Origin of the sequence: Haloplanus sp. GCM10025708 (assembly GCF_042663985.1) — an archaeon.
Lineage (GTDB): Archaea > Halobacteriota > Halobacteria > Halobacteriales > Haloferacaceae > Salinirarus > Salinirarus marinus.
In genome coordinates this window covers 107,501-332,447 of record NZ_JBHSZA010000011.1, presented here as the reverse complement: position 1 = coordinate 332,447, position 224,947 = coordinate 107,501, and the positions used below count along the sequence as shown (strand labels likewise).

Genomic DNA, 224,947 nt, shown 5'->3' with positions numbered 1-224,947 from the left:
ATTCCGGGCCAGCAGACCGACACGTGGTTCCGTGCCGAGGAGACCGGGACCCACACCGCCCACTGCTACGAACTCTGTGGCTCCGGCCACTCGTATATGGACGCGGAAGTGCGCATCATGGAACAGCAGGCGTACGAGGAGTGGTACAGCAACACGACGCCGAGCAACGCGACGGCGACACCGTCGGGTGACGGCGCGAGCGACCACGGTCGACTGCGCCTCCCGACGGGGGTGAACGCATGAGCGACGACGAGGCGACGCGGCCGGACGGGGGCGCGTCCGACGGTCACGCACAGGCCGACGGCGGGAGCGCCGAAGCGGCCGGCAACCCCGTGACTCCGGAGGTTCCGGCCGTCGATCACGACACCGGGGGTTCTTCGAGACGGACGGTCTCCCCGACTCGGCGTCGATCAAGCGCTGGCTGGTGACGACCAACCACAAAGACGTCGGCATCCTCTATCTCGCGACGTCGCTGTTTTTCCTCGTCTTCGGCGGCGTCCTCGCGTTGTTGATGCGGATCCAGCTGTGGGTTCCGCGCGCGGCCGGCGAGGGGATTCTCGGTCCCGTCGCGTACAATCAGGCCGTCTCGGCCCACGGCCTGCTGATGGTCTTCTGGTTCCTCTCGCCGTTCGCGTTCGGCTTCGCCAACTACATCGTCCCGCTCCAGATCGGGGCGAAAGACCTCGCGTTCCCGCGGCTGAACGCGCTGAGTTACTGGCTCTACCTCTTTTCAGGCCTGCTGTACGGCGTCTCCTTCTTCCAGGGGTCGGCCTTCTCCGGCGGGTGGACGATGTACGCGCCGTTGAGCGTTCCGTCGTTCTTACCGAGCATCGGCGCGACGACGTCGGTGCTGGCGCTGGTGCTGTTCGTCGCCTCGGTGACCATCGGCTCGGTCAACTTCCTCACCACGATGCATCGCATGCGCGCGAAGGGCTCTCCATCCGCGACCTCCCGCTGTTCACGTGGACCATCCTGCTGACGGTGTGGATGATGCTGTTCGCGTTCGCGGCGCTACTGGCGGCGCTGATGATCCTCTCGTCGGATCGGCTGCTCGGGACGACCTACTTCGCCCAGACGAACGACGCGGGGTCGATGCTGTGGACCCACCTGTTCTGGTTCTTCGGCCATCCCGAGGTGTACATCGTCTTCTTCCCGGCGCTCGGCGTGATGGCGGAGACGTTCCAGACGTTCACCGGGCGGCGCATCGTCGGTCGGAAGTGGTTCATCGGCGCGATGATACTGGTCGCGCTCCAGAGTTTCGGCGTCTGGATGCACCACATGTTCCTCACGAGCATCAACCTCCAGGCGAAGACGCTGTTCATGGCGACGACCATCGGCATCTCGCTCCCGTTCGACCTGATGGTGTTCGCCCTGATCTACACGCTGGTGAAAGGCGACATCCGATTCAAGACGCCCTTCCTGTTCTCCTTCGGCGCGCTCGTGCTGTTCATCGTCGGCGGCATCACCGGCGTCTTCCTCGGAGCCGTCGTCCTCGACTACGAGTTCCGCGGGACCTACTGGGTGGTGGCGCACTTCCACTACGTGATGGTCGGCGGCGTCACCGCCCTCGTCGGGGGCTGTACTACTGGTTCCCGAAGATCACCGGGAGGATGTACGACGAGTTCCTCGGGAAGGTCCACTTCGCGATGTACTTCGTCGGGTTCAATCTGCTCTACTTCCCGATGTTCGTCGTGTGGGAGACGCCGCGACGAGTGTTCGCCTACCAGAGTAGCTTCGCGCCGTGGCACCAGATAGCGACCATCGGCGGCTTCCTCCTCGGATCGTCGTTTCTCGTCATGTTCTACAATCTCTACCGGAGTGTGTGGGACGGCGAGATCGCGTCCGACAACCCGTGGGAGTACGCGAGCACCGCCGAGTGGACGATACCCTCGCCGCCGCCGCTGGAGAACTTCCCCGGCATCCCGGACTACACCGACGGCCACCTCTCGTTCCGCGACGACTCCGCGGACGCCGCCGCCGACGGTGGCGTCGTCGACACCGCTTCCGGCGGCGGGGAACTCGCCCACGAGACGGGGCACGAGGACCACCACGTGAGCCACGCGAGCATCTGGCCGTTCGTCGTTGGCGTCGGGTCGTTCCTCACGCTCCTCGGCGCGTCAGGGTTCCGGAACGGCTCGCTCGTCGACGGGGGGATGGGCGGCGTCTACCTCGGACTCTTGCTGACCGGGGCCGTCGTCACCCTCGGTAGTCTCGTCGCGATGACCGTCGAGCCGTTCCACGGCCCCGACGTCACCCACAGCGAGAAGTGGCCGTTCGACGGCGTCGAGAACACCAAGCTCGGGATGTGGATATTCCTCGCCTCCGACGTCGTGCTGTTCGGGGCGTTCATCGGATCGTACGCCTTCGTCCGGGTGGCCTACGGGTGGCAGGACTGGCACCACCTCATCCCGGCGGCGCACGTCCCGCTCCCGGGGTTGATAAACACCTACCTGCTGTTGACGAGCAGTTTCAGCGTCGTCGTCGCGATGGTGGCCGCCCAGAAGGAGAAGAAGGGCTGGCTGCTCGGAAGCCTCGTCACGACGTTCGTCCTCGGCGTCGCCTTCCTCGTCAACAAGGCCCTGGAGTGGCAACATCTGTTCCACGTCCACAGCGAGGCGTTCCCCCAGGGGTGGGACCTCTCGACGAACATCGCGTCGTCGACGTTCTACCTGACGACGGGCCTCCACGGCGCACACGTCGCCGTCGGTCTGCTGATCACGCTGTACATGATCGTGCGGGCCGCCCGCGGGGCCTACCTCGGGAACGACGAGCCGATCGAGTACTTCGGGCTGTACTGGCACTTCGTGGACATCGTCTGGCTGTTCCTCTTCCCGCTGTTCTACATCCTGTGAGGTGAACCAATGACATCAACAAAACTCTACACGGCGATATACGTGGTCCTGTTCGTCCTGGCCACGGCACAGGTCGCAGTCGAGCGCGCGGGCTACCTCTCGGAGGCGTACTGGGCGGCGTTCGCCGTCATCATGGTGCTGTCGGCGATCAAGGCGCTGTTCGTCGTCGGCTACTACCAGCACCTCAAATACGAACCGCGGTCGGTGTCGTTCGTGATGCTCGGCGGCTTGCTCGCCGTCCTGGCGCTCACGTTCGCGGCCGCCTACTCGATCAGCTGATCCGGTCCCGGCACGGCCGGGTCAGCCGACGAGGAGTTTGGCGACGACGGCGACGAGCAACAGCATACCGAAAAACCACAGTCCGACGCCCACCGACTGGGCGAACTTCAGGCCCCGCGCCTGGGCGATGTGGTAGACGCCCCAGACGACGTAGACGACGAGCATCCCCGCGAGGAAGCCGAGGAACGCGCCGAAGCCGGTGGTCGACCCCGAGATGACGGCACCGATTCCGCTCGTCACCAACACGACGGCGAGGAAGGCGGCGACGGCGACGACGGGCCGGACGTCGGGCCCGGCCGTCGGTTCCGAAACCAGGTTCGTCCGCGACGCGATTCGCCCTCGCCAGTCGTTGCTCCGGGCGACGTATCCGACCACGAACAGGAGCAGTACCCCCATGACGAGGGAACTCACCAGGTACGTTTGGGCCATGGGTCGATCCCTCTTCTATCCGGACGTACATAATGTTTGTTCAGGGCATTGACGGTAGCGCGCGAGGAGGCTGTCGGCAGCGGCGGCCGGGTCGTCCGGACCGGGACGGTTCAACGGGCGTGAAACGGCGACGTCGATCGGCGCGGAACGCCGCCGGTCGCGGCCGCGGCGCGTGCTACTTGAATCGGAACGTTTCGAGGTTCTTCGGCGCGAACGTCCGCATGTTGTAGTTGTGATAGAGCGCCGAGGAGAGGTCCTGCACCGAGCGTTCGTCGCCGTGGACACAGAGCACCTTCTCCGGGCGAGGGTTCATCGTCTTCACGAAGTTCTCGAGGCCCTGCCGGTCGGCGTGGCCGGAGAAGCCGTCGACCGTCTCGACGTCCATCCGGAGTGTGAGCGACTCCGATCGGCCGGCACCGTTCCGATCGCTGACGGGGATCTCGTCCCAGCCGTTCTGGATGCGACGGCCCATGGTCCCCTGGGCCTGGTAGCCGACGAAGACGAGCGTCGAGTCCGGGTCCGGACCGATGTGGCGGAGCCACGACATGATCGGTCCGCCGGTCACCATCCCCGACGTCGAGAGGACGATGGCCGGGCCGCCGTCTTTGACCTCCTGTCGTTCGTCCTCGCCGGCGTCGATGTGGTTGAACTCGTCGGCGAGGAAGGGGTTCTCGTCCTCGTGGAAGATGCGGTCGCGCAGGTCGTCGCGGAGATACTCGGGGTAGGTGGTGTGGATGGCCGTCGCCTCCCAGATCATCCCGTCCAGGTGGACCGGCATCCGCGGGATCTTCCCCGACCGCATCGCCTCTTCGAGGACGAGCATGATCTCCTGAGACCGACCGACGGCGAACGCCGGGATGACGACCTTGCCGCCCCGTTCGTGGGTCCGGTTGATGACGTCGAGCAGTTTTCGCTCCGAATCCTCCTGGTCGGTCTGATAGTCGTTGCGCCCGCCGTAGGTCGATTCGAGGACGAGCGTCTCGACGCGGGGGAAGTCGTTGACCGCGCCGTTGAACAGGCGGGTGTCCTCGTAGTGGATGTCGCCGGAGAACGCCACGTTGTAGAGGCCGTCGCCGATGTGGAAGTGAGAGACGGCACTCCCGAGGATGTGTCCCGCGTTGTGGAACGTGAGTTTCACGTCGGGCGCGATGTCGGTCACGTCGCCGTATTCGAGGGGGATGGTGTGTTTGATGGCTTCGCGGACCATCTCGCTCTCGTACGGCGGGGTCCGGCCCTCCTTGGCGGCGACGTCGAGGTAGTCCAGGGTCAACAGCCCCATCAGGTCTCGGGTGGGTTCGGTGGTGTAGATCGGACCGTCGTAGCCGTATTTGAACAGGAGCGGGATCAGCGCCGAGTGGTCGAGGTGGGCGTGGGTGAGGACGACGGCGTCGATGGAGTTGAGCGGCGTCGCCTCGGGGACCTGCAGATACGGCACCTCGCCTTCCGCGCCGGGTTTGTCGCCGCAGTCGACGAGGATGCGCGTCTCGGACGTCGAGAGGATAAAACTCGCGCGCCCGACCTCGCGGCAACAGCCCAGCGTGGTGATGCGCACCCACTCGTCGTTGGCCATCTCCTCGCGGTGGATCTGCCGGCCGACGCGTTCGAGGATGTCGCGTCGCTCCTCGCGTTCCTGCTTCAGGAAGTTCCGCACGTTCGACACCGTCGACGACTCGATGGGCGGCGTCCGAACGACTTCGGGCGTCCAGCCGATCTCCTGAGTGATTTCCCGGAGGGTCGACCCGTGACGGCCGATGACCATCCCGGGCTTTTCGGCTTCGATGACGACTTCGCCGGTGTCGACGTGGAAGTCGAGGTCGGTCACGCCCGCGTCCTCGGGAATGACGTCGAGCACCCGCTTTTCGGCGGTCTTTGCGTCCATCAACACGTCCGGGTCGGGACGGACGGTGATGCGCTTGCGGAGTTTGCTCGCCAGCCGGCGGATCAGGTCGCCGTTCTGGGCGAACTTCCGGGGTCGCGCGTGTAGACGACCAGTTCGGGGCCCTCGTATTTCACGTCGGACACCGAGATGTCGTCGGGAAGTTCGTCCTCGATCGTTGCTCGTAAGTCCTCGAGTTGCTTATCTACTGAACTCATATGTGGCAGCGGTGAACCCGTCTCACGGAGTCCCGGCTCCCGACTACGGGACGGACGGCCGTGGCTGACGCGCGCAAAGTCGGCCGATAGCCGACGTCAGTCGTGTCGTGGGACACCATAGTGAACGGATTCCGAATGGGAAGTTATCGACTGCGGGAAGAGTAGCGAAAACCCGCTTACGAGGACCTAACCGTGGCCGGGTATAAAAGCCTTCGCAAAACCTGAAGCCGTTCGCCACCGAGGCGAGGGTATGGAGATCACACCGGCAGTCGTCGTCGCCGAGTACGAGTGGACCCGCGAACGCGCCCCGGCGATCGTCTCGGTCGTCAACGAGACGCGCAACCGACTCGGGGAGCTGTTCGAGACGGACGTCGACGAGGTGACCCAGGCCCAGTACCGCGAGGAGGTCGACGCCGTCTTCGCCGACGGCACCCGCGGCGTCAACGTCGCCGCCTACGTCCGCCTCCTCCGGGATCTGGACGTGGAAGACGACTATCCGGGGTTCGTCGTCGACGAGGTGCTCGGCCGGGAACTCGCGGCCACCGTCGCCGGCGGACAACCGCTACATCTCCTCGCGCAGGCCACCTTCCACTTCGCGGACGTGACGACCCACACCGAAGGCCCCGCCGGCGGCGACGACCTCGACGCCGCCCTCGCGGCGGGGTTCCAGACGCGCCTCCCCGGGTGGGGATGGAACGAGGTCGAGAGTCCGTTCTCCGTCGACGTCGACGAGCGGTGAGCGGGAAAGAGGCACGTTTTAAGCCGCGTTGCCGTTACCATCCGGTAATGAGCGACGAGCAGGAACTCGGCATCACCGAGTCGAAAGCGCACAACACCGGCGAGTGGTACGCCGAAATCGTCCAGAAGGCGGGGCTGGCCAACTACGCGCCGGAGGGGATGAGTGGATTCATCGTCACGCGCCCGCGCGGGTACGCCATCTGGGAGTTCCTCCAGGGGGAACTCGACAGCCGATTCAAGGCCACGGGCGTCCAGAACGTCTACTTCCCGATGTTCATCCCCGAGTCCTACCTCGAACGCGAGAAGGAGATCGTCGAGGGGTTCGACCCGGAGGTGGCGTGGGTCACCCACGGCGGCTACGAGGAACTGGAGGAGCGCCTCGCCGTCCGACCGACCAGCGAGAGCATCATCGCCCCCTACATGAGTCGCTGGACGCGGAGCCACCGCGACCTGCCCCTGCGCGTGAACCAGTGGTGTAGCGTCGTCCGGTGGGAGGCCACCGAGACCAAGCCCTTCTTCCGCACGAAGGAGTTCCTCTGGCAGGAGGGCCACACGGCCCACCGCACCCGCGACGAGGCGTGGGCCGAGACGATGACCCGCCTCGACCAGTACGAGAACCTCTACGAGGACGTCCTGGCCATCCCCGTCCTCCGCGGGAAGAAACCGCCACACGACAAGTTCCCCGGCGCGGACACGACGACGACGGTGGAGGCGCTGATGCCCGACGGCAAGTCGGTCCAGGGCGCGACCAGCCACTACCTCGGCACCTCCTTCGCCGAGGCGTTCGACATCGCCTACACCGACGAGGACGAGAACGAACGCGTCGCCCACACGACGTCGTGGGGCCTGTCGTGGCGCGCGCTGGGCGCGCTCATCATGACCCACAGCGACGACCAGGGACTCGTGCTCCCGCACACGGTGGCCCCCGAACAGGTCGTCGTCGTCCCCATCTGGCAGGAGGAGACCAAGGAGGACGTCCTGGAGTACGCCGAGGGCGTCGCCGAAGACCTGCGAGGCGACGGCGTCCGCGTCGAACTCGACGACCGGGACGAGCGCAATCCCGGCTTCAAGTTCAACGAGTGGGAGCTCAAAGGCGTCCCGCTCCGAATCGAGATCGGTCCCAACGAGGTCGAGGACGAGACGCTCACGCTCGTTCACCGACCGGACGGGGAGAGCACCGAAGAGTCGCGGGAGGGCGTCGTCTCCACGGTCCGCGACCACTTCGACGAGATCTACGCGAAACTCTACGCCGACGCCGAGGAGACCCTCGCGGAGGACGTCCGAGAGGCCGACGGGCGCGACGAGATCCTCGGCACCATCGGCCGGCACGGCGGTTACGTCAAGGCCCCCTGGTGTGGCGACGAGGACTGCGAGACGGAGATCAAAGAACAGATCGCGGCCGAGATCGTGATGGTTCCCTTCGAGGACGGCGAGGGCGCGGTCGAACCGATCCACCACGGCGAGGCGTGTGCCGTCTGCGGCGACGACGCCGTCGACACCGCCTTCTTCGCGAAGTCGTACTGAGCGCCCGACTCCGTTCGGCGACGGCCGGCGCGCTAACGTTCATCGTCGTTCGATGAGGATGTAATGATAATAGGGTCTCTAAATGTGGTTAATGAACACTTATTCTTTCAGGAATACGCTCATATGGAGAGGTTCGAAACGGGATGCCATGACCAAGCCACAGAGAGACGCCAACGCCGATTCAGTCGGTCTGGCCGACCCGGCCGACAGCCGATCGAACTGTGGCGTCGGCGTCGTGGTCGACCTGGACGACGGAGCGACCCACGAGACGGTGGCCGACGGCCTCGACCTGTTGATCAACCTCGAACACCGGGGGACCACGGGAGCCGAGGAAGCGACCGGCGACGGTGCCGGTATCCTGATCCAGCGCCCGGACGACTTCTTCTCCGACGTCGTCGACGCCGCCCTGCCCGAGCGGTACGCCGCCGGCACGGTGTTCATGCCCCGGGACGCCGCTGCCCGGCAGGGGCTGATGACGATTTTCGAGCGGACGCTCGCCGAACGCGGCCTCGACGTCTTCCACTGGCGGGCAGTGCCGACCGACAACGGCGACCTGGGACAGACCGCCCTCGACTCCGAACCCGACGTTCGGCAGGTGTTCGTCGCCCCGGACGAGGAGATGAGCGCCGACGAGTTCGACCGAGCGCTCTACGTCGGCCGACGCGCCGTCGAGAACGAGGTCGAGTCCTCGGCTCCGTCGGTGCCGACCGCTTCTACGTCTGCTCGCTGGACCGCAAGACCGTCGTCTACAAGGGACTGCTGAAAGCCGAGCAGCTCCCCGACTACTACCCCGATCTCACCGACCACCGGGTGAAGTCGTCGCTCGCGCTCGTCCACGCGCGCTTCTCGACGAACACGCTCGGCGCGTGGCATCTCGCACATCCCTACCGGAACATCATCCACAACGGCGAGTTCAACACCATCCGGGGCAACATCAACTGGATGCGGGCCCGGGAAACCGACCTCGCCCATCCCGACTTCGGTTCGGATAGCGAGGAGCGGCGTTCCTCGGACCACGCGAGCGGGCAAACCCCGCGAGCAGACCTCGACACGCTCAAACCCATCATCAACGACCCGAACCAGTCCGACACCGCCTCCGTCGACAACGCCCTCGAACTCCTCGTGCAGGGCGGCCGATCGCTTCCACACGCCCTCCGGATGCTCATCCCCGAAGCCTACCGCGGCGACGAGACGATGAGCGAGGAGCGCCGCGACTTCTACGACTTCCACGCGAGCCTCGTCGAGCCGTGGGACGGCCCCGCCCTCGTCGTCGGCACCGACGGCGAACAGGTCGCGGCGGTGCTCGACCGTAACGGCCTGCGTCCCTGCCGGTACGACGTCACGAAGGACAACCGCCTCGTGATGGCGAGCGAGGTCGGCGCGCTCGACGTCGACCCCTCGAACATCGAGGAACGCCACCGCCTCCAGCCGGGACAGCTCCTCGTCGCCGACTCCGAGGAGGGCCGCATCGTCCCCGACGAGGAAGTGTTCGCCTCCCTCACCGACGAGAAGTACGGCGAGTGGGTCGACGAGGAACAGCGACGCCTCGACGACGGTCTCGACGAAACCTACGAACCCCGCGGCGAGGTCGAGTCGCTGCGCGCCGAGCAGACGGCCTTCGGCTACACCTACGACCAGCTCGACCACCTCGTCGAACCGATGGCCAAAGAGGGCAAAGACCCCGTCGGGTCGATGGGCGACGACACCCCCTCTCCGTCCTCGAAGACCACAACCGCCCGCTGTTCACCTACTTCAAACAGCTGTTCGCGCAGGTGTCGAACCCGCCCATCGACTACATCCGCGAGAAGCTCGTCACGTCGATGGAGACGCGGCTCGGCCCCCAGCGCAACTTCCTGGGCGAGTCGCGCGAACACGCCCGGCAGCTCGTCCTCGACTCGCCCGTCCTGACGGACGCCCAGACGGCCGCCATCAAGGACCTCGACGGCGAGTTCGACTCGGCGGTCGTCGACGCGACGTACGACCCCGCGACGGACCTGGAGGACGCCGTGACCCGCCTCCGCGCCGACGCGCGCCGGACCATCGAGGAGGGTGCCGATATCGTCGTCCTCTCGGACCGGAACACCGGCCCCGAACGAGTCCCCGTCCCGAGCCTGCTCGCCACCGGCGCGGTCCACCACTCGCTCGTGCGCAACGGCCTGCGAAACCACGCCGGACTCGTCGTCGAGTCGGGCGACCCCCGCGAGGTCCACCACCTCGCGACGCTCGTCGGATACGGCGCGGGCGCGGTCAATCCGTATCTCGCCTACCAGAGCATCTGCGACGTCGTCGCCGGCCCGGACGGAGCGGACGAGGCAACGGCCATCGGCCACTACAAGAACGCCCTCGAAGACGGCCTCCTGAAGACGATGGCGAAAATGGGCATCTCGACCGTCGAGAGCTACCAGGGAGCCCAGATTTTCGAGGCGGTCGGGCTCGACTCGGCGTTCGTCAACGAGTACTTCGAGGGGACCGAGATTCGCACCGAAGGCATCGGAATTCCACAGATCGAGAAGGATCTGCTCGCCCGTCACGCCGTCGCCTACGGGAGCGACCCCGACCTCGAACGACAGGGCGAGTACGAACACCGATCGGCCGGCATCCACCACCAGTGGAACCCGGAGACCGTCGGCACGCTCCAGCAGGCGGCCCGGTCGGGCGACTACGAGAAGTACCAGGAGTTCGCGGACCGCATCAACGACCAGACCGAGCGGCTCCAGACGCTCCGTGGGCTGTTGGAGTTCGACTCCGACCGCGACCCGGTCCCGGTCGAGGAGGTCGAACCGGTCCACGAGATCGTCGAGCGGTTCTCGACGGCGGCGATGTCGCTCGGGAGCCTCTCACCGGAGGCCCACGAGAACAACGCCGTCGCCATGAACCGCCTCGGCGGGAAGTCCAACACCGGCGAGGGGGCGAACCGCCCGAGCGCTTCGACACTGAGAAGGAGTGTAACGTCAAACAGGTCGCCTCCGGCCGGTTCGGCGTCACCTCGGAGTATCTCTCCTCGGCGGACGAACTCCAGATCAAGATGGCACAGGGGTCCAAGCCGGGGAGGGCGGCCACCTCCCCGGCAAGAAGGTCAACGAGATGATCGCGCACGTCCGCTACGCGACGCCGGGCGTCGGCCTCATCTCGCCGCCGCCGCTCCACGACATCTACAGCATCGAGGACCTCAAACAGCTCATCTTCGATCTGAAGGCGTCGAATCCCGAGGCGGACATCAACGTCAAACTCGTCTCGGAAGCCGGCATCGGCACCATCGCCGCCGGCGTCGCCAAGGCCGAAGCCGACGTCGTCCACATCTCCGGCCACTCCGGCGGGACGGGCGCGTCGCCCAAGACGTCCATCAAAAACGCCGGCCTGCCGTGGGAACTCGGCCTCGCCGAGGCGAACCAGATGCTCCGCGCGACGGGGCTTCGCGACCGCATCCGCGTCTCCGCCGACGGCGGGATGAAGACGGGCCGCGACGTCGCCGTCGCCGCCCTGCTGGGGGCCGAGGAGTACGTCTTCGGCACCGCGCCGCTGGTCACCTCCGGCTGTGTGATGGCCCGCATCTGCCACACGAACGACTGCCCGACCGGCGTCGCGACCCAGCAGGAGGAGCTTCGCGGCCGCTTCCCCGGCCAGCCCGAACACGTCATCAACTACATGACGTTCATCGCACAGGAGCTGCGAGAGATCATGGCCGACCTCGGCTTCCGGACGGTCGACAAGATGGTCGGCCGGCCGGACTACCTCGCTCAGCGCGAGACGGACCACGAGAAGGCGAAACGGCTCGATCTCTCGGCCATCGTCGCCGACCCCGCCGAGGGCACGGTACAAGGTCCGCGATCAGACCCACGCCGACATCGACACCCACCTCGATCGGAAGCTCATCAAAGAGGCCTCCGACGCGATCGAGGAGGGCGAGCCAGTCCATATCTCGCGGAGCATCGAGAACCGTAACCGGGCGGTCGGGGCGATGCTCTCGAACCGCATCTCGCGGCGCTACGACGGGAGCGGCCTCCACGACGACACCATCAGCTGCGAGTTCGAGGGCGTCGCCGGACAGAGCTTCGGCGCGTTCCTCGCCCGCGGCGTGACGATGGAGCTCACCGGCGCGGCCAACGACTACGTCGGCAAGGGGCTCTCCGGCGGCAAGGTAATCGTCAAGACGCCCGAGAACGCCGCCTACGAACCCGAGGAGAACATCCTCGTCGGCAACGTGGCGCTCTACGGCGCGACCCAGGGCGAACTCTACGTCAACGGCCTCGCTGGCGAGCGCTTCGCCGTCCGTAATTCGGGTGTGAAAGCCGTCGTGGAGGGCGTCGGCGACCACGGCTGTGAGTACATGACCGGCGGCGTCGTCGCCGTCCTCGGCGAGACGGGGCGCAACTTCGCGGCTGGAATGTCCGGCGGCGTCGCCTACGTCTACGACCCCGACGGCGAATTGGCGCGGAAGACGAACACCGAGATGGTGACGCTCCACGACGAACTCGAAGAGTCGGACGAGGCGATGCTGCATCGCCTGGTCGAGAACCACGCCGCCTACGCCGACAGCGACCGGGCCGCCGCCCTGCTCGACGACTGGGCGGACGAGGTCCGAAACTTCACGAAGGTGATGCCCGAGGCGTACGCGAACGTCATCGCCGAGCGGTCCCGAGCGGACGTCCGCACCGACCTGCCGCCGGCCGCGGAGGGCGCACGGTCCTCACGGACGGACACGGGCGTCGCCACCAGCGACGACTGAGCCGTCGCCGTCGGCCGAAACGACCCGGGCTCAGTCGGAGCGGTACAGCTCCTCGAACTCGTCGTGGTCCATCTCGGGCACTTCCATCTCGAGCCACTCTTGGAACCACTTGACGCGCTTGAGGCGTTTGTGTGCGATGCTCTCGGCGGTCTCGCTCTCGACGCGCCGAGCGGCGTCTTTCCCGCGTTCGAGGACGCGTTCGACCATCTCCGCGGCGTCCATGTGGGACCGGGCCTCGTAGCCCATCCGGAGGAGCATCAGCGCCGTCCCGTTGGCCCCCACCTTGTCGAGGACGTCCGCCTCGATGAGACACCGCGTCTCCAGCGAGACGTCGTCGAGTTCGCCCTGATAGGAGTGGTCGCGGATCGCCTGACACGCCTCCTCGACGAACGACTGCGGGAAGTCGCCGTGAGTGTCGAGATACTCGCGGGCGACGCGTGCGCCCTCGTCGGCGTGTCGCTCCTGTTCGGCTTCGAGTTTCGCGATGTCGTGAAACAGGGCGGCCACGCGCACCACGTCCACGTTCGCCCCCTCGTGTTCGGCGATGCGCCCCGCCAGGTCGACGACGTTCAGGATGTGGTTGAACCGGTAGTCGGCGCTGTGCCAGGGGTACCAGCGCATCCGTCCGCCGTCGTCCTCGTTCTCGACGCTCGCGGTGAGGTAGTCGTAGACGAACTCCTCCATCGCCTCGAACTCCGCGTCCGAGACGGGGGACTCCTTAATCTCGACGCCCACGATCCCACCTCCGTTCGATGTGTCGTTCGGTCATTACTGAAAAAAGGAGTGTTCGACTCTTAGGCGTTACGACAGTACGGGTGTTCGAACGCCGCTCGTTCGGACGCCAGAACGTTCCGAGCGACCCGCCGGCCGAGGAGAGAGCGTCGGCGAGCTCGACCGTGCGTACGACCGCTTCGAGGAGCGGGCCGGTTCGTCCACGGCAGGCGAACTCGTCGCTGGCGAGGGCGACGACGGCGACGCCGAAGACGGCGATGCCGGCGGTGGTCAGGAAGGCGATTTCGAGCGAGGCGACGTCGGCGACGACGCCGAGCAGGAAGGGTCCACCCGCCCCGCCGATAGCGGCCGCCGTCTGGGTCACCGCGAAGATCGACCCGCTCAACTCCTCCGTCGAGGCCCCGGCGGTGATGGCGTTCGCCGCGGGGTAGATGGAGTACATCGCGACGCCGAGGACGACGAAAGCGACGGGCAACAGGAGGCGGTCCAACGGGACCAGCGCCAGGACGGCGACGACGCCGGCCGTCAGGAGAAAACACCCCGCGGCGAAGACGCGCCGGTCGAACCGGTCGACCCAGTAGCCGGCGACCGTCGAGGCGACGCCCGCGGCGACCATCGTCAGCGAGAGCATGGCGTTCCCGAACGCCGGATCGTCCCCGACGAGTTCGGAGGCGAAGACGGGCGTGAACGTCTGGACCGCCCGCACCTCGCCGCCGATGACGACGAACAGAAGCGAGAGGCCGAGGACCGTCGGCGATCGGACGAAGCCGAGCGCGCGGCGCACCTGTCCGACGGAGTCCCGACCGAACTCGGCGCGGACGGCGGCGACGAACCCCGTCGACGGTGGCGGCGAGGGCGCGATACGGGGGTAGAGAAGATAGAGGGCGACGCCGAACGCGAGGCCGAGCGCGCTCCCCACCAGCAGCGCGGTGCGCCACCCGTAGGAGACGGCCACGCCGGCCACGACGATCGGGGCCGCCATCGACCCGAACGTCCCGAGCATCCCGTGGATACCCATGCTCCGGCCGTGGGTGTCGGCGGATTCGAGGTCGCTGATGACCGACATCCCCGTCGGGTGGTAGGTACTCCCGCCGACGCCGGCGACGGCCATACCGACCAGCATCAGCGGAAACGACGGTGCGAACGCGACGAGGGCGATGCTGACCGAGAGGCCGACCATGCCGACGGCGAGCAGCATCCGAGAGCTGTAGACGCCGACGAGGCGACCGATCGGGAGCTGGAAGACGGAGTACGTGACGAAAAACACCACGACCATCAGGCTCGCGTCGGCGTAGCTGATGTCCAACCCGGGGACGAGGAAGGGAAACAGCGGCGGGACGATGATGCTGAAAAACTCGTTGAAGCCGTGCGCGAGACTCATCAACCAGACCAGACCTGGGTTGTCCACCTCGACCAACGTCCGGGCACGCCCGACGAACGACATCCTTGGGTGCGACTCTGCGGCACCGGCGGTTAATACATGTCGCTCTGAGACCGGCGTCCCGGGCAACACTGACGGAGGAGCGCGCCGTAGTGACGACCATGTATCAGATTCTCTTTCCGGAAGGCCAGATCGAGTGCGACCGCTATCAGGAAGCGGGGAACGGCGTCGAACTGTACGACGAGGACGGCGAGTTCGTCGCGTTCGTTCCGTTCTCGAACCTCCACGCCATCATCGACGAGGAGAAGGCGAGTCGGGACACGAGCGAGCCGTCGGTGATGTAGCGGCCGCGGCAGGGAAAACACGGGATCGGCGGAGGGAAACGGCGCGACGTTCGCGAGCGCGCCGGCCCCGGCGAGACTCGGCTGTCCGACCGTCGCCGTCTCGAAGAGAGCCGGTGGTTCTCGCACCTACGGCGGGAGAGTTCCACGGCAGCCCTCGGCGGCTCCGCCGCGTCGATTCGGTCGAAAATGGGTGATTAAGCCAACCGTGGGCACTCCGTACCGGATTCGCCGCAGACGGAAAGGGTAGCTTTCCGTTCTGTTAAGTGGTAGATAACTATAGGGATATATCATTATCTTCCTCTCGTATCACCGATGATCGCTACCACTACCACGGGACCATGATGGGCCTCCTTCGAACGGATCGAAACCTACCCGAGACGGACATCCACGACATCCTGAGAAACGACCGTCGGCGGAACGTCATCAAACAGCTCCAGGAGACGAACCACGAGGTGTCCCTCCGCGACCTCTCTGTCCGGGTCGCGGAGATCGAGACGGGGAGTCGCCGCCGCCGTCGAACATCCGCGACAGCGTCTACATCTCGCTCCACCAGACCCATCTCCCCAAACTCGACGACGCCGACATCGTCGACTACGACAGCGACCGCAAGACGATCTCGCTCCAGAAGCCGGCTCAGCAGGTCGACCTCTACATGGAAGTCGTGACCAAATACGGGATAACGTGGGCGGCCTACTACCGCACGCTGGGGACGCTCTCACTCATCACCGTCCTCTTCGCCGCCATGCAGCTCCCGGTCGTCTCCTCGATAGACGTCCTGCTCTGGGCGAGCTTCTTCCTCGCGGTCATTGCCGGATCCACCGTCTATCAGCTCTGGTCACGGCGGTGGCTTTATCTCCAGCAGCTGTTCTGAAGGGACGGTCCCGACGATCCCAGTTCGCCGATCGCGGCGGAGTCGACTCCTAAACGTTATCGGCCGTCAAACGGAAATAACGGACAGCAGAACCGAAACCCCATAGAGGTAGATCATCCCGACGATCGCGTTTCGCTTGGGGGCGTGTGGATGCATCCCGGGGAGCCTGACACACCACGACCCGAGCGTAGCGAACGGGAGGCGGCTGAACGAACCGAGAACCGTCCCCCGAATCCTATCGCGTACGCGGGAAAGTTCGAGCTCTTCGGGCGTCATTTTGCTCCCGAGTCGCCGGTCGTACCGTCCGACGTACCGCCGGATTCCGATTCACCATCCGTCGAACCCCCACTGCTCGTCCCGTCGCTCGTCGATCCGTCACCGCTTGTCCCGTCGCCACTCGTCCCATCACTCGTCGATCCGTCACCGCTCGTCGACCCGTCACCGCTCGTCCCATCACTCGTCGATCCGTCGCCACTCGTCGATCCATCGCCGCTCGTCCCATCACTCGACCCGTCACCGCTCGTACCATCGCTCGTCCCATCACTCGTCGATCCATCGCCGCTCATCGATCCATCTCCGCTCGTCCCATCACTCGTCGATCCATCGCCGCTCGTCCCATCACTCGTCGATCCATCGCCGCTCGTCCCATCACTCGTCGATCCATCGCCGCTCGTCCCATCACTCGTCGATCCATCGCCGCTCGTCCCATCGCTCGTCGATCCATCGCCGCTCGTCCCATCGCTCGTCCCATCACTCGTCGATCCATCGCCGCTCGTCCCATCGCTCGTCCCATCACTCGTCGACCCGTCACCGCTCGTCGATCCGTCGCTGCTCTCGCCGTTGTTCGTCGACTCCTCGTCACTCGTTCCATCGCTGTTCGACCCGTCGCTACTCGATCCATCACCGCTCGATTCGCCCTCCGTCGATCCGCTTCCGTCGTCCGCGCCGCCGTCCGACGATTCAGTGCCGTCGGAACTCGATCCGCCGTCCGACGTCGCCCCGTTGCTCGATTCGCCATCGGTGTCGCTGCCCTGGCTCGTTTCGGACTCTCCGGAACCGCCGGACTGATCGCCCGTCTCGCCGTTCGTGGTGTCCTCACCGCCGTCGGAGCTTCCCTGTGAATCGGACGGTGATTCGCCAGTTCCACCAGCCGATCCCGTCTCGTTCCCGGTCGGCGTTTCGGACGGTGGACCGGTGCCCGCTCCCTGTCCCGTCTCGTTGCCGTCGGTCGGCGACGTGCTCGTCTCGTCGACCGTCCCGTTCGTCGTTCCGTTGACTGTTCCGCTCGTCGTCCCGTTGACTGTTCCGCTCGTCGTCCCGTTGACTGTTCCGCTCGTCGTCCCGTTGACTGTTCCGTTCGTCGTCCCGTTGACCGTCCCGTTCGGCTGCTGGGCGGTGCTCGGAGACTGGTCCGGGACGACCACCGCGAAGGGACTGAAGGTGTCGGTGAAGGCGACCAACTTGATCAGCGACGTCGTCTCACGGCCGACCGTGGTGTCGAGTTTCCACCACTTGCCCCGGTGTTTGTGAACGATGGCGGCCGACTCCGGCGTGGTGTTCGTCGACTGGAACACGAACGAGCCGAGCCAGAACGTGATTCTCGCACAGCGATCCGACTCCGTCACGCTCTCCGAACTAACCACTTCCACCTCGTCGATATCGACCGTCGACTCGTTGTCAGACGTCATGCTCGGAGTACACTGCACCCGGGTGATGTCGACCGATCCGGACGTCACCGTCGGCTCGATATGTAACGTCGCCGCGGCGGATTCGTTGTCGTGGAACGACGAGTACGTCCCCGCGCCGGACACGGAGGCGACGACGACGAACGTAACGAGGAGCGTCACGACCGCCGCCCAGTCCAGTCCGGGGTCGTCAGCCGAGGACATGGTTACGTCTGACCTCCGTCGGTCTGGCCGGTGCCGTTCGGGGACGGTCCCTCGTTTTTGCTCCCGTCGCCCCCGGTGAACCACCGGTTCTCGTCGGTTTCGTATTTGATCCAGTAGCTCTCCGGGCAGGGGTTGCTGTTGCTTCTCGGCGGCGTCGTGTTCGTCTCCGGAAACGCGCTTTTCTCCTGTGTGTAGGTGGCAGCCGCCTCGCCCGTCGTGAACGTCTGGCCCTCGGTGACGGGGCCTTCGAACACGTCCAACCGTTGACCGTATTTGAGCAGGACGGTCTCGACGGTGATCGACTCGGAAAGCCCGACGACCGCGACCGTTCCGCCGTCGTCGCTCAGATCGAGCGTCACGTCCTGCGGGGTGATCTCGGAGGGACACGAGAGAGCGATCCAACTGATCTCGCCCGCCGAAGACGGGGGAGTGGACGTCCCACAGAGTCGGCCGGGGCAACTCCAGTCGGGAGTGACCGCCGCCGAGTTCATCGCGTGTCGGGTCTGTGTGGCGTAGAAACCGAAATCGAACTCGACGTCGAGGTCGGACGTCACCGTTCCCGTCGTCCACTCGACGACGAGGTCCCAGGTGACGTCGGGAGAGAGTTCGCCGAGAAGGTGCCCTTCTCCGAGCCGTTCGCGGGCCACGCGGAGCGACCGATAGCCGTCGTCGGTGCCGTCGAATCCGTCGAGCCACCGGTCGACTACCCCGTCGCGGTCCGTGTCCACGCCGAACCGCACTTGGATTTCCTCTTCGGCGGCGGTGCATCGCTTACAGCGCGTCCGGAACCAGGCGTAGGACGGATTGCCGGATACGGAAACGGCGACCGTCTCTCGCCCCTCGGGACCGGATATCGATATCGGGGACGCGCCGTCGGTCGCGTCCGTGTTCCCCAGTTCGAGTCGAGGTCCAAGACGCCAGCGGTCAGCGCACTTTGCAGACTCTCGGAGTCGGCCACCACGGCCGCCGTCCCACTTCCGGTCGACGCCGCAGCCCCGACGGTAGCCAGCGCCCAGAGGATCTTCCGACGCGACAGCGGACGGCGGTCGGTCACGCGTTCCCACCACCCGTCGGAGTCGTCTCGTCGGGCTCCCCGGCCGCGGAGACGGTCGTCCCGCCGTCGGGTTCGGGAGCGGCCCGGTGCAGATAGAGGACGTCGTCCTGGGTCAAGTAGTAGGTCTCGCGTTCGTCGTCGTAGACGACCCAGTCGTCACGGTCGACCGCGGTCTCGATCAGCGACTCGACCGACGCGAGCGGGACCGTCGTCCGCTCGTCGAGCCGGGCCGGGAGCTCTCCCTGTCGGACGATCCCGTCGGGAGTCCGTTCCGTCGAGGCCGGCGAGTCGCCGCCGGAGCCGAGGCTAGCGACGTAGATCACGAGACAGAACAGGAAGGCGACGGCCGTGGCCGTCGCGGCACCGATCGACCACGCCTCGCGAGTCGTGTAGGCGACGTAGCCGCTGTACGGGACGTACAGTCCGAGCAGCAACAGGAGCAACTGGAGGCTCGACCGCGTCAGCGTGAGCGAACCGCCGTCGGCGTCGGTTTCGCCGTCGGCGACGTCCGCCGCGTCGTTCGACGCCGCGGGCGTCGTCGCGTCCGACGGCGCGTCGCTCGAGGCCGACGTCTCGGTCGACGACGGCCCTCGAATCGACTTCACCAGCTCCCAGAGCTCCGAGAGCACGAACAGCGCCATCGGCGTGAGAACGAGCGCCAGGAAGCCGAGCTGAGTGTTAGCGAACTGGATCAGATGGCCGATGAACGGAATCACGAAGATCACCTCGCCGATCACCCGATCGTAGGAGACGGTCCCCGGATCCGCACCCTCGTTGGCGTCGCCTTTGGTGACGTAGACCTCGGTCCCGCCGGTCTGTCTGATCTCGACGACGCGGTGGGTCGTCGGCGTCTCGCTCCCGGCGCGCTTGAACGTGACGACGTCGTTCCGTTCGATCTCGGAGGCCGGCACGTCACGGACGATCACCGCGTCGCCGGGACTCATCTTCGGCTCCATGCTGCCCGAGAGGACCACGAGCCCCTGGTCCGCTCCGACCACCTGCGGCACCGCGTAGACGACGAACGGCGAGACGGCCGCGAGCAACACGAGTACGCCGAGCACGTTCGCCAGGAAGCGGAGCGTGGTGCGGTCGTTCTCACTCATGTCGCCCACCCCCTCGCCGGCCGTCGCGGCCCCGTCGCAGTCGGTCCACGCACGGTCCGCTCTCCCGTCGTCGTCCCCCGTCGAACCCATTACACTCACAGAGCCCCGTCGTGCCCTTAGTTATCCGCCGCTTTGACACGAAAGGGAGCGCGGTAAGGGGAGCCTGAGCCGCGACTGATCCCGGCGAGAACTTCCGACAGCGATACGCGGGCGTCGCCCGCTCGAGCGGGCTGATACCGGGCGAACCCTCTGTACCGTGGACCGCCGTTAACGACCGATTAACCGTCGGTTTTGCCATCGTTATCCCCCCTGTCCGGCACACGGCCGCGGATCGATTCCCACCTGAAACGTCGCCGAATCGCCCTGGATGACGTTGATGTCGGTCCCGGGCGCGTCGGCCGGCAGCGACTGCGGAATCTCCCACCTGAACGAGACGTACACCTCCGGCTCCTCCGCCGGGTCGAGACAGGTCGACAGCTGGTACCCCCGTCGAACGTCCCGCTGTCGGCCACCTCGGCCAGGCTCTGCCAGCCGTCGGTGATCTCCGTATCCCCCACGATCGGGACGTCCGCCCACGTCGGCTCGCCGTCGCCGCTCCCGAACGCGCCGTCGTCTTTCCAGATTCGGATCTCCGCGACGTCGTCCAGTTCGCCCGCGTCCGGCGTACCGTCCCCCGCGACCCGCTCGGGGTCGTTGATGCCGTTCTCCGCCGTCTCCGAGAGCCGGAACCGGAGGTAGAGCCGGGCGTTCTGCGTCGTCTGTTCGGGATCCTCGAGCAGCCGCGCTCGCATGGTCACCGCCCCCGAGTCGCCCGGCACGACCGCCTCGTCGACGACGAGGCCGACCGCTCCCGTCTCGCCGTCGGCGGCGAGATCGGTCTCCTCCTGCACCGCGCCGTTGACCGTCTCCCGCCACGCGAGCGCGATCCGCGGCGGCGCGTTCGTGAACTCCGTCGACTGCGCGTACGTCCCGTTGACGGTCTGCTGGTTCGTCTCTACCGTCTCGGAACCGAGCGCGGCCCCGACCCGGTCCACGCCGAGATAGAGAGCGCCGACGCTCCCGACCGCGGCGAGGATCCGCCGTCGTGTGAACGGAGCTGTGGTCATCTGACAGGCCCACCGACGGAGTCGAACCGTCGTGCGTGGCCTCGGTTGAGGCCACGCGCACCGAGCGTGGGTGAATGGGGGATGGAGTGTGGCGTCTCAGGCGTCGACCTCCTCGTTGTTCATGCCGCTCCCGTCGTTGTGGCGGCACTGCTCGGTGTAGAACCCGAGATCGAACTGCACGGAGTCGGACTGGATCTCGTTGGCGTGGTCGACCGGTAGCCACCACGAGAAGCCGATGCACTTCGTGGAGTTTCCGGGGAAGCAGTCCCGGGCCTCGGCGTCGTCGTCGCCGGTCAGTTCGTCGAAGTTGGTCGAGAGGTCCCCGTCGAGCGGGATGCCGTTGCCGTCTGTGAGTTCCAGGAGTGCGTCCCGGAGGCTCATAGTGGCGAACACCTGCTCGGCGCTGACGATTTCGCCGCCGAGTTCGGTGAGCACGTCCTCGAACGTCTCGCTGCCAGCAGTGAGGTAGGTGTGGTCGTCGTCGGAAGGACGGGCGAAGTCGAGTAAGCTGCCCTCAGTGGCCCCGCCGGTCCCGACGGCGAAGATTTCGTCGGTGTAGTCGTCCGTATCGCTGCCGGTGACGTTGTCGGCTGCCGTCGACGGTGCCGTACCCGTGTTGTTCTGCCCGTCGGTGACGACGATCTGGATGGGCTGCTCGCCGTTCTCGCAGTTCTGTAGATCGTCGTCGGCCGCGAGGATACCCTCACCGATGGCGGTGCTTCCCCCGTTGCCGGGAGGCCGTCGATGACGCCCTGCGTCGCCGAGACGTCGGTGGCGTCGGCCGAGCCGACCGACTGTTGCACCGTTGCGTCGTCATCGTCCGTGCTGAAGAACGTCACACCGACCTTGCCACCCGCGTTGATGATCTCCTCGGCGAGGGTCTTTGCGCCGCTTATCGCATCGGCGTTTCGATCGCCAGACATCGATGAAGACGCGTCGAGGACGAGCTGGACGCAGGGATCTTCCCCAGCTTCTCGTGCGTCGCCGTCGACGAGATTGTTACAGTTGTCGTCGTACCAGAACGCCGTCTGGATCTCGTCGAGGAGTTCGATCTCCGCGTTCTGAATCTCGCCCCGACCGACCGCCGTCTCGTCGCTCGACCCCGCCTCGTCGGTGTCTTCGGCTTCGGGCTCGGTGTGTCCGTTCTCGGCCGCCTGGACGTTGGCTCCGTTCATCCAGACGTAGCCGGGATTCGTACAGAGGTGGAAACTGAACGTCACCTCGCCGAAGTCGCCCGGCTTCACGTCCTGCAGATTGATCAGCGGCAGCACTTCCTGTCCGTCGCTGTCGTAGGTGTCGTCGTTCTCGGTCCGGCCGCTTCCGGCCGACGTGGGATCCATGTCGTCCGGCGCGTCGGCGAGGATGTCGGTGTCCGAACAGACGTCGGCCTGGTCGAAACTGTCCTGCACCCCGTCGTCGTCGGAATCGGGATAGGCCTCCAGGGACGTGTTGTCCATGAACAGGTCACGTGAGGAGGCGTCACCGTCGCCGGGACTGTCCGTCTGATTCACCCAGACGCTCTTGTCCGCGTCCGGCGCGCCCACCGGGAACGAGTAGTAGTCGCTCGGCGTCCCCGGCTCTTCCATTGTCCAGTCGATCTCGCCGTCGCCGGCCGAGAATTCGTCGTCGGATCCGTCGTGGTAGTGCTCCTCCCAGTCGACCTTCATGTCCAGCGTGCCCGCGGTGAGCTGGTTGTTCTGGAACGTTTCCTGGTCGCTGAAGTACGCGGACGTACCGAGGCCCGCGCCGGCCGACGCCACACCGATCGTGCCGAGTGCGGCGAGGGCCTTCCGTCGTGAAAGTTCGAAGTCGTCGTGTGACATTGTGCTTGCTCCGTGGTCGTCGTTCGGTTAGCCCCCGGTCGGGGGATACCCACCGGCGGAATCGAACCGCCGTGGGACGGGGTCGCCGGCGACGCCGGAGAGCCCGCCCGCGCCAGCGTGGGCGAGGTCGGGATGGGGGATGCCGTCTCAGGCGTCGACCTCCTCGCTGTTCATGCCGCTCCCGTCGTTGTGGCGGCACTGCTCGGTGTAGAAGCCGAGATCGAACGAGACGGAATCGGACTGCACCTCGTTGCCGTGGTCGAGCGGGAGCCACCACGAGAAGCCGATACAGTGGGTCGCGGAAGCGTCGAAACAGTCGCGTGATTCGCCGCTCTCCTCGCTGTCGAGTTCGCCGAACGGCGTCGTTCGATCGCCGTCGAGCGGGATGCCGCGACCATCGTTGTCGGTGAGGAAGTCGATCGCCTCCCGTAGCGAACGCCCCTGGAAGATGTATTTCTCGCCGCTGGTGGTGGCGACGTCGCGAGCGACCTGCCGGGCGGTGGCAGTCAGGTCGGACGAGAAGTTGGTGTCGTAGAAGTCGTTTGGCGTAGAGGCGACGTAGTGCTGGAGGTAGGCGTCGAGGTCGTCGCCGAGACCGACCCCTCGTTCGCGATGCCGGCGACGAGAATCTCCATGCCGTCGTCGTCGTTCGTCGTGTCGCCGTTGACCGGATTGGACCCGGCCTGGGCGAGCTGCCACGTCTCGTAGCGTTCCTCGTCCGACGAGGAGTCTCCGTTGTTGTTGTCGGGGAAAGCGTCGGAACCCTCGAACGGATCGCCCGAATTCGGCGTACCGTCTCCACCGACGTTACTGTCGTCCTCGACGTACTGGCCGGCAGTGAACGAAGCCGAGGTAACCGGCGTGCTATCATACGTGACAGTGTACGAGGTCCCTCCAGAGACGTACCCGTAGTTCGGCGCACCGTCAGTGACGAGCAGAATCTTCTTGTCGACGTCGCTCCCCCGAATGCCGGATAAGTTCGGATCGTTGAGAATCTTTCTCGCGATATCGAGCGCGTGTGGCATCGGCGTGTCACCCGCCGTCTGGTCGGGCAACAGCGTGCTGGCGATGCCGTTATCGCTGTTGTCCAGGTAGTCGTCGACGGGAGCGACGGGGTTCAGTAGGTTGATCGCGTTGAGATTCTCGCCACCAGCGAAGGACATCAGCCCGACGCGGACGATCTCCTCGCCCGCTCGATTGCCGCTCGTGAGCGTCCCCTGCGGGAGTTCCTCGGCGAATGCGTCCGCGGCGGCTTTCAGCAACGCGAGCTGGTCGCCCTCCGGATCACTCGGGTTGTCGCCGAGCGAGTTGGATGTGTCCGCGATGACCATCAGATCGACCGGCTCCGCCTCGCCGTCGGGGACGTTGTCACAGTCGTTGTCGTACCAGATGGACGTCTGGATGTTATCGGCGAGTTCGACGGACGGCGATTCAACGCCCTCCTTGGGCGACCCGTCCTCCTGCTGGTCTTCGTCTTCGTCGTCGGCCTCGGGTTCGGTGACGCCGCCCTCGTCCGTGGTCAGCCCGCCCGGCGCGTTCATCCAGACGTAGCCGTCGTTGTCACAGAGGTGGATGCTGAACGTCACCTCACCGAAGTCGCCCGGCTTCACGTCCTGGATGTCGATCAGCGGATCGCCGGGCTCGGTCGTCTGTCCGCCGACCGTTCCGTTCGTCCGCGTGTCGGAACTGAGCCCGCTGTCGTCGGCACCGACGTCCGCGAGGATGTTACAGGCGGTCGGCGCGATGTCGCTCGAGTCGTTACCCGGGAAGCCGTCGTCGCCCGCGTTGTTCTCCACCAGGTCGCCGTAGCTCGCGATGCCGTCGTTGTCGTCGTCCGGGAACGCCTCGACGGACGTGTTATCCTGAAACTGCGGGACGTCGCCGTTGGCCACCCAGACAGATCGGAGACCCTCCGTATCCTCGGTGACGCCCGGCGGGTATCGCGTGTAGTCCGCAGCTCCTCGGGATCGTCCATCGTGAAGTCGACCCCTTCGAACTCGTCGTCGGACCCGTCGTAGTAATGCTCCTCCCAGTCCATCTTGAGGTCCAGCTCGCCCGCGACGAGCCGGTTGTTCTGGAACGTTTCCTGGTCGCTGAAGTACGCGGACGTACCGAGGCCCGCGCCGGCCGACGCCACACCGATCGTGCCGAGTGCGGCGAGGGCCTTCCGTCGTGAGATGTTCAGGTCGTCGTGTGCCATTGTTCTCGCTCCCCATCCCGGGGAAACCCACCGGCGGAGTCGAACCGCCGTCGGCGCGGAGCGCGACGCCGTGTCCGAATGGGTCGTGGTCGTTCGGGTGCTGTGCGACTACTGCGACGTCCCCGTCGGTTCAGACGTTGGCGTCGGCGTCGCCGTCTCCGGGGCCATCCCGGTGCCGTCGTTGTGGCGGCACTGCTCGGTGTAGAAGCCGACGTCGAACGCGACCGAATCGCCCTGGATCTCGTTGCCGTGGTCGATCGGAACCCACCACTGGAAGCCGAAGCAGTGGGTCGCCTGACCGGGGAAGCAGCCGCGCGTCCCGTCCGGCGTCGGGATCTCGACGTCGTCGCCGTCGTAGGTGAGGTTGCGGTAGTAGATGTCCGACTCTGCGCCACTGGTGCTACCGAGGCCGATGCCGACGCGGAGGATCTTCGTAGCCGGATCGTATTCCGACGTGAGATCTTCCGTGTTTCCGCCAGCGACCTGGCCGTCCGCGTCGAACCAGTTGTAGCCGCCGTTGAAGTCGGGGTTGCCGAGAATTTCGTTGTGGACGTTGCGCGTGTACCAGCTTTCGGGGTCCGGGCGCTCCCCGAAACCGGGTTGTCGTCGTTGCTCGTCCGGCGGACGGTCGTTCGCGTCCCGTCGGGGTGTTCGAGCAGGAGCCACACCTCGTCTGGGGCGGCGTGACCGTGGGCGGGACCGTGGTAGTAGTCGTACGTGAGGGTCGCGCCGTCGGCGATGTCCTGAAGCGTCACGTCCGGGAGCGCGGCGACGGTCGTCGCGTAGTCCTGCGAGCTACCTCCGACGGAGTGTCCGTACACGACCTGTTCGGAGGTTCCCGCTGGATCGGTCGCGTCCTCGAACACGACGTCGCTGTCGCCGTCGTCACTGAGGTCGAGATGGTTGACACCCAGGCGAACGAAGTCGTCGTATCCACCGAGCCCGCCTTCGTACGTCCGCGTCCCGTCCAGCGGGATCCCGCGGTCGTCGGCCGAGGCGCTGCTCGCTGCGTCGGGGGAGGCATCGATGAGGAACTCACCGAGATTGCCCGACCATTCCTCCATTTCGTTCCCGTCTTTCTGGTTGTCGCAGTCGTCGTCGTACCAGACGCGAACCTGGATCTGGTCGAGGAGTTCCACGTTCCCGCCCGAGATGCCACTGACGTCCTCGATGACCTCGTCCGTCGCTCCGTTCTCGTCGGCGTCCTCGGCTTCGGGCTCGGTGACGCCGTTCTCGCGGGCTTCGACGAGATCGCCGGTCATCCAGAGGTATCCGGGGTTCGTACAGAGGTGTGTACTGAAGGTTACCTCGCCGAAGTCGCCCGGTTTGACGTCGTCGAGGGCGATCAGGGGTTCACCGACACTATCCTCGGTTCGGTATTGAGAGGACAGGCCGCTGTCCTCGTCGCCCACGTCCACGAGGTTGCTGTTCTCACCACAGGGGTCGGTGACCGGGTCCTGGATCCCGTCGTCGTCGGAGTCCGGCAGCGCCTCGACGGACGTCGCGTCCCAGAACTCGTCTTTGGTCGCGTCGCCGCTCGGGTAGAGCGTGATGTTCTCACCCTCGGCTCCGACCGTCCCGGTACCGAGGTCGACGATGGGTGAAGTATCCGCGCCCGGATCACTCATCGTCACCAGGTCCGCGCCCGCGGACCCGTCGTAGTAGTGCTCCTCCCAGTCGACCTTCATGTCCAGCGTGCCCGCGGTGAGCTGGTTGTTCTCGAACGTCTCCTGATCGGAGAAGTACGCACTCGTTCCGAGGCCCGCACCGGCGGAGGCGACGCCGATCGTCCCCAGCGCCCCGAGGGCCTTCCGTCGCGATATGTTGAATCGTTCTTCCGTCATCTCTTGTACCTCCCCTCACGGGGAAACCCACCGACGGAGTCGAACCGCCGCGGGACGGGCCTCCGTCCGAACCGGAGCCGTCGCGAAGACCGACGTGGGTGGCTGCCGACACCTCTACGCATAACACCCACCCCCATAGCTAATCGCCAATTCGCTCACATAACGTCGGAATAAGCGGAGTAAAGCACCGATTAGCGCACCGAACGCGGTGTAACGCCGCGACGCGGCGCGCCGAGAGTCGACCGTCGTCCGCGCGGAGCGCGCCGGGGTAACGCATCGATTAAGCCGCCCCCCCGAGATCGGCGGGAGCGGTAAGCGCACCGAACCGGTCGCGTCCGGGATCTTCAGGCACGGCCGTTCAGTCGTTAACATCCTGATAACTATTCCCCGCTGTCGTGTAGGCGGGGACACCCGGACGCCAGCCATGAACATCGGACTACTCCAGACGGACGACGTGCTCCCCGAGACGGACATCCACGACATCCTCCGGAACGACCGGCGACGGAACGTGATCAAGTGTCTCCAGGACCGCGGGCACGAAGTGTCGCTCCGGGACCTGACGGAGCACATCGCCGAAATAGAGACGGGCGAGTCGCCACCGCCGTCGAACATCCGCGACAGCGTCTACGTCTCGCTCCACCAGACCCACCTGCCGAAACTCGACGACGCCGGCATCGTCGACTACGACAGCGACCGCAAGACAATCAGCCTCCAGCGACCCGCGCGGCAGGTCGACCTCTACATGGAGGTCGTCACCCGGTACGGCGTCACGTGGGCCACGTACTATCGCGCAGTCGGCACGCTCGCGCTTCTCAGTATCGTCCTGTCGTCGACGAACGCGCCCGTCGTCGCCGCGGTCGACCCCTCCTCTGGGCCAGCGGCTTCCTCCTCGTGATCGCCGCCTCGACGTTCTATCAGTTCTGGACGCGACGCTGGCTCTACCTCCAGCAGTTGCTGTGAGATCGCACCACGCCCCCGTGGTCGATCGCGGATCGATAGCACCCGTCGAAAACGGCCTATTCATAAAATACCCGGAAGAGACGCTCTTCCGCGCACATTCTCGGCCCCATGCTTATAGTTATATCGAATGATATTTAGGTCGAATCCTTTATTCTCAAGAGTCCCCGTTTCAAACAAGAGCAATGAGTCACCGCTCTCCTGAATCGAGACGCGACGAACGTTCGTCTCCCACGAACGTCGACCGTTCGGCAGCGACGATGGCCGACCACCTCTGTAAGGGGTTCATCGCCCACGACCAGCGAGACTACGACGGCGCAGTCGAGGCGTTCGCAGTGGTCGACGAGCTGCAGTTCGATCACATCGACGACTCGGCCGCCCGTCGGGCGGCCGCGGGCTACGTGGACGCGCTGTGGGCCAAAGACGACGTCGAGGAGCGCTGTCGAGTCAACGGCGAACTCGACCCCGACAAGCTTCGGTCGGCGGACTGGTCGTCGGTCGAACGGGCGTTAGAACGGCGGGCCGAGGCGGCCGAGATCGACCCCGATACGCTTCGCTCACGACCGACGCGTGGATCCAGCACAAGGTCGGCGGCGACTACTGGACGCCGATGATGACCGCCCAGATGCTGGAGTTCCGCGCGGCGCTGCAGAATCCGGCGTATCCGAACAAACCCCGACACGGGCAGGGCGGCTTCGGCCCCGAACCCACCCGGTACGCCCTCGGCAACGAACTCCACGACACGCGACAGTGGGAACAGGCCCGAGAGGTCATGACGCCCTACTTCCAGCGCATCCTCGACGAACACGACGCGTGAGTCGGTCGCCGCCACAGAGAACGACCCGACGGACTCCGCCGGAGTCGGCCGCCGTGAGGGCCGCCTCACTCCGCGGCCATCGCGTCCGGTGACAGCTGCGCCTCGAACACGCGGGCACCGCAGGATTCGCAGGTCGACGCAAGGACGTCGATCGACCGACAGCACGATTCGACCGTCTCCTCGCCAATCGTGACGGTGCCGTCACACGAGGGACAGCGGTCGAGCCACAACCGCAACGATCCGAGTACCTCCGCTCGGGCGTCGAAGCCCAGTTGCTGCCAGCCCGGGTAGTGATCGCGAAGCACCGCCTCCGCCGCGAGGTCGGCGAGGTAGGCCCCGCGCGACTCCCACTGCCCGACGCGCATGTCGTCGATGTACGCCTCGTAGGCGTCGCCGTGGGCCCGAATCGAGACCCGGTCGGAGTCGACGTCGAGGCTGTCGAACAGGTCCGCGACGCTCGACTCGTCCGCCGCGTCGCGCAGTCCGTCGATGCGGTCGTTCCACTCCCGTTCGAACCACGGCGTGAGACAGAGGTCCTCGCCGCCGCGACACTCCGAGACCAGATCGGCTTCGAGAAGCACCGTCTCGACGTCGAACGGGTCGGTCGACCGCGCTGCGGGTTGAGGGTCCTTGTCGAACAGCCGAAGCACGGAATCGGGGAGATACCGCTTCGTCAGCGTCGGCGTCCCCGGGACCAGATACCCGCGGAAGTAGACGAGCGCGAGGCTGACGGCGAACGCCGCGACGCCCGCGGGCGGACCAGCGAGGACAGCCACGACCCCGCTTCCGGCGGCGGCGACGGCGAGGTTGACGAGCGTGCACGGGATGCATCGGTTCTCCCCGGTGTACTCCGGCTGACGTAATCGGGGAACGCGTTCGCTGAGTGTGGACATGAGTCGTCTCCATCACCGGGTCGCCATCGCATAGTTAATCGTCCGTTATCGCGGAATCGAGGGGAACCGTCGCGCCCTCGAGGACGTCCCGTTCGTCGACCGCGACGGACGACCCGCCGACGTCGTACGTCCCCGGGTGGGCGACCGTCACGGCGAACGACCCCGCTTCCGGCGCGACCCGGCGGACGTAGTCGAACTCGGCACCGGGGATCGAGACGCGCGTCGAGAGGAGAGTTCGTCGGCGTCGGCCGATCCCTCGATCGTGGCTCCGGGCACGAGGGTGAACACTTTTCGCGACCCGTCGTCCGCGGCGTAGACGGCCCGGAAGTGAGCGACGCCGCCGTATCGCTCGCTGGCGCTGCCGTAGCGCTCGTGGAGGCGCGCCTGCAACCGCGCCGGGTGGACGCCGCCGAGATGCGGGAGATCGCGGGTGACGACGAAGCCGACGCGGCCCGCGAACCGCCGGTACCACTCCCGACCCTCGCTGGAGAACAGGAAGTCCTCGTAGTTGCGCTGGGCGTAGCCGTAGCCCCGGGCCTCCCCGTTCACGAAGTAGTTGTACATCCGGTTGCGGCCCCACTTGCTGAGGACGTAGTTCTCGGGGAACTCCCAGCCGCGCTCCTCGGCGTGGTCGTGCATCCACCGGGCGGCGCGGTAGGAGGCGTCGTCGATGACGAGCAGTCGGTCGATGAGCGCGGTGTAGAGCCCGCCCGTGCCGACAGCTACGGCCCCGAACCCGCCGAGCAGGAGGAGGCGCGTGCGGTCGGGGACGCGGATGTCGTCGACGGCGGCGGGAGGGGAGTCCCTATCGGAGCGAAGCGGCGCGGGGACGCGAACGAGGTCGAACCACGCCGCGAGGGCGACGAATCCGACGCCGCCGAGGACGGCGAGAAACGGCGCGGCCTCGCCGGCGAACCGCCGCTGGACGACGGCCAGCGCGCCGAAGAAGACGGCGTAGACGCTCACGACGAGCCAGCCGGCTTCGGATCGCCGCCAGCCGCGCCGGACCGCCCACAGAAGCGTCGGCACCGCGAGGAAGGGCGTGAAACCGAGGATGAGAAGCGGGCCGAAGGCCCCGTAGGCGCTCCCGAGCGAGGAGAGTTCGCCGATGGAGCGCCCGGGGCGGAAAAACGCCAGCCCGCGGGCGAGGCGGGCCGACAGCCCGGGGACGTATCGCCAGGCGACGGCCGCGACGACGCCGAAGGCGGCTTCGAACCCCAGCAAGACCCGCCACGACCATCCCCCGCGGTCGACAGCGGCGACGAGGCCGCAGAGCCCGAGGCCGCCGAGAAAGAGGAGGTCGAGCGCGTAGACGGTCTCGGCGTACTGCCACCCCGCCAGGAGGTGGACGCCGTGTGCGAGGACGGCGGCGACGCCGAGGCCGCCGACGATCGGCGCGAGTCGGTCGCTCCCGTCGCGACGGGCCTCGACGAGGGCCACGAGCGCCAGCGACGGGACGAGCGGGAAAAAGAGGAGGGGTGCCGCTTCCCAGGAGAGCGTCTGACCGGCGAGACCGAGGCCGAGGAGACCGGCGACGAGCCACGTCTCCCGTCGCTCCCGGTCCCGGGCGAGCAGGTCGACGACCGCGAGGACCGTCAGCGAGAGCCAGACGTAGTCGAGGGCGTGGTGGTCCGCGACGCCGATCGACGTCCGGTAGGCGTGGGCCGGCGTCACCGCGAGCAGGCTGAGCGCCGCGAGCCCCGACCGGACGTCTCCAGTGAGTCGGGTCGCGATGCCGTAGACGCAGAGCCCGGTCGCCGCCGCGGCGACGACGGGATACCACGCGACGACGGCACCGGACGCCCACGTCCCGCCGCCGACGGGGGCCGACGCCGCCGCCAGCAGCGCCACGAGAAGCGGTTCGCCCCGCGTGGCGAACGCGGGAAGCGACGGGACGACGCCCCCGCGAGCGACCGGTCGACCAGGTACCGATACATGTAGGGGTCGTTCGAGAGGAGCACGACCCAGTCGCCGCGGAACACGTCGGGAATCGGGAGGAGACGCACGGCGACGAGGAGGGCGACGCCGGCGACGAGCGCCCGTCGGAGCCGCGTCCGTGACGCCGTCCGGGACGCGTCCAGCGCCGCTCGGACGGCCGCCGGATCCCGAAGCCGGTACCCCGACGACGCCTCCTCGACGTGGCCCGCTTCGACCAGCGTCGCGACGGACTCCGGGTCGACGCCCTCGGCGTCGGGCCGCCAGGCGTCGGCGCGTTCGTCCACGTCGAGCAGTCGTTCGAGCGTTCCCCGAAGATCCGGGCGCTCGTCGAGCAAGCGACGCAGTCCGTCGGCGTCACCCACCGCGTCTCACCCCGTGTCCCGTCGGCGCGTCCATCGTCGAACTCGTGTGATCGCTGCGACATAAGTCATCGGGGGAGGTGTCACGATTCCCGCCGAGAGAGTGAAGTGCGCCCGGTGCGTTCGGGCGGGCGATGGCACGGGGGCGGCGACCGACGACCGACGTTCCGGCGGAATCGACGACGCTGCTCCTCACGTTCGTCTTCGTCGCGCTGTTCCGCCTCGAACAGAACGCCGCCTATGCCCTCGGGATCACGACCCGACAGCTCGTCACCGTCGACGCGTTCCCGCTCCGGGCGATCGTCCAGCTGCTCGCTCCCGCCCTCCACGCGACGGCCGGCCACCTCGTCAGCACCCTGGTGTGGTTCGTCCCCTTCGGCTACTTCCTCGAACGACGGACGACCCGGGAGGATTACGTCGCCTTCGTCGTCCTGGCCGGCCTCGTGACGACCATGCTCGTGCCGGCCGCGCTCGTCCTCCTGGGCCTCCCCGTCGGCCTCGGCGTGGGCGCGAGCGGCATCACGCACGCGCTCGTCGGGCGCGGGCGAGCAGTACGCGTCGTGGACCTGAGGGGGCCGCCACCACAAGAAGTGTTAAGATAGAGACATTCGTACGTTGCACTCGATGGGGCGGGAGGGTCCGGACGGGAACGTACTCGCTCGGTTCGCGAAAGACACCGGATTCTACACGCTGACCCGGTTCGTTCCGGCGGCGTTTGGCTTGCTCGGGCTCGTCCTGTTCACGAGGCTCTTCGACGCCGCCGCGTACGGCCGATATTCGCTGGCTATCGTCTTCGTGACGGTGAGCGCGACCGCCGCGTTCGGATGGCTCGAACAGGCGGTGCTCCGGTTCGAATCGGACTCCGAACCGATCGTTCCGACCGTGCTCACGGTCGTCCTCCTGGTCGGTGTCGGCATCGCCGTCGTCGGTGCGATCGGCGCAGTGTGGGGAACGCCCCGACTGGGCGCGTTCCGTCCGTTCTACCTGGCCGCGGTCGTCGCCGTCGTGGGGACGGGGTCGTTTCGCGTCTGCCGAGCGATCTTCCAGGCGCGGCTCGAATCCGGGCGAGTCACGCTGTATACGGCGACGCGGGCGCTGCTCAAACTCGGGACGGGGCTCGCCATTTCGGTGCTCCTGCTCGAAAGCATCGCGGGGTGGCTCTGGGGGCTGCGATCGGCAGCGTCGTCGGCGTCGCGGCGATGGTCGCACGACTGGACGCACAGGTCGGGGAGTTCGACCGGGACACCTTCCGGAAACTGGCTCGCTACGGGGTTCCGATGATCGGCTGGCTGTTCGGCTTGACGCTCCTGACGTTCGTCGACCGCGTGCTGATCGAACTGCTGGCCGGGACCGCCGCCGTCGGCATCTACTCGTCGAACTACGCGCTCGTCCAGACCGGGCTTCCGCTGGTACTCTCCCCGCTCGTTCAGGCCGCCCACCCCGCAATCATGACCGAGTGGTCCGGTGACAATCACGAGGCGATGCGCGGTCTCATCGCGGAGTACAGCCGCTATTTCCTCCTTCTGGGCGTCGGCGCGACGGTGTTCGCCGGCGTCATCAGTCGTCCGCTCAGCGCCCTCGTCCTCGGGCGGGCGTTCCACCCCGGCTACGTGATCGTCCCGATAATCGCCCCCGCGTTGTTTCTCTGGAACTTCGCCATGCTCGGCCACAAGGGCCTCGAACTCGCCGAATCGACCGGGACGATGACCCTCGGCATCGCCGTCGCCGTCCTCGTCAACGTCGCCGGCAACTACCTCCTCATCCCGCCGTACGGATACGTCGGCGCGGCCGTCGCCACCCTGTCGAGTTCGACCGTCTACGCGGGGTTCGCGTTCGTCACGTCGTTTCGGACCGTCCGCTGGACCGTTTCGAAGCGAGCTATCGCCCACGTCGCCGTCGCCGGCGGCGTCATGGCCGGTATCGGCTGGGCCGGCTATCTCGTGGACGCGACCCCGCTCGTCGCGCCGCTTCTCGCCGGCGTCGTGGGATTCGGAGCGTACGCCGGCGTGCTCGTCGCGTTCGGCGAAATCGAGGGTGACGAACTGCGGAAGGCAGTGGGTGAGATAGGTGGCTACGACTGGTAGCGGAGACAGCGTTCGTAACTAACCCGATTCATCGAAAGTCGCTCCCCATGCCGACCCGATGATCCAGGCGGCTAAGACCGCATACAACAGGGCATTGGCTCTCTGTCCAACTACGGCTCCTCGGATGAGTACAGTCGACCCGAGTAGCGCGCCGACGTATGCCAATATGGACAGTCCTTGTCGGACGGTCGGAGGAAGCCACTCCACGTCTCGGACCAGTCGGTGACTCGTGATCAACGCCCCTCCTGCGACACCGAGGCGGAGAGTCGTCACTGGCGACGCGATCGTGGTTCCGATCAAGAGCACCAGACCCGATAGCGCAAGCACGCCCCCGAGAGCAGCGCGCAGTCGATCGGTCGGAACGTCCCGTGGCGGCCAACGTCGCCCGAACCGCCGGAGTGTGGACCGACTGAGACGACCGACGCCGAGCAAAGCGAGGCCGGCACTCAGAAACACGCTGGCGACCTGTAATTCACCAACCCAGAACGGGAGAGCGACGACATCCCGCGTAGCAGCCAGGAGCGTTCGAAAGACGGGGAACGACGGGTGGTATCCACTGTCGGCCGTTTGGCTGTTCGTCCGATGTGGGCCGGTGACGGGTTCGCCGACGCGCGGGTCGTCCGCTTCGTACGGCAGGGGTGGCGTTGGAGAAACCGATACGGTCTCACCCCGTTCGTCGACTTCGACGATGCGGTTGTTTCGCGAATCCGTGATCAGTGTGTGTCCGTTCGAGAGCCGATCTGCGTCACGCGGCCAGTCGAACCGAACGCCATTAGCAGACCTGACAGTCCATGCAACACGCCATTCGCCGCCGGTTCGATGGAATTCGACGATCCGTCTGTTCTCGCTGTCCGCGACCAGCACGGCCCCGTCTCCGAGCCACTGTGGATTGTGTTGTGCATTGAGAACGTCCGTAGAGCGATTCTGGTTGATGACCTCGACGACGCCGTTCCGACTTCGATTCAAGACGAGCAGTTGGTGTTCGTTCCGGACGCTGACGAGAAACCGCCCGTCACCGAGGGAATCGACGTCGTTGATGTGAAGCCAGTCCGTTCGCGTCGGATCGGCTGGCGGGTCGTAGAAACTCGACGCGTTCCACTGCCAAACGACACGCTCCGTCGATCGGTTTAGAACGAACACTCGTTCGGCATCCATATCCGCGACGACGACGTTTCCCGACGGCAGCACCTCGACGTCGTGAACCTCGCTGTTGAGACCTGTCCTCACGGGAAACGTCCATTCCTCGACGACGTGCGGATTCGGATCGGGGGAGATGATACGGTAGCCAGTGTGGAAACAAGGGGGTGAATAGGGGCCGCAGTCAGATCGCTTCTCGGTCAAGACGGCCGTCAACACCGAACCGTTCGGGAGTCGCGAAACGTCGTGATAGGCGACGCCGCTCGTGTATCGCCACCGTTCGGTCCCGTTCCGATCGAAGGAGACGACCATACCGTCGTCCCCTGGCCCCTGTACGCCGATCACGAGAGGGCGGTTCGTGTCTGTCTGCTGTGTGGGCGCGAGCGCCCACGCACCGCCGAACGAGACGACCAGCAGTAGCACTGAAAGGGAGATGAGAAACAGCCCGTGGCGGGGTCGGTCGATCATATTTCACGCTAAAGTGAGCTACTGGCAGGGCCGGATTCCGGGTGAATCCATTCTTCGAAGTGCGTCACTGGGACCTCCCCCGTGACCGCGTCGTTCCGGTACTCGATCCTGAATTCCCATTGGTGGCAAGTGAAACGGAAACGGCATCAGTAATTCCCTGTTAATCGGCAGCAAACCGAACCATACCTGCCAGTCCATCGGAGGAGGTCGCTACCTGCTATCGGCGACAGGACGTATCGAGACCCGCCGTTCGTGGACGACGGTGCTCTCGCCGATTCGGGAGCGAGGACGAATAGCAGAACCGGGGATTAGATCCTATAAGATGCACTGATTGTTCATCACCCTAACCTTAACGAAGGTAGTCTCCATCAGGCTACTCATGGCCGATATTCTCGTCGTTCATCCGACGCTGATGGCGAAAGGCGGCGGCGAATCGGTCTGTATGAACGTTCTTGAGGCGCTCGAAGTCGATTACAACGTCGATCTACTCACTTCCGAGATTCCCGATTTCGATGAATTGAACGCATATTACGGTACTTCGGTTTCCGCGGTTGGCGTTCGTCCTCTCAACGGAGGGACTGGCATCGCCCAACGGATTCCGACGATGCATTTCACGCGATTCAAGGTGTCGCTACTGAACAGATACCTTACTAAACACGAGATCGGTTCAGAGTACGATCTCGTTTTCAGTACGTACAACGATCTCCAAATCCCATATCCATCCATCCAGTACATCCATCACCCAAATTTCAATCGAACCGTCGTTGATGGCATGGGCAGGCAATATCCGACATCGGTCTACTCTGTCTATGATGCTCTCTGTGAATATGTCGCCCACGCGCCCGATGATAGCAGCGATGTGCAGTACCTCACGAACTCTGATTGGATGGGTGACCGGATAGCTGGGATACTCGGCGAACGCCCGCAGACAGTCTATCCGCCCGTGTTGACAGATGATATTCGCGCCGACGAATGGTCCGGTCGAGAGAACGGCTTCGTGACCATTGGACGAGTTAGCCCGGAAAAGAACGTGCTCCGCAACATCGAGATACTCGCCCGACTCGACGAACGAGGGCACGACGTCCACTACCACATCCTCGGACCCTCCCGAGGAAGTCCTCTCCCGTTCGAGAGCTACCAGGACCGAGTCGAGTCCCGCGCGGCCGACTACCCCTTCGTCCACCTCGAAGGCGAGGTCAGCCGAGAACGGTTAGTCGAACTCGTCCAGTCGCACAAGTACGGTCTCCACGGGATGGACCACGAACACTTCGGCATCGCCGTCGCGGAACTCGTCGCCGGCGGGACGATTCCGTTCGTGCCCCGCGGCGGCGGGCAGGTGGAAGTCGTCGACCGCTGCGAGGACGTCCTGTACGACTCCGTCGACGACGCCGTCGAGAAGATAGACCGCGTCCTGAGCGACGAGGCGGTACAGCGCGACGTCCGAGAGCGACTGCCGGACGTCGAGGAGCGATTCGGCCGGGAACGATTCCAGCGAGAGATCCGGGAGATCACGAACGACGCGCTCTCATGACGTGGCGACGGCTCGTCGAACGCGTTCAGTTCGCCGAGACGGGCTACGCACCGAGAGGCGATGCGCTCGCGCTCGGCGGCTGTCTCGCCGCGGGGCTGGCGCTCGTCGTCCCGATCCTCTCGTTGGCGACGCCGGTGCCGACGCTCGCGTGGACGGCGCTGCTCGCCGTCGCCTACGGCGTCGTCGCCGCCGTGATCGGCCGCGTCACGGTCGGTGCGTACGCCGCCCTGCTCGTGACGATGACGTTCGCGGCGAACGTCCCGCTCGCTTCGAACGAATACCTCCGGAGCATGACGCGGGATCTCGGGCCGAACGTCTGGCTCGTGCATCTCCCGCTTCTCGCGCTGCTCGGGCTGTTGGTCCTCCGCGACAGCGATCGGTTCCGCCGCGTCTCCGGAGCGGAGATACTCCTTGCGGCGTTCGTCGGCTGGGTCGTGGTCGCGGCCCTCGTGACGCGACCGGTTCGGATCGACGCCGCGCTCTACTTCGCGCTGTTCGTCCTCTGGGGTGGGCTGATCTTCGCCGCCGTTCGGCGTTCGCACGACGTCCTCCCCGTCGCTCCGAGAACGACGCTGAGCATCCTGGCCTGTACGCTCCTGTTCAAGTCCTGGTTCGCGCTGGCCGAGGCCGTTCGCGGCGGGTCGTTCGGCCTCACCCGACTCGGGGAACTCTCGTCGGACCTCGCCGTGACCGTCGCCACGCTCTCTCTCGGCGGAATATCGCTCTCGGTCGGCACCTACGTGTCCGGCTTCTCCGGCATGTCGTTTCTCCTCGCGAGCCTCGTCGTCCTCCTCGTCCCGTTCGTTCTCGCGCAGACGCTCGAACGGAGCCCGACGTCGCGATTCCTGGGCGCGGCGTCGGCGTTCGTCGTGCTCCTCGCGCTCCGATTGACCGGAACGGACGCGGGACGCGGCGCGGCGATGCTGGCGATGGGCTGTTTCGCGGCGTGGGTCCTGCTCCGGTCGCAGTCCGGCGACCGCTCGCTCGACGCGCGCCGGCTATCGCTCCTGTTCGTCGTCCTCGTGTGCGTCGGGATCGTCCTCGTTCCCTCGACGCAGTCCGGAGCAGCGGGGGATGTCTCGACGGCGATACTTGACGGGTCGTCCGGCGGCGGGTCGACTGCGACCACCGACACCGGTGAAATCTCCGTCCCGCTGTTCGACCTCTCGAACCTCGGGATACGACTGACCCAGTACGCCGCCGGCATCTCGCTGTTCCTCCAGCATCCACTCTTCGGCATCGGCGGTGCGAACTTCCCCTACTACGCCGACTCGTTCGGCATCCCCGACCAGCTACCGATTCACAACGTCTACCTGACCCTCCTCGCCGAGACCGGCGTCGTCGGGTTCGTCCTCTACGTCGGATTCCTGGTCGCCGTCGTGCGTCGCGGCGTCCGGTCGCTGAGGTCCGAGGCGACGGATGTCTACGTTCGGGGAGCAGCGCTCGCGGGCGTCGTCGGCTATCTCGGATTCATGTTCTGGGACCATATGTTATTCAACTCCGTCGTCAGTTCGTTCACGTTCTACGCCGTCTGCGGGGCGTTGGCGACGGAGCCGAGCGACGCCTAACGCCGGTCGCGGTCCGAGTTAGCTTCCGTCGCCCCCGCCCTCGACGAGCGACCGATACTCCGCCTCCATCGTCTCCAGCATCCGCTCGCGGCCGAAGCGGGTCTCGACGCGGTCCCTGCCCGTCGCCCGTACGCCCGGCGTCTGTCGGGGTCGGCGAGCAGCGACGAGAGCGCGTCGGCGAGCGCGTCGGCGTCCCGGGGCGGGACCGTCAGCCCCGTCTCGCCGTCGACGCTCACCCACGGGACGCCCGTCGGGAGGTCGGTGTTGACGACGGGCGTCCCGTAGGCCATCGCCTCCAGCTGGACGATGCCGAACGCCTCGCTCGGTTCGACGGAGGGGAGGGCGAACACGTCGGCCGCCTCGTAACAGGCGTGGAGCGTCTCGTCGGCGACGCGGCCCAGGAAGAACGCGCAGTCCTCGAGGCCGAGGCGGGCGGCCCGCGCCTCCAGGTCGGCCCGGCGCGCGCCGTCGCCGACGACGAGGAGGGTCGCGTCGACCGACTCCATCGCGTCGAGGAGGTACTCGACGCCCTTGTAGTAGGTCAGTCGGCCGACGAACAGCACGACGGGGCGAGCGGGGTCGCCCGGCAGGTCGACCGCGGCGTCGGCGTCGGCGGGCGGGCCGTACTCGTCGAGGTCGACGGAGAGCGGGACGACCGACGCCTTCTCCCGGTGCGGATCGAGGACGTCGGAGAACTCGAGCAGGCGCGGCGAGGTGACGAAGATTCGGTCGACGCGGTCCAGGAAGCGCCGGAGGAAGGGCCGATAGAACCGCAGCGCGGTCCGTTGCCTGACGACGTCGCTGTGGTAGGTGGCGACGACCGCCGCGTCCGTCGGCGGCGTCGCGAGCGCGGAGACGACGCTCAACGGGTTCGGCAGGTGGTGGTGGACGAGGTCGACCCCCGACTCGCACGCCGGAGGCGAAGGGGAACGTCGGTGCCAGCGGGACGGAGCGCGCGACGCCGAGACTGCCCGTCCGAGTGACGGGGACGCCCGAAACCACGTCGGATCGCCCCCGGCCGCGAGGCACCGAGACGAGCACGCGGTTCGCGTGGCCGCGACGCTGCATCCCCTCGGCGACGGTGCGGACCACCTGCTCGATGCCGCCGAGTTCCGGGGCGTAGAACTTGTTGACGTGGAGGAGGTCCATGGGGAACGGTCCCGGCAGGGAGCGCGTCGGCGGGGCTAATCAACTCTTCGGGCACCGCGAGAGCGACGCGGCGACGGCGAGAGCGGACGTCGCGAGGACGGGACGCCCGCGACGGGCCGGGGAATACGCACGAACGACGATCAGTAACGAACGCCGAGGGGGTTCGCCGTCGGGGCGGAGCGAATCCGCCGCCGACGCCTACCGGTCCCGAGTGACGGACTCGCCGGGCGTCGTCGTCGCGCCGGTAGAGAGCGTGACGCCCGCGTTCAGTGCAGTGTCGATAGCCGTCTTCGCCTCGTCGCCGACGACGACGCCGAACTTCCGCCGCCCGGTCGAGACGCGATCGCCTTTCACCGTCACCCGGACGTCGCCGTCGTCGTGGCGGAGGTTGGCCACCGTCGTCCCCGCGCCGAAGTTGACGTCCCGACCGAGGACGCTGTCGCCGACGTAGCTCAGGTGGCCCACCGTCGCGCCGCGCATCAGGACGCTGTTTTTCACCTCGACGGCGTGGCCGACGTGGGCCTCCCGGCCGACGAGGGTCGCCCCCGGACGTAGGCGTTCGGGCCGACCGTCGCCCCCGCGCGTATCAGTGCCGGTCCCTCGACGACGACGCCCGCGTCGACCGTCGCGCCCGCCTCGATCCGGACGTCGCCGCGGACGTCGGCGTCAGGGTGGACGTCGCCGCCGATCTCGCGGTCGAGTTCCCCGAGTTTCCACTCGTTGGCCTCGAGGAGTTCCCACGGCCGGCCGACGTCGAGCCAGCGCTCGAAGGGGACGGGCGTGACGTCGACGGCCGCACACGCCCGGGCGAGCGTGTCGGTGAGTTCGTACTCCCCGCGGTCGCTCTCGCCGACGTCGAGCCAGTCGAGCGCGGCGGCGGGGAAGACGTACGCCCCCGCGTTGACGAGGTTCGACGGGGGTCGTCGGGTTTCTCGACGACGCCCGTGACGCGGGCGTCGCCCTCGCCCGCCACCGCGAGGACGCCGTACTGGGACGGGTCGTCGACGCGAAACGACCCGACGGCGGGGCCGGCGTCGAACAGCGTCGACAGCGACGGGACGTCGTAGAGCGCGTCGCCGTTCAGCACCGCGAACGGGGCGGCTTCGAGCAGCGGCCTCGCCTCGCGCACCGCGTCGGCGGTACCGCGGCGTTCGGTCTGTCGCGCGTAGTCGACCGGGACGCCGGCGTACTCGTCGCCGAAGTACGACCGGACGGCGTCGGCCTCGTAGCCGACGACGAGGACGATCCGCGACGCGCCGGCCGCGACGGCCGCCCGAACGGTGTGGGCCGCGAGCGGTTCGCCCGCGACGGGGAGCATCGGCTTCGGTCGCCGGTCAGTCAGGGGCGCATACGCGTCCCGGCACCCGCGGCGAGGACGACGGTCTGCATGCCAGAGCCAGCCACGAACCGCCAAAGTCGTTGCGGGAAGCGCGACGGCGAGCGCCGACGCCCGCGCGTAGCGGACCCGCCGTTCGGCGACGAACCAGAGGGTGACGAGGAGCGCACCGACGGCGTTGACGGCAGCGTCGGCCGGGCTGAACCGGCGGTGGGGGACGGGCGCTTGCACCAGTTCGACCAGCGCGCCGTAGCCGACGGCGACGCCCACGACGACGGCGGCGCGCCGATACGGACGGTCGCGCCAGTGGACGGTGGCGTACGCCAGCACCGACGCGAACGCCGCGTAGGCGACGGCGTGTGCGATTTCGTCCCACCACGGCGTTGACGACGACACGGCTCCGGGAACGTCGACGACGGAGCCGACCAGGATCGCGGCCGCGACGGCGAGGACGGCGAGCCAGCGGAGCGGGCGCGCGACGAGCGGGACGGTCAGGCGACGCATCTCGGAAGCCCGTCCGACGGGCAGCGAGTTCCGTCTTTCGCTCGGCGGTCAGCTACGCCGACGGCGGCCATCGCGCCGGGGCGAACTCACGACCGCACGAACGACGCCGCGTCGACGGCGACCATCCAGAGCTGCCGGACCACGATGCGCAGGTCGAACCAGAACGACTGATTGCGGATGTACGCGACGTCGTACGTGAGTTTCCGCTCGGGGTCGGTACTCGACACGCCGTTGATCTGCGCGAGTCCGGTCAACCCCGGCTTGACGAACCAGCGTTTGCGCCACAGTTCGGCGTTCCGTTCGATCTGTTCCTCCTCGTCGACCCACGCCGCTCGCGGCCCGACGACGCTCATCCGGCCGCGCAGAATCGCGATCAGTTGAGGGAGTTCGTCCAGGTGCGTCGGGCGGAGAACTCGCCCGACTCGCGTGATACGGTCGTTCTCGCCGTCGCCGACCGGCGTCGGTGACTCGTCCGCGGGCGTCATCGTCCGGAACTTCCGGAGGGTGAACACGTCACCGAACTCCGCCGTGCGCGTCTGTTCGTAGAACACCGGACCCCGTCGTCGAGTTTGATCGCCGCGGCGACGACCAACACGAGCGGCGAGAGGACGACCAAGCCGACGAGCGCGAACCAGAAGTCGAACGCGCGTTTGAGGACGTAGTCCTGCCAGTCCCACGGCTCCAGGTCGATGTCGACGAGTTCCCCCGCTGGACGCCCGTCGTCAACACGGCGTCGGCGTGTCGACCGTGGACTTTCGCCGGGACGCCGACGTTGTAGCAGGCGTCGAGCGCTCCGAAGAAGTCGCTCCGGTCGGGGTAGGCGAAGGCGAGAATCGCCGCGTCGGCGTCGTGTCTGACGAGAAGCTCCTCGAACCGCGAGAAGCCGCCCAGGCACTCGACGCCGTCGATGCGCGGCATCCCGACGCCGCCACCGTCCGTCGCCGCGATCCGCCGGTCGCGCTCGCGACGCGACGTCGGTCGCCCGGGCGCGACGTAGCCCGTGACGGACACGTCCGTCGTTTCGATGACCTCCGCGATGGTCGGCAGGTCGTCGCCGACGACGACCGCCCGATCCGGGTCGACCCGGGGCGTCGCCGGATCGTGACGTACCACAGCGGGAGGGCCACGGCCATCGCCACGCCCGCGATGACGAGCGTCGCCCGCGGGAGGCGATACGTGTAATCGAAGTAGCCGACGGCCGCGAGCGCGACGACCGCGAGCGCGACCCGCCGCACGGAGAGAAACACCGTATCGAGACGGCGGCGGGGGCGGGGTTTGAACAGCGGCGCGAGCGCGCCCAGGACGACCGCGAGCGTCGTGAGCACCGCGAGGCTCAGCTCGCCGTTCGAGAGCGTCACCGCCGGAAGCCGCTCGAAGACGGGAACGACGGCGGTCAGTTGCTGGAGCGTCGGGTGGTTCGCGACCGAGACGCACCCGGCGGTGATCGCCGCCGTCCCGCCCGCGCTCACGAGCCGGTATCGCCAGCGGGTCCGCATCGGATAGAATGTACTCGGTATCGTATATGGTTAGTGTGCTGTTAAGACTGTCTCGCGGGAATCGGGAGCGTGGTAGGGGCGACGTACGATCGTTCACGCCGCCCCTTCCGCTCGTGCGTCGGCGTTAATCACTCGTTAGCCGGGGTTCGCACGCGCCGAATCACGCGACGGCGACCCCGCCGACGACGGCGAGCGAGCCAAGGCCGACGCAGACGAGCCAGAAAGAAACCCGGCGGACGACTCGCATCAGGAGGTCGATGGTCGCGTAGCCGACGGCGGCCGACGCGACGAGCGCGAGGAGACCGTTCGTCGCCGACACGCCGGGGAGGCCGCCCGATTCGACGAGGCCGACCGCGCCCCCGACGAGGGCGGCGGGGATACTGAGCAGGAAGGAGAGCCGAAACGCCGCCGGCGGCTCGTAGCCGCGAACCAACAGCACGCTCGTGGTCGTCCCCGACCGGGAGACGCCGGGGAGGATCGCCAGCCCCTGTACGCCGCCGACCAACAGCGCGTCGGCGGCGTTCGGGATCTCGCGCGCGCCGAGCGAGAGCGACCCGGCGAACCGCTGGAGGAGTCCGGTCGCCACGAGGAGGACGCCGACGGCGGCGACGAAGCCACCGCCGGTGAGTTCCGAGACGAGCGCGTCCAGAGCGAGGAGGGCGACCACCCCCACCGCCGAGGAGGCGGCCGTCGCGAGGAGGACGAACGAGAGCGTCGCCGTCTCGGCGTCGAACGCCGACCGCGGGTCGAACTGGGCGGCTGATTCGGCGGCGTCCCGGATCTCGTCGCGGTAGTACACCGTCGCCGAGACGGCCGTTCCGAGGTGCAAGAAGAGCGCGTACGACACCGCGGCGGACGGCGTCTCGCCGAGCGCCGTCAGCACGATAGAGACGTTCCCCTCGCTGGAGATGGGCAACCACTCGAAGACGCCTTGCAACAGCCCGACGACGAGGGCGACCAGAGAGCGGTCCATGGAGCGGTGACGCCCCGCAGATTGTCGCTGAAAACGGAATAGCTTTCTCATGCACCCACGGGTCGCGGACCGCAGCAGCGACGGAGTTCCGGGGACAGATGTTTATTTGTGAGTATAGTACTTACAATGTGTATCACAGAGCGAAGCGTGCGTTCACGGAGTTTCACACGCGAGTGATGGCGGCGGGGGCGACGCTCTCGCTGTCGAGTCTCGGAGGTGCCGCGTGGACGTTCCACACCGGCGACGTCGTGACGGCGCTGGGGCTGTTCCTCTTCGTCGTCTCGGGCGGCCTGTTCGTCGGCATCGGATCGGCGGAGCGGCCGGTCTGAGTCGGGCGTCGGCCCGACGCTCGGCCGTCCCGAACCGCAGACGCCGCGCCGAAAGGCTGGATTTATACGCCGCTGACGGATACTGGCGGGTGCGTGTAGTCCCGTGGTGTAGTGGCCAATCATAACGGCCTTTGGAGCCGTTGACGGCGGTTCGAATCCGCCCGGGACTATCTCCTCGCGAACGACAGTGAGCGAGATATATCCCCGCGGGACCCACGGCCGTGCGGGGGCGCTACTCGTTCCGGAACACCAGTATGTTCTGGTGGACCATCGAGGGGACAAAGGAGAACGGGTAGCCGTAGACGTGGAGGTCTTTCGACGGGTCGTACCAGACGAGATTCGCCTTCATCGTGTAGCCGGCCTCGGTGAGCCGAGACGCGAGTTCGGCCGACAGCATCTCGTACGACTCGTCGCGGTACATATCGCCGATGAAGACGGCCACGTAGCCGCCCTCGCGAACGACGCGGCGGAACGCCCGAAACCGCTCCGCCATCCCGTCGAGCCACTCGGCCTTCGACTCGTAGCCGTCGTCCCCGAACTCGCCCAGTTTGCTGTCCCGGGTTTCGCGTTCGTTGCGCGTCTGTTCGACCTGGTCCATGTTCCAGTACGGTACGTCGGTGAGCAGGAAGTCGACGGCGTCCGTTTCGACGTCCGCGACGAGGTCGGCACAGTCGCCACACCGGAGGTCCTGTTCGGCGAGCGGGCCCTCGCCCCGGGCGTCGCGGTCGGCGTTCTCCCGTTCGAGCACCTCCTCGTAGACGTCGATCCATCGGGGGTTGCGTTCGAAACCGACGGCGTCGCGCAGGCCGGTCCCCTCGTATTCGGCGAGGCTGGCCCCGAGGAGCGTGCCGCCGACGCCGGCGAAGGGGTCGAGCACCGTCTCGCCGGCCTTGCTGAACCGCTGGACGAGGTCGAGACACAACCGCGGCGGCTTCTGGCCGCCGTGCCGGCTCCGGAGGTCGTGCTGGAGGTCCGGAGGATACTGCTCCGGGATGACTGACTTCGTGGCGAACTTCCACTCCCGGCCAGTCAGGTCGTTGACCCGGTTTCGCGCGTCGTAGACGCCGCGCCCCTCGACGTACTCCTGGTGGTCGGCGAGTTCGTCCGTGTTGACGAGTTCGCCGTCCTCGACGGGAAGGGCGTCGGCCTTCGCTTTGCGTTCGTCGAACTCCCCTCGTCGGTGGTGAACAGGCGACTCTGCCTGTGGGGGGACGGCTCCTCGGTCATACGTCCCGAATAGTGCGGCCGCCGTTTTAATACCGCCCGTGAAGCGACGGAGCGTCGAGCCGGGTCCGTCTCATGCGCCTGGAATCGGCCTGACACTCTTGGCGACGTGGGGCCGACGTCCGGACATGACGTCCGACGTTCCACTCGACGAACTCGCCGACGAACTGACGAGCGCCTGCCGGACGACGGTCGGTGACGAACTCCGGAGTATCACCTACTTCACCGAGGACGACGTCGAACAGGTGTATCTCCGCGGCGACCTCGATTCGACGGCCGACCTCGTCGGGTTCGCGGACAACGAGCGGCTCGGATTCCGCTCGCAGCAGGCGTACGCGAACACGGAACTCGGGGCGTACGAGTTCACGATCCGCGTGTTCGAGAACGGCTATCTCACGCGGGTCATCGTCGGCGACCGGGGCGTGTGGGTGACGACGGACGCGCTCTCTGTCGGCCGATTCGAGGAGCTCGCCGTCGCCGTCAGATCCGTCCTGCGGGAGTTCGAGGGCGACGCCTGAGCGGGGCGTCCGCTCCGAAGCGGAGCGTCGCCATCCGAAGACGATAGGGTCGGTCGGCGGCGAATCCGAGCATCTTAGGGTGTCGACTTGTGGGGACGGAATCACTATCGAGAGACGAGAGACGGACGTCCGGGAAGGCGGCCCGTCGACAAGGAGGAACGACACGTGCAATACGACGTCGACGAACGGCGATGGTTACGCGATCACGGGTGGCTCCTGCGCCCGGAGCACGGACAGGACCCGCCTGAACGGGAGCCGATCGACGCCGACGAGCTGTTCGTCCACCCCGAGGACGTGGCGGCCGAACTGGTCGAACTCGAGGCGCGAGCGTGATCAGTCGGCGGGCTTCTCGCTCTCGATTTCGAGGTGGCGGCAGGCGTCGGTGTCCGGGTCGAAACAGTCCGGACAGTCGCCATCTCGGTCGATGATCGTGTCGAGGCGCTCGGCGACAGTGTCGTCGATGACGGCCTCGAGTTCGCGGGCTTCGGCGCGGAACTCTTCGACTGCGAGGACGTTCGCGAGGAAGCGTTCGATGATGCAGTAGGTCTGCAACGCCTCGCGGGCGCGAACGATGCCGTCGTCGGTGAGGCTGACGCCCTTGTACTTCTCGTGTTCGGCGAACCCCCGCGATTCGAGTTTGCCGATCATTTCGTTCGCGCTCGCGGGGCTCACGTCGAGCATCTCCGCGAGCGCGCCGGTCGACGCCGGACCGTCTTCCATCTGCTGGACGAGGTATATCGCCTTGAGGTACTGGTCTGCCGTGTTCATCTGTCGTCCCCGCTCATCCGCGTTGCTCCATAACTGTGGTCACGTCCTCGACGCCCTGGGCCTCGTCCTCGCGGACGTCGCGCAACGTCGCGAGGAGCCGTTCGCGGTCGAGAGTGAACTGCGCGTCGCTCTCCTCGATCGCGGTGATGAGGTCGTCGTAGAACTTGTACGCCGTCTCCTCGTTACAGAGCTGGTCGTAGAGGACGCCGTCGAAGTCCTCCGGTTTCGTCTTGGCGTACTGCTCTTTGACGAGCGTCTCGACGTCCTCGAACGGGATGCTGTCGGCGTCGAGTTCCGAGAGGAGGGCCTCGAGCCGTTCGCGGTGGTCGGCCGACTCCTCCGCGGCGTGTTCGAGGAGGTGCTCGATTTCGTCGTCGAGCGCTCGCTCGTCCTCACTGAGGGACTGGTAGTGGTGATACGCCCGCGCCTCGACCACCTCTTCCAGCACGATGCCGATCTGGAGGAGGCGTGCGAGCTGGTGGTCCGAGGCGACCCGACGGCCGACGCTCATCGCGGCGACCCCCGGGTGACGTGCGATGCGATCATACGAACTGGTGAGAGAGAGGGACTTAAGCCGTTCCCTCCGGCTTACTGCCGGAGGCGCTCGGCGACGAGCGTCTCGACGTCTTCGCGGAGTTCGTCGACCGCGATCTCCTCGAGGACGGGGACGAAAAAGCCCTCCACGAGCATGTTGCGGGCGATCCGCTCCGGGAGCGCGCGCGAGGTCATGTAGAACAGATCTTCGCGGTCGACCTGTCCGACCGTCGCGGAGTGGGACGCTTCCGTGTCGTGGTTGTTGATGATGAGCTTCGGCGAGGCGTCGGCCTCGCTCTCGTCCGAGAGCATCAGCGTGTTCTCGCGCTGGTAGGAGTTAGTGTCCCACGCGTCGCGGCCGACGTCCTGGACACCTTCGTACACCGAGCGGGCGCGGTCGTCGAGGACGCCGCGGGTGACGAGGTCCGCCGTCGTGTGTTCGGCGTTGTGCCAGACCCGGGCGTTCACGTCGAAGTGCTGGTCGTTGTGGCCGAAGAAGGCCCCGACGATCTTCGACTCGGCGGCGTCGCCGTTGAGTTCGGACTCGACGTCCGACCGCGTGAGGCGAGAGCCTATGTTGCCCTCGATCCAGTTGACCGTAGCGTACGTGCCGACGTCGGCGCGCTTCAGCGTGTAGTGGTAGGTGTCCTCGTCGAGGTTCTGGAGCGCCCCGTACTGGACGTAGCTGTTCTCGCCGGTCGCAATCTCGACGAGGTTGCTGAAGTAGCGGGCGTCCTCGACGGCCGCGTCCGTCTCGACGCCTTCGAGGATGGTGACCGACGAGGAGTCCTCGGTGACGACGAGCGTGTGGCTAAAGAGCGACCGGGAGTTCATCCGCGCCCGGATCTTCACGTCCTCGGCGTCGACGCCCTCGGGGACGTAGATGAACGTCCCCGTCGTGAACAGCGCCGCCGAGAGCGCGGTCAGGTAGTTGTCCTGCGGGTCGACGACGGAGCCGAACTCCGCCTCGACGAGTTTCGGATGCTCCTCGACCGCGTCGGTGAACGGGAGGACTTCGACGCCCTCCGCGGTGACGCGTTCGGTGTCGTCGGACTGGTTCAGCGGGTCGACCAGCGACTCGAAGTCGAGCTGATCGAGGTCGGTCCACCGGCGGCCGGGCGTCTGGATGACGTCCGGCAGGTCGAGATCCGAGAGGGCGTCGAGCGCGTCCAGGCGCGCTTCGAGGAGCCACTCCGGTTCGTCCCGCTGCTCGGAAATCTCACGTACCGTCCCTTCGGAGAGGTTGGCTGGTAGCTGTGTGCTCATGTTATCCGAGGCTGCCCTCCATCTCGAGTTCGACCAAGCGGTTGAGTTCCACCGCGTACTCGATCGGCAGTTCCTCCGTGATGGGCTCGATGAAGCCCGAAACGATCATCTGCTTTGCGTCGTCGTCGTCGAGGCCGCGCGACTGGAGGTAGAAGACGTCCTCGTCGCCGATCTTCCCGACGGTCGCCTCGTGGGCGACGTCCACCTTCGACTCGTTGATCTCCATGTACGGCATGGTGTCGGAGGTGGATTCGTTGTCGAACATCAGTGCGTCACACTCGACGGACGTCGAGGAGTTCTCGGCTCCGTCGGCGATGTGGACGAGGCCGCGGTAGTTCGTGCGGCCGCCGTCTTTCGAGATACTCTTGGACTCGATGGTCGACTTCGTCTCCGGCGCGTTGTGGTACACCTTCGCGCCGGTGTCGATGTTCTGTCCCTCGCCCGCGAAGGCGATGGTGATGTGGTTGTCCGACGCGCCGCGGCCCTTCAGGATGGTGGACGGGTAGAGCATCGTCGCCTTCGAGCCCATCGACCCGGAGATCCACTCCATGCGGCCGCCCTGCTCGACGAGGGCGCGCTTGGTGTTGAGGTTGTAGGTGTTTTTCGACCAGTTCTGAACGGTCGAATACTGGACGTGGGCGTCTTCGCCGACGAACACCTCGACGCCGCCGGAGTGGAGGTTGAACGCCGAGTATTTGGGCGCGGAACAGCCCTCGATGTAGTGGACTTCCGAGCCCTCTTCGGCGATGATGAGCGTGTGCTCGAACTGGCCCATGCCTTCCGAGTTCATCCGGAAGTACGCCTGCACGGGCATGTCGACCGTCGTGTCCTCGGGGACGTAGACGAACGACCCGCCCGACCAGATGGCACCGTGAAGCGCCGCGAACTTGTTGTCGCTCGGCGGGACGCACTTCGTCATGAAGTGCTCGCGGACGAGGTCTTCGTGTTCCTGGACCGCCTGGTCCATGTTCATGAAGACGACGCCTTTCTCCTCCCAGCGCTCCTGCATGTTCTGGTAGACGACTTCGGATTCGTACTGTGCGCCGACGCCCGAGAGGGCGTTCTTCTCGGCTTCCGGAATGCCGAGTTTGTCGAAGGTGTCCTTGATTTCGTCGGGCAGATCCGTCCAGTCGTCGACGCTGCCGCGCGTCTCCACGTCGGGGCGGATGTACGGAACGATTTCGTCGACGTCGACCTCCGAGAGGTCCGGTTGCCCGGGCCAGTCGGTCGGCATCGGCATCTCCTGGAACTGTTTCAGCGCGCGGAGCCGGCGCTGTAGCATCCACTCGGGCTCGTCTTTGTCCTCGGAGATGACGCGAATCGTCTCCTCGGTGAGGCCCTTGTCGGCCTGGAACGACGACTTCTGCTCCTTCTTGAACTCGAAGCGAGCTTCGGTGTCGGTTTCTTTGAGGTGGTCTTGATCGGAGCTCATGTGTTGGTGTTGTGACTGCAGACGTATTACGCTGTCTCGTAAACCTGTTCGCGGACCCAGTCGTACCCCTCGTCCTCGAGGTGGACCGCGAGGTCGGCGTCGCCCTCCATGACGACTTCGCCGTCGAGCATGATGTGGACGCGGTCGGGTTCGACGTAGTCCAGGATGCGCTGGTAGTGGGTGATCTGGAGGATGCCCGTGCCCTGTTCGTCGCGGAGGGCGTTGATCCCCTCAGAGACGTCCTGTAGACGGTCGATGTCGAGCCCGGAGTCGATCTCGTCGAGGACGGCGATGGTGGGTTCGAGGATGGCGGCCTGTAGCACCTCGTTCTGTTTTTCTCCCCACCGGAGAAGCCTGCGTTGAGATAGCGAGAGGCGAATTTCTCGTCCATGTCGAGCAGCTCCATCTTCTCTTTGAGGAGCTGTTGGAACTCGGCGACGCCGACCTCGCCCTCGTCGGCCGGACCCTCCATCGGCGACGTTTCGTAGCCGGCGTCCTCTTCGTCCGCTTTTGCCTCGCTCTCCTCGCCTTCGAGGAGCTCCTCGCGCTCCTCGATGCGGGCGTTGAGCGCCTGCCGGAGGAAGTTCGTCATCGTGACACCCTCGATCTCGGCGGGGTACTGGAACGCGAGGAAGATGCCGAGCGCCGCGCGCTCGTTCGGTTCCAGGTCGAGGAGGTCCCACGTCAGCCGCTCCTCGGGTATCTCGGCGTCGACGTCGGCGACGTCCTCCTCGTCGAGGTGGAGGAGGACGTCGCCGTCGGTTACTTCGTAGGCCGGGTGTCCGGCGATGATCTTCGCCGTCGTCGACTTCCCGGACCCGTTCGGGCCCATGAGCGCGTGAATCTCACCGGATTCGACCTCCAGGTCGACACCGCGGAGAATCTCCTCTCCGTCCTCTTCGGCGACCTTAGCGTGTAGATTGGTAATTTCGAGTGTAGCCATAGTCGGTTAGGTTCCCTACCTACGATGTGGGCGTTCCCACCCATAATGCTTACGCATTACCCCCTCTGAGTTCGGATTCGAAAAAATTCGTTTCGGTTTCGGGAAATACGCCGGCGCTATCCGAACTGGCCGAGCCCGGTCTGTTGCTGGCCGCTCTTGACCTCGTCCCAGGACATCCCCAGCGCCTCGATGATGCGAGCGATCGGGCCTTTGAGCGTCTTGTCCAGCATCTTGTCCCAGTCGACCTGGAACTCGTCGGGTATCTGGTCGGCGTACTCGAAACAGACGACGTCCGGATCGTCCTTGAACTCGAGATACGTGTCTTTCCGTCGGCGTTGCTCGCGCGAGAGGTCCGCCGACTCGAACAGTTCGGGGTGGGCCGCCTCGAACTCGCGGAAGAACTGCGAGTGGACCCGGTCGAGGTAGAGCCGCTTCGGTTTCGACCCGCGCTGGAAGTTCGTCCCGAGGAGCGTGTTCGCGTACTTCGCGCCCCGGACCTGGGCGGTGTCGGTGTCGTAGGCGTCGAGTCGCTTGCCGATGCCGCCCGGAATGCCGACGTCGTCGAGCGAGACGTTCCCCTCGCGGAAGTCCTCGATGACGTCGTGGACGTACGACTTGATCTCCGCCGTGTCCTCGCCGTGGACGATCATCTCCAGCACCCGCTTTTGGACCTCCTTGGTGATGGGGGCGATGTCCGAGCGCTTGTACTCGAAGCCCGTGATGTCGATGTCGTCGACGTGTTTGCCCTCCTTCCAGACGATGTGGCCGGCGTAGCGCTTCTTCTTGCCCGCCTGGAAGAACCGTCGATAGAGCTTCTCGAACTCGATCTGGAAGCGGTGGTCGGCGGCGTTCAACTCCTCGACGGCGAACTCGTCGTAGGCGTCGTTGATGCGCTCCTCGATGTCGAAGGCGGCGTCGATGGTGGCGACGAGCGTCCGGAGTTCGTCGTCGGGCATCTCGGGATGGGGGTCCCGAACGCTCTCGGGGACGTCGACGGACGTGTCGATGTTATCTCCGATTTCTAACATGACGCTGTCGGTGTCTCCATATGCCACCTCGTAGCCCATGTCGCTGGCGACGGAGTCGGTGTACTCGATGACGTCGCGCCCCGTCGCCGTCACCGCCGCGCCCATCTCCTTGTCGTAGAGGCGGAAACGGGCCCACCCCAGAACACCGTAGAGAGAGTTCATGATGACCTTCACGGCCGCTTGCTGCCGGTCGAACTGTTCGTATTCGACCGAGTCGGGATCGAAGTCGTTTCGGCGCTCCTTCTTCTGTTCGCGTTCGGTGAGCAGTTCGTCGACCATCTCCCGGATGATGCCGTCCGGTTCCTTCCGGAAGTGGGTGCCGTTGGGGGCGCGGTAGGTGTCGCCGTCGTACGCCTCGGGGTCGACCTTCGTCTCCGGCGACGCGTTGATCGTCACCATGCACATCGGGTACAGCGACTTCAGGTCGAGGACGGTGACGTTCTCCTTGACGCCCGTGATCGGGTCGAACACCGCGCCGCCCTCGTACTCCTCGGCGTCGGTGCGGCCTTTCGAGGGGAGCGCGAACTGCCCGTGGACTTTGTGCAGGACGTAGACGTCCACCGCGTCGCCCGGCGTCGGCGCGTCCTCTGCTTACAGCCGACGAAGCTCCGGACCTCGTTCCAGAAGGGGATTATCTCCTGTTTGCGGTCGAGTTCGACGCAGAGCTCGACGTCGCGGAGGTTGTACTCCAGCAGCCGCTCCGGGTCGTCCTCCCAGAGGTCGCCGATGTCGCCGGCGTAGCGCTCCTTGCCGACGCCGAGTTCCTGTTCGCCGACGGCGTCGAGTCGGTAGGATTCGAGTTCGGTGAACTGCGTTCGCTTGTAGGCGTACAGCAGGTCGAAGACGACGCGGCCTTTCACCGTCGGTCCGCCCCAGTCGCTCCGCCACACCTCGCCCACGCGGGAGAGGCGTTCCGGGTCCAGTTCGTAGTCGGTGTCCGGGTCCAGCACCTCCAGCCGGTCGATGAAGTAGGGCGCGTCGAAGTCCTCGAAGTTCCACCCCGTCAGCACGTCGGGATCCGTCTCCTCGACGTATTCGAGGAAGGCGTCGAGCATCGCTTCCTCCGCGTCGAACCGACGCACGTCGACCGTCCCCGACTCGTCCAGGGGGTCGTAGTCCGGGAGCGTCGTCGGGATCTTGCCCGTTCCCTCCGGGGCGGCCTGGATCCAGACGACGTATTCGTCGCGTTCGGAGTCGTGGCTGGTGAGGCAGAGAATCGGTTCCTCGCCGTCCTCCGGGAAGCCGGCCCGGTCGTCGACTTCGATGTCGAAGGTGTTCACCCGCAGGTCGGCTTCGACGTCGGCCGCCTCGACTTCGTCGTGGGGGATCTGGACGACGCCCGAATCGAGACGCCGCTCGGGGACGCGGATGCCGCTTCCGACGTCCTTGTCGATGAGAAAGCGGTTGGGAAAGAGGATGTCCGCCTCGAAGTGGTCGAACTCGTCGCGAATCTGGCCGACATCCCGGGGCGTCCGCGTACAGATCTTCGTCAACGCCTCGCCACGGATGCTCTCGTATCCGTCCTCCGTACGCGTGATGACGTCCTTGTCGAGTTTCTCGTCCGAGAGGCTTTCGGTCGGCGCGTAGAAGTAGGGTTCGAATCCGAGGACACGGACGTGTTCCGGCTCGCCCGCGGGCGTGCGCCCGAAGACGTTGATGACGGGATACTCCTCGCGGCCCTGCCCCTCGATGGTGTAGTCGACCTGCGTGACCGAGAGTTCGAGCATTCCGTCCGGGTCGGGGAACTTCAGATCCGCCGCGTCGACGACGTCGGACACGCGCTGGCGTGCCTCGCCCGCGACGGCGATCGCCTCCTCGTCCGGACGGGCGTCTCCTCCGTCGTCCCCGAACGCGACGAGCGAAGACTGCTCGGGGGACCCCGTATCAGTCATGCACCACCCTTGGTGGTCCCGGCTAAAAAGTTCAGTATTTCGCCGCCTGCGTACTTGCGGCGACGGAAAGACATATATCATGCCATGGCATACCAAACCCCGTGACGATGTCAGAACACGCCGACGGAGGCCAGCGGGATAGCACGGGCATCGGACGTCCGGAGCGAGTAGACGGGTCGGAAACCGTCGAGTCCTACGAGGTCGAAAACGGGGTCGTCTTCTACGACTCGGAGAATCCCCTCGCGTGGATGGAGGCCTCGTCGACGGTGTTACTCCAGGAATACGCCTGAGTTCGGGCGTACGGTCGAGTTCAGAGCGCCCCGAAGCCGAACGTTTTTGCGCGCACGCGACGTCGATTCGTCCCGTGGCAGACGACTCACGGGCCGAACGGCCGTGGCCCGACGAACCGACCGAACCCGACCCCGAGCGTCGCTGGGGCGACCCGGAACGCGACCTGGTGCGGGTGCCGCGGACGCCCGAGCCCACGACGGACGAGGCGGACGCCGACGCCGAGCTACGGGAGGCGTTCTGGTTCAGCGTCGTCCTCGCCAACGTCGCCGTCGCGGGTCTCGCGCTCGGCCTGATGCTCGTCTACTTCCGTGGCATGTGGATCGCCGGCGGCGTCGCCGTCGCCGTCGGTGCGTTCGCCCTCTTCCGAGTCGCCCAGCACGTCCGCGCCTTCCGTGAACGACGCGCGGACGGCCAGACGGCAGACGAGGAGCAACAGAACGCCTAACCCCGTCGCGGCCCTCTACGCACCTATGCCGACAGTCCGAGACGACGCGGGCAACCGATACATCCTCCTCGAGCGGTCGGCGGAGTCGAGTCGCGTCCGCGACCCCGCGACCGGCGAGGAGCGCTCCCTCGCCAACGACCGACTCGCGTTCGCCGACGACGCCGCGCTCGACGTCGCGGCGTCGGCCGTCGACGACCCGATTCGGCGCGCCGTCACCGCCGTCCACACCGACCGAGCGCTCGGGCTGCTCCTCGAACTCGTCGACCGGGGGCCGACGTCGGTCCGGGAACTGCTCGACGCCTACGATCTCTGCGAGAGCGACCTGCACGGCCTGCTGACGGAGTTTCGTGCCGCCGGGCTCGTCACCGAGTGTCGCGTCTACGGCGAGCGCGGCTACGAGCCGACGGACGTGGCGACGGTCGCTGTCGATCGATTGCGCAGAGCGTCGCCGTCCGTTCGACCGACGACCGGTTGCTCGTCGAATCTTTCTCGACGCGGATCAGGTCGTCCGCCGCGCCGACGAGCTCTTCGTCGTGGCTGACGATGACAATCTGACTCACGCCGAGGTCGCGCATCTCCTCGACGAGATCCACGAGCCGGGAGACGTGGCCGGCGTCGAGGAAGACGGTCGGCTCGTCGAGGATGAGCGGCGGCATCGGTGCCGCGCCGTCGATGCCCTCCGCGAGCAGTCGGTAGATGGCACACCGGAGGCTGAGGTTGAACAGCGCGCGCTCGCCGCCCGAGAGCTGTTGGGGGTCGAGCGCCTCGCCGTCCTTCTGGAAGACGGTCAGGCCGTACTCGCCGTCGAGGCGGATGTGGGCGTAGGCGTCGTTGCCGTAGACCAGGTCGAACGTCTCGTTCAACAGGCGCTCGAGCGACTCGACGTTGCGCTGTCGGAGGTCCGAGCGCAGGTCGCCGTACAGCGTCTTCAGGTCTTCTGCCTCCGCGTGGAGCGACTCCAGGGCGGCCACGCGTTCCTGCTGGCGTTCGCGCGCCTCGCGGAGCGACTCCAGTTCCGCGAGGTCCTGTTTGACGCCGCCGATCCGTTCCCGTAGTTCGTCCTGGCGTTCGGTCAACGCGTCGAGTTTGTCCGTCACCTGTTCGAGGTAGGTTTCGGCCCGCTCTTTCTCCTCGCGTGCCGATTCGACCCGCTCCTCGTCGACGCTCTCGAGCAGTTCGTCGCGCCGGTCACGCTTCGATGCCAGTCGGTCCCGGCGTTCGTCGTTCAGGGCGGCCAGGTTCTCGCGTTTCTCCTCCAGACGGTCGATTTCGGCCTCGGCGTCGGCCACCCCCTCGCGCATCTCGTCGATGCGGTCCAGTCGTTCGTGTCGCGTTTCGACCGTTTCGAGTTCTGATTCGAGCGCCTCGACCGTCTCGCGTTTCTCCGCTCGCTCCGCCCGTTTCGCCTCGGCGGCCTCGCGTTGGTCGGCGGCCGCCGCGTCGAGTTCGTCGGCCGCCGCGTCGAGTTCGTCCGCTTGCTCGCGTTTCTCCGCGACGGCCTTCTCGCGTTCGGCGAGGAGGCGCTCCGCGTTCTCGCGTTTCGACTGCAGACGCTGGACCTCGCGTTCGCGTTCGCGCAGGCTCTCGGCCCGGTCGATGGCCGACTCCAGCCGCTCGCGTTCGTCTACGAGCTCCGAGAACCGGGACTGGAGTTCGGCGACGCGTTCGCGGTCCTCGTCGATGCCGTCGGCGTGTGGCGACCCCTCGACGGGCTGGCCACACTCGGGGCATCTGTCCTCGGCGAGGAGTTCCTCCGCCTCCTCGACCCGCTTTTTGGCCGCGTTCAGGTCGGCGCTCACCGCCGACTGGTCCTCCCGGAGCTCGTCGAGCTCCGACCGCAACTCCGCGAGGTGGTCCTCGGCGTCGCCGAACGAGATGGGCGCGTCCTCGAACGCCGCCTTCGCCGCCTCGACGTCGTCCGCGATGGCGTCGAGTTCCGCCCGCTTTTCCTCCAGCGTCGATTCGGCCGCCGAAACCTCCTCCCGGAGGTCAGCGGCGCGTTCGCGTTTCGTCTCCGCGCGTGACGCCTTCTCCTCGGCGCTGTCGGCCAGATTCGACGCCTGATTTTCGAGGGCCTGCGCCGCCATCCGGGCGTCGGTCAGTCGTTCGCGGAGGTCCGACTCCCGGTCGTCGAGTTCGGACCGCCGGGCGGCCACCGCGTCGGCGTCCGTGGCTTCGAGGTCGGCCGCCCCGGCCAGCGAATCGAGTTCCTCCCGGCGCGTCTCGATCCGCTCGCGGCACGCCGCGATTCGTTCGCGCAGGCGTTCGCGTTCGCGTTCGTCCTCGCTGACGGTCGCTTCGAGGTCCTCGATATCCTCGGTCAGCGACTCCAGTTGCTCCCGGCGGCGGTCGTACTCCGCCAACACGTCTTCGGCGTCTTCGAGCGTCTCCCTCGCCTGGTCGCGGTTTTCCTCGAAGCGATCGACGTCCGCCTCCACCTCGGCCAACTCGCTCTCGAGGGCGTTCAGCCGTTCGTGGAGGTCCGCCGCCTCCTTGGCCTCGACCTGTGAATCGAGTTCGGAGAGGCGACCGCGGGCGTCGGCGAGGACGTCATTGACGCCGAGTCGGGCCGCCGCCGCGCGTTCGCGGTACTCCTCGAGGCGGCCGAGCTGTAACAGGTCGTCGATCATGTCCTGTCGCTGGCCTGGCGTGGCGTTGATGAGTTTGTTCACCTCGCCCTGCCGGACGTACGCGCAGTTGACGAACGCCTCGGCGTCCATCCGCAGGAGGTCGGTGACGAACCGCCGGACGTCTCGCGCGCCGTCGACGGCGACGTCGGGGCCCGAGAGCGTGCAGGTGGCGGTCTGCGTCCGGTCGCCCGACCGCCGCAGGCGGCGCTCGACGTGGTACTCCGCCCCGTCGTGGGTGAACCACAGGTCGATTTCGGCCTCGTCGCTCCCGTTCGTAATCACGTCGTCGAGGGTGCCGTCGAGCGCCTTCGACCCGTAGAGCGCGAAGAAACACGCCTCCAGGAGCGAGGACTTGCCGCTGCCGTTGAGGCCGTGGATGACGGTGACGCCGTCGCGCAGGGACAGGTCGGCGTCGGCGTACGGCTTGAAGTTCCGGAGGCGGACGCGTTCGAACCTCACAGGTAATCCTCCATCGACACCTGGCCGTCCGTCCCGGCCGCGTCGCCCTCGGCCGACCCGTCGCCGGTGCCGTCGGTATCGGCGTCCGTCTCGGCCGCCTCGAACGCCTCGGGGTCGTCGAGGGCGTCCTCGATCCGGTCTCTGACGCGTTCGCGGACGGCCGAGTCGGCCGCCTTGCTCTCGCGCACCGTCTCGTCGATGTCCCGCGCGAGCGACGAGAGGCCCATCTCGCGGACGCGGTCGGCGACGGCCGCGTCCGGGTCGGCAAAGCGGACGTCGGGGACCGCCTCGTCGACCGGGTCGAACTCCCGGCGGTCGGTCACGCGGGCGAGCAGCGCGCCCTCCTCGCTCGCGACGTCCTCGACGGCGGCGGCGGTCACCGGGTCCCCTTCGCCCGTCACCTCGACGACCGCGACGGCGTCGGTCAGGTCGTGCTGGCGGACCTGTTCGCGGACGCGGTCGACGCCCTCGCCCTCGCCGAGGTCGACGTCGACGAAGACGAACGGGCGGGTGTCGAGCGAGCGGCGACGGACGTCGACGCCGGCGGGGGCGTCCTCGGGGCCGTCGGCGTCGGCACCGAACTCGACGACGTTGTAGCCGCGGGCCTCGCGTTCGTCGGCGCTCGCGCGTTCGGTCGACCCGCAGTAGGTGACCCACGTCCCCTCCACGACGGCGGTGCCCGGGGCGTGGTTGTCGCCGAGGAGGACGGCGTCGAAGTCGACGGTCGACTCCCGGAGGACCGTCTCCGTCTCCCAGTCGGCGTGGGCGAAGGGCGTGAAGAGGCCGTGGGAGACGAGAGCCGCGTAGTCGGCGTCGTGCGGGTCGAAGGCGTAGTCGAGGTCGTCGCGGCGCGAACGCGGGACGTGGTCGAGGCCGTAGAACGCCGTGTTTCCGAGGACGTACGGGGCCGCGCCGAGGCGGGTCGCGAGGCCAAGGCTGGAAAAGAGGTCCAGCCACTGGCCGCCGCGAGTGGACTCGTGGTTGCCGACGACGGCGAGGAACGGAACGCCGGCGTCGTCGAGGCGGCGAAGCGCCGAGAGCGTCCCGAGGAGGTCCTGCAAGTCGGGGCGTCGGTCGTGGAACAGGTCCCCGGCGTGAACCACGGCGTCGACGCCCATCTCGACGGCGTCGTCCACCACCGCCTCGAACGCGTCGAGGAAATCCGCCCGTCGCTCCGGCGAGTGGTACTGTCGATACCCGATGTGGGTGTCGCCGGTGTGAATCACCCGTGTCATTCGTCCGGACGTTGTCTATCGCGGCCTAAAACCGTTCCGCGAGCGGAGCGAAAGTGATCGGCGGCCGACCCGTCACGGGGTCCGGGAGCTGTGCGCTCGGTCGTCGTCGTCGAATCGGCAGTCTCGACGGCCGCGCGGCGATAGCGCTCGATCCGCGCCAGTGCCTCCCGACCGGCCGTCGCCGCCGCCTCGTCGTCGCGTCGCGCCGCCGCCCGAATCGCCCGTCGCAGTCGGACCACGCCCCCGTCGGCGGCGAACGCCGCCGTCGCCGTCACGTCGTCCGCGGCGCTGCTCGCCTCGTCGATAGGTCGACGATACGCGGGCGTCGCTCCCGGATCGTCGGCAGCGAGCGACGCGAGCGCGTCTTTCACCGTCGCCGGGTTCGCCACACCGGCCGTTGCCGCGCTCTCGGGGTTAAACCTTCAGGGAGTAGATGCGCTTGCGGGCGTCCGAAAACGAGAAGCGTGCCTCGACGACGTCCTCCTCTTCGAGTCGGGTGAGCGCGTACCGGACCGTCCGCGGGGGAGGAGCGTCTCCTCCGCGAGCTGGCTCTGTGTGAGCGTGTCGTTGTAATCGAGAACCTTCGCCACCAGTTTCGCGCTCGGAGGGAGGTCACGGACGGCCTCCCAGCGGTCCGTGACGCCTTCCGCGTCGACTACCTCGGTCGTGCTCATGCGTACGCTACAGTGGGGGATACGGGGTAATAATATTTGTTATCCAGATATATGCATTTAGGTAATATATAGCGGCGGAGTTCACCCGACCCGAAGCCTCTTATGAGTCTCCCGCTTAACGACGGTGATGACCGACACTGTGGACGACGTCGATATGCCTTACGACGAGGAGGCGGCGTCTCAACAGGAAAAGATCGAGGCTCTGCGGGAGCGCCTCGGAGTTCTCGAGGACCAAAACGAGGAGATGCGGGACAAACTCCTCGACGCGAGCGCCGAGAACAACAAGTATCAGCAGAAGCTCGAACGCCTCACCCACGAGAACAAGAAGTTGAAACAGTCCCCGCTGTTCGTCGCGACGGTCCAGGAACTGACCGACGAGGGAGCGATCATCAAACAGCACGGGAACAACCAGGAGGCGTTGACCGAGGTCACCGACGAGATGCGGGAGGACCTCGAACCCGACTCGCGGGTCGCGGTCAACAACTCCCTCTCGATCGTCAAACCGCTCGACAACGAGACTGACGTGCGCGCCCGCGTGATGCAGGTCGAACACAGCCCCGACGTGAGCTACCAGGACATCGGCGGGCTGGAGAGCCAGATGCAGGAAGTCCGCGAGACCGTCGAGATGCCCCTCGAACATCCGGGGATGTTCGAGGATGTCGGCATCGACCCGCCGTCGGGCGTCCTCCTCCACGGCCCGCCGGGCACGGGCAAGACGATGCTCGCGAAGGCCGTCGCCAACGAGACGGACGCGACGTTCATCAAGATGGCCGGCAGCGAGCTCGTCCACAAGTTCATCGGCGAGGGGCGAAACTCGTCCGCGACCTCTTCGAGGTCGCCCGCGAGAACGAACCCGCGGTCCTCTTCATCGACGAGATCGACGCCATCGCCTCGAAGCGCACGGACTCGAAGACGTCCGGCGACGCCGAGGTCCAGCGGACGATGATGCAACTGCTCTCGGAGATGGACGGCTTCGACGAGCGCGGCGAGATCCGCATCATCGCCGCCACCAACCGCTTCGACATGTTAGACGAGGCCATCCTCCGGCCCGGCCGCTTCGACCGCCTCATCGAAGTGCCCAAACCCGACGAGGACGGCCGCGAGATCATCTTCCAGATCCACACCCGCAACATGAACGTCGCCGACGACGTCGACTTCGACGTCCTCGCGTCGATGGCCGAGGACGCCTCCGGTGCGGATATCAAGGCCGTCTGTACCGAGGCCGGGATGTTCGCCATCCGCGACGATCGCACCGAGATCTACATGCGCGACTTCGTCGAGGCGTGGGAGAAACTCACCGCCGACGGCAACGTCGACGACGGCGGGACCCGCGCGTTCGCCTGACGGCGGTCGTCTCGACCGACGTCGGACCGCTCGTTTCCGAGTCTGCTTCTCGCGCCCGCGCGTCGTCAGTAGAACGCCAGAAAGAGCAAAAACGGGACGACGAACAGGACGACGAACATCGCGGCGAGGACGAGTCCGTATCCGGCCAGCGTTCCGGCGGCCGCCCGCCACGAGGCGTGGTCGTAGTCGCTCGCTATGGACATACTCGTTGCTCGGCTACCGGAGGCTTAACGGTTGCTTTCGAACCACTCAAACCGGCCCGGGGAGAGCCACGACTATGGGGACGCCACTCGACACGCGCGAAAAGCAGGTCGCGGAGGTACTCGACAGGCTCTACGACGCCTACCCCGACAGCACCATCTCGCTGAACTTCTCGACCCGACTCGAACTGCTCGTCGCCGTGATGCTCTCGGCGCAGTGTACGGACGAACGGGTGAATCGGGTGACGGCGGACCTCTTCGGGAAGTACCAGTCGGCGGCGGATTTCGCCGACGCCTCCGTCGACGAACTCGCGGAGGACATCAGTTCCATCACCTACTACAACAACAAAGCGGAGTGGATACAGAGCGCCTGCGAGACCATCGTCGAGGAACACGACGGCGAGGTACCGGACACGATGAGCGAACTGACGGATCTGACGGGCGTCGGGCGCAAGACGGCGAACGTCGTCCTCCAGCACGGCCACGACGTCGTCGAAGGCATCGTCGTCGACACGCACGTTCAGCGGCTCTCGCGTCGCCTCGGTCTGACCGAGGAGTCGACGCCCGCGAAAATCGAGCGGGATCTGATGGACGTCGTCCCCGAGGAGGACTGGCAGCAGTTCACCCACCTCTGTATCAGCCACGGACGGGCGACCTGTACCGCGCGCAACCCCGACTGTTCGGACTGCGTGCTCGAAGACGTCTGTCCGTCGTCGAAGCTCGACCACGAGGTCGACCTCGCCAGCGGCGAACCCTGGCCATAGCGACGCCGACGGCGGCGATCGAGACCGACCTCAGAAGACGTAGAGGATGAGATAGCGGTAGATGCCGACGAGGTACGCGCCGATCCAGAAGAGGACGTAGCCGAAGACGCCGACGCGGAGCCGGCCGCGCCACGCGCCCATATTCTCGTGGAGGTCGTTCAGATCCAGGTCCTGGTCAGGGTTGTGATAGAGATCGGCCGCGTACTTCGCCTGGAAGATGCGGACGATGCCGGTGAGAGCGAACACGAGCAGGGCGTAGGCCTGCAGGCCGAGGACGGCGTGGAGCGCCGAGAGGCCGCCGAGCTGATCGAGGAGGCGGGGCATCATCCATCCGACGACGGGAACCGTGTTCAACACGAGGCCGGCGAAGATTATCTGCAGGTGGTAGACGAGGCGGTCCCACGTCACCACCTCGGCGTCGATGACGACCCACGCGCCGTAGATGTAGAACGGGAAACTGGCGGTGACCATCAGCGCGGAGGTCGTCGCGTAGGCGGCCTCGCTTACCATCGTCGTCGGTTGGGAGAGGACGAATATAATGGGTCCGGAACGCACCAGAGACAGGTGAGACGCACCGCGTGACGGGAGGTCGGAAAGCGTATACCCCTGTGGCGTCAACTGGCGACGATGGCAGACCCGTCACCCACGTCGGCTGACGGGACCGACGTCGACGCGTCGGGGGACGGCTCCCCGACGGCCGACGGCGGCGACGCCGACGACATCGACGCGCTCAGACAGTCGGTCGAGGAGAAGTACGACTTCGAGAACTTCGGCCCGAGCGACATGGCCGAGATGACCGCCGAGGAGTGGGAGGCGGCGTTCGACCCCGAGTCGTGGATAGTCGGCGCTGAACTCCTCGACCGCGTTGAGAAGGAACTCAAAGGGCGCATCGCCACGCGCGACGTGTTCGCGACGCTCGAACGCGTCGAGGCCGACGGCGAGACGCGCTTGCTGGCGTACTCCGACGAGGGGTACGCCCTCGTCTACCCCGACGGGAGCATCGAGGGGCGCGGAACCGTCCTCCGGGACGTGAAACCGACCGTCGCGCTCTGTTCGATGGACGACTACGAGGTCCCGGAGCCACCGGCCGACTTCGAATTGCCGGACCCCGAGGACGTCGTCGCGGGGTCGGGCGGCCTCGGCAACGCGATGCTCCAGGTCGTCGCGGCGGCCCAGCTCCTGGCCGGTGTCGGCCTGCTTGGCGTCTGGCTGTTTACGGACATGCTCCCCTCGTCTGGCGGCGTGATGAACCTCGTGCCGCCGGTGGCGTCGCTGTTTTTCGTCGCCGTCGGCCTCTTCCTGTTCGGCGTCGTCGCGAACGCGCGACTCTCCGATCGCTTCCGGGCGCGGGAGTATCGCGCCCGCCTCCGAGCCATGGGTCTCGAAGACGACGAACGCCCCGAGTTCGTCCCGTCGCTCGACGCCGCCGAGAACGAAGGGACGGAGTGAGGCCCGGAGAACGGAGAGTCGGTGGGTTTATGCGAGTCCCATCCCGACAGCCAGTGTATGAAGAGGCGGGACTTTCTACGGGTCGCCGGTGGATCCGCCACCGCCGGGGCAGCCACGGCGGCGGCATCCGGGACTGCCGCGGCCCAGTCTGGTTTCGGCGGCTGGATGAGTAACGTCGGCAACTACAGCGAGGTGTCCGACCAGACCGGCAAGAGCGAGGTGACGGTCAGCGTCGGTGCCGAAGGCAACGGCGGCAACTACGCCTTCGCCCCGCCGGCAATCCAGGTCGATCCCGGAACCACGGTCGTCTGGGAGTGGACCGGGAAAGGTCAGAGCCACAACGTCGTCGCCGAGGAAGGTGCGAGCTTCGAGAGCGAACTGACCGCCGAAGCCGGCTTCACCTTCGAACACACGTTCGAGTCGGAAGGCGTCGTCAAATACTACTGTCAACCGCACGAAGCCCTCGGCATGAAAGGCGTCGTCGTCGTCGGCGCGATGCCGAGCGGTGGTGGCGGTGGCGGCGGTGGCGGCGAAGGTGGTGGCGGCGGCGGGGAGAAGGAACTCGAAGAGCTCGGCGTCCCGATCCAGGCACACTGGGTCGGATCGGCAACGATTCTCGCCATCATCGTCACCATCGTCTACACCTTCTACATCCTGAAGTACGGCGAATCACCACACACCGGAACCGGGAGGAGAGTAAATGTCGACCAGTGGAAGCACGTACGGAGACATCCACCGATACGAACCGGCACGAGAGAGCACCGCGGCCGCGATCGGCATCGTCCTGTTGACCGTCATCGAGGTGGTGTTCGTGTTCATGTTCGCCTACGGCCTCGTTTCGGGCTGGGCGCTCACGGACATTGGGAACATGTTCCTCGGCGGCATCCTCACCGTCATCTTCGTCGACCTCGCGTTCGTCCTCGCGCTGTACCGCAAGGAGTTCCTCCCCGACGTCGTCATCGTCAAGAAACGGCGTCGCAAGTGGGAGGACCTCTACGTCCGCGAGGAGGACGCCGACGGCGAGACCATAGGCGGCGGCATGGGCGACGCCATCAAACGCGCGGTCTACCCCTACTACAAGAGGTGAGCCATGAGCCTGAGAAAAAAGACGAACACGACCACGAGGGCTGGATGAAGTCGAGAGACCTCACGCCGGTCGAGACGACGTATCTCACTGCCCTGATGTGGCTCGACAGACGGTTCCGCATCGTCGACTATCTGGAACTGCTGGAGACCCTCTACTACCGGGTCAACCTCCAGATGCCGAAAAGCCACACCGAACAGTACGACCTTGACAACAAGTTCTGGTACTGGTATCCGCTGTACGCGCTGGGGTCGTTCTCGACGCTCGCGTACGTCGTCGCCGCCATCAGCGGCGCGTTACTCGGGTTCTACTACTCGCCCGCGACGACGGGCGATCCGAGCACGGCGTACAACTCCATCGCGTTCATCATGCGCGACCTCCAGTTCGGCTTCATGCTGCGGTCCATCCACCGCTGGTCCGCACAGGTGATGGTCGCCGCGGTGTTCCTCCACATGCTCCGGGTCTACTTCACCGGCGCGTACAAGGAACCGCGCGAGCTCAACTGGATCCTGGGCATCATCCTCATCAGCCTGACGATGGTGTTCGGATACACCGGCTACCTGCTGCCGTGGGACCAACTGGCCTTCTGGGCCGGACAGATCGGCGTCGAGATGTCGCTGTCGATCCCGCTGGCCGGCGAGTGGATCGCCCAACTGCTGTTCGGCGGCTTCTCGCTGACGCAGGCGACGCTCCAGCGGATGTACATCATCCACGTGTTCCTGCTCCCGTTCGTGGTGACGACGCTCATCGCCATTCACATCGGCATCGTCTGGGTGCAGGGCATCGCTGAACCCCACTAAGAACCATGACCGACAACCAATCCACCACGGACGAAACGGACGCTCGCACCGACGGTTCGGGCATCGTCGCGCCGGACGACGAGACGCCGACGTGGAGCGAACGCAAAGAGCGGCGACAGGGGCTCGCGCAACTCACCTACGAGTACTTCGAGCGCTCGCGCCGCGAGGACCAGGATCTGCGACAGGAGTCGAACTACGTCGAACGCGACGTGCTCGCGTTCCCGACGTGGCCCCACGAGACGGTCCGTAACCTCTCGATCGCGAGTTTCTTCATCGGGATGATGATGTTCCTCGCGTCGACGATGCCGCCGCACATCGGCCCGCCCGCGAATCCGGGTTCGACGCCGGCCATCATCCTGCCCGACTGGTATCTCTACTGGTCGTTCGGCCTGTTGAAGCTCGGCCCGCTCAACCCCAACCTCTCCATCATCGGCGGACAGAAACTGATGGCCGACCGGACCTACGGCGTCCTCGCGAACGTCGTCGTCGTCGGCATCATCGCCATCGTACCGTTCCTCAACAAGGGGTCGGCCCGACGTCCCGTCGAACAGCCCTTCTGGGCCGCCGTCGGGATGACGGGCGTCGTCTTCGCCTTTACCATCAGCGTCTACTCCGCGAAGAACCTGCTGCCCATGAACGTCAATCTGGCGTTTGACCTGACGTTCCTGCTCCCCGTCGTCGCCGGCTGCGTTACCTACGCCGTGCTGAAGACGATGCGCGAGGGGTACATGTACGACCTGAACCGCCGGTACTACCGGCTCCGGCCGCCGAAATAGCCGCGTTCACGGTATCGCCTTCTCATGTCTGATTCCGACGATTCGACGTCTCGCTCCGACGAGCGCGACGTAGTCGTGCCGATGCGCGTTTACAAGACGGTCATCGTCTTCTCGACGCTCGTCGCCGTCGTCTGCGTCGTCGTCGGATTCGTCCTGCTCGACGCCGCGACGCTCCAGTTCAGCCTCCTCCGCCGACTCGTCGTCTCGCTGCTGACCGCCGTCGGCGTCTCCGTCGCACCCAACGTCCTCAGCGCCGTCTTCGCCGTCGTCGGCCTCGCCGTCATCGCGTTCGGTGCCGGCGTCTACGTCCTCGGGACGAGATTCCGCGCCCGCGGAATGGGAAACGCTCAAGAGGAATCCGACGAACACTCCAACAATGGCTGACGAATTCGTCAAGGGACTGAGCCTCTTTACGGGCGCGGGACTCCTGTGGATGACCCTCGCGGGATGGTATCGGACGAGCAGTTTCGAGAGCACGCAACAGCTCGTCGAACCGGTCACCATCGACCTCGGGAGCGCGGGCGTCTTCAACACGCTCGGCGTGACGCTGATGGACGTGTTCTTCTGGCTCGCCCTGCTGGGCCCGCTCGCGTTCTGGGTGCTCATCCCCGCCGGCCGGCAGGCCCGGTCGGCCATCGAGAACCGACGCAACGCCTGACCGTCTCCGTCCTGCAGGGCCCGCGCACGGCGCGAGCGCCGCGCTGGATTCCGCGTTCGGCAGCGAAACGAATCACGTTGGTCGAGGTCGGTGAGACCGCTCGTGTTTCCGGGGAGCGTGTCGACCGTGAACTGTCCGCGAAGACCGTGACGCCGGGCGTGACCGAAGCGAAATCGACCGGTTCAGACGATGGCGCTCCAGACGGGCTGGATGACGAAGAAGACGCTCTGGAAGGCGGCGTACAGGAAGACGACGACGGACGCGGCGAGCGCGCTCTTTGGCCGTTCGAGTTCCATCCCGTTACGGACCTCGACCTGCCGGGCCTCGAACTCGAAGAAGTCCGAGAGAAAGAGGCTGATGACGAGCACCGTCAGCACCATCCCCCGTGGGGCCTGAGAAAGAGATAGCCGAAAGACACCAGGACCAGCAGCACCGACGTCACGACGTGGGGCGTGTACCGCGAGAGCGTCTCGGCCCCCTGTTCGGCCTGTTCGACGTACGAGTGGTGGGCGCGCTGGCGCGTGAACAGATTCACCAGCACGACGGCGAACGCGATGTGGGCGATGTACGGCTCGACCGCCTCGAGCGCGCCGAGTGGGACGACGAACTGTAACGGTTGCATACCTCGTCTTGGGACGGTAACTCATTAGAGTTTTTCCAATCCTATCCGTCGGGAGTGAGAAATTCGACCGTCGACGCGCGGTCGACGCCGACGGCCGCTCCCTCCCCGACTTCGCGGCGTCGGTCGCCGTCCAGATAAACCGAGACGTCGCCCTCCCGCTCGACCGACAGGTCGACGTCGGGGTCGAGGACCCACACGTCGGTCTGTGTCGAGAACGGGGCGACGGGGACCACCGAGAGTCCGGTTCCGGCGTCGAGGACCGCGCCGCCGGCGGCGGCGGCGTAGCTGTCGCTCCCGAACGGCGTGGCCACGACGACGCCGTCGGCCCGGAACGCGGCGACGGCGCGGTCGGCCGCGGAGACGGCGTATTCGGAGATGCGCGCGGGCGCGCTGGTCATCAACGTCACGTCGACCAGCGCGTGGCCGGCGTGGTCGCCGTCGACGGTCACCGAGAGGACCGGATGGGTGGTGTGCCAGTAGTCGCCGGCCGCGAGCGACGCGACTGCCGATTCGACGTTCGATTTCGGGACGGCGTAGCGGCCGCCCGCCGGCGTCACCGGGAGCACGGGCGCGTCCGCCGGCGTCTCGACCAGCGAGTGGATCGCGGCGTCGCCGGCGGCGACCACCACGTCGGCGTCCGCCTCGGCGACAACGTCGACGCCGGCGTCGCGGATCGCGCGCTCGACGGACTCCGCTTCGCCACGGAAGGCGACGTCCACACGACCACCGTCCCACATAGGAGCGGATTCGTCCGCGTCCGTTAAAGGCCTCGTGGTCGAGAGCGCGTCTCGTCAGAAGGGCCAGTCGCCGGTGAGTCGTAGCCCTCGGCCTCGCCTTCGGCTTCGAGGTCGGCGGCGATGGCGTCGGGACGGCGACGCGCCACCGTCCGGTCCTCGCTCGCCAGGTCGACGACGAGTTCGGTCAGCACGATCGCGCTCTCGCGGAGCGTTCGCACGTCGAGTTTGTCGAGGGTGTCGGCGGCGGTGTGACCCCAGCCGCGTCCGCGACTGCTCGCGTCGCTGCCGACCATCAGTCCCGGAACCCCCGGGCGACGAACGGCCAGTGGTCGCTGTGGGGCGTCTGCCGCGGGACGACCGACACGGGGTGGTCGAACCGGTCGGCGGCCGCCTCGGTGGCGTCGCCGAGGTCGGCGAAGCCGTGGGTGTGGACCTGGATCGTCCGGGCGCGACAGACGCCGTCGAGGTTGACGACGGCCGTTACCTCGTCGACGTCGACGCGGGCGGCCTCGCGGGACGACCCCTGCAGTCCCACTTCCTCGGCACCGAACGGGACGAACCGGACCCGGGTGTCGAGTTCGGCCTCGCGGGCCGCGAGCGCGCGGGCGACTTCGACCAGCGTCGCCGTCCCCGCGCCGTTGTCCAGCGCCCCCTCCGCGACGTCGTGGGCGTCGACGTGGCTGGTGACCAGGAGTTCCGCCTCGGTGTCGGGGCCGAGCGCCGCGTGGACGTTGCCGCTCTTTGCCGGCGGCGTCTCGCAGTCGACCGCGAGTTCCACCCGGTCGCCGCCGAACCGACGGCTCAGACGGCGTCCGACCTCCTTGCTGACGCCGACGGCCGGAATCTCGCCGATGGGGGAGTCGTCGGAGCCGACGCTGCCGGTCGGGGCGAGACAGCCGTCGAGGTGGCTGCGAAAGAGAAACCCCGCCGCGCCCGCCTCGACCGCGCGGTAGTACTTCTCGCGGCGGTGGATGGTCCGGTCGAAGTAGTCGGGGACGGTGTCGGAGACGAGGACGAGCGCGCCCGTCAGGTCTCGGTCGAAGTCCGCGGGGAGGCCGTCGCCGAGGTCGACGAGGGTGCCCTCGGCCGTCGCCGCCGGACTCCGGGGAGCGCGATGCAGTCGTGTGTCTCCCCGCCCGCGCGGACGGCGCTGTCGCCGCGAATCCAGCCCTGTATCTCGAAGTCGTCGATGCGGGCGTCGCGCGCGCCGACGTCGGCGAGTGCGTCCCGGGTCGCTTCGAGCCCCGCCCGTTCGCCCGCGGTGCCGGCCATCCGGTCGCCGACGTCGACCAGTCGCTCGAGATGCGACCATCCCACGTCGCTGGTGAACGTCTCGCCGATCCACGTCGTCATATCCGGAGTCCGACCCCGAGCGGGAAACCGTTTCGGGCCGCGGAATCGACGTTCGTCTCGTCGGCGGTCGACGTCTGACGTTCGGATTCGCGGCGAGTGAGTCGCTATCCGGCAGGTCTTTATTCGCGCATCCGTCTATGTGACCTTATGGCAGGCGTACGTGTCGCTGGCGTCGGATTGACGCAGTTCGGCCGGCATCCGGAGCGGACGGGCCGCGATCTGTTCGCAGAGGCCGCCCTCGCCGCGCGCGAGGAATCCGGCGTTCCGAGCGACGACATCGAGGAGTTGAACTTCGGGAACTACATGGGCGTACTGGCGGAGCGACAGGGCCACATGGCACCGTTGATGGCGGAGGCGGCCGGTCTCGACTGTCCGGCGACGCGGTACGAAGACGCGTGTGCCTCGGCGGGGATGGCCGTCCGCGAGGCGGTTCGCACCGTCCGGTCGGGCGAGAGCGACGTCGTCCTCGCCGGCGGACTGGAGCGGATGACGAACCTCGACACGGCGGACGTGACCGAGGGCCTGGCGACGGCCGCCGACGAACTGTTCGAGATCCGTCAGGGGATGACCTTCCCGGGGGCGTACGCCCTGATGGCGCGGGCGTACTTCGAGCGCTACGGCGGGAGTCGCGAGGACCTCGCCCATATCGCCGTCAAGAACCACGACAACGCCTTCGAGAACGAGTACGCGCAGTTCCACCGCAAGATCACGGTCGAGGAGGCCCTCGACGCGCCGATGGTGGCCGACCCCTCGGACTGATGGACGCCTGTCCCGTCACCGACGGCGCGAGCGCGCTCGTCCTCGTCAGCGACGAGTACGCGGCGGAACACGGCCTCGATGCGCCGGTGTCCGTCACGGGCACCGGTCAGGGCGGCGACAACCTCGCCCTGCAGGACCGCCGCGACATGGCTTCGACGCCGGCCGCCGAGAAGGCCGCCGACGAGGCGTTCGCCGACGCCGACATCTCGCCCGGCGACGTCGACGCCGCCGAGGTCCACGACTGTTTCACCATCGCGGAAGTGCTCGCCATCGAGTCGCTCGGCCTGTACGAACGCGGCGAGGGCATCGGGGCCGCCCGCCGCGGCGAGACGACGGCCGACGGCGACGTCCCGGTGAATCTCTCGGGCGGCCTGAAGGCGAAAGGCCACCCCGTCGGCGCGACCGGGGGCAGCCAGGTCGTCGAGATGACGCGCCTGCTCCGGGGTGACCACCCCAACAGCGACGCCGTTCCCGACGCCGACGTCGGCGTCACCCACAACGCGGGCGGCACCGTCGCCTCCGCCGTCGTGCACGTTCTGGAGGTGGACCGATGAGCGACGAGGGCTTCGACGAGTGGCTGGACGCCATCGGCGAGGGCGAGGCGTTCTACCTGGAGTGCGACGAGGGCCACGGCTCGCTGCCGCCGCGTCGCATCTGTCCGCACTGCGGGTCGTTCGAGCTGTCCGAGACCCCGCTTCCCGCCTCCGGCACCGTCGAGACGTTCACCACCGTCTACGTCGGGACGCCGGACTTCACGGACGAGGAACCGTACGTGACCGCGATCGCGGACTTCGGGCCGGTGCGGCTGACCGGCGTCCTCCGCGACGTCGATCCCGACGACGTCGAGGTGGGCCTGACCGTCGAACCCGACGTCGGACGGAACGAGGCGACCGGCGACCGACTGCTCGTCCTCCGCCCGCGCTGACCCCGATCAGGCCGTCGCGCGCAGCGCGTCCCCGACGACGTCGACGAACCGCTCGGGGTGTTCGACGTGTGGCAGCAGTTTCGCGTTCTCGAAGGTGACCAGTCGCGCGTCCGCCTCCGCGGCGAGGTCGCGTCCCCGTTCGACCGACTGCGGGTCGGCGTCCACCCCCAGACGACGGTGACGGGCGCGTCGATCCGCGAGAGCGCGTCCCCGAGGTCGACGTCGGAGTTGAGGTAGCCGCTGACGAACGACGCCGGGGCGAACCGGGCGTTCGGCTGGTGGGTCGTCCGCCACTGGTAGTCCGTCCACGACTCGGTGACGTGGTCGGTGTCGTAGTAGCCGTGGTCCGCGCCGAAGTACCGAATCGAGGGTTTCGACGCGACGAGGTCGAACAGGGCCGATCCGACGACGGGCGCACGGAGGAGTTCGCGGAGCCACTCCGCCGGCGGATCGGGGCCGGCGACGGCCGTCGGGCAGACGAGGACGAGCCCCGAAACCTCGGTTCGCTCGGCGGCGCGGGCGACGTACGCGCCCGCCAGCGACGACGCCACGACCGCCGGCTCGTCGAACCGGTCGAGGAAGGCGGCGACGAAGTCCTCGTAGAGCGCCGCGGAGTAGCGAAGCGGCGGGCGGTCGGACCGGCCGAAGCCGGGCAGGTCGGGCACGACCACGCGATACCGGTCGGCCAGTCGATCGAACACCTCGCGGAACTCGCCGCTCGATCCCGCGACGTTGACGCCGTGGAGGAGAACGAGCGTCGGGTCGTCCGGATCGCCCGCCGCCGTGAAAGCGACGTTCATCCCCCGCCAGCGGTAGGTGTGCTGATCGCCGTCGAGCGCCGGTTCGAGGTCGCCGGCGCGTCCGCGCAAGAGTCGGTGGACGCCGGTAGCGGCACCGACGCCGAGGGCGGCGTATCCGATGGCTCGTCGGAGTTTCATACGGGAACCGAGGGCAGCCACGGACTTATAGCATGTGCGGGTCGAAACCCCGCGGCGACGCTGGCTCGACCCGGCTTCCCGAACGCGGGGCGTCGCCCCGGCCGTCAGTCGCGACGGTCGCGCACGCAGTCGGCCAGCGGTCGAATCACGTCGTCGGCGACGGTGTAGGGGTCGGTCTCGCGGTCCAGCACCGACGACACGAGTTCGTCCATGCCGCCGCGCCGGTCGAGTTCCTCCTCCAGAAGCGACGCCGCGTCGCTCCGGAGGAGCTGGCGGATCTCCTCGGCGTAGCGCGTGCGGGCTTTCTCCTCGAGCGCGCCCGTCGATTCGAGGTAGTCGTAGTGGTCGTCGAACGCGCCGACGAGGTCGTCGACGCCCTCGCCGGACGTCGCCACCGTCTCGACGACGCGGGGCGTCCACGCCTCCTCGCTCCCGGCGTCACGCGTCTCGGCGGGGGCGACGTCGTCCAGCACGTCGGGGCCGTGGTGGCCCGCGTCGACGTTCGTGCCGTCCTCGCGGAGGTGGATCATCTCCTCCAGTTCGGCGACGGTCCGTGACGCGCCCTCCATGTCGGCTTTGTTGACGACGAACACGTCGCCGATTTCGAGGATGCCGGCCTTGAGCATCTGGACGTCGTCGCCGCTCCCCGGCTGGACGAGGACGGCGACGGTGTCGGCGGTTCGCACCACGTCGATTTCGTTCTGGCCCGCGCCCACCGTCTCGACGATGATGCGGTCCTTGCCGAAGGCGTCGAGGGCCTTGATGGCGTCGGCGGTGGCCGTCGAGAGGCCGCCCAACTGCCCGCGGGCGCTCATCGACCGGAAGAACACGTCCATGTCGCCGACGTTCGACGCCATGCGGATGCGGTCGCCGAGGACCGCCCCGCCGGTGTACGGCGAGGACGGATCGACGGCGATGACGCCGACGGTCAACCCCGCGTCGCGGTAGGTCTTCGCCAGCTTGTCGACGAGCGTCGACTTCCCCGCCCGGGGCTCCCCGTGACGCCGATGACCTCCGCCCCGCCCGTGTGGGCGTGGAGTCGAGAGACGAGATCGCGGTAGCCCGGCGACCGGTTCTCGATTTTCGTGATGACGCGGGCGAGCGCGCGGTGTTCGCCCGCGAGGAGTTCGTCGACGAGGTCCGCCGTATCCGCCCGACTCATCGCTCCGGAACGTTGTTGCGGACGAACTCGATGGTCTCGTTCATCGAGGTCCCCGGTCCGAACACCTCGGCGACGCCCATCCCCTTGAGCGTCTCCTTGTCGTCGTCGGGGATGATGCCGCCGACCAGGATGAGCGTGTCCTCGAAGGCACCGTACTCCTTCAGCCCGTCGACGATCTTCGGGACGAGCGTGTTGTGCGCTCCCGAGAGGATGGAGATGCCGAGGACGTCGACGTCTTCCTGCACGGCGGCCTGGACGATCTCGTCCGGCGCGCGGTGTAATCCGGAGTAGACGACTTCGAACCCCGCGTCGCGGAAGGCGCGAGCGATGACGTGTGCACCCCTGTCGTGTCCGTCGAGTCCCACCTTCGCGACCAGACATCGGATGTTGCGTTGCTCCTGTCCTGCGCTCATACCCGGTGATTCGAAGCGTGAGTGTTTGACTCTAACGGAGCCGTTCCCCACGTAGGTTTTTGTAGGAGACGTGTCAGCAACGAGTATGGAACGCCCGGACCCCCGGCTCGGCACGCAGGGCGACGTCGTCGGCGCGCGAATCGTCGCCGTCGTCGTCGACTTGCTGCTTCTCGCCATCGTGAGCGGCCTCATCACCGCGCCGCTGACGGCGATAAGCCCCCGCGTCGGCGCGCCCGTCGGAAGCGTGATAAGCACCGTCGTCGCGTTCGCCTACTTCACTTTCCTGGAGGGCACGTACGGGCAGACCCTCGGGAAGAAGATACTGAACCTCGTGGTGGCCGGGAGCGACGGGAGCGACTGCGGCCTCGGCGAGGCGGCCATCCGGAACCTCCTCCGCTACCTCGACTGGCTCCCGGCGTTCTACCTCGTCGGCGTCGTCGTCGTCTACCTCACCGAGGACCGACAGCGACTCGGCGACGTCGCCGCCGACACCGTGGTCGTTCGGGCAGCCGAATCCGGTGGGGGCGACGCGTCGACCGGCGACGCCGAACCGGACGCCGAAAACGGGGGCGCGAGCGAACGTGACGGGGCCGAACGGGGATCGGCCGAACCCTGACTCAGACGTGGGCGTCGAGGAACTCGACGACGGCGGAGTAGGCTTCGATGCGGTTCGCCAGTTTCGAGAAGCCGTGGCCTTCGTCCTCGAAGATGAGTTCGCGGACGGGAACGCCCCGATCGCGGGCTTTCTCGACGATCTGGTGGGCTTCCTGGACCGGCACGCGCGGGTCGTTCTCGCCGTGGAGGACGAACAGCGGCGCGTCGAGTTTCTCGACGTTGTTGATGGGGCTGATGGATTCGAGGAACTCCCGGTCTTCCTCCAGCGATCCGTACTCGGCCTCGCGGAGTTCCCGCCGCCACTCGCCGGTGTTTTCGAGGAACGTCACGAAGTTGGCGATGCCGACGACGTCGACGCCGGCGGCCCAGAGGTCGGGGTACTCCGTCAGCGCCGCGAGGACCATGAACCCGCCGTAGGATCCGCCCATGACAGCGATGCGGTCGGGGTCCACCGCGGGGTGGTCGTGGAGCCACTCGACGCCCGCGCGCAGGTCGGCGACGGCGTCGAGTCGCTTCTCCACGTCGTCGAGGTGGCTGTAGGCCTTGCCGTAGCCCGTCGACCCTCGGACGTTCGGTTCGAAGACGGCGTAACCGTTGGCCAGCAGGTACTGTTTCACCCGGCCGAAAGAGGGCCGTCGCTGTGACTCGGGGCCGCCGTGGACGTCGACGACGACGGGCGTCTCGCCGTGGCCGGTGTCCGTCTCGGGGAGCGAGAAGAACGCCGGGATTTCCCGGCCGTCGAAGGTCGGGTAGCGGACGAGTTCGGGCGCGACGAACGTCTCGCGGGGGATGCCGGCCGTCGAGGCGCGGGTCCAGCGCTCGCTCGCCCCCGTTTCGACGTCGACGACGTAGACGTTCGCGGTGTCATCGCTGGCGGTGACGGTGAGGGCGAACTGCTCGGCGTCGGGGGCGAAACTCACGCCGCCGGCGACGCCCCGCGGAAGGTCCGGGTCGGGGAACGACCGGAGTTCGTCCGGGGCGACGAGTTCGCCGGCGTGGAGTTCGGTGTAGCCGTCGACGTTCCGCGAGTAGACCAGCCGGCCCGTGTCCTCGTCGAGGGCGACGCCGTCGACGTTCCAGTCGCCCCCGTCCTCGACGACGGTGAGGGCCGCCGTCTCCAGGTCGAGGCGGGCGAGCGCGAGCGTGTCGGCGTCCCGGTCGGTGACGAGATAGAGGCTCTCGCCGTCGGGACCCCACGAGACGCTACGGTATCGAACCTCGCCGTCGTGGGGCGTGAGATGCTCCATCTCGCCCGACGCGACGTCGAGGACGTAGACGTCCTGGTCGTAGGTGGAGAACGATTCGGTGACGACGAGTCGGTCGTCGTCGGGGCTCCACCCGCCGACGGTGAGCCAGCCGTCCCCGTCGAAGACGCGCTCGGCGTCGGTGCCGACGGCGTCGCGGTCCTGGACGTAGACGTCGAAGACCGACTCCCGCCGGCGGTTCGACGAGAAGGCGAAGCGCTCCCCGTCGTGACGCCACCCGCCCCACCAGTGTTTGGCGTCGGGGTGGAGGGTGAGGTTGGTGATCTCGCCGGTGTCGGGGACGAGACGGAACAGTTGCTCGCGCTCGTTCCCCCCTCGTCCATCCCGAAGAGTAGTTCGGCGCGTTCGGGCGACCACGAGGCGAAGGTGACGCGTTCGTCGAAGAAGGTGCGCTGTTCGGGCCACGCCCCGGCGTCGTCGAGCGTCCACACCTGGGGGACGCCCGTGGTGTCCATCAGGAACGAGACGGCCTCGCCGTCGGGCGAGAACGACGCCCCGTGGGCGCTCCGGACGTTGAGGTAGCGTTCGATGTCGAACTCGTACATACCCGGCGTTGACCGGGAGCGACCAAACCGTTTCGGCAGAGCAGACCCTCGGATTTCAGCGCCGCCATCACGTCGTCGACGAGGTCGTCGACGTCCTCGTAGGGGAACTCCTGGTGTCCGCCGAGTTTCGTCGCCATCTCCATCGCCGAGATGCTCACGTCGCCCGACTCGAACCGCGTCGCCGGCCCCTCCGGCAGGGCCGGGACGAGGTCCATCTGACTCGACACGGGGTATTCAGCACTGCTCAACGCCTCGCGCAGTTGCGCCCGAATGTCCGCTTCGACGTCTTCGTCTGCCATGGGGGTACTGGTCCAATCAGGTGGAAAAGCGTTCCGAAACCGTCGATACCGGGAGGCGAGGTGTTTTTCCGCCGGCCGCCGTCAGCGCCAGTATGGACGACACGGACGCGGCGTTCGACGCCGAGTTGCTGACCGAACTGACCGAGACGAGCGGCGTCCCCGGACACGAGGACCGCATCCGCGACGTCGTGCGCCGGGAACTCGACGGCGTGACAGACCGGATGCGCTCCGACGCGATGGGCAACCTCGTCGGCACCGTCGAGGGCGCGAGCGACTTCGCGGTGGTCGTCGCCGCACACATGGACGAAATCGGCTTCATCGTCCGGCACGTCACCGACGAGGGCTTCCTCCAACTCGACGCGCTCGGCGGCTGGGACGCCCGGATTTTGAAGGCCCAGCGCGTCTGGGTCCACACCGACGACGGCGACGTGCGCGGCGTCATCGGATCGCCGCCGCCACACACGTTAGACGAGGAGGAACGCGAGGAGCGATCGAAAGTCGAGGACGTCTACGTGGATCTGGGCCTGCCGGCCGACGAAGTGCGCGCGCGCGTCGCCGTCGGCGACCTGGTCACCGTCGAACAGACGACGGTGCGGACGGGAGACCACGTCACCGGGAAGGCCCTCGACGACCGGGTGTGTCTGCTCGCTATGCTCGAAGCGGCCCGGCGACTCGACGACCCCGCGGTGACCGTCCACTTCGTCGCCACCGTCCAGGAGGAGGTCGGTCTCAGAGGCGCGGAGGCGGTCGGCGTCGATCTGGACCCGGACCTCGCCGTCGCCCTCGACGTCACCGTCGCCAACGACGTCCCCGGCTTCGAGGCGGGCGACTACGTGACCGAACTCGGCGAGGGCGTCGCCGTCAAACTGAAGGACTCGAGCGTCCTCACCAACCCGAAGGTGACCCGTCGCCTCCGCGACGTCGCCGAAGCGAACGGAATCGACTACCAGCTCGAAGTCCTCCCGAGCGGCGGGACGGACACCGGGCAGTTCCAGCGCAGTAGCGGCGCGACGGCCGCGGGCGCGCTCTCGGTGCCGACGCGCTACCTCCACACGCCGACCGAGAGCGCCCACGTCGACGACGTGGCCACGACCGTCGACCTGTTGACGGCGTTTCTCGACGCGGAGACGGGCGAGACGGACTACACCCTCAGAAGATGCCGTAGTCGTCGACGGCCTCGCGATAGCAGTCGAGATACCGCCGCTCGACGGCCGCGTGGTCGTAGTTCGCGTACCCCTCGTCGACGGCCCACCGTTCCAGGTCGGCGGCGGCGCGTATCTCGTCGGCAATCTCCTGGGGCTCGTCACCAGCGACCCGCGCGGGTCGCCCTCGACGAGTTCGTGTGCGCTCGACCCCGCCTGGTACTCGACGATGCCGACACAGCCACAGGCCAGCGCCCAGAGCAGGTCCGTCGCGAACGGCTCCCAGGTCGCCGTCTGGACGAAGACGTGCGCCCCTTGAGGACGGGCACGCGTTCCTCGGGGTCGAGTGTGCCCAGGAACTCCACCCGGTCGTCGATGCGGAGGTCGGCCGCCGTCCGCTCCGCCGCCGCCCGTTCGGGGCCGTCGCCGATGACGACCGCCCGCCAGTCGCGCGTCCGGAGTTCGGCCAGCGCCAGCAGGAAGTTCTCGACGTTGGCGTGTTCGTCGACGCGGCGGGCGTAGACGAGATCCGCCCGGTCGTCGACGGGGACGTCGCGGACGAGCGCCATGTCAACGCTGTCGGGGACGATTCGCACGGCGTCGGCCGCGACGCCGTACTCCCGGACCTGCGTTTCGACGGTCCGCGAGGGGACGAGAATCTCGTCCGCTGCCCGGGCGGCGCGTCGATAGCCGCCGCCGTCGCCATCCGGCGTGGTCCACCAGTCGGCGACGACGGGCGTCCGGAGGACGCGCCCGGCGGTCTTGGCCGCCGATACCGCCAGCGGCGGATCGGTAGCGACGTGGATCACGTCGGGGGCGACCTTCCGCAGGACGAACGGGAGTTTCGAGGCGAACGCTCGCGGCGCGTGGTCGGACGTGACGCGGCGGTACGTGACGCCCTCGTACTCGAAGGCGTCGTGGTCGCCGCCCCACCACTGGACACAGCAGTAGGTGACGTCGTGGCCGTCGGCCGCGAGGCGTTCGGCGACGCGGCGTAACCGGGCCGGGTGTCGCGCCTCCCGGTGGTGTGCCGTCGACGCCGAGACGAACGCGACACGCATACACGCCGGCAGGCGGCGGTGCCGTAAAAAGTATACTGTCGCCACCGCCCCACCGTCGCCCGTTCCCGCCGGTCGGGAACGGAGGACGAGATACTTATCGGGGGCGGGCGAACGAGAGACCGTGTACGACAACATCCTCGTTCCGACGGACGGTAGCGAGTGTGCGAACGCCGCGGTCGATCACGCGCTGACGCTGGCCGACCGCTTCGACGCGACGCTGCACGCCCTCTACGTCGTGGACGTACGGGCGACCCACCACAGCGCTCCCGAACTCGGGATGGAGCGGGTCCGCGAGTCGCTGGAAGCGCAGGGGCGCGAAGCGACGGGCGACGTCGCCGCGCAGGCGCGAGAACGGGGCGTGAACACCGTCGAAGCCGTCGAGGAGGGGACGCCCGAGGACGTCATCGAGGAGTACGTCGACACCCACGACGTCGACGTCGTCGTCATGGGCACCCACGGCCGGACCGGCCTCGACCGGTTCCTCCTCGGGAGCGTCACCGAACGCGTCGTGCGCACGGCCGACGTCCCGGTGTTGACCGTCAGCGGCGCGAAGTCGGAGTGAGGCGGGAGCGACCCCCGTCACCGGGACGACGCCGACGGAGTTTTACCCGCTGCGAGGCGTATCGACGCGCGTGTCTCAGTACACGGATGTCCTCGTGACGACGGACGGGAGCGACTGCGCCGGCGACGCGGCGGCCCACGCCGTCGCGCTCGCCGACGCTCACGACGCGACGCTGCACGCCCTCTACGTCGTCGAGACGCGAACGGGCTACGACAACGCCATCGTCGATCCGGAGACGGTGCGCGTCCGCCTGCACGAGGAGGGGAGCGAGGCGACGGCCGCCATCGCCGAGCGAGCGCGGACGAGCGGCGTCGACGTCGTCACGGCCGTCGCGGAGGGCAGCCCGCCGGACGAGATCCTCGCGTACGTCGCCGAGCACGACGTGGACGTCGTCGTGATGGGCGCACGGGGACGCTCCGCGTTCAGGACGGCCCTCCTCGGCAGCACGACCGAGTCCGTCCTCGCCCGGAGCGACGTGCCGGTGCTGGTCGTCGGCCGATCCGACGGACGGGACGACGACTGACCGCCTCGGACCGAGCGTGCGTCCCGCGAAAGCAAAACAGTTACTCGGGACCGCCGGGTAGTCGTGACGTGGCGTCCGAACCGAGGGCTGCTGCCGATCCGTACGAGATCTGCCTCCCCGACGAGTGGACGGTGACCGTCGAGGACCCCCGCGTCGTCTACGAGAACGGCGACGCGACGGTTCGAGTCGTCGTCACCGAGTTCTCGCGGAATCTGACGCTCTACTGGTGGGTGGACGTGGCGACGCGGGCGGCGACGGACAACGCGTGGACGCGCCGCGCCGTCGGCCCGGAGACGACCTACCGGGACCACGAGGCGGCGATCGACCACGCCGAGGAGTTGATTCACGAAGCGGCGAACGGTCGAGAGTTCGCCGACTCCCCGCCGGTGGCGTCGGTCGAACGGAGCGACTCGGCGGGTCGCGGCGACCGGCGACGACGCGACTCGTAGGCGTCGGCGGCGAAGTCGGTGGATACCGACCTTAGAGCGGCAGGGCGATCGTCGCCGCGGCCTCGACGAACTCGAAGTCGTAGACGTGGTTCAAGAGGAGGTACGCGACGACGCCCATCGAGAGCGAGAGCACCCACGTTCCAGCGGCGACGCGGCCGACGCGGGCGTGAGCGGTCTCCCGGAGTTCCGCGGGCGTGTGCGTCACCCCGAGGACGACGGCGTAGAGGACGACCGGGACGGCGGCGATAGAGAGGAGGATGTGGACCGCGAGCATGGCCAGATAGGGGTAGTAGACGAGCGTCGGGCCGACGAACTCCTTCGTGCCGCCACCGCCGATTTTCGTCAGGTAGAGCACGAGAAAGACCAGAATGAGGACGAACGCAGTGCTCATGGCGGCGGCGTGTTTCCGAACCGCGCCGCGTCGAATCCACCGCCACCCCGCGACGAGGGCCAGCGTCGCACAGGTGTTGACGACGGCGATGGCGTCGGAGAGGGCGTTCACCTCCGCGAGCGTCAGGTCCGGAAAGACACTCCCCGGAACGACGCCGAGGAACGTCCCGATGACGAGCGCGTAGCCGACGACGGAGAGAACGGCCGTGACCGCCGCGGGGTGGTCCTTGGCAGGGCCGCTCACACTGGCAGAAGCCATAGCCGGCCGTTGGGACGACGCCGTATTCTCTCTTCGGTTTCGTCGCGGGGAGTCGGAGACGACGCCCGACGGGACGCCGCGGGCGATGGCGGACGCCGAGTCAGATGACGCCCGTCACGGTGCAGGCTTCGATGGCGGCGTCCTCGCTGACGCCGTTGCCGAGGATGGTGTAGCGGTCGCGGATGGCGTGGGCGGTGGTGAACGCCTCGACGAACGTCTCGTCGTCGACGCCGAGCTCGGCGGCCGTCGTCGGCGCGCCGATTCGGCCGAGAGCGTCCCGGACGTCGCGCCACTGGCCCGTCTCGCCCTCGTGGAGGTAGGCGGTGACGAGCGAGCCGACGCCGACCTGGTGGCCGTGGAGGGCGGCGTCGGGGGCGAGCCGGTCGAGCTGGTGGGAGATGAGGTGTTCGGCCCCGCTGGCCGGGCGCGACGACCCCGCGATGGACATGGCGACGCCGGAGGAGACGAGGGCTTTGACGACCACCAGGCGGACTCCTCTAACCCCTGTTTGACCGACCCGGCGTTGTCGACGAGCATCTCGGCGGTCATCTGCGAGAGCGCGCCCGCGTACTCCGAGTACTCGACGTTCTTGAGGCGGTGGGCGAGCTGCCAGTCCTGAACCGCCGTGTAGTTCGAGATGATGTCGGCACAGCCGGCGGTGGTGAGCTCCCACGGCGCGTCCGCCAGGAGTTCGGTGTCGGCGACGACGGCCAGCGGCGGGTCGGCGGCGACGCTGTGACGGGTGTCGCCCTCGGGGATCGAGGAGCGGCCGGAGACGATGCCGTCGTGGCTCGCGGCGGTGGGGACGGAGACGAATCCGCAGCCGAGCCGGTGGCTCGCCATCTTCGCGGCGTCGATGGCCTTCCCCGCCGAGACCGACGAGGAAGGCGACGTCTTCGCCCTCGGCGGCGTCGATGACGCGTTCGACGGCCGCGAAACTCGCGCTCTCGATGGTGACCGTCGCCGGGTCGTCGAACTGCGCACGGACGCGGTCGCCGGCGACCCGATTCGGCGTCGGGCTCGTGACGACGAGCGGCCGGCCGGAGACGACGAGGTCGGCGACGGCCTCTCCCACCTCGTCGATGACGCCGTGACCGACGACGACGTTGCGGGGAGCCTGATCCACGTCGACTTGTCGAACATACCGGCATCTCTCGCGGGACGGTTGAAACCCTTTCGTGTAGGTCGGGCGCTGAGTCGCCCGTCGGTCGAGCGATCCGTGGCCGAGCCGACGAGCCGTTCGGCGGCAACAGCCTGAGGAGCGTCCGCGCGGCGTCGGAGAGAAAGAGGACGCCAAAGCCCGCGAGGACGAGCGCGCTCGCGCCGGCGACGGCGGGGGCGAACGCCTCGACGCGGCGTTCGGCCGCCCGGAGCGCCGCCGGAAACGACGCGATCCAGACGAGGATGCCGAGGAAAAAGCCGACGAGCATCGCGGGGCTGCCGGTCTGGACGACGAACAGGCCGGCGAGCGACTCGCCGACGTAGGGCGTCTGTCCGAGGACGTCCACCCGACCGGGCCGGAGCAGGCCGACGCCGATCGTGAGCCAGAACAGTATCTGATAGGGGTTCGTGAGCGCGAGGACGAACGCCTTCCTGAACCCCCGCGTTCGGGGCGTTCGCCCGCCGTCAGTCGGGAGATCCCCGTCGGGGACGAACTCGCCGCGCGCCTCGCGGACCGCGCCGTAGGCGAAATAGAGCATGAGGAAGCCGCCGACGCCGACCATGAGCGCCTGTACCGTCGGGAACTGCTCGACGAACGTGACGACGCCGAGGAGGGCAAGGACGAAGAAGGTCGCGTCGGCGCTCATCGCCCCGAGGCCGGCACGGAAGCCGGCGGTCCACCCGTTGACGACGGATTCCTCGGCGATGACGGCGTTCATCGGTCCCGGCGGGGCGGCCAACGCCAGTCCGAAGACGACGCCCGCAAAGAGCGACGGGAGGAGATTCGGCATACCCGCGGTCTACGCTGTGGGGGTGGAAAAGCCTTCCAGTCAGCGCGCCGCGCCCGTTCAGAGCGCGGCGAGGAGCGCGTTCGAGACGGTCGCCACCGCCTGCTCCCACACCGAGAAGCCGGTCACGAGTTTGAGGGCGACGTCCGCGGCGAAGAAGGCAAAGAGCGCGGCGGAGGTGAGATGCGCCTTGCGGAGATTCAGTCGGTGGGAGAACCGGTGGAAGAAGTAGGCGTTGGCGATGCTCACCGGGATGATGGCGAGCATCTCGCCGACCCAGATGGCCGACGTCGCGCCGTACTGAACCGCCAGTCCGATAGTGATGAGCTGGGTCTTGTCACCGAACTCGCCGAACGCCATCATCGCGAAGATGGGGAGGAAGCCGCCGAAGCGCTCGGGGATGTCGTAGCCGAGGATCGTCGGGAACTCGACGTCGTCGGCGACGCCCGTGATGCCGCCGTCGGCCTCCGCCGGCGCGCCGCGGGCGGGCGCGGAGCGAAAGAGCAACACGGCGAAAAGCAAGAAGAGCGCGCCGGTCAACCCGTCGAGGACGAGCGGCGAGAGCGCCTGCTGGAGCGCCCGACCGAACAGGATTTCGAGCGCGGTCCATCCGGCGAAAGCCGACCCCGCGGCGGCGACGACGAGCGCCGGGTTGTAGCGCGTCGAGAGGCCGGCGATGATGAACTGCACCTTCTCGCCCGGGAGGACGGCCAACTGCGCGACGAAGGCGATGGTGAGAACTTCGAACCAGCCGGTCACGCGCCGTTCACCTCCTCTGCCGTTCCGGGGTCGCCCTCGGCCGCGACGGGGCGGACGCGGATCGTCCGCGCGACGGACTCGGGGAGACTCTGCTCGTCGTCGCCGACGCGAACGGTCACCATCCCGAACGGCGCGACGTCGACGACGACGAGTTCGGTCCCCGGGACGACGCCGGCGTCGTCGAGGTAGTCGAGTTCCGCGGGGTCGCGGTCGCTGACGCGGCTGACGACGACCCGGTCACCCACCTCGTGGTCGTCGAGGAGCGACGTCTCGGCGCGGTCGACCGGGTCCAGGTCGACGCTCGGAATCGGGTCGCCGTGTGGGTCCACGTCCGGGTTTCCGAGCGCCTCCGCGACCCGGCGTTCGAACTCCTCGCTGATGTGGTGTTCGAGGGCGTCTGCCTCGTCGTGAACCTCCGCCCACGAGTAGTCGAGTTGCTCGGTCAGATACGCCTCCAGCAGTCGGTGGTGACGCAACACTTCGAGCGCTACCGCCTCTCCCTCGTCCGTGAGTTCGACCCCCTTGTACTTCTCGCGTTCGAGAAACCCCCGGTCGGCGAGCTTCCCGATCATACTCGTCACCGTCGGCGGCGTCTTCTCCATCTGTTCGGCGATGGCCGAGGTAGAGACGGGCGGCCCGCGTTCGGCCTGTAAGGAGTAGATGGCCTTGAGATAATCCTCCATGACGTCGCTTAGCATACCTGGTTTAGACTAGTCTAATAGAAAAGCTTGTCGTCTCGAATACGACTGCGTCGGTGTGAAATCCCGCTCAGACGCCCTTGCCCATCAGGTGGCTCCGGAGGATGTCGGCCGTCTTGACGCCCGCGTCGGCGTTGACGAGGACGACGGTGTCGCCGGCGTCGAACGCCTCGTCCGCGAGTTCCCACGCGCCCGAGGCGGCCGCACCGGCCGTCGCACCCACCTCGGTCCCGAGTCGCTGGGTGACGGCGACGGCGCTTTCGAGGACGTCCTCGTCGTCGACGGCGACGCCGTCGCCGCCGGACTCGTCGACGGCCCGGACCGCCAACCGCCCGCCAGCCGGGTCGGCGATCTCGAGTTCGCCGGCGATGGTGTCGGGGTGTTCCCACGGTTCCGGGTCGTCGATGCCGCGTTCGAGGGCGGCGACGATGGGCGCACACCCCGCAGCCTGCGCGGCGTAGAGGCGCGGGAGCGCGTCCGTCGCGCCGACCGCCCGGAGTTCTCGGAAGCCCTTCGCGACGCCCGCCAGCACCTCGCCCGTACTCGTGGGAACGACGACGGCGTCCGGCGCGTCGCCGAGGTCCGCGACCACCTCGAAGGCGAGCGTCTTGACGCCCTCGTGACGGTACGGCGTCGTGAACTCCTGAAGGGAGTGCCAGTCGGTCTGGAGGTTCTCGTGGAGGGCCGACCGGGCGTCCGCGAAGCGGCCGCCGACGACGCGCATGTCGCCGCCGTGGACGTTCACCATCGCCTTGTTCGGGAACGGGGCGCGCGAGGGGAGAAAGGCGTAGACGTCCGCCCCGACGCGTTCGACGTAGGCGGCGGCGGACTGTCCGGCGTTCCCCGGCGACGCGAGCGCGTAGAGGTCCGCGCCGCGTTCGTGGCCCATCGTCACCGCGAGCGACAGCCCCCGGTCGAGGACCGTCCCGGTCGGGTTCCGCCCCTCGTCTTTGAGGAACACGCGGTCGACCCCGAGATCGGCGGCGAACTCGTCTGCCGGAACGAGCGGCGTCGCCCCCTCGGCGGCCGAGACGCCGCGGGCGACCGAGACGGGCAGGAGCGCGTCGTAGGTCCACATCGAGTCGGCGTCGGCGGTCAGGGCCGCGGGGTCGACGGCGTCGTAGTCGTAGGCCGGATCGAGCGGCGCGTCGGCGTCGCTCCGCCCGACGTGGGACGGATCGTAGCGCTCGCCGGTCGCCGTACAGTCGAGTCCGAGGAAGGCGTCCGTCGTCTCCATACCGACCATCTCGACGGGAGCGACTAATCCCTTCCCGTCCCGTTCCGTCCTCAGTGGTCGCGCAGGAACGCCTCGTCGCCGTACTCGTCGAGCAACGAGAGGAACGCCTCGCGCTGGGTGCGGAGTTCGTCCGGTAACTCGGCGTAGGCGTCGTCGAACATCTCCGCCGGGTTCCGCTCGGCGTCTTCCGCCGCCTCGACGATGGCGGCGACCCGCTCCTCGATTTCGGCCTCGATGGCGGCCGCGCGTTCCGCGTCGAGACGCCCCGTCCCCTCCAGATACGCCTCGAACCGCCGGATCGGGTCGCGTTGCTTCCAGCGTTCGACCTCCGCCTCGTCGCGATAGACCGTCGGATCGTCCGCCGTCGTGTGCGCGCCGTAGCGGTACATCACCGCCTCGATCAGCGTCGGGCGGAGTTCGTCCTCCTCGGGCGACTTCGCCTTCTCGACGGCGTCGCGGGTGACCGCGTAAACCGCGAGGGGTCCATCCCGTCGACGCGAACGCCCTCGAAGCCGTACGCCTCCGCCTTCTGTGCGAACGTCGCGCTCGCCGTCTGCCGTTCGGCCGGGACGGAGATGGCCCACTGGTTGTTGTTACAGAAGAAGACGGTCGGCGTGTCGAAGACGCCCGCGAAGTTCAATCCCTCGTGGAAGTCGCCCTCGCTCGTCGCGCCGTCGCCGAAGTGGACGACGAACGCCTTCTCCTCCCCTTTGAGTTTCGACGCCCACGCCATCCCGACGCCGTGGGGGATGTGGTCGGCGATGGTGATGTTGAGGGGGAAGACGTTGTCGTCCGCGAGGGCCGCGTTGCCGCGTTCGTGACCCATCCAGTATTCGAGGTACGACGAATCCAGGTCGCGGACGACGACGGCCCCGTGCTCGCGGTACTGATAGAGGATCCAGTCGTCGTCGGCGAGGGCGTACGTCGAGCCGACCTGTGCGCCCTCGTGGCCAGCGGCGGAGGCGAAGGTGCCGAGACGGCCCTGCCGCTGGATGCTGATGGCCTTCCGGTCGAACTCGCGGGTCAACCGCATGTCGCGGTAGATGCCGAGGAGGGTCTCGTCGTCGAGGTCGGGCACGTCGGCCCCCTCGACGACCGCGCCGTCCTCGTCGAGGATCCGGACCAGTTCGGTGTCGTCGGTCGTCACGTCTCACACGACTCACGGCGGCGTGATAACTGCTCGGACGCGGACGACGAACACGCCCGTCGACGGGACCCTCACCCGGCGTGTTTTTTCGCCGTCGTGTAGGCCTCGCGGAGTCGGCGGAACGACTCCTGGTCGCCGCCGTGGTCCGGGTGGACGTCCTTGACTTTCGCCCGGTAGGCGGCTTTCACCTCGTCGACGCCGGCGGAGCGGCGGAGTCCGAGCGCCCGGAACGCCGCCGTGATCGGGTCGTCGGCGTCGACCCGGGCGGCCCGCTCCGGAACGTCGAACGGGAGTCGACGGCCGAGTTGCGACGCCGGCATCTCGTGTTCGCAGAGGACCGCGTACGTGCCCGCGCGTTCGATGCGGAAGTACGCCCGCGGGTCGAAGGTGATGGCGACGTCGCGTTCGGGGAGGTAGAAGTCGACGGGGTTGCCGTGTACCTCGCGGTCCTCGACGAACCGCTCGCCGACGCCGAGGAGATAGGCGCGGATCTCCGCCCGGCGGCGGGCCACGCCGTCGACGCGCGGCCCCCGTTCGGTCTGTGGACCCGGGAAGAGTCGACCGGCGACGAGGAAAAGGCCCGCGACGGCGACGGACGCGACGGTGCCCACCGCGAGGCCGACGACGAGCCACGGTGGGAGATGAGAGAGCCAGTCTGCCGGCACGTCACCCCGTTGGCGGCGGGCGCTAAAGAATCGCTCGCCCGACTCAGCCGATGTACCGTAGGTCGTCTTCGGTCGGCACCGCCGCCTGCTGGCTCTGCATCTCCTGAATCTTCCCGACGACTTCCTCCATCTCCTCGGCGCGCTCCTCCAGAGTCTCGTAGTCCACCTCGAAGTCGAGGACCTCCTGCAGGACTTCGAGGACGGCCCGCGCGCTCTTGGGGTCGACGAGGTAGCCGCTGGTCTCGCCCATCAGACAGGCCGCGTCGTGGCCGCGCCGGCCGCCGAGGCCGAGCAACAGGCCGCTGACGCCGACGATGCCGCCGGCGGGTTCGTTCTCGCGGAACTCCACGCCCGCGTCCGCCAGGTCGGAAACGAGGGCGTCGTCGCTCACCGCGCCGACGACGTGGTACTCCTCGACGAGTTCGCCCGTCGGGACGCCTCCGAGGGCGAATATCCGTTCGACGCCGTAGTCCTCGGCGACGTCGAGGAAGGCGTCGGTGACGTGGTAGTGGCCGGCGTTGCTCCCGGCCTGGTGGTCGCCGGTCAGCACGAGGAGGTCGACGCCGTCCAGTTGGACGGCGTGAAACTCCGCGCAGGCGAGCTCGGCCACGCCGTCGTCGACGGTGACCTGTGGCGGGAACTCGTCGGCGAAGACGCGACAGACGAGTTCGCTCTCGAACTCCTCAGCAGGTGTTCGACGGCGAGCGTTCCCACGTGACCGACGCCGGGTAGCCCCTCGACGAGGACCGGGTCGGAGAGGTCCGGCTCCGCGACGACGTCGACCTCGATTTCTTCCATAGCCCTACTCCCGGACGCGGCGTTTAAGAGCGCGTCGGTACTCGCCGTAGGTGTCCTCCGGGCTGAACGGGGCCGGAGCGCTGTTGACGGCCTCCGCACCGCATTTCGGACAGGTATCAGAAAGCGTGTACACCGGGCGTTCGTGGCAGTCGCGCCACGCCGAACACACCCGGATGTCGGATTTCATTCGTCTTCGGTTTCGCGTTCGCGGTGGTAGTGGGCGGAGCCGCCCACGGTTTCGATGGCCTCACGAGCGCGGTCGGCGGCGTCTTCGAGCGCCGTCTCGGCCAGCTTGTAGTCGGGAGCGCGTACCTTGATGCGGTACTCCGGAGCCCCGACGTAAGAGACCGAGAGGTCGACCTCCTCCGACACCTCGCCGTTGCCTTCGGCGGCCTTCAGCGCCTCGCGGATGTGGTCGACGCCGTCGCCGGTCGGACAGCGGATGTCGACGTAGCCCGTGACGTTGACGTACGGCACCGAGACGTTCTCGCGGGCCGCCTCGACGACGGCGTCGATCTCCTCTTCGCTCAGGTCGACGTCGTCGAGCGCTTCCGTCCCGTGGATGGCCGCCCGTTCGAAGGCGTCGTAGAGCGTCTCGAACTCGGCGAGCAGGGCGTTGGCGACGGCGGAGTACTGCTCGTCGGAGACGTCCTCACCGAAGGCGATGCTCATCCAGTTGTCCGCCTTCTGCTCGTTTTTCCACTCCTGGATCTTGTCCTTGCGCTGGTGTTCGTTGACGTCCTTCAGCGAGAGGTCGATCTGCTGGGCGCTCTCGTCGACGTCGAGCACCTTCGCGACGACCGTCTGTCCCTCGTTGACGTGGTCGCGGACGTTCTTGATCCAGCCGCTCGCGACTTCGCTGATGTGGACGAGGCCGCGCTTGTCCTCGTACTCCTCTAAGTCGATGAAGACGCCGAAGTCGGCGATCTCGTCGACCTTGCCGACGACGAGTTCGCCGGATTCGGGCCAGCCACTGTACTTCATGCGAGTACCACCCGTCTATCGCGCCTCGACGGTTTCGACGACGTCGCCCTCGTAGGCGGTCTTACCGCCGGTGGGGCGAGCGAGGGTGCTGCCGCAGACGGCGCAGTTGACCGCCGTCGAGACTTTGCCGAAGACGACCTGTTCGTTACCGCAGTCGGCACACTGGACGCGGACGAAGTTCCCGGCCATCGTTACTCCTGGAACTCCAGTCGGCCGGCGCGCCATCCTTCGCGCATGTGCGCCTTGCCACAGTCCGAACAGCGGTACTTCAGGTGCGTCTTCTTCGTGGGCTTGTCGCCGCCCGGCACCTTCGAGAACTTACCGGAGTTCCCGATGCGGCCCCGCTTGCGTTCGCGCTGACGGTCGATCCACTTCATCCCCGTCTCGCGTCCGCGGCGGACTTTCTCCACCTCGTGTTCTTGGTGGGCGTTGCAGTGCGGACAGTAGGTGTTGAAACGCCGTGGCATCTGCATAGATATCTACCTTGGTCGGTTTTGGACACCGGTCGTTAAAACCCGTTTGGTATCGCGCCGGTGAGGAGCCGACCGTGGAGTAGAGTCGAGAGACGTCGAAGTTCCAGTACCCCGCTCCACGGCACACAATCCGAAGCGATTAAGCCCGGACTCGTCGAACGCGCACGCATGCAGAGCCTCATCGTCAGGGGGACCCGGGCATCCGAAAGGGTGCCATCATCGAGTACGACGGGGAAGAACAGATCTGTTTCGCCATCCAGCGGCAGGGCGACTACCACGGCCCCGACGAGGTGCAACTCTGGTGTACCATCGGCACCGAGGACGAGCGCGAGGCCTTCGAGAAACGCCAGTTCGTCCCGCACTGGCTCGACGTCGACTCCATCGACGCCGACGCGCTCGACGTCGTCGAGGCGAAAAGCGAACTGGCCGTCTAAGTCACGCGGTAGATCGTCACCGCGTCCGTCTCGTAGAACACCTCGACGCCCGCCGTATTCTCGAAGGAGACGTCCCCGTACCGCGCGCGTTCGGCCGGCCCGACCCAGACGTACACCACGTCGTACGTTTCGAGGAGTGCCATCCGCCGGTCCGTCCGACCGGTGTAGATGGCGTCGACGTCCCTGACTCGCGAGAGGTACGCCTCGGTACCGCGGTAGCCGACCTCGTGGTGCCAGCCCGCGACGGTGGGGATGCCCGTGAGACTCGCCGCCGGACTGGAGTTCCAACTGTACATTCCGGGCGGCGCGGGAGCGGACCCGCCGGGACCGGGATAGCGATGCGTCGCGGGGGCCGAAATCATGTTCGGCTGGCCCGAAAGACGGTCGAGGCGGCGAATCGCCGGCGCTTCGTCGGGGTGTTCGCGCTCGACGAACGCCGTCGCGTCGAGGGTCGGCCCGCCGGCGCGTCCGCCCTCGACGTGCGCCGAGAGCGCGAGGCCGGCGTACAGCGCCGTCGAGAGGACGAGCGCGACGGCGAACGCGGTCCGGAGATAGCGGCTCGTCTCGGACGGGACGGACACCCCACCCGGCCAGCGGACGAACGCCGGGAGGACGGCACCCATCGCCGTCCCCCAGAGCACCCACACCTGCATGTACGTCTTGAAGACGGTGTTCATGCGCAAGGGGCCGGCCTGTTCTTTCACGTAGACGAACTCGACGAGCGTGACGAGTCCCGCGCCGGCGACGACGAGAACCGTCTCGTAGCCGACGGGACGGTCCATGCGGAGGGCGACCCAGCCGACGACGAGGAGCGGGCCGACGGCGAGGAGGACGGCGGCGTCGTGGACGAACGAGACGGCCGCCAGCACGGCAGCGCGACGAGCAGGGCGGAGATCCGCTCGACGCGCAGGCGGTCGAAGAGATAGGCGTAGAAGGCGAGCAGGAACGCCCCGTGGACGAGGGCGAGTGCCCCGAGGCTACTGCGCTCGCCGGCGGCGAGAAGCGCCACCTCGCGCCCGCCGCCGGCACCGAGGAGAAACGACCCGACGAGCGGCGCGGCGACGACGCCCGCGACGGCGACGACGAGGGCCGCCCCGACGACGCGCCGGAGTTCGGCGGCGAGCGAGTCGCCCGCCGCGTCGACGCGCGCGGAGACGAACCGCGGAAGCAGCGTCCACGGATCGGCCGGCGCGAACGTCACCGCGAGGAACGCGAGCCCGAACACCGACGGGAAGCTCCAGGTGTCGACGATCACCTGCATCCCGGCGAGGACGGGCACGGCCGCAAACACGAGGACGCGCCGCCGCGTCCGCCGCGCCGCGGACGTCCGGTAGTAACTGAAGCCGAGCGCGGCCGCGAGCAACAGGAACGGCGTGCCCATCATGTGGGCGTGCAGGTCGCCGTTCAGCCACGCGAACAGGGGAACTCGTTTATCGTTCCCGGGATGACGCGGCTGGCGTCCCAGTAGGAGAACGTTCCGAGCCCCGAGAGCGCCTCGCCGACGGTGTAGCGCGTCCGATCGGCTACCGCCCGGGCGACGGACTCCCGAAGCGGCGACGGGAGCGCCCCGAGGACGAACCGCCCGGCGGTGACGAGGTTGCTCGCGACGCCGACGAAGAAGACGGCGACCAGGCCGGCGACGCGGGGCGACCCGGCGCGTTCGTCGGCGACCGCGCCGGCGAGGTCGTAGGCCGCAGTGACGAGCGAGGCGTAAAAGCCCGCCAGCGCGAGGTTGTACGCGTAGCGCGGCGGCGTCGCCGCGAGGCGGGCGAGCAGCGTCGTCATCAGGTGGCCGCCGTAGTAGTAGCGGACGGGTTCGCCAGCGAACCACACGTCCTCGGGCGGGAGCCGGGTGGTCCGCGAGAGCGACTTCAACAGGCCGAAGTCGAGGAACTTCTCGCCGCCGAGTGGCTGCACCGACGGATCGACCGCCCGGACGGCGACGACCAACAGGAAGCCGGCGAGAAAGACGGCCGCCGTCGCGGCGAGTCGGCGCCCGTCGAGCGCGCGGACGGCGGGTGCGAGCGCGAGTTCCCGGTCCGCGAGCGCCCCCAGTCGAGCGCGGCGACGGCGGCGACCGCGAGCAGGAGCGAGCCGCCAGCGACGAGCGCGAGCGGCCCGAAAGTGACGCGTCCGACCCAGTACGCGCCGGTGGTGAGGACGACGAGCGAGACGGGGAGGGCGAAGCCGACGCCGCGGGTCGCCAGCGGTGCGAGCAGTCGCGCGGCCACCGGGAGTCCGACGGCGAACAGCGCCGCGTAGACGACGAGCCAACGAACGAGGAGACCGAACTCCATCACCTCACGGAACGGAACAGCGCGCGTAAACCGTTTGTGGTCGACGGGGCGAGTCGGACGCTTTTTTATCGCCGTCGCGTAAGGAGCGTGCATGACGCGCTCCGTGGGGGTGGTGATCCCGGCGTACCGGCCGGACGTCGATCGGTTGACGACGTACGTGGACGCGCTCAGGGAGCGACTGGATCCCGCGGAGATCCGCATCGAACTCGACGCGGCGACCCCCGAAACCGTCGAGCGACTCGACTCGCTCCCGGCGGCGGTGAACGTCGCACCCGCCCGACGCGGGAAGGGCGCGGCCATCACCGCGGGCTTCGAAGCGCTCGGGACGGACGTCCTCGCGTTCGCCGACGCCGACGGGAGCACGCCCGCGGCGTCGTTCGCCGAGGTGGTCGCACCGGTCGTCGACGGAGCGGCGGACGTCGCGACCGGATCGCGCCGCCATCCCGACGCGGCGGTGAAATCCCACCAGACGTTCGCCCGTCGGTATCTCGGCGACGGCTTCGCGTGGCTCGCACGCAGGCTGCTGGACGTACAGCTCTACGATTACCAGTGTGGCGCGAAGGCGCTCACGCGCGACGCCTGGGAACGCGTCCGCGCGCACCTCCACGAACCCGGCTTCGCGTGGGACATCGAACTGCTCGCCATGGCCGACGCCGTCGGCTGTCGCGTCGTCGAGGTACCCGTCGTCTGGGAGGACCAGCCCGAATCGACGGTGTCGCCGGTCGAGACGACGCTCCGACTTGGGAGGGTTGGTCGTCGCCCGTCATCGGGCGCGCGTCCTCCGTAACGACCCGCTGCATCGGCTGCTCGACGTCCGACGCCGACGCCCGCCGGCACTGATAGACAGCCTCGCGGTGGAGGCGACCGATGAGTAACGACTCGGGGCGGCTCACCGCCCTCCTCTCGGGAGTCCGCTTCGGGCAGTTCGCCTCCGTCGGCGCGGCGGGGGCCGTCCTCGACACGGCGACGGTGGTGCTTCTCACGACGCAGTTCGGCGTCTATCGCGGCGCGTCGAAACTCGTCGGGGCGGAACTCGCGATCGTGCTGATGTTCCTCATCAACGAGCACTGGACGTTCGCCGAGGAGGGCGCGGCGGGGGCACGGGCGTTCGCCGGGAGATTCCTCCGGTCGAACGTCGTCCGAGCGGGGGCGTCCTCGTCGCCACCGCCGTCTTCGTCGTCATCTCCGGCCTGCCGGTGACGCTGCCCGTCGGCGGCGAGGGGACGTGGCTCGTCGTCGCCAACGTCGTCGGCATCGGCGCGGGAACGTTCGTCAACTACGTCGCCGAGAGCCTGTTCACGTGGCGCGTCACCAGAGGGGTGTAATCGCGCCGAAAACTACCATACGGTACCCGAATCACAACCCTTAACTCCGCGACCCGATTTGTACCCGATAGCGGGATGGGATAGCCAGGAGATTCCGCCGGGCTCATAACCCGGAGATCGGTGGTTCAAATCCACTTCCCGCTACTTCTCCGACACTCACCGGCGAACAGTGAGGCGTAGCTGCTGTTCGCCCGAGGCGGTGACGCTGACGGCGTTTCCGCGTCGGTCTCCCTGTACACAGACGACCGTCGGCGAGAGCCGCCGCACTCGACGAGACCGGTCGACCGCTACGCCCGAGCACCGCCCGGGGCGTACTCGGCTCAGAAGGTGACGTCGGGCTGGTCGGCCACGTCTCGTCCCCGCGTAAACGAGAGGAGAACGCCGGTCAGGAGGAGCAACAGCGCCGGCAGGGCGAAGTACGCACCGAACGAAACCGTCCCGAGGCCGGCGATCGCCGTCGACGTGACGGAGAGCGTCCAGACGAGCCACCGTCGATCCGTCCGGACGGCGAACACCGCCAGCGCGGAGATGACCAACAGCGCGGTCGGGGCGGGAGCGTCCAGGGACCGCTCGCGACGTCGGGAGCGTACGCGACGCCCGACTTCCGTACGGCCTGAACGACGGCGTCCCGCCACCGCGAGACGTACCGCGTCACGAGGGGAGAGACGTCCAGAATCGAGACGGCCCCGGCGAGGCCGGCGAGCGCGGCGAGGAGTCCGGACGCCGTAGCGATGCGCTTGGGGAGGGAGGGCTGGGCGGCCATGAAAGCACGTCTGCGATCGGACGGCAAAAGGTTACCCCGAGAAGCCGATGCGGCTGCTCGACGACCGGTCGCGGTCCTCGTCGGGGCCGAGGCCGACGAACTCGTAGCTGTCGTCGAGATACACCGCCCCGTCCTCGACGGTCACGTCGACCGTCGCCAGCGTCGCGCCCTTGCACGGGCCGAAATCGCAGCAGCCCGACGACTTCTCGAACGTCGCACCGTGTTTCTGACAGATCAGTTCCCCGTTCCGGACCGTCGCCCCCGATCCCTTGTCGAGGCGGACGTCGACCCAGTGCGGACAGTAGTTCTCGAAGGCGACGACGGATCCGTCGTCGAGCCGGGCCAGAATCGCTTCCGTGACGTCGCCCCCGTTCCGAAATCGGAACAGGAGCGTCCCGTCGTCGGGCACGTCTTCGACCGGCGCAACTCGGCTCTCGTCGTCCATTCTCGTGGTCGCAAAATCGGCGTCGGAACAAATGCCTGCCGGTATCAGTAGTGTTCGAGTTCGACCCGGGCGTCCGCGAGGTCGGTGGTGGCGTCCCACGCGAACGGGTCGCCGCCGTAAACTCGACACGGTGACGGCGTCGCCGAGCGCGAACCCCGGCCGGTCACCCCGACCGTCGCCTCGTCGCGGGAGACGAGCGAGCCGTTCACGTGGTACAGTAGTCGTTCGCTCGCTCGATCCACCGCGAGACGCGCGTCTCGGAGAGATCGGTCGCCGCCGCGAGTTCGGCCGCGTCGGCGTCGCGCAGGTCTCCCACCGTGTAAACGTCGGCGTCCCCCAGTCGCTCGGCGTACGCCGGTCCGATGCCCTTGAGTACGTCCACCGATTCGGCGGCGTCCGGGTGACGGCCGGGTTCCGCCTCCTCGATTTCGACGTCGGTGTCGACGTCCTCGGACTCGGGACCGGCGGCCTCGGCCGGTTCGGCCGCTTCGACCCCTCCGCGCTCTCGTCGACGAGCGATTCGGTCGACGCCGACGCAGACGTCTCGGTGGCGACCGGTTCGTCGACGGCGTCGGCGTCCTCGCCGACATCCCGTTCGACGCGGACCGTCGTGTCACTGCGTTCGCGTTCCGTGGAGGACCCGCCCCCAGTCAACATGGATTTGAGCTTGTCGAGCAGTCCCATTGTACGCCCGTATGCCCTCCCGGTAATTAAAAGCCGCTGCGTCGGCCGGCACTGCCGAATACCGACGGTACGACGCGCCGTCCGATGGCTGCACGCGCTCTACAGACGCGCACGGAGGGCGACGTTCATCGCGTCGACGGGGGCGTCGCGCCCGGTCCAGCGTTCGAACGCCTCGACGCCCTGGAAGAGCAGCATCCACGCGCCGTCGATGGTCGTCGCGCCGGCCGCTTCGGCGTCTCTGAGGAGGCGTGTCTCGACGGGCGAGTAGACGGCGTCGAGGACGGTGAGCCCCGAGTGGAGGGCGTCGGCGGGCACGGGCGTCTCGTCGTCGTCCATGCCGACGCTTGTCGCGTTGACGAGGACGTCGGCGTCGGCGATCCGACCGGGGAGCCCGTCGAGACCGCCGGCCGTCACCGTCGCGTCCTCGGCGGCGCGCACGTCCGCCGCGAGTCGCTCCGCGCGGTCGACGGTCCGGTTGGCGATGTGGACCGTCGCGCCGGCGTCGGCGAGGGCGAACGCGACCGCCCGACCGGCACCGCCGGCACCGACCAGGACGGCGTCGCGGCCGGCGAGCGAGACGTCGTAGCGGTCGAACGACCGCGTGACGCCCGCGGCGTCGGTGTTGTACCCGCGGGGCGGCGACGTCGAGAAGTCGACGGTGTTGACGGCACCGATGCGGGCCGCGAGGGGGTCCGGGTCGACGAGTTCGAGGACGTCCTGCTTGAAGGGAATCGTGACGTTCAGCCCGGAGACGCCGAGCGCGTCGGCCCCCTCGACGGCGGTCGCGAGCGCCTCGGGGTCCGGTTCGAACGTCACGTACCGGGCGTTCATACCGAGTTCGTCGTACGCCGCCTCGTGCATCGGCGGCGAGAGCGAGTGACCGACGGGGTTGCCGACGAGGCCGTACACGTCCATGTCGGGGGCGTCGCGCTACAGGGCGAAAAACGCCCCGCTCTACGCCACCGGGACGACCAGCACCGGCACGGCGAGGACGCGCAACACGCGGTCGGTGACGCTCCCGAGCGCCTGGCCGGTGAAACTGGTTTCGCCCCGGGAGGCTATCACCACGAGTCCGACGTCTTCGGCCTCGACGTACTCGCGAACGCCGGTGTGTGCCCGGCCGCGAACGACGTCGCGCACGACGTCGAGGTCGTCGAGGTCGCCGGCCGCGTCGGAGAGGTCGTCGACGTTCTCGCGGGCCTGCTCCAGCAGTCGGTCGACGTACGCCTCGCTGACGCCGCCGACGTCGAAGATGCCGGCTTCCCGCTGGACGTCGAGAACGCTGAGGAGGTGGAGTGTGACGCCGTACCGTCGCGCCACGTCCGCGCCGTACGGGGCCGCCCGCCTGGACGCGTCGCTGCCGTCGGTCGGGACCAGCACGTCCCCGAATTCGGGCGCGCCGTCCCGCAGTCCGGCGGGAACCGCCAGCACGGGGACGTCCGTGTTCCGGAGGACCCGCGTGAGGGCGCTCCCGAGCAACCGTTCGCCGAGGCCGGTGTGACCCTGCTGGCCCATGACGACGAGGTCGGCGTTCGTCTCGTCGGCCCGGTCGACGATGCGCGTCTGTGGTCGCCCCTCGGCGAAGCGCGTCTCGACGTCGACGCCCGCGTCCTCGCCCTCCGACGCAACCTCGTCGAGGGCGCGTTCGCCCCGTTCGCGGAGGGACACGTCCGGTTCGGCACCGGGCTGGCGGGGGATCTTCCCCCGGAAACGAACAGCGCCTCGACGTCGGCGTCGTACGTCGCCGCGAGTTCGAGTCCGAAAGTCGCCGCGCGATACGCACACTCGCTCCCGTCGACGGCGAGCAGGATACGACTGAACATCGGTCACCTGGGCGTCGATTCGACCAACGCGACCATAACGCTGTCCCCGTCTGTGGCGTCGTCCCGACTCTCCGAAATCACAAGTGTTACCTGTGCTATCCGTGTCGGTGTCCACATGATTCGGGAACGGCTCGGACATCCGCTGTCCGCGCTCTTTTTCGCGTTCCTGCTGACGGGGCCGTGGGTGTACATCGAACTGACCGGCGGGCCGAGTGCGTACGGCCTGAGCCACCTCGGAACCGTCGCAGTCAGCGGCGTCGCCGTTCTCGGCGCGTCGTTCCTGCTGGCGTGGGGGCCGAAACCGCCGAGAAAGACGTCCCGCGGGCGTTCGCTATCGCCGTGCTGGCAGTGCTCGCGGTGGCTCCCGAGTACGCCGTCGACGCCCTCTACGCGTGGACGGCCGGTGCAAACGTGGGCACCCCCGCGGCGCGGAGGCGGCCAACCTCGCCGTGGCGAACATGACCGGCGCTAACCGCATCCTCATCGGCCTCGGGTGGTCCGGAATCGCCATCTTCACCGTCTATCAGGCCAAGCGCACCCGCGACCCGGCCGTCGAGACGCGCGACGGGTGGCTGGCCGACCGGGTCCACATCGACCGATCGCTCGCCCTCGAGATCGTCTTCCTGCTCGCGGCGACGGCGTACGCGCTCGCCGTGCCGCTGGGCGGCGGCATCGGCATCCTCGACACCGTCGTTCTCGTCGGCCTGTACGTCGTCTACATCGGCGTCATCCTCAGAGGCGACGTCGAGGAACACGAAGAACACGTCGGCGTGCCCGCCTACCTCCAGGAGTTCGCCAGACGCCACCGCGTCGCCATCACCCTCTTTCTGTTCGCGTTCTCCGGGGCGATGATCTACACCGCCGTCCACCCGTTCGCACACGGCCTCGAGGAACTGGGGCAGGCCGCCGGCGTCCCGCCGTTTTTCATGATCCAGTGGATCGCGCCGCTGGCGTCCGAGTCGCCGGAACTCATCGTCGTGGCCTATCTCGTCAACAAGGCGCGCTCGACCGCCGGCTTCAACGCGCTCATCTCCTCGAAGCTCAACCAGTGGACGCTCCTCATCGGGACGCTCGCCGTCGTCTACAGCCTCGCCGCCGGACAGGTCGGGACGCTCCCGTTCGACCACAAACAGTCCGCCGAGATCTGGATCACGGCCGCACAGAGCTTCTTCGCCATCGCCATCCTGACGAACTTCTCGATCAGCGTCCGTGAGGCCGTCGCGCTCCTCGGACTGTTCGTCTCCCAGGTCGCCATAGAGTACGCCATCATCCAGACCGTCGCCGACCCTGCCCGGGCCGAGCACCTCAGCATCCTCGTGCTGGACGGGTACACCGTCGTCTATCTCGTGTTGGGCGCGGTGCTGTTCGTCGCTCGCCGCGACGAACTCAGGGCATCGTGCGGACGACGGCGACGACGATCCAGGACGCCTTCACGGCCTCGGACCCGGCGGTCGACCAGGCCGACTGACCCGCGATCCGAGACCGACTCACTTTTCGGCCTTCCCGCGTACTGCCCACCGTGATCGCCATCGTCGTCAGCCGCGCCGACGGCGCGTCCGAACACGTCGGCGACCATCTGCTGGACCTCCACGAGTGGACTGAACACGAGGACGGCAGTCGCCCGGACGCCGAAGGCGGCGGCGCTTACTACCGGACCGAGGGGTTCTCGCTCCGGACGTTCGACGACCTGCACATCTACCTCGACCGCCCCGCCGCGGCGTTCGACGACCCCGACTACCTCGTCTTCGCCTCGCGCCACTCGGGCGAGACGGGGGCGCTCCTGACGGCCCACTTCACCGGTAACTTCGGCCCCGCCGAGTTCGGCGGGGACGACGGCGCGTTCGCCCGCGCCTGTCCGAACGCCCAGTCGGCCGTCGTCGACGCGCTCGCCGCGCACGCTCCCGAGGCGTACGACGTTGCCATCGAGTGTACGCACCACGGCCCGACGGACGTGGGCGCGCCGTCGATGTTCGTCGAACTCGGGAGCGGCGAACCGCAGTGGGCGGACGCCGAGGCGGCCCGCGCCGTCGCCCGCGCCATCCTCGACCTGGACGGGGTCGCGCCCACCTGCGACCGGCAACTCGTCGGCTTCGGCGGCGGCCACTACGCGCCCCGGTTCACGCGCGTCGTCCGCGAGACGGCCTGGAGCGTCGGCCACGTCGCCGCCGACTGGTGTCTCGACGCGATGGGCGACCCCGAGCCGAATCGCGACGTCCTCGGACGCGCCGTCGACGCCAGCGACGCCGACTACGCCCTCGTCGAGGAATCGAGTCCGGCGCTCGAAGCCGCCCTCGACGACGTGGGCGTTCGAGCCGTCAGCGAGACGTGGGTCCGGGAGACGGACGGCGTGCCCCTCCCCGTCGTCGAGTCGGTCGAGGCCGACCTCTCGTCGGTCGACGACGGCCTCAGGTTCGGCGACGCCGCCCGAACGGACGGCGATACGAACGGGACGGACGGCTACGCCGTCGTCTCCCTCCCCGACGCGTTGCTCGCCGAAGCGGCCGGGATCGACGCCGACGCGACGCGCGACGCGGTACGGGCGCACACCCTCGCCTTCGAGACGACGGAGGGGGGACGCGACCGGTCGGGCGGGCCGCCGTCGCGACCGAAAGCGATCGGGAGTCGCTGATCGACGCTCTGGTCGACGTCCTGCGCGAGAAGTACGACGCGGTAGAGCGGACGGGAGACGAACTCGTCGTCCGACAGGTGGGGTTCGACCCGGAGAAGGCACGCAAACTCGGCGTCGACGAGGGGCCGGCGTTCGGCCGTCTGGCGGCCGGCGAGGCCGTTGAAGTCGGCGGCGAGCGCATCCCGCCGGAAGCCGTCCGGAGCGAGCGCGTGTCCCGATTCCCCGTTTAGGCCCCGCTTTCGCTCCGGCTGCGGATACGTCACAGGCTAGACGAGTTAGACGCGTTCCCATCGCGAGATACGTCAGCGAACGGAGGTGCGTCAGACGCCCGCATGACAACGGGCGGAAAGATAAATAGGCTGGCCGCCGCAATCCGACGCATACATGGACTCTCTTGTCGAGGACGCAATCGACGAAGCCGAAGAACCGGGGGATGGGGAGACGCGGGACGTCGGTGAGACGGTGAGCGACGACCGAGACGCGCAGACGTCGGGGAAGATGACCGACGAGGAACTCGAAGACGTCCTACAGGATCTGCAGACCAACATCACCGTCGTCGGCTGTGGCGGCGCGGGCGGCAACACGGTCAACCGGATGGCCGAAGAGGGCATCAAGGGCGCGGACCTCGTGGCGGCGAACACGGACGTCCAGCACCTCGTCGACGTCCGGGCAGACACCAAGATTCTGATGGGCGAGCAGAAGACGGGCGGCCGCGGCGCGGGATCGCTCCCGCAGGTCGGCGAGGAGGCCGCCCTCGAATCCCAGGAGGAAATCTACGACTCCATCGACGGCTCCGACATGGTGTTCGTGACCGCCGGCCTCGGCGGCGGCACCGGCACCGGGTCGGCCCCCGTGGTGGCGAAGGCGGCCCGCGAGTCCGGGGCCCTCACCATCGCCATCGTGACGACCCCGTTTACGGCCGAAGGCGAGGTCCGGCGCACGAACGCGGAGGCCGGGTTGGAACGTCTCCGCGACGTCGCCGACACGGTCATCGTCGTCCCGAACGACCGACTGCTCGACGCCGTGGGGAAACTCCCCGTCCGACAGGCGTTCAAAGTGTCCGACGAAGTGCTGATGCGCTCGGTCAAGGGCATCACCGAACTCATCACCAAACCCGGCCTCGTGAACCTCGACTTCGCCGACGTGAAGACGGTCATGGAGAAAGGCGGCGTCGCCATGATCGGCCTGGGCGATAGCGACTCCGAACAGAAGGCCCAAGACTCCGTGAAATCCGCGCTCCGGTCGCCGTTGCTGGACGTCGACATCTCGAGTGCGAACTCCGCGCTGGTGAACGTCACCGGCGGCACCGACATGGCGATCGAGGAGGCGGAAGGCGTCGTCGAGGAGATCTACGACCGCATCGACCCCGACGCCCGCATCATCTGGGGGACCTCCATCGACGAGGAACTCGACGGCAAGATGCGCACGATGATCGTCGTGACGGGCGTCGAGTCGCCCCAGATTTACGGTCGGACGGAAGCCGACGAGGCGGAGGCCCAGACCAGTCGCAAAGACGAGATCGACTACGTCGAGTAGTCGTCGCGCGTTCGACGACGGTGAACGCACCGCTACAGACCGGCGCTGCTTTCGGGCGGCGTACTCGCGTCCGTTCGATTCGCGTTCTCGACCCCGCGATGCAATAGATAGAAAAGGCGGGACGACCAACCGCCGATAACATGGACGTCAAATACGACCTTACGAGCTACATTCGGGTGTTGAAACTGGCGAGTACGCCCTCGTGGGGGAGTTCTCCCAGATCTCCAAGATCGCCGGCGCGGGCATCCTGCTCATCGGCTTTCTCGGCTTCGTCATCTTCGCCGTGATGAGCTTCCTGCCCGGGGGTGTATAATGCCGATCTACGCCGTCAAGACCACGGCGAGTCAGGAACAGACCGTGGCCGACATGATCGCCAGCCGCGAGGAGCCTGAAGTGCACGCCGTCCTCGCGCCCGACTCGCTCACGAGCTACGTGATGGTCGAGTCCGACAACGACGCCGTCCTCGAACGGGTTCTCGAAGAGATTCCCCACGCCCGGAGCATCGTCCCCGGGACCTCGTCGCTGACGGAGGTCGAACATTTCCTCTCGCCGACGCCGGACGTCGAAGGTATCGCCGAGGGCGACATCGTCGAACTCATCGCCGGGCCGTTCAAAGGCGAGAAGGCCCGCGTCCAGCGCATCGACGAGGGGAAAGACCAGGTGACGGTCGAACTGTACGAGGCGACGGTGCCCATTCCGGTGACGGTCCGCGGCGACCAGATTCGCGTCCTCGACAGCGAGGAGCGGTAGTTCCTGGCCTTGTCGAACCCCGATAGGGTTCGACGGACGTGCCGAACGCAGGATTCGAATTTGGTATCCGTGAGAACGGGACTGTCTCAGTAAATACGGAGCGCCCGCTATCGAAACGAGAAGACTCGCCCGCAAGCGCAAAGCTATCCGCCCGATACGTGATCGCGGCCCGAAACAGGCCCGGAAACCAGCCGCCTCGGGGCAGTCAGTCGTTCCGGTCCGGACCCCACTCCGGCGTCGTCGACAGTACGTTCGGGTAGTCCGCGATGAGCCCATCGACACCGAACTGCACGGCGTCGTGTGCGTCCTGCCACGTCCGCGCGGTCCAGGCGTTCACGGTGTAGTCGCTCGGCGGCCGTTCGTTCGCTGCCGACCGCAGTCCCTCGATGGCCGGATGGATGATTTCCGTGTCGATTGACGTGGCCATCGTCGTGACGGTATCGAGGTCGCGTGCGAGGGGAGCGACGCGGGCATCGGGTGAAAGGGAACGAACCGCCTCGAGGGCCGTCTCCGAGAACGACGAAACGAGGACCTCGTTGGGACGTCGGCCGAGGATATCCACGACCCGTTCGGCGAGCGACAGCCACTGATCTCGTTTCGCTTCACCGTCGAGGGCCGAAAACGATGTCCCGGTCGTGGTGCCCGGCTGTTTGAGTTCGACGTTCAGGGCGACGTCTTCCGGCACGGTTTCGACGAACGCCGACAACGTCGGAATCAGTTGGCGCGTCCCGAGTACGTGCGTGTTGGTGACTGTCGAAGTCGAGCGCTCGGCGACTGCGCCGGTGGCATCCGTAATCCCTCGACTCGGCCCCCGGTCATCCAGACGACTATCGTGGAAGACGACCGGCGTTCCGTCGGCGGTGGTGACCACGTCGCACTCGATGGCGTCGGCACCGAGGCGACTGGCGAGTCGCGCCGCCGCGAGGGTATTTTCCGGGGCGATACCGGCGAAGCCACGGTGGGCGAACGTCGCGACGTCCGCTGTCCGGCCGGCGGGAGTCACCATCGAACGAACGGCAAATCCGGGGCATCCAGCGCGACGAACTCGGAGACGAACTCGGTGGCCGGCGATTCGTATATCTCCCGCGGTGTCCCGACCTGCTCGATCCGACCGCCCTTCATGACCGCGATGCGATCACACATCAGCATCGCCTCTTCTTGATCGTGGGTGACGTAGAGGCCGGTCACGTCCAGATCGGACAGGAGTTCGCCGACTTCCTCGCGGAGACGGGCCTTCAATTTCGCGTCCAGTCCCGTCATCGGTTCGTCGAGGAGGAGGACGTTCGGTTCGATGGCGAGCGCTCGGGCGAGACCGACGCGTTGCTGTTGCCCGCCCGAGAGGGTCGTCGGGTCTCGGTCGGCCATCGCACCGATGTCGAGTAAGTCGAGCAGTTCGTCGGCGCGCTCGTCGCGCGCGGTTTTCTCGATCCCTCGCATCTTGAGCCCGAAGGCGACGTTTTCACGGACGGTCATATTGTCGAAGAGGGCGTACTCCTGGAAGACCAACCCGACGTTCCGGTCCTCCGGGGGACGTTCGTAACTTCCCGGCCGTCGAAGGCGACTGTCCCCGCAGTCGGGGTTTCGAATCCGGCGACGGTTCGTAGGGTCGTCGTCTTGCCACAACCCGATGGGCCGAGGACGCCGACTATCTCGCCGTCGTCGACGGTCAGGGAGACGCCGTCGACGGCCATCGTTTCGCCGTATCGTTTCCGAATCGAATCGAGCGTGATGCGTGCCATGGGTTACCCTCTGGTGTCGAAGCCGCGCGAGCCGACCTGTTGAAGGAGGACGGTGATGGCGACGATGATACAGAAGAACATCGACACCGCAGCGGCGGCCTTGGTGAACGAGCTATTCGAGATGTGTCGCTGCAGGAACAGCGCGAGCGGCTGGGTGCCCTTCGCCCACACGATGTAGGAGAAGTTGAACTCGGCGGCGGCGAGCGTCCAGCAGATGATCGCTCCGGAGATGATCCCCGATTTCGCGTTCGGGACGATGACGGTCAGAAACGTCCGGGGCCAGGAGGCACCCAGCGAGCGCGCCGACTCTTCCAGTCGCTGGAGCGGCATCGACTCGAACTCGCTCCGAACGGCCATCACCATAAACGGGGCTTTCAGCAGGGAGTAGCCGACGATGAGGCCGAAGCTCGTGCCCGAGAGGGTTGGATAGGCGCGCAGAAACGCCACGCCGAGAATAACCCCGGGGACGAGAGGGAGGACGGAGATGGCGTTCACCCACTCCTTCCCCGGAAGTTGTAGCGGGCGACGGCGTAGGCGATGGGGACGCCGACGAGGAGGTTGATGAGAACGCCGCCAAGGGCGAGGCCGACACTGAATATCAACTCGGATGGGACGGCAAGCGTGTATCCTCCGAGAGACAGAATCGAATCCCAGCCCATGCTTCGCTGGGAGCCGACCGTTTCCGTCAGTCCGAGTACCTCACGCCAGTTGCGTAGCGTGACGAAATCCGAGGGTAAAACGCCGCTCCACTCCCCGGCGAAGGACCCGACGAACGTGAGCAGGACGGGGACGATGAGGAAGCTGACGACCAGAAATAGCGTCATCGTCACCACCGGTCGCCCGAATTGCCGGGACAACGTCGCGCTCATAGGCCCACCTCCGCACTGGTGTACCGAAGGCCCAGTGCCGTGAACGCGAAGGTGAAGAAGAAATAAACGGTCGCCATTGCACCGGCGACCTGGATGTCGTATCCCGTCGCCAGTTCACGGGAAATCTGTAGCGTCCAGACGACGACCGTCTGGATGACGATGAGCGTCCCGAAGATGGCGAGGCCGGTCCGAAAGGTGAGGATGAGCGCGCCGATGATTCCCGGTCGAATCTGCGGGAGAGTCACGTGCCGAAAGGTCTGCCACGGCGTCGCGCCGAGCGACTGGGCGGCCTCTTCGGCGGCGTGGTCGATCTCGGCATACGTCCCGCGGAGAATGAGCGTCGCCCGGGGAATCATCGAGTAACAGAAGGCGACGAATAGCCCCGGCGCGCTAACCGCGATGGCCAGTTCGATCGACTCTCGACCGGTGAGTACGGCGACGAGGTTCGTCAGGACGCCGTTGTTCCCGAACAACACGAGGATCATAAACGCCGCAACGATTCCGGGGAGACTGATAGGAAAGGAAACCAGCGTGACGAAAACGTCCTCGCCGGGCAGGTCGTACTTCTCCAGTGCGTGCGTGATGGGGACCGCCAGTCCAACCGATGCGAGGGTCGTCCCGCCGGCCAGCCAGAGCGAGTTGAACGCGACCCGCCGATAGTAGGGATCGGTCGTGAGCGTCCGGTAAGCCTGCAGTGAAAAGCCCACTGAACGGTATTGCTCTGCGGAAACGCTGATGCGAAAAACCTCCCAGAGCGGATAGGCTCCGGCGATTGCCAGCAGGGCGGCGAAGGGCGCACACAGCGCCACGACCCGGCGACGCTCCCGATCACGCTCGGTGAGCGGATCGACGATGGATTCGACGATCGTGACGCCCGCTTTGATCCGAGCGCGGACCCCCGAAAACGTCCCGTCCGGGTGACCACTGGGCGTTCCCATCAGAGATTCGCGCCGCGGGTGATCGCTTGGATGATCGAGTCCTGTTGGTCGACCAGTTTGTTGTAATCGACCTGAAACTCCGTTCGCTCGTACTCCGAGCTATCGATAAACTCGTCGGGCATCTCCAGTTCCGACGAGCGGATCGGGCGAACGTAGGCGTCGAGGAAGTGCTGTTGACCCTCCAGCGAGAGGACGTAGTCCATGAACATCTTTCCGGCCTCGGGGTTGGGTGCATCTTCCAGCAGAGCGTAGCCGTACGGCATGTTCAGTGCGCCCTGGTTACCGTTCTCGCCCCTGAAGTGCGACGCCGACGTTCTCCTCGGCAAGTTCGTCGTTGTTGTATTTGAGGTCGAGGCCGGAGTAGTCGTACCGGATGAACGTCGAGTACTCGCCGCTGGAGAACTGCGCGAGGAAGTTGTCGGTGAACTCCGCACCGCTCTCTTGAATCTGCTTGTAATAGTCGATAACCGGCTGGAGGTCGTCCATCGATCCGCCGCGAGCATTGTTGACCGAGAGAGCGGCGGCGAGACCGACCGCGGCCTGGGGTGTCTGGAGGGCGAGGTCCTTGGCAATCTCCGGCTGGAGGAGATCCTCCCACGTCGTTGGCTTTTCGAGGCCCCGTTCTTCGTAGATGTCCTTTCGGTACGTGACGGCAGTCGTGACGCGCCGGGTCGCGGTGACGTGGCCGTCGTCGGTCTTGAGGGTGTCGGGTACTTTCTCCCAGCCGTTGGGCTTGTAGGCCTGTGTGAACCCGTCGTTCCGAGCGACGATACCGTAGGTGTAGCCACCGTTGTAGCCGGAGTGGGTCATGTCCCCCGAGTGCGAGCGCATGTGTTGAAGCGCCTCGCCCGAAGAGCGGTCGTCGTCGTGAACCGCAACGCCGTAGTTCTTCTCGAAGTTCTCCATGACCGTGGGCCAGTTCATCCACCCCGACTGCACGCAGTAGAAATAGAGCATGTCGGGGAACGAGGAGGCACTGATTTCCGTTTGGGAGTCGCCGTAGCCGACGGTATGGGTTTGAGCGCTCTCGGAGTCGCTCGATCCACCTGAAGTTTCTGACCCGCCCGAGCCTCCGGAACTGCTGGAACTACAACCGGCCAGGCCGGCGAGAAGGGCTGTGGAAGCGGTGCCGATGTACGACCTTCGACTAAGGGGCATCGGGCAATGCATCGAATGAGTATCAAAAAGTGGTTGCTATGAGCCGAATACACGCCACCGTATCACCGGTAGCCCACACGGTGACAACCATTATCAGGGGGAAGTCTATTGACGGAGCCATCTCTGCCAAGTCGAACCACTGAGGGGAGCGGTGTTCCGCGGGCCGTGCGAACGGCGTCGCCGTGAGGGGACAGCGAGGAACAGGCGTGCCCCGGTCAGCGTCCCGCACGGACTCGAAGTCGCCGTCCCGTAGGCGGTCGATTTTCCCACACGTTCGGCGACCGAATAGCAACCCATAACTTCCGCCTCCGTACAGACATTCACCGTGACGCAGTCCGCGCCGACTCGGGTCGACATGCACGTCAAAATCCTCGACGACCGCGTAGTGGCGCGTGCGAAGGCCCGCGGACTCGACGCCGTCGTCTACGCGCCGCATTTCGTGCGCCTGCCCCGGATTCGGGAGCGGGCGGCGTCGTTCTCCGACGACGAACTCCTCGTGATCCCGGCGCGCGAGGTGTTCACCGGAACGTGGCGGCGGCGTCGGCACGTCCTCGCTCTCGGACTCGACGACCCCGTCCCCGACTTCATCACCCTGGAGGCGGCACTCGACGAGTTCGAACGGCAGGAGGCGACCGTCCTGGCACCGCATCCCGACCTGCTGAACGTCAGCGTCGGCGCCGCCGAACTGCGCGAGTTCCCGGACGCGTTCGACGCCGCCGAGACGTACAACGCGAAAGCGCTCCCCCACCAGAACCGGCAGGCCCAGGCCGTCGCACGCGACACGAACGTCCCGGCGTTCGGGTCGTCGTACGCCCATCTCCGCCGAACCGTCGGCGAGGCGTGGACGGAGTTCGAGGACCCCGTCGACGACGAATCCGACCTCGTCTCCCTGCTCAGGTCCGCCGCGCCGCGCCGCGTCGTCCACCGGTCCGGCGTCGGTCATCGTCTCACCGGCCTCGCCGAATTCGCCCACCTCGGCTACGAGAACTCGTGGGGAAACTCGACCGCCTCTTTCTCTCCGGGATGGAGCCGACCCACCCCGACCACATCGCCTACCGCGGACGGTTCGACGATGCGAACGCTTACTGACGACTAGACGCCGACAACTGCCCGCAGGCCGGCGAGCGCGGTGTTCGCGTTCACGCCACGGCTCAGCGGGAGCACGTAGTAGTGGACGGCCGCGAACGCACCGATTTCGAGCGCCGTCACGGCGACGGTGACCAGGTCGGCGTGCTTGCTCGACGTGGTGACGCCGCCCGGGAAGCCGTACTCGGTCTTCGAGAACGGATAGAACAGCGCGATGCCGCGCCGGCTCCCGATCACGTCGAGTACGTAGTGGGTCGCGATGCCGACCCAGACGAAATAGAGGTTGGCGAAGTACGTCGGGAAGACGACGAAGACGCCGAGGACCGGGAGATTGTGGAGGGATTTCCGGTGTTTGCCGAACGCCGTGTCCACGTCGGGAAAGAGCGCCCCGAGCGCGACGGGTAACGAGAGCCGTACCATCGTTTCGACCGTCGCGACGGTCAGCGACGGTTCGAGGACGTAGCCGAGTCCGACGCTCAACAACACCGCGTTGAGGACGTGGCCCTTCTTGTTCATCCGGCGATGCTTCGCCCGCCCGGGACTCAAGCGTTTCCACTGCGGCACCGGTCGTTTCGGGCCCACTCGTCGGATACCGTCTCGGGGGAGCCCGGGGACTTAATCCCGAGCAAGGAGAGTGAGAAGTATGGGCGGCATCGACCTCCGAGGGGACGTCCTCGTCGTGGAGCGCGAGCCGAATCAGCTCGACGAACTCGCGCTCGAATTCTCGTCGATTCTGGACGATTTCGGCATCGAACACGTATACGTCTCCGGCTACGTCGCGATTCTCACGGGTCGCGCGCGTGCCACGGAGGATATCGACGTCCTCATCGAGCCCATCGACGCCGGAACCGCCGATGCCCTGCGTTCCGAACTCGCCGCACGTGGGTTCTGGGGACCAGCGATGCCGCTCGATAACCTGTACGGGATGCTCTCGAACGGCGACAACATCTGGGTCGCCCCGGACGGTCAGGTCGCTCCCCATCTCGAAGTCAAATTCGTCCGCGACGAGTTCGACGAGGCGTCACTGAGACACGCGATTACGGCCCGCATCGGCGGCGAAACATTACCGATCGGCCCGCTCGAACTACAGATCGCGTACAAGCTATATCTCGGCGCACAGAAGGATTTCGAAGACGCCGTACACCTCTACACGCTCTTCGAGAAAAGACTTAGTGACCAGCGCCTCCAAAAGTGGGCCGAGAAGTTAGACGTCGAGGAGGAGTATGATCGACTCGAACGTGCGTGACGAACTCGCGGCGAAACACGAGCGCGACCGCGAGCGACGGCTCCAAGCAGTCAAGAGCTGGGCGAGGCGTATCAGAGAGACTCCACCCGAGGAGTGGGGAGCCGAACAGAACGCCGTCGTGAACGCACAGCTGGACGCGGCCCGAGACGTGAATCTCTCCGCCGAGCATCGACGACACGTCAGGGATGTCGCCGCGGAACTCGCCGAACTCTCGGACGACGAGTAGTCACGAGCGAAAGACGCAACTATCGGCCCGCCGAGGTGCGGATATGGAGTATGACACGCCGCTGTTCTTTCACGTCATGCAGTACGCGGCGGCCGCGGACCGCGACGTCATCGACATGGTGAGCGGGAATCCCGACTGGGAGCCACCCGGAGCGTTGCGGGACGGCCTGCGGGAGTACGCCGACGCCGACGCCAACGCGTTCCAGTACCCGCCGAGCGACGGCCTGCAGGAACTCCGCGAGGAAATCGCGTCCCGTCGGAACGTCGACGTCGGGCGGGTGATCGTCACCAACGGCGCGGGCGAGGCGAACTACCTCGCCATGGCGCGCGCGCTCGAACGCGGCGCGGGGAGCGAACTGCTGCTGACGGACCCGGTCTACCCCTACTACCCGGGGAAAGCGGGGATGCTCGACGCGGACGTGACGCTGGTGCCGACGAAACGCGACGGCCACCTCGACGTGGCCGCGTTCCGCGAGGCGGCGAGCGAAGCGACGGCGGCGATCGTCGTCAACTCCCCGAACAACCCCACGGGGGCCGTCTACGACGCCGAGACGATGCGGGCGCTGGCCGCGGTCGCCGAAGCCAACGACGCCCTCCTCGTGAGCGACGAGGTGTACGACCACTTCGACTTCAGCGGGGAGTTCACGAGCGCGCTCTCGCTCTCCTCGCCCAACTGCGTCGTGACGAACGCCTACTCGAAGTCGATGGCCATCACCGGCTTTCGCGTCGGCTACGCCGTCTTCCCGCCGGCTCTCGTCGAGGCAGCCAAGACGCGCCACATGCTGGTCAACGTCACCGGCAGTCGGCCCGCACAGACGGCCGTCCTCCGGGCGCTCCGGGAGACGGACCCCTCCTACTACGAGGCGTCGCGGGAACTGCTCCGCGAACGAATCGACGCCTTCACCGACGCCCTCGACGACGCCGGTGCGGAGTACACCACGCCCGAAGGCGCGTTCTACGTCCTCGCGAAGTTCGAGGGCTTCCCCGGGACGCTCTCGAACGTCGAACGCCTCGTCGACGAGGCCGGCGTCGCGGGGATGCCCGGTGACACCTTCGGTACGGCCCACGAGGACTGGATTCGGTTCGCGCTGGTGACGCCGCGGGCGACGGAGGCCGCAGAACGACTGGCGGACTACTTCTAAAACCGACGGATACACCAACCTCGGCCGCTTCGCTCCGGTATGACCGAACTCGACGTCGAACCCGTCGAGGAGACGGACGGCGACGACCCCGTCGACGACGAAGCGAGCGGAGACAGCGGGCCGACCGGCGGCGAGGGAGGCCCGACCGAAATCGAAGTCGAGGCGACGACGGACCTCCCGGCGGGCGTCGACGCGCCGGAGTACGTCCTCTACGGCGGAAAAGGCGGCGTCGGCAAGACGACGATGGCGGCGGCGACGGCGCTCTCCAGCGCCGCCGACGGGACGCCGACGCTCGTCGTTTCGACGGACCCCGCACACTCCCTCTCCGACACGCTCGATACGTCCATCCCCTCGTCGCCGACGCGCATCCGCGAGGACATGCCGCTGTTCGCGGCCGAAATCGACCCCGACGCCGCCCTCGAAGAGGGGCTGTTCGGCGAGGGTGGGGAGGAAAATCCGCTGGGCGGCCTCGGCGAGATGGGCGAGATGCTCGGCGAGGAGGGACTGGACCCCCTGATGGGCGGGACGATGCCCGGTGCGGACGAGGCGGCGGCGATGCGCCAGCTCCTCGACCACCTCGACGACCCCCGGTTCGACCGCGTCGTCATCGACACCGCGCCGACGGGCCACACCCTCCGACTGCTGGAACTCCCCGAAGTGCTCGACTCGATGGTCGGTAAACTGCTCTCGCTCCGCGAGAAGTTCTCCGGAATGATGGCGGGGCTCAAGGGCGCGTTCGGCGGCGAAGGCGGCGACGAAACACCGGGGCTGGACGAACTCCGGGGGCGCATCGAACGCCTCCGGACGGTCCTGCGCGACCCCGACCGGACCGACTTCCGGGTGGTGATGATCCCCGAGGAGATGAGCGTCGTCGAATCCGAACGACTCGTCTCCCGCCTCGACGAGTTCGGAATTCCCGTCCAGACGCTCGTCGTCAACCGCGTCATGGAGAACCTCGCGGACGTCGCCGACGTCGACTCGGAGTGGGTCGTCGCTCCCGACCTGGACCACTGTGAGTTCTGCCAGCGGCGCTGGCAGGTCCAGCAGGAGGCGCTCGGCCGAGCGACGGCGCTCTTTCGCGGCCGCGACGTCAAGCGCGTCCCCCTGCTCGCCGACGAGGTGCGCGGCGAGGAGGCGCTTCGCGTCGTCGCCGCCTGCCTCGACTGACCGCGGCGTCGCTTCGGAAGGGCGGACTCTCTCGCCGGTGTTCGCGCCAGTGGCCCCCTCCAGTTCGGACTCCCCGGTGGCCCGGAGCTACTGATACTCGGCCGCTGTTTCCTCGTCGTCCCGTTCGCGACGGCGTACCGGGTCTACACCGACGCCGAGCGGCGCGGCGAGGAGAACGCTGCGTTCCGGGCGCTCGCCGTGGGCGCGTTGACGTATCTGCCCTTCTACCCCTCGCCGTCTACGGCTGGCAACGCGAGCAGCGACGGGCTCGCGCTACGACAGTCGCTCGACCAGTCGGAACAGGCGGTCGCGCAACGCGTCGGGGACGAACCGCCCGAGGACGGCCACCTTCGCCACCGTTCCGACGGGGTAGCGCGCCGGCGGTTTCGTCGAGCTCGCGGCGTCGAGGACCGCCTCGGCGACGCGGTCCGGCGAGACGGCCCACGGGCCGCCGCCGCCGATGGCCTGCGTGTCCTCGAAGGTGCGGTAGAAGGCGTCGTACGCGCCCGAGCGGTCGAGGTCCTCGACCTCGCGCTCGGCGCGTTCGGTGAACCGCGTGTCCACCGGACCGGGTTCGACGAGGACGACGTCGACGCCGTGGCTCTCGACTTCGCTCCGGAGGGCGTCGCTCATGGCTTCGAGCGCGAACTTTGACCCACAGTAGACGCCGCCGCCGGGGAAGGAGACGCGGCCGGCGACGCTGGAGACGTTGACGACGGTGCCCGACCCCTGCGTGCGCATCTGGGGCAGGACCGCCCGAGTGAGGCGGTGGGGTCCGTAGACGTTGACGTCGAACTGCTGATGGACGCTGTCGGTCGGGACGTCTTCCTGTGGGCCGAACTGGGCGTAGCCGGCGTTGTTGACGAGGCAGTCGATGCGCCCCTGTTCCTCGATCACTCGGTCGACGACGCGGTCGACGTCGTCGTCCTCCGTCACGTCGAGCGTCGCGATGGTACAGCCGCGGTCGCCGAGCGCCTGCACGTCGGCGGGGTTGCGCGCGGTGGCGTAGACCTCCCACCCCTCGTCGAGGAAGGCCTCGGCGGTGGCGTGACCGATGCCGGACGAACTACCCGTGATGAGGACCGTCTTCGGTTGCACATCCCGAGGTCGGACGGCGGACAGTTAACTGTGCGTTCTTTCCGGATCGCCGCCGAGCGCGGATGCGACGCTCCCAGCGGGGGCGGCGGTGTGGAGTCGTCGCTACTCGACCTGTGGGGAACACGTCGCCCGATAGACGCCGGAGAGCGGGGTCTCCTCGACGGGCACGGTGATCTGCTCGCCGACGTCGACGGGTTCGTCGGCGACGATGGTCACTGCCTCGATCGGGTCGCGGCGGACGAACGCAGGAGTCGGGCCGGCCACGAGGGCATCCGCCCCGTCGGCAGACGAGCACGTGGCCCGACTCCGCGGTGGCCAACTCCCGTAACTCGTCCGTGAGCCCGTCCTCGTCCAGTTCGTCCGGCGAGAGTGCGTACAGAACCTCGCCCCGGAACGACTCGCGCATGTGAGTGACGTCGCGACGAGTCGCCAAGCCCGTGTCGGTTCCCGGCGGCCGAAGGCGTCGTCACCGAACCCGACGAGACTCGCGTAAGCTACGCCGAATACTGCGCTTTCACGTCGTCGGCGTACTCGTCGGCCCGACGCGTCGGTTCGGGAAGCTTGTACCCGCCGCCGAGGCGCGAGACGATATCGACGACCGTCTCGGCCGACACGCGGTGTCCGGGGCTGACGAACAGGGGGTTGATGACGGGATTCGAGTCGTACTGTCGGGACTGGTAGGCGTAGCCGATGACGGTCCCGTCGGGGGCGTCGACGTCGTCGTCCGATTCGACGACGACGGGCGTGCGCCACCCCGCCGGCCGGTCGTCGAGGGAGTCCCGTGGCGTCCCACAGAGCAGGCTCTTCGCGACGCCGACGCTCGGCACGTCGAGGACGACGCCGAGGTGGGTGGCGAGGCCGGCCTGCCGGAAGTGGATGCGGCCGTTGCCGTCGAAGACGGCGAGATCCGGCGTGCAGTCGAGTTCCTCGAACGCGGCGAGAATCGGCCCGCCCTCGCGAAAGGAGAGCAGGCCCGGAATGTAGGGGATCGAGAGGTCGGTGACGGCGTGGGCGCGTTCGACCGTCTCGCCGCCGCGCATGACGACGATCGCGGAGACGGCCCGATCGTCGAGAAACGCCTGGTCGACGCCGGCGACGAGGGGGCGATCGCCGTCCAGCGACGCCTCGTCCGCGAGCGACACCGCGTCGACGTCGAACGCGAAGTCGTCCTCGAAGACGGCCGCCTCGGCGACGCGCGTCTGTAGCGCCTCCATCTCCTCGCGCGACTGGCTGGGGTCGGGGACGAACTCGGGGCGAGCGGGGTCCATCGGGATCACCGCCGTCCGGGTCCGCCCGGTCCACCGGGGCCGCCCGGTCCACCGGGACCACCGAAGGACAGTTTCTCCGGCACCTGTCGCTGACCCTTGACGCGCTCGCCGTACGCGAGGCCGATGACGAGGCCGATGAGGTGCGCGAGGTGGGCGACGTTCCCCATGCCGAAGGAAGCGGCCGCGCCGGGCGAGAGGAAGAAGACGATCGAAAGCAGGGCGAAGCCGATGGTAAAGAGCCAGAGCGGGATGGGGATGATGAAGTAGAGGTAGATCCTGAGCCCGGGGTTCAATACGGTGAGGACGCCGAGGACGGCGAAGATCGCGCCGCTGGCACCGACCACGGAGACGGTGGTTCCGGGAGCGAGCAGGAGACTGGCCGCGACGAACCCGAGGCCGGCGGCCACTCCGCTGACGAGAAAGAGGAGGGCGAACCGCTTCGAGCCGACGTAGCGCTCGACAAGCGGGCCGAAGAAGTAGAGCACGATGCTGTTGCCGGCGATGTGGTAGATGCCGCCGTGAGCGAAAATCGAGGTGAGCCACGTCCAGACGTACTCCGGATGCGACGATTCGAGGACGAACAGCGTCTGTGCGAGCCGATACTGCTGGAGAACCGGGCCGAGAACCAGCTGTCCGAGAAACGTGACCCACATGAGCGCGAGAAAGAGGTACGCGACGTTGCCCCGGAAGTACCCGAGGACGCCGCCGGTACCCGTGAGTCGGTCGAGAACGCCCGGACCGCTGCCACCGACGTCCTCCACGCTGTCGTCGAACCCGCTGTCGAAGACGCCCGACGGGTCGTTCCAGTCCTCCAGCCCGGGACAGTCGTGGTTCTCGGGGAGTCGGTGTTCGGCGCAGAAAGTCCCGCCACAACGCCGGCACTGGTACGGGAGATTCTCGTGCCTGCCACACTCCTCACACTGAGCCATTACAGGGCCCTAATCCCCAACGGCTTAAAAAGGGTGTGTCCGAGTCGGGCGCTGGCCGCCGTTCGAGCGGATCTGTGCGACCGGCCGTCGCGACCGGCCGTCGTTCGGAACCCGTGGACGGAAGAACGAAGTCGCCGTGCCGACGAGAGCCACACATGGGCTTCGACCCGAGCCGGGTAACCGTCATTACGTTCGATTCGTTCAGCACGCTGGTCGACGTCGACTCCACGGCGACGGCGGTCGAAGAGTACGTCGACGATCCGAAACAGTTCGCTCGGAGGTGGCACTCCCGGGCGGCCACTTACGGCATGGTCGCGAACTTCACCGGCAGCTACGAGTCGTACTACGAGCTGCACCGCGACGCCCTCGAATATCTCCTCGAAGCCGACGGCATCGCGCCGTCCGCGGACGTGCTCGACGAGATGACCGCCGTCTACCACGAGATGAGGCCGTTCGACGACGTCCGGGACGGAATGGCCGAACTGCGCGACGCGGGGTACGAACTCGGAATCGTCACGAACGGCAACCCGTCGATGATCGACTCGTTACTCCGGACCACCGATACCGAGGAGTTCATTTCCCGGACGATCAGCGCCCACGAGATACGGCGGTTCAAGCCGGCCGCCGAACTCTACGAGTACGCGGCCGAGCAGTTCGACGCCGACGTGACCGAGATGGCGCACGTGGGGAACGGCCAATTCGACGTTCAAGGGGCGATGAGCGCCGGAATGCAGGGAATCTGGCTCGATCGACAGGACTCGCCCGAGGACCCGTTCGGTCCCGCGCCGGATCTGACGATCCGTTCGCTCTCCGAACTGACGAGCTACCTGTAGTCACCGAGCGCCCGAAACCGCCGCAGCGAACCGGGCGCTCACTCGCGGTCTGTCCCATTGGCGTCGTTCACGTCGTCGTCTTCCGGGGAGTAGTTCGCCGGAACGACGGTGACGTGGCGGACGCCGGGGTGGGGACGAGAAGCGCTCATGACGGCCGAAACTACGGGCGACGCGGTGAAAAAGATTACTCATGCGCATAATTCATCGCCGGACGGAACGTGATAACCGGGAGGAATCGGACCGTCGCCGTCAGGCGAACGTCTCGTCGTAGAGTTCCATCGCGTGTTCGATGGCGTCTTTCGCGGCCGCCTTGTCCTCCCACCCCAGCGTCTCGACTTCCTTGCCCTCTTCGAGGTTCTTGTAGGTGGAGAAGAACTCGTCTATCTCGTCGCGGGTCTGCTGTGGGAGGTCGTCGAGGTCGTCGATGTGGTCGAAGCGCGGGTCTTCGACGGGGACGGCGATGACCTTGTCGTCCTGTTCGCCGTCGTCGTCCATCTTCATCAGCGCGACGGGACGGGCTTCGACGACACAGCCGGGGAACGTCTGGTCCTCGACGAGGACGAGGACGTCGAAGGGGTCCTCGTCGTCGTAGTAGGACTGGGGGATGAAGCCGTAGTCGGACGGGTAGTGGACGTTGCTGTGGAGCACCCGGTCGAGCACGACGCCCGGGATGTCCTTGTCGTACTCGTACTTGTTGCGCTCGCCTTTCAGACACTCGACGACCGCGTAGATCTCTTCCGGGGGTTCGGTCCGGGTTCGAGGTCTTCCCAGAGGTTCACCATGTGGATACATCCCCAGAAGCCGAAGATAGTCCTTTCGCATCGTCCGCAAGGGAAACGCGTATCACTATCAAGCCCCGAGAACGAGGTAGTTGCCCGACAGGAACTCGGGGTGGAACGTCCGGGCGTCGAGACAGCCACGAGTCTCTCGTTCGCGATACGTTAGAAACCGGGGAAGTTATAAAACAGCGAATAGCGCCCTGAACGGCTACTTCTGACCTGAGTTGAGAAGCGTTAAATAGAAGGATGACATTTTCATAAGCATGTCAGAGGCACAAACAGTCAGCAGCGAGCCGGGCATCGTTCGCGACCTCACCGCGTTCCAGCAGAACATCCTCGTGATCCTCTCCGAGGAACCGATGTACGGGCTGGCCATCAAACGGCAGCTCGAATCGTACTACGGGACGGAAGTCAACCACGGCCGTCTCTACCCCAACCTCGACGACCTGGTCGAGATGGGACTCGTCGAGAAGAGCGAACTCGACAAGCGGACCAATCAGTACGAACTGACCGACGAGGGCCACGAGGCAGTCCTCGACCGCCTCGAGTGGGTCCTCTCGAAATTCGTCACGGACGACTCCCGGGCAGACGAGGTCCGTGACCTCATCGACGCACAGCTGTAAACTCGGGCATCTCGGTTTTTGCGGCGTCGAACGCGAGTTCGAGCGACTGCGCTATCACCGCGCGTTGCTCGTCGGACGGCCACGCGTTCCGCGGGTAGTACTCGTCCAGAAACTCCTGCAGTTCGTCGGCCGTCGCGCGCTCGATGCGCTTGGCGTAGTGGTTGCCCATGAAATCCGCGAACGCGCGGGCGTTTTCGGCGTGTATCTCGCCCGCCTCCGCGGCGACGGCGTCGACGACGGCCGCGTTGTGTTCCTCGACCGCGTCCCAGTCGTCCGGGTCGCCCGCGCCGGCGAGTGACACCTCGATGCCGCGGTCGACGTCCTCGATGCGCTCGACGCGAATCACGCCGTCTTCGACCCACTCCTCGGGGTGGAGGACCAGCGTGTCGTCCTCCTCGCGGATGCGGGCGGTGAAGTCGTGTTCGGCGAGCATCGACGCCCGTTCGCGTTCGTAGGCGGCCGCTTCGCTCTCGTCGACTGCGTCGCGGGCGAGGCGGGTGAGTCGCTCCGCCTCGTCCACCACGTCCTGTGGGAGTTCAGCCATCGTCGAGTGCCTCGTTGGCTAGTCTGTCGGCGCGGTCGTTTATCTCTCGCGGAACGTGTTCCAGCGACCAGCGGTCGAACGAGTCGAGGAGTTCTCGCGCTCGCACGCGGCGCTCGCGCAGGCCCGGATCGTTCACGTTCCACTCGCCGCGGACCTGTTTGACGACGAGTTCGGAGTCGCCGCGGAGGTCGATCTCGTCGAAGCCGTAGTCGCGGGCGACTTCGAGCGCCCGGAGGAGGGCCTCGTACTCCGCGCGGTTGTTCGTCGTCTCGCCGATGCGACTGCTCCCCTCGTCGACGATGCCGTCGCTCGTGACGACGACCCATCCGACGGCCGCCGGGCCGGGATTCCCCGACTCGCGCCGTCGAAGTAGACGTGGGCGCGCCCGCTCGCGTCGGAGAGCAGCGCCGTCAGATCCGACGGGCGCGCGCCCTGGACGACCACCTTCTCGTCGTAGGCGACGGCGACGGCGTCGCCGCGTTCCGCCCGCCAGCGTTCGTGTTCCGTGTTGCCGGCGGCCACCTCGACGCCTGCCGCCTCCAGACGTCGCCTGGCTTCCTCGGGGTCGCACTCGATGAGTGGCATTACTCCCGAATCCGGGCGACCCGACCAAAGGCCGTTCGCTCTCCGACGGCGAGGGCGAGGCGTAGGTGTTCGCCGACGCTTCGGGCGACGTCGGCGTAGGTGTTCGCCGACGCTTCGGGCGACGTCGGCGTAGGTGTTCGCCGACGCTTCGGGCGACGTCGGCGTAGGTGTTCGCCGACGCTTCGGGCGACGTCGGCGTAGGTGTTCGCCGGCGTTTCGTGACGACGCCGCCGTTCGTACGCGCAGCCGACGAGATATCATTAAGTGGCTCATCCCAGATTTTAAGTCGACTGGAAACACGATTATAAAAACGCGATGACACGGCCCACCCGCCAGCGGGAGGAACGGACGCGATGGCAGGGCGAGGACGAGGAGGCTGAAGACGAAGACGTCGACCTCGACGACTTAGATCCGGAGGACCTCGTCAGGACGGCCGACGGCGAACTCATTCACGAGGAAACTGGCCTCATCATCGAAGAGGACCAGATCGACCCCGGTCCCGAGTGGCGGGCGTTCAACCACCAGGAACGACAGGAGAAGTCCCGCGTCGGCGCGCCGACGACGCAGACGATGCACGACAAGGGGCTGACGACGACCATCGACTGGAAGGACAAGGACGCCTACGGGCGCTCGATTTCCTCTCGAAAACGAAGCCAGATGCACCGCCTGCGCAAGTGGCAGGAGCGCATCCGCACCAAAGACGCCGGCGAGCGCAACCTCCAGTTCGCGCTCTCGGAGATCGACCGCATGGCCTCCGCGCTCGGCGTCCCCCGCTCCGTGCGCGAAGTCGCGTCGGTCATCTACCGACGCGCGCTCAACGAGGACTTGATTCGGGGCCGCTCCATCGAGGGCGTCGCCACCTCCGCGCTGTACGCCGCCTGCCGGAAGGAGGGCATCCCCCGCTCGCTGGAGGAGATTTCCGAAGTCTCGCGGGTCGAGCGCAAGGAGATCGGCCGGACGTACCGCTACATCTCCCAGGAACTCGGGCTGGAGATGAAGCCCGTCGACCCCAAGAAGTACGTCCCGCGGTTCTGTTCGGAGCTCGAACTCTCCGAGGAGGTCCAGTCGAAAGCCCACGAGATCATCGAGACGACGGCCGAACAGGGCCTGCTCTCGGGGAAGTCGCCGACCGGCTACGCCGCCGCCGCGATCTACGCCGCCTCGCTGCTCTGCAACGAGAAAAAGACCCAGCGCGAAGTCGCCGACGTCGCCCAGGTGACCGAAGTCACCATCCGCAACCGATACCAGGAACAGATCGAAGCGATGGGCATCCATAGTTAGGACGTCCCGCAATCGTTTCGCACCCCGACTGTTTCGCGGAACGTTGAAGCCCGGTCCGCCCGTATCGCCGGGCGAATGCGGCTCGACGAGTTCATCGAGATAGAGCAAAACGAACGCGCGGAGCGTCGCCGCCTCGCCGAGGAGAAGTCCTACGCCGTCGTCGACCACCTCGACTCGTTTCGCGAGCGGTTCGAGGAGACCGTCCAGGGCGACTCGACGTTCGGCAGCGTCTCGCCCTCGATCTTCGTCGGCCGGTCGAACTATCCGAACGTCTCGGCGGGCATCCTCTCGCCCGTCGGCAACGAGGAGCGGGCGGGGAAATTCGCCACCAGCGGCGCGTGGTACGACGAGGGCGTCGACCTCCCGGAGGTGTTCCGCCGGCGGACGAGCCTCCTCAACTCCAGTCGCGCCGCGCCCGTGAACGTCCACGACACCTGGGACGGCTTCGTCGGCGTCGGACGCGAAGTCGCCATCGCCGACCGTCCGGTGCAGGTCGAAATCGGTCTGGCCGACGATCCGAAACTCGACTTCGACGTCGACGACGTGACGACGCCGACGGGACCGCGAGCCACGGCCCGATCGGCCGCCCTCGACGAGAATCCGCACGTGCCCCGCCCCGTGAAGAAGACGCTCGAGGACGACGACTGGCGCGCCGAGGGAGCCATCAACTACCTCTACCGGCGCGGCTTCGACGTCTACGACGTCAACACAATCCTCTCGGCGGGCGCGCTCGGCCGGAGCGAGGCCCGTCGCCTCGTCCCGACGCGGTGGTCCATCACCGCCGTCGACGACACCGTCGGCCGGTACCTCCGCGGGCGCGTCCGCGACAACCCCGGCGTCGACGCCGTTCAGGTCTACCGCAACGAGTTCGTCGGCAACGCCTACTGGGTCGTGCTCGCACCCGGTAACTGGGAGTTCGAACTCGTCGAGATGAAAGCGCCCGGGAGCGTCTGGAATCCCGACCCCGAAGCGGGGACGTGGCTGGCGAGCGATTACGAGGGCTACGAGGGCCGCACGGGCTACGTCGACGAGACGGCGGGGGCGTACCACGCCGCCCGGCTGGCCGTCCTCGAACACCTGGACGACGTGGGGCGACAGGCCAGTTGCCTGGTCCTCCGACACGTCTCAGACGACTACTGGGGTCCGGTCGGCGTCTGGCAGGTCCGCGAAGCCGTCCGGCACGCCTTCGACGGCGACAGGGGGAGGCGGAGACGTTCGAGGACGCCGTCCGCGGCGTCGCCGAACATCTCCCCGTCGCCACGACGGCGCTGCGTCGGAAATCGACGATGGTCGCGGGTCGCCAGTCCAGCCTCACCGACTTCTCCTGAGGCCGCGGATCGAGAGGGGTCCCGCTCCGACGTCGGCGTCCCTGGCATCCCCGTCTGGCTGCCGAATCCTCGGTCTGGCTGCCGAAATCCTCGGTCTGGCTGCCGGCGTCCGTCGTCGTCTGTATCGGCCAGCGCGGACCGTCCAGAGCGCGTCGCGAGCGTGGCGGCGTTCGCCCGGCAGCAGGCCTGAGGTTGCCGTACGCTTCCTCGACGAGGGCCCCCGTGTCGGCGACGACGTCGGCCATCGCCTCGTCGTCGGGGGCGATACCGGTCAGTCGGGCGATCTTCATGATGCTGACGTGGTAGACGGTCTGGACGCCCGGTTCTTCCTCCCAGACGACGACGTTACAGGGGAACAGCGACCCGATCCGCTTCTCGCTCGCGTCGAGGGCGCGCGCGGCCATGTTCGGGTTGCACGCGCCGAGGACGTAGTACGGGTCGAGTCCCGCGTCCACTTTCTCGTTCAGCAGGTCCGAGACCGAGAACTCGACGGGGACGCCGAATCCGGCGTCCGTAAACACCTCGCGGACGTGTTCGACGGCGTCCTCGTGGTTCATTTCGAGGGTCGCGCGCTTCTCGCCGACGTCGTCCGAGGCGACTTCTTCGGGGTCGAACGGGAGCACCATGCGCGTAGGTGGGACGCCGCCGGCCCTAAATGTCCCGGCGCGTGGCGGGGCACAAGGGCACGGCGCTCGGCGACCCACTCCGCTCGGACCGTCGACGGACGCGGGCTACAGGGGAACCGGCAGCCACGACAGCCAGCCGACGACCAGTTCCGGCGAGAGGAGGGGCGGATGCAACACGAGCCAGTCGAGCAGCGCGAGACCGAACCCGTGGGCGACGACGGAGGGGACGATGGAGCGGCTCCTGTAGTCGACGGCCCCGAAGAGTACGTCCGCCGGCCCCGAGAGGAGAAGTTCGACGGGCGGCTTGCTGAGGTGGTGGAAGGCGTAGACGACGGGGCTGATGAAGACGCTCTTGAAGCCGATGTCGCGAACGCCGACACAGAGAAGCCCCCGGTAGTAAGTCTCCGCGGCGGCGGCGACGACGAACTGGGCGAGCGCGTGGGGGAGGAACGCCGCCAGCGCGGTGTTGGTCTCCCACATCGGGTAGTACGCGCGGATGGTCGGCAGCGACGAGCCGACCAGATAGAAGGGACAGACGAACGCCGCGAGCAAGAGCGTGTTCCGCGCCACCCGCCAGTCGAGACGCCAGCCGAGGTCGCGGCCGTGCGTGAGCGCCAGCAGCGACGGCAACAGGACGAAGACCACCGAATCGCGGACGGCGCGGGCGCGGAGGTCGTCGGTGGGGACGGTCCACGCCGTCCACACGACGGTCAGGACGAGTCCGGCGAGCAGGGAGCGGTGAACCCACGAGAGGCGCGAGAGCCGTGTCCGAATCACGGACTCCCGTACTCCGCCGTCGAACACGACCTACTCTGCCGTCTGGACCGGGCCGGATCCGACGATGGCCCGTACTTCGCGCACGAACTCCTGCCGGGACTCGAAATACGTCTCGTCGGATTCGTCGAGCACCTCGTCGAGGTCGCGCGGGCCGTCCGGCGTCCGGATGACGGCGTCGCCCTCCTTCTCCCGAACGGAGCTGTTCTCCTGGGGCCACGTCAACCGGGACGCGACCCGCGCGATCGGCGCACCTTCGACCGGCTCGCCCTCGCCGAGTTCGACCACGGGACCCTCGGATTCCTCCTCGTCAGCCATACCCGTGAGTTTTGCACCACCGACATTAATCCCTTCGACCCACGTCGGTCGGGATCGACGCCGGGGCGGTCCGTCAGCTATCCGGTGCGTAGACCGGTCGGCGCGCCGTCATGCGCTCGTCTGACGTAGGGTTTTGTGGGAGGCTCGCGTACTCCCGACCATGACCAGTCTCGGGGAGGTCTACCACGGGCAAGGCGACGGTGACGTCGGCCCAAAACGGCTGTATGCGGGGACAGGGCTGTTCCTCGTCGGGGCGGCGCTCGTCGTCGCGGGCATCGTCGTCGCAGCGACGGACGTGATGCGAAGCGGGGGCGCGTCCCTGCTTCAGGTGCGCGAGTACGGCGGCATCCTCGCCGGCGTCGGCGTGCCGGCGGTGTTTCTCGGCGTCTTCGCCGTGTTACCGTCGAGTCGAAACACGAAGGCAGCGGCCGGGATCGGTGCCAGCATCGCCGTCCTCGGCGTCGCCCTGTTCACCCACGCCTATCCGTGCAAGTGGTCCGGCGCACAGTGCGCGGCCGGGCTTCCGAATCTGACCCTCCCGACGGTGAGCGTCTACTTCCTCGGGACGATCACGACGTTCTGGTGTCTGTTCGTCGGCGTGGCGAACTTCAAGACGCGCAACGATCCCGGCGGCACCGTCACCATGGAGGTGACCCGGCAGGGCGAGACGCGCGTCGTCGAAGTCGATCGGAAGGAACTCCAGCGGGGGAGCGTCGGCGTCTCCGGCGGCACTGCCCGCTCCACGTCGGGGCTCACCGACGCCCACGTCAGCGACGGCGGCGCGAGCGCGAACGACATCCAGTCGCCCCTGGACGCGTCGGGCGATGGCGGCGCTGAAGTGATGTCCGGGAGTTCGGAGGCTCGGTCGAACGCGAGTGGGGCGAGCGATCGGAGCGGCCCCTCGGCCTCCGGTAGTGGCCCCTCGGCCTCCGGTAGTGGCCCCTCGGCCTCCGGCGGCAAGTGGGGCTCCTCGACCCAGGCCGACCGCTACTGCGGCAGTTGCGAACATTTCGAGTACGTCCAGACCGACCGCGGAATCCAGCCCTACTGCGACTACCACGACGGGCTCATGGAGGACATGGACGCCTGCGAGCAGTGGACCTCCCGATCCGACTAATCCGGCAGCCGTTCCCGCACGTCGTCCCAGTGACTTCCTTTCCAGAAACACTGTCCGCAGTCGAGACATCGCCAGACGCCCGTGTCCGCCGGGTCGGGCGCGTACGTCGGCAGGTCCACGGCCGCCGCGACGCGATCCAGCGGCCCGTTACATCGCCCACACCGGCGCGGCGGGTCGGCGATCGACACGTCGACGCCCGCGGCGGAGAGTTCGCGCAACTGCTCGCCCACGTCGCGGGCGGTGAGGAGAATCGCGTCGTCGACGTCGCGGGCGAGTGACTCGTCGCGCGTGAGCAACGTCCGGCCCTCGCTGGCGGCGAGGTCGGCGACGGCGTCGTCGGCTTCGACCCCTCGATCGAGGGCGTAGGCGGCGTCGTGGCCGCAGATGCGGAGATACGTCGCCAGTTTGCCGAGCATCGCGTCCAGCAGGAGTCTCAATGGAGGAACTCGCGGACGCCGTCGGCGTCGCGGGCGTTGAGGACGTCCGCCGTCTCGGCCCACCCGCGACGCGCCGTGTGGACGCCGTAGCGGACGTTCGCGAGTTCGGACGGCCGGTGGGCGTCGGTGTTGATAGCGACGGTCGCCCCCGCTTCGACGGCGACGCGGACGGCGTCGCCGTTCAGATCCAGGCGAAACGGACTCGCGTTGATTTCGAGGGCCGTGTCGTTCTCGATGGCCGCCTCCACTACCGGGGCGAGGTCGACCGGGAGGCCCTCACGGCTGTGTATCATCCGTCCCGTCGGGTGGCCGAGGACGTCGACCGAGGGGTGAGAGACGGCGCGGACGAGGCGTTCGGTGGCCGCATCGCGGTCCTGATTCAGGTCGCTGTGCGGGGAGGCGACGACGACGTCGAGGTCGGTCAGGACGTCGTCGGCGACGGAGAGGCCGCCCTCGGCGTCGATGTTGGCCTCGACGCCGGCGAACAGCTCGATGTCGGCGTCGGCGGCGACCGATTCGATTTCGCCCATCTGGTCGCGGAGTTCGTCGTCGGTGACGCCGACGCCGCCGACCATCCCCGGGCCGGTGGCGTGGTCGCTCACGCAGTGGTAGTCGTAGCCGCGTTCGGCCGCCGCGTCGGCCATCTCCGCGACGGTGTTGTCGCCGTCGGACCACTCGGTGTGGGTGTGGAGGTCGCCGCGAATCTCGCCCTCTTCGAGGAGCTCGGGGAGTTCGCCGTTCCTGGCCGCGTCGATCTCGCCCGTGTCCTCGCGCAGGTCGGGCGGGATGAGCGGCATGTCGAGGGCGGCGTACATCTCCGCTTCCGTCTCGCCGCCGATGCGCTCGCCCACGCGCTGGCCCGCGTCCGGATCGTCCACGTCCGAGACGTCGAAGACGCCGTACTCGTTCATCTTCAGGTCGCGGTCGATGGCGACGTTGCGCAGGTGGACGTTGTGTTCCTTGCTCCCGGTGAAATACTGGAGCGCAGAGCCGAACTCCTCGGGGACGACCACCCGCAGGTCGATCCGCATGTCGCGGGCGCGGATGCTCGCTTTCTTCGGCCCCGCCTCGATGACGTCGTCGACGTCGTCCCAGTCGAGGAGGGCCTCGACGACGGCCTCGCCCTCGGTGCTCGACACCAGGGCGTCGACGTCGCCGATGGTCTCGCGCCACCGACGGATGGAGCCGGCGATCTCGACGCGGGAGACGGCATCGACCGCGGAGAGATGCGAGTGGACGTCCTCGGCGACGGGGCGGGCGTCGCCGAGCAGTTCGCGTTCCTGTGACTCGCGGGCGAAGTCGACGTTTTCGAGGATGTTTTGCTCCGTCTTCTCGCCGAACCCCTCTATCTCTCTGATCTCGCCCGCCTCCGCCGCCGCCTCCAGTTCGTCGAGCGTCGTGATGCCGAGGGCGTCGTACAATTTCCGGGCGCGTTTCGGACCGAGTCCTTCGACGTTCGTCAGCGCCTCCATGTCGACCGGGAGCTCCGACCGGAGCGCTTCGAGTTCCGCTATCTCCCCCGTTCGAACGTATTCGAGGATCTTCTCGGCGAGGCTGTCGCCGACGCCGTCGATCTCCTTGACGGCGTCTTTCCCCTTCGCGGCGAGTTGCTCGACGGGGTCGGGGTGTTCGCGGACGTTCCGGGCGGCTTTCCGGTAGCTCCGGGGCTTGAACTCCACGTCTTTGGCCTCCAGCAGGTCGGCGAACTCCTCGAACCGGTCGGCGACTTCGGCGTTCCGGCTCATCGCCGCCCCGAGGACTTCTCGCGACCGAGCGCCTGCCGGAGGAACTGCATCCAGCGCTTGCGGTCGGCGGCCTGCTGGAGTTCGGCCTCCTGTTCGACGTCGACCGGGCGGAGCTGTTCGAGGGCGTTCAGCGCCCGGTCGATGCCGACGATCGACTCGACGAGTCGCTCGCCCTCCGCGAACGTCACCTCGTCGTCCTCGATGCGCTGGACGCGCTGGAGGCGCTCCCGACGGAGGTTCTTTTTCGCCCGCTCGACCCGGTCGCGCTCCCCGGTCGGAACGGTGTCGCGGCGCTTGATCTCGAAGACGAACTGCTGTAAGTCGATTTCCTCCCCTGGATTTCGATGGAGTCGGGGATTTGCGCGCCGACGGTCGCCCCGTCCCGGTTGACGCGTTCCAGCAGTTGCTTGCGCTCGAACTCTTGCACGGGGGCGTCTACGGGCGTCGGGAACTTCGCTCCTTCGGCGTCGGCGCGGCCGTCGCCGACACGGGCGGGCGACGCACCGATGCAGAAAGTTCTTACGCCGCGGCGGCCCAGTCACGCCAAATGGGTAGTCCCGGGGCCGCGGACGCGGGCGACGCCCCGTCGGTCGACGTGAGCGTCGTCCTCCCCGCGTACAACGAGGAGCGGACGATCGAGGAGACGGTGGAAACGACGATAGCGACGCTCGAATCCTTCCTCCCGGCCGACGCCTTCGAAATCATCGTCGCCGAAGACGGCTGTGACGACCGGACGCCCGAAATCGCCGACCGGATGGCCCGCGAGGACGCCCGGGTCCGCCACTTCCACAGCGACGAGCGACTGGGGCGGGGCGGGGCGCTCGAACGCGCCTTCGAGGCCGCCCACGGCGACGTCCTCGTCTACTTCGACACCGACCTGGCGACGGACATGCGACACCTGGAAGAGCTCGTCGAACGCGTCCGCTCGGGCGACGCCGACGTCGCCACCGGGTCGCGGTGGATGCCCGGCCGTCGGGCCGAACGCCCGGCCAAGCGCGGCGTCCCGAGTCGGGGATACAATCTGCTCGTGCGGACCGTCCTCCGATCCGGCCTGCGCGACCACCAGTGCGGATTCAAGGCCCTGAGCCGCGAGGCGTTCGAGACGCTCCACGAGGACGTCGAGGACGACCACTGGTTCTGGGACACGGAACTGCTCGTGCGCGCCCAGCGCGACGGCCTCACCGTCGCGGAGTTCCCCGTCGACTGGGAGTCGAAAGGCGACACGAAAGTCGACCTGGTCCGCGACATCTTCGGGATGGGGAGCCAGATCCTCCGCCTCTGGTGGCAGCTCTCCGTCCGCCCGCGCATCTCCCGGAGGGTGACCGTCGGCGTCGGCATCCTCCTGACGCTCGTCGCCCTCGCGCTGATGACGGTGTATCTCGACCCCGAAGCGGTGCTGACGCAACTGGAGAGCGCCGACCCCTTGCTCGTCGCGCTCGCGGCGCTCGTCTACCTCGTCTCGTGGCCGCTTCGGGGCGCGCGCTACCGCGACATCCTCGCCGAACTCGGCTACGAGGAGCGACTCGGCTTCCTGACGGGCGCGGTGTTCATCAGCCAGACCGGCAACCTCGTCTTCCCGGCGCGCGCCGGCGACGCCGTCCGCGCCTACGTCGTGAAAGCGCGGCGCGACATCCCCTACCCGTCCGGCTTCGCCTCGCTCGCCATCGAACGCGTCTTCGACCTGCTCACCATCACCGCCCTCGCTGGGACGGTCCTGCTCGGACTCGTCGCCACCGGCGGCGCGGCCGACCTCGTGGCCGCCGTCTCGGGCGGCGTCGTCGGCGTCGACCCCCGGAGCGCCCGCATCGCCCTCGTCGTCGCGACGGCGGTGGGAGCCGCCGCCGTCCTCGCCGTCGGAGCCATCGTCGTCAGCGCCCGCGCGGAGGCGAACCTCGTCCGGCGGGCCGTCACGGGCCTCAGCTCCGACTCCTACGCCGACTACGTGGCCGGCGTGCTGGAACGGTTCGTCGGCGACGTCCAGAAAGTGGCCGGCAGTCGGGGCGCGTTCACCCGCATCGGCGCGAGCAGCCTCGTCATCTGGACGCTCGACGTGGTGACGGCGGCAATCGTCCTCACGGCGTTTCCCGTCTCCCTCCCGACGACGACGCTCGTCGCCGTCTCCTTTTTCGCCGTCAGCGTCGGCAACCTCGCCAAGGTCCTCCCGCTCTCGCCCGGCGGCATCGGCCTCTACGAGGCGGCCTTCACGCTGCTCGTCGCCGGTCTTACCCCCATCACGGGGCCGGCGGCGTTCGGCGCGGCCATCCTCGACCACGCGGTGAAAAACGTCGTCACCGTCGTCGGCGGCGTCGTCTCGATGCTCGCGCTGAACGTCTCGCTCACCGAAGCCGTCGACGAGAGCGCCGGCGCGCGCGAGAACGTGATGGACCCCGACGCCGTCGACACCGAGTGATCGGGACGAAACGGCCCGAACGCGGCCGCAAGCGCGTCGTCCCGCGTCCGAGTGGCCGTGATCGGGGTCGCCGGTCGCGCCGTCCCGGTCGTCGGCCGTCACGCCGTCCCGGCACCGTGGAAGGCGTCCGCGAGTCGACCGACGCCCTCGATCAGAGTCGGCGCGGGACGGTTGAGGTAGGCGTCGTCGACGACGTGGACGGCGGCGTCGACGTCCCACCCCCGATCGCGGAACCGGGCGGCGTCGACCTTCGCGCCGTGGCCACAGACGTGGAGGACGACGTGGTCGGGGTCGGCGCGTTCCACCGCCTCGCGGGCCACCTCGCGAGAGCGCTCGCCGGAGTCGGCGAACGGATACCGACCGCCCGCGGCGGCGACGGCGTCGGGGACCCAGTTGCCGGCGGCCATCGGCGGATCCGACCACTCCTCGCAGTAGACGACGGGGCGGTCCGCGCCGTCGACGCGGGCAGCGATTCGGGCGAGTCGCTCGCGGGCGTCGGCGGCGAGGCGTTCGCCCGCGTCGGGGCGGCCGACGGCCCGACCGAGTTCGACGAAGCCGTCGAGGACGCCGTCGAGGGTCGTCGCGTCGTCGTGGGAGACGCGAAACCCGCGTTCGCGCAGGTCGTCGCGGACGTCGGCCTGCAGGGCGTCGCTGGTGCAGACGAGGTCGGGGTCGAGCGCCGCTACTCGGTCGTAGTCGGGGGTGAGCCAGCCGCCGACGACGGCCGGGTCCGAAGCCACGTCGGGGCAGTGTGTCGTGACGCCGACGAGTCGGTCCCCGACGCCCATCGCGGACAGCGTCTCCGTCGCACTCGGGGCGAGCGAGACGACGCGCGTCGCGGTCATAGCCCGGAGTCGGGGCGCGACGACCAAATAGTTCACTCACCGGTCGCGTCGCCGGGGCCGAGCGCCGCCCCGGCGGGGTTTTATCCGCGAGAGGCCCACAGTGGGGAACGGATGCGCCTCGACGACTTCGTTCGCCACACCGGGGACGCTGAGCGGACGCTGACCGTCGTCAACCGGACCGAACACGACGCGGTACAGGAGATGCTGGAGTCGCTGTTCGCGGATCAGCCGGTTCGAATCGAGGAGGCGACCCGGGAGGACGCCGACTCGAATCTCGTCGTCCTCTCGGACGGGGAGGAGGTCCTCGGCGTTTCGACGATGGAGTCGGTCAGGGACACGGTCCTGCTCGTCAACTCGGACCTCTACATCACCGGCACGCGCGACGTCGACGAGGTGGCGACGCCGACCGTCCTCGCGGGACTCGACGAACTGACGTTCTCGGTCCGGGGGTATCCCGACTCGAACCGGGAGAAGCTATTGCTCGTCGAGATGTCCCGTCACATCGAGGCGACGGCGCGGCAGCTAGACGACGGCGTCCTCCACACCGGCTTCCAGCACCTCTCGCGAATGGAGGACGAACGCGGAACGCGGCGCGTCTACGAACGCCTCGCGTCGAGCGACGTCGACGTCCACCTCTACGGCGTCCCGGACTACGCCCCGGAGATCGACGTCCACGTCCACGGCCACGACGACGAGGAGATACGGCGTTCGTGGGTCGTCGCCCTCGAGGGCGTCGACCGCGGCCGCCCTCCTCGCCGTCGAAACAGCCCGCAACGAGTGGAACGGCTTCTGGACGTACGACGCGGATCGGGTGTCGAGCGTCGGCTCGCATCTGCGCGAGACGTACTGGTAGCTACCCGACGCCGACCGTCGAACACCGAAACGGCTACCTGTCACCGGGCGGAGAAGCCGCCAATGCGGACCGAGCACGTCCTGCGCGCCGGCGACGCCGCGTCGATGGACGCCCTCGCCGACGAGTCGGTCGAACTGGTCGTCACGTCGCCGCCGTATCCCATGATCGACATCTGGGACGACCTGTTCGCCGCCCGGGACCCGTCGGTCCGCGACGCCCTGGACGCGGGCGACGGCGACGCCGCCTTCGAGGCGATGCACGACCAGCTCGACGCCGTCTGGGACGAGGTGTGTCGAGTGCTCGCGCCGGGCGGGATCGTCTGTGTCAACGTCGGCGACGCCACCCGCTCCGTCGGCGAGGAGTTCCAGCAGTTTTCGAATCACGCCCGCGTCGTCACCGCCCTCCGCGAGCGCGGCCTGACGCCGCTCCCGGACGTCCTCTGGCGGAAGCCGACGAACAGCCTCACGAAATTCATGGGGTCGGGGACGCTCCCGCCGAACGCGTACGTCACGCTCGAACACGAGTACGTCCTCGTCTTCCGGAAGGGCACCCCCGGTCGTACGAGGCGGGCGACGACGCCCGCTACGAGAGCGCCTTCTTCTGGGAGGAGCGAAACGAGTGGTTCTCGGACCTCTGGACCGTGCAGGGAACGGATCAGACGCTCGCGACCGAGGGGCGCGACCGGTCGGCCGCGTTCCCGCTCGACGTCCCGCTCCGACTGATCCGGATGTTCTCGGTCCGGGGCGAGACGGTCCTCGACCCCTTCGTCGGGACGGGGACGACGACGCTGGCGGCGATGCTCGCGGGGCGGGAGTCGGTGGGCTACGACCTGGACGGCGACCTGTTCGACGCGGTCGACGCCCGCCTGGAGGACCTGCCGGCGGCGTCGCGACGCCGCGCCCGCGACAGACTCGACCGACATCGCGCGTTCGTCGCCGACCACGACGCCGACTACGACGCCGTCCACTACGACTTCCCCGTGGTCACGAACCAGGAGCGCCGAATCCGCCTGTACGCCGTCGAGTCGGTGGCCGAAACGTCGACCGCGGCGGCGCGGCGCTACGAACTCGCCCACGCGCCCGTCGACGGCGCTGGCGACGGCGAGGCGACCGGCGACGGGTAACGGTTTTGCGTCCGCGTCCAAGTGTGCGTGCATGGAGTTCGATTCGTTCGTCCTCGCGGCGGCGACGGCGGACCTCGACGAGGAGCCGGCGGCGCGCGACCACGCCGACGCCGTGGAGTTCCGGATGGACCTCGCGGACCGACCGCGGGAACAACTCGACGACTACGACGGCGACCTGCCGCTCGTCGTCACCAACCGCCCGGAGTGGGAGGGCGGCGAGGCGACAGTCGAGGAGGCGGCGCGCCTCGACGCCCTGGTGACGGCGGCCGACCACGAGGCCGTCGAAGCCGTAGACGTGGAACTGACGTCGCTCCGCTCGGACGCCGGCGCGGAGACGGCCGCCGCCGTCCGAAACCGGGGGTCTCGGTCGTCGCCTCGGTCCACGACTTCGACGCGACGCCGCCGAAGGACCGACTGACCGCGCTGCTGTCGGAGGCGGCCGAGCGGGGCGACGTCGGCAAACTCGCGGTGACGGCAACGGACCGGAGCGACGCGCTGGCGCTCCTGTCGGCGACGTACGCGGCGACCCGGCGCGGCGACGACGTCGCGACGATGGCGATGGGGCGGGCGGGCCGCCACACGCGGGCCGTCGCGCCCGTCTACGGGTCGAAGATCGGCTACGCGCCGGTCGATCCGGCGAAGGCGACGGCCCCCGGCCAGTACGACCTGTCGACGCTCGCGTCGCTCGTCGAGCAGCTCTCGTAAACCCGAAAGTTAACCATCCCGCGGGAGACTGGTACTGGAGATGGACATGCGTCGCCGCGCGCTGATGGCCGCACTGGTCGGGGCCGTCGGATCGGTCCTCGGCATCGCGGGCGTCGGACACGCTTACCTCCGCGAGTGGCGACGCGCCCTCGCGTGGTTCACGTTCGTCCTCGGTGCGGGGCTCGTCCTCGTGGCGACGTTCGCGGACCCGCAGACGGTGACGCCGGCGTCGCTTCCGGTAGAGGTGACGGTCCCGCTCGTCGTGCTGTTCGTCCTCAACACGTTCGACGCGTATCAGCTCGCCAGTCGGACGTCGAGCTCGGCGCGGGCCGCCGACGCCTGTCCGACCTGCGGCAGGGAGATCGACCCCACGCTCGAATTCTGTCCCTGGTGTGCGGAGCCGTTCGAGACGGCCGACGAGGCTACGTCCGAAGGAAGTACACCTGTTTCCGAGCGTCCTTGAAACTGTACCGGGAGCCGACGATGTCCGACTCCTCCAGTCGCTTCAGGGCGTAGCGGACGGTCCGGTCCGGCAACAGAGTCTCCTCGGCGAGCCGGCCCTGCGAGAGCGGCGCGTCGCCCTCTAGCACTTTGGCGACCAGTTTGGCGCTGGGCGGCAGTTCACGGAGGCGCTCGCGGTACTCCGTCTCGGAGAGGCGTTCTCTCGGGGGCGCGTCTGCGGTGGTGCTCATACCCGCCCGTGTCCCGCGCCTCGTGGTAAAGGTTATCTCCATATGTGTGAAAAGAACCGGGATTCTTTAAGGGAATTATATTCACGAACGTCCGGTTCTCGCCGGCGTTGGCGAGGGGAACTATCCGAACGTCAACGCCGGTCGGGACGGCGAGGGACTTCCAGTACGGTTTTAGTCCTCGGGCCGAGAGTCGGACGTAGCGTGAAGGGAAAGGAGTGGTACCAGGCGGACGAGGTCGCCCAGGAGTACGACGCCAAGCGATTCTCGAAGGGCGGGCGGCTCATCGACCGCCGAGAGAAACAGGCGGCGCTCGACGCGCTCGGGCCGGTCGAGGGGAAAGACGTCCTCGAGATCGCCTGCGGGACCGGACGGTTCACCGTGATGCTGGCCGAGCGCGGCGCGAACATCGTCGGCCTCGACATCTCGGCGGCGATGCTGTCACAGGGACGCGAGAAGGCCCGCGCCGCCGGCGTCGACGACCGCATCGAGTTCATGCGCGGGGACGCGGCGCGCCTGCCGTTCCCCGACGATCATTTCGACGCCGTCTTCGCGATGCGGTTTTTCCACCTGGCGGACACGCCGGTGAAGTTCCTCACGGAGATGGCCCGCGTCTCGAACGAGCAGGTGTTTTTCGACACCTTCAACGACCGGAGCACGCGCGTCCTCTACAACTGGCTGTTGCCGATGGGGTCGCGGCTCTACTCCCGCGACGACGTGACGCGACTGCTCTCCGACTCGAATCTGACCCTCGACGACGAGGCCCACGACTTCGTCTTCCCCTACGGCTTCTACCGGAAGATTCCGAACGACATCGCCGACGAGTTCCGGGGCCTCGACCGCGCCATCCTCGACTCCGGCCTCGGGGAGAAACTGGCCTCCGTCTCCTACTGGGACGCCCGCGTCTGAGGCCCGGCCTCACGGAGGAGAACCCATTTAACGCATCGGAACGCAGGATACCGGTATGGACCTCTCCGTAGTGGTGCCGACTCTCAACGGCCGCGACCAGCTCGCCGCCAACCTCGACGCGCTGGCCGCGCACGCGCCGGACGCCGAGGTGGTCGTCGTCAACGGTCCCTCGGCGGACGGCACCACCGGAATGGTACGCGACCGCGACGACGTCGACGTACTGGTGGAGGTGTCGGCGCGGACGCTGAACGTCGCCCGCAACGCGGGCATCGAGGCGGCGGCGGGCGACGTCGTCGCCCTCCTCCGACACGACCTGGTCGTCGAACCGTCGTGGTGCGAGGCCCTCGCGGACGGCGTCGCGGAAGCGCCGGTCGTCACGGGACCGACCCACCGGACGCTCCGAGCGGGGATGACGACCGAGACGTCCGAACGCGACGTCGTCACCGACCGCGACGTCGTCTACTTCGACGGCGGCAACGTCGCCTTCGAAGCGCCGGTCCTCGACAGGCTCGACGGCTTCGACGAGTATCTCGAAACCGGCGGCTCGCGCGACCTCGCCCACCGCCTCGCCGGCCTCGGATACGACGTGGCGTGGCGAAGCGGGATGAGCGTCCGCCGGGAGTACTCCGCCGACGGCGGCGTCGCGTCCGGCGACGCCGGCTGGAAATACCGGGCGCTCGCCTACCGACTCGTCAAGAACTACGGCCTCCGACCGACGGTCGCGACGCGGACGGTCCGACACGCCGTCGACGACGCCGTCTCGACGGGGCGGGACGTCCTCCGCGGCGAGGTGACGCCGACGACGTGGGCCGCGACGGGCCGGGACGTCCTCCGCGGCGTCGCGACCGGCGCGAAAGACGGCTTCGTCGCTCGCGCGGACGACCGGACGCCGCGGCGGAATCCAAGGGCATCTCCTCGCGCGACGACCGCGCAGTCGCGCGCTACGACTGGCGCAGCGGGCCAGTGCCGGGACCACGCGCCCGGGGTTTTTCGAGAACGCACGGCGCATCAGGTCCTCTGGTACGTCGAGCGTGAGCAGTTCCATCACGCCGACGTCGGGGTGAACGTCCGGCGCTCCGCTGCCGAACAGCACCCGGTCGGGGAACTCCCGGAGGGCGCGTTCGAGCACGTCTCGATAGCGCGTGTGCGCGGTGTCGAGAAAGAGGTCGTCGTGGTCGTCGAGCAGCGAGATGGCCGCGGCCATCGACTCTCGGTTCGCGGGATGGCCGCCGAACGCGACGAGGACGACCGGCATGGACCGGCTGAGGAGCGTCGCCTCGACGGCCGCCGGGGAAGCCGTCGCCCGCGCGGACGACGACCGGGAGACCGACGTCGTCGAGGCGATCCAGCGTCTCCGCGTCGGGGAGGCCGTCGCGGACCGGGTCGAGGACGAACCCGTGGAACCGATCGTCGTAGGCGTACTGTTCGACATCGCCGGGCGAGGTGTGAAACTCGCGGCGCGAGGCGGTGAGGTTCCGGAGTTTCGCGACGGGGCGGTCGCGGGGGTCGCGGGGACCGTCGATGCGGGCGAACGCGACGAACGGCCGGTCGACGCTCAGCCGCGCCACCGCGTTGTTGGCACGGAGGTAGCCGTCCGACACCCCGACGTCCGGCGCGACGACGGCGCGGACGATCCCGGCCTGCTGCATCTCCCGTTCCAACCGGTCGGGGGCGGCCGGCTGTCCCCGCTTCGCCTCGACCCCGTCGGGAACGAGTCGGGCGTCGACGTCGACCACGCGGAACCCGTGTTCAGCTCCAGCACCGTCGCCAGTTCGCGGGGCGGGCACATTTGCCTACCGGTGGGGAGCTCGCACTCGGCCCGCACCGTCACCTGTCGATATCGTAACTATTCCGCCGGTGTCGTGCGATTCCGGTGCTCGCTCAACAGCAACGTATATATAGAACCACAAACATTGAATAGAACGAGGCTTACGAATCATGTCGTCACGTATGAATCAGCCGATGTTTATTCTCGCAGAGGATACCGAACGAACCCAGGGCAAATCCGCCCAGGATTCGAACATTCGAGCCGGGAAGGCGGTGGCCGACGCCGTCCGAACGACGCTCGGTCCGCGGGGCATGGACAAGATGCTCGTGGACTCGTCGGGCAACGTCGTCGTCACCAACGACGGGGCGACCATCCTCGAGGAGATGGACATCGAGCATCCCGCGGCCCAGATGATCGTCGAGGTGGCCGAGACACAGGAGGAGGAAGTCGGTGACGGCACGACGACGGCGGCCGTTCTGACGGGCGAACTCCTCTCGCACGCCGAGGAACTCCTCGAGAACGACATCCACCCGACGGTCATCGTCGAGGGGTACAACGAGGCCGCCCGACTGGCCAAGGAGGTCGTCGACGCCCAGACCCTCGACGAGGAACTCGACGACGACCTGCTCGAACAGGTCGCCGAGTCGAGCATGACCGGCAAGGGAACCGGGGACGTCACCGCGGACGTACTGGCGGAACAGGTCGTCGCGGCCGTCCGTCACGTCTCCGCAGACGGCGGCATCGACCGCGACAGCATCCACATCACGACCCGGACGGGCTCGAGTTCCAGCGCCACCGAACTCGTCGAGGGCGTCATCGTCGACGAGGAGCCGGTCAACGAGAACATGCCCCGATCCGTCGAGGACGCCACCGTGGCCGTCCTCAACATGAAACTCGACGTGCGCGAGAGCGACGTCGACACCGAGTACAACATCACGGACGTCGACCAGCTCAACGCGGCCATCGAAGCCGAGGAGAGCGAACTCGAAAGCTACGCGAAGACGCTGAAGGAGGCGGGCGTCGACGTGGTGTTCTGCACGAAGAAAATCGAGGACCGCGTGGCGAACTACCTCGCCAACGAGGGCATCCTCGCTTTCAGCAACATCAAAAGCGACGACGGGAAGGCGCTGGCGCGCGCGACGGGCGCGACCCAACTCGGCACGCTCACCGAACTCGACACGGACGACTTCGGCCACGTCGAGTCCATCTCGCTCCGGAAGTTCGGCGAGGACGAACTCGCGTTCGTCGAGGGCGGCGCGGCGGCCCGGGCCGTGACGCTGCTCCTGCGCGGCGGCACCGAACACGTCGTCGACGAACTCGAACGCGCCATCAACGACGCCGTCGACGTGACCGTCGCCGCCATCGACGAGGGCGGCGTCGTCCCCGGCGCGGGCGCGACGGAAATCGCCATCTCCGATTACATCCGCTCCGAGGCGGCGGGCATCGAGGGCCGCAAGCAACTCGCCGTCGAGGCGTACGCCGACGCGGTTGACATGCTCCCGCGCACCCTCGCGGAGAACACGGGCATGGACGCCATCGACGCCCTCGTCGACCTCCGCTCGCGCTTCGAGGAGACCGGTCGCGCCGGCATCATCGCCGAGAGCCGATCGGGCGTCATCGACGACCCCTCGAATACGGCATCCTCGACCCCGCCGCGGTCAAACACGAGGCCGTCGAATCCGCCACCGAGGCCGCGACGATGATCGCTCGCATCGACGACGTCATCGCCGCCGAATAAACGGCCGCCGTCCGGATTCCGTTTTTGGCACCCTCCTTTAGGCGTCGAGTGACAACGTCGGCGTACGATGTCTGAGGGGACGCTCGGCCTCGCCGGAGCGACGTCTATCGCGCTCGGCGGCATGATCGGCGGCGGCATCTACGCCGTCCTCGGCGTGGTGACGCAGTTGACCGGCGCGGCGACGTGGGCGGCGTTCGTCGTCGCTGGTGCCGTCGCCCTCTGTGTCGGCTACGCCTACGATCGACTGAACGCCCTCACGGAGGACGGCGGCGGGTCGGTGACGTTCGTCCAGTCGTTCACCGGGCGGACGACGCTCGCGGGGATGACCGGGTGGACTCTCCTGTTCGGCTACATCGGCTCGATGGCGATGTACGCCGTCGCCTTCGCGGAGTTCACCGTCGCCTTCGACGCCGTGCCCGCGACGTACGCCGGGGCGTCGCTGCGAACGCTCGTGGCGGTGCTGGCCATCGCGGGATTCGTCGGGGTGAACCTCCTCGGGGCCCGGACGAGCGGGGCGACCGAGAAGGTGCTCGTGAGCGTCAAGATACTCGTCCTCCTCGCGTTCGGCCTCGCCGGCGTCGCCTACGCGGCGGGGCTGTCCGTCGACCCGATTGCGCTCGGGAAAGGGTCGCTCACGTCCGTCGATCCGATCACCGCGGCGGGCGTCTCGTTCGTCGCCTTCCAGGGCTGGCAGCTCCTCTTCTACGACCAGGAGAGCATGGCCGACCCCGTCTCGACGATCCGGAAGGCGATCGCCCTCTCGATCCCGCTGGCCGTGGCGATTTACGTCCTCGTCGCGGTGGCGACGTACAATCTCGCGCCCGACGCCCTCGCTACACACCCCCACGTCGCGCTGAAAGACGCCGCCGAACGCGTGGCCGGCGTCGTCGGTCTGGGTCGCCTCGGCGGCGTCGTCATCGCGTTCTCGGCGCTGTTCTCGACGGGGAGCGCCATCAACGCGACGCTGTTCTCGTCGAGCCACTTCGCCAAGGAATGCTCTCCTCCGATCTCCTTCCGGACCGCATGGGCGACGGCGACGCCGACGGCCTCCCCGAACGGACCGTCGTTGTAATCGGCGCGCTCACGGCCGCCTTCGCCGCCTACGGCAGCCTCGAAGCCGTCACCAACTTCGCGTCGATCGCGTTCGTCGTCGCCTTCGCGGCGGTGAGTTACCTCGCCGTCCGCCAGCGCGACAGGGAGGCGGTCAATCCGCTGCCGCCGCTGGTGGGGCTGGTCGGCACCGCGAGCTTCGTTCCGCTCGTCCTCGCTCACCTCTACCGGACCGATCCGAACACGTTCGTCCTGGTGTGTGTCCTCGCCGTCCTCGTCGTGGCCGTCGAACTGCTCTACTTCGAACACGAGGACATCGCGCGGAACGTCGAACGCGTCGAAGACGGGATCCAGACGAAACTCTAGACCGTCGGCAGTCCCCACTCGTACCGCAACGCGAGCAGTCGAAGCGCGAAGACGAGCGCCGCACACGGGAGGACGGCGGTTCCGGGCGCGACGCCGAGACGGACGGCCACCCAGAAGGCCACCCCGCCGACGACGGCCGGCGTCGCGTAGAAGTCCTCGCGGAGGACGGCCGGCACGCGGTCGAGGAGGACGTCGGAGATGCTCCCGCCGCCGACGCCCGTGAGCGCGGCGAGGGTGACGACGCCGAACGTCGAGAGGCCGGCGTCGACGCCGACGAGCGCCCCCGTCGCGGCGAACGCGGCGAGGCCGACGGCGTCGGCGAGCAACAGGACGGTGTGGTCCCGCAGGCGACGCGAGCGCCACCGACGGAGCGAGACGGCGAGGGCGACGCCGAAGAGGACGACGCCCACGTCCGTCGTCGACTGGAGTGCGACCGGAATCCGACCGACGAGGACGTCGCGGGTCACGCCGCCGCCGAGCGCTGTCAGGACGCCGAGGACGGCCACGCCGAAGACGTCAAGGTCGGCCTCCATGGCCTTCAGCGACCCGACGACGGCGAACGCGACGAGGCCGACGGCGTTCATCAGGGCGAACGGGTCCACCGAGGGGACGGCGTCGAGAAACGCGACCCCGGCCACCGGCGTCATCAGTCGAGCGTCACCTCGTCGCCGGGCGCGAGGCCGAAGTAGTCGTCGCCCCGGCCACGGTTCACGTCGCACTCGACGTAGCCGTGGCTGCCGACGGTGGCCACGGGATCGCCCGGGGCGACGGCGGCGAACGTCTCGCCGACGGGGACGGCGTCGCCGTTCACGCGGACCGTCTCGCGGCCGTCGAGGAAGTCGCCGGGGACGTTCGTGACGACGTTTCCGAAGTCGTCGACGACGAGCACGTCGCCTTCGGCGCGGGAGTCGGAGACGGACGCCGTCGGGAGTTCGAGGTCGACGAACTCGTCGGTCGGGGCGAGCCGGTCCGTCGAGCCGAGCGCGTCGACGCCGACTTCGTGGACGTCGGCCGCGAGCGGGGCGAAGACGTCGCGGCCGTGGAACGTCGACGACGCGGGAGCCCCGGGGTCGGCGACGAAGACGTCGAGGTCGTCGGCGACGTGGCGGGCCGGCGGGAGCAACAGGCCGTTGTCGGGGCCGACGAGGGCGTGATCGCCGGCGCGGACGACGAGGACGTCCCGGTCGGTGCCGACGCCGGGGTCGACGACGGCGAGGTGGACCGCGGGCGGGAAGTAGGGGAGCGTCTCGCGCAACCAGAAGGCGGCCGCGCGCACGTCCTGCCGGGGAAGTCGTGGGCCACGTCGACGAGGCGGGCGTCGGTTCGTTGCAGGACGACGCCTCTCATCGCGGCGGGATACGGTGATCCGAAGTCGGAGGCGAGCGTGATCATCGGTCGTCGGCGTCGGTCATCAGTCGCCGTTGGTGTCGGTCTCGCTCACGCGCTGGAGGCGCTCGATGCCGTCGATTTCGTCGATCACGTCCACCACCGGGTCGGGGACGAGGTCCTCCCAGCCGCCCCCTCGATCATGCGCTCGCGGAGTTCGGTTCCTCGAGCACGTCGCGGTTGAACATCGGGGACTGGCGCACTTCGACGCCGGCCTCGTGGAACAGTTGGATGACGAGTGGGTTGTTCGAGTAGGCGACGTCGAAGGTCGGCGACATGCTCTGGACGTGGCTCACCCACACCGAGTGCCGATCGAGGTCCTCGATGGGGACGGCGTAGGTGGTGAGGTCGAACTCCGCGACGGATTTGGTCACCATCATCACGCGCTCGCCGGCGGTGAACGGGTTTCGCCGCGTGTGGGAGTCACCGGCGCTCCCGATCCCGAGGACGAGTTCGTCGACTTCGTCTGCGATTTCTTCGACCATCTGGTGGTGGCCGTTGTGGTACGGCTGGAAGCGGCCGATGTAGAACCCCCGCATCGGTGAGAGATAGTAGACGATTATTTAAAAAAACGACGAGTCGTCGAAAGCGCCGAATTCGTCGCGTAGAGCGCCGATATCGGAGTGACAGACCGATCACACCCGCAGACGGAGGGGAGAAAGTATATCAGTCGCGCACCCTTCAGTTGTGACAACGACAGCGTTCTATGAGTAACGATACGAACAACGACGACAGCATCCCGGAGGAGCCCGAAATCGCGGGATCCGGGTCCGCTGGAGACGACGCCGACGAGTGGGTCGAGCCCGGCGACGCCGTCGACGACGGACAGTCCGACGGATCCATCGAAGACCTCGGCAGCGAGGTGGAAATCGACGCCGAGGTCGACGAGGAGATCGCCGAAGACGACCTGCTTGGAGGGCTACAGATAGATTCGTCCGCCGAGATCGAGGTGCCGGATCGCCTCGTCGACCAGGTCATCGGGCAGGAACACGCCCGAGACGTGGTGATGAAGGCGGCCAAACAGCGCCGACACGTCATGATGATCGGCTCCCCGGGGACAGGGAAGTCGATGCTGGCGAAGGCGATGGCCGAACTCCTCCCGAAGGAGGAACTCCAGGACGTCCTCGTCTATCACAACCCCGACGACGGGAACGAGCCGAAGGTGCGGACCGTTCCCGCGGGCAAGGGCGAGCAGATCGTCGAGGCCCACAAGGAGGAAGCCCGCAAGCGCAACCAGATGCGCTCGTTTTTGATGTGGATCATCATCGCCATCGTGCTGGGCTACTCGCTCATCATCGCGGGGAACATCCTGCTGGGCATCCTCGCGGCGGGGATCATCTATCTCGCCTTCCGCTACGGGTCGCGCGGGAGCGACTCGATGATTCCGAACCTCATCGTGAACAACGCCGACACGGCCACCGCGCCCTTCGAGGACGCGACGGGTGCACACGCCGGCGCGCTGCTGGGCGACGTCCGCCACGACCCGTTCCAGTCCGGCGGCATGGAGACGCCGTCCCACGACCGGGTCGAACCGGGTGCCATCCACAAGGCCAACAAGGGCGTGCTGTTCATCGACGAGATCAACACGCTCGACATCCGCTCCCAGCAGCATCTGATGACCGCGATCCAGGAGGGCGAGTTCGGCATCACGGGCCAGTCCGAGCGCTCCTCGGGCGCGATGGTCCAGACCGAGCCCGTCCCCACCGACTTCGTCATGGTCGCGGCCGGGAACCTGGACGCGATGGAGAACATGCACCCCGCGCTCCGGTCCCGCATCAAGGGATACGGCTACGAGGTGTACATGGACGACACCATCGAGGATACCCCCGATATGCGGCGCAAATACTCCCGGTTCGTCGCCCAGGAAGTCGCCAAGGACGGCCGCCTGCCGGACTTCAGCGCCGAGGCCATGGAGGAAGTCATCCTCGAAGCGCGGCGCCGCGCGGGCCGGAAGGGCCACCTGACGCTCAAACTGCGCAATCTCGGCGGCCTGGTCCGCGTCGCGGGCGACATCGCCCGCGCCGACGGGGCCGAAGAGACCACCCGCGAGCACGTCCTGCAGGCGAAAGGTCGCTCGCGGAGCATCGAACAGCAGCTCGCGGACGACTTCATCGAGCGCCGGAAGGACTACGAACTGCAGGTCAGCGAGGGCCACGTCGTCGGCCGCGTCAACGGCCTCGCGGTCATGGGGGAGGACTCCGGCATCATGCTCCCGGTCATGGCCGAAGTGACGCCCTCGCAGGGGCCGGGCGAAGTCATCGCCACGGGTCAGTTGAAGGAGATGGCTCAGGAGGCGGTCTCCAACGTCTCCGCCATCATCAAGAAGTTCTCCGACGAGAACATCTCCGACAAGGACATCCACATCCAGTTCGTCCAGACGGGCCAGCAGGGCGTCGACGGCGACTCCGCCTCGATCACCGTCGCGACGGCGGTCATCTCCGCGCTGGAGAACGTCGGCGTCGACCAGTCGCTCGCGATGACCGGGTCGCTCTCGGTGCGGGGGACGTCCTCCCCGTCGGCGGCGTCACTCACAAGATCGAGGCCGCCGCGAAAGCCGGCTGTGACCGGGTCATCATCCCCGAGGCGAACATGCAGGACGTGATGATCGAGGACGAGTACAAGGAGATGGTCGAGATCATCCCGGTCGAACACATCAGCGAGGTCCTCGACGTCGCCCTCGAGGGCGAAGCCGAGAAGGACTCGCTGGTCGATCGCCTCAAGCACATCACGGGCTCCGCGTTCGACGGCAACGTGAACCAGGGTCCGAGCAGCCCCAGCCCGCAGTAGGCGATGCCGAACTGGACGGCGTTCGCGGGGTTCGCGAGCGTCGTCCTGTTCGCGTTGCTCGTTCTCTCACGCGCGTCGCAACGTCTGGTGACCGGCGGGCACGAGACGCCCCACGGGGAGGCCGGCGGCGAGACGTCCGACCGGCGACGGGGTGGCTCGCCGACGCCCGACGGCGTCGGAGCCGAAACGGACGCCGGCGACGCCGGCGTCGACTCGCACGTCGCGGCGGGAGAACCGCCCTCGACGACGAACCTCCTCCTGAACGTCGCCGTCTCGCAGGGCGTGTTCGCGGCGTTTCTCGTTCTCGGCGCGTGGTACGCCGAAATTCCGGCGTCGGCGCTCGGCGTCGGCGCTGCCGACGCGCGGACGCTGGCAGTCGGCGTCGGCGTCGGCGTCGCCCTCTACGTCGTCAACGAGATCGGCTCGACCGTCGGCGAACGGTTCGGCCTCGGCGGGTCCGAGGCGCTCAGAGAGGCGCTGGCCCCGGAGTCGGTGCGTGGCTGGGCGCTCCTGTTGCTCGTCGTCCTCCCGGTCATCGCCGGCTTCGAGGAACTGCTCTTTCGCGGCGTCCTCGTCGGCGCGTTGAGCGCCGGCTTCGCCGTCTCGCCGTGGACGATGGTCGGCGTCTCGTCGGTGGCGTTCGCCCTCGGACACGGCGCGCAGGGCCCGGGCGGCGTCGTCGTCACCGGCGCGCTCGGGGTCGTCCTCGCCGCCGTGTTCGTCCTCTCGGGGAGCCTGCTGGTCGTCGTCGTCGCTCACTACCTCGTGAACGCCCTGGAGTTCGTCGTGCACGAGGCGCTCGATGTCGAGTGGGCCTAACGCCCCTCGACGTCGCGGAGCGTCGACGCCACGTCGGGCGGGGTCTCCCCGGACCGTCGACGCGGTGGTCGGGGACGAACAGCGGAACCGGATTCTCCCGGAGGGCGGCCTCGACCGTCGCGACGTCCGCCTCGTCCTCGTCGTCGAGTCCGGCGAGGCGGGCGAGCTGCGGGACGGAGACGGTCCGGCCGTACGGAATCGCCTCGACCGATTCGAGGACCCGTCGGTGGTCCGTCGGAACGGTCAGCGCGACGTCGACGTCGTCGAAGTCGTCCTCCGCGCCGTCGAGGTAGTCGAAGACGCGGTCCAAAAGCGGGTGGTCCGTCTCGGCGTCGGCGGGTACCGCCTCGGGGAAGGAGACGGAGATGACCCGGCCGCTCGCCAGTCCGAACTGGACGGCCCGCCCCAACACCGACGACTCGCGCGCGTAGATACCGGACTCCATGGGCACGACGTGGGTCGGTCGACCCTTGAAGATACTGTCGGACGGCCGCGCCGGCCTCGCGACGGCGTCGGACGCAAGTCTTATGTGCAAATACGTCCATTGACGTACAAGGATGAACGCTGATGAAGAAGACCTCGCGCCGGAGGTGCGGTCGATACTCTCGGCTGCGCGGGCGCGCGAGGGCGGCGACGAGCGACTGACGGTGGACGCCCGACCGTTTCCCGCGGCCGTCGCGGCGACGGAGGCGGACGGGCGGACGCCGGTCATCGCCGAGGTGAAGCCGACGAGTCCGACGACGCCGGGCGTCCGCGACGACGATCCGGTCGATCTCGCGCGGGCGATGGTCGACGGCGGCGCGACGGCGCTGTCGGTCCTCACCGAACCCGACCACTTCGGCGGGTCGACGGAGACGCTCCGGCGGGTGCGCGCGGCCGTCGACGTCCCCGTGTTGCGAAAGGACTTCCTGCTTCGCGAGGCCCAACTCGACGGCGTGGCGTCGGATCTGGTCCTTCTCATCGCGCGGTTCGTCGACGACCTGTCGGCGCTCGTCGCGGCCGCGAAAGAGCGGGGATTTCAGCCGCTGGTCGAGGTCCACACCGAGGCGGAACTCGACCGGGCGCTCGACGCCGGCGCGTCCGTCGTCGGCGTCAACAACCGCGACCTGGGACGCCTGGAGGTCGACCTCGGGACGTTCGAGCGACTGGCACCGAAGGTCCCCGCCGACGTGACGCTGGTCGCGGAGAGCGGCGTTACGTCGCTCGCGGACGCGCGGCGGATGCGCGAGGCGGGCGCGGACGCCCTCCTCATCGGCACAGCCATCATGGACGGCGACGTGGAGACGAACACGCGACGGTTCACGAGCGAGACATGAGCACGGAAACAGACGGCAAGTTCGGCGAGTACGGCGGTCAGTACGTCCCCGAGGCGTTGATGCCGGCCATCGAGGAGCTGGAAGACGCCTACGAGCGGTACGTACTCGAAAACGAGGACGGCTTCATGGACGAGTTCCGGCGACGGCTCCGAGAGTTCGGCGGGCGGCCCACGTCGCTCCAGCGCGTGGACCGCCTCTCCGAGCGCTACGACAGGGAGGTGTATCTCAAGCGCGAGGACCTGGTCCACGGCGGCGCGCACAAACTCAACAACGCACTCGGACAGGTCCTGCTGGCGAAGTACATGGGGAAAGAGCGCATCATCGCCGAGACGGGAGCGGGACAGCACGGCACGGCGACGGCGATGGCCTGCGCCCACCTCGATCTGGACTGCGAGGTGTACATGGGCCACCACGACATCAACCGCCAGCGGCCCAACGTCTTCCGGATGCGCATCAACGGGGCCGAGGTGAACCCCGTCACCGTCGGCCGGGGCACCCTCAAAGAGGCCATCAGCGAGACGCTCCGCGGCTGGGCCACGAACGTCGAAGACACCCACTACGTCATCGGGTCGGTGGTCGGCCCGCACCCGTTCCCGGCGATGGTGCGCGACTTCCAGTCGGTCATCTCCGAGGAGGCCCGGGAACAGATCCGGGAGCGAGCGGGTCGCCTCCCCGACTCGGTGCTCGCGTGTGCCGGCGGCGGGTCGAACACGATGGGCGCGTTCGCCGAGTTCACCGACGACCGGGACGTCTCCCTGGTCGCCGTCGAGGCGGGCGGCAGTTCGCTCGACGTGGACGAGGACCGCGGCGTCGCCCCCAACTCGGCGTCGCTCTCGACGGGGACCGAGGGCGTCCTACACGGCGCGCGCACCCGCGTTCTGCAGGATACCGACGGTCAGATCATGGAGTCACACAGCGTCTCCGCCGGCCTCGACTACGCCGGCGTCGGCCCGGAACTCGCCCACCTCGTCGACGCCGGGCGGGTCACCGCCGTCAACGTCGACGACGACGACGCACTCGAGGCGTTCCACCGCCTCTCGCAGACGGAGGGCATCATCCCGGCGCTGGAGTCGGCACACGCTCTCGGCTATCTGGAGGCCGTCGCCGGCCCCGACGCCGACGAGGGAGACGAGCTGGGTGACCTCGTGGTGGTGAACCTCTCCGGGCGCGGCGACAAGGACCTCGAAACCGTCATCGAGGAGACGCACGAACGCGGCATCGCGAACGCGCCCGACATGGACGTGTTCACCGGGGGACTGCAGTGACCCGCGCGAACTCCCGGGCGCTCGCGGAGGCGTTCGCCGACGGCCCCGCCTTCGTCCCGTATCTCGTCGCCGGCGACCCGGATTGCGAATCCTCGAAGGCGTACGTCGAGGCGCTCGTGCGCGGCGGCGCGGACGTCGTCGAACTCGGCCTGCCGTTCTCCGAACCCATCGCCGAGGGGCCGACCATCCAGAGCGCCATCGCGCGCGCCCTGGAGTCGGGAATGACCCCCGAGCGCTTCTTCGAGTTCGTCGCCGACCTCGACGTCGACGTCCCGCTCGTCTGCATGACCTACTACAACCTCGTCTACCAGTACGGCCGCGAGGAGACGGGCGAACCGGGTCCCGAGCCGTTCGTTCGCCGGGCGGCCGAGGTCGGCATCGAGGGGTTCGTCGTGCCGGACCTGCCCGCGGAGGAAGCCGGGCCGCTGCGTGACGCCTGTGACGAGTACGGCCTCGACCTGGTGTTCGTCGTCGCGCCGACGACGCGCGGCGAGCGACTGGAGCGCATCATGGAGCAGGTGTCGGGCTACGTCTACGTGCAGGCGCGCCTCGGGACGACCGGCGCGCGAAGCGACGTGTCGAGAGCGACCGACGAGAGCCTCGACCGCCTCCGCGAGTACGACGTCCCGAAGGCCGTCGGCTTCGGCATCTCGACCGGCGATCACGCCGAACGCATCGTCGCGGGCGGTGCCGACGGCGTCATCGTCGGGAGCGCCCTGATCGACGTCGTCGCCGACGGCGTCGAGAACGACGATCCGACGGCCGAGGTGGCCGCGCGTCTGGAGGAGAAAGCACGGGAACTGAAAGCCGGGACCCGACGCGGAGCGACCGCGAGCGGAGCGCGGTCGGAACGCACATGATCCCGCATTACCACGGCAGCACGCTCATGAACGCGGGACTCAGCGCACGACTCGAACGCATCTCGACGGGCGGAAACTACCTCGTCGTCCCGATGGACCACGGCATCACGATGGGACCGGTGAAGGGGCTCGTCGACGTCGAATCGACGGTCGACGCGGTGACGCGCGGCGGCGCGGACGCCGTCCTCACGCAGAAGGGACTCGCGCCGCGCGTCCACGCCAACAAGAACGACGCCGGCTACGTCGTCCACCTGAACGGATCGACGGCCATCGGTCCCGACGAGACGGACAAACGCCCCACAGGCTCCGTCGAGGCGGCGGTCCGTGCGGGAGCCGACGCCGTCTCCTTTCACATCAACGTCGGCAGCGATCACGAACCCGATCAGATGACCGACCTCGCGGAGGTGACCGAACGCGCGGCCGACTTCGGGATGCCGGTGCTGGCGATGGCGTACGCCCGCGGCCCCGGCGTCGACGAGCACGATCCGGAGGCGCTGGGCCACGCGGTCCGCCTCGCGGAGGAACTCGGCGCCGACGTCGTCAAGACGGGGTACAGCGGCGACGCCGAAAGTTTCCGCTCGGTCTGTGACGGGACGCGCCTGCCGGTGGTCATCGCGGGCGGCAGTCGCGGCACCGACCGCGAAACCGTCGAGATGGTTCGCGGCGCGATGGACGGCGGCGCGGCCGGCGTCTCCATGGGCCGATCGATCTTCCAGCACGACGACCCGGAGGCCATCGCGACGGCCGTCTCCGCCGTCGTCCACGACGACCGGAGCGCCGAGGCGGCCCTCCGGACCGCCGGGCTTGATGCCTGACTACACCGTTTCGATCGATTCGACGTCGTCGCCGACGCGAATCTCGCCGCCCTCCACGACGTCCGCACGCAGTCCGCCGCGGTGGACGAGCGCGTCGCCGACGCCGTCTTCGGTGAGGTTTTCGAGGTGCGAGCAGGGCTCACAGAGCCGAACGCCCTCGCAGACGACGTCGCCGACGCGGAAGCGCCGGCCGACGAGGTGATTGAGCGCGACGCCGCGCGTGGTGACGTTCCGCCGGTGTTCGTCGAAGCCGAGCGAGATGCCCGCCTCGCGTTCGACCGCTTCGATCGCCTCGGCCTCGGCGAGCGTGAGGTCGTGGCCGCCGCCCGGGACGTCCGAGAACGTCCCCCCGGCGTCGAAGTAGCGGTCACCGCGCAGGCCCGCCCCGGCCACCGCTTCGACCGATCCGCACGCTTCCATCTCCGCTTCCGCCTCGGGAGCGACGTGTATCGCCTCGACGACGCTGGTCATGATCTGCCGATAGAGCGTCGTCGGTGGAGTAAAGCGTGTCGGTGAGCGGATCGTCGAGCGATTTCGGGGCCGTCGATCCGAGCCTCCCGCCTCGCAGACGACGCGCGGGCTACGGACGCGCCGGAGTCGCCAAACTCAAGCCACGGCGACGAGTGTGTCCGGTCATGACACGGAGCGTGTGGCTGAAGGCCGACGGCGACGTCGGCGACTGGGAGACGCGCAAGAAACGGATTACCGCGGGTCTGGAGGCGGGCGTCGGCTGGGTCCTGGTCGACGAGTCGGACGTCGATCGGGTGCGCGAACTCGGCGACGTGAACGTGGCGGCGTTCCGGACGGACGCCGATCTGGTGGAGGACGCCGAACCCGAGACCGAGGCGGCCGACGTCTACGTCGTCGGTAAGAACGGCGAAGGCGACGGGACGGTCGACCTGCCGCCGGACTTCTCCGGCTCGGCGGACCTCTCGACCCTCCGGCGGGACGATCGCGTAGCGGGCGCGTACGTCCGCATTTTCGACGACGACTACGAATCGTTCGCGGAGGCGGCGGCCCGCGACGCCGACTACACCATCGTCGTCGGCGAGGACTGGACCATCATCCCCCTCGAAAACCTCATCGCGCGCATCGGCGACGAGACGGATCTCATCGCGGGCGTCACGACGGCAGAGGAGGCCCGGACAGCCTTCGAGACGCTCGAACTCGGGGCCGACGGCGTCCTCCTCGACTCGGACGACCCCGACGAGATTCGCGAGACCGTCGACGTACGCGACGCCGCCTCGCGCGAGAGCCTCGACCTGCAGTGGGCGGAGGTGACGGCCGTAGAGCGAACGGGCATGGCCGACCGCGTCTGCGTCGACACGGGCAACCTGATGGACCACGACGAGGGGATGCTCGTCGGGTCGATGTCGCGGGGGCTGTTTTTCGTCCACGCCGAGACGGCCGAGTCGCCCTACGTCGCCTCCCGGCCCTTCCGAGTCAACGCCGGGGCCGTCCACGCCTACGTCCGCGACCCCGAGGGCGGGACGCGCTACCTCTCCGAGTTGAAAAGCGGCGACGAGGTTCAGGTCGTCGACACCGAGGGCGACACCCGCGAGGCCGTCGTCGGCCGGGTAAAAATCGAAAAGCGGCCGATGTTCCGCGTCGAGGCCGAGATCGGCGACGGCCCGGAATCGGGGGATTCGGAGGCTCGCAGCGACCGGATCGAGACGCTCCTCCAGAACGCAGAAACCATCAAAGTCCACACCCGCGAGGGGCGGACGGCCGTGACCGACCTCGAACCCGGCGACGAGATACTCGTCTACTACGAGGACGTCGCCCGCCACTTCGGCGAAGCGGTCGAGGAGAGCATCATCGAGAAGTGACGGGCGGACGGTGACACGAATCGACCGGGTCCCCGTCGAGGTGCCCACGAGCGCGCCCGCGCCGACCAACGCCTACGTCGTCGGCGACGACGAGGTGCTGCTGGTGGATCCGGCCGCGGAGTCGGCCGCCCTCGACGCCGCCCTCGAGGGCCGCACCGTCTCGCACCTCGCCGTCACCCACACCCACCCCGACCACGTCGGCGGCGTCGCCGCCTACGCCGACCGGACGGGGGCGACGGTGTGGGCGCGCCGCGGCCGCGAGGCCGAGTTCGCCGCGGCGACCGGCGTCGACCCCGACCGGACGTTCGGCGACGGAACGACCCTCCTCAACGGCGTCCGCGTCGTCGACACGCCGGGCCACGCCAGCGACCACGTCGCCTTCGTCACGGCGTCGGGCGTCGTCTCGGGCGACGTCGCCTTCGCCGAGGGGAGCGTCGTCGTTCCCGCGCCGGAGGGCGACATGCGGGCGTATCTCGTCTCGCTCCGTCGCCTGCACGCCCGCGCACCGCCGCGTCTCTACCCCGGCCACGGTCCCGTCGTCGACGATCCGAAGCGAGTTCTCGAACGCCTCGTCCGCCACCGACGGGACCGCGAGCGACGCGTCGAACGCGCGATTCGCGAGGGAGCCGACGACCTCGACGCCGTCCTCGACGCCGTCTACGAGAAGGACCTGACCGGCGTGCGCGACCTCGCGCGCGCGACGGTACACGCACACGTCGAGAAACTCGCCGCCGAGGGGCGCGTCCGGTTCGACCGCGACGCCGGACGCGTCGCTCCTGGCCGAGCGGCCGACGACTGAGCGTCCGACGAGGTTTTCCGGCCGGCGCGCCGAGGGTGGATATGCGGAGTCTCGAAGCCGAACTCGCCACGGCCCACGAACTCGACGTGAGCGAACTCGCCGACGCCGTCGAAACCGTCGGCTTCGAGTGTACCCGGTGTGGGGCCTGCTGTACGGCCGACGACGACGAGCCACACACGGCCACCGTCTTCCCCGACGAGATACGTGAGTTACAGGCGACCGACGACTACGGCTGGCGGGACGTCGCCCGGCCGATGCCTTACGGCCTCACCGAAGGGGCGGATGGCCCCGAGGGCGAAACCTTCGAGTGGGCGCTCCAGACCGACGACTGCGGCGACTGTACCTTCTACGAGGAAACAGACGGCGTCGGCGCGTGTACGGTCCACGAGGACCGGCCGCTCATCTGTCGCACCTACCCCTTCAGCGTCGCCCTCGGCGGGACGAGTCAGCCGATGGGCGAAGCGGTGGAACGGGAAGGGATGGTCCGCGCCCACGAGTGCGAGGGCCTCGGCCGCGACATCGCCCGCGAGGACGCAGTGGAGATGGCGCGCGCGCTGAAAGAGCGGGCGATACGGGAACTCGAGGAGGCCATCGCCGTTCGGGACAGCTACGACCCCGTCGACGCCGAGGGCGGCGTCGTCGTCCACGACTCCGAAGGGGCGAAGCGGCCGGACGGAACGTCGCTCTGACGGCGGTACACCTTTAACGATTCGGACAGAGACTCGGATGGAGGTCTAAATGGTGGAAATCTCAGAGAAACTCCTGTGTCTGTTCAGTGCTGACGTGCGGTCTGAGGACGGACGATACGTGATAGAGGTCCCGCGCCGAGAGATCGAAACGGGGTCTATCGACCCCGACGAGACGTATCGCGTCGCCCTCATCTCCAGTGAGCGAGCGGAAGCTACGGAAACGGAAGGGACCGAACAGCCGTCGTCGGAGCCCCAGCCGCCGGTCGAGGTCGGAGAGATCCGCTACGTCGAAATCGAGGACATCGGCAAACAGGGCGACGGAATCGCCCGCGTCGAACGCGGTTACGTCATCATCGTGCCGGGAGCGGAAATCGGCGAACGCGTCAAAATCGAGGTCACGGAAGTGAAGTCGAACTTCGCCGTCGGCGAGATCATCGAAGACGACTTCTGACGCTCTCACTCCGGTGCGTTCGCCTTCGGTCGACCGACGAGCACCGGGACGGGCGACGTTCTGAGTATCTGTTCGGCGACGCTACCCGTGAGCCACCGGTCCGTTCCGGTCTTTCCGTGTGTCCCCATCGCCACGAAGTCCACCCCCGATCCGTCACGTACGACCGGATCCGGGAGTGAGGAACGCCTTCGACGACGGCCGTCGTCGCCTCGACGCCGCGTTCTGCCGCCCGGTCGGCGACGGCCGCCACCGCCCGGTCGCCGCGCGTTCTGAGTCGCTCCTCGGCGTCGGCGAGCGCCGGCCCGACGTCGACGCTGCTCGACAGCAGTCGCCTGTCGACGACGTAGAGGACGTGCACCCGGGCGTCGAACGCCTCGGCGACGTCGAGGCCGCTCTCGACGCCAGTCAGCGACGCGTCGGTGCCGTCCGTCGGGAGCAGGATCTCCTCGTACGGGCCGCAGTCCTCGGCCGGGCGGGCCCGCGTCGTGATCACCGGGACGGGCGCAGTTCGGACGACGCGTTCCGCGACGCTTCCGAGGAGGAATCGCCTGACTCCGGTCCGGCCGTGGGTCCCCATCGCTACCAAGTCGGCGTCGCCGGCCGCGAGCATCGACTGGATTTCGTCGGCGGCGTCTCCGACGCGGACCACGGCGTCGGTCGGGACGCCCGCCGCGTCGAGGAGCGCTCCGCGTCGTCGAGAGCGTCTGCAGCGAGTTCCCGAAGCGCCGCCTCGTCGGCCGTTTCGGGGTCGACGCCTTCGCCGCGCACCGCCGACCGGGAGAGGACGTGCGCGAGCCGGACGCGGGCGTCACAGACGTCGGCCACGACGGCCGCCTCGCGCGCCGCCGCTATCGAGCAGTCGCTGCCGTCGACGGGGACCAGAACGCGGTCGTACATGCCGGTCCCTTCACACCCCGGCTACTTCGTGTGTCCGATTACCGATCGCCGACCGCCGCGAACTTCGAGAGGTCCGCCTCCGTGACGCCCTCGACGTCCGCCGGCGAGGCGTAGGGGCGGTTGACGACGATGTCGCCCGCCGTCCGCTTGCCGACGCCCGGGATGGCCGTCAGTTCGTCCATCGACGCCGCGTTGACGTCTAAGGGGTAGGGGACGCCCGTCACCGAGCGATAGCCGTAGTCGACGACGGCCACGTCGATAGTCCGCCCGAGTTCGCGTTCGCCCGGGACGGCGACGAGGAGGGGTAGGTGCCGAGTTGCCGGCCGAACGTCTTTCCGTCCTGGTGGTATTCGAGGTGGACGTCCGGCAGGACAGTCCCCGGCGGCGCGACCCGTCTGAGCATCGGCCGATCGATCTCCTCGCGCACCTCCTGTTTGTACCGCTTGAACCGCTTTTTGTGGTCGCGCGCGATGTCCGCGCCCGTCTCCGACATCTCGGTGCCGGCGAACGCCATCACCTGCCGGATATTGATCCGGCGGAGCAGCAGGCCCTCGTCGAACACCTGCTCCAGGAACCGTTTGTTGTGCTCGAACGTCTCCTCGCGTTCGCCTTTCAGACCGTGGACGAGGTTGATTCCGGGCAGGAGTTTCGGCAGGCGCGAGGCCGCGTCGTCGCCGAACGTGGGCGCGTCGTGCCGGTCCTCGCCGGGTCGCCACCCCGCAACCTCGTTGACGACGCGTACCGCTTCGAGACACTCCGCGGCCGTGACGAGGAGGTTGTTCTCCTCGCGGACGACGGGGTCGGCGGATTCGAGGCCGAACGCCGCCGTGTCTCCGGGCGTGTTGTGTTCGGCGATGACCCGGATGGCCTCCCTCGACTTCTCGGGGTAGTCGACGATGGTGACGGGGTTCATGTTGTCGAGGTGGAGGGTACCGAGGTCGGGAGCCACCTCGCGGATCCCGCCGTAGAGTCGGCGGAGGGCGTCCGGATTGGGCGCTTCGCCGTCGCCGCCGAACGCGAGGATGTCGGCCTGCCGCCCGATGCGGAAGTGTCGCGCGCCGCGGTCGTAGAGACCCTCGACTTCGCGGACGACCGACTCGGCCGACCGGAAGGCCGGGTCGCCGTAGAGCGGTTCGGTACAGAACGAACAGCGGTAGGCACACCCGCGGGACGTCTCCATCTCGCAGATGAGGTAGTCGGGGTGGTTCGGGTGTTGTTCGACGACGAACGCGCCCTTCGCGGCCCACCGGTCGAGTTCGGCGTTGTCGCGCATCCGGTCGCCGAACCCCTCCAGCCCCGACGCCACGAGGTCGTAGGCCGCCGCCTCGACGTCGCCCTTGGCGACGAAGTCGTAATCCAAATCCTTGCGCTCGGTGTCCTGTGCGCCGGCGTTCTCCTCGCCGACGCCGAAGCGGACGGGGCCGCCCATCAGCGTCGTCCCGTCGGCGGTCCACGCGAGTTCCCGCACCTCGTCCGGTTCGGCGGGCGTCCCCCGACGTACTTGCCGGGGACGGTCATACCGCCGACGTAGACGAGGAGGTCGGCGTCGGCGACGTCGGCCCACTTCGCCCGTTCGTCCCGGAGTTCGTCGATGGTGTGGTACGTGATGGCCGCCTCGGGGACGCCGGCGTCCACGAGTGCGCCGGCGGTGTAGCGCGGATACGTCGAGATGTACGGCGGCACGCCGAAATGCGCCGGTTCGTCCACGTACCCGTCGACGATAGTCACCGAGAGGTCGGCCGGGTCTTGCATGGGTCCCCGTTGGGAGTCGAGCGAGTAAAGGCGTGCGGATGCGGGCGAGAGTCAAGCGTCCGTTTGCGTCTCGAATCGATTTTTGAGTGTGGCCCCCAAGTCAAGGAGTATGAAACGGCGGCGACTGCTGGCCACGCTCGGTCTCTCGACGGCGAGTCTCGGCGGCTGTACGGGCGTGTTACGGAGGAGCGAGACGTCGGCCGCGGGCGACGGAGCGACCCTCTCCGACTACGGCTGCCCGCCGTACGCTCCCGAGGAGGCGGGCGTCGTCTGCTCGCACACCGTCGATACGGAGTCCGCCGCGGTGTCTCTCCGCCCCTCGACGACGGAAGCGGAGTCGGCGAAGTCGGTCGAGTTGACGCTTCACAACGACTCCGAGACGGCGCTTGAGTTCAACCCCTCCTCGTGGCGCGTCTTCGAACGCCGCGACGGCGAGTGGACCCGACTCGAACCGACCGTCTCGGGCGACGGGAAAGTCACCGTCGACCCCGACACGACGCACGCGTGGACGTTCGCCGAAGTCGTCGACTACGTCGACGAGAGCGCGACGCTAACGCCGGGCGCGTACGTCGCCGAGATTTCAGTCCCCGACCCGCAGGGTTCGGACCGGGTTCGCCTCGTTGCGGTGTTCAGACTCGTCTGAATCGTTACGTCTCGGGGTCCAGCAGTTCGGCGACGTGCAGTGGCGTCCGGTCGACGAGGGCGTCGAGCTGGTCGAGACAGGACGCGCCGCCGGCGACGAGCGTTCGGTCGGGGTGGTCGGCGGCCCAGTCCGCGAGTGTCTCGCCCACCTCGACGCTCAGTTCGTAGTACGCCTCCTTGTAGCCGAAACTGCCGGCCATGCCACAGCACTCCACCGCCTCGGCGGAGGTGACGACGTCGTAGCCGAGGCAATCCAGCAACGCCTCCGACGCGTCGAGTTCGCCGACCGTCCGCCCCTGACAGTGGGCGTGGTAGGCGACGCGCTCGTCGCCCGCCAGCGGCGTCGTATCGCACGCCGTGAGATACTCCACGAGCGAATAGGCGGCGTCGGCGAGGGCCGCGGCGTCGCCCTCGGGGAGCAGGCGCTCGTATTCGCGGCGGAAGATGGAGAGGTCGCTCGGTTCGAGGACGACCACGTCGCATCCGGCGTCGAGCGCCGGTTCGAGCGCCGCGCGCGTCTCCACGGCCCGATCTTCGGCCGTCGAGACCATCCCCTGCGAGAGGGTGCGCGGCCGCTCTCGGAGACGGGCGAGACGTCGACGCGGACACCCGCCGCTTCCAGTACCCGGACGGCCGCCTTCCCGCGGTCCGGGCGGACGTAGTTCGTGTAGACGTCGGGGTAGAGGGTGACGGCGGCGTCGGGGTCGTCGATTCGTGACCCGCGATCGGCGTACCAGTCGGCGAACGTCTCGCGGGCGAACTGCGGCAGATCTCGCCGGCGGTCGATGCCGACCGCCCGTTCGAGAAGGGCGCGCGCGGGGCCAGCGTCAGCCACCCAGTTCGAGACGGGGGCGGTCGCACTCCCCACTTCGCCAGCGTGCCGAAGTTTCCGAAGACGCGCTTGTCGAGGGCGAAACCGGACGGTTCGTCGTCGGGCGTCAGCCCGGTGACGAGCGAGTCGAAGGCGTCGGGGTCCGCGCCGCGGTTGAGTCGGTCGCGGACGACCGTGTTGATCCACGGGACGTCGATCTCGACGGGGCAGGCGTCGACACAGCGCGTACAGCCGGTACAGAGGTCGTTGAACTCCTCGGTCGATTCGAGTCCGTGGACGCCCGCCTCCCACCCCGAGGCGATGCCGCCGGAGTAGGTCTCGCCGCCGAAGGCGTGGCCGCCGACGTGCTGGAAGTTGGCACAGGAGTTCGAACACGCGCCACACCGGATGCAGTAGAGCGTTTCTCGCAACTGGTCGTCCTCGCGCATCTCGAAGCGGCCGTTGTCGACGAGGACGAGGTGGAACTCGCGGTCGCCGCCCTCGCCGCCGAAGTCGGGCGTATTGGGGTCGTCGAAATCGAGCGTCGGGGAGTCGGTCGGCGGCGAGAGCATGGAGACGTACTGCGCGATGGACTGGCCCGTCGCCGACCGAGCGATGAGTTCGACGAACGGCTGGAGCTCCTCGACGGACGGGAGCAGTTTCTCCACCCCCGCGACGGCGACGTGCGCGTCGGGCGTCACCGCCGACTTGCGGGCGTTGCCCTCGTTGGTGACGAGGACGACCGTCCCGCTGTCGGCGAGGACGAAGTTCGCGCCGGTGACGCCGAGGTCCGCGTCACGGATCTTGTCGCCGAGGTAGTCCCGGGCGAACCGCGTCAGTTCGTCCGCCGTCTCGAGCGGTTCCTCGGGGTCGAAGTAGTCGTTGAACAGTTCGGCGATGTCCTCGCGGGAGCGGTGCATCGCCGGGCCGACGATGTGGGAAGGCGACTCCTCGGCCACCTGAATGACGAACTCGCCGAGGTCCGTCTCGTAGACGTCGACGCCGGCGTCGACGAGGGCGTCGTTCAGTTCCAGTTCCTCCGTCGTCATCGACTTGCTCTTGACCGCCGTCTCGGCGTCGCGGGCCGACGCCACCTGCTGGACGTAGCGGTTCGCGTCGGCCGCGTCGTCGGCGACGTAGACGCGTCCGCCGTTCGCCTCGACGGCGGCCTCGACCCGATCGATGAGTTCCGGCAGGTCGGCGATGGCGTCTTCTTTGATCTCGCGCGCGCGCCGCCGCAACGCGTCGCCCCCGTCGAGCGACGCCATCGCCTCGTACCGGTTGCGGTTGAGGGTCGCCGTGTGGTCGTGGACGGCGTCGCCGTCTTCCTCCATCGTGTGCCGGATCGACTCGGCCCGATCCGAGCGCCCGGTCATCGGTCCTCCAGCAAGAGCACGCGCACCTCGCGCGGGCCGTGGACGCCCTCCACGTACTCGCCCATGTCCCCGGTGCCGCTGACGCCCGTCGCGAAGACGACGCTCTCGGGGCCGTCGGCGAAGGCGTCGGCGAGGCGGGAGAACGCGGCGTCGGCGTCGGACAGGACGTCGCTCTCGCGAACCACCGCGACGTGACGCTCGGGGTAGAGGCTCACGGGTTCGTCGCCGCCGGCCGTCGACCGAACGGCGAGCGTACCGTATTCGGCGATGGCGAACGCCGCGGCGGTGACGCCCGTCGTCGCGTCGCGCAACTGCGCGGGCGTCGGTTCGGTGACGACGTCGGTTCCGTCGAGCGAGACGCCCTCGAAGGGGAGCGGACTCCCGACAGCCGGCGGGTCGACTACCTCGTCGAGTCGGGCGGAGAAGTCGGCCGTCCGCGTCCGCGTCAGCGTCGCGTCGAACGCCGAGAGAGCAGCCTCGAATCGAGTCGTCGCGCTCATGGTGAGGAGTTCGCCCCGACCGGTATCACGTTTTGGGTCGATCGCGGTCAGACGCCCAGATAGCGCTGCCGGAGTGTTTCGTCCTCGCGGAGTCGCCGGGAGGTGACTTCCTCGACGATGCGACCCTCGTCGAGGATGTAATGTCGGTCCGCGACGGCGAGCGCGGCCGCGACGTTCTGTTCGACGAACAGGACGGTGATGTCCTGCTGTTCGTTGATGTCCTCGACGATGTCCTCGATGCGGCGGACGATGTAGGGCGCGAGGCCCTCGAACGGTTCGTCGAGCAGCATCAGTCGGGGATTGGTCGCGAGGGCGCGAGCGATGGCGAGCATCTGCTGTTCGCCCCCGCTCATGTTCCGGGCGTGTTTCGCCCGCATCTCGGCGAGTTCGGGGAAGTGATCGAGGACCGCCTCCATCGCCATCGGATTCTCGGCGTGGTTGATGGACACGCGGACGTTCTCCTCGACTGAGAGGCGCGGGAAACAGCGCCGCCCCTCGGGGACGAAACTGATGCCGCGGCCGGCGACGTCGTAGGCGGGCGAGCCGAGCAGCGAATCGCCGTCGAAGCGGACGTCGCCGCCGAGGACGCGGGGCGTCTTCGCGCCGGCGATCGCGCGCATCGTCGTCGACTTGCCAGCGCCGTTGCGGCCGAGCAGCGAGACGAGTTCGCCCCGGTCGACGCGGAGATCCACGCCGAACAACACCTGGCCGGTCTCGTAGCCGGCTTCGAGGCCGTCGACGTCGAGTAGCGGGGTCATAGTTCCTCCCGGATGCCGCCGAGGTAGGCTTCCTGTACGTCGTCGTCGGTCCGGATCTCCTCGGGCGGGCCGGTGGCGATGGCGCGGCCCTGATCGAGCACGGTGACGCGGTCGCTGATCGAGAGGACGACGTCCATGTCGTGTTCGATGAGGAGCACCGTCAGGCCGAGGCTGTCGTGGATGTCCTCGACGAGCGCCGCCGTCTTCGTCGTCGCGCCGGGGCTCATCCCGCTGGTCGGCTCGTCGAGCAGGAGGACGTCGGGGTCGGTGGCCAGCGCCATGGCGATGCCGAGGCGACGCTGGTCGCCGTGCGGGAGATTCTTCGCCAGCGTGTCGTGGGCCGCGTCGAGGCCGACCCGGTCCAGGATCTCGACCGCGCGTTCGCGGCCGACGCTCGCGGCGTCGCGAAAGAGATCGAGACCGAACGGGCCGTATTCGGCCGTCTGGACGACCACCGGACGTTCTCAAGCACGCTCTCCTCGGTGAACAGTTCGTTCGACTGGAACGAGCGGGCCAGGCCCGCGTGGGGGCGTTCGTACTGCGGCGCGTCGGTGACGTCGGTGCCCTCGAACCAGACGCGCCCGGCCGTCGGCGAGAGGAGGCCCGTGACGACGTTGAACAGCGTCGTCTTGCCCGCGCCGTTCGGACCGATGACGGCGCGGAGTTCGCCGGACGGCACGGCGAGGGTCACGTCGTCGACGGCGGTGACTTCGCCGAACCGACGAACGAGCCCCTCGGTGCCGAGGGCCGCCTCGCGCGGGTCGAGGATCGACTCGTTCGGGCCGAGGACCGTCATCGTCGCACCTCCCGGAAACGGGCGGCGGCGACGCGAACGCCGTCGCGCAGCGCCCCAGACGCCGTCTTTCGGCGAGAGCAACACGACGGCGACGAACAGCGCCCCGAGGAGGAAGCGCCAGTGCTGGAGGACGCCCGAGACGTCGACGCTCACGAGCGCCAGCTCGGTGGTCGGGAGGTTGAGCATCCGGAAGCAGAGAGGTATTCGGCCGTGAACTGCCAGACGAAGACGCCGGCGACAGGGCCGAAGAAGTAGTTGACGCCGCCGAGGACGGCCATCAACACCGCGTCGCCGCTGGTCAGCACGCCGAACGTCTCGATGGAGGCCCCCTGGGTGTTGATTTCGAGGAGGACGCCCGCGATCGAGGCGAGCGCGCCGCTCGCGGTGAAGGAGGCGATCTTGTAGCGGTCGACGTTCATCCCCATCGCGCGGGCGAGCCCCTCGTTCTCGCGGACGGCGACCAGCGACCGGCCGAACGGCGACCGGAGCAGTTGCCAGAGCGCGAGCATACAGAGCAGGAAGACGACGGCGACGACCCAGTACCACTCGACCTCGGCGAACGGGAGGACGACGCTCTTCTGGCCGCGGAACGTCTCGACCCACGGCGGGAGCGCGTTCTGACTGATGCCGTTGGAGCCGCCGGTGAGACCGAGCGGGTTCCTGTTGACGACGAAGTAGACGGCTTCGCCGACGGCCAGCGTCAGCATGGCGAAGTAGATCTCGCCTTTCTCGACGATGAGCCTACCCAGGAGATTGCCGAAGGCGGCGGCGAAGGCGACGCCGACGACCGCACCGACGACGAACGGCAGGTCGAGTCGCGCGACGGCGATGGCGACGCCGTACATGCCGAAGCCGAAGAACATGGCGTGACCGAAGGAGAGCAGACCGGTGAAGCCAAAGAGGAGGTTGAACGCGGCGACGAACAGCATCCAGATGAGCATCGACGTCGCGATCTGCCCGAAGCCGAGCAGCCACTGGTGGGCGACGACCGGGCGGAGCGCGACGACGAGGACGAGCAGGCCGACGGGGACGCGGTAGCGCGATAGCGCGCTCATTCCATCAGCCCCTCCTCGCCGAACAGGCCCCGCGGACGGACCAGCAGGACGGTTATCATCACCAGATACGGGACGAGTCCCTGGATGCCGCTGACGTCGAAGGCGGCGACGCCCGTCGCCGCCGAGAGCGCGGTGAGGACGACGGGCGTCATGAACGTCGCCTCGCCGATCAGGATGCCGGAGACGACGCTCCCGAAGAGGCTGCCGACGCCGCCGACGACGACGACGACGAACGCGAGGATGACGAACGTCTGTCCCATCCCGGTGCCGAGGCCGGACTCCGCCGCCCGGAGGACGCCCCCGAGGCCGGCGATGGCCGCGCCGAGACAGAACATGGCCGTGAATCGCAGCGGGAGGTCGACGCCGAGGAACTCCGTCATCTCGTCGTCCTGCACGCCGGCGCGGACGGTCAGCCCGAAGTCGGTCCGCGAGATGAGGAGGTAGACGGCGACGACGGCCACCGTCGCCACGAGGACGGTGAAGATGCGGAACGTGCCCACCGTCGTCACGCCGAGGTCGGTCCCCCCTGGAGCGCCCGCGGGACGTCGAAGCCGAGCGGGGCGGCCCCCAGACGGCACGGACCGCTTCTTGGACCATGAGCGTCAGCCCGAACGTCGCCAGCAGGCCGATGATGGGGTCCTGGTCGTAGATGCGCCGGAGGACGGTCACTTCCATCGCCAGTCCGACGGCACCGACGGCGACGGGGGCGACGACGAGCGCCGCCCAGAACGAGAGACCCATCGCGCCGACGACCTGGTAGGCGAAGTACGCACCGAGCATGAACAGCGCACCGTGTGCGAAGTTCACGACGCCCATCAGACCGAGGATGAGCGAGAGCCCGAGCGCGATCATGACCAAGATCATGCCGTAGACGAGTCCCCCAATGGCGTTGTCGACGAACAGCCCGGGGCGGACGGCGAACGCGAACGCGAGGACGGCGAGCGAAATGACGAGGAGCGCCCACGCTGCCGGCGTGAGCGAGCCGAGACGTCCGCGGACGGCGTCGGTCGCTTCCCGAGCGAAACTCGGGTCGTTACCGTTCATGACCGAGCGGTTACAGCGAGCAGCCGGTCTGGTCACAGGAGCGTGCGACGTCGTCCCCGGAGAACGTGTTGACCGTCTCGAACCACGTCTTGTAGGGGTCGTCCACCATCTCGTCGGTGGAGCGCGCCTTCACGCTGTAAGTGTCCTGGACGAGCTGGTGGTCGCACTCCCGCCAGTACATCTTCCCGCTGCCCTTGATGTCCTTGACCGGCGAGGTGACCTCGTGGCCTTCGATGGCGTCGCGCATCGCGTCGGCCGCCGTCGACTCCGCGCGCATCGCCGCGCGGACCGCCTGGTCCATCGAGGCGTAGCCGAGGAAGTGGCGGACGTACGGGTCCGACTCGGCGTTGTCGGCGACGCGCTGTTTGAACTCCTGTCCGGCGTCGACGGCCGTCCCCCAGACCTGTCCGGCGATATCGAGTGCGCCCGCCATCTCCCTGTCGAGCCCCCAGTAGACGATGTCCTCGCTCTGGTGCATCGCCAGCGTCCGCTCGTCGAGGCCCTTGTCGATGACGGTGCTGAGAGCCTTCCGCATCTCGAGGCCGGCGACGAGGAGGCCGATGCCGTCGGCGTCGGAGGCCTTGGCCTCGTTGACGTAGGACGTGTAGTCGTCGTTCGGGAACGGGGTGGCGCTCTTGCCGACGACGTTTTTGCCCTGCGATTCGAGGACGTTCGTGACCGCCTTCTGTGCCGTCTGTCCCCACGTGTAGTCGGAGTAGAGGAGATACCAGTCGTCCGCAGATTCGGCCATCTCCGCGCCGATGGTGTTCGCGAGCATCGAGTTCGAACACGTCGGGCGGTACATGTACTTCGTACAGCCGTCGCCGGTAATCTGGTCGGAGTGTGCGCCCGTCGCGAAGTAGGAGACGCCGTTGTCGGAGGCCCACGACCCCATCTTGAGGGCGACGGAGGATGAGACGCCGCCCATCGCGAAGTCGATGCCGTCCTTGGTGACGAGGCGTTTCATCCGCTGGAGGCCCGTGCTCGGGGTGACCTCGGTGTCGCCCGTCGCGATCTCGATGCTGATGCCGAACTCCTCTTCGAGATCCTGTTTCGCCAGGCGTGCGCCGTCGAGTTCGGCCTGGCCGAAGACGGCAAACGGACCGGAGAGCGAGGTGGCGACGCCGACGGTCAGCGAGTCGATGGCGCTGCTTCCCGGCGTACCGGTGGTGCTTCCGCCCGACCCGCCGGAACTCTCGGTGCCGCCGGAGCCACCACCACCGGAGCCACCGCCGGAACAGCCGGCGAGACCTGCCAGGGCGACTGTGCTCGCGCCTTTCAGAAATGTCCGTCGTCGTGTGTCCGCTCGGTCAGCCATGAGTACGGCCGACAAGTGGCGAACGGGATATTTAAATTCCGCTTTTCCGGGCGGCCGTCGAGACGACGTCCCCGGCCGAGCGCCGTCGGCCGCGTCCACGCTCGGTCCGCACGGTGGCCCGAGACGGCAGTCGCCGTCGTCGACGCCCGACGCGTACCCCGGTCGCGGTCGCCCGCCCCACTTATGGCGCTGGCTACCCTACCGCCGTTCATGCCAACGACCCTCGAAGTCGAATGTACCAGTTCGGACTGCGAACTCGACATGTTCGAACTGCACTACACGTACGACATGCCCGAGGACGTCGGCGTCGACGACTTCTCGTGTCCGTACTGCGGCGGCACCGACTGTCTGGAGGAAATCGCTCTATGAACGGCGTCAGGGAGTTCGGCAAGTCGGCGGCCAACGCCGTCCTCGAACGCGTCGGCCGCGGCGTGAGTCGCGTCCAGGAACGGAAGCCGCTCCCCTCGGACCTCCTGGAGAGCGAGGACGCCTACCTCGTCGTCTTCGACGCGCCGGGAGCGACCAGCAGCGACGTCCAGGTGCGCTTCGTCGACGGCGAGGTGCAGGTGCGCGTCGACCGGTTTCGCGACCACCACGAGGGCTTCGAGATGCGCTTTCCGGGGCGCGGTCTCTCGCTCGACGGACGCGTGACCCTCCCGCCGGACGCGGACGTCGACGCCCAAGACGCCACCGCGACGCTCACCAGCAACGGCACGCTCCGGGTCGAAGTGCCAAAGGAGTCCCGCGGCCGCGACGTCGAGGTGCGCGAGGAGAGCGGAGGGGACGCCGCCTGACCGGCGCGCTCCGGTGTCGCCTCAGCGACTGCCGACGAACGCGTCGACGCCGCGAGCGGGGTAGCCGACGACGGTGTCGACGCCCGCGTCTTCCAGCGACGACACCCGGTCGCGCACCGCCTCGGGCGTCCCGACGAGGGCGTAGTCGTCGGCCGCCCGGAGGAGTACCTCTCGGGGTCGCCCCGTCGCGTCGGCCGACAGCGCCGGGTCGTCGGGGAGCGCGCGCGAGACGGGAGCCCGCCGCCCAAGGTACGGACCGAGCGCGTCGAGGACGGCGTCGTCGTCGTCCGAGACGACCGTCGGCGCGTAGACGGCGAGGACGTCCTCGAACCCGGCCGTCCGCAGGGCGCGGACGTCGCGGGGCGTCGACCGCGAGAGGAGTTCGAACTGCGGGCCGCCGACGGCGAGAGCGACCCGTTCGACGCCCTCGGTGCCGATCCACGCCTCGGGGGCGTTCTCGCGAGCGGCGGCCAGACGCGGTGCGACGGCGCGACGGCGCTCGGCGTCGGAGAGATACGCCGGATTGCCCGCGACGAGAATTCGCCCGACGCCGTCGGGCAGGGCGTCGAGTCGGCTGTCGTCGCCGAGGGGTCGAAGCCGTCCGCCCGCACGGGCGTCGTGAGCGACACCGCCTTCTCGGCGGCGAGCGTCCGCAGCACGGACGCGTCGGGCAGGTGGTCGCGGCCCTCGAAGTCGACGACGACGCGGTCGACGGGGACGGAAAGCGCCCGTTCGACGGCACACTCCGTCGGTTTCACCGCCACGGCGTCGAGGCCGGTCGCGGCGGCGTCGCTCGCGTCGGTCAGACTGGTCGAAGGTCGTCCGTCGGTCACGGTTGGCGTCGCTACCGCGCGTTCGGATAAAGGGCTATCGCTCCGCTCACACCGGGAAGTCGGCGTCGGGATCGACCACCCGGTCGACCTCGGGCGGCATCTCCCAGTCCGTCGTGAGTTCGAGCAACTGGACGAGCATCCGGCCGGTCGCCCCCAGACGGTGTAGCCGTCGACGTAGAAAAAGTGCAGGCGGATGTCGCCGTAGTACGGATGGTCGCGACGCTCGGACTCGTAGTTGTCGAGGTCGATCAACCCCGACACGGGGAGGAGGGCGATCTCGGCTACCTCGCGTTCGTCGGGTTCGTACGTCCGATCGGGGACGCGGGCGACGAACGGCCGGACGGCGTACTCGCTGACGGTCCGCACGTCGTCTATGGAGCCGACGATGTCCGCCTCCGCCGGGCGCAGACCGATCTCCTCCTCGGCCTCGCGCAGCGCCGTCGCTTCCAGATCGACGTCGCTCGGTTCGCGTCCGCCGCCGGGGAAACTCATCTGCCCGGGATGTTCGCCGAGGTGATCGGCACGCTTCGTGAACAGGAGATACTCCCCGTCCGCCCGCGAGACGACCGGAGCGACGACCGCCGCCTCTCGTTCGGCGTCTTCGACCGTCTGTGGCTCGTGTCGCGCCACCACCGAGAGGTCCATATAGAGTGTACAGTGCGCCGGTGGTCTTATACTGTCGGTCACGGCCGCAGTGCCCGACCGTCAGTCGTCGAGCGCGTCGTCGAGTCGCGTCCGCACCTCGCTCACGTCGACCGGGGCCCACGTTTCGAGGTCGTAGGTCACGTCGAGGAGACGTTCGATCCGGTCGTGGTCGCCGTCGTCGACGGCCCGAGCGGCGTCGGCGCGGAGTCGCGTCTCGACGTCCGTCGCCACCGACGCCCGGTCGATCTCCCGAGGTTCGACGTCGAGGATGTGGGGGAGGTCCTCGGCGTCGGCCGGCAGCGTCGGAAACGCCACCGGCCCCGGCGCGAGCAGCGTCTCGTCGCCGCGGTCGACCGCGACGAGGTGGTACGACTCGACGGCCGACGCGACGGCGTCGTCGACGGCCCTCTCGTCGACGTCCTCGCCCGCCTTGAACGCCAGTTCGGCGAGCGCGCGTTCGAGTTCCGCGCGGGTCAGCGCCCCGAAGAGGTCGACCACGCCCGCCAGTTCGTCGTTCCGGAAGCTCATCGGACCGCCTCCAGGTCGGCGGCCGCCGCCTCGCGCACCGACGCCGGGTCGAGCCCCGTCTCCGCCCACGTCGGGAGGCGGCGATCGTCCTCGGGCGGAGCGACGGACTCCGCGTACGTCGCGACCTGTGAGAGTTCGTCCTCGCGGTCGTACGAGAGGCCGTTGAACGCGGCGTCGGTCTCGTAGGCCCGGACGAACTCCGCCGCCGCCTCGCGGTATCGGTCCCGGAGCGATCCGTAGTCCGGGGTGACGCCGCGGTCCGAGAGCACCCGGAAGAGCGCGACGGCGACGTGGCGGCTCATATCGGAGAGCCCCGTCGGACCGCCGACCGCGCGGTGGTCGTGTTCGTACGCGCCCAGGTCGACCTGCGCGCTCCCCTCGAAGCCGGCGGCGTCGAACGCGTCGCCGAGCGTCCCGATTTCGAGCCCCCACGACCGCTGGACGCGGAGGTGGGCGGCGAGGTCGGTCGTCGCCGCGAACTCCCCGCCAGCGCGTAGCGGAAGGCGTCGAGGTACGTCAGGACGGGCGCGTCGTGGACGGTACGGAGCGCCCGGACCAGCGGTTCGTAGAAGAGGCGAAAGAGCCGCCCGTAGAGGCGGCCGTTCTCGACGCGGGCGTAGTAGCCCTTCGAGAAGTCGTAGCCGCGGGCGAGCGGGAAGAGCAGGCGCGGCACGTCGCGCCGCGAGTACGTCTCGGTGTCGGCGTCATGGACGGCCACGTACTCGGCGTCGCCGTCGAGGGCCTGCCCCAGCGCCAGCCACACGTCGCGCCCCTTGCCCGCGTCGCCGTCGAGGCCGTAGTCGTCGAGGACGCCCTCGACGCGCGGGCCGTTACACCACAGCACCGACAGCGGCAGATCGAACTCGGAGATCCAGTCGTGGAACGGGGCCACCCGATCGGCGGAGGCGCGAAGCGGAACGACGACCGACGACGGAGAGACGCGTTCGAGTTCCGAGAGGACGCGTTCGGCCGCGAGGCCGGCGTACTCGCGTTCGGTCATCGGCACGACGACGGCCGCCCGGTCGGTCGGTGCCGACGGGTGCGGGTCCGTTAGGTCGTGGAGCGTCGTCACGCGCTCCTGGACGTACTCCATCACCGGGCAGTGAGGGGCGACGAGACAAAAGCACGGCGGGTCGACGCGGCGGGCTATCCGCGGAGCGCCTCGACGGGGCGCTCGTTCGCCGCGCGCCACGCCGGATACGCGCCGGCGACGAGACTCGTCAGGACGCCGAACGCGACGGCTCCGACCAGGTACGCGATCGCGGTCTGCGTGAACGCGAAGGGGTCTCCGAGGAACACGGCGTTCGCGGCCAAGGCGACGCCGAGGGCGAGCGCGCCGCCGACGGCCGCGCCGATCGAACCCAGGAGCGCCGCCTCGACGAGGAGGATCCGGACGATGTCGGGTTTCGTGTACCCCACCGAGCGGAGGACGCCGATCTCCTCGCGGCGTTTGATGACGGCCATCAGCATCGTGTTGGCGATGGAGACGCCGGCGACGAGCAGCGAGATGGCCGCCAGCCCCGCGAGGAAGGCGTTGATGCCGTTGACGATGCTCTGGAACAGGCGCACGAGCGACGTGAGTTCGAACACCAGCAGTCGGTCTTTCCGATCGTTGAACCGCTCCCGGAGGCGCTCGGCGGCGGTCTCCGCTCGGTCGACGGACCGAGTGGTGACCCGAACCTGCTCGTATCGGTCGTTCGCCGCCTCCTCGATGGGGAGGTAGAATTCGTCGACGCCGAACGCCTGCGTGGGGGCGAGCACTGCGACGACGCGGTAGCTCCGCTCCGTCTCGACGCCGTTCTCGGTCCGGACCAGTTTGATTCGGTCGCCCGGCGCGATGCTCTGCTCTCGCGCGTACTCGTTGGAGACGACGACGCTCTGCCGCCAGTTCGTCGGGATTTCTCCCCGCCCGACGTCGTAGAGCGTCCGCGGATCGTCCAGGTAGGTGACCGACGCCGACTCCCGTTCGCCCGCGCGCACGATGAACTCCACGTCCGCGCTCTTGGTCGCGACGACGCCCGCCGGTCCGACCGTCTCCTCGATCGCCAGGAGATCCTCGCGGTCGAAGTAATCCGTCTCCTTGTCGACGCCGGGCGAGACGAAGACGTTCGTCGCCCCCTGATCCTGAACGGAGTCGAGCTGGCTCTGCTTGAACGCGGCCCCGCCCGCGCCGATGGCACCGATGGCGACGACGCCGATGAGAATCGACGCCGCGGCAAGCGCCGACCGGACCTTCGCGCGCGAGACGTTCCGCCGTGCGATGACGAGCGAGGGGAACAGCCCCGCGATTCGGTAGAATTGGCTCACGGGCCACCTCCGAGCCGAGACGCGGAGTCGCTCGCGATCATCAGTCGAGCGCCTCCACGGGTCGCTTGTTGGCCGCCTTCAAGCGGGGTACAGACCGGCGATCAGCGACGTGCCGACGCCGAAGGCGGCACCGATGGCGACGTATCGGAGGCCGGTGGCGGTGAACGACAGCGGATCGCCCAGGAGCAACTGATTGGCGACCATCCCGACGCCGAGAGCGATCGGAACCCCGACGACGGCACCGACGACGCCCAGGATAGTCGCCTCGGCGACGAGCAGTCGGACGACGGCCGTCTTCGGGTAGCCGACGGCGCGGAAGACGCCGATCTCCCCCTCGCGCTCGATGGCCGACATCAACATCGTGTTGGCGATGGTGACGGCGGCGACGAGCAGCGAGATCGAGCCCACGCCGATGAGGAACTGGTTTATCGTCCGGAACGACCGCTCGAACGCCTCGCGCTGTTGCTGGATCGGGTGGACGTACACCGTGTGCTCGCGGGCGTTGAACTCCGATTCGATGCTGGTGGCGACCTGATCGACGCTCCCCGTCTGGGGGTTCACCCGGACGATCGCGCTGTCGTACTCCCGGTCGTCGAACTGCGAGAGGGGGACGAACACCTTCTGGTCGGCGCGGAGCGGGCCGGCGAACCCCTGCGGTTCGAGGACGGCGACGACGCGGAACGTCCGGTCGAACTCGCCGTCGACGGTCACGGAGAGGCGGTCACCGACCGAGACGTTGTTGTCGTTCGCGATGCGAGAGCCGACGACGACGGTGCGCCGCCAGTTGTCCGGAATCTCCCCCGCGGCGGCGTCGTAGAACTCGCCGGGGTCTTCGAGGCTGGTCACCGACGCCATGGGGATGGCCTCGCCGTCCGTCGTCCGAACGTCCGACTCGAATGACTCGACGACGGGGAGGACCGTCGCGCCGCCGGACGCCTGTCGCATCCGTGCGATTTCGGATTCGGAGAAGGTGCGGTCGCCCTCCCGTTCGTCGTTCGGATTCCAGACGGGGTTCACCGTCGCGGTGCCGCCGAATCCCTCGTAGGCGTCGAGCTGGTCCTGTTTGAACGCCTCGCCGCCGACGCCGATGGCCCCGATGGCGACGACGCCGATGACGACGGCGGCGACGGCCAGTATCGACCGGGCCGACGCCCGCGAGAGGTTCCGGCGCGCGAGGACGAGCGTCGGGAACGACGCGGCGATCCGCCGGAGATATCTCACGGCCGTTCCCCCGTCGACGGCTCACGTGGACCCCTCCGCGGCGGCCTCGTCCGCCGGCCGGACCTCGCCGTCGATGAGGTTGACGACGCGGTCGGCCGCATCGGCGACGTAGGCGTCGTGGGTCACCGTGACGACGGCCACGTCCTCCTCGGCGCGGAACTCGTCGAACAGGTCGAGAATCCGGTCGCCGGTGTCCCGGTCGAGGTTCCCGGTCGGTTCGTCGGCGAGCAGGATGTCGGGGTCGTTGACGAGCGAGCGCGCGATGGCGACGCGCTGTTTCTGCCCGCCCGAGAGTTCGTCGGGGTAGTGGTCCAGTCGGTCGCCGAGGCCGACCCGTTCGAGCAGGTCGGTCGCGCGTTCGCGCGTCCGCTTCGGCGTCCGGTCGAGCATCCGCGGCATCTCGACGTTCTCGACGGCCGTCAGCGTCGGGATGAGGTAGAAACTCTGGAAGACGAAGCCGATGGTGTCCTTGCGCGTGTTCGTCCGCTCGCGGTCCGAGAGCGTCGCGACGTCCGTCCCGCGGAGTCTGACGTCGCCGCGGGTGGGGACGTCGAGCAGCCCGAGGAGGTTCAGCAGCGTCGACTTGCCGCTTCCCGAGGGGCCGACGACGGCGACGAAGTCGGCGGGCGCGATGCCGAAGTCGACGCCTTTCAGCGCCCGGACGAGTTGGCCGCCCGTCTCGTACTCCTTGACGACGTCGTCGCCGCGGATTATCGGCGCGTCGTCGGAGGCGTTCGGAGCCATCTCGGTCACCGTCGCCAGCGATAGACCAGCACGCCGATCACGAGGACGACGGCGGCACCCGCGATCGGAACCAACGGCGGTCCGCCACCGCCGTCGCTTGGATGCGGTCGCCGGACCACTGCCCTTTCGACGGACACCTCGGTCGTGTACGACCGCTCGACGCCGTCGACGACGTACCGGACCTCCACGGGCACCGACGAGACGTTACCCCGGAGGTTCGTCGTGAGCGTGAACGAACTGAAGTCGCTGGCGTCGACGCTGCCGACGAAGTAGTCGGCGGAGCCGACGCGCTCCGCCTCGGCGACTGAGACGACGACGCCCTCGACGGCACTCGTCCCGACGTTGCTCGCCGTCGCCGACAGTTCGAGGCTACCGCCCCGGGCGACGGCGTCGACCCCCGTCAGCGCGATCTCACCGGGGTTCCCGGGGCCGTCGAAGCCCGCGCTGAACGTGCGCGAGACGGACTTCCGGTCGCCGTTCTCGGTGTAGCTGACCGTCACGTTCACCGGGTACTTACCGTTCTCGGGGACGCTGGCGGGGAAGCTAAACGTCGTCGCGTTGCCCGCGACCAGCCGTGCGCGAACGCGCCGGTCGAGCGAGAAGTTCACCTGCGGCGAGGCGACGTCCACCGCGATCTGCTGGACGTCGGTCGGACCGCCGTTGGCGACGGTGACGTTCATCGGCCGGGTCGCACCGGGGACCGCCTCCGCCGTCGAGAGTTCGACCTGCGGCGGGGACTCCTCGACGACGTGGACCGTGACGGGGTGGCGGATGGACACGACCCGCCCCGAGTTGTCGACGCCGTTTACCTTGACCGTGAACGTCTGCCAGCCGGCCTCGTCGACGGTCATCGGCAACGTCACGGTCGTCGACGCGCCAGGGGCGAGCGCTCCCAGGTCGTCGGCGACTTTCGTCCCCGAACCGAGCGGTCCGACGTAGATCTCGTTGATGGTGACGGACTTCCCGGACTCGTCGTAGTTCCGAACGGTGACCTCGACTTCGAACGTCTCCCCCACGACGGGGGTCTGCGGGGTGTGAGTCACGTTCGTCACCGAGACCGACGTCGACTGTGCATCCACTGGCGGTGCCGTGAGGGCCAGAAACGCGGCGAAACAGAGCGCTGCGAGGACGAGCGCTCTGCTGGAGGGCTGTTGGAGTGGCACTGCTGGTACTGGGCTACTATCCGATATTAGGCGTTGCGGTCGCAGGACGCCGCCCGACACACCGGCCAGTGACGTCCGCGATCGACCGGCCGCAATCGGCCAGGGTCTTTTTTAAACAGCGGCGCGCAAGATGTCGGTATGAAATCGACGCGGAAGGGTCTGCGCGACGGCGAGTTGCACAAGGACACGTACGGCCGGCTGACGTGTTCGGAGTGCGAGAAGACGCTCAAGAAACGCAACGACCCCGACGAGATATTCGCCGTGCGGGTCTGTCCCGAGTGCGGGCGGGAGTGGAAGGAACTGCGCTGACTACCGAAAGACGGCGTCGAACGTCCGGGCCCCGAGCGGATCGAAGGTACCGGCGGCGACGTTCTCTTCTACGTGCGTGGTGCGACTCGCGCCTACGAGCGCGGTGGTGACGCCGGGGGCGCTTCGGGCGAAGTTGATGGCGCGTTGTGCCCGCGTATCGCCCGCGAGCGCCGCGTCGATCTCGGAGGGCATCCCCTCACCGACGGCGAGGTCGCCCTGTGCGAGACTCGCGCTGGCGACGACGTGGACGCCCGCCTCGTGGGCGCGTTCGAGCACGGACGTCCGGCCGTCGCCGTCGGGCGTCGGCTGGGAGTCGACCGTGAACGCGTCGGCCATGACGACGTTGAACGGGAGCTGAACGGCCAGAAATCCCGAGTCGTCGTTGCCGACGCGGTCGGCGGCCGCCTCGGCCCGTGCGAGGATTTCGGGGAGGGAGAGGTGTTTCTCGTGGTCGGCAGACACCCGGAACGCCTCCCACGTCGCGACGCCGTAGCCGTACAGGTCGCCCGCCGCGCGGCGACGTTCGAGACGCTCGAAGGCGGCTTCGAGCCGGTCGTAGACCGCCTCGCGGTCGCGGATCTCGAGTTGCGTCTCGGGGTTGTGGACGTAGTAGCAGTCCACGGCGTCGACGCCGAGGTTCGACAGCGACCGGTCGAGCATGGCCTCGACGAAGTTCGGCGCGATACAGTGGCATCCGCGCGCGAGGTCCGACGGGTCGACCAGCCCCGTCTCGACGAACCGCTCGCGGACGTAGGCCGCCGGATCCGCGGGTCTGTCGCCGTCGAACGGGACGAAGCCGCCCTTGGTCGCCACGACGACTGCGTCGCGGTCGACCGACGCGCGTTCGAGGGCGCGGCCGACGACGCGCTCGCTCCGGCCGTGGCGGTAGTTGACGGCGGTGTCGACGTGGTTGATGCCGTGGTCGAGCGCCGTCGCCAGCGCCGCCTCGTACCGGTCGTCAACTTCGTCGGTCGGGTCCCCGAGGTAGGTGCCGATACCGATGCTTGAACAGACGCCCGGGCCGAACCGGCGGAAGTAGGTTCGGCCGAACCGGTCGCCGAACCGGTCGCGGTACGCCCACGTCCCGCGTGTCGTCGCCATGGCCGAGGTAGCCGCCTCGCGGACAAAAGCCCCCGCTTTTTCGCGGTCGCGAGCGGTCCGGCGACTCCGCTCTCCGTGGTCGACGGGGACGGGACGTTTTTCGGCGGCCTCGCCGCCATCGACGAGGAGACGAAACCGCCGCGACCGCCGTCGGATCCCGGTCGCCGGTGTTTTGAGCGACCCGCATCCCCCGTCAGATGTCGCCTTCGAGCGCCTCGAACAGGCGCGATACGAGGGCCGATCGCCGGTCTGCCGCCACGGCGGACTCCTCGTCGGCCGGGTCGATCTGTCCGCCCCCATTCGAGCGTGGCCACCCGCGGTAGCGTTCGGTACGTCCGAAACCGCCGCCTGTAAGGTCCGGCCCATGTGGATTCGGTCGTCGTGCGACCGTCCCGAGAGGTGGATGGTGCCCTCGCGCTCGCCGTAGACGACGGCCGCCGTGACCCCCTCCAGTTTGATGAGTTCGTCCGCCGCCTGCGGCACTGCGTCCACGTTCGACAGCGATCCGACGTCGCTGATGGCGAACGGCCCTTCGACGGTTCGGTTCTCGATGGCCCGCGCTTTCGTCTCCAGGACGTCGGCGCTCACCTGCGGGTTGGCGATGCGTTCGAGGAGCGACTCGTTCACGCCGGGGTAGAGATAGCGGCTGGCGTCGAAGTCGGCGTCCGCCACGCCCGACGTGAGGTGGTTGGTGTCGGTGAGGATGCCGAAGAGAAGCCCGGTCGCGACCTGCGAGGGGATCGGGTAGGTAACGCCCAACTCGCTCTCGTGGCGTTCCGGCGGCACCGGAACGGCGTCCAGGTCACGGAAGTATTTGGCGACGATGGTCGAACAGGCTCCGTACTCGGTCCGAACGTCCGTGAACGTCTCCCCCGACCCGTCCCCGGGGTGGTGGTCGACGACGGCGAAGGGGATGACGGCCTCGGCACCCGTGAACCCGCGTGGTTCGTTGTGGTCGACCAGCACGACTGCCTCCGCGGCCAGCTCCGAGGCCGCCTCGATCTGGACGAGGTCGACGTCGAGGAGGTTCCGGAACGCGCGGTTCTCCTGGTGGCGGACCTGTCCCGCGAACTGGATCGTCGCGTCGACGCCGAGTTCGTCGGCGAGCCGTGCGACGCCCATCGCTGCCGCCATCGCGTCCGGGTCCGGATTCGGGTGGGTCAACACGGCGAGTTCCTCGCGTTCGGAGACAGCGTCGACGAACTGCTTCCCCATCGGCCGGGTGAACTGCTTGAGCGCGTATCCCACAGATCCCACTGCGAGGACGCTTACGACCGCTGCCGCCGCGAGTTCCGGATGCCGCCCCACGAATCCGGCTATCCGACCGACGGCCTCGTCTACCCCAACCGGCATACGTCACCGGTAAGCCCCGAACGATAAGAGTATTCTCCCATTGAATCGCTTCCAATCCGACAGAAATCAGCGGTCGTCGGACCGCCACGACTCGATCGCCGGTCGGTATCCCTCGCGGAAAGTCGGATAGCTGAAGTCGTAGCCCAGTTCGCGGAGTCGCGCGTTCGAACAGCGCTTGTCCGCGAGGATTCGCTGAGCCGCCGACGCCGAGAGGTCGGCGTCGGCGAGGTGCGCTTCCTTCGTCCGCTTCGGTGGCTGCTCGACGCCGCACTCGTCGGCGAGCCAGTCGGCGAACGTCCACTTCGAGACCGGTTCGTCGTCGACGACGAGGAGCACGTCGTCGCGGGCGACGTCGGCGTCGAGGAGATACCGGACCGCGCCGGCGGCGTCGACGCGGTGGACCATGTTCAGATATCCCTCCGTGACTGGCCCCTCCAGATACCGGTCGAGGCGGTATCGATCCGGTCCGTACAGGCCGGCGAAGCGGGCGACGGTGCCGTCGATGCCGTGGTCGGCCGCCGTTTCGAGCGCGACGCGCTCGGCCTCAGCGAGGACATCGGCGCGGGGCGTCGACGGATCGAGCGGCGTCTCCTCGTCCACCCACGCGCCGTCGTGGTCGCCGTAGACGCCCGTACTCGACGTGTAGACGAACCGATCCGGCGAGTCGTCCCGCGCCGCGAACGCCTGGATCGCGGTCCGCATTCCGTCGACGTAGACGTCGCGCGCCGATTCGACGCCCCGGCCGCCGGAACCCGCGGCGAAGACCACCAGTCCGCGTCGGGGACGGCCGCGAGCGAAACCGGGTCGGTGACGTCCGCCTCGACGGCGTCGAAGCCGGCCGCTTCGACGGCGGCCAGTCCCGACTCCGAGCGGCGAACGCCGACGACGTCGTGTCCGGCGGCCGTCAGCTGGCGACCCAACGCCAGCCCGACGTAGCCACAGCCGAGGACGACGGCGCGCATCAGCGGTCGTTCCGTACGGCGATGACCCGGTGGATGGCCGCGAGTTCGGACAGCGTCATCGGATTCCGCCCCTCGATCGCCTGCTGGACTTCCTGTCCCGAGAGGTCGACGCCGTCGTCGAGGTTCGAGGCGACGGTGTCCACGTCGAGGACGCCCGTAGTCATCCCCATCAGGAGGTGATCACGGACTTCGGCGACGACGACGTCCGCCGACGGGGACGCGTCGCCGACCGCGAGGATCGCGGCCGCTTCGGTGAGCGTCACGTCGGGCGACTCGCCGGTAGCGAGCGCCGACACCGTCTCGGCGTCGACGCCGGCGTCGGCCGCGACGGCGTCGACGCCCTGCTCGTCGATGACCGTGCGCAACTCGGCTTCGTACGCCGCCCGGAGGTCCGCAGTGGAGAGCGATCCGGGTTCGTCGGCGGCGTCGTAGAGCATGGTTCAACTGGGGACGCGACGGGGATAACCGTTATCACTCCGAGGGGCACTCGCGGGGGTTCCACGACGTACACGCGGGGCGCGGCCACCCGGCCGACCGCTCGTCCGCGTTGCCGTCGACGTCGCCGACGCCGTTCCCCTTCGGCGGGACGGCGACGGCGACGGCCGTCCGCGTCTCGAACGCGATCCGTTCGTCGCGGCCGAGGCGCTCCTCAACATCGTCGCCGTCCACGTCGAGCGTCACAGACGACCCGTCGCGGACGTACCGCACTCCACCGGGCGTCGCCGGCGTCCCACGGTCGGTACGGAGCGTAAACCGGGCGTACGCGCCGCGGACGTGAACCGTCCAGACGTTGACCGTCGCGTACCAGTAGCCGGGGGCGGGCGCGACGGGGAGCCCCGCAGGAACGGTTCCGAGTGCGTCGCCCGCCCATCGATCTTTGGTCGCCTGCGTCGCGTTCGCCGCGCGACTGGAGATGGCGTCGCTCAGCGCCTGGCGAGCGATTTGGCGACCGCGCGCTGCCGTTCGGTTCGTCACCCGCTCCGACACCGCCGCCGCGTCGCTCTGGGCTGCTCGGCCCATCTCGATGCGCAACCGAGTTTCGATCCGATCGGCGTCGACCGGGCCGAGGGCGTCGGATCGGTCGGTCGCCACGTCGGCGACGTCGGCGGCGAGTGACCCGTTCGACGCCGCGAGCGCTCGGTGGCCCGGTGGTCCCAGCGCTCGAAGGCGTCCCGGACCACCCGCCTTCGCTCGGGACGAGACAGGTCCGTCTCCCGCGCGAGGACGATTTCGCCGCGGCGGTGGACCGGCCGCAGCGCGGCGCGAACCGCGTTCGACAGGTCGTCGCGACGCGTCCGAAGTTCGTCGTCGTCGCCCGCCGCGAGGGTCCGGTCGGCGGTGACGAGAGCGCGTCCAGCGGTGCGGAGCCGGACCGACCTCGGACGATCGAACGCCGCCTTCGCGGCCGTGTCGGCCGCATCGCCGTACGGAACGGTGAAGAGGTTCTCGTTCCGGGCGGTCATCGGATGGTACGACCCGGTCGGCGGGACCGCGGAGACGACGTCGTGGTCGACCGACGAGAGCGTGAGATAGGCGGGGTCGCCGTCCGGGACGAGACGGACGCCGCCCGCCGGCCCGTCGACGCCGACGCGCGATTTCCGACGACCGTGTTCGGCGTCCGACCGGGCGTCGAAAACGCGGTTCAGGTGGCCGAGCGGACTGAATCCGTGGCCCCTGAGAGCGTCGTCGAACGCCGTCGTGGTTTCGCGCGTCGTCGTCGCACGGCGGTCGAGTGCACGGATCGTCCGGTCGAGATACGCTGTCCGCGCGGCTACCCGTGCGCGAGAGGCGACGCCGTCGTACCGGTCGGGCGGCGAGAGCAGTCGCCGGTCGCGGAGACGGTCGGCGAGCGTCGCGGCCGGGTTCGCCCGACGTGTTGCCGTTTCGCCGGCCGAAACGTTCGTCGTGACGTTCTGCACCTGGTTGCGGAGCGACGAGACGTTTTCGTACACCCAGCGGCTGAGGTTTCGCGGGCGCGACCCGTAGACGAAGCCCGACCGTCTGTCGAGCGGGAACTGGCGGACGGCCGTCGGCTGTCGGTCGAGCGATTCGGCGGCGACAGCAACGGCGACGTCGTCGCGTCCGCCCTGTCTCTCGACGAGAAGCGCCCGCGCTTTCTCGCCCGTGTCCGCGAGGTTGGGTCCGCCGAGCGGGCCGCCGCGCTCGAACAGCGGACGTGTCGGACTGTCCGGAGCCGTCGCGTTCGGTGCGTACCTCCCGACGACGGCGACGCCGACGCGGTACCGATTCGTCCACGTAGCGGACGTCGTCGTCGACGAATTCCCCTCTTTCCACGTCCACGTCACCGTCCGGTCGAACGAGACCAGTTGCGTGAACGTCGAGAAGACGTGATCGTCGGCGCGCAGCCGTGGCGACGGCCCGTCCGTCGGCTTCGTCGCGACTTCCGTCGACACCGTCGCGTCGTTCAGCGACCACTCGTCGCCCGGCGAGATCGGGCGAGGCCTCGGTTCCACGTGCGTGTGCACCGTCGCCGTCCGGAGCGAGGCGTTCACGCGGTAGGCGCGTTTCAGGGTCGTCGACAGGCTCGCCCCTCGTTCGCCGGCCAGAAACTCCGAGAGCGCGCGGTCACCCGTCCGTCCGACCGACACCTCGAACGTCCGATTCGGCGTCGCGTTCGACTCGCCGATGTCGAACGTCGCGATCGTCGGACGCGCGGAGCCGGCTTGCTGTCGGGCGTTCGGGCGAGGGAGGACCTTCTGTGACCACTGCCCTCCCGGCACGGCCGTCGGTGCGAGCAGTTCCTTGGCCGCCAAGCGGGACATCGCTCGGCGGAGCCCCCGACGGCCGTCCGGGTCGCTTCGTGCGAACGCCGAGCGTTGGGTTTCGAGAACCGCCCCGTTGGCGGTCACCTCGACGTGCCGGTTCGCCAGCACGTTCTGAACGGGTGTCCCGCCGTACTGCGCGTAGGCGCGCGCCCAGACCACAGGGTAAAGACGAGCCGTCAACCGCCGGCCGAATCCCGGACCGTCGAGCGGACGACGATTCAGTCGTCGCTCGAAACGCGCCGCCCTGTCGTGAAGCGTGAGTACCGGCGTCGCGACGGTGAGCGTCCGGGTCGTCGAATCCTCAACGACGGGATCGCCGTTCCGGTGGGCAGCGACGGTGACGTTCCGGATCGTCACGCGCAGTGCCGTTCCGTTCTCGACGCCACGAATCCGAACCCGGCGTTTCGCCTCGCGGAGCGTCCGTACGTCCGGCGTGGCCGGAAGCGACGCGGTCGCTCTCACGTCTCGATGGCGGTACTGGACCGTCCGGAGTCGGTCGCGCGCCGCGAGGTAGATGCGAACGCGCAGCGCGTCACGGAACGGTTGCGACGGATCGAGAATCTGTCCGGTGGGCGTATCGGCGGGCGTCGTCACCGGTTCGAGCGCGGCCGCCCGGGCCGCGTCGGCGACGGCCGATCGGAGCGCGGGCGCGACGTCGGCACTGGCTCGCTGCATCGCCGTATCCACGGCTTCGTTCGTCCGCATCGGCCCGCGCGTCGAGAGCGTCGCCGAGAACCCGGTCGCGCCGATCAGCAACAGAACGCCGACGAGGGCGAAGGGAATCCGGGCGCGCCGGTCGTCTGCTGGCCGCATCAAGACCACGTCCTCACGACGATGCGGACGCTCCCGACGCGAACCGACCGGGCGGCGGCGACCGGATCAGCAAACGACGCGCGAAGGCCGCGTTCGAGGCGGTCGGCGAGTGCCGCGGTCAGCCGCTCGTTTGCCGCGTACATCTTCCCGCTACGCAGGTCCCTCGTCGGAGGTTCGCCGACGAGTGCCTCGACCCGCCGGTACCGACGGCGGGCCGTCTCCGCCGCCGTCGACGTCTCTTGCAGGGCAAACCGCGTGCGCTCCGGAGGGAACATTCCGGTTACCGTCCGGTCGGCGGTGACGTTGGCGACGCCGGACATGCCGTCGCGCTCGGCGGCGTCCAGCGCCGCGTCGCGGGCGGTCGGATAGCTGCTCGGAACCGTGAGCACCGCGGCGTGTACGGCGACGTTCGGCGGAGGCCGACCCCCGACCAGCACCTCGCCCCGTATCCCGACTCCGCGAACCGGCCGCCAGACTGCGTGGACGCTCGTCCGATTCGCTCGGACGACCCGCTGGACGCGACGGACGATTCGACGGCGGAACCCGTCGTGTGCGCGGGTCGTCCGCTCTCCGTCGACGGTGACGTTCGCGACCGCCGCCCGCGCGAGGAGGCCAGCGAGGGTCCCGTGAGTCGCCCGGTCGAGCGACGCGTCGATCGATCCGCTATCGCCCGATTCGGAGGCGTTCGCGGACGTCAGCGAGTAGTTCACCGTCGCCGTCGTCGTCGCCAGCGTCTCGGCGACGGCGTCGGCACGGCCGTCTCCCGCCGGCGTCTCGGGCGTCGACGTGACGACGGTGACAACTGCGGCGCTCACCAGCAGGAGGCACAACGTCGCGTCGAGGACGGAACTCGTCACGACCACACCTCCACGCGGAGTCGTCCGGGGACGACCCGCGCCGGGCCGAGGCGGACGCTCACGAGACGGCTCGCACCCTCGGCGGTAGGGGGCGGCGTCGGACCGACGCCCCACTGCTCGCCGCCGGCCCTGACAGAGAGGTTGCGTCGGTAGCCGGCGGGGCCGGCGTCGTGGCCGTCCGCGAGCCGTGACGGTGCGACGACGCCGTCGGGGGCGACGGTGTCGTAAACGCGCGCGAGCGTCGGCGGAGCGATCTCGCGGTCGGATTCGGGCATCGCCCCGTGGAGGACGTCGGCGTAGAGGCCGACGCCCGCACAGACGACGAGGACGGCCGCGAGGGCCGCCGTCGGTTCGACCTGTGCTCTACGCGCCGACGAGCGTGACATCGTCACCTCCCACGCGCAGCCGGCGGACGACGAGCGGCCCGTCCGACTCGATCCATCGAGGCCGCCGATTCCGGGCGTCCCGGAGCGCCTTACGGAACGCCGCGCCGGAGTCGTAGACGTGCCCCGGCGACGCGCCGTAGAGCACGTCCGAAAGCGCGGTCCCCCTCGGAACGGGCGTCACGGGACCGAACGCGAACGTGGCGTGTGTCGTTCCGGCGTCGTTTCGGAGACCGATCTGTCGGCGACCGAGGCGGACCGCGTCGGCGTCGAGTGGATGTTCGGCCGTCGCGGTGTACTCGGCGCTGGCGACGCGGTCGACCGTCCCGGCGACGCCGGCGGCGTCCGGCGGGGGCGTCATCGGGAGGGCGGCTGCGACGCCGAACACGGCGACGCTCGCCGCCGCGAGGCCGAGCCACGTGTACCACGCGTCCACTGGAACGTCGAGCATAGGCCGGGGTGGTCCCGTCTTTCGACTTAAACCTCCGCTACAGGAACAGGCCGGCAGCGACGAACCCGGCGAGGAACGTCGGCGTCGCCAGCAGAAGCGCTACACCGACGCGATAGCCGATGAGCGCGCGATCCAACCCACGCGATAGCCCCGTCGTGAGCGTCGTCAGAATCGCCGTTAGCAACAGGACGTAGACGCCGATGGCCGCGCCGAGATCCGGAACGGCGATGGACGCACCCGCCAACCGCGTCGCCTCACCGGTCCGGACCAGACGCTCCGCGAGAGCGACGGTCGATCCGCCGACGAGTGGTGCGAACACCGCCGCCGTGTTTCCGAGCGTGTCGGTCACGGACGCGAGTTCACGCCGAGCGTCCCGTTCGGCCTGCCGGAGTTCCGTGAGCTGATCGGCGGTGGCGACGATCGCCTCCCCGGCGGGTCGCCCCTCCGTCGCCGCGAGCGAGAGCAACGCCGCCGCCCCTTTCGTCCGCGGACTCGGCAGGGCCGCGAGCGATCCGCAGTCGCCCAGAAACGCCTCGCGAACGCCTACGCGGAGGCGTCGCTGGAGGCTCGCCGTCTCGGAGAGGACGTCCCCCGTGGCTCCGGTGAGTTCGTCGCCAGCGTGGTCGAGCGCCGTCTCGACTGCCTCGCCCTCCACGACGCGCTGGCCGACGAGATAGAGCGCGTCGTCGAGGGCGGATTCGACGTCTCGGACGCGATCACGAACGGCCTTCACCGGGCGATACCGGACGACGAGCGCGCAGCCGAAGCCGAGACCGACGGCCGCGACGGGGCTCGCCCACGAGGCGACGACGGCCGAACTCACCCACCAGCCAGCAGCGCCACCCGCGACACCGGCCAGCATCGGGAGCCAGTCGCCGTCCGGGATGTCGGGGTGGTCGCCCCCAACTCGCGGGGGTGGGAACGCGACCGGACGGCGAGCGAACAGCCAGATCGTCGTCCAGCAGAGCGCCAGCGGCAACAGCACGTCGTAGAACGCGACGAAGCCGAGCAGCGAGACGCGAACGCCGGCGGCCCGGGCGGCCGGGAGAACCCCGACCAGCGCCAGCGGCAGGAGGACGCCGAAAGCGTACACCCCCGTCACCGGGCCGCGAACGTTCCCCGCGAAGTCGGCCATCTCGTCGCCGACGCCGTCGAGGACGGCCGACATCGACCGATCGAGCGTCCGATCCCGTTCCTCGGCTGGTGCGTCGGCCGCCGACTCGACTAAACTGACCGCTCGGGACAGCGACGGGAACCACTCCCCCACTCGGTCGCGAAGCCGTCCAGCCCGGTTTCGGGCGTCCCCGCGGTTCGCCGGGCATGATCACCGAGGCTCTCGGCGAGCGCGCCGTCTCCCGTTCGCGCGGCGAACGTCGCCGCGCGTTCGACCGTCGGTTCGATCCGCATTCGGAGGACGACCCGTCCCACGAGACCCGTGACCGATCCGAGCGTCCGGGTGCGTTCGAGCGTCGCCAGCACGACGGGAGTCCGGTGGACGGCGTGGGTGACGCCCGCACCGCCCGCGAGCGCGGCGGCGACGACGAGCGGCCAGGACGGCACGGCGAGCAATCCAACCGCGATGAGGGCGACGGCCGTCGGGAGGAACGCCACGTAGCCGGCGCGGACGACCGTCTCGGCCGCGAGGTCGCTCCCGAGAAAGCCGAGCGCTCGATCGAGTTCCCCGCTCGTCTCGACGTCTTTCGGACACGCGCGTGCGAGCGCTCGAACGACGTCGACGAGCGTCATGCGGACCACCCGGTGGACGTCACGCCGACCACCGTGCCCCGACGTCGAGGTCGTCGACTCGCGTCCGCCCGGTCCGCGCGAGGTCGGCGAGTCGGGCTTCGCGGTCGTCGAGGGCCGACCGGACGTCGGCGTAGGATTCGGCCGGCTTGGCGAGGTCCGCGACGAGACGACTGTCGCCGCGAGCGATAGCACCCGTCGATTCGAGCGCGCCGTCGACGTCCGCGAACAGCGACGCGAAGTGGACGCCGTCGGCGTCGTGTCGGACCTCCTCGACGGCGACGACGCGGCGTGACTCGCCCGCCGCGAGCGACACCACGAGGTCGGTCGACGCGAACGACGACTCGGGTATCCCCAGATCCGTCACCACGCGTTCCCGGACGGCCTCGGCCCCGTCGCCGTGGATGGTGCCGAGCACCGCCCCGCTACTCGCGCCGACGCGCATCGCTTCGTACAGCGTCGCCGCCTCCTCGCCGCGCACCTCGCCGACGACGAGCGCGCCGTCGCCGAGACGGAGCGCGGTTCGGAGCGCCTCGGTCGCGGACAGCGACGGGCCGTCGGCGCTCGTCTCCGTCCGGAGCGTCTGGACGTCGCGGCCGGCGTCCCGGAGGGCGGCGATGGGGAGTTCGGGCGTGTCCTCGACGACGACGGACCGCACCGACCGCGGCAACTCCCAGAGGAGCGCACCGAGGAGCGTCGTCTTCCCGGCACCGCGTGGCCCGGCGACGAGGCCGGCCGCCGATCGCTCGACGGCCAGCGAGAGGAGGGCGGCAGCGTCGGCCGGCACCGTCCCGTTCTCGACGAGTGCGGGGAGCGTCCACGCGTCGTCGCCGTGCGTGCGGAACGCGAATCCGTAGCCGTCGCTCGCGGGAGCGGTCACGCCGGCGACGCGGACGCGACCGCCGTCCGGCGCGTCCACGACGGCGTCGAGAGTCGGAGTCGCCCGCGAGAACGCTCGACCGCTCGCCCGCCGGAACCGAGAGGCGAGTGCGGCGGCTCCGTCCGGAGTCAGCCAGAGGTTCGTCCGGACTCGGTCGTCGTCGAGGCGCACCCGGACCGGATTCTCCGTGACGGGCGCTGTCACGACGACGTCGGAAACGCGCGGGTCGGCGAACACGTCGTCGAGGACGCCGCGACCTCGCGTGTGCTTTCGCAGGACGCGCGCGAGCGTCTCGACCGGGTCGCGGTCGTCGGCGACGCGCCGGACCGCCCGGCCGGGGGCGCGTTCGCCGCCCGAGACGCCACCCGTCGCCAGCGTCTCGTAGGCCGCCGCGAGCGTCGCCATCTCGTCGTCCGAGAGGTCGGCCTCCACCGGCGAGAGATCGTAGTATCGCCCCGTCCGCGTCTCGTAGAGGCGGACCGTCGCCCCCGTTTCGAGGTCCCGACGATCGACGAGCGTCGCGTCGTCGGGGGCTCGGACGTCGCGCCGACTCCCGGCGAACGTCGGCGCGACGGCGTACGGGAGCGCGTCGTCGTAGCCGTCGGCGCGGGCCGCACACTCCGCGAGGCCCGTTTCGGCGGCGATTCGAGCGACGGGACCGGCACGCCCCGCTGCGTCCCGGGCCGCACCAAGGGGATCGCGTCGCGCGCGGTCGGCCAGCGTCTCGTCGTGGAACCGCGCGCGTTCGACGAAGCGCCCGGCCGCGAGCAACGTCGCCGCCGCGCCGTCGTCGTAGATGCGTTCCCGACCGGCTGCGCGGGTACGCACGACGTCGGCGTCGCGGGTCGAGAACGCGTCGACGACCGTCTCCCGACAGTCGGGAGACGCGGCGAGGTCGCCTCCGCCGGGGCAGTCGCCGCTCTCGACGACGAGTTCGACGCCGGCGGACGCGCCGGCAGTCGTCTCGAACGAGGCCCGACAGCGACAGTCGACAGCCGAGGATTCGTCGTCACCGGCGAACGGGAGCGTCGCCAGCGCGGATAGTGACTGCATGGGCCGTCGTGGTCACCTCTCCGTATTTGAATCCCGGGGCGGATCGGCGTCGCCGGCACGCCGGACCACGACGACGGCGACGCCCCGATCCCGGACCAGCGACAGACGGAGGCGGTGCCGTCCCGCCTCGCGAAAGACGACCGGGCCGCCCGGCGTCCGCAGATCCACCCCCGAGAGCCGAACCGTCCGCGCCGTCTGACCGGCGACGCGATACGCGACGGCGTTCTCGTCGCCGGTGCCGTTCGGTCGACCGCCGACGGCGAAATACGACACCGGCGCGTCGCCCCACCCGTCGGCCGGCAGACGAAACTCGACGACGCGTCGCGCTCCCGAAACGCCGGGGAGACGGGTCCTCGGCGGCGATGAGCGTCCGCATCGTCCGTTCGACGTCCGTCGCCGTCGCGTCGAGACGGGTCGCCGTCCGCTCGGCGCTCCCCTCGTCTATCGCCGGCGCAGCGACGCCGAAAAGCGCCACGGTGAGGGCGACGGTGAAGACGACGCGTATCACAGTGCGTTCCGGATGCGTTCGACGAGCGGGGCCGGATCGTCGGCCTCGGCGTCGTCGCCGTCTCCGTCGACCGCGGCTTCCACGGGACCCGAGTCGAGCCGTTCGACGGTCAGCGCCGGATCGTCGACCAACTGGGATTCGAGGCGGGAAACGGCGGCGAGGGCGGCATCGGCCCGGCGTTCGACCGATTCGTCGACCGCGCTGACGCCACCGAGGTAGCCCCGGAGCGCCTGCAGTTCGGCTTCGACGTCGGCGATGCGGTCGTCGAGGTCGGCGACGTCGGCTTCCACGTCGTCGATGCGGGCGCTCGCTTCCGCCGCGGAGGCGAGGTCGCGAGTGTCGGTGTCGCCGTCGGTCACGGCGCGTTCGACGGCGGCGAGTCGTTCGGTCAGGGAGTCCGCGTCCATGGCCCGGGGTGGGCGCGGTATCGTTTGTAAACCTTCGTCTGGGAAGGTTCAAGGGGTTCAGCGGAACCACTGGAGCATGAAGTCCGTCCTGATTGGTGTCGGACAGGCGGGCGGCAAAGTCGCCCGAGCGTTGTCCGACTTCGACTCCCGAAACGGCTTCGGCGCGGTTCGCGGTGCCCTCGCGGTGAACAGCGCCTCCTCCGACCTCCGTTCGATCCCCTTCGAGACGGTGCTCGTCGGACAGGCGAAAGTCAACGGCCACGGCGTCGGCGGCGACAACGAACTCGGCGCGGAGGTCATGCGCGACGACGTCGAGGAAGTGATGGGTGCCATCGACGGCCGGGTGACCGCCGAGGCGGAGGCCATCTTCGTCGTCGCGGGACTCGGCGGCGGCACCGGCAGCGGCGGTGCGCCCGTCCTCGTCCAGCAACTCCAGCGCGTCTACGAAATCCCCGTCTACGGCATCGGCATCCTCCCCGGGGCCGACGAGGGCGCGATGTACCAGATCAACGCCGGCCGCTCGCTCAAGACGCTCGTCCGCGAGGCGGACGCGACCCTCCTCGTCGAGAACGACGCCTGGCGCGAGGCCGGCGAGAGCCTCGAATCCGGCTACGAGGCCATCAACGAGGCCATCGCCCGTCGGGTCGGACTGTTGCTCGCGGCGGGCGAATCCGTCGATGGCGTCGCCGAATCGGTCGTCGATTCGAGCGAGATCATCAACACGCTGCGCAGCGGCGGCGTCGCGGCCCTCGGCTACGCCGAGGCGCTCGTCGGCGACGACGGCGCGGCCGACGTCAACACCGTGACGAGCACGACCCGGCAGGCGCTCAAAACCGGGATGAGTCTCCCCGACACGGACCGCGCCGAGACGGCCCTCCTCGTCGTCGCCGGTCGCCCCGACGCCATCTCGCGGAAGGGCGTCGAACGCTCCCGCAAGTGGCTCGAAGAGGAGATCGAGACGATGCAGGTCCGCGGCGGCGACTTCCCGCTGTCGAGCGACAAAGTGGCGTCGCTGGTGTTGCTCGGCGGCGTCACGGGGTCGGAGCGGATGGACCGTTTCATGGAGCGTGCGAAACAGGCGACGCGCGAGGCCGACGAGCGCGAGAGTCAACGCCGCGGAGACGCCGCGTCGGCGTTCGAAACCGACGAACTGGACAGCCTGATCTGATACGGCCGGTATCGGACCGACTCGGCGTCGACTGTCGGAACCCAGTTTCGACCGTCCGCGAAGCTACTTCGTTGGAACGAGGCTCGCGCCGTCGAACTCGGTGCGCGCGAACTCGACGTCCATCAGGTCGAGGATGGTCGGCGCGATGTCGAGCAGGTCGGCGTCGACGATCGAGGCCGCGGGGTCATCGACGAACAGCGACGCGTCGTCGAAACTGTGCATCCCGTTCCGGGGGCCGGTGTCGAAGACGTCCTCGTGGCCCTTGAATCCCGCCTTGAGGTCGAACCCCTCGTTCGGGATGGCGACGAGATCCGGCGCGATGTCGTCGTGGTCGCCGCGGAAGGCGTCTTCCTTCTCGACGACGCGGGCGCAGACGGTCCGTCCGTCGGGGCCTTCGAGGCCCTCCAGCATCTCCTTGAGTTCGGCGCGTTTCTCCTCGTATTCGGACTCCGGAACGCTCCCACGGGGTTCGCGCCCTTCGAGGTTGAGGTAGAAGCGGCCGGGGATGAGCGAGTACGCCGTCGTCTCCTCGGCGATGTCGTCCAGGTCAGTGTGATCGTCGTCCGCGTAGGAGAGCCACCCCTGTTCTTCGAGCCACGCGTTCAGGTGGACCTCGTGATCGAGCGACATGAAGCCGTGGTCGCTGGCGACGACGAGGGTCACGTCGTCGGGAAGCATCGTCCGGATTTCGCCGATGTAGGCGTCGACCGTCCGGTAGAACTCCATGAACGCCTCCTTGTTCGGCCCGTCGCGTTCGTAATCCTCGAACAGGAAGTGGTTGACCCGATCGGTGGTCATGAAGACGCCGAAAAAGAGGTCCCAGTCGTCCTGCTGGAGGTAATGAGAGAACGCCTGAAACCGGGTTTCGAGCGTCTCGTTGGCGTCGTCGACGAACTCGCTTTTGTCCTCCTTGTGACCGAGTTTGGCGTTCACGTCGATGGCGTAGTCGATGGACTGGAGGTACTCCCGGAGTTCGTCGGGGTAGGCCGCCTTGTCGACGCCCGGCGAGAGAAAGCCGGACGCCATCCGCTGGACGTTCCGCTGTGGCGGGAACGTCACGGGGACGTTCAACACCGTCGCCTGCCGGCCCTCGTCGGCGAGGCGGTCCCAGAGGCGCGGTGCCTGCACGTCCCGCCCCATCGGGACGTAGGTGTCGTACGAGCCAACTTCGCGGTCCTGGAAGCCGTAGACGCCGGTCTCGCCCGGATTGACGCCCGTCGTGAGCGCCGGCCAACACGCGCTCGACTCCGGGGGGACGATGCTATCGATCTCGCCGGCGCTCCCCTCGTCGGCGAGCGCCGCGAAGTTGGGAAACTCCTCCCGGTGTTCGTCGAGGAGACTGAACGGCACCCCGTCGACGCCGATGAAAGCGACACGCGGATGATCCGTGCCGCGGAGGCGGTCGAACAAACCCATACCCTCGAATATCGCTGAGACGCATAAGAAACTTCGTTTCGAGTCGAAGCTCGCCCGTAGACGTGACGCTGTTAGGCGACCGTACCCAACGGGACCGTCGAGGGCGGCCGGAGTCGGATCGAAATCAAGAAAACCGGGAGACGGCGGGCTGTTAACCGGACGTACCAAATCCCCTATTAGCGCTTCGTGCCTCTAGGCGGCCATGAGCACGAGTCCCGCGACGACCGACCTCTCGGAGAAACAGCACCGCATTCTCCGGTATCTGCGCGAGAACGGCCGGACGAAGACCTACTTCAAATCCCGCCTCATCGCCGACGACCTGGGGTTGACGGCGAAAGAGGTCGGCGCAAACATGACCGCGATCCGAACGGGCGAGTTCGACGTCGACGTCGAGAAGTGGGGCTACTCCTCGGGCACGACGTGGAAAGTGAGCGTTTAAGGGTCGTACCGGATGTACGCGTCGGCGTCGGTCGCGAACGACGCCGCATCCACGCCGAACGAGTCCGCGTAGCGGACGAGCAACGTGATGAGCGTCTCCGGCCGTTCGACCGCGTAGCCGTCGTCGCGTGAGAGCAGTCCCACCTCGGCGAGTTCCTTCGCGTACGTGCTCACCGTCGCGCGCGAGACGCCGAGCGTCGCCGCGAGGTCGCTCCCCGAGGCGGAGGGGTCGCGCAACAGGGCGAGCACCATCCCGCGAGGCGTCTCGCGGCGGAGGTAGCCAAGCGCCGTCTGTTCGAACGCGGAGAACCGCTCGGCCGGGAAGAATCGCCGGTAGTCGCCGTCGCGACGGGATTCGACGACCCCGTCGTCGACGAGTCGCCGGAGGTGGTGTTGGGTCTCGCCGGTTCCGAGTTTCAGGTCGTCGCGAACCTTCGAGAAGTGCGCGCCGGGCGTCGTGGCGAGGTAGCCGACGATGGCGTCGCGGACGTCGCTGCGGGCGTCGTCGTCGTCGCCGCCGCGCAGCCCGGCGAGGGCGTCGCTGCGCCGAGCGCCGCGAACCGGCGCAACGTCGCCCGCTTGTCGGTGTCTACCCCGCGTTCCGTCATCGACCTCCGATAGGTGTCACCGAAGTAAAAGGGTTTGGACTACCCGGATCCCGACTCCGTCTCGGTTTCCGTCTCCCGTTCGGCGTCCACCTCGGCGCTCGTCTCGGCGGTCTCCTCCTCACCCGCCTCCTCGATGACCTCGTCGGCGCTCCTGATACCCGTGTCGGCCCCCGATTTGATGGCCTCGGCCTCCTTCTCCAGTTCCTCGACGTCCATCTCGGCGGCCTCGTCGATCTGTCCGAGCATCTCGTCGATGTCGTCGAGGCCGAGCATCTCGCGGGTCTCCTCGTCGAATTCGAGGCTGTCCAGCCCCTCGTACTCCTGAACGTCGCTCCCGGTGAGATGTTTGCCGTAGCGGCCGACCAGCGAGGAGAGTTCCTGGGGCAGGACGAACGTCGTCGACTCACCCTCGCCGATGCGTTCGAGCGTCTCCATCCCGCGTTCGATGACGGCGCGTTCGCCCATCGACTCGGCCGACTTCGCCCGCAGGACGGTGGAGATGGCGTCGCCCTGCGCCTCGAGCACCTGGGACTGCTTTTCGCCCTGTGCGCGGATGATGTTCGACTGCTTGTCGCCCTCCGCTTTCTCGACCGCGGAGCGTCGCTCGCCCTGCGCTTCCAGAATCATGGCACGGCGGCGGCGTTCGGCGCTCGTCTGCTGTTCCATCGCCTGCTGGACCTCCTGCGAGGGGTTGACTTCGCGCACCTCGACGCTCTCGACGCGGACGCCCCACTCGTCGGTCGGTTCGTCGAGTTCCTTGCGGATGCGCGCGTTTATCTCCTGGCGCTTGTTCAGCGTGTCGTCGAGTTCCATGTCGCCGAGGACGGCCCGCAGGGTGGTCTGGGCGAGGTTCGAGACGGCGCGCTTGTAGTCGTCGACTTCGAGGAACGCCTTCTTGGCGTCCATCACCTTGATGTAGACGACGGCGTCGGCCGTGACCGGGGAGTTGTCGCGCGTGATCGCCTCCTGGCGCGGGACGTCGAGCGTCTGGGTGCGCATGTCGAACGCGTACGTCCGGGAGACGAACGGCGGGACGAAGCTAATACCCGGTTCGAGTAGCCGGCGATACTCGCCGAAGACGGTGAGGGCTTTCTTCTCGTAGGCGTCGACGATCTCGACCATCTGCCAGACGGTGACGATGGCGAGCAACAGGACCAACACGCCCACGACGAGGGGCGCGAGGCCGACGTTCATCTGTAAGGCGGGGGCCACGAACATGGCCGAGGGTTCGGACGACGGTCCCAAAAGCGTTCGCACGTTCAGGCGCGGTCCGTCTCCGCCTCCTCGTCCGCGACGGTCCCCTCGTCCGTCTCGCTCGACCGCTCCCGCCCGCGCGCGAGTTCGCGGTCGATGTCGTCCTCGACGGCGTCGAGCGACTCCACCGTGACGACGTTGCCGCCGCCGGGATCGACGACGATGACCTCCGTCCCCTCCGGGATGGTGCCTTCGATCGACCGGGCGGCGTAGTAGGGGTTGAAGCCGCCGGACTCGAGTTTCACCTCGCCCTCCGAGGGGGTGACGCGTTCGGTGACGCGGCCGGTCTGTCCCTTCAGCGACGCCGAGTCGCTCGTCCGCCCCGACCCCTTGCCGCCGTAGAGGTCGAACTCGCGGTAGCCGTAGAGCGCGAGGGCGCCGAACGCGAGGACGAGCGCGCCGAGGACGAACGGCGAGGCCAGGGGACCGAGCACCAGTCCCACGAGCCCCGCAGCGAGGAGGGCGACGCCCACGACGACGAAGTGCGCCCCGGGAGCCAGCGCCTCGGCGACGGAGAGGACGATCCCCGCCACGACGAGCAACAGCGAGAACGTCTGGGGCCCCAGGAAGTCGAGTTGCAAGACGACGCCGATGCCGGGGAGACGGTCCATAGCCCGACCTGGGAGGCTGGCGGTAAAGTCGTTACCGACAGCGAGGCTACTGCCTCGGAATCGACAGCGAGGCTACTGCCTCGGAATCGACGGCGAAGAGGAAGAACCTACATCGCGCTCCAGAGGAAGGCAACGGTGAGAGCGACGCCGAGGAGGATGAAAAAGACGTTCTCGAGGTCCGGGTGGCCCGGTTCCAGCGTCTCGGGCGGGGAGGACTCGACGTCGTCCGGGTCGAATCGCCAGAACGCCTCGTCTTCGGCGTCGTCATCGGCGGCACTAACGCCGTCGTCGACGACACTAACGCCGTCAGCATCGACAGCGCCGTCGTCGTCACCGGCACCGCTATCGTCGGCGTCGGACGCGCTCATACACGGGATAGCGGACGGGAGATGAAAGGAATGTCGACTACCGCTGTCGTTCGTGCCGGATGACGTTGCCCTCGTAGACGACGCCGCGTTCGGCGTGGAGGGTGACGGTGGTGCCGTCGGCGACGGCGTCGGGCAGCGGTGCGCCGCTGATCATCGGCAGGCCGAGTTCGCGCGCGACGATGGCGGGGTAGCCGGTCATTCCGGGGCGGGCGTCGATGATGCCGCCCAGTTTGTTCGGGTCGCCCGTGAACTCCCCGTCGAAGTCCGCCGAGAGCGCGAGCAGTGCCCCGTCGGGCGCGTCGGTCAGGTCGCCGTCCTCGGACCGGAAGACGGGGCCGGCGACGCGGCCGGCGACGATCTTTCGGCCGGTCGCCACCGCCTCGGCGGCGACGTGGACTTTCAGCATGTTGGTCGTGTTCGTCCCCTCGAGTTCGGTCATCATCCCCGAGAGGATGACCACGGTGTCGCCGCTCTCGGCGACGCCCGCGTCCATCGCCGCCGAGATGGCGTGGTCGATCATGTCGTCGATGCGCTCGGAGTAGGCGGCGTACTGCGCGTCGACGCCCCAGACCAGGGCGAGCTGGCGGCGCACCCGGTCCTGTGGCGTCGTCGCCACCACGGGGACGCCCGGGCGGAACTTGGCCGTCTTCCGGGCGGTGTAGCCGGACTCGCTGACCGCGACGATGGCCGCCGCGCCGATGTCGCGGGCGAGATAGCGCGCCGACCGGGCGAGCGCTTCGGTCTGCGATTCGGGATCCGCCGTCGGAACGCGTCCCTCCTGGGTCTCGTCGTACTCCCCGCTGTTCTCGATCTCGCGCACGATGCGGGCCATCGTCTCGACGACGTGGACGGGGTGGTCGCCGACGGCCGTCTCGCCCGAGAGCATCACCGCGTCGGTACCGTCGAGGATGGCGTTGGCCACGTCGGAGGCCTCGGCGCGGGTCGGCCGCCGGGAGCGAACCATCGAATCCAGCATCTCCGTCGCCGTGATGACGGGGACGCCCGCGGCCTGTGCTCGGTGGATGATGCGCTTCTGTATCATCGGCACCTCCTCGAGCGGACACTCGACGCCGAGGTCGCCCCGCGCGACCATCACGCCGTGGGCCGCCTCGACGATGCCTTCGAGGTTCTCGACCGCGCCCGCCCGCTCGATCTTCGCGACGACCGGCACCTCCGCGCCGAACTCCTCGACGGCGTCGCTGACGGCGTAGACGTCGGACCCGTCGCGGATGAAACTCGCGGCGACGAAGTCCGCCTCCGCCTCCGCCGCGAGTTCCAGGTCGCGGCGATCCTTCTCGGTGATGAGGTCGAGATCCAGGTCGACGCCCGGTACGTTCACTCCTTTCCGTCCGCCGAGTTCCCCGCCGGCGTCGACGCGTGCGACGACCACGTCGTCCTCCACCGCCTCCACCGTCGTCTCGATGCGGCCGTCGTCGAGGAGGATCCGGTCGCCCGGCGTCGCGGCAGAGAGAGTACGAGAGGCCGATTTCGTCGGGTGTAGCGGTGTCGCCTTCGAAAAAGCGGACCGTCGATCCGGATTCGACTCGGATGGAGTCCTCGAGCGGCGCGGTTCGAATCTCCGGGCCCTGCAGGTCGACCATCACCGCGAGCGGCGAGTCGATAGCCGCGTCGACGGCGCGGACGCGCTCGATGACCTCGGCGCGGTGCTCGGTCGTCCCGTGACTCGCGTTGAGACGGGCGACCGACATCCCCGCCTCCGCCAGCGAGCGGATGGTCTCCCGGTCGTCGGAGGCGGGACCGAGCGTACAGACGATTTTCGCGTTTCGCATACCCCCGCACTACGGAGGAGGGAGGAAAACCCACACCCCGATCGACGGGCGGCGTTCGGTCGGGGTCGACGCCGGGTTACAGACATAGTTAAGTGGGCTTGTCAAATGATACCACTCATATGACCGACGATGCCGGAACGGTAGTGACGGTCGACGGGCAGATTCCACCGGAAGAACTCGGTGTGACGACGACGCACGAACACGTCATCTTCGACATGAGTCGCGGCTGGTACAACCAACCCGGCTCGAGTTACAAGCGACGGATGGCCAACGAACCCGTCACGATGGAGAACCTCGGCTACGTCCGTCAGAACATGATGGCCCACCGCGACAACCTCCTGATGGACTCGTTCGACGAGGCGGTCGAGGAGGTGTCACATTTCTACAACGCGGGCGGAGACACCATCGTCGACGTCACGCCGAAAAACACCGGCGGCGACCCGGAACAGGTCCGTGCCATCGCCCGGGCGACCGGCGTCCAGTTCGTCCACGGCACGTCGTTTTACACGCGGGCGGCCCACCCGGACCGAATCGATTCGATGAGCGTCGACGACGTCGAAGCGGAGTTCGTGAGCGACGTTCGGAACGGGATCGACGACACCGACGTGAGAGCGGGCCTCATCGGCGAAATCGGCGTGAGCGGAACCATCCACGAGGCAGAAGAGAAGGTGCTCCGTGCAGGTGCTCGCGCCGCCCTCAGGACGGGCGCTCCGGTCAACGTCCACCCGCCGGGGGCAAGCCCGATATGCCGCCGGACAACGAACTCGACGGCTCACACGCCCGATCGCGGTGGGCGCTCGAGATCATGGACATCTTCGAGGAGGAGGGCCTCCCGCCTGAGCGCGTCGTGATGAGCCACATGGACGCGACGCTGTTCGAGGAGATCGAGTACCAGAAGCAACTCGCCGAGCGCGGGCCGTTTCTGGAGTTCGACCTCTGGGGGAACGAGAACTACCTCGCGTCGTACGGGGACGGCTACCCCGCAGACGAGTGGCGGATAGAGACGGTGCTCGAACACATCGACTCGGGCTACGCCGACCAGTTGGTGTTCGCACACGACCTCTGTTACAAGGTGCTCCGGAAGAAGTACGGCGGCTACGGATACAGCCACATCCTCGAGAACATCGTCCCGCGGCTCCAGCGGCGCGGCGTCGACCGCGACGTGATCGACCGGATACTCGTCGACAATCCGCGGCGAGCGATGACGTTCTCGGAACCGGCGTGAGATAGCGGGCCGCCCGGCCGACGACCGGACCCCCGAGACGACTATCGGATTTTCTCGCCCGGACGGGCGTCGCCGTGGGTCGTCAGCAGGTCCGCCTCCTCGCCCGCCGCGAGAACCATCCCGTCGCTTTCGACGCCGAACAGTTCGGCCGTCTCTAAGTTGACGAGGACGACGACGCGCTTGCCCGGGAGCGAATCGAGGTCGTGGAGCTGTTTGATACCGGCGACGATCTGGCGCTCTTCGAGGCCGACGTCGACGGTGAGCTTCGCCAGTTTGTCCGCGCCTTCGACGCCCTCGGCGTCGAGAATCTCACCGACGCGGATGTCCAGTTCCTCGAACTCGTCGAAGCTTACGCGCTCGTCCGCGAGCGGTTCGAGTTCGTCCACGACCTCCGCTGTGTCGCCGGCCGCCTCGCTTTCGGAGGCGGCCTCAGTCTCCGCGATGCGCTCCTGCAGTTTCTCGTTGAGTTCCCCGACGCGTTCCTCGGGGATCGTCTCGAACAGTTCCGTGGGTTCGCCGAAGTCGGCCGCCGGCGCTTCGAGGGCGGCGTCGAGGGTCACGTCGTGGACCGATCCGTCCTCGTTCAGATCCGCCCAGAGGCGTTCGCATTTGTCCGGGGCGACGGGTTCGAAGAGGATGGCCACGGCCTTGGCGATCTGGACGCAGTCGCGGATGACCTGCGCGGCCGCTTCGGGGTCGTCGTCGGTGAGCTTCCACGGCTCGTTGCGCTGAATGTACTCGTTGCCGAACTGCGCGAGGCGGACGGCCGCGTTGCCCGCCTCCCGCACGGAGTAGTCGTTGACCGCGTCGGTGAACGCCTCCATGGCGTCCTCGATTCGGTCGCGCACCTCCGCCGAGAGGTCGGCGTCGGGGTCCCGCCGTAGTTCCGCTGGGCGAACAGCATCGACCGGTAGAGGAAGTTGCCGACGGTGCCGACGAGTTCGTTGTTGGTGCGTTCGCGAAAGCGGTCCCACGAGAAGTCGACGTCCTGCTGGAAGCCGCCATTGGTGGCGAGGTAGTAGCGCAGCAAGTCGGGATGGAACCCCTCGTCGAGATACTCGTCGGCCCAGACGGCGCGGTTGCGCGAGGTCGAGAAGCCCTTGCCGTTGAGCGTGATGAACCCGCTGGCCATCACGGCCCGGGGTTCGGTGTAGCCCGCCCCTTCGAGCATCGCCGGCCAGAAGACGGTGTGGTGCTGGATGATGTCGCGGCCGATGACGTGGACGATCTCGCCGTTCGCACCGGGAGGCGTCCCGGGTTGCTCGCGCCACGCTTCCTCCCAGTCGAAGGCGTCCGTGCCGACGCGTTCGGAGTACTGCTTGGTCGAGGAGATGTACTCGATGGGGGCGTCGACCCAGACGTAGAGGACGAGGTCGGACTCGCCGTCGGGGTAGTCGATGCCCCAGTCCATATCGCGGGTGATACACCAGTCGCGGAGTTCGCCTTCGATCCACTCGCGGGGTTGGTTACGGGCGTTCGACGTCCCTTCGAGGCGGTCGATGAACGCCGAGAGATACTCCTGGAACTCCGAGACGCGGAAGAATTTGTGGGTCCGCGTGCGGTACTCGGCGGGATCGCCCGTGACGATGCTCACGGGGTCTTCGATTTCGCCGGGTTCGAGGTGACGGCCACACCCCTCGTCGCATTCGTCGCCGCGGGCCGTCTCGCCGCAGTAGGGACAGGTCCCCTCGACGTAGCGATCCGGGAGATACTGGTCGTTTTCGGGGTCGTAGGCCACCTGAATCTCCTTCTCGTAAACGTGGCCGTTCTCGACCAGCGTCCGGACGATGGACCGGGTGAGTTCGGCGTTCGTCTCGTCGTGCGTGTGGCCGTAGTTGTCGAACTCGACGTTGAATCGCGGGAACGTCCGCTCGTAGGTTTCGTGCCAGTCGAGCGCGAACTCCTCGGGCGTGACACCCTCCTGGTCGGCGTTGATGGCGACGGGCGTGCCGTGCATGTCCGACCCGCTGACGAAGGCCGTCCGCTGGCCGAGTTTGCGCAGCGCCCGCGCGTAGACGTCGCCGCCGACGTACGTTCGAAGGTGTCCGATGTGCAGGTCGCCGTTGGCGTAGGGCAATCCGCAGGTCACCACCGCCGGGTTCTCCGTCGGGAAGCTCTCGTGGCTCATATGTGTGTCGTCGTGGATACGGGCCTAAAGCCCGCTGATTTCGGTCGTCGGTCGGGTCCGGCCGGCGTGACCGGTCGCCGGTCGTGCGACCACGCAGGGTATAACTACGAGAGGGGAGACACGTGATCGTATGACGATTCGAGGGACCATCGGCGGGATGGCGGATCGGGCGAATCCGGCGTTCGCAACCGGGGCGATAGCGATCCCGCTCGCGGCGTTCGCGCTCGCGGCGACGGTCGGAACGCGGGAGATACACACCTACGTGCACGTGATGGCGGGCGTCCTGTGGACCGGCATCGACGTGTTCATGGCGCTGGTCGTCGGGCCCGTGCTCGGGTCACTGAGCGGCGAGATGCGCGCGCGCTGGTTCGAGCGATTCACCCCGAAGATGACGTTTCTGATGCCGTCGCTGGCGACGGTCACCATCTTCGGCGGCATCACGCTGGCGGTACGCCTCGGGGGCTTCCCTAACTCCGGACCGTGGATCGGCCTGTTCGCCTTCGTCGCGTTCGTGACGGCGACGGTCGTCCTCGGACGGGTGTTCGACGCCTTCACCGACCGCCGCTGGCAGGCGTTTTCGCGCTCGTCCTCGTCGGCAACGGCGGCTATCTCGCGTCCGAACTGCTGGCCGCGGGAACGCTCCCCGGAACGCGACCCGTCATCGTCGTCATCCTCGCCGTCATGGTCGTTCTCACCGTCCAGGGCTTTGGCTTCCTGCTGCCGAACGAGGTGCTGATTTATCAGGAGATGATGTCCGAGAGCCCGGATACGGAGCGCATCGGCCGCCTCGGGATGCGAAACGCGAAACTCAGCGGCGTCCAGGGCGTCTTCCAGCTCGTCATCGTCGTCCTGATGGTCTACCTGCGCTGGGGCGGCTTCTAAACCAGCGCGAGAAAGCCCGCGCTCAGGGCGAGGGTCACGACCAGGCGGCCGACGCTGCCCGCGAACGTCGCCGCCGCGAACTTGAGGTAGTCCTCTTCGAGGACGGCGAAGGCGTAGATCGAGAGCGTGTCCGGGAAAAACGGCACGGAGAGGGCGACGGCGAGTCCGGCGTACCCCCAGCGCCGGGCGATTTCGACCGTTCGCCGCTCGGACCATTCGATGACGTCGAATCGGGAGCGCCGGAGCCAGCGGACGAGCGGGCCGGACTGTTTGGCTTCCTGGCCGATGTGGAACGCGAAGACGCTCCCGAAGGCCTTGCCGACGCCGCTGGTGACGATGATGATCGCGAGTCGTGCCCACTCTGGCAGGCCGAGTTCCAGCGGTGCCAGGAGGACGACCTCGCTGACGCCGGGGAGGGCAAAAGCGATGAGAAACGAGTAGGCGAAGATGATGGCCAGTCCGCCCCAGCCGGTGGCCGATCGGACGAGTCGAGTCAGCCAGTCGAACTCGACGAACTCGAGCCACCCCGACAGGACGAGGAACGCGTCGAGGGGGAACACGTCCTTCCCTCGCAATCGACCGGTTGTAAGCTTTCAGGTTTAGCACGGGGCGTCCACGCCGGCGAGGGGGAGCGGCCGTCAGCGCACCGAGTCGAGGAGGAGTTTCTGCTCGACGCGCTTGGCCTCGTGCTGGACGTCGCGGACGGCGTCGATGTTGGCGCTGATGGAACTGACGCCCTGTTCGACGAGAAAGCGGATCATCCGTGGCTTGGACCCGGCCTGGCCACAGATGCTCGTGTCGACGCCGAGGTCGCGACACGTCTCGATGGTCGACTCGATGAGTTCGAGGACGGCGGGGTGGAGTTCGTCGAACCGGTCGGCGACGTTCTCGTTGTTGCGGTCCACCGCGAGAGTGTACTGCGTCAGGTCGTTCGTCCCGAAGGAGGCGAAGTCGATGCCGGCGGCGGCCATCTCCTCGATGCAGAGCGCGCTCGCCGGCGTCTCGATCATCACGCCCCACTCGCGCTTCTCGGGGTCGACGCCCGCGTCCTCCATGAGGTTGCGGGCGCGGACGACGTCCTCGGCGTCGTTGACTAGCGGGAACATGATTTCGACGTTGTCGTAACCCATCTCGAACAGCCGGCGGAACGCCTCCAGTTCGTGCTCGAAGACGTCCGGCCGGTCGAGGCTCCGGCGGATGCCGCGGTAGCCGAGCATCGGGTTGTGCTCTTTGGGCTCGTTCTCGCCGCCCTCTAACTGGCGGAACTCGTCGGTCGGGGCGTCCAGCGTCCGGACGCGGACGGGGCGAGGGTAGAACTCCTCGGCCACGCCGCGGATGCCCTGGACGAGCTGGTCGACGTAGGCGCGAACGCCCTCTCTCTCGATGTACCGCTCGGGCGTCTGATTCAACGAGAGCACCATGTGTTCCATGCGGAGGAGTCCGACGCCGTCCGCTCCCGTCGCGGCCGCGCGTTCGGCCGCCTCGGGGATGGAGACGTTCACCTTGACCTCCGTCGCGGTCATGGGTTTGACCGGCGTCTTCGGCCGGGCTTCCTCGATGGGTTCCCGCTCCTCGACGTCTTCGTCTTCGCGGCCCTCGCGGACGGTGCCCTTGTCGCCGTCGAGCGTGATGAGTTGGCCGTCCGAGAGCGTCCGCGTCGCGTTGCCGGTGCCGACGACGGCTGGGACGCCGAGTTCGCGCGAGACGATGGCGGCGTGTGAGGTCATCCCCCTCGTCGGTGACGATTCCGGACGCGCGCTTCATCGCGGGCACCATGTCCGGCATCGTCATCTCGGTGACGATGACGTCGCCCTCGCTCACCTGATCGAGGTGGTCGAGTTTCGTGACGATGCGCACCGCGCCGGAGGCGACGCCCGGACTCGCGCCGAGGCCGGTGAGGAGGTGGTCGCCGTCGCCGGCGTCGCCGCCGTTCGATTCGGCCGTCGCCTCCTCGCTGATGGTCGTGATCGGGCGCGACTGGAGCATGTACACCTCGCCGTCGGCGATGGCCCACTCGACGTCCTGGGGCGTGCCGTAGTGGTCCTCGACGCGACGGCCGAGCTCGACCAGGCGGTCGATCTCGGCCTCGGTCAGCACCTGTCGATCGCGGCGGTCCTCGCCGACGTCGCGTTCGACCGTCTCGCCCGTCTCGCTTTTGACGTGCATGACCTTCTTCTCGGCGACGGTGACCTCCTCGACGTCGCCGGACTCCCGGTCGATGACGTAGTTGTCGGGGGAGACGGCACCGGAGACGACCGCCTCGCCGAGGCCCCAGGCGGCCTCGATGATGATCCGGGGCTCGCCCGTCGAGGGGTGGCTCGTGAACATGACGCCGCTTTTCTCGGCGTCGACCATCTGCTGTACCACGACGGCGATGTCCACCTCGCGGTGTGGGAAGCCCTTCTGGTTCCGGTAGTAGATGGCGCGCTGGGAGAACAGCGAGGCCCAGCACTCCTTGACGCGGTGGAGCAGGTCCTCCTCGGTGACGTTGAGGAACGTCTCCTGTTGCCCGGCGAAGGAGGCGTCGGGCAGGTCCTCGGCCGTCGCCGACGATCGGACCGCCACGAACGCCTCCTCGTCGTCGCCCATCGTCCGATACGCGTCGACGATCTCCTCGCGGACCGGCTCGGGCAGCTCCGTCTCCATGATGAGTTCGTGGGCCCGCTCGTGGGCCTCGGCGAGCGCCGCGGAGTCCTCGGAGTCGACGTCGACGGCCGCGAAGAGTTCCTCGTCGATGCCGGCCTCCTCGATGAAGGTCCGGTACGTCCCGGCGGTGACGACGAACCCCGGCGGGACCGGGAGCCCCGCCGCTGTGAGTTCGCCGAGCGAAGCCGCCTTGCCACCGACCGTATCGAGGTCAGCAGCCCGTACGTCGTCCAGCCAAACTACAGCCATTTCGTGTGTGAAGTGTCCTCCACGGCGGTAAAGAAGGTTCCGAAGCGGGCAGGGTAAAAAGGCGACTCGGAGCCGAGTGTCTCCTTCAGGCCTCGACGATGTCGTCGTCGTCGGCCGGCGGCACCGACAGCGACCCGTCGAGGGCGGCGACCGCTTCGCCGCCGACGCGGACGTCGTCGCCGACGCGCACCCGGACGACTCCCGGCCGGTCCACGAAGTGGCCCTGCTCGAAGCGCATCTCGTCGGGCAACTCGCCCTCGAACGCGTCGACCGAGCGCAGATACGCCCCGCAGGCACCGCTGGCCGTCCCGGTGACGGGGTCCTCGGGGACGCCGTAGCCGGGCGCGAACATCCGAGCGTGGAGCGTCGAGTCGGCGTCGACGGCGTCGAAGGTGAACGCGTAGATGCCGGCGGCGTCGTGTTCCTCGGCGAGTTCGGCGACGGCGTTCATGTCCGGCGTCGCGCCGCCGAGGCGTTCGAGGAAGTTCACCGGAACCACCAGGAAGGGGAGGCCGGTGGAGGCGACGGCCGCCGGGAGGTCCGCGCCCACGTCGCGGAGGGCCGCCGCGTCGACGCCGAGGGCGTCTCCCACCCGGTCGTAGTCGACGTCGACCGTCTCGACCGTCGGGTCGTCCTGGGTCATCCAGACGACGCCGTCCTCGGTGAGTTCGACGTCGAGGACGCCCACGTTCGTCTCCAGCGTGTGCGTCCCCGCCTCGACGACCCCCTCCGCGAACAGGAACGCGTGGGCGGCGATGGTTGCGTGGCCACAGAGGTCCACCTCCCGCGCGGGTGTGAAATACCGAATCCGGCGGTCCGCCGCCTCCGACGGGCGGAGAAACGCCGTCTCGCTGGCCCCGAGTTCGGCCGCGACGGCCTGCATCTGCGACTCCGCGAGGCCATCGGCGTCGGGGACGACGCCGGCGGCGTTCCCGGTGAGCGGTTCGTCCGTGAACGCGTCCACGAGCAGAACACGTCGGCTGTCGGCGTTCTCGGTCATGTGTCGTGTGACGAGATAGGGACCAATAGGGGTGACGCACCGCTGCCAATCGCACGGATGTCCGACTTACAGTTTCGATCCCGATCCGGGTTTTCTCCCCGTCGCAACCGACTGGTGTTGAGCGACGAACCGACAATTGACGAGTTTCAATCCCGTGCTGGGTTTTCTCCTCGCCGCGACTCCTGTAGTGGCTCTACGACCCGCTGAATCCAGTTGAGTTTCAATCCCGTGCTGGGTTTTCTCCTCGCCGCGACATTTTCGCTAATCTCCCATCGCTTCAACCTGCCGTTTGTTTCAATCCCGTGCTGGGTTTTCTCCTCGCCGCGACAGGGGGTGAAAATACGGCTATAGGGCTCAAAAAGCTTTCTCAGTAGTCGAAATCACGCCCCGATTACGTCAACCGGGGCTGTACAGTCATATAATAAGGGTCGACGTAGTTCAACTCAGAGCACGTTCGACTGTTCGTCCGGTGGCTCCGAACCGATATCGGTCGTCTTGTCCTGACAGGACTCACACAGCCGATAGATCCGGATGCGATCACCGTCATCGGGCTCGATCTTGGCCTCCAGTTCGTCTTCGAGTTCGACACGCTCGGCCTTGGTTACATCGACTTCGAAAACGCTGTACTGCCGCCACGCCCCGTACCGCTGGAGCGTTCGATACACCTGCCGGCGGTGCCCGTCGTCGCTCACGTCGTAGGCGATTGCCAAGCGCATGGTTATTTCGAGAACGTGAGGGCGTGATACTCGTCTAACTCACCAGTAATCGCTTTCCGCAGGAGGATTGCCTGCTGTCGCACCGCCTTCCGCCGGGAGACAGTGTACTCGAAGTACGGGTGAGTGAACTCCTCCTGCATGAACTCGTCGAACTTTGAGCAGTAGGTTTTGAACGCGTCGTCGGCCAGATGGTTGTCCTGCGTGAACTGGTCGTGTGTGATAACGCCGCGATTTACCAGCCGCGTGACGAACGCGTCACAGAAGATCGGCCGGAACTCCTCCTGTAGATCGAGAGCGAGCGATGGCCGTCCGTGCCGGTCGGCGTGCAGGACGCCGAGGAACGGATCGAGGTTGTACTGTCGCAACGCGCTCAGCACCTCGTTTTTCATGAACACGTAGGTCAGCGACAGCAGTGAGTTGATGTGGTCCTCCGGCGGTCGCTTGGTTCGCTTTTCGAACGTCCAGCCGTCGGTCAGCGTCTCGTCGAGCCGGCTGAAATACCGTTCGCTGGCCTCGCCTTCGACACCGCGGAGGTCGTCTTTCGTCGAAACCGTCGTCGCCCGAACACCGAGATCCTTGAGCACGTCCGTCCCGTGGACGCCCTTCCGGGAGAGTAGCGTCCTGGCGTTGCGGATCTTCCCGGCGATCATCGCGGCGGCGATATCGACCTCGGCGGTCGTCCCGAGCGCGTACTGGGCGCGTCGTACCTCCGCGATGGTGTTCTTTTCGGGGACGAAGCTGCCGCGGTACTTCCCGTTCTCGGTGAAGTAGTTCAGGATGATCCCGTGTTCGTTCGCCTCGGCGACGAACGGCGTCGAGAAGTTGACGCCGCCGAAGACGTTGATCGTATCCAGCTTCTCGGTCGGGAAGGAGGCGAGTTCGCCCTCGTCGCCGTCAACATCCCAGACGACGATCCGGCCGCCGTCGGTGCGGACCTGCGTGCCCTGTTTAGTGACATAGACGACCGACTCGTCGAACATCCCCTCGGTGGCTTTCATACCTCACCCTCCCAGCCCGTCCCGCGGGCTTTCTCGGGTTCGAGCATCGCGGTCTCCTCGGGCATGCAGTACTCCCGTGCCGAACAGGCCTCGCATTTCGATGGGTTGTCGGTGAACGGTGGGATGTCGTCGACGGACAGTGATCGAATTTTATTGATGATTTTTCGAACTGTTTCTCGATGATTTTCTGTGATTTTGATTGAGTACCGCTCATCCGTTTCATACAAGTAAATATAGCCGACATTAACTGGCTCTTCAATTGCGGCTTCAAGTAGCATACAGTAACCCGCCAGCTGCACCTCGTCACTTGGAAAATACTGTCCGCTTTCGGCACGCTTCCGCTCTACCGGCGTGAGTATGTCCCCGTCAGATTCAATCAAATCGATCTTTCCGTGGAGATCCAGCTCAGGTGCTCTGAAATATCTCTCCGTAACCCATCCCCCTCTCTGTGACTGTTTTTCGTGTTTTGATCGACCGTCAACAAGCTCGTATGGGGTTCCCATCTCGTCGTGGTAGTGTTGATAATAAAACCGGCGTGGACAGTAGACGAATTCATTTAATGCACTCACTGGAACGAGTGTGTCACGCTGCCCGATTGTCTGTGGTGTACTCAAAAATCAAGCACCTCGTCAATCGTGTTCGATTCGGCCTCTATCCGATCTTGGACGCGACAGTGTAAATACAGGGCATCATGGCTGAATGCTACTGCTGCATCACCTTCCGTGTAATACAGTGGATAAATAAATCCAAACGGGCCGAGCGAATACTGGTTTTGGATCTGGGAGACGTGACCCTCTAACGGATAACAGAGAACTTCCGTATCAGAGAGACTCTTTTTTAATAAATCGAGACCGCTGACACTTGGCTCTATTTCGATTTCGAGTCCAGTGCAGACTTTGGGTGTTCGAATATCCCGAGAGACATCATTTAGTAAGGAGTACAGTTCGCCAGTTGCTTTGTACGTAACCAACCGGCCAGTTGACTCCTCTTTGTCCGCTGTATCTGTTTCATCTTCATACCCTCCCTGATAGAGACAGTAGCCACTACTGTATGGTTCTGCCGTGAAACCTGGTCATGCAGCTGCTCTGGAAGGATAGAAAGAAACTCGTCTTTCGAATGGAACGAGACATCCCCATGACGGAGCAGGTGTGGGATACTGTATGTCTGAATCGTCTGTGACTGGCTGTTATAAACTACTGTCTGTATACTGTCTCCACGATAGGTTTGGAGCGAATCCAAAAGCGGCGTGCCTGCAACATCGTGTAATCTTTTCAGATCAGACTCAGTAAGTCCTTTCTCGTGGCTGTAGAAGAAATGACGTTCAATACGTTTCCAGCCTGCCTCCCGTATTGCTGGCTGATCGTCTGATGGTGCACTCTTTGCCCGATTTTCAACGTGGTCGTAGGCTTCGACAGCTGAGTACCGCCAGTCGAACGATTCCGGCGTCGACGCGTCAATATATTCTGAACTAACCTGCTCTTCAAATGTTGCTCGGTCAATCCATTGACCAGTATATGTGTCGGCAATCGATTCAAGCGCGTCGAAGAGATACGGTGGGACATATGCATATGCTGTAGACCGGTTCGGGCGGGTTCTGAGTCGACCGAGCCGCTGGAAGAAACTCGCCGCATCGTGGCCTGAGAAAATGATCTGCTCTGTATCGAAGTCGACGCCGACCTCGACCGCAGAATTACTCACTAGGGTCTCGAACGAATCGAGCTTCTCACGCACGTTTTCCCGGTGAAACCCATCGATTCGAACCGTCCCAGCGAGGTCTGATTGAGTCAACGAATTATACACTCGGTCAACCTCGTGAACCCCATCAAGCATCATCACAGTCCTGCCGTCCCGCAATCGATCATGCAACACGTCTTCCGAGTTGAGGATCGCTGTTGCAGTCTCGAAAGTCGGGGCCGGTGTAATTGTCAGATCAACTGGTGGAAGGACTGCCCGACAGTTCGATGGGAGTTCATCAGGGGCGAATGCAATCACAGACTCCTCAGTATCAGGAACTTCGGGAAGGGGCATCTGTCGCCAGTCTACCTCACTGACTCGATAATACGGCGCACCCATTGCCTCCTCGAACTGGCGTTCGAGTTCTTTTTCAGGGGTTGCACTGAGGAATACGAGATGATTTAGTCGACAGATCGCTTCGTCAGTCTCGTACATCTCATCGAGAAGAAAGAGCATGGTGTTTCGCTCTTTCCGTGTTGCTCGATGGAACTCATCAACAACAGCCACCTCAAACCGAGAAATAGCATCGATTCTCTCCCGATAGATCTCTCGGCGAAGCAGGACAAATATGTCTGGATTAGTCAGAAGGATAACCGTCTCCCGGCTATCGAATGCTACTTTGAGGAGGTCTCGAAGCCGTTCACCGTTTGAGTTAGCCGATGGGAACCGTTCTGCGTGTTCGTTCTGGAGTGTTTCACTGGTCACCGCAAGGACGCGAACATTATCCCCTCCGTCGATATCTTCGAGCTTCTCGTCGATATTCCGGACTTGGTCTTCGATAAGCGCGTTCGTCGGATATGCTGCTACTGTATGGAGCCCTTCAGAGACGACGGGGGCAAGCCATGCCAGCGTTTTACCGGCTCCAGTCAGGGCATCATCTACAAACAGTCCTGGAAGACGGTCGGTGAGTGCATCATGCAGTGCCCACTGATGTTTGTGAGGAGTGACATCATTTACAGGGTACTCTCCGGGGTACATCCGCAGACCGAGCCCTGCAAGCTGAAACGAAACTGGATTGTGATCAGACATCGTTCCGTTTTGTAGCTAGGAATTTTGCATCAGCGGGATAGCAGACGCGTGACTGATTCCGGAATGGTGGTTCAATAGCGTAATACTCCGTATCGAATTCAGCTTCGAACCAGACTGGCGTCGGCTGCATCTGCTTCATTACGACACCACCAGTAGGTGTCGTCTCATGATCGTAGACACTGAGTGGATGCCCAAGGGTGAACTCCCCGGAACGCCGTGCTCCGTCGACGATCCGGTAGCGAACATGTCCTTTCCCACGCTTTTTCCCCAGACGAATATATGACGGAAGCTGCGATACGACTTCGGTCGCGTCCCGACCATACGGGAACACATAGAACCGAAACACGTTTTCAGGTGCGAGTGCTCGCTCACGTTCGAACGTTGGAAGATTCTTGCTTGATTTCCCAGTCGGATCATCCGTTGCAGGATAATTCGGTGTCGCGTAGGTGTCGCTCCGGGCGTTTCGATTCGTCGTGATGTACTCCGTTTTTATTGACTCATCTCGTTCGATACGAGCAGGTGCTGCGGGGGTAACGTATATTTCATTTACTATTTCCGCAGTGTCTTCGATATAGGTTGGCTGATGACTGACATCGACGTAGCGACCACTGGCGAAACCGAGTGCGTAGTGGAGTGCCGTATTCAGGATACAGGAGTCCGTATCCGTCATTCGACCGACTTCACGCGAGGCGAAGCCGACCTTTCCGTGGGTGGTGAGCGTTGCTTCGATGACTTGCATGGGAATTGTTAGTTTCCGTCAGTGTCGATTGCGCCATCAATGAACGCCTCTGAGCGTGGCTGTTGTGCTTCGAGAACCGCCTGTAGCTCATCGTCAGCCGCCAGCGACAGCAGTTCGCTGACCGTTTCCTCATCGACTGACTCTTGTGCAATCTCGTTCTCGCAGGCTGCCTCGTAGGCCTCTTTGACATACTCACAGGCCTGTGCAACGTCGAGTGCCGGTGCTTGGACCACATCACTGAGTGTCTGTTCACCATCCGCAGCAAACGACGTGATAACGTTAGCCGTCAGCTCTCGGTTTGAAGGCCCTTCCTCAGAGCCAGTGTACACTCCGAGAATGTGGTTTTTCACCCGACCGAGTCGCGTTGTTGCAGCTCCGTACCGTTTGTTTCGTTTCGTGATGGCGGCGACAAACGCGACTTCAGCCGGCGTCGCATCTCGAAGGGTGATCGCACACGGGAACAGTGTTCCTGGTTCGAAGAAGTCTGGCTCACGGATCGTTGAACGTGATCCTTTCGCGTACCCCTCGCCGGGCGCGTTCTGGAACTTCTCGTCGATACACGCACTGGCATCACGAACGGTGAACGCCGTATCATACATTACACGAGAAGTGACGCCAATGTCGACATCGTCATCACCGCTAGCAGCACTCCCGTAGAGCGCGGATTCAACCGACTGAGGATTCATATTATTGACTTCCATCGAATCCGGCCGGTCGTATTCCAGTAGCTCTCGCTGAATTGCTTTCCCCATCCGCCGGTCACTCCCCGTCTGTTTCCGCATAAACATGAGCCCCGGTGAGTACTCGATACTCGAATCATCACCAACAACGGACAGCGACGCAATATCTGCGTCTTGCCCGTTGGTCGTGAAGACTGCATGGCTCTCCAGTTCACGGAGAACGAGGATTGTTGTATAGTTCGTTCCTGGGGTGTTCGTCATGCCGTCCATCGAAACTGTGCCGTTCTCCAGTGCCGTGGTGAGTGTGTCTGAGATCATTGGTTGCTCCGAGTGTTGTCTGCATCGTCGTTTTGGCTTTCGTCGTCACGTGCGTCGTAATACTCCGACTCTGCACGGAGTGTCGCACCGAAAAAGCCGTCAGAAAGGTTGTTTTCGAGCCGTTTCAGCTGTGATGGGCGACCGTTGGCGATTCCGTAGAGTATCTCATCTACGAAGAAGCCAGCATACTCCTCGATACGGTCTTGGAGTGGTGTGCCAGCGTTTGAGTCCTCTGCACTCACTGGATACACCGAATCTCCGGCTTGTCTATCGAGCATTTTTTGCAGTCGTCCCGAGACGAGCATCACGTAATCGTCTCGACTCAACTGGTCGCCTGTTTTCGAGACCGCCTTGACACTCTCGCGGAACACGCGTTCGACGCGGTGGGGTTTGCGCCCATGTCCACTTGCAGGACGAATGGCGTCGTATGCGAGATTTGCGAGCTGTGTAATGCGGCTGTGTGGTGTGTCACTCATATTTGATCCGAACTGTTTGATACCAGCCTGTTGGTCAAGCGTGACTGCGTACCTCATCAGGGCGGGAATATACGGCCCCTCACTTGAGGACTGGGCAGCACGCTTGAGCAGGTGCGACCCCGGAAGCAGCTCATTTCGCGTCACCCGAAGGTACTTTGCGAACAATGAGTCCTTTCGGGAATCTCCCTGTAGGGCGTATCCCAATTTGATCAAAGATGCTGCTGCTTGGAGTCGATCTTGGAGTGCAGAGAGTGGAACTGATTCACCATAGAAATCAGATATTTGTGTGAAGCTCCCGCCAATCTTCACAAATTCTTGGAAGTCTCGTGATCGCATCTCAGGGATGGGAGACGAACTGATATACACTCTCATCCCTGTGTAAGCACCAATTGTAACCGCTAGAAATGCACCAAAGAATTGGTATTCAGTATCATTTCCTTCATCTGAATATAAATCTTTGAAATAACCGACTACTTGAGCACCATACTGAGCTTCGTGATCAAATCCCCCAGACAGTGAATCAAGCATTGGCCTCCCTCCCTCAGATTTTGTGAGTTCTTGTAATACTTCATTGAAAGAATCTATATTTTCAATGTTGAATACTTCTTCCGCTAATCGACTTATTCGGACTTGGTTTTCTCCAGTGAATCTATTTACAATTCGACTAAATAAACGCCAAGCAAATGGTGTATAAAAGTAGTCTGGGGCGAGATGAATAAATAATCTATCATTAAATCTATTTGAACTGGCTGCACCACGTAGAGACAATTCAATCTGGCAAGGAATACACGTTACTCTATTATCTCGTTTACCACTACCGATTGGATCTCTGTTAGTGAAACCGCCACGGATCATCGTCACACCTTCTGACGGTTGCATGTCGCCGAGATTATGTGACTCACTTAATCCACCGGAACATAGAGAGCATATTCGTCCACGGCGTGACGTTCCTGCATACTGATGGAACGTATCTGTGAGAGTGTCTATTTTTATTTGCTGGTTTGATTCAATTCGAAGATTCTTTTTTATGAATGAAACTACTTCTGTACGGTAACCGCCAGAATAGCTTTCTCGAAGAATTTCCATCCAATCCTTATCATCTGTGATCGAATTTAATCCAGATTCTATATTCTGAATTAGTTCAGGCTCTGATTTGCGGAATTTCGAACCTTGTCCATACTTTTCAAGTAATGCCTGCGCAAAGGCGTATGAGAACTCCCACTTATTCCCACTCACGAGCCTTTCTTTCGAATTTGATGGCAAAGAAATAAGTTCCTCCGCAATACTATCTGAAAGTCCTAATATACGACCTGTAGTCCGAAGCCCTTCCTCTGATTTCATTCCAGTGTCGGTCAAAAATTCTGGTAGAATCCCTCGGCGAAGAGTACTGACAAAACGGGCGACTCCATATAGCTGACTTGTCTTATATAATTCTCTACCAAGATCTTGTTCTAGAAGTTCTATTGATTCCAGCGCGGAATCTGTTGGATCATCATCAATAGAACCGTCATTAACTCCCTTTCTTACAATTGCTTGCACCATCCTCTGAGAACCTGCATAAAAGAAATCAGATGCGTTGAGGCTATAATGGCCAAGATTTACTGTCCCAATACTTTCTGCTAGGAGATCTGTATCACTATATGTCGGATGCGAATCGCTAATATTTCCGCTTAATTTTTTATATATTTCAGTTACTATCTCATCCGTGAGTTCTGGAGGTGATTCTTTTGGTGCGAGATAGACACAGCCATCTTGATAGATCGTGAGTAGCGTGTATCCGAACTCTGCTTCAAGATAGTCACTAACGGCTGCATTGAGTAGGTTCGTGAAAATACCACTTACGTGATCTGTTCGGTGGTATGAGATTTCCACATCAGCAGCAGGGAAGCATTTCCCGAACTGTTCTTGCGTCCGAGAATTGGCTGCCATTTCAGGCGTTGTCGACGACGCCATACCGTCTGCGAGACGGATGAGAGGACGGTAGTCTTTCCATTTGAGCGTGACCTTTGTTGACTTCGCATTATCAGTTGCATGGTGATCAACTGTACACGACCGAAAGTCACGTATTGTCAGTTCTGAATCATCAACAGATGGATCTTTACTGAACTCTTGAAGGCCGATCTCGTCAATGAAAGGCTCTAGTTCTGCGAGCGTAATATCGAACCTTTGTGCTTGACTTTCGTCTTCCTCTCGGAGTTTGTGATAGTCGTGAATGACTGCGAGAGCGATCAAATCACGCAGTTCGTTCGGTGAGATCGGTGGAAGTCCTGCTGTTTCGGCTTGTGTGGCCAATCGATGAAGGAAGAATACGAGGTTTCGCGTGTGATTGAGCATCGACTGGTCGACCTTCCCGTATTCGATACTCTTGTTCGGAAGGAACAGCCAGCCAGCCTCAATGAGTTTCCCATCGATATCCGACAGATATTCTTTGAACACATCATTGAGGGCAGATTGGTCATCTGTCTCTGTTTCATCCGGAGCAAATGCCTCATCTGGATCTTCAAAGAGTTCTGGTGAGAAGGATTCAACGCCTACTGTCGACTCACTATTTGATTCATCCGTTCCTGTCTCCGCTGGTTCACCATCGAACTCAGTGAGATTTTGCTGTTGATCGTTGTCTTGCTTATTCATTCATTGATCACCTCTACGTTTACATTCCCACACCCACGCGCTACAGCACTCCCGACACCCGAATACTCGGCGAACAGCGCGAGAGTGGTCACTGCGTTCACGACCGAATCGTTCGCATCCTTGAACGCGTACGCACACGTCCCCGAAAACCCCTGCCGGAAAATCGGCTGCGTGCCACCGTCGGGATCGTCAACCCGATTGACGAGCACGCTGTGCGTGTCGTAACTCCGGGCGTCGGGTTTCTCGATCACCGACTCGGCTAGCGTCTCCCGGCTCACGTCGAGTTCCAGTTCCGGAGCCGTGTTGTTCCACTTCCCGAGCAGGCTGCCGAAGACGGCCCCCGCGTCGGGAACATCGTCGTCACCGAGCCGGCCTCCTCGATACAGGTCGCCGTCCGAAACGTCATCTCGATGGTCGGATCATCGAGGTCGTCGGCCTCCGTGAGCAGCGCCTCGTGGGAGGTGTTCTCGCTCTCGAAGGATTCGATCCGGAGCTGGCCGTGTGTCAGCTCAAGCGGCTCGTCGGCGAGCACCAACGCGGAAACGAGAGCCTCGAAGATCGCCTCGTCGTCGGGGTCGGTGATCCCGAGTGAGAGCGTGTACTCGGTATCCGTCAGCACCCGCTTGTGATGCGACCGGTCACCGTCGCCGAAGGGGCCACGGAGCCCGCTGGTGTGCAGGCTACCAATCTCAGAGTCGTGGACGTGCTGGCTCACCTCGTCGTTGGCCGACTGCAGGAGGGCCAGCAGCGCGCTGTAGACCGAGTAGCCGTCCGACTGCGGCACGTCGAACCGCTGATCGGCACGGAGGGTTAGTTCGATCCGGCGGAGCTTTCCTCGGATTCTTGAATCGTGCTTTCCATACAAATCGCACATTGGGTACAGGAAGACTGCACACTAAAATTTTGTCCTGTAACATAATTTAGAAAATTGGAATGGAAGCAAGACGATTTTACTTCTATGCAACGGTATAGTTTTGGCGGTAGCATGTCACATTCGCGCTGTGCGGACCTACATCGCGCCGATCGGATACAATAGCACAAGCGTGACTCGTCCGGTCATCCTGAGCCGCGGCGTCGAGGAGGAGATCAGGTCGTCCTACTTCGGCCTGCAGGTTCTGAGAATGCCCGCGCAGCTGAAGCGATTGACGATGTCGAGGGACTACTTCAGGAAATAGAACCAGAGGTTGCATTAGCCGTCGAAGAGGTTCCTCGATCGTTCGAGCACGGTGTGCTCGCCTGCAGAGATTATATCGATGCTGCTGAAGAGGACCGAGTAGTAAGTCTCGGTGGTGGAGCGCGAGATATTCTTTTGCCGTTTACCGTGGCTGTATTGGCACGTCTGGAAAAGATCGACAGCGTTCTTTTCTTCAGTGATCTCGATGGCTCCGTCGAGGAATGGAGACTCCCACGACTGACCACAGCTGTTTCCTCTTCTGTTCGGGATACACTCGCCGTAGTAGTTGCTGCCGATGAAACAACACTCCCGGAGCTCGCAGAACAGTTGGACGCCTCGAAAAGCACTATCACCCGTCACATTGAGGAGCTGGTTTCGAGTGGAGCCCTCGAAAGTTGGCGTGAGGGGAAGGTCAAGCACGTTCGGCCTACCTTGACTGGTCGATTACTTGTCGAATGATTCATTGACCTTTTTGAATTAGGTGTACAGCCCCCTCCACGAACGACGGTCGTGATTTCACTTCCGTAGCAAAGATTATAGGGCTTGTCGCCGGATTTTCACCCCCGGTTGCGACGGGGAGAAAACCCAGCACGGGATTGAAACTTATCTCGTCAAACTCTGTCCCTGTATCTGCATATTGTTGCGACGGGGAGAAAACCCAGCACGGGATTGAAACCGTACGGGATGCGGGCCGCGATTGCTCGGCCGAAGCGTCGCGGCGAGGAGAAAACCCAGCACGGGATTGAAACACAGCCGCCGAGGACGTCTGGTAGCCGGCCGACTGGCGTCGCGGCGAGGAGAAAACCCAGCACGGGATTGAAACAGCGTCTCGAAAAAGGGCATCCGCGGCGTGATGATGTCGCAGCGGGAGAAAACCCACGACGGGATCGATCCCCCTGAAAGTCACCCGAACTTGCGAATCGTGGTCGCAACGGAGAGAACCGGGACCGAGATCAGAGCAAACACAGTCGCGTTACGCCCGTAAATCCTTATATGTCCCCCGGTGCGAGTCGAAGCCATGAGCGACCTCCCGGACGATTTCAACTGTACGATCACGAACTGGGAGTACATCTACAGTCTCTGTCGGGACGTGAGCGACGACGTGAAGGCGGCCGAGTTCGAACCGGACGTCGTCGTCGCCCTCGCGCGCGGTGGCTGGTTCGCCGGACGGTGCGCCTGTGACTTCCTCGGTCTCGACGACCTGACGAGTCTCAAGATGGAACATTACGTGGGGACCGCCCAGAAGGCGGGAGAGCCCGAAGTCCGCTATCCGATGCCCGAGGGGAGCGTGAAGGGCAAGGACGTCCTCATCATCGACGACATCGCCGACACCGGCGGGTCGATCCGCCGCGCCGACGAGTACGTCACCGACCGCGAGGCGGGCGAGGTGCGGACGGCGACCCTCCAGTTGCTCGGGACGAGCGACTTCGAACCCGACTACGTCGGCGAGCGCCTCGAGGAGTGGACGTGGGTGGTCTACCCGTGGAACTTCCTCGAGGACATGGTCGACCTCGTCGAGGGCGTGATGGAACGCGCCGACGAGGAGGCGTTCGAGCGCGACGACGTCCGCCACTATCTCAGCAAATACCACGACGTCGAGCGCATCGAGATGGAGATCGCCCAGCCGAACCGACTCGACGAAGTGCTAACCGAGATGGTGCGCCGGAACGTCGCCGAGGAGACGGCCGCCGGGGGCGCGTGGCGTCTGGTGTAGCGTGTCCGACCTCGACGCGTTGCTCTCGGCGTTCGCCATGAAAGACGAGCGCCGAACCGGGTGGCAACTCCGCGGCGTCGACGATCCCGAGTCCGTCGCCGCCCACGCCTGGGGCGTGAGCTACCTCTGTCTCTGCTTTGCGGGTCGCGCGGGCGTCGACGCGGACCGAGCGCTCCGCCTCGCCGTCGTCCACGACGTGGCCGAAGCCGAAGTGGGCGACGTCCCCACCCGCGCCGATCCGGCGGCCGAGACGATGCCCGCCGCGGAGAAAGCCCGGCGCGAGCGCGAGGCGATGGCCGACCTGACGGCGACGCTCGACGCCGGCGAGGAGGTACGCACGCTCTGGGAGGAGTACGAGGCCCGCGAGACGCCCGAAGCGCGGTTCGTCAAGGATATGGATCTCGTGGAGATGTGTCTGCAGGCGCTCTACTACGAACGCGAGGGGCGCTACGACGCCGCCGATGGCGAGGCGTTCGAGGCCTACGACCGCCTCGACGAGTTTTTCGCCACGGCCGAACCGCGACTCCGGACCGACGTCGGCGAGGAGTTGTTCGAGGAGATACGCCGCCGATACGAAACCGTGAGAGACGACTGATGGCGCTGCTCGACATCTTTCTGACGGCCATCTTCCCCATCATCGCCATGGCGGGTGCGGGCGTCGTCCTCGGGCGCGTCAAGGACGTCGACATCGACCCGCTCAACGTCGTCACGGTGTATCTGCTCCTCCCGGCACTGATCTTTCACAGCATCGCCACCGCGACGCTCGCCCAGTCGACGCTCGTCCGCGTCGGCGTGGCGACCGCCGCCTACATCGTCGGGATGCTCGTCCTCACCGAAGTCGTCGGGCGCATCCTCGGCGAATCCGAACCCGTCCTGAGCGCCCTCGTCCTCGTGAGCACGTTCCCCAACTCGGGCAACTACGGCATCCCGCTCTCGGAGTTCGCCTTCGGCGACGTCGGGCGGAGCACGGCCGTCCTCTTTCTGACCGTTCAGGCCGTCCTCACCTACACCGTCGGCGTCTACATCGCTTCGCGAAGCGGCGGCGGAAGCGCCCTCGCCAACACGAAACAGATGATAAAGGTCCCGCTCGTCTACGCCGTCGTCGCCGCGCTCGTCGCCCGGTGGGCGGGCGTCGTCCCGCCCACCGGAGGGACCGCGATGGTGACGCTCAAACTCGTCGGCGACGCGTCGATTCCGCTGATGCTCATCATTCTCGGCGTCCAGCTCGCCGAGACGGACTACACGGCCGCCTTCGCCCGCGTCGGCGTCGTCAACGTCCTGAAGATGGCCGTCGCCCCGCTCGTCGGCGTCGGCATCGCCCTCCTGGTCGGCTTCGAGAATCAGACCGTCGCGCGCACGTTCGTCCTGGAGTGTGCGACGCCAGCCGCCATCACGCCCCTGTTGCTCCTCCTCGAGTTCGGCGGGAGCACCCGCGTCGGCGTCGCCGCGAGCGACGGGTCGCCGGGCGAAGGGGGTCCGGCGTCACCGTTGCCGAGTACGTGAGTACGGCCGTCCTGACGACGACGCTGGTGAGCATCCCGTCGTTGACGCTGCTCATCGCCGCCCTCGAATCCGGACTGCTCCTGTAGTCAGTCCGCGACGGCTTCGTCGCCGGCGGCCGGGGCCGCCGGGTCGCGAATCCACAGGTCGCCGAACACGCCGTCCTGCTGGAGTCGGACCGCGCCGCGGTGGGCGAGAAAGAGCAGGGCGAGAAACGTCGTGACGGGCGTCCCGCCGGCCTCGCGCACCTCGGCGAACAGCACTTCCTCGCGGCCGTGGTCGTACTGCGTCCGCAGCGTCGCCTGCACGTCGTCGATGACCGCCTCGATGTCCTCGGCGTGGGTCGCGCCCGTCACGTCCGACTCCGTGGGTTCGCCGCCCTCGCGAACGTCGTCCGCAGAGCGGTAATCGAGCGTCTGCGTCCCCCGCGAGAAGCCCTCCGGCGACTCGGAGGTGTCGTACGAACGCGACTCCTTCCACCACGACCCGCGTTCGGCCTCGCGGAGTTCGTGCACGAGTTCGTCCAGCGTCTCGGGCGACCCGCGGGCGTGTTTGCGGTCGAGTCGTCGGTCGAGTTCCGCGTCGAGGGCGTCCATCGGGTCGTGGTCCGGCATCTCGGGGTCGCCGCCCTCCATCGCCACTTCCCACGGTTCCGGCTCCGCTTCCGCCGGTTCGTCGTCCGAGAGGAGGGCGTCGCTTTTCATCCGCAGGAGGACGCTCGCGTAGAAGAGCGCCCGGCCGGAGGTCCGCAGGTCCGTCGAGTCCAGTCGCGCGAGGAAGGCGTCGGTCACGTCGACGATGTCGATGTCCCACGGATCGATGTCGCCGTCTTTGGCGGCCGAGACGAGGAGTTCGACCGGCTCGACTTCGTCGTCGTCCGTCTCGGCGGGGACCTCGGGTATCGGGTCGTCGGAGGCGTCCTCGGCAACGTCGTCAGTCACCGGCGCTCACCTCCGCGGCGGCGTCGTCGCCCAACTGGATCCCCGTGACGGCGCTGACGTTGTCGCCCTGCATCGTGACGCCGATGGCGCGTTCGGAGCGTTCCAGCAGCGCCGACCGGTGCGAGACGACGACGAACTGCGCCCGGCCCGCGAGGTCGTCGACCATCTCGCCGACGCGTTCGGCGTTCGCGGCGTCGAGGAAGGCGTCCACCTCGTCCAGCGCGTAGAACGGCGCGGGGTTGTGGCGCTGGATGGCGAAGATGAACGCGAGCGCCGTCAGCGACTTCTCGCCGCCGCTCATCGCGTCGAGGCGCTGAACCGGCTTGTCACCGGGCTGGGCCTTCATCGTCAGGCCGCCGTCGAAGGGATCGGCCTCGTTTTCGAGGTGGAGTTCGCCCGACCCCGCCGAGAGGCGTTCGAAGATGTCCCGGAAGTGGGCGTCGATGGCGTCGAACGCCTCCATGAACGTCTCCTTTTTCTGTGATTCGTACCGTTCGATGCGCTCCTGGATGCCGTCGCGTTCCTCGACGAGGACGTCACGCCGTTCCTGCAGGTCGTCGAGCTGGTCCTGGACGTCGTCGTACTCGTCGATGGCGAGCATGTTGACGGGTTCGAGCGCCTCCATCTCCGATTCGAGGCGCTCGACGTTGCGTTCGACCTCGTCGTGGTCCGGGATCTCCTCGGGGTCGTACTCGCCGACCTCGCTCTCGAGTTCGTCGATCTCCCACGCCAGCCGTTCTTTGGTGTCCCGGAGGGTCTCGACCGTGGACTCGACCGCCGCGACGCGGTCCTGCTGTTCGTTTCGCGCCTCCTTTGCTTCCCGGAGATCCGACTGGAGCGCCTCGCGCTCCGCCTTGAGGTCGGCCAACTCCGCTTCGAGTTCCGAGACGGCCTCGCGTTTCTCGTCGAGGAGCGTTTCCTGGTCGTCGATTTCGGCCTCCAGCTCCTCGACTCGCTCTCGGGCTTCCGCCTTGCGGTTCTGTGCCGTCTCGACCCGCTCGTGGAGGTCGTCGACCGCCTCCTCGGCGTACTGTTTCTCCAACTGGAGTTCGTTGAGGCGGCCGTCCAGGTCGTCCATCCGGTCTTCGAGGTCGTCGATGTCGGCCTCGATCTCCTCCTTGCGGTCGGTGAGTTCCGGCACCTTCGAATCCGCGAGGTCGGATTCGACTTCCTCGATCTCCGCCTCGACCGCCTCGATCTCCGCCTCGCAGTCGGCGATGTCGGAATCGAGGGCGGACATCTCCTCGTCGACATCCTCGCGTTCGTCCTCCAAGTCGTCGATCGTCGTCTCCAGCTCCTCGATTTCCGCCTCGGCGTCGTCAAGTTCCGACTGGGTCTCCTCGACGTCGGACTCGACGGATCGGACCCGGTCAGTCGCCGCCGACTTCCGGTCGCGAGCGTCGTCCAGGCGCTCCTCGACGTCGCGCATCTCCTCGCGGAGGCGACGCCGTTCGTCCTCCAGCTCCGTTATCTCCTCGGCCAGTCGCTCGATGCGGCCCTTGCCGGACTTCGAGAAGGAGTAGCGCGACCCGCCGCCGCTCCCGCCGGTCATCGCACCGCTTTTCTCGACGAGATCGCCGTCGAGGGTGACGAGGCGGTAGTCGCCCATCAGCTCGCGGGCCGTGGACATGTCCTCGACGACGAGCGTCGATCCGAGGACGTACGAGAACACCGCCTCGTACTCCGAGTCGTACTCTACGAGGTTGCGCGCGAAGTCGACGACGCCCGGATGGGAGGGCTTGCGCGGCAGGCCGCGGTCGTCCATCTTCGTGATCGGCAGGAAGGTAGCCCGGCCGACGTTGCGCGATTTGAGATAGTCGATACACGAGGAGCCGACGCCGTCGTCGTCGACGACGACGTGGGCGAGTCGGCCGCCGGCCGCCGTCTCGCAGGCGGTGGCGTACTCGGAGTCGACGCCGCCCAACTGCCCCACCGTGCCGTGGACGCCCGACATGCCGGCGTTCAGGATGGCCGTCACCGGGCGCGGGTAGGAGTCGTCGCCGTCGCTGTCGGCGCGAGCCTCCAGTTCGGCGTACTCGTTCTGTTTCGCTCGCAGGTCGTCTTCGAGTTCGTCGAGGTCAGACTGGAGGTCCCGTTTCTCGGCTTTCAGGTCGTCGATGGCCGACTGGATCTTCTCGCGGTTCTTCTCGGCCTTGTCGAGTTCGCTGTGGAGGTCCGACAGTTCCGCTTTCAGTTCGGGGACGCGCTCGTTTGCGTCCTCCAGCTGTTCGCGGGCCTCGCTGATGCGGTTCGACCGGCGGCGCGCCTCGTCGAGGAGGCGGTCTTTCTCGCGTTGGAGGTCGTTTTTCTCCGTTTTGAGCTCCTCCAGGCGCTCCTTGCGGTCCGCGAGGGTCGCTTTCAGTTCGTCGTAGGCGGCGTCGACGCTGTCGATCTCTTCTTCGACCGCAGCGAGGTCGTCCTCTTTCTCCGCGACGTCGCGTTTGAGCGAGGCTTTCTCGACTTTCACCGAGCGGATCTCGTCCTCGTAGTCGTCGATCTGCTCGTTTTTCCGGTCGAGGTCGACGAACGCCTGCCGGCGATCGGATTCGGCGTCTTCGATCTTCTCGCGTTCGTTTTCGACGGCCGTCTCCAGCCGGGTGATCTCGCCTTTGATCTCCTCGATCTCGCGTTTGATCCGGAGTTGCTCGTCCTCGCCCTTGCGCTCGATCTCGCGGGTGAGGTCGTCGAGTTCGGCTTCGAGGCGCGTCACGCGGCCCTGCCGTTCGTCGAGTTCCGGCTGGCGGTCCGCCAGCTCCTCCTCTTTGGCCGCCAGTTTCGCCTCCGTGCGTTCGAGGTCGGCGCGTTTGTCTTCGAGTTCGGACGCCTTGAGGTAGCCCTCGTACTCCGCTTTCTCCTCGCGGAGCGACTGGTACTCGAGGGCCGTCTCGCGTTCGTCCGCGAGCTGGGCGAGGCGGTCTTCCTTCTCCTCGATGCGCAGGTCCGCCTCGTCGATGCGCTCTTGAACCGTCTCTAATTCCTCGAAGGCGTCCTCTTTCTTGGCGTCGAACTCGGCGACGCCGGCGATCTCGTCGAGGATGCCCCGGCGCTGCTGGGACGACATGTTGATGATCTCGGTCACGTCGCCCTGCATGACGACGTTGTAGCCTTCGGGCGTGACGCCCGCCTGCGCGAGCAGATCCCGGATGTCCGAGAGGTTGACCGATCGGCCGTTGAGGTAGTAGTACGAGTAGTAGTTGTCCTCGGTCTCCTTGACGCGGCGCTTGACCGTGATCTCGTCGACGTCGCCGACGTCTTCGGTGCCGGCGGCGTTGACGACCTGTGACCGCGAGAGCGTGCCGTCCTCGTTGTCGAGGACGACGGCGACACTCGCTTCCCGGGGACCGGATTTCCCCCGTCGCCCTCGTCGTAGCCGGGGTTGTAGATGAGGTCGGTGAGTTTCTCGGCGCGGATGCCGCGGGTGCGTGCGAGGCCGAGGGCGAACAGGACGCCGTCGATGATGTTGCTCTTTCCCGACCCGTTCGGCCCGGTGACGACGGTGAAGTCCTCGTAGAAGGGAATGCGCGTCTTCCGGCCGAAGCTCTTGAAGTTGTCGAGGACGAGCTCTTTTATGTGCATGGGTGCTCGCGGGGAGCAGCCCGGTCAGGCGACGATGATGTCGTTGCCGTCGGACTCTCCGTCGTCTTCGGCTTGCTCGTCGGCGGGGATGTCGGCTTCGGTTTCCGTCTCCGTCGCCGGTTCCTCGGCCGTCGTCTCCGTCGATTCGGCGTCGTCGCTCCGCGGTTCGGGGCTCCGTGTCACCTCGACGTCGTGTTCGGATTCGAGTCGACGAAGGCGCTCTCGCGTCTCGACGAGTTCTTCGGTGAGGCCGTCGACGGCGGCCTGCAGTTCCGCAACCTGGGATTCGAGCTCCTCCACCCTGTTGCTCATGCACACATACGGTGTCGCCGGACGTATAAAGCTACGTCAGACAACCACCATACTGCGTATCATTTCGGCGGTTCTCGGGCGTGTTGGGGCGATGAGTGGCCGGCCGCGACAGCGACTGACGCACGGACGGAGACCAGGACGACGAAGACCTGTCCCGTTAGCCTTTAGCCGCCCGCCGTCGAAATCCGCCCGATGACTGCTCAGGCGCTCGAACAGCGGGATCTCACCGTCGTCATCGGGCTCGAGGTCCACGTCCAGCTCGAGACGGCGACGAAGATATTCTGCGGGTGTTCGACGGAGGCGGCCGACGACGAGGAACCGAACACCCGGACCTGTCCCGTCTGCCTCGGCCTCCCGGGCGCGCTGCCGGTGCTCAACGAGGCGGCCGTCGAGGCGGCGGTCAAGATCGGCAAGGCGCTCGACGCCGACGTGGCCGAAGAGACCCGATTCCACCGGAAGAACTACTACTACCCCGACCTGCCGAAGAACTTCCAGATCACGCAGTACGACGCGCCCATCTGTTCGGACGGGACGCTCGAGATCGCCGTGGAGGGCGACCGGCGCGACGTCGGCATCCAGCGCGCCCACCTCGAAGAGGATCCGGGGAGCCTCCAGCACGAGGGCGGGGGATCGACACCGCCGACTACACCCTCGTCAACTACAACCGCGCGGGGACGCCGCTGATGGAGATCGTCACGGCTCCCGACTTCCGGGGCCCGGCGGAGGTGCGGCAGTTCCTCGCCAAACTCGAAGAGGTCCTCGAGTATCTGGGCGTCTTCGACTCCACCCGCGACGGCAGCCTCCGCGTCGACGCCAACATCTCGCTGGTCCCCTCGGAGGAGGCGCGAGCGGACGGCACCATCCCGACGGACGCCCTGGAAGCGGCGAACCGAACCGAGGTGAAAAACATCTCCAGCCACAAGGGCGCGGAGAAGGCCCTCGCCTACGAGGTGACCCGGCAGAAAAACGCCGTCGAGCGCGGCCGGGGCGTCGAACAGGAGACGCGCCACTGGGACGAAAGCCGGGGAATCACCGTCTCGATGCGGTCGAAAGAGGAGGAGAAAGATTACCGCTACTTCCGCGAGGCCGACCTGCCGCCGCTGCAGGTGGCCGACTGGAAAGAGCGCGTTCCCATTCCCGAACTGCCGGACGCCCGGCGCGAACGCTTCCGCGAGGAGTACGGCCTCGACGCCGAAGCCGCCTCGAAGCTCACGTCGACGAAGGAAGTCGCGGATTTCTTCGAGGACGTCGCCGCCGAGTTCGACCCCGACCTCGCCGCGACGTGGGTCGCCGACAACCTCCTCGGCGAACTCAACTACCGCGGAATGGAGATCACGGACGTCTCCGGCCGACTCGACGAGTTCAAACGCCTCGTCGAACTCGTCGCCGCCGGGGACATCACCGTCAAGAACGCTGAGGAAGTCGTCCTCCGCGAGATGCTCGACGAGGGCGACGACCCCGACACCGTCATCGAACGCGAAGGGCTCGGGAAAGCGGCGGCCGGCGAAGTCGAAGGGGCCGTCGAGGAAGCCATCGAGGAGAACCCCGAGGCCGTCGAGGACTACCACGAAGGCGAGGAGGGCGCACTCAACTACCTCGTCGGCCAGGTGATGGGGAAGACGGGCGGGAGCGCCGACCCAGGGACCGTGAACCAACTGCTCCGCGAACGGCTCGAGTAGGCTCGCACGCAGAGCGGCCGCCCGAACGCGGAGATGGGTGCACATACGTCAGTATTTTAACCTGTTAGGCGCATTCCACGCCTCGTGTTGTCTATTCACGCGATCGACGCCGAACGACCGGAGTACAGCGGGGCCCGGCACACGCGGGGGCCGGAGGGCGAGTAGCGATGCCCGACAGACACGGTCCCCTCCGAAACACGCGATTCCTCCTCGAGATCGACGGGGTGGCCCGGGGCGGCTTCAGCGTCTGCTGCCTCCCCTCGGCGCGGACCGACGTAGTCGAATACCGCGAGGGCAACGACGGTCGACCGACGAACAGGAAGTTGGCCGGATCGACCGACTACGGTCCGCTCGTGTTGAAAGGCGGCGTCGCCGACGGAACGGGACTGTACGAGTGGCATCGGCTCGTCGAGCAGGGCAAACTCGGAGAGGCACGCCGTCCCGTCGCCGTCGTCGTCCTCGACGAGGAGGGACAGCCGGGAGCGCGCTGGGAGTTCCGCGACGCCTGGCCCGCCCGCTACGGAGCCCCGCGCCTCGACGCCACCGGGAAGGGCGTCGCCCTCGAAACCCTCGAAATCGTCACCGAGGGGTTCGAACGCGTCCAATGAGCGAATCGGACGTGCCCGACGATCTGGGGGCCCGGAGGCCCTGCCAGCGCCACCGATTCGTGGTCGACGTCGACGGACTCCCCGAGTTGGGGTTCACCGAAGTCCGAGGCCTCGAAGTGTCGGTCGACGACCGACGGGACGGGTCGACCACGGAGTCCGACAGCGGAGGGTGGTGGAACCGAACGGGAGGGCTGTTGGATCGTCTCGTCGACCGCGGTCCGGCCGGGCGGAGGCGCGAAACGACCTCGCCGAACCTGGAACTGCGGCGCGGCGTCACGGGCGACCCGGTGCTGTGGGACTGGCTGCAGGGCTGGGTCGGAGGGGGCGTCGAGCCGCGAACCGTCAGCGTCTATCTCGTAGACGACGCGGGTGACGCGGCCGTCGGATGGGTCTGTCCGTCGGCGACTCCGGTGGAGTGGACCGGCCCGAACCTGCGAGCCGACGATCCGGGCGTCGCGATGGAGAAACTGGAGTTGGCACACGACGGTCTCGACGCGGCGACGGCCACCGCGCGCGACGCGTCGATGGAACCGAACGCGGACGTCGGCTTCGCGACGCGCGATCCGCCGGCGACGGAGTTCGACTGATCGCGGCTGGCCGCCGTCCCGCCGTCGCCGACCGGATAAATGCCGCGGCGAACGAGCAACGTCGCTCGAAATCGTGCGTGGGAACGCCACGCACAGTATCCCACTCCGCCGATTTCGGGCGCGAAAGCTTTAGGCGAGTCCTCGGCGTACGAGGCCCTAATGAGTCGCGGCCCCGAGTTGATCGTCACCGAGAAGGACAACGCCGCACGGCGCATCGCGGACATCCTGAGCGGCGAGTCCGCCGAATCCGACCGCATCAACGGCGTGAACGTCTATAAGTGGGGCGGCAAGCGCTGTATCGGCCTCTCAGGCCACGTCGTCGGCGTCGACTTCCCGTCCGAATACTCCGACTGGCGCGACGTCGAACCCGTCGAACTCATCGACGCTCCCGTAGAGAAACGTCCGACACAGGAGAACATCGTCGCCGCGCTTCGCCGCCTCGCGCGAAACGCCTCGCGCGTCGTCATCGCCACCGACTACGACCGCGAGGGCGAACTCATCGGCAAGGAAGCCTACGAACTCGTCCGCGACGTGAACGAGGACGTCCCCGTCGACCGGGTGCGCTTCTCCTCCATCACCGACCGCGAGGTGACCGAGGCGTTCGAGAACCCCGACGAGCTCGACTTCGACCTCGCGGCGGCGGGCGAGGCGCGACAGATCGTCGATCTGGTGTGGGGGGCCGCGCTCACGCGGTTCCTCTCGCTGTCGGCGCGCCAACTCGGCGACGACTTCATCAGCGTCGGTCGAGTGCAGGGACCGACGCTGAAACTCCTCGTGGACCGCGAACGCGAAATCGAGGCGTTCGACCCCCAGACGTACTGGGAACTGTTCGCCGACCTGGAGAAAGGGGCCGACTCGTTCGAGGCGCAGTATTTCTACTTGGACGAGGACGACAACGAAGCCGAACGCGTCTGGAACGACGACGCCGCCACGGAGGCGTACGAAACGCTCAGATCGGCGTCGACGGCGACGGTCGAATCGGTCCGCCGACGCACCCGCACGGACGACCCGCCCGCACCGTTCAACACCACGCAGTTCATCCGCGCGGCCGGCGGCATCGGCTACTCCGCACAGCGCGCCATGAGCATCGCCGAGGACCTCTACACCGCGGGGTACATCACCTACCCGCGGACGGACAACACCGTCTACCCCGAGGACCTCGACCCGCGCGAGTTGCTCGGCGCGTTCGCCGACGCCCGGAAGTTCGGCGACGACGCCGAGTCGTTGCTCGACCAGGACGACATCGACCCGACCGAAGGCGACGAGGAGACGACCGACCACCCGCCGATCCATCCGACGAACGAACTCCCCGGCGCGAGCGACCTCTCGGACGACGAGTGGGAAGTGTACGAACTCGTCGTCCGGCGCTTTTTCGCCACCGTCGCCCCGTCGGCGACGTGGGAACACCTGCGCGTCGTCGTCGACGCGGCGGGGCTGTCGCTGAAAGCCAACGGCAAGCGCCTCCTCGAACCCGGTTACCACGCCGTCTATCCGTATCTCAGCGCGAGCGAGAACTTCGTCCCCGACGTCGAGGAGGGCGAGGAACTCGCGGTGACCGACACCGAAATCGAAGAGAAGGAGACCCAGCCGCCCCGCCGATACGGCCAGTCGCGGCTCATCGAGACGATGGAGCAGATGGGCATCGGCACCAAAGCTACCCGCCACGACGTCATTCAGAAGCTCTACGACCGCGGCTACATCGAGGGCGACCCGCCGAAGCCGACGCGACTCGCCCGCGGCGTCGTCGAGGCGGCCGAGGAGTTCGCCGACCGCGTCGTGAGCGAGGAGATGACCGCCCAACTGGAGGCGGACATGCAGGCCATCGCCCGCGGCGAGAAGAGCCTCGACGACGTGACCAACGAGTCCCGCGAGATGCTCGACGCCGTCTTCGAGCGGCTGATGGAGTCCCGCGAGGAACTCGGCGACCACCTCCAGAAGTCGCTGAAGGCGGACAAGACCGTCGGTCCGTGCCCCGACTGTGGCAGCGACCTCGTCGTCCGGCAGAGCCGCCACGGCTCGTATTTCATCGGCTGTGACAGCTACCCCGACTGCACGTACACGCTCCCGCTCCCCTCGACGGGCAAGCCGATCCTCCTCGAAGAGACCTGCGAGGAACACGGCCTCGCTCACGTCAAGATGCTCGCCGGGCGCAAGACGTTCGTTCACGGCTGTCCGCTCTGCAAGGCCGAAGCGGCCGAGGCCGAGGAGGACGAAATCATCGGCTCCTGTCCCGAGTGTGGGAAAGAGCACGGCGGCGAACTCGCCATCAAACGCCTGCGCTCCGGGTCGCGGCTCATCGGCTGTACGCGCTATCCCGACTGCGAGTACTCGCTCCCCTTCCGCGCCGGGGCGACGTCGACGTGACCGACGAGACGTGCGACGAGCACGGTCTGCCCCACCTCCGCATCACGTACGAGGACGGCGACCGGGAACCCTGGGAACTCGGCTGTCCCATCTGTAACTACCGGGAGTACCAGGCCCGACAGAACGGGTCCGAGCTAAAGGCGGTCGACGGCATCGGCGAGAAGACGGCCGAGAAACTGAAAGCCGCCGGCGTCGAGGACGTCGCGAGCCTCAAGGACGCCGAACCGGACGCCCTCGCGGACGAACTCGACGGCGTCGGTCCCGACACGGTCCGGGGTTGGCAGGCGAACGCCGACTGAACGACGACCTTCTGTCGCTCTCGGCCGGCGCAGACGTCCACGTAGTCTCGCTCGCCGCGCAAAAGGCCGAACGTCGAATTTTAATAACACCCCGAAGTAGATCACCGCAATGACTGGACCGTGGGACGAGTGGGACCACCTCCTCAAAGTCGATCCCGACAAAGACCTCGTCGAGGGCGAGACGTTCGAGGACGTGTGTGCCACCGGCACCGACGCCATCGAGATCGGGGGCACGACGGGGATGACCAGAGAGAAGATGTCGGCCGTCGTCGACGCCTGCGCCAAATACGACACGCCGCTGTATCAGGAGCCGTCGAACCCGGCCGTCGTCATCGACTCGGACGCCCTCGACGGCTATCTCATCCCAACGGTGTTCAACGCCAGCGATAGCTTCTGGATCACCGGCGCGCACAAGGAGTGGGTCCGCATCGAAGACGGGATGGACTGGGCACGGACCCACACCGAGGCGTACATCGTCCTCAACCCGGACGCGTCGGTCGCGGAGTACACCGACGCCGACTGCGACCAGACCGCCGAGGACGTCGCCGCCTACGCCGCCGTCGCCGAGCGGATGTTCGGCCAGGAGATCGTCTACATCGAATATTCGGGGACGCT

General features: G+C 67.1%; 179 protein-coding genes, 2 tRNA genes and 71 pseudogenes (2 of these 252 cut by a window edge). 100 read left to right on the top strand and 152 right to left on the bottom strand.

Annotated features, from left to right (window positions below; translation table 11 throughout):
- From coxB to ACFQJD_RS04775, 4 genes and pseudogenes are all read left to right on the top strand, one after another.
- A protein-coding gene (gene coxB, locus ACFQJD_RS04790; protein WP_379796528.1) for a cytochrome c oxidase subunit II crosses the window boundary here: on the top strand, positions 1–243 show its final stretch. 546 nt of this gene lie to the left of the window's left edge; only the last 243 of its 789 coding nucleotides appear in the window; its start codon lies off the left edge, out of view; the stop codon is at positions 241–243.
- Complete coding sequence (locus ACFQJD_RS04785) at positions 240–428, top strand: hypothetical protein (protein WP_379796526.1); 189 nt, start codon at positions 240–242, stop codon at positions 426–428. The genes coxB and ACFQJD_RS04785 overlap by 4 nt, the downstream gene beginning before the upstream one ends.
- Positions 410–2,852 (top strand): annotated as a pseudogene (locus tag ACFQJD_RS04780) (cbb3-type cytochrome c oxidase subunit I). Before ACFQJD_RS04785 ends, ACFQJD_RS04780 begins: the two are co-directional and overlap by 19 nt.
- A 9-nt stretch (positions 2,853–2,861) precedes the next feature.
- Entirely contained in the window at positions 2,862–3,131 is a 270-nt protein-coding gene (locus ACFQJD_RS04775) for a cytochrome C oxidase subunit IV family protein (protein ID WP_379796524.1), read from the top strand.
- Between the two features lie 21 nt (positions 3,132–3,152).
- Here ACFQJD_RS04775 and ACFQJD_RS04770 read toward each other — a convergent pair whose 3' ends face one another.
- Together ACFQJD_RS04770 and ACFQJD_RS04765 are read right to left on the bottom strand one after the other, a co-directional pair.
- Positions 3,153–3,560, bottom strand: a complete 408-nt coding sequence (locus ACFQJD_RS04770) for a hypothetical protein (RefSeq protein ID WP_379796522.1) — start codon at positions 3,558–3,560, stop codon at positions 3,153–3,155.
- A gap of 175 nt (positions 3,561–3,735) precedes the next feature.
- Positions 3,736–5,654 (bottom strand): annotated as a pseudogene (locus tag ACFQJD_RS04765) (beta-CASP ribonuclease aCPSF1).
- Between the two features lie 250 nt (positions 5,655–5,904).
- Between ACFQJD_RS04765 and ACFQJD_RS04760 the strand changes: the two are divergent.
- From ACFQJD_RS04760 to ACFQJD_RS04740, 5 genes and pseudogenes are all read left to right on the top strand, one after another.
- Positions 5,905–6,393 carry a hypothetical protein gene (locus ACFQJD_RS04760; RefSeq protein ID WP_379796520.1) on the top strand — a complete coding sequence of 163 codons (489 nt, stop codon included), beginning with the start codon at positions 5,905–5,907 and terminating at the stop codon, positions 6,391–6,393.
- Between the two features lie 47 nt (positions 6,394–6,440).
- Positions 6,441–7,916 carry a proline--tRNA ligase gene (proS, locus tag ACFQJD_RS04755; protein ID WP_379796518.1) on the top strand — a complete coding sequence of 492 codons (1,476 nt, stop codon included), beginning with the start codon at positions 6,441–6,443 and terminating at the stop codon, positions 7,914–7,916.
- A gap of 148 nt (positions 7,917–8,064) precedes the next feature.
- Positions 8,065–8,679 (top strand): hypothetical protein, encoded by a 615-nt coding sequence (locus tag ACFQJD_RS04750; RefSeq protein ID WP_379800404.1) that lies wholly within the window; start codon positions 8,065–8,067, stop codon positions 8,677–8,679.
- Positions 8,643–11,858 (top strand): annotated as a pseudogene (gene gltB, locus ACFQJD_RS04745) (glutamate synthase large subunit). The gene ACFQJD_RS04750 and the pseudogene gltB overlap by 37 nt, the downstream one beginning before the upstream one ends.
- Positions 11,859–11,874: 16 nt before the next feature.
- Positions 11,875–12,642, top strand: coding sequence for a hypothetical protein (locus tag ACFQJD_RS04740; RefSeq protein ID WP_379796516.1), 768 nt, complete (start codon positions 11,875–11,877; stop codon positions 12,640–12,642).
- Between the two features lie 30 nt (positions 12,643–12,672).
- Here the strand turns inward: ACFQJD_RS04740 and ACFQJD_RS04735 are convergent, their stop codons facing one another.
- Positions 12,673–13,377, bottom strand: coding sequence for an HD domain-containing protein (locus ACFQJD_RS04735; RefSeq protein ID WP_379796514.1), 705 nt, complete (start codon positions 13,375–13,377; stop codon positions 12,673–12,675).
- Positions 13,361–14,782, bottom strand: a complete 1,422-nt coding sequence (locus ACFQJD_RS04730; protein WP_379796512.1) for an MFS transporter — start codon at positions 14,780–14,782, stop codon at positions 13,361–13,363. Before ACFQJD_RS04730 ends, ACFQJD_RS04735 begins: the two co-directional genes overlap by 17 nt.
- Positions 14,783–14,916: 134 nt before the next feature.
- On the opposite strand from ACFQJD_RS04730, the gene ACFQJD_RS04725 reads away from it, so the two are divergent.
- Complete coding sequence (locus ACFQJD_RS04725) at positions 14,917–15,099, top strand: hypothetical protein (protein ID WP_379796510.1); 183 nt, start codon at positions 14,917–14,919, stop codon at positions 15,097–15,099.
- A gap of 652 nt (positions 15,100–15,751) precedes the next feature.
- Positions 15,752–15,970: a hypothetical protein gene (locus ACFQJD_RS04720; protein WP_379796508.1), complete on the top strand. Its 219-nt coding sequence runs from the start codon at positions 15,752–15,754 to the stop codon at positions 15,968–15,970.
- 272 nt (positions 15,971–16,242) lie between these two features.
- On the opposite strand, the gene ACFQJD_RS04715 is transcribed toward ACFQJD_RS04720, so the two are convergent.
- From ACFQJD_RS04715 to ACFQJD_RS04685, 7 genes and pseudogenes are all read right to left on the bottom strand, one after another.
- Complete coding sequence (locus ACFQJD_RS04715; RefSeq protein WP_379796507.1) at positions 16,243–17,859, bottom strand: hypothetical protein; 1,617 nt, start codon at positions 17,857–17,859, stop codon at positions 16,243–16,245.
- Between the two features lie 2 nt (positions 17,860–17,861).
- Complete coding sequence (locus tag ACFQJD_RS04710; protein WP_379796505.1) at positions 17,862–18,587, bottom strand: hypothetical protein; 726 nt, start codon at positions 18,585–18,587, stop codon at positions 17,862–17,864.
- A gap of 322 nt (positions 18,588–18,909) precedes the next feature.
- Complete coding sequence (locus ACFQJD_RS04705) at positions 18,910–20,106, bottom strand: signal peptidase I (protein ID WP_379796504.1); 1,197 nt, start codon at positions 20,104–20,106, stop codon at positions 18,910–18,912.
- Between the two features lie 188 nt (positions 20,107–20,294).
- A complete protein-coding gene (locus ACFQJD_RS04700) occupies positions 20,295–21,122 on the bottom strand; it encodes a hypothetical protein (protein ID WP_379796502.1) in 828 nt (275 codons plus the stop codon).
- A gap of 96 nt (positions 21,123–21,218) precedes the next feature.
- On the bottom strand, positions 21,219–21,557 hold the full coding sequence (locus tag ACFQJD_RS04695) for a hypothetical protein (RefSeq protein WP_379796500.1): 339 nt from the start codon (positions 21,555–21,557) through the stop codon (positions 21,219–21,221).
- Between the two features lie 57 nt (positions 21,558–21,614).
- Positions 21,615–21,821: pseudogene (locus ACFQJD_RS04690) on the bottom strand (hypothetical protein); the annotation flags it as partial.
- Between the two features lie 458 nt (positions 21,822–22,279).
- Positions 22,280–22,945 (bottom strand): annotated as a pseudogene (locus ACFQJD_RS04685) (SipW-dependent-type signal peptide-containing protein); the annotation flags it as partial.
- 250 nt (positions 22,946–23,195) lie between these two features.
- On the opposite strand from ACFQJD_RS04685, the gene ACFQJD_RS04680 reads away from it, so the two are divergent.
- On the top strand, positions 23,196–23,480 hold the full coding sequence (locus tag ACFQJD_RS04680) for a hypothetical protein (protein WP_379796499.1): 285 nt from the start codon (positions 23,196–23,198) through the stop codon (positions 23,478–23,480).
- Here ACFQJD_RS04680 and ACFQJD_RS04675 read toward each other — a convergent pair.
- The 3 genes and pseudogenes from ACFQJD_RS04675 to ACFQJD_RS04665 all read right to left on the bottom strand — a co-directional run bounded on the left by ACFQJD_RS04675 (position 23,452) and on the right by ACFQJD_RS04665 (position 26,989).
- Positions 23,452–24,837 carry a hypothetical protein gene (locus ACFQJD_RS04675; protein ID WP_379796497.1) on the bottom strand — a complete coding sequence of 462 codons (1,386 nt, stop codon included), beginning with the start codon at positions 24,835–24,837 and terminating at the stop codon, positions 23,452–23,454. The genes ACFQJD_RS04680 and ACFQJD_RS04675 overlap by 29 nt on opposite strands.
- Before the next feature lie 139 nt (positions 24,838–24,976).
- Positions 24,977–25,145 (bottom strand): annotated as a pseudogene (locus ACFQJD_RS19330) (SipW-dependent-type signal peptide-containing protein); the annotation flags it as partial.
- Positions 25,127–26,989 (bottom strand): SipW-dependent-type signal peptide-containing protein, encoded by a 1,863-nt coding sequence (locus ACFQJD_RS04665; protein WP_379796495.1) that lies wholly within the window; start codon positions 26,987–26,989, stop codon positions 25,127–25,129. The pseudogene ACFQJD_RS19330 and the gene ACFQJD_RS04665, both read right to left, overlap by 19 nt.
- A 424-nt stretch (positions 26,990–27,413) precedes the next feature.
- Between ACFQJD_RS04665 and ACFQJD_RS04660 the strand changes: the two genes are divergently transcribed.
- The 3 genes from ACFQJD_RS04660 to ACFQJD_RS04650 all read left to right on the top strand — a co-directional run bounded on the left by ACFQJD_RS04660 (position 27,414) and on the right by ACFQJD_RS04650 (position 28,763).
- On the top strand, positions 27,414–27,884 hold the full coding sequence (locus ACFQJD_RS04660; protein WP_379796493.1) for a DUF7344 domain-containing protein: 471 nt from the start codon (positions 27,414–27,416) through the stop codon (positions 27,882–27,884).
- 322 nt (positions 27,885–28,206) lie between these two features.
- Positions 28,207–28,560: a hypothetical protein gene (locus ACFQJD_RS04655; RefSeq protein ID WP_379796491.1), complete on the top strand. Its 354-nt coding sequence runs from the start codon at positions 28,207–28,209 to the stop codon at positions 28,558–28,560.
- Positions 28,557–28,763, top strand: a complete 207-nt coding sequence (locus tag ACFQJD_RS04650) for a hypothetical protein (protein ID WP_379796489.1) — start codon at positions 28,557–28,559, stop codon at positions 28,761–28,763. The genes ACFQJD_RS04655 and ACFQJD_RS04650 overlap by 4 nt, the downstream gene beginning before the upstream one ends.
- A 65-nt stretch (positions 28,764–28,828) precedes the next feature.
- Here ACFQJD_RS04650 and ACFQJD_RS04645 read toward each other — a convergent pair whose 3' ends face one another.
- Both ACFQJD_RS04645 and ACFQJD_RS04640 read right to left on the bottom strand, forming a co-directional pair.
- Positions 28,829–29,656, bottom strand: coding sequence for a hypothetical protein (locus ACFQJD_RS04645; protein WP_379796487.1), 828 nt, complete (start codon positions 29,654–29,656; stop codon positions 28,829–28,831).
- Between the two features lie 147 nt (positions 29,657–29,803).
- On the bottom strand, positions 29,804–31,507 hold the full coding sequence (locus tag ACFQJD_RS04640) for a hypothetical protein (protein WP_379796485.1): 1,704 nt from the start codon (positions 31,505–31,507) through the stop codon (positions 29,804–29,806).
- Positions 31,508–32,087: 580 nt separating this feature from the next.
- On the opposite strand from ACFQJD_RS04640, the gene ACFQJD_RS04635 reads away from it, so the two are divergent.
- From ACFQJD_RS04635 to ACFQJD_RS04625, 3 genes are read left to right on the top strand one after another with little or no spacing between them, the layout of a single operon-like run.
- Positions 32,088–32,555, top strand: a complete 468-nt coding sequence (locus ACFQJD_RS04635; RefSeq protein WP_379796483.1) for a rhomboid family intramembrane serine protease — start codon at positions 32,088–32,090, stop codon at positions 32,553–32,555.
- Positions 32,556–32,577: 22 nt separating this feature from the next.
- Positions 32,578–33,234, top strand: a complete 657-nt coding sequence (locus ACFQJD_RS04630; protein ID WP_379796481.1) for a lipopolysaccharide biosynthesis protein — start codon at positions 32,578–32,580, stop codon at positions 33,232–33,234.
- The gene (locus ACFQJD_RS04625; RefSeq protein WP_379796479.1) at positions 33,153–34,037 is read left to right on the top strand and encodes a lipopolysaccharide biosynthesis protein; all 885 of its coding nucleotides are present in this window, start codon (positions 33,153–33,155) and stop codon (positions 34,035–34,037) included. The genes ACFQJD_RS04630 and ACFQJD_RS04625 overlap by 82 nt, the downstream gene beginning before the upstream one ends.
- Positions 34,038–34,055: 18 nt before the next feature.
- Here the strand turns inward: ACFQJD_RS04625 and ACFQJD_RS04620 are convergent, their stop codons facing one another.
- Positions 34,056–35,642: a hypothetical protein gene (locus tag ACFQJD_RS04620; protein WP_379796477.1), complete on the bottom strand. Its 1,587-nt coding sequence runs from the start codon at positions 35,640–35,642 to the stop codon at positions 34,056–34,058.
- A gap of 379 nt (positions 35,643–36,021) precedes the next feature.
- Between ACFQJD_RS04620 and ACFQJD_RS04615 the strand changes: the two genes are divergently transcribed.
- Entirely contained in the window at positions 36,022–37,173 is a 1,152-nt protein-coding gene (locus tag ACFQJD_RS04615; protein WP_379796474.1) for a glycosyltransferase, read from the top strand.
- Complete coding sequence (locus ACFQJD_RS04610) at positions 37,170–38,741, top strand: O-antigen ligase family protein (protein WP_379796473.1); 1,572 nt, start codon at positions 37,170–37,172, stop codon at positions 38,739–38,741. The genes ACFQJD_RS04615 and ACFQJD_RS04610 overlap by 4 nt, the downstream gene beginning before the upstream one ends.
- Here ACFQJD_RS04610 and ACFQJD_RS04605 read toward each other — a convergent pair.
- The 6 genes and pseudogenes from ACFQJD_RS04605 to ACFQJD_RS04580 all read right to left on the bottom strand — a co-directional run bounded on the left by ACFQJD_RS04605 (position 38,738) and on the right by ACFQJD_RS04580 (position 44,199).
- Positions 38,738–39,445 carry a glycosyltransferase gene (locus tag ACFQJD_RS04605; protein ID WP_379800402.1) on the bottom strand — a complete coding sequence of 236 codons (708 nt, stop codon included), beginning with the start codon at positions 39,443–39,445 and terminating at the stop codon, positions 38,738–38,740. The genes ACFQJD_RS04610 and ACFQJD_RS04605 overlap by 4 nt on opposite strands.
- Positions 39,431–39,685 (bottom strand): annotated as a pseudogene (locus ACFQJD_RS04600) (glycosyltransferase); the annotation flags it as partial. The gene ACFQJD_RS04605 and the pseudogene ACFQJD_RS04600, both read right to left, overlap by 15 nt.
- 403 nt (positions 39,686–40,088) lie before the next feature.
- Positions 40,089–41,279, bottom strand: a pseudogene (gene glmU, locus ACFQJD_RS04595) (bifunctional sugar-1-phosphate nucleotidylyltransferase/acetyltransferase).
- 124 nt (positions 41,280–41,403) lie between these two features.
- Positions 41,404–41,730: pseudogene (locus ACFQJD_RS04590) on the bottom strand (VanZ family protein); the annotation flags it as partial.
- 86 nt (positions 41,731–41,816) lie between these two features.
- Positions 41,817–43,226: pseudogene (locus ACFQJD_RS04585) on the bottom strand (sugar transferase).
- A 160-nt stretch (positions 43,227–43,386) separates the two neighbouring features.
- Positions 43,387–44,199, bottom strand: a complete 813-nt coding sequence (locus tag ACFQJD_RS04580; protein ID WP_379796472.1) for an undecaprenyl-diphosphate phosphatase — start codon at positions 44,197–44,199, stop codon at positions 43,387–43,389.
- Positions 44,200–44,327: 128 nt separating this feature from the next.
- Here ACFQJD_RS04580 and ACFQJD_RS04575 point away from each other — a divergent pair, with 128 nt between their 5' ends.
- Positions 44,328–44,528 (top strand): hypothetical protein, encoded by a 201-nt coding sequence (locus tag ACFQJD_RS04575; RefSeq protein WP_379796470.1) that lies wholly within the window; start codon positions 44,328–44,330, stop codon positions 44,526–44,528.
- Positions 44,529–44,625: 97 nt separating this feature from the next.
- A tRNA-Gln gene (locus ACFQJD_RS04570) sits at positions 44,626–44,698 on the top strand.
- A gap of 62 nt (positions 44,699–44,760) precedes the next feature.
- Here the strand turns inward: ACFQJD_RS04570 and ACFQJD_RS04565 are convergent.
- Positions 44,761–45,755, bottom strand: a pseudogene (locus ACFQJD_RS04565) (DNA methyltransferase).
- Positions 45,756–45,880: 125 nt separating this feature from the next.
- Between ACFQJD_RS04565 and ACFQJD_RS04560 the strand changes: the two are divergent.
- Both ACFQJD_RS04560 and ACFQJD_RS04555 read left to right on the top strand, forming a co-directional pair.
- Entirely contained in the window at positions 45,881–46,270 is a 390-nt protein-coding gene (locus ACFQJD_RS04560) for a DUF7522 family protein (protein ID WP_379796467.1), read from the top strand.
- Positions 46,271–46,435: 165 nt separating this feature from the next.
- Entirely contained in the window at positions 46,436–46,603 is a 168-nt protein-coding gene (locus tag ACFQJD_RS04555; RefSeq protein ID WP_379796465.1) for a hypothetical protein, read from the top strand.
- Here ACFQJD_RS04555 and ACFQJD_RS04550 read toward each other — a convergent pair whose 3' ends face one another.
- From ACFQJD_RS04550 to ACFQJD_RS04520, 7 genes and pseudogenes are all read right to left on the bottom strand, one after another.
- Positions 46,604–47,038 (bottom strand): metal-dependent transcriptional regulator, encoded by a 435-nt coding sequence (locus tag ACFQJD_RS04550; protein ID WP_379796463.1) that lies wholly within the window; start codon positions 47,036–47,038, stop codon positions 46,604–46,606.
- A 13-nt stretch (positions 47,039–47,051) separates the two neighbouring features.
- Entirely contained in the window at positions 47,052–47,549 is a 498-nt protein-coding gene (locus ACFQJD_RS04545; protein ID WP_379796461.1) for a ferritin-like domain-containing protein, read from the bottom strand.
- Between the two features lie 77 nt (positions 47,550–47,626).
- Positions 47,627–48,838 (bottom strand): Fe-S cluster assembly protein SufD, encoded by a 1,212-nt coding sequence (sufD, locus tag ACFQJD_RS04540; protein ID WP_379796459.1) that lies wholly within the window; start codon positions 48,836–48,838, stop codon positions 47,627–47,629.
- Position 48,839: 1 nt separating this feature from the next.
- Positions 48,840–50,270 carry a Fe-S cluster assembly protein SufB gene (sufB, locus tag ACFQJD_RS04535; protein WP_379796457.1) on the bottom strand — a complete coding sequence of 477 codons (1,431 nt, stop codon included), beginning with the start codon at positions 50,268–50,270 and terminating at the stop codon, positions 48,840–48,842.
- A gap of 26 nt (positions 50,271–50,296) precedes the next feature.
- Positions 50,297–51,213: pseudogene (locus tag ACFQJD_RS04530) on the bottom strand (ABC transporter ATP-binding protein).
- Between the two features lie 116 nt (positions 51,214–51,329).
- The gene (locus ACFQJD_RS04525) at positions 51,330–52,712 is read right to left on the bottom strand and encodes a DNA polymerase domain-containing protein (RefSeq protein ID WP_379800399.1); all 1,383 of its coding nucleotides are present in this window, start codon (positions 52,710–52,712) and stop codon (positions 51,330–51,332) included.
- On the bottom strand, positions 52,661–54,133 hold the full coding sequence (locus ACFQJD_RS04520; protein ID WP_379796455.1) for a 3'-5' exonuclease: 1,473 nt from the start codon (positions 54,131–54,133) through the stop codon (positions 52,661–52,663). Before ACFQJD_RS04520 ends, ACFQJD_RS04525 begins: the two co-directional genes overlap by 52 nt.
- A 107-nt stretch (positions 54,134–54,240) precedes the next feature.
- Here ACFQJD_RS04520 and ACFQJD_RS04515 point away from each other — a divergent pair, with 107 nt between their 5' ends.
- The 3 genes and pseudogenes from ACFQJD_RS04515 to ACFQJD_RS04505 all read left to right on the top strand — a co-directional run.
- A complete protein-coding gene (locus ACFQJD_RS04515) occupies positions 54,241–54,423 on the top strand; it encodes a DUF7331 family protein (protein ID WP_379800397.1) in 183 nt (60 codons plus the stop codon).
- 74 nt (positions 54,424–54,497) lie between these two features.
- Positions 54,498–54,869, top strand: a complete 372-nt coding sequence (locus tag ACFQJD_RS04510; protein ID WP_379796453.1) for a DUF7322 domain-containing protein — start codon at positions 54,498–54,500, stop codon at positions 54,867–54,869.
- Positions 54,870–54,894: 25 nt separating this feature from the next.
- A pseudogene (locus ACFQJD_RS04505) lies at positions 54,895–55,308 on the top strand (hypothetical protein); the annotation flags it as partial.
- On the opposite strand, the gene rad50 reads toward ACFQJD_RS04505, so the two are convergent.
- The 4 genes and pseudogenes from rad50 to ACFQJD_RS04485 all read right to left on the bottom strand — a co-directional run bounded on the left by rad50 (position 55,232) and on the right by ACFQJD_RS04485 (position 59,867).
- The gene (rad50, locus tag ACFQJD_RS04500; protein ID WP_379796451.1) at positions 55,232–57,958 is read right to left on the bottom strand and encodes a DNA double-strand break repair ATPase Rad50; all 2,727 of its coding nucleotides are present in this window, start codon (positions 57,956–57,958) and stop codon (positions 55,232–55,234) included. The pseudogene ACFQJD_RS04505 and the gene rad50 sit on opposite strands and share 77 nt — an antisense overlap.
- Complete coding sequence (mre11, locus tag ACFQJD_RS04495) at positions 57,955–59,193, bottom strand: DNA double-strand break repair protein Mre11 (RefSeq protein WP_379796449.1); 1,239 nt, start codon at positions 59,191–59,193, stop codon at positions 57,955–57,957. The genes rad50 and mre11 overlap by 4 nt, the downstream gene beginning before the upstream one ends.
- Positions 59,190–59,582, bottom strand: a complete 393-nt coding sequence (locus ACFQJD_RS04490; RefSeq protein ID WP_379796447.1) for a hypothetical protein — start codon at positions 59,580–59,582, stop codon at positions 59,190–59,192. The genes mre11 and ACFQJD_RS04490 overlap by 4 nt, the downstream gene beginning before the upstream one ends.
- A gap of 25 nt (positions 59,583–59,607) precedes the next feature.
- Positions 59,608–59,867, bottom strand: a pseudogene (locus ACFQJD_RS04485) (MarR family transcriptional regulator).
- Positions 59,868–59,994: 127 nt separating this feature from the next.
- On the opposite strand from ACFQJD_RS04485, the pseudogene pan1 reads away from it, so the two are divergent.
- Positions 59,995–61,211, top strand: a pseudogene (gene pan1, locus ACFQJD_RS04480) (proteasome-activating nucleotidase Pan1).
- A 65-nt stretch (positions 61,212–61,276) separates the two neighbouring features.
- Here pan1 and ACFQJD_RS04475 read toward each other — a convergent pair.
- A complete protein-coding gene (locus ACFQJD_RS04475; protein ID WP_379796445.1) occupies positions 61,277–61,414 on the bottom strand; it encodes a hypothetical protein in 138 nt (45 codons plus the stop codon).
- A 74-nt stretch (positions 61,415–61,488) separates the two neighbouring features.
- On the opposite strand from ACFQJD_RS04475, the gene nth reads away from it, so the two are divergent.
- Positions 61,489–62,175, top strand: coding sequence for an endonuclease III (gene nth / locus ACFQJD_RS04470; RefSeq protein ID WP_379796442.1), 687 nt, complete (start codon positions 61,489–61,491; stop codon positions 62,173–62,175).
- 30 nt (positions 62,176–62,205) lie between these two features.
- Here nth and ACFQJD_RS04465 read toward each other — a convergent pair whose 3' ends face one another.
- Positions 62,206–62,685 (bottom strand): DUF7321 family protein, encoded by a 480-nt coding sequence (locus ACFQJD_RS04465; protein ID WP_379796440.1) that lies wholly within the window; start codon positions 62,683–62,685, stop codon positions 62,206–62,208.
- A gap of 117 nt (positions 62,686–62,802) precedes the next feature.
- On the opposite strand from ACFQJD_RS04465, the gene ACFQJD_RS04460 reads away from it, so the two are divergent.
- From ACFQJD_RS04460 to ACFQJD_RS04430, 7 genes and pseudogenes are all read left to right on the top strand, one after another.
- Positions 62,803–63,624: a DUF7319 domain-containing protein gene (locus ACFQJD_RS04460; protein WP_379796438.1), complete on the top strand. Its 822-nt coding sequence runs from the start codon at positions 62,803–62,805 to the stop codon at positions 63,622–63,624.
- Between the two features lie 57 nt (positions 63,625–63,681).
- Positions 63,682–64,308, top strand: a pseudogene (locus ACFQJD_RS04455) (halocyanin domain-containing protein); the annotation flags it as partial.
- Positions 64,309–64,324: 16 nt separating this feature from the next.
- Positions 64,325–64,711, top strand: a complete 387-nt coding sequence (locus ACFQJD_RS04450) for a DUF7318 family protein (RefSeq protein WP_379800395.1) — start codon at positions 64,325–64,327, stop codon at positions 64,709–64,711.
- A gap of 44 nt (positions 64,712–64,755) precedes the next feature.
- Positions 64,756–65,508, top strand: coding sequence for a cytochrome b (locus tag ACFQJD_RS04445; RefSeq protein ID WP_379800393.1), 753 nt, complete (start codon positions 64,756–64,758; stop codon positions 65,506–65,508).
- A gap of 5 nt (positions 65,509–65,513) precedes the next feature.
- The gene (locus ACFQJD_RS04440) at positions 65,514–66,284 is read left to right on the top strand and encodes a cytochrome bc complex cytochrome b subunit (protein ID WP_379796435.1); all 771 of its coding nucleotides are present in this window, start codon (positions 65,514–65,516) and stop codon (positions 66,282–66,284) included.
- Positions 66,285–66,308: 24 nt separating this feature from the next.
- On the top strand, positions 66,309–66,668 hold the full coding sequence (locus tag ACFQJD_RS04435) for a DUF7315 family membrane protein (RefSeq protein ID WP_379796433.1): 360 nt from the start codon (positions 66,309–66,311) through the stop codon (positions 66,666–66,668).
- Positions 66,661–66,942, top strand: a complete 282-nt coding sequence (locus ACFQJD_RS04430; protein WP_379796431.1) for a DUF7314 family protein — start codon at positions 66,661–66,663, stop codon at positions 66,940–66,942. The genes ACFQJD_RS04435 and ACFQJD_RS04430 overlap by 8 nt, the downstream gene beginning before the upstream one ends.
- A 182-nt stretch (positions 66,943–67,124) precedes the next feature.
- Here ACFQJD_RS04430 and ACFQJD_RS04425 read toward each other — a convergent pair.
- From ACFQJD_RS04425 to ACFQJD_RS04415, 3 genes and pseudogenes are all read right to left on the bottom strand, one after another.
- Positions 67,125–67,564 (bottom strand): annotated as a pseudogene (locus tag ACFQJD_RS04425) (hypothetical protein).
- 41 nt (positions 67,565–67,605) lie between these two features.
- Complete coding sequence (locus tag ACFQJD_RS04420; RefSeq protein ID WP_379796430.1) at positions 67,606–68,301, bottom strand: ATP-NAD kinase; 696 nt, start codon at positions 68,299–68,301, stop codon at positions 67,606–67,608.
- Positions 68,302–68,355: 54 nt separating this feature from the next.
- Positions 68,356–69,654, bottom strand: a pseudogene (locus ACFQJD_RS04415) (M28 family peptidase).
- Positions 69,655–69,801: 147 nt separating this feature from the next.
- Between ACFQJD_RS04415 and ACFQJD_RS04410 the strand changes: the two are divergent.
- Positions 69,802–70,967 (top strand): annotated as a pseudogene (locus ACFQJD_RS04410) (thiolase domain-containing protein).
- Positions 70,964–71,338 (top strand): Zn-ribbon domain-containing OB-fold protein, encoded by a 375-nt coding sequence (locus ACFQJD_RS04405; RefSeq protein ID WP_379796428.1) that lies wholly within the window; start codon positions 70,964–70,966, stop codon positions 71,336–71,338. The pseudogene ACFQJD_RS04410 and the gene ACFQJD_RS04405 overlap by 4 nt, the downstream one beginning before the upstream one ends.
- A 6-nt stretch (positions 71,339–71,344) precedes the next feature.
- On the opposite strand, the pseudogene ACFQJD_RS04400 reads toward ACFQJD_RS04405, so the two are convergent.
- The 3 genes and pseudogenes from ACFQJD_RS04400 to ACFQJD_RS04390 form a co-directional block, all read right to left on the bottom strand.
- Positions 71,345–72,276 (bottom strand): annotated as a pseudogene (locus ACFQJD_RS04400) (alpha/beta fold hydrolase).
- Between the two features lie 104 nt (positions 72,277–72,380).
- A pseudogene (gene meaB, locus ACFQJD_RS04395) lies at positions 72,381–73,438 on the bottom strand (methylmalonyl Co-A mutase-associated GTPase MeaB).
- Complete coding sequence (locus tag ACFQJD_RS04390; protein WP_379796426.1) at positions 73,435–73,851, bottom strand: cobalamin B12-binding domain-containing protein; 417 nt, start codon at positions 73,849–73,851, stop codon at positions 73,435–73,437. The pseudogene meaB and the gene ACFQJD_RS04390 overlap by 4 nt, the downstream one beginning before the upstream one ends.
- A gap of 85 nt (positions 73,852–73,936) precedes the next feature.
- Here ACFQJD_RS04390 and ACFQJD_RS04385 point away from each other — a divergent pair, with 85 nt between their 5' ends.
- Positions 73,937–74,467: an RDD family protein gene (locus ACFQJD_RS04385; protein ID WP_379796424.1), complete on the top strand. Its 531-nt coding sequence runs from the start codon at positions 73,937–73,939 to the stop codon at positions 74,465–74,467.
- A gap of 1 nt (position 74,468) precedes the next feature.
- Here ACFQJD_RS04385 and ACFQJD_RS04380 read toward each other — a convergent pair.
- Both ACFQJD_RS04380 and ACFQJD_RS04375 read right to left on the bottom strand, forming a co-directional pair.
- A pseudogene (locus ACFQJD_RS04380) lies at positions 74,469–76,276 on the bottom strand (S9 family peptidase).
- Positions 76,277–76,314: 38 nt separating this feature from the next.
- Positions 76,315–76,575 (bottom strand): annotated as a pseudogene (locus ACFQJD_RS04375) (MTH865 family protein); the annotation flags it as partial.
- A gap of 92 nt (positions 76,576–76,667) precedes the next feature.
- On the opposite strand from ACFQJD_RS04375, the pseudogene ACFQJD_RS04370 reads away from it, so the two are divergent.
- Positions 76,668–77,726: pseudogene (locus ACFQJD_RS04370) on the top strand (M42 family metallopeptidase); the annotation flags it as partial.
- Here ACFQJD_RS04370 and ACFQJD_RS04365 read toward each other — a convergent pair.
- Positions 77,725–78,778: pseudogene (locus tag ACFQJD_RS04365) on the bottom strand (glycosyltransferase). The pseudogenes ACFQJD_RS04370 and ACFQJD_RS04365 sit on opposite strands and share 2 nt — an antisense overlap.
- A 121-nt stretch (positions 78,779–78,899) precedes the next feature.
- Between ACFQJD_RS04365 and ACFQJD_RS04360 the strand changes: the two are divergent.
- From ACFQJD_RS04360 to ACFQJD_RS04350, 3 genes are all read left to right on the top strand, one after another.
- On the top strand, positions 78,900–79,340 hold the full coding sequence (locus ACFQJD_RS04360; RefSeq protein ID WP_379796422.1) for a universal stress protein: 441 nt from the start codon (positions 78,900–78,902) through the stop codon (positions 79,338–79,340).
- A gap of 70 nt (positions 79,341–79,410) precedes the next feature.
- On the top strand, positions 79,411–79,863 hold the full coding sequence (locus tag ACFQJD_RS04355; protein WP_379796420.1) for a universal stress protein: 453 nt from the start codon (positions 79,411–79,413) through the stop codon (positions 79,861–79,863).
- A gap of 68 nt (positions 79,864–79,931) precedes the next feature.
- A complete protein-coding gene (locus ACFQJD_RS04350) occupies positions 79,932–80,312 on the top strand; it encodes a hypothetical protein (protein WP_379796418.1) in 381 nt (126 codons plus the stop codon).
- A 31-nt stretch (positions 80,313–80,343) separates the two neighbouring features.
- Here the strand turns inward: ACFQJD_RS04350 and ACFQJD_RS04345 are convergent, their stop codons facing one another.
- The 13 genes and pseudogenes from ACFQJD_RS04345 to ACFQJD_RS04285 all read right to left on the bottom strand — a co-directional run bounded on the left by ACFQJD_RS04345 (position 80,344) and on the right by ACFQJD_RS04285 (position 89,671).
- On the bottom strand, positions 80,344–80,961 hold the full coding sequence (locus ACFQJD_RS04345; protein WP_379796415.1) for a DUF420 domain-containing protein: 618 nt from the start codon (positions 80,959–80,961) through the stop codon (positions 80,344–80,346).
- Positions 80,962–81,061: 100 nt separating this feature from the next.
- Positions 81,062–82,104 (bottom strand): annotated as a pseudogene (locus ACFQJD_RS04340) (NAD(P)-dependent glycerol-1-phosphate dehydrogenase).
- 116 nt (positions 82,105–82,220) lie between these two features.
- A pseudogene (locus ACFQJD_RS04335) lies at positions 82,221–82,913 on the bottom strand (LysE family translocator); the annotation flags it as partial.
- 57 nt (positions 82,914–82,970) lie between these two features.
- Positions 82,971–83,669, bottom strand: a complete 699-nt coding sequence (locus tag ACFQJD_RS04330; protein ID WP_379796413.1) for a TMEM165/GDT1 family protein — start codon at positions 83,667–83,669, stop codon at positions 82,971–82,973.
- A complete protein-coding gene (locus ACFQJD_RS04325; RefSeq protein WP_379796411.1) occupies positions 83,666–84,367 on the bottom strand; it encodes a metal-dependent transcriptional regulator in 702 nt (233 codons plus the stop codon). Before ACFQJD_RS04325 ends, ACFQJD_RS04330 begins: the two co-directional genes overlap by 4 nt.
- A 70-nt stretch (positions 84,368–84,437) precedes the next feature.
- Complete coding sequence (locus ACFQJD_RS04320; RefSeq protein ID WP_379796409.1) at positions 84,438–85,604, bottom strand: pyridoxal-phosphate dependent enzyme; 1,167 nt, start codon at positions 85,602–85,604, stop codon at positions 84,438–84,440.
- A 50-nt stretch (positions 85,605–85,654) separates the two neighbouring features.
- Positions 85,655–86,751 (bottom strand): annotated as a pseudogene (pdhA, locus tag ACFQJD_RS04315) (pyruvate dehydrogenase (acetyl-transferring) E1 component subunit alpha).
- A gap of 71 nt (positions 86,752–86,822) precedes the next feature.
- Positions 86,823–87,416 carry a J domain-containing protein gene (locus ACFQJD_RS04310; RefSeq protein WP_379796408.1) on the bottom strand — a complete coding sequence of 198 codons (594 nt, stop codon included), beginning with the start codon at positions 87,414–87,416 and terminating at the stop codon, positions 86,823–86,825.
- 43 nt (positions 87,417–87,459) lie between these two features.
- Positions 87,460–88,214: pseudogene (locus tag ACFQJD_RS04305) on the bottom strand (proteasome assembly chaperone family protein).
- A 4-nt stretch (positions 88,215–88,218) separates the two neighbouring features.
- Positions 88,219–88,401, bottom strand: a complete 183-nt coding sequence (locus tag ACFQJD_RS04300; RefSeq protein ID WP_379796406.1) for an RNA-protein complex protein Nop10 — start codon at positions 88,399–88,401, stop codon at positions 88,219–88,221.
- Complete coding sequence (locus ACFQJD_RS04295) at positions 88,398–89,198, bottom strand: translation initiation factor IF-2 subunit alpha (protein ID WP_379796404.1); 801 nt, start codon at positions 89,196–89,198, stop codon at positions 88,398–88,400. Before ACFQJD_RS04295 ends, ACFQJD_RS04300 begins: the two co-directional genes overlap by 4 nt.
- A 15-nt stretch (positions 89,199–89,213) precedes the next feature.
- Positions 89,214–89,387 carry a 30S ribosomal protein S27e gene (locus ACFQJD_RS04290; protein ID WP_379796402.1) on the bottom strand — a complete coding sequence of 58 codons (174 nt, stop codon included), beginning with the start codon at positions 89,385–89,387 and terminating at the stop codon, positions 89,214–89,216.
- A 2-nt stretch (positions 89,388–89,389) separates the two neighbouring features.
- Entirely contained in the window at positions 89,390–89,671 is a 282-nt protein-coding gene (locus ACFQJD_RS04285) for a 50S ribosomal protein L44e (RefSeq protein WP_379796401.1), read from the bottom strand.
- Positions 89,672–89,871: 200 nt separating this feature from the next.
- Between ACFQJD_RS04285 and ACFQJD_RS04280 the strand changes: the two genes are divergently transcribed.
- Entirely contained in the window at positions 89,872–90,105 is a 234-nt protein-coding gene (locus ACFQJD_RS04280; RefSeq protein ID WP_379800391.1) for an HAH_0734 family protein, read from the top strand.
- On the opposite strand, the gene ACFQJD_RS04275 is transcribed toward ACFQJD_RS04280, so the two are convergent.
- The 3 genes and pseudogenes from ACFQJD_RS04275 to ACFQJD_RS04265 form a co-directional block, all read right to left on the bottom strand.
- Positions 90,102–90,974 (bottom strand): DUF2298 domain-containing protein, encoded by an 873-nt coding sequence (locus ACFQJD_RS04275; protein WP_379796399.1) that lies wholly within the window; start codon positions 90,972–90,974, stop codon positions 90,102–90,104. The two genes, ACFQJD_RS04280 and ACFQJD_RS04275, sit on opposite strands and share 4 nt — an antisense overlap.
- Before the next feature lie 80 nt (positions 90,975–91,054).
- A pseudogene (locus ACFQJD_RS04270) lies at positions 91,055–92,055 on the bottom strand (DUF2298 domain-containing protein); the annotation flags it as partial.
- Positions 91,977–92,402 (bottom strand): hypothetical protein, encoded by a 426-nt coding sequence (locus ACFQJD_RS04265; protein ID WP_379796397.1) that lies wholly within the window; start codon positions 92,400–92,402, stop codon positions 91,977–91,979. The pseudogene ACFQJD_RS04270 and the gene ACFQJD_RS04265, both read right to left, overlap by 79 nt.
- Before the next feature lie 91 nt (positions 92,403–92,493).
- Between ACFQJD_RS04265 and ACFQJD_RS04260 the strand changes: the two are divergent.
- From ACFQJD_RS04260 to ACFQJD_RS04250, 3 genes and pseudogenes are all read left to right on the top strand, one after another.
- Positions 92,494–93,277, top strand: a pseudogene (locus ACFQJD_RS04260) (glycosyltransferase).
- Positions 93,270–93,727 (top strand): annotated as a pseudogene (locus ACFQJD_RS04255) (GtrA family protein). Before ACFQJD_RS04260 ends, ACFQJD_RS04255 begins: the two co-directional pseudogenes overlap by 8 nt.
- 69 nt (positions 93,728–93,796) lie before the next feature.
- Positions 93,797–93,871: transfer RNA gene (locus tag ACFQJD_RS04250), tRNA-Met, on the top strand.
- A gap of 176 nt (positions 93,872–94,047) precedes the next feature.
- On the opposite strand, the gene ACFQJD_RS04245 is transcribed toward ACFQJD_RS04250, so the two are convergent.
- From ACFQJD_RS04245 to ACFQJD_RS04215, 7 genes and pseudogenes are all read right to left on the bottom strand, one after another.
- Positions 94,048–94,263, bottom strand: a complete 216-nt coding sequence (locus ACFQJD_RS04245) for a hypothetical protein (protein ID WP_379796395.1) — start codon at positions 94,261–94,263, stop codon at positions 94,048–94,050.
- Between the two features lie 258 nt (positions 94,264–94,521).
- Positions 94,522–94,935, bottom strand: coding sequence for a Rieske (2Fe-2S) protein (locus ACFQJD_RS04240; protein WP_379796393.1), 414 nt, complete (start codon positions 94,933–94,935; stop codon positions 94,522–94,524).
- 44 nt (positions 94,936–94,979) lie between these two features.
- Positions 94,980–95,144: a hypothetical protein gene (locus tag ACFQJD_RS04235; RefSeq protein ID WP_379796391.1), complete on the bottom strand. Its 165-nt coding sequence runs from the start codon at positions 95,142–95,144 to the stop codon at positions 94,980–94,982.
- Complete coding sequence (locus tag ACFQJD_RS04230) at positions 95,141–95,317, bottom strand: helix-hairpin-helix domain-containing protein (protein ID WP_379796389.1); 177 nt, start codon at positions 95,315–95,317, stop codon at positions 95,141–95,143. The genes ACFQJD_RS04235 and ACFQJD_RS04230 overlap by 4 nt, the downstream gene beginning before the upstream one ends.
- Positions 95,318–95,718: 401 nt before the next feature.
- A complete protein-coding gene (locus ACFQJD_RS04225) occupies positions 95,719–96,534 on the bottom strand; it encodes a shikimate dehydrogenase (protein WP_379796387.1) in 816 nt (271 codons plus the stop codon).
- 39 nt (positions 96,535–96,573) lie between these two features.
- The gene (locus ACFQJD_RS04220; RefSeq protein ID WP_379796385.1) at positions 96,574–97,287 is read right to left on the bottom strand and encodes a universal stress protein; all 714 of its coding nucleotides are present in this window, start codon (positions 97,285–97,287) and stop codon (positions 96,574–96,576) included.
- Positions 97,288–97,322: 35 nt separating this feature from the next.
- Positions 97,323–97,442 (bottom strand): annotated as a pseudogene (locus ACFQJD_RS04215) (universal stress protein); the annotation flags it as partial.
- Positions 97,443–97,557: 115 nt separating this feature from the next.
- On the opposite strand from ACFQJD_RS04215, the pseudogene ACFQJD_RS04210 reads away from it, so the two are divergent.
- The 5 genes and pseudogenes from ACFQJD_RS04210 (at position 97,558) to ACFQJD_RS04190 (ending at position 102,357) form a co-directional block, all read left to right on the top strand.
- Positions 97,558–98,965, top strand: a pseudogene (locus tag ACFQJD_RS04210) (sodium/calcium exchanger protein).
- Positions 98,962–100,301: pseudogene (locus ACFQJD_RS04205) on the top strand (D-aminoacyl-tRNA deacylase). Before ACFQJD_RS04210 ends, ACFQJD_RS04205 begins: the two co-directional pseudogenes overlap by 4 nt.
- A 154-nt stretch (positions 100,302–100,455) precedes the next feature.
- Positions 100,456–101,607 carry a cell division protein FtsZ gene (ftsZ, locus tag ACFQJD_RS04200; RefSeq protein ID WP_379796382.1) on the top strand — a complete coding sequence of 384 codons (1,152 nt, stop codon included), beginning with the start codon at positions 100,456–100,458 and terminating at the stop codon, positions 101,605–101,607.
- Positions 101,608–101,747: 140 nt separating this feature from the next.
- Positions 101,748–101,920 (top strand): annotated as a pseudogene (locus ACFQJD_RS04195) (protein translocase SEC61 complex subunit gamma).
- Positions 101,920–102,357: a transcription elongation factor Spt5 gene (locus ACFQJD_RS04190; RefSeq protein WP_379796379.1), complete on the top strand. Its 438-nt coding sequence runs from the start codon at positions 101,920–101,922 to the stop codon at positions 102,355–102,357. The pseudogene ACFQJD_RS04195 and the gene ACFQJD_RS04190 overlap by 1 nt, the downstream one beginning before the upstream one ends.
- A gap of 205 nt (positions 102,358–102,562) precedes the next feature.
- Here the strand turns inward: ACFQJD_RS04190 and ACFQJD_RS04185 are convergent, their stop codons facing one another.
- The 5 genes and pseudogenes from ACFQJD_RS04185 to ACFQJD_RS04165 form a co-directional block, all read right to left on the bottom strand.
- Complete coding sequence (locus ACFQJD_RS04185; RefSeq protein WP_379796377.1) at positions 102,563–103,363, bottom strand: glycerophosphodiester phosphodiesterase; 801 nt, start codon at positions 103,361–103,363, stop codon at positions 102,563–102,565.
- A 32-nt stretch (positions 103,364–103,395) separates the two neighbouring features.
- A pseudogene (locus ACFQJD_RS04180) lies at positions 103,396–104,096 on the bottom strand (ABC transporter ATP-binding protein); the annotation flags it as partial.
- Between the two features lie 3 nt (positions 104,097–104,099).
- Positions 104,100–104,965: pseudogene (locus ACFQJD_RS04175) on the bottom strand (ABC transporter permease).
- On the bottom strand, positions 104,962–105,903 hold the full coding sequence (locus tag ACFQJD_RS04170; RefSeq protein ID WP_379796375.1) for an ABC transporter permease: 942 nt from the start codon (positions 105,901–105,903) through the stop codon (positions 104,962–104,964). Before ACFQJD_RS04170 ends, ACFQJD_RS04175 begins: the two are co-directional and overlap by 4 nt.
- Positions 105,903–107,061, bottom strand: a pseudogene (locus tag ACFQJD_RS04165) (extracellular solute-binding protein). The gene ACFQJD_RS04170 and the pseudogene ACFQJD_RS04165 overlap by 1 nt, the downstream one beginning before the upstream one ends.
- A 355-nt stretch (positions 107,062–107,416) precedes the next feature.
- On the opposite strand from ACFQJD_RS04165, the pseudogene ACFQJD_RS04160 reads away from it, so the two are divergent.
- A pseudogene (locus ACFQJD_RS04160) lies at positions 107,417–108,150 on the top strand (PHP-associated domain-containing protein).
- A gap of 3 nt (positions 108,151–108,153) precedes the next feature.
- On the opposite strand, the gene ACFQJD_RS04155 reads toward ACFQJD_RS04160, so the two are convergent.
- Positions 108,154–108,663 (bottom strand): metal-dependent hydrolase, encoded by a 510-nt coding sequence (locus tag ACFQJD_RS04155; RefSeq protein ID WP_379796373.1) that lies wholly within the window; start codon positions 108,661–108,663, stop codon positions 108,154–108,156.
- A 127-nt stretch (positions 108,664–108,790) separates the two neighbouring features.
- Here ACFQJD_RS04155 and ACFQJD_RS04150 point away from each other — a divergent pair, with 127 nt between their 5' ends.
- Genes ACFQJD_RS04150 through ACFQJD_RS04135 form a run of 4 tightly spaced genes read left to right on the top strand, consistent with a single transcriptional unit; the run spans position 108,791 to position 111,927 of the window.
- On the top strand, positions 108,791–109,393 hold the full coding sequence (locus ACFQJD_RS04150; protein ID WP_379796370.1) for a hypothetical protein: 603 nt from the start codon (positions 108,791–108,793) through the stop codon (positions 109,391–109,393).
- Positions 109,371–109,619, top strand: a complete 249-nt coding sequence (locus ACFQJD_RS04145; protein ID WP_379796367.1) for a hypothetical protein — start codon at positions 109,371–109,373, stop codon at positions 109,617–109,619. The genes ACFQJD_RS04150 and ACFQJD_RS04145 overlap by 23 nt, the downstream gene beginning before the upstream one ends.
- A gap of 43 nt (positions 109,620–109,662) precedes the next feature.
- Positions 109,663–110,760, top strand: coding sequence for a pyridoxal phosphate-dependent aminotransferase (locus tag ACFQJD_RS04140; RefSeq protein WP_379796364.1), 1,098 nt, complete (start codon positions 109,663–109,665; stop codon positions 110,758–110,760).
- A 39-nt stretch (positions 110,761–110,799) separates the two neighbouring features.
- Complete coding sequence (locus tag ACFQJD_RS04135; RefSeq protein WP_379796362.1) at positions 110,800–111,927, top strand: ArsA family ATPase; 1,128 nt, start codon at positions 110,800–110,802, stop codon at positions 111,925–111,927.
- A 273-nt stretch (positions 111,928–112,200) separates the two neighbouring features.
- Here the strand turns inward: ACFQJD_RS04135 and ACFQJD_RS04130 are convergent, their stop codons facing one another.
- The 4 genes from ACFQJD_RS04130 to ACFQJD_RS04115 all read right to left on the bottom strand — a co-directional run bounded on the left by ACFQJD_RS04130 (position 112,201) and on the right by ACFQJD_RS04115 (position 115,222).
- Complete coding sequence (locus tag ACFQJD_RS04130) at positions 112,201–113,025, bottom strand: SDR family oxidoreductase (protein WP_379796360.1); 825 nt, start codon at positions 113,023–113,025, stop codon at positions 112,201–112,203.
- A 102-nt stretch (positions 113,026–113,127) separates the two neighbouring features.
- Positions 113,128–113,289 (bottom strand): DUF7526 family protein, encoded by a 162-nt coding sequence (locus tag ACFQJD_RS04125; protein WP_379796357.1) that lies wholly within the window; start codon positions 113,287–113,289, stop codon positions 113,128–113,130.
- Between the two features lie 230 nt (positions 113,290–113,519).
- The gene (locus ACFQJD_RS04120; protein ID WP_379796355.1) at positions 113,520–114,293 is read right to left on the bottom strand and encodes an endonuclease V; all 774 of its coding nucleotides are present in this window, start codon (positions 114,291–114,293) and stop codon (positions 113,520–113,522) included.
- A 5-nt stretch (positions 114,294–114,298) separates the two neighbouring features.
- Positions 114,299–115,222 carry a rhomboid family intramembrane serine protease gene (locus tag ACFQJD_RS04115; protein ID WP_379796353.1) on the bottom strand — a complete coding sequence of 308 codons (924 nt, stop codon included), beginning with the start codon at positions 115,220–115,222 and terminating at the stop codon, positions 114,299–114,301.
- Between the two features lie 155 nt (positions 115,223–115,377).
- On the opposite strand from ACFQJD_RS04115, the gene ACFQJD_RS04110 reads away from it, so the two are divergent.
- Positions 115,378–116,055: a haloacid dehalogenase type II gene (locus ACFQJD_RS04110; RefSeq protein ID WP_379796351.1), complete on the top strand. Its 678-nt coding sequence runs from the start codon at positions 115,378–115,380 to the stop codon at positions 116,053–116,055.
- Between the two features lie 249 nt (positions 116,056–116,304).
- On the opposite strand, the pseudogene ACFQJD_RS04105 reads toward ACFQJD_RS04110, so the two are convergent.
- Positions 116,305–116,837, bottom strand: a pseudogene (locus tag ACFQJD_RS04105) (inorganic diphosphatase).
- Positions 116,838–117,097: 260 nt separating this feature from the next.
- On the opposite strand from ACFQJD_RS04105, the gene ACFQJD_RS04100 reads away from it, so the two are divergent.
- The gene (locus ACFQJD_RS04100) at positions 117,098–117,457 is read left to right on the top strand and encodes a PadR family transcriptional regulator (protein WP_379796349.1); all 360 of its coding nucleotides are present in this window, start codon (positions 117,098–117,100) and stop codon (positions 117,455–117,457) included.
- On the opposite strand, the gene ACFQJD_RS04095 is transcribed toward ACFQJD_RS04100, so the two are convergent.
- Together ACFQJD_RS04095 and rnhA are read right to left on the bottom strand one after the other, a co-directional pair.
- Positions 117,438–118,001: a DUF7108 family protein gene (locus ACFQJD_RS04095; RefSeq protein ID WP_379796347.1), complete on the bottom strand. Its 564-nt coding sequence runs from the start codon at positions 117,999–118,001 to the stop codon at positions 117,438–117,440. The genes ACFQJD_RS04100 and ACFQJD_RS04095 overlap by 20 nt on opposite strands.
- A pseudogene (gene rnhA, locus ACFQJD_RS04090) lies at positions 117,994–118,586 on the bottom strand (ribonuclease HI). The gene ACFQJD_RS04095 and the pseudogene rnhA overlap by 8 nt, the downstream one beginning before the upstream one ends.
- Positions 118,587–118,901: 315 nt before the next feature.
- Here rnhA and ACFQJD_RS04085 point away from each other — a divergent pair.
- Complete coding sequence (locus ACFQJD_RS04085; protein ID WP_379796345.1) at positions 118,902–119,867, top strand: transcription initiation factor IIB; 966 nt, start codon at positions 118,902–118,904, stop codon at positions 119,865–119,867.
- A 75-nt stretch (positions 119,868–119,942) separates the two neighbouring features.
- Positions 119,943–121,195, top strand: a pseudogene (gene nreA / locus ACFQJD_RS04080) (DNA repair protein NreA).
- A gap of 188 nt (positions 121,196–121,383) precedes the next feature.
- Here nreA and ACFQJD_RS04075 read toward each other — a convergent pair.
- The 3 genes and pseudogenes from ACFQJD_RS04075 to ACFQJD_RS04065 form a co-directional block, all read right to left on the bottom strand.
- Positions 121,384–121,821 (bottom strand): annotated as a pseudogene (locus ACFQJD_RS04075) (DUF302 domain-containing protein); the annotation flags it as partial.
- A 105-nt stretch (positions 121,822–121,926) separates the two neighbouring features.
- Entirely contained in the window at positions 121,927–122,598 is a 672-nt protein-coding gene (locus ACFQJD_RS04070) for a type II CAAX prenyl endopeptidase Rce1 family protein (protein WP_379796343.1), read from the bottom strand.
- A 30-nt stretch (positions 122,599–122,628) separates the two neighbouring features.
- Positions 122,629–122,913, bottom strand: coding sequence for a DUF5789 family protein (locus tag ACFQJD_RS04065; RefSeq protein ID WP_379796341.1), 285 nt, complete (start codon positions 122,911–122,913; stop codon positions 122,629–122,631).
- Between the two features lie 160 nt (positions 122,914–123,073).
- On the opposite strand from ACFQJD_RS04065, the gene ACFQJD_RS04060 reads away from it, so the two are divergent.
- The gene (locus ACFQJD_RS04060) at positions 123,074–124,030 is read left to right on the top strand and encodes a DUF7139 domain-containing protein (protein WP_379796340.1); all 957 of its coding nucleotides are present in this window, start codon (positions 123,074–123,076) and stop codon (positions 124,028–124,030) included.
- On the opposite strand, the gene ACFQJD_RS04055 is transcribed toward ACFQJD_RS04060, so the two are convergent.
- The 3 genes and pseudogenes from ACFQJD_RS04055 to ACFQJD_RS04045 form a co-directional block, all read right to left on the bottom strand.
- On the bottom strand, positions 124,027–124,467 hold the full coding sequence (locus tag ACFQJD_RS04055) for a Mut7-C RNAse domain-containing protein (RefSeq protein ID WP_379796338.1): 441 nt from the start codon (positions 124,465–124,467) through the stop codon (positions 124,027–124,029). The two genes, ACFQJD_RS04060 and ACFQJD_RS04055, sit on opposite strands and share 4 nt — an antisense overlap.
- On the bottom strand, positions 124,464–126,212 hold the full coding sequence (polX, locus tag ACFQJD_RS04050; protein WP_379796335.1) for a DNA polymerase/3'-5' exonuclease PolX: 1,749 nt from the start codon (positions 126,210–126,212) through the stop codon (positions 124,464–124,466). Before polX ends, ACFQJD_RS04055 begins: the two co-directional genes overlap by 4 nt.
- A pseudogene (locus tag ACFQJD_RS04045) lies at positions 126,209–126,639 on the bottom strand (DUF5788 family protein). Before ACFQJD_RS04045 ends, polX begins: the two are co-directional and overlap by 4 nt.
- Before the next feature lie 120 nt (positions 126,640–126,759).
- On the opposite strand from ACFQJD_RS04045, the gene ACFQJD_RS04040 reads away from it, so the two are divergent.
- Positions 126,760–128,622 (top strand): flippase-like domain-containing protein, encoded by a 1,863-nt coding sequence (locus ACFQJD_RS04040; protein ID WP_379796333.1) that lies wholly within the window; start codon positions 126,760–126,762, stop codon positions 128,620–128,622.
- A 98-nt stretch (positions 128,623–128,720) separates the two neighbouring features.
- Here ACFQJD_RS04040 and ACFQJD_RS04035 read toward each other — a convergent pair whose 3' ends face one another.
- Entirely contained in the window at positions 128,721–129,467 is a 747-nt protein-coding gene (locus ACFQJD_RS04035) for a cobalamin-binding protein (protein ID WP_379796331.1), read from the bottom strand.
- Positions 129,468–130,382: 915 nt separating this feature from the next.
- On the opposite strand from ACFQJD_RS04035, the pseudogene ACFQJD_RS04030 reads away from it, so the two are divergent.
- The 3 genes and pseudogenes from ACFQJD_RS04030 (at position 130,383) to ACFQJD_RS04020 (ending at position 132,611) form a co-directional block, all read left to right on the top strand.
- Positions 130,383–131,443 (top strand): annotated as a pseudogene (locus ACFQJD_RS04030) (DNA-methyltransferase).
- Positions 131,444–131,474: 31 nt separating this feature from the next.
- A pseudogene (locus tag ACFQJD_RS04025) lies at positions 131,475–132,148 on the top strand (type I 3-dehydroquinate dehydratase).
- A gap of 40 nt (positions 132,149–132,188) precedes the next feature.
- Positions 132,189–132,611 carry a DUF7575 domain-containing protein gene (locus tag ACFQJD_RS04020; protein ID WP_379796328.1) on the top strand — a complete coding sequence of 141 codons (423 nt, stop codon included), beginning with the start codon at positions 132,189–132,191 and terminating at the stop codon, positions 132,609–132,611.
- Here ACFQJD_RS04020 and ACFQJD_RS04015 read toward each other — a convergent pair.
- The gene (locus ACFQJD_RS04015; protein WP_379796326.1) at positions 132,571–132,840 is read right to left on the bottom strand and encodes a winged helix-turn-helix domain-containing protein; all 270 of its coding nucleotides are present in this window, start codon (positions 132,838–132,840) and stop codon (positions 132,571–132,573) included. The two genes, ACFQJD_RS04020 and ACFQJD_RS04015, sit on opposite strands and share 41 nt — an antisense overlap.
- 201 nt (positions 132,841–133,041) lie before the next feature.
- On the opposite strand from ACFQJD_RS04015, the gene ACFQJD_RS04010 reads away from it, so the two are divergent.
- Both ACFQJD_RS04010 and ACFQJD_RS04005 read left to right on the top strand, forming a co-directional pair.
- Positions 133,042–133,746, top strand: coding sequence for a class I SAM-dependent methyltransferase (locus tag ACFQJD_RS04010; protein WP_379796325.1), 705 nt, complete (start codon positions 133,042–133,044; stop codon positions 133,744–133,746).
- A gap of 55 nt (positions 133,747–133,801) precedes the next feature.
- Positions 133,802–134,781: pseudogene (locus ACFQJD_RS04005) on the top strand (glycosyltransferase family 2 protein).
- On the opposite strand, the pseudogene ACFQJD_RS04000 reads toward ACFQJD_RS04005, so the two are convergent.
- Positions 134,705–135,533, bottom strand: a pseudogene (locus tag ACFQJD_RS04000) (amidohydrolase family protein); the annotation flags it as partial. The pseudogenes ACFQJD_RS04005 and ACFQJD_RS04000 overlap by 77 nt on opposite strands.
- Before the next feature lie 163 nt (positions 135,534–135,696).
- On the opposite strand from ACFQJD_RS04000, the pseudogene thsA reads away from it, so the two are divergent.
- The 3 genes and pseudogenes from thsA to ACFQJD_RS03985 all read left to right on the top strand — a co-directional run bounded on the left by thsA (position 135,697) and on the right by ACFQJD_RS03985 (position 138,668).
- Positions 135,697–137,252, top strand: a pseudogene (gene thsA / locus ACFQJD_RS03995) (thermosome subunit alpha).
- A 67-nt stretch (positions 137,253–137,319) separates the two neighbouring features.
- A complete protein-coding gene (locus tag ACFQJD_RS03990) occupies positions 137,320–138,324 on the top strand; it encodes an APC family permease (RefSeq protein ID WP_379796323.1) in 1,005 nt (334 codons plus the stop codon).
- Positions 138,276–138,668: a hypothetical protein gene (locus ACFQJD_RS03985; RefSeq protein ID WP_379796321.1), complete on the top strand. Its 393-nt coding sequence runs from the start codon at positions 138,276–138,278 to the stop codon at positions 138,666–138,668. The genes ACFQJD_RS03990 and ACFQJD_RS03985 overlap by 49 nt, the downstream gene beginning before the upstream one ends.
- Here ACFQJD_RS03985 and ACFQJD_RS03980 read toward each other — a convergent pair.
- The 3 genes and pseudogenes from ACFQJD_RS03980 to ACFQJD_RS03970 all read right to left on the bottom strand — a co-directional run bounded on the left by ACFQJD_RS03980 (position 138,665) and on the right by ACFQJD_RS03970 (position 140,593).
- Positions 138,665–139,315: a trimeric intracellular cation channel family protein gene (locus tag ACFQJD_RS03980; RefSeq protein WP_379796319.1), complete on the bottom strand. Its 651-nt coding sequence runs from the start codon at positions 139,313–139,315 to the stop codon at positions 138,665–138,667. The genes ACFQJD_RS03985 and ACFQJD_RS03980 overlap by 4 nt on opposite strands.
- Positions 139,315–140,060 (bottom strand): annotated as a pseudogene (locus ACFQJD_RS03975) (SAM hydrolase/SAM-dependent halogenase family protein). The gene ACFQJD_RS03980 and the pseudogene ACFQJD_RS03975 overlap by 1 nt, the downstream one beginning before the upstream one ends.
- Before the next feature lie 19 nt (positions 140,061–140,079).
- Positions 140,080–140,593 (bottom strand): annotated as a pseudogene (locus tag ACFQJD_RS03970) (nicotinamide-nucleotide adenylyltransferase).
- Positions 140,594–140,760: 167 nt separating this feature from the next.
- On the opposite strand from ACFQJD_RS03970, the pseudogene lonB reads away from it, so the two are divergent.
- Positions 140,761–142,841 (top strand): annotated as a pseudogene (gene lonB / locus ACFQJD_RS03965) (ATP-dependent protease LonB).
- Positions 142,842–142,844: 3 nt separating this feature from the next.
- Positions 142,845–143,660 (top strand): CPBP family intramembrane glutamic endopeptidase, encoded by an 816-nt coding sequence (locus tag ACFQJD_RS03960; RefSeq protein WP_379796317.1) that lies wholly within the window; start codon positions 142,845–142,847, stop codon positions 143,658–143,660.
- Here ACFQJD_RS03960 and ACFQJD_RS03955 read toward each other — a convergent pair.
- A pseudogene (locus ACFQJD_RS03955) lies at positions 143,657–144,105 on the bottom strand (MGMT family protein). The gene ACFQJD_RS03960 and the pseudogene ACFQJD_RS03955 sit on opposite strands and share 4 nt — an antisense overlap.
- Positions 144,106–144,217: 112 nt before the next feature.
- Here ACFQJD_RS03955 and trpC point away from each other — a divergent pair.
- The 4 genes from trpC to ACFQJD_RS03935 are packed head-to-tail and all read left to right on the top strand — an operon-like array spanning position 144,218 to position 147,916.
- Entirely contained in the window at positions 144,218–144,976 is a 759-nt protein-coding gene (trpC, locus tag ACFQJD_RS03950; RefSeq protein WP_379796315.1) for an indole-3-glycerol phosphate synthase, read from the top strand.
- A complete protein-coding gene (gene trpB / locus ACFQJD_RS03945) occupies positions 144,973–146,241 on the top strand; it encodes a tryptophan synthase subunit beta (RefSeq protein WP_379796313.1) in 1,269 nt (422 codons plus the stop codon). Before trpC ends, trpB begins: the two co-directional genes overlap by 4 nt.
- Complete coding sequence (gene trpA, locus ACFQJD_RS03940) at positions 146,238–147,101, top strand: tryptophan synthase subunit alpha (protein WP_379796311.1); 864 nt, start codon at positions 146,238–146,240, stop codon at positions 147,099–147,101. Before trpB ends, trpA begins: the two co-directional genes overlap by 4 nt.
- Before the next feature lie 26 nt (positions 147,102–147,127).
- A complete protein-coding gene (locus tag ACFQJD_RS03935; protein ID WP_379800389.1) occupies positions 147,128–147,916 on the top strand; it encodes a 2-amino-3,7-dideoxy-D-threo-hept-6-ulosonate synthase in 789 nt (262 codons plus the stop codon).
- Here ACFQJD_RS03935 and ACFQJD_RS03930 read toward each other — a convergent pair whose 3' ends face one another.
- Positions 147,917–148,387, bottom strand: coding sequence for an MOSC domain-containing protein (locus ACFQJD_RS03930; protein WP_379796309.1), 471 nt, complete (start codon positions 148,385–148,387; stop codon positions 147,917–147,919).
- A gap of 164 nt (positions 148,388–148,551) precedes the next feature.
- Here ACFQJD_RS03930 and ACFQJD_RS03925 point away from each other — a divergent pair, with 164 nt between their 5' ends.
- From ACFQJD_RS03925 to ACFQJD_RS03910, 4 genes are read left to right on the top strand one after another with little or no spacing between them, the layout of a single operon-like run.
- The gene (locus ACFQJD_RS03925; protein ID WP_379796307.1) at positions 148,552–149,745 is read left to right on the top strand and encodes a 3-dehydroquinate synthase II; all 1,194 of its coding nucleotides are present in this window, start codon (positions 148,552–148,554) and stop codon (positions 149,743–149,745) included.
- Positions 149,746–149,755: 10 nt separating this feature from the next.
- Positions 149,756–150,544 (top strand): MBL fold metallo-hydrolase, encoded by a 789-nt coding sequence (locus ACFQJD_RS03920; protein WP_379796305.1) that lies wholly within the window; start codon positions 149,756–149,758, stop codon positions 150,542–150,544.
- Positions 150,545–150,585: 41 nt separating this feature from the next.
- Positions 150,586–151,233, top strand: a complete 648-nt coding sequence (locus ACFQJD_RS03915) for a YkgJ family cysteine cluster protein (RefSeq protein ID WP_379796303.1) — start codon at positions 150,586–150,588, stop codon at positions 151,231–151,233.
- A gap of 52 nt (positions 151,234–151,285) precedes the next feature.
- A complete protein-coding gene (locus ACFQJD_RS03910) occupies positions 151,286–151,684 on the top strand; it encodes a TRAM domain-containing protein (protein ID WP_379800387.1) in 399 nt (132 codons plus the stop codon).
- A 5-nt stretch (positions 151,685–151,689) separates the two neighbouring features.
- On the opposite strand, the pseudogene ACFQJD_RS03905 reads toward ACFQJD_RS03910, so the two are convergent.
- From ACFQJD_RS03905 to ACFQJD_RS03895, 3 genes and pseudogenes are all read right to left on the bottom strand, one after another.
- Positions 151,690–152,333 (bottom strand): annotated as a pseudogene (locus ACFQJD_RS03905) (universal stress protein).
- Entirely contained in the window at positions 152,264–152,581 is a 318-nt protein-coding gene (locus ACFQJD_RS03900) for a universal stress protein (RefSeq protein ID WP_379796301.1), read from the bottom strand. The pseudogene ACFQJD_RS03905 and the gene ACFQJD_RS03900 overlap by 70 nt, the downstream one beginning before the upstream one ends.
- 38 nt (positions 152,582–152,619) lie before the next feature.
- Positions 152,620–154,333 (bottom strand): annotated as a pseudogene (locus tag ACFQJD_RS03895) (radical SAM protein).
- A gap of 109 nt (positions 154,334–154,442) precedes the next feature.
- Here ACFQJD_RS03895 and ACFQJD_RS03890 point away from each other — a divergent pair.
- A complete protein-coding gene (locus tag ACFQJD_RS03890; RefSeq protein WP_379796298.1) occupies positions 154,443–154,976 on the top strand; it encodes a hypothetical protein in 534 nt (177 codons plus the stop codon).
- Positions 154,977–154,980: 4 nt separating this feature from the next.
- Here the strand turns inward: ACFQJD_RS03890 and ACFQJD_RS03885 are convergent.
- The 9 genes and pseudogenes from ACFQJD_RS03885 to ACFQJD_RS03845 form a co-directional block, all read right to left on the bottom strand.
- Positions 154,981–157,162: pseudogene (locus ACFQJD_RS03885) on the bottom strand (LUD domain-containing protein).
- On the bottom strand, positions 157,159–157,662 hold the full coding sequence (locus ACFQJD_RS03880) for an LUD domain-containing protein (protein WP_379796296.1): 504 nt from the start codon (positions 157,660–157,662) through the stop codon (positions 157,159–157,161). The pseudogene ACFQJD_RS03885 and the gene ACFQJD_RS03880 overlap by 4 nt, the downstream one beginning before the upstream one ends.
- Before the next feature lie 47 nt (positions 157,663–157,709).
- The gene (locus ACFQJD_RS03875; protein ID WP_379796294.1) at positions 157,710–158,420 is read right to left on the bottom strand and encodes an ABC transporter ATP-binding protein; all 711 of its coding nucleotides are present in this window, start codon (positions 158,418–158,420) and stop codon (positions 157,710–157,712) included.
- Positions 158,417–158,749, bottom strand: a complete 333-nt coding sequence (locus ACFQJD_RS03870) for an ATP-binding cassette domain-containing protein (protein ID WP_379800385.1) — start codon at positions 158,747–158,749, stop codon at positions 158,417–158,419. The genes ACFQJD_RS03875 and ACFQJD_RS03870 overlap by 4 nt, the downstream gene beginning before the upstream one ends.
- Positions 158,644–159,402 carry an ATP-binding cassette domain-containing protein gene (locus ACFQJD_RS03865; protein ID WP_379796292.1) on the bottom strand — a complete coding sequence of 253 codons (759 nt, stop codon included), beginning with the start codon at positions 159,400–159,402 and terminating at the stop codon, positions 158,644–158,646. The genes ACFQJD_RS03870 and ACFQJD_RS03865 overlap by 106 nt, the downstream gene beginning before the upstream one ends.
- Positions 159,366–160,271, bottom strand: coding sequence for a branched-chain amino acid ABC transporter permease (locus tag ACFQJD_RS03860; protein WP_379800383.1), 906 nt, complete (start codon positions 160,269–160,271; stop codon positions 159,366–159,368). Before ACFQJD_RS03860 ends, ACFQJD_RS03865 begins: the two co-directional genes overlap by 37 nt.
- Positions 160,268–160,780: an ABC transporter permease subunit gene (locus ACFQJD_RS03855; protein WP_379800381.1), complete on the bottom strand. Its 513-nt coding sequence runs from the start codon at positions 160,778–160,780 to the stop codon at positions 160,268–160,270. The genes ACFQJD_RS03860 and ACFQJD_RS03855 overlap by 4 nt, the downstream gene beginning before the upstream one ends.
- Positions 160,781–160,904: 124 nt before the next feature.
- Positions 160,905–161,123, bottom strand: a pseudogene (locus tag ACFQJD_RS03850) (ABC transporter permease subunit); the annotation flags it as partial.
- A 202-nt stretch (positions 161,124–161,325) separates the two neighbouring features.
- Positions 161,326–162,633 (bottom strand): ABC transporter substrate-binding protein, encoded by a 1,308-nt coding sequence (locus tag ACFQJD_RS03845; protein WP_379796290.1) that lies wholly within the window; start codon positions 162,631–162,633, stop codon positions 161,326–161,328.
- 210 nt (positions 162,634–162,843) lie between these two features.
- Here ACFQJD_RS03845 and ACFQJD_RS03840 point away from each other — a divergent pair, with 210 nt between their 5' ends.
- A complete protein-coding gene (locus ACFQJD_RS03840) occupies positions 162,844–163,002 on the top strand; it encodes a DUF7559 family protein (protein WP_379796288.1) in 159 nt (52 codons plus the stop codon).
- Positions 162,999–163,427, top strand: coding sequence for an Hsp20/alpha crystallin family protein (locus tag ACFQJD_RS03835; protein WP_379796287.1), 429 nt, complete (start codon positions 162,999–163,001; stop codon positions 163,425–163,427). The genes ACFQJD_RS03840 and ACFQJD_RS03835 overlap by 4 nt, the downstream gene beginning before the upstream one ends.
- A 21-nt stretch (positions 163,428–163,448) precedes the next feature.
- On the opposite strand, the pseudogene ACFQJD_RS03830 reads toward ACFQJD_RS03835, so the two are convergent.
- The 8 genes and pseudogenes from ACFQJD_RS03830 to ACFQJD_RS03795 all read right to left on the bottom strand — a co-directional run bounded on the left by ACFQJD_RS03830 (position 163,449) and on the right by ACFQJD_RS03795 (position 170,868).
- Positions 163,449–164,233: pseudogene (locus ACFQJD_RS03830) on the bottom strand (luciferase).
- A gap of 73 nt (positions 164,234–164,306) precedes the next feature.
- Positions 164,307–164,905, bottom strand: a pseudogene (locus ACFQJD_RS03825) (NUDIX hydrolase).
- A 60-nt stretch (positions 164,906–164,965) separates the two neighbouring features.
- Complete coding sequence (locus ACFQJD_RS03820) at positions 164,966–165,433, bottom strand: DUF7109 family protein (RefSeq protein ID WP_379796285.1); 468 nt, start codon at positions 165,431–165,433, stop codon at positions 164,966–164,968.
- Positions 165,430–166,526 (bottom strand): annotated as a pseudogene (locus ACFQJD_RS03815) (glycosyl transferase family 2). The gene ACFQJD_RS03820 and the pseudogene ACFQJD_RS03815 overlap by 4 nt, the downstream one beginning before the upstream one ends.
- A 53-nt stretch (positions 166,527–166,579) precedes the next feature.
- On the bottom strand, positions 166,580–167,740 hold the full coding sequence (locus ACFQJD_RS03810; protein WP_379796283.1) for an ABC transporter permease: 1,161 nt from the start codon (positions 167,738–167,740) through the stop codon (positions 166,580–166,582).
- 78 nt (positions 167,741–167,818) lie between these two features.
- A complete protein-coding gene (locus ACFQJD_RS03805; protein ID WP_379796281.1) occupies positions 167,819–168,961 on the bottom strand; it encodes an ABC transporter permease in 1,143 nt (380 codons plus the stop codon).
- A gap of 21 nt (positions 168,962–168,982) precedes the next feature.
- Entirely contained in the window at positions 168,983–169,705 is a 723-nt protein-coding gene (locus ACFQJD_RS03800; RefSeq protein ID WP_379796279.1) for an ABC transporter ATP-binding protein, read from the bottom strand.
- Positions 169,706–169,710: 5 nt separating this feature from the next.
- On the bottom strand, positions 169,711–170,868 hold the full coding sequence (locus ACFQJD_RS03795; protein WP_379796277.1) for a hypothetical protein: 1,158 nt from the start codon (positions 170,866–170,868) through the stop codon (positions 169,711–169,713).
- A gap of 138 nt (positions 170,869–171,006) precedes the next feature.
- On the opposite strand from ACFQJD_RS03795, the gene ACFQJD_RS03790 reads away from it, so the two are divergent.
- On the top strand, positions 171,007–171,177 hold the full coding sequence (locus tag ACFQJD_RS03790; RefSeq protein WP_379796275.1) for an HVO_0758 family zinc finger protein: 171 nt from the start codon (positions 171,007–171,009) through the stop codon (positions 171,175–171,177).
- Here the strand turns inward: ACFQJD_RS03790 and ACFQJD_RS03785 are convergent, their stop codons facing one another.
- The 14 genes and pseudogenes from ACFQJD_RS03785 to ACFQJD_RS03720 form a co-directional block, all read right to left on the bottom strand.
- Positions 171,178–172,278, bottom strand: a complete 1,101-nt coding sequence (locus tag ACFQJD_RS03785) for an aldo/keto reductase (RefSeq protein WP_379796273.1) — start codon at positions 172,276–172,278, stop codon at positions 171,178–171,180. It lies immediately after the preceding gene.
- A gap of 193 nt (positions 172,279–172,471) precedes the next feature.
- Positions 172,472–173,631, bottom strand: a pseudogene (locus ACFQJD_RS03780) (DHH family phosphoesterase).
- A gap of 66 nt (positions 173,632–173,697) precedes the next feature.
- A pseudogene (locus ACFQJD_RS03775) lies at positions 173,698–174,593 on the bottom strand (SDR family oxidoreductase).
- The gene (locus ACFQJD_RS03770; protein WP_379796271.1) at positions 174,593–175,030 is read right to left on the bottom strand and encodes a DUF5791 family protein; all 438 of its coding nucleotides are present in this window, start codon (positions 175,028–175,030) and stop codon (positions 174,593–174,595) included. Before ACFQJD_RS03770 ends, ACFQJD_RS03775 begins: the two are co-directional and overlap by 1 nt.
- A 34-nt stretch (positions 175,031–175,064) precedes the next feature.
- Positions 175,065–175,613 (bottom strand): DUF7286 family protein, encoded by a 549-nt coding sequence (locus ACFQJD_RS03765; RefSeq protein WP_379796269.1) that lies wholly within the window; start codon positions 175,611–175,613, stop codon positions 175,065–175,067.
- Positions 175,565–178,192: a DUF7286 family protein gene (locus ACFQJD_RS03760; RefSeq protein WP_379796268.1), complete on the bottom strand. Its 2,628-nt coding sequence runs from the start codon at positions 178,190–178,192 to the stop codon at positions 175,565–175,567. Before ACFQJD_RS03760 ends, ACFQJD_RS03765 begins: the two co-directional genes overlap by 49 nt.
- The gene (locus ACFQJD_RS03755; RefSeq protein WP_379796266.1) at positions 178,192–179,049 is read right to left on the bottom strand and encodes a DUF7284 family protein; all 858 of its coding nucleotides are present in this window, start codon (positions 179,047–179,049) and stop codon (positions 178,192–178,194) included. Before ACFQJD_RS03755 ends, ACFQJD_RS03760 begins: the two co-directional genes overlap by 1 nt.
- Positions 179,046–179,435 carry a DUF7285 family protein gene (locus tag ACFQJD_RS03750; RefSeq protein WP_379796264.1) on the bottom strand — a complete coding sequence of 130 codons (390 nt, stop codon included), beginning with the start codon at positions 179,433–179,435 and terminating at the stop codon, positions 179,046–179,048. The genes ACFQJD_RS03755 and ACFQJD_RS03750 overlap by 4 nt, the downstream gene beginning before the upstream one ends.
- Complete coding sequence (locus ACFQJD_RS03745) at positions 179,413–179,883, bottom strand: DUF7283 family protein (protein ID WP_379796262.1); 471 nt, start codon at positions 179,881–179,883, stop codon at positions 179,413–179,415. Before ACFQJD_RS03745 ends, ACFQJD_RS03750 begins: the two co-directional genes overlap by 23 nt.
- 37 nt (positions 179,884–179,920) lie before the next feature.
- Complete coding sequence (locus ACFQJD_RS03740; RefSeq protein WP_379796260.1) at positions 179,921–181,150, bottom strand: type II secretion system protein; 1,230 nt, start codon at positions 181,148–181,150, stop codon at positions 179,921–179,923.
- Positions 181,108–181,629, bottom strand: coding sequence for a hypothetical protein (locus tag ACFQJD_RS03735; RefSeq protein ID WP_379796258.1), 522 nt, complete (start codon positions 181,627–181,629; stop codon positions 181,108–181,110). Before ACFQJD_RS03735 ends, ACFQJD_RS03740 begins: the two co-directional genes overlap by 43 nt.
- A 19-nt stretch (positions 181,630–181,648) precedes the next feature.
- Positions 181,649–183,559, bottom strand: a complete 1,911-nt coding sequence (locus tag ACFQJD_RS03730) for an ATPase, T2SS/T4P/T4SS family (RefSeq protein ID WP_379796256.1) — start codon at positions 183,557–183,559, stop codon at positions 181,649–181,651.
- A gap of 12 nt (positions 183,560–183,571) precedes the next feature.
- A complete protein-coding gene (locus ACFQJD_RS03725) occupies positions 183,572–183,832 on the bottom strand; it encodes a DUF7311 family protein (protein WP_379796254.1) in 261 nt (86 codons plus the stop codon).
- A 231-nt stretch (positions 183,833–184,063) separates the two neighbouring features.
- Positions 184,064–184,474, bottom strand: coding sequence for a DUF7310 family coiled-coil domain-containing protein (locus ACFQJD_RS03720; RefSeq protein ID WP_379796252.1), 411 nt, complete (start codon positions 184,472–184,474; stop codon positions 184,064–184,066).
- A 76-nt stretch (positions 184,475–184,550) separates the two neighbouring features.
- On the opposite strand from ACFQJD_RS03720, the gene ACFQJD_RS03715 reads away from it, so the two are divergent.
- Positions 184,551–185,642 carry a tubulin/FtsZ family protein gene (locus tag ACFQJD_RS03715; protein WP_379796250.1) on the top strand — a complete coding sequence of 364 codons (1,092 nt, stop codon included), beginning with the start codon at positions 184,551–184,553 and terminating at the stop codon, positions 185,640–185,642.
- Positions 185,643–185,705: 63 nt separating this feature from the next.
- Here ACFQJD_RS03715 and ACFQJD_RS03710 read toward each other — a convergent pair whose 3' ends face one another.
- A complete protein-coding gene (locus ACFQJD_RS03710; RefSeq protein ID WP_379796248.1) occupies positions 185,706–187,058 on the bottom strand; it encodes an alkaline phosphatase family protein in 1,353 nt (450 codons plus the stop codon).
- Positions 187,059–187,260: 202 nt separating this feature from the next.
- Between ACFQJD_RS03710 and ACFQJD_RS03705 the strand changes: the two genes are divergently transcribed.
- A complete protein-coding gene (locus tag ACFQJD_RS03705) occupies positions 187,261–187,497 on the top strand; it encodes a DUF7123 family protein (protein WP_379796246.1) in 237 nt (78 codons plus the stop codon).
- Here ACFQJD_RS03705 and ACFQJD_RS03700 read toward each other — a convergent pair.
- The 5 genes and pseudogenes from ACFQJD_RS03700 to pyk all read right to left on the bottom strand — a co-directional run bounded on the left by ACFQJD_RS03700 (position 187,494) and on the right by pyk (position 192,127).
- Positions 187,494–188,104: pseudogene (locus ACFQJD_RS03700) on the bottom strand (winged helix-turn-helix transcriptional regulator). The gene ACFQJD_RS03705 and the pseudogene ACFQJD_RS03700 sit on opposite strands and share 4 nt — an antisense overlap.
- Positions 188,105–188,143: 39 nt before the next feature.
- Positions 188,144–189,322, bottom strand: coding sequence for an SPFH domain-containing protein (locus ACFQJD_RS03695; RefSeq protein ID WP_379796244.1), 1,179 nt, complete (start codon positions 189,320–189,322; stop codon positions 188,144–188,146).
- A 41-nt stretch (positions 189,323–189,363) separates the two neighbouring features.
- Positions 189,364–189,969, bottom strand: a complete 606-nt coding sequence (locus ACFQJD_RS03690; protein WP_379796242.1) for an NfeD family protein — start codon at positions 189,967–189,969, stop codon at positions 189,364–189,366.
- 107 nt (positions 189,970–190,076) lie between these two features.
- Positions 190,077–190,337 carry a DUF7312 domain-containing protein gene (locus ACFQJD_RS03685; protein WP_379796239.1) on the bottom strand — a complete coding sequence of 87 codons (261 nt, stop codon included), beginning with the start codon at positions 190,335–190,337 and terminating at the stop codon, positions 190,077–190,079.
- A 37-nt stretch (positions 190,338–190,374) separates the two neighbouring features.
- Positions 190,375–192,127 (bottom strand): annotated as a pseudogene (gene pyk, locus ACFQJD_RS03680) (pyruvate kinase).
- A gap of 119 nt (positions 192,128–192,246) precedes the next feature.
- On the opposite strand from pyk, the gene ACFQJD_RS03675 reads away from it, so the two are divergent.
- A complete protein-coding gene (locus ACFQJD_RS03675) occupies positions 192,247–192,978 on the top strand; it encodes a hypothetical protein (protein WP_379796237.1) in 732 nt (243 codons plus the stop codon).
- Positions 192,933–193,352 carry a hypothetical protein gene (locus ACFQJD_RS03670; RefSeq protein WP_379796235.1) on the top strand — a complete coding sequence of 140 codons (420 nt, stop codon included), beginning with the start codon at positions 192,933–192,935 and terminating at the stop codon, positions 193,350–193,352. The genes ACFQJD_RS03675 and ACFQJD_RS03670 overlap by 46 nt, the downstream gene beginning before the upstream one ends.
- 41 nt (positions 193,353–193,393) lie before the next feature.
- On the opposite strand, the pseudogene metG reads toward ACFQJD_RS03670, so the two are convergent.
- Positions 193,394–195,480, bottom strand: a pseudogene (gene metG / locus ACFQJD_RS03665) (methionine--tRNA ligase).
- Between the two features lie 157 nt (positions 195,481–195,637).
- Here metG and ACFQJD_RS03660 point away from each other — a divergent pair.
- Positions 195,638–196,362, top strand: a pseudogene (locus ACFQJD_RS03660) (hypothetical protein).
- Here ACFQJD_RS03660 and ACFQJD_RS03655 read toward each other — a convergent pair.
- The 12 genes and pseudogenes from ACFQJD_RS03655 to ACFQJD_RS03600 all read right to left on the bottom strand — a co-directional run bounded on the left by ACFQJD_RS03655 (position 196,359) and on the right by ACFQJD_RS03600 (position 210,362).
- Positions 196,359–196,922, bottom strand: a complete 564-nt coding sequence (locus tag ACFQJD_RS03655; RefSeq protein WP_379796233.1) for a YqaA family protein — start codon at positions 196,920–196,922, stop codon at positions 196,359–196,361. The pseudogene ACFQJD_RS03660 and the gene ACFQJD_RS03655 overlap by 4 nt on opposite strands.
- A 78-nt stretch (positions 196,923–197,000) precedes the next feature.
- Positions 197,001–199,257: pseudogene (gene ppsA, locus ACFQJD_RS03650) on the bottom strand (phosphoenolpyruvate synthase).
- Positions 199,258–199,342: 85 nt separating this feature from the next.
- Positions 199,343–200,257, bottom strand: a complete 915-nt coding sequence (locus tag ACFQJD_RS03645) for a PhzF family phenazine biosynthesis protein (protein WP_379796231.1) — start codon at positions 200,255–200,257, stop codon at positions 199,343–199,345.
- A 443-nt stretch (positions 200,258–200,700) separates the two neighbouring features.
- Positions 200,701–200,973: a CRISPR-associated endonuclease Cas2 gene (cas2, locus tag ACFQJD_RS03640; protein WP_379796229.1), complete on the bottom strand. Its 273-nt coding sequence runs from the start codon at positions 200,971–200,973 to the stop codon at positions 200,701–200,703.
- 2 nt (positions 200,974–200,975) lie between these two features.
- Positions 200,976–201,971 (bottom strand): CRISPR-associated endonuclease Cas1, encoded by a 996-nt coding sequence (gene cas1, locus ACFQJD_RS03635; protein WP_379796227.1) that lies wholly within the window; start codon positions 201,969–201,971, stop codon positions 200,976–200,978.
- Positions 201,968–202,540, bottom strand: a complete 573-nt coding sequence (gene cas4, locus ACFQJD_RS03630) for a CRISPR-associated protein Cas4 (protein ID WP_379800379.1) — start codon at positions 202,538–202,540, stop codon at positions 201,968–201,970. Before cas4 ends, cas1 begins: the two co-directional genes overlap by 4 nt.
- A gap of 358 nt (positions 202,541–202,898) precedes the next feature.
- Positions 202,899–204,734 (bottom strand): type I-D CRISPR-associated helicase Cas3', encoded by a 1,836-nt coding sequence (gene cas3 / locus ACFQJD_RS03625; protein ID WP_379796225.1) that lies wholly within the window; start codon positions 204,732–204,734, stop codon positions 202,899–202,901.
- A complete protein-coding gene (gene cas5d / locus ACFQJD_RS03620; protein ID WP_379796223.1) occupies positions 204,727–205,473 on the bottom strand; it encodes a type I-D CRISPR-associated protein Cas5/Csc1 in 747 nt (248 codons plus the stop codon). Before cas5d ends, cas3 begins: the two co-directional genes overlap by 8 nt.
- Positions 205,474–205,481: 8 nt before the next feature.
- On the bottom strand, positions 205,482–206,471 hold the full coding sequence (cas7d, locus tag ACFQJD_RS03615; protein WP_379796221.1) for a type I-D CRISPR-associated protein Cas7/Csc2: 990 nt from the start codon (positions 206,469–206,471) through the stop codon (positions 205,482–205,484).
- Complete coding sequence (cas10d, locus tag ACFQJD_RS03610) at positions 206,468–209,578, bottom strand: type I-D CRISPR-associated protein Cas10d/Csc3 (protein ID WP_379796219.1); 3,111 nt, start codon at positions 209,576–209,578, stop codon at positions 206,468–206,470. Before cas10d ends, cas7d begins: the two co-directional genes overlap by 4 nt.
- Positions 209,575–209,901 (bottom strand): CRISPR system precrRNA processing endoribonuclease RAMP protein Cas6, encoded by a 327-nt coding sequence (cas6, locus tag ACFQJD_RS03605; RefSeq protein WP_379800377.1) that lies wholly within the window; start codon positions 209,899–209,901, stop codon positions 209,575–209,577. The genes cas10d and cas6 overlap by 4 nt, the downstream gene beginning before the upstream one ends.
- Entirely contained in the window at positions 209,853–210,362 is a 510-nt protein-coding gene (locus tag ACFQJD_RS03600) for a hypothetical protein (RefSeq protein WP_379796217.1), read from the bottom strand. Before ACFQJD_RS03600 ends, cas6 begins: the two co-directional genes overlap by 49 nt.
- Before the next feature lie 217 nt (positions 210,363–210,579).
- On the opposite strand from ACFQJD_RS03600, the gene ACFQJD_RS03595 reads away from it, so the two are divergent.
- The 5 genes from ACFQJD_RS03595 (at position 210,580) to ACFQJD_RS03575 (ending at position 213,969) form a co-directional block, all read left to right on the top strand.
- A complete protein-coding gene (locus ACFQJD_RS03595; RefSeq protein ID WP_379796215.1) occupies positions 210,580–210,753 on the top strand; it encodes a hypothetical protein in 174 nt (57 codons plus the stop codon).
- A 53-nt stretch (positions 210,754–210,806) separates the two neighbouring features.
- Entirely contained in the window at positions 210,807–211,211 is a 405-nt protein-coding gene (locus ACFQJD_RS03590; protein ID WP_379796213.1) for a helix-turn-helix domain-containing protein, read from the top strand.
- Positions 211,212–211,770: 559 nt separating this feature from the next.
- Positions 211,771–212,466 carry a phosphoribosyltransferase gene (locus tag ACFQJD_RS03585; protein WP_379796211.1) on the top strand — a complete coding sequence of 232 codons (696 nt, stop codon included), beginning with the start codon at positions 211,771–211,773 and terminating at the stop codon, positions 212,464–212,466.
- 37 nt (positions 212,467–212,503) lie between these two features.
- Positions 212,504–213,061, top strand: a complete 558-nt coding sequence (locus ACFQJD_RS03580) for an HD domain-containing protein (RefSeq protein WP_379800375.1) — start codon at positions 212,504–212,506, stop codon at positions 213,059–213,061.
- Positions 213,061–213,969: an AEC family transporter gene (locus ACFQJD_RS03575; RefSeq protein WP_379796209.1), complete on the top strand. Its 909-nt coding sequence runs from the start codon at positions 213,061–213,063 to the stop codon at positions 213,967–213,969. The genes ACFQJD_RS03580 and ACFQJD_RS03575 overlap by 1 nt, the downstream gene beginning before the upstream one ends.
- Positions 213,970–214,055: 86 nt before the next feature.
- Here the strand turns inward: ACFQJD_RS03575 and ACFQJD_RS03570 are convergent, their stop codons facing one another.
- The 3 genes and pseudogenes from ACFQJD_RS03570 to ACFQJD_RS03560 form a co-directional block, all read right to left on the bottom strand.
- A complete protein-coding gene (locus ACFQJD_RS03570; protein WP_379796207.1) occupies positions 214,056–214,907 on the bottom strand; it encodes a segregation/condensation protein A in 852 nt (283 codons plus the stop codon).
- A pseudogene (gene smc / locus ACFQJD_RS03565) lies at positions 214,900–218,483 on the bottom strand (chromosome segregation protein SMC). Before smc ends, ACFQJD_RS03570 begins: the two are co-directional and overlap by 8 nt.
- Positions 218,484–218,507: 24 nt before the next feature.
- The gene (locus ACFQJD_RS03560; RefSeq protein WP_379796205.1) at positions 218,508–218,795 is read right to left on the bottom strand and encodes a DUF7518 family protein; all 288 of its coding nucleotides are present in this window, start codon (positions 218,793–218,795) and stop codon (positions 218,508–218,510) included.
- A 192-nt stretch (positions 218,796–218,987) separates the two neighbouring features.
- Between ACFQJD_RS03560 and gatB the strand changes: the two are divergent.
- From gatB to ACFQJD_RS03535, 5 genes and pseudogenes are all read left to right on the top strand, one after another.
- Positions 218,988–220,474 (top strand): annotated as a pseudogene (gene gatB, locus ACFQJD_RS03555) (Asp-tRNA(Asn)/Glu-tRNA(Gln) amidotransferase subunit GatB).
- A 167-nt stretch (positions 220,475–220,641) separates the two neighbouring features.
- Complete coding sequence (locus ACFQJD_RS03550; RefSeq protein WP_379796203.1) at positions 220,642–221,082, top strand: phage tail protein; 441 nt, start codon at positions 220,642–220,644, stop codon at positions 221,080–221,082.
- Entirely contained in the window at positions 221,079–221,669 is a 591-nt protein-coding gene (locus ACFQJD_RS03545) for a phage tail protein (RefSeq protein WP_379796201.1), read from the top strand. Before ACFQJD_RS03550 ends, ACFQJD_RS03545 begins: the two co-directional genes overlap by 4 nt.
- 159 nt (positions 221,670–221,828) lie before the next feature.
- Positions 221,829–224,332: pseudogene (locus ACFQJD_RS03540) on the top strand (DNA topoisomerase I).
- A gap of 109 nt (positions 224,333–224,441) precedes the next feature.
- Positions 224,442–224,947, top strand: the 5' portion of a protein-coding gene (locus ACFQJD_RS03535) for a phosphoglycerol geranylgeranyltransferase (RefSeq protein ID WP_379796199.1). The gene runs 205 nt beyond the window's last position; 506 of the gene's 711 nt are visible here — the first part of the coding sequence; it begins with the start codon at positions 224,442–224,444; the stop codon falls past the right edge of the window.

Bases quoted from the DNA above. Each gene is read 5' to 3' on its own strand.
- ACFQJD_RS04785 (WP_379796526.1), top strand. From the start codon at position 240: ATGAGCGACGACGAGGCGACGCGGCCGGACGGGGGCGCGTCCGACGGT.
- ACFQJD_RS04775 (WP_379796524.1), top strand. From the start codon at position 2,862: ATGACATCAACAAAACTCTACACGGCGATATACGTGGTCCTGTTCGTC.
- ACFQJD_RS04770 (WP_379796522.1), bottom strand. From the start codon at position 3,560: ATGGCCCAAACGTACCTGGTGAGTTCCCTCGTCATGGGGGTACTGCTC.
- ACFQJD_RS04760 (WP_379796520.1), top strand. From the start codon at position 5,905: ATGGAGATCACACCGGCAGTCGTCGTCGCCGAGTACGAGTGGACCCGC.
- proS (WP_379796518.1), top strand. From the start codon at position 6,441: ATGAGCGACGAGCAGGAACTCGGCATCACCGAGTCGAAAGCGCACAAC.
- ACFQJD_RS04750 (WP_379800404.1), top strand. From the start codon at position 8,065: ATGACCAAGCCACAGAGAGACGCCAACGCCGATTCAGTCGGTCTGGCC.
- ACFQJD_RS04740 (WP_379796516.1), top strand. From the start codon at position 11,875: ATGCTCTCGAACCGCATCTCGCGGCGCTACGACGGGAGCGGCCTCCAC.
- ACFQJD_RS04725 (WP_379796510.1), top strand. From the start codon at position 14,917: ATGTATCAGATTCTCTTTCCGGAAGGCCAGATCGAGTGCGACCGCTAT.
- ACFQJD_RS04720 (WP_379796508.1), top strand. From the start codon at position 15,752: ATGGAAGTCGTGACCAAATACGGGATAACGTGGGCGGCCTACTACCGC.
- ACFQJD_RS04715 (WP_379796507.1), bottom strand. From the start codon at position 17,859: ATGTCCTCGGCTGACGACCCCGGACTGGACTGGGCGGCGGTCGTGACG.
- ACFQJD_RS04705 (WP_379796504.1), bottom strand. From the start codon at position 20,106: ATGGGTTCGACGGGGGACGACGACGGGAGAGCGGACCGTGCGTGGACC.
- ACFQJD_RS04700 (WP_379796502.1), bottom strand. From the start codon at position 21,122: ATGACCACAGCTCCGTTCACACGACGGCGGATCCTCGCCGCGGTCGGG.
- ACFQJD_RS04665 (WP_379796495.1), bottom strand. From the start codon at position 26,989: ATGACGGAAGAACGATTCAACATATCGCGACGGAAGGCCCTCGGGGCG.
- ACFQJD_RS04660 (WP_379796493.1), top strand. From the start codon at position 27,414: ATGAACATCGGACTACTCCAGACGGACGACGTGCTCCCCGAGACGGAC.
- ACFQJD_RS04655 (WP_379796491.1), top strand. From the start codon at position 28,207: ATGGCCGACCACCTCTGTAAGGGGTTCATCGCCCACGACCAGCGAGAC.
- ACFQJD_RS04650 (WP_379796489.1), top strand. From the start codon at position 28,557: ATGATGACCGCCCAGATGCTGGAGTTCCGCGCGGCGCTGCAGAATCCG.
- ACFQJD_RS04645 (WP_379796487.1), bottom strand. From the start codon at position 29,656: ATGTCCACACTCAGCGAACGCGTTCCCCGATTACGTCAGCCGGAGTAC.
- ACFQJD_RS04635 (WP_379796483.1), top strand. From the start codon at position 32,088: ATGGCACGGGGGCGGCGACCGACGACCGACGTTCCGGCGGAATCGACG.
- ACFQJD_RS04630 (WP_379796481.1), top strand. From the start codon at position 32,578: ATGGGGCGGGAGGGTCCGGACGGGAACGTACTCGCTCGGTTCGCGAAA.
- ACFQJD_RS04625 (WP_379796479.1), top strand. From the start codon at position 33,153: ATGGTCGCACGACTGGACGCACAGGTCGGGGAGTTCGACCGGGACACC.
- ACFQJD_RS04620 (WP_379796477.1), bottom strand. From the start codon at position 35,642: ATGATCGACCGACCCCGCCACGGGCTGTTTCTCATCTCCCTTTCAGTG.
- ACFQJD_RS04615 (WP_379796474.1), top strand. From the start codon at position 36,022: ATGGCCGATATTCTCGTCGTTCATCCGACGCTGATGGCGAAAGGCGGC.
- ACFQJD_RS04610 (WP_379796473.1), top strand. From the start codon at position 37,170: ATGACGTGGCGACGGCTCGTCGAACGCGTTCAGTTCGCCGAGACGGGC.
- ACFQJD_RS04580 (WP_379796472.1), bottom strand. From the start codon at position 44,199: ATGGACCGCTCTCTGGTCGCCCTCGTCGTCGGGCTGTTGCAAGGCGTC.
- ACFQJD_RS04560 (WP_379796467.1), top strand. From the start codon at position 45,881: ATGACGTCCGACGTTCCACTCGACGAACTCGCCGACGAACTGACGAGC.
- ACFQJD_RS04550 (WP_379796463.1), bottom strand. From the start codon at position 47,038: ATGAACACGGCAGACCAGTACCTCAAGGCGATATACCTCGTCCAGCAG.
- ACFQJD_RS04545 (WP_379796461.1), bottom strand. From the start codon at position 47,549: ATGAGCGTCGGCCGTCGGGTCGCCTCGGACCACCAGCTCGCACGCCTC.
- sufD (WP_379796459.1), bottom strand. From the start codon at position 48,838: ATGAGCACACAGCTACCAGCCAACCTCTCCGAAGGGACGGTACGTGAG.
- sufB (WP_379796457.1), bottom strand. From the start codon at position 50,270: ATGAGCTCCGATCAAGACCACCTCAAAGAAACCGACACCGAAGCTCGC.
- ACFQJD_RS04520 (WP_379796455.1), bottom strand. From the start codon at position 54,133: ATGACTGATACGGGGTCCCCCGAGCAGTCTTCGCTCGTCGCGTTCGGG.
- ACFQJD_RS04515 (WP_379800397.1), top strand. From the start codon at position 54,241: ATGTCAGAACACGCCGACGGAGGCCAGCGGGATAGCACGGGCATCGGA.
- mre11 (WP_379796449.1), bottom strand. From the start codon at position 59,193: ATGACACGGGTGATTCACACCGGCGACACCCACATCGGGTATCGACAG.
- ACFQJD_RS04475 (WP_379796445.1), bottom strand. From the start codon at position 61,414: ATGTCCATAGCGAGCGACTACGACCACGCCTCGTGGCGGGCGGCCGCC.
- nth (WP_379796442.1), top strand. From the start codon at position 61,489: ATGGGGACGCCACTCGACACGCGCGAAAAGCAGGTCGCGGAGGTACTC.
- ACFQJD_RS04465 (WP_379796440.1), bottom strand. From the start codon at position 62,685: ATGGTAAGCGAGGCCGCCTACGCGACGACCTCCGCGCTGATGGTCACC.
- ACFQJD_RS04460 (WP_379796438.1), top strand. From the start codon at position 62,803: ATGGCAGACCCGTCACCCACGTCGGCTGACGGGACCGACGTCGACGCG.
- ACFQJD_RS04450 (WP_379800395.1), top strand. From the start codon at position 64,325: ATGTCGACCAGTGGAAGCACGTACGGAGACATCCACCGATACGAACCG.
- ACFQJD_RS04445 (WP_379800393.1), top strand. From the start codon at position 64,756: ATGAAGTCGAGAGACCTCACGCCGGTCGAGACGACGTATCTCACTGCC.
- ACFQJD_RS04440 (WP_379796435.1), top strand. From the start codon at position 65,514: ATGACCGACAACCAATCCACCACGGACGAAACGGACGCTCGCACCGAC.
- ACFQJD_RS04435 (WP_379796433.1), top strand. From the start codon at position 66,309: ATGTCTGATTCCGACGATTCGACGTCTCGCTCCGACGAGCGCGACGTA.
- ACFQJD_RS04430 (WP_379796431.1), top strand. From the start codon at position 66,661: ATGGCTGACGAATTCGTCAAGGGACTGAGCCTCTTTACGGGCGCGGGA.
- ACFQJD_RS04420 (WP_379796430.1), bottom strand. From the start codon at position 68,301: ATGTGGGACGGTGGTCGTGTGGACGTCGCCTTCCGTGGCGAAGCGGAG.
- ACFQJD_RS04405 (WP_379796428.1), top strand. From the start codon at position 70,964: ATGAGCGACGAGGGCTTCGACGAGTGGCTGGACGCCATCGGCGAGGGC.
- ACFQJD_RS04390 (WP_379796426.1), bottom strand. From the start codon at position 73,851: ATGAGCGCAGGACAGGAGCAACGCAACATCCGATGTCTGGTCGCGAAG.
- ACFQJD_RS04385 (WP_379796424.1), top strand. From the start codon at position 73,937: ATGGAACGCCCGGACCCCCGGCTCGGCACGCAGGGCGACGTCGTCGGC.
- ACFQJD_RS04345 (WP_379796415.1), bottom strand. From the start codon at position 80,961: ATGGCTTCTGCCAGTGTGAGCGGCCCTGCCAAGGACCACCCCGCGGCG.
- ACFQJD_RS04325 (WP_379796411.1), bottom strand. From the start codon at position 84,367: ATGCTAAGCGACGTCATGGAGGATTATCTCAAGGCCATCTACTCCTTA.
- ACFQJD_RS04320 (WP_379796409.1), bottom strand. From the start codon at position 85,604: ATGGAGACGACGGACGCCTTCCTCGGACTCGACTGTACGGCGACCGGC.
- ACFQJD_RS04300 (WP_379796406.1), bottom strand. From the start codon at position 88,401: ATGAAATCCGACATCCGGGTGTGTTCGGCGTGGCGCGACTGCCACGAA.
- ACFQJD_RS04295 (WP_379796404.1), bottom strand. From the start codon at position 89,198: ATGAAGTACAGTGGCTGGCCCGAATCCGGCGAACTCGTCGTCGGCAAG.
- ACFQJD_RS04290 (WP_379796402.1), bottom strand. From the start codon at position 89,387: ATGGCCGGGAACTTCGTCCGCGTCCAGTGTGCCGACTGCGGTAACGAA.
- ACFQJD_RS04285 (WP_379796401.1), bottom strand. From the start codon at position 89,671: ATGCAGATGCCACGGCGTTTCAACACCTACTGTCCGCACTGCAACGCC.
- ACFQJD_RS04265 (WP_379796397.1), bottom strand. From the start codon at position 92,402: ATGGAGTTCGGTCTCCTCGTTCGTTGGCTCGTCGTCTACGCGGCGCTG.
- ACFQJD_RS04240 (WP_379796393.1), bottom strand. From the start codon at position 94,935: ATGGACGACGAGAGCCGAGTTGCGCCGGTCGAAGACGTGCCCGACGAC.
- ACFQJD_RS04225 (WP_379796387.1), bottom strand. From the start codon at position 96,534: ATGGACGTGTACGGCCTCGTCGGCAACCCCGTCGGTCACTCGCTCTCG.
- ftsZ (WP_379796382.1), top strand. From the start codon at position 100,456: ATGGACTCTCTTGTCGAGGACGCAATCGACGAAGCCGAAGAACCGGGG.
- ACFQJD_RS04190 (WP_379796379.1), top strand. From the start codon at position 101,920: ATGCCGATCTACGCCGTCAAGACCACGGCGAGTCAGGAACAGACCGTG.
- ACFQJD_RS04185 (WP_379796377.1), bottom strand. From the start codon at position 103,363: ATGGTGACTCCCGCCGGCCGGACAGCGGACGTCGCGACGTTCGCCCAC.
- ACFQJD_RS04170 (WP_379796375.1), bottom strand. From the start codon at position 105,903: ATGGGAACGCCCAGTGGTCACCCGGACGGGACGTTTTCGGGGGTCCGC.
- ACFQJD_RS04155 (WP_379796373.1), bottom strand. From the start codon at position 108,663: ATGAACAAGAAGGGCCACGTCCTCAACGCGGTGTTGTTGAGCGTCGGA.
- ACFQJD_RS04150 (WP_379796370.1), top strand. From the start codon at position 108,791: ATGGGCGGCATCGACCTCCGAGGGGACGTCCTCGTCGTGGAGCGCGAG.
- ACFQJD_RS04145 (WP_379796367.1), top strand. From the start codon at position 109,371: ATGATCGACTCGAACGTGCGTGACGAACTCGCGGCGAAACACGAGCGC.
- ACFQJD_RS04140 (WP_379796364.1), top strand. From the start codon at position 109,663: ATGGAGTATGACACGCCGCTGTTCTTTCACGTCATGCAGTACGCGGCG.
- ACFQJD_RS04135 (WP_379796362.1), top strand. From the start codon at position 110,800: ATGACCGAACTCGACGTCGAACCCGTCGAGGAGACGGACGGCGACGAC.
- ACFQJD_RS04120 (WP_379796355.1), bottom strand. From the start codon at position 114,293: ATGGACCCCGCTCGCCCCGAGTTCGTCCCCGACCCCAGCCAGTCGCGC.
- ACFQJD_RS04115 (WP_379796353.1), bottom strand. From the start codon at position 115,222: ATGGCTCAGTGTGAGGAGTGTGGCAGGCACGAGAATCTCCCGTACCAG.
- ACFQJD_RS04110 (WP_379796351.1), top strand. From the start codon at position 115,378: ATGGGCTTCGACCCGAGCCGGGTAACCGTCATTACGTTCGATTCGTTC.
- ACFQJD_RS04100 (WP_379796349.1), top strand. From the start codon at position 117,098: ATGTCAGAGGCACAAACAGTCAGCAGCGAGCCGGGCATCGTTCGCGAC.
- ACFQJD_RS04095 (WP_379796347.1), bottom strand. From the start codon at position 118,001: ATGGCTGAACTCCCACAGGACGTGGTGGACGAGGCGGAGCGACTCACC.
- ACFQJD_RS04085 (WP_379796345.1), top strand. From the start codon at position 118,902: ATGACACGGCCCACCCGCCAGCGGGAGGAACGGACGCGATGGCAGGGC.
- ACFQJD_RS04065 (WP_379796341.1), bottom strand. From the start codon at position 122,913: ATGGCTGACGAGGAGGAATCCGAGGGTCCCGTGGTCGAACTCGGCGAG.
- ACFQJD_RS04060 (WP_379796340.1), top strand. From the start codon at position 123,074: ATGACCAGTCTCGGGGAGGTCTACCACGGGCAAGGCGACGGTGACGTC.
- polX (WP_379796335.1), bottom strand. From the start codon at position 126,212: ATGAGCCGGAACGCCGAAGTCGCCGACCGGTTCGAGGAGTTCGCCGAC.
- ACFQJD_RS04040 (WP_379796333.1), top strand. From the start codon at position 126,760: ATGGGTAGTCCCGGGGCCGCGGACGCGGGCGACGCCCCGTCGGTCGAC.
- ACFQJD_RS04035 (WP_379796331.1), bottom strand. From the start codon at position 129,467: ATGACCGCGACGCGCGTCGTCTCGCTCGCCCCGAGTGCGACGGAGACG.
- ACFQJD_RS04020 (WP_379796328.1), top strand. From the start codon at position 132,189: ATGGACATGCGTCGCCGCGCGCTGATGGCCGCACTGGTCGGGGCCGTC.
- ACFQJD_RS04015 (WP_379796326.1), bottom strand. From the start codon at position 132,840: ATGAGCACCACCGCAGACGCGCCCCCGAGAGAACGCCTCTCCGAGACG.
- ACFQJD_RS03990 (WP_379796323.1), top strand. From the start codon at position 137,320: ATGTCTGAGGGGACGCTCGGCCTCGCCGGAGCGACGTCTATCGCGCTC.
- ACFQJD_RS03985 (WP_379796321.1), top strand. From the start codon at position 138,276: ATGGGCGACGGCGACGCCGACGGCCTCCCCGAACGGACCGTCGTTGTA.
- ACFQJD_RS03980 (WP_379796319.1), bottom strand. From the start codon at position 139,315: ATGACGCCGGTGGCCGGGGTCGCGTTTCTCGACGCCGTCCCCTCGGTG.
- ACFQJD_RS03960 (WP_379796317.1), top strand. From the start codon at position 142,845: ATGCCGAACTGGACGGCGTTCGCGGGGTTCGCGAGCGTCGTCCTGTTC.
- trpC (WP_379796315.1), top strand. From the start codon at position 144,218: ATGAACGCTGATGAAGAAGACCTCGCGCCGGAGGTGCGGTCGATACTC.
- trpB (WP_379796313.1), top strand. From the start codon at position 144,973: ATGAGCACGGAAACAGACGGCAAGTTCGGCGAGTACGGCGGTCAGTAC.
- ACFQJD_RS03935 (WP_379800389.1), top strand. From the start codon at position 147,128: ATGAACGCGGGACTCAGCGCACGACTCGAACGCATCTCGACGGGCGGA.
- ACFQJD_RS03930 (WP_379796309.1), bottom strand. From the start codon at position 148,387: ATGACCAGCGTCGTCGAGGCGATACACGTCGCTCCCGAGGCGGAAGCG.
- ACFQJD_RS03925 (WP_379796307.1), top strand. From the start codon at position 148,552: ATGACACGGAGCGTGTGGCTGAAGGCCGACGGCGACGTCGGCGACTGG.
- ACFQJD_RS03915 (WP_379796303.1), top strand. From the start codon at position 150,586: ATGCGGAGTCTCGAAGCCGAACTCGCCACGGCCCACGAACTCGACGTG.
- ACFQJD_RS03900 (WP_379796301.1), bottom strand. From the start codon at position 152,581: ATGTACGACCGCGTTCTGGTCCCCGTCGACGGCAGCGACTGCTCGATA.
- ACFQJD_RS03890 (WP_379796298.1), top strand. From the start codon at position 154,443: ATGAAACGGCGGCGACTGCTGGCCACGCTCGGTCTCTCGACGGCGAGT.
- ACFQJD_RS03880 (WP_379796296.1), bottom strand. From the start codon at position 157,662: ATGAGCGCGACGACTCGATTCGAGGCTGCTCTCTCGGCGTTCGACGCG.
- ACFQJD_RS03875 (WP_379796294.1), bottom strand. From the start codon at position 158,420: ATGACCCCGCTACTCGACGTCGACGGCCTCGAAGCCGGCTACGAGACC.
- ACFQJD_RS03865 (WP_379796292.1), bottom strand. From the start codon at position 159,402: ATGCTCAACCTCCCGACCACCGAGCTGGCGCTCGTGAGCGTCGACGTC.
- ACFQJD_RS03860 (WP_379800383.1), bottom strand. From the start codon at position 160,271: ATGAGCGCGCTATCGCGCTACCGCGTCCCCGTCGGCCTGCTCGTCCTC.
- ACFQJD_RS03845 (WP_379796290.1), bottom strand. From the start codon at position 162,633: ATGGCTGACCGAGCGGACACACGACGACGGACATTTCTGAAAGGCGCG.
- ACFQJD_RS03840 (WP_379796288.1), top strand. From the start codon at position 162,844: ATGCCAACGACCCTCGAAGTCGAATGTACCAGTTCGGACTGCGAACTC.
- ACFQJD_RS03835 (WP_379796287.1), top strand. From the start codon at position 162,999: ATGAACGGCGTCAGGGAGTTCGGCAAGTCGGCGGCCAACGCCGTCCTC.
- ACFQJD_RS03820 (WP_379796285.1), bottom strand. From the start codon at position 165,433: ATGAGCTTCCGGAACGACGAACTGGCGGGCGTGGTCGACCTCTTCGGG.
- ACFQJD_RS03800 (WP_379796279.1), bottom strand. From the start codon at position 169,705: ATGGCTCCGAACGCCTCCGACGACGCGCCGATAATCCGCGGCGACGAC.
- ACFQJD_RS03790 (WP_379796275.1), top strand. From the start codon at position 171,007: ATGAAATCGACGCGGAAGGGTCTGCGCGACGGCGAGTTGCACAAGGAC.
- ACFQJD_RS03785 (WP_379796273.1), bottom strand. From the start codon at position 172,278: ATGGCGACGACACGCGGGACGTGGGCGTACCGCGACCGGTTCGGCGAC.
- ACFQJD_RS03770 (WP_379796271.1), bottom strand. From the start codon at position 175,030: ATGCTCTACGACGCCGCCGACGAACCCGGATCGCTCTCCACTGCGGAC.
- ACFQJD_RS03765 (WP_379796269.1), bottom strand. From the start codon at position 175,613: ATGGGCCGAGCAGCCCAGAGCGACGCGGCGGCGGTGTCGGAGCGGGTG.
- ACFQJD_RS03760 (WP_379796268.1), bottom strand. From the start codon at position 178,192: ATGCGGCCAGCAGACGACCGGCGCGCCCGGATTCCCTTCGCCCTCGTC.
- ACFQJD_RS03750 (WP_379796264.1), bottom strand. From the start codon at position 179,435: ATGTCACGCTCGTCGGCGCGTAGAGCACAGGTCGAACCGACGGCGGCC.
- ACFQJD_RS03745 (WP_379796262.1), bottom strand. From the start codon at position 179,883: ATGCTCGACGTTCCAGTGGACGCGTGGTACACGTGGCTCGGCCTCGCG.
- ACFQJD_RS03735 (WP_379796258.1), bottom strand. From the start codon at position 181,629: ATGACGCTCGTCGACGTCGTTCGAGCGCTCGCACGCGCGTGTCCGAAA.
- ACFQJD_RS03730 (WP_379796256.1), bottom strand. From the start codon at position 183,559: ATGCAGTCACTATCCGCGCTGGCGACGCTCCCGTTCGCCGGTGACGAC.
- ACFQJD_RS03720 (WP_379796252.1), bottom strand. From the start codon at position 184,474: ATGGACGCGGACTCCCTGACCGAACGACTCGCCGCCGTCGAACGCGCC.
- ACFQJD_RS03715 (WP_379796250.1), top strand. From the start codon at position 184,551: ATGAAGTCCGTCCTGATTGGTGTCGGACAGGCGGGCGGCAAAGTCGCC.
- ACFQJD_RS03710 (WP_379796248.1), bottom strand. From the start codon at position 187,058: ATGGGTTTGTTCGACCGCCTCCGCGGCACGGATCATCCGCGTGTCGCT.
- ACFQJD_RS03705 (WP_379796246.1), top strand. From the start codon at position 187,261: ATGAGCACGAGTCCCGCGACGACCGACCTCTCGGAGAAACAGCACCGC.
- ACFQJD_RS03695 (WP_379796244.1), bottom strand. From the start codon at position 189,322: ATGTTCGTGGCCCCCGCCTTACAGATGAACGTCGGCCTCGCGCCCCTC.
- ACFQJD_RS03690 (WP_379796242.1), bottom strand. From the start codon at position 189,969: ATGGACCGTCTCCCCGGCATCGGCGTCGTCTTGCAACTCGACTTCCTG.
- ACFQJD_RS03685 (WP_379796239.1), bottom strand. From the start codon at position 190,337: ATGAGCGCGTCCGACGCCGACGATAGCGGTGCCGGTGACGACGACGGC.
- ACFQJD_RS03675 (WP_379796237.1), top strand. From the start codon at position 192,247: ATGACCGACGATGCCGGAACGGTAGTGACGGTCGACGGGCAGATTCCA.
- ACFQJD_RS03670 (WP_379796235.1), top strand. From the start codon at position 192,933: ATGGACATCTTCGAGGAGGAGGGCCTCCCGCCTGAGCGCGTCGTGATG.
- ACFQJD_RS03645 (WP_379796231.1), bottom strand. From the start codon at position 200,257: ATGACCGAGAACGCCGACAGCCGACGTGTTCTGCTCGTGGACGCGTTC.
- cas2 (WP_379796229.1), bottom strand. From the start codon at position 200,973: ATGCGCTTGGCAATCGCCTACGACGTGAGCGACGACGGGCACCGCCGG.
- cas1 (WP_379796227.1), bottom strand. From the start codon at position 201,971: ATGAAAGCCACCGAGGGGATGTTCGACGAGTCGGTCGTCTATGTCACT.
- cas3 (WP_379796225.1), bottom strand. From the start codon at position 204,734: ATGTCTGATCACAATCCAGTTTCGTTTCAGCTTGCAGGGCTCGGTCTG.
- cas5d (WP_379796223.1), bottom strand. From the start codon at position 205,473: ATGCAAGTCATCGAAGCAACGCTCACCACCCACGGAAAGGTCGGCTTC.
- cas7d (WP_379796221.1), bottom strand. From the start codon at position 206,471: ATGATCTCAGACACACTCACCACGGCACTGGAGAACGGCACAGTTTCG.
- cas10d (WP_379796219.1), bottom strand. From the start codon at position 209,578: ATGAATAAGCAAGACAACGATCAACAGCAAAATCTCACTGAGTTCGAT.
- ACFQJD_RS03585 (WP_379796211.1), top strand. From the start codon at position 211,771: ATGAGCGACCTCCCGGACGATTTCAACTGTACGATCACGAACTGGGAG.
- ACFQJD_RS03580 (WP_379800375.1), top strand. From the start codon at position 212,504: ATGAAAGACGAGCGCCGAACCGGGTGGCAACTCCGCGGCGTCGACGAT.
- ACFQJD_RS03575 (WP_379796209.1), top strand. From the start codon at position 213,061: ATGGCGCTGCTCGACATCTTTCTGACGGCCATCTTCCCCATCATCGCC.
- ACFQJD_RS03560 (WP_379796205.1), bottom strand. From the start codon at position 218,795: ATGAGCAACAGGGTGGAGGAGCTCGAATCCCAGGTTGCGGAACTGCAG.
- ACFQJD_RS03550 (WP_379796203.1), top strand. From the start codon at position 220,642: ATGCCCGACAGACACGGTCCCCTCCGAAACACGCGATTCCTCCTCGAG.
- ACFQJD_RS03545 (WP_379796201.1), top strand. From the start codon at position 221,079: ATGAGCGAATCGGACGTGCCCGACGATCTGGGGGCCCGGAGGCCCTGC.